This window comes from Rossellomorea sp. QJM3NY_18, from assembly GCF_056173145.1.
Genome location: NZ_CM149659.1, coordinates 285,001 through 515,686, shown reverse-complemented (window position 1 = coordinate 515,686; position 230,686 = coordinate 285,001). Strand labels below are relative to the sequence as shown.

At 45.7% G+C, this 230,686-nt stretch carries 197 protein-coding genes, 2 tRNA genes, 5 rRNA genes, 1 pseudogene, 4 riboswitches and 2 other annotated features (1 of these 211 cut by a window edge); of the genes and pseudogenes, 37 read left to right on the top strand and 168 right to left on the bottom strand.

The window, feature by feature from the left end; genetic code table 11:
- Positions 1-86 precede the first annotated feature (86 nt).
- The gene (locus AC0VXY_RS02630; protein ID WP_475526790.1) at positions 87-1,874 is read right to left on the bottom strand and encodes a M3 family oligoendopeptidase; all 1,788 of its coding nucleotides are present in this window, start codon (positions 1,872-1,874) and stop codon (positions 87-89) included.
- 214 nt (positions 1,875-2,088) lie between these two features.
- On the opposite strand from AC0VXY_RS02630, the gene AC0VXY_RS02625 reads away from it, so the two are divergent.
- Positions 2,089-2,808, top strand: coding sequence for a TspO/MBR family protein (locus tag AC0VXY_RS02625; RefSeq protein WP_475526789.1), 720 nt, complete (start codon positions 2,089-2,091; stop codon positions 2,806-2,808).
- A gap of 235 nt (positions 2,809-3,043) precedes the next feature.
- A complete protein-coding gene (locus AC0VXY_RS02620; RefSeq protein ID WP_475526788.1) occupies positions 3,044-3,178 on the top strand; it encodes a hypothetical protein in 135 nt (44 codons plus the stop codon).
- A 14-nt stretch (positions 3,179-3,192) separates the two neighbouring features.
- On the opposite strand, the gene AC0VXY_RS02615 is transcribed toward AC0VXY_RS02620, so the two are convergent.
- From AC0VXY_RS02615 to AC0VXY_RS02575, 9 genes are all read right to left on the bottom strand, one after another.
- Positions 3,193-5,070 carry a cation:proton antiporter gene (locus AC0VXY_RS02615; protein WP_435993608.1) on the bottom strand — a complete coding sequence of 626 codons (1,878 nt, stop codon included), beginning with the start codon at positions 5,068-5,070 and terminating at the stop codon, positions 3,193-3,195.
- A 143-nt stretch (positions 5,071-5,213) separates the two neighbouring features.
- A complete protein-coding gene (locus tag AC0VXY_RS02610) occupies positions 5,214-6,530 on the bottom strand; it encodes an oligosaccharide flippase family protein (RefSeq protein WP_475526787.1) in 1,317 nt (438 codons plus the stop codon).
- A gap of 136 nt (positions 6,531-6,666) precedes the next feature.
- The gene (locus tag AC0VXY_RS02605; protein WP_475526786.1) at positions 6,667-7,995 is read right to left on the bottom strand and encodes a glycoside hydrolase family 30 protein; all 1,329 of its coding nucleotides are present in this window, start codon (positions 7,993-7,995) and stop codon (positions 6,667-6,669) included.
- A complete protein-coding gene (locus AC0VXY_RS02600; RefSeq protein ID WP_475526785.1) occupies positions 7,992-9,359 on the bottom strand; it encodes a GH1 family beta-glucosidase in 1,368 nt (455 codons plus the stop codon). The genes AC0VXY_RS02605 and AC0VXY_RS02600 overlap by 4 nt, the downstream gene beginning before the upstream one ends.
- Before the next feature lie 15 nt (positions 9,360-9,374).
- Positions 9,375-10,151, bottom strand: coding sequence for a carbohydrate ABC transporter permease (locus AC0VXY_RS02595; RefSeq protein ID WP_475527798.1), 777 nt, complete (start codon positions 10,149-10,151; stop codon positions 9,375-9,377).
- Positions 10,152-10,295: 144 nt separating this feature from the next.
- On the bottom strand, positions 10,296-11,195 hold the full coding sequence (locus AC0VXY_RS02590; protein ID WP_475526784.1) for a carbohydrate ABC transporter permease: 900 nt from the start codon (positions 11,193-11,195) through the stop codon (positions 10,296-10,298).
- A gap of 80 nt (positions 11,196-11,275) precedes the next feature.
- Positions 11,276-12,589: an ABC transporter substrate-binding protein gene (locus AC0VXY_RS02585; protein ID WP_435993618.1), complete on the bottom strand. Its 1,314-nt coding sequence runs from the start codon at positions 12,587-12,589 to the stop codon at positions 11,276-11,278.
- Between the two features lie 105 nt (positions 12,590-12,694).
- Positions 12,695-13,720 carry a LacI family DNA-binding transcriptional regulator gene (locus AC0VXY_RS02580; RefSeq protein WP_475526783.1) on the bottom strand — a complete coding sequence of 342 codons (1,026 nt, stop codon included), beginning with the start codon at positions 13,718-13,720 and terminating at the stop codon, positions 12,695-12,697.
- A 355-nt stretch (positions 13,721-14,075) separates the two neighbouring features.
- Positions 14,076-17,213 carry an efflux RND transporter permease subunit gene (locus AC0VXY_RS02575; RefSeq protein ID WP_475526782.1) on the bottom strand — a complete coding sequence of 1,046 codons (3,138 nt, stop codon included), beginning with the start codon at positions 17,211-17,213 and terminating at the stop codon, positions 14,076-14,078.
- Between the two features lie 162 nt (positions 17,214-17,375).
- Between AC0VXY_RS02575 and AC0VXY_RS02570 the strand changes: the two genes are divergently transcribed.
- Positions 17,376-18,236, top strand: a complete 861-nt coding sequence (locus AC0VXY_RS02570) for a TetR/AcrR family transcriptional regulator (protein ID WP_475526781.1) — start codon at positions 17,376-17,378, stop codon at positions 18,234-18,236.
- 47 nt (positions 18,237-18,283) lie between these two features.
- On the opposite strand, the gene AC0VXY_RS02565 is transcribed toward AC0VXY_RS02570, so the two are convergent.
- The 9 genes from AC0VXY_RS02565 to AC0VXY_RS02525 all read right to left on the bottom strand — a co-directional run bounded on the left by AC0VXY_RS02565 (position 18,284) and on the right by AC0VXY_RS02525 (position 27,035).
- On the bottom strand, positions 18,284-18,937 hold the full coding sequence (locus AC0VXY_RS02565) for an oxidoreductase (protein WP_475526780.1): 654 nt from the start codon (positions 18,935-18,937) through the stop codon (positions 18,284-18,286).
- A 160-nt stretch (positions 18,938-19,097) separates the two neighbouring features.
- The gene (locus AC0VXY_RS02560) at positions 19,098-19,298 is read right to left on the bottom strand and encodes a hypothetical protein (protein WP_435993628.1); all 201 of its coding nucleotides are present in this window, start codon (positions 19,296-19,298) and stop codon (positions 19,098-19,100) included.
- A 1-nt stretch (position 19,299) separates the two neighbouring features.
- A complete protein-coding gene (locus tag AC0VXY_RS02555) occupies positions 19,300-19,452 on the bottom strand; it encodes a hypothetical protein (RefSeq protein ID WP_435993630.1) in 153 nt (50 codons plus the stop codon).
- Positions 19,453-19,464: 12 nt separating this feature from the next.
- Positions 19,465-19,659 carry a hypothetical protein gene (locus AC0VXY_RS02550; RefSeq protein ID WP_435993632.1) on the bottom strand — a complete coding sequence of 65 codons (195 nt, stop codon included), beginning with the start codon at positions 19,657-19,659 and terminating at the stop codon, positions 19,465-19,467.
- A 99-nt stretch (positions 19,660-19,758) separates the two neighbouring features.
- A complete protein-coding gene (locus AC0VXY_RS02545) occupies positions 19,759-21,723 on the bottom strand; it encodes a hypothetical protein (RefSeq protein ID WP_475526779.1) in 1,965 nt (654 codons plus the stop codon).
- A 57-nt stretch (positions 21,724-21,780) separates the two neighbouring features.
- On the bottom strand, positions 21,781-23,046 hold the full coding sequence (locus AC0VXY_RS02540) for an ATP-grasp domain-containing protein (RefSeq protein WP_475526778.1): 1,266 nt from the start codon (positions 23,044-23,046) through the stop codon (positions 21,781-21,783).
- Positions 23,047-23,227: 181 nt separating this feature from the next.
- On the bottom strand, positions 23,228-23,947 hold the full coding sequence (locus AC0VXY_RS02535; RefSeq protein WP_475526777.1) for a YebC/PmpR family DNA-binding transcriptional regulator: 720 nt from the start codon (positions 23,945-23,947) through the stop codon (positions 23,228-23,230).
- 142 nt (positions 23,948-24,089) lie between these two features.
- A complete protein-coding gene (gene gntK / locus AC0VXY_RS02530; protein WP_475527797.1) occupies positions 24,090-25,601 on the bottom strand; it encodes a gluconokinase in 1,512 nt (503 codons plus the stop codon).
- A gap of 90 nt (positions 25,602-25,691) precedes the next feature.
- Positions 25,692-27,035 (bottom strand): GntP family permease, encoded by a 1,344-nt coding sequence (locus AC0VXY_RS02525; protein WP_475526776.1) that lies wholly within the window; start codon positions 27,033-27,035, stop codon positions 25,692-25,694.
- Positions 27,036-27,316: 281 nt separating this feature from the next.
- Between AC0VXY_RS02525 and AC0VXY_RS02520 the strand changes: the two genes are divergently transcribed.
- Positions 27,317-28,168, top strand: a complete 852-nt coding sequence (locus AC0VXY_RS02520) for a MurR/RpiR family transcriptional regulator (RefSeq protein WP_475526775.1) — start codon at positions 27,317-27,319, stop codon at positions 28,166-28,168.
- Positions 28,169-28,209: 41 nt separating this feature from the next.
- On the opposite strand, the gene AC0VXY_RS02515 is transcribed toward AC0VXY_RS02520, so the two are convergent.
- The 3 genes from AC0VXY_RS02515 to AC0VXY_RS02505 form a co-directional block, all read right to left on the bottom strand.
- Complete coding sequence (locus AC0VXY_RS02515; protein ID WP_475526774.1) at positions 28,210-29,532, bottom strand: aspartate aminotransferase family protein; 1,323 nt, start codon at positions 29,530-29,532, stop codon at positions 28,210-28,212.
- A 569-nt stretch (positions 29,533-30,101) separates the two neighbouring features.
- Positions 30,102-31,487 (bottom strand): YjiH family protein, encoded by a 1,386-nt coding sequence (locus AC0VXY_RS02510; protein WP_475526773.1) that lies wholly within the window; start codon positions 31,485-31,487, stop codon positions 30,102-30,104.
- A gap of 74 nt (positions 31,488-31,561) precedes the next feature.
- On the bottom strand, positions 31,562-32,941 hold the full coding sequence (locus AC0VXY_RS02505) for a sigma-54 interaction domain-containing protein (protein WP_475526772.1): 1,380 nt from the start codon (positions 32,939-32,941) through the stop codon (positions 31,562-31,564).
- A 221-nt stretch (positions 32,942-33,162) separates the two neighbouring features.
- On the opposite strand from AC0VXY_RS02505, the gene kynU reads away from it, so the two are divergent.
- From kynU to AC0VXY_RS02490, 3 genes are all read left to right on the top strand, one after another.
- Positions 33,163-34,440, top strand: a complete 1,278-nt coding sequence (gene kynU / locus AC0VXY_RS02500; protein WP_475526771.1) for a kynureninase — start codon at positions 33,163-33,165, stop codon at positions 34,438-34,440.
- 21 nt (positions 34,441-34,461) lie between these two features.
- Positions 34,462-35,085: an arylformamidase gene (gene kynB / locus AC0VXY_RS02495; protein WP_475526770.1), complete on the top strand. Its 624-nt coding sequence runs from the start codon at positions 34,462-34,464 to the stop codon at positions 35,083-35,085.
- 115 nt (positions 35,086-35,200) lie between these two features.
- Positions 35,201-35,338: a hypothetical protein gene (locus tag AC0VXY_RS02490; RefSeq protein WP_200908415.1), complete on the top strand. Its 138-nt coding sequence runs from the start codon at positions 35,201-35,203 to the stop codon at positions 35,336-35,338.
- A gap of 117 nt (positions 35,339-35,455) precedes the next feature.
- Here the strand turns inward: AC0VXY_RS02490 and AC0VXY_RS02485 are convergent, their stop codons facing one another.
- Positions 35,456-37,705, bottom strand: coding sequence for a UvrD-helicase domain-containing protein (locus AC0VXY_RS02485; RefSeq protein ID WP_475526769.1), 2,250 nt, complete (start codon positions 37,703-37,705; stop codon positions 35,456-35,458).
- Positions 37,706-37,985: 280 nt separating this feature from the next.
- Between AC0VXY_RS02485 and AC0VXY_RS02480 the strand changes: the two genes are divergently transcribed.
- Complete coding sequence (locus AC0VXY_RS02480; RefSeq protein ID WP_435993662.1) at positions 37,986-38,219, top strand: hypothetical protein; 234 nt, start codon at positions 37,986-37,988, stop codon at positions 38,217-38,219.
- A gap of 887 nt (positions 38,220-39,106) precedes the next feature.
- On the opposite strand, the gene AC0VXY_RS02475 is transcribed toward AC0VXY_RS02480, so the two are convergent.
- On the bottom strand, positions 39,107-39,652 hold the full coding sequence (locus AC0VXY_RS02475; RefSeq protein WP_475526768.1) for a GNAT family N-acetyltransferase: 546 nt from the start codon (positions 39,650-39,652) through the stop codon (positions 39,107-39,109).
- 155 nt (positions 39,653-39,807) lie between these two features.
- On the opposite strand from AC0VXY_RS02475, the gene AC0VXY_RS02470 reads away from it, so the two are divergent.
- A complete protein-coding gene (locus tag AC0VXY_RS02470; protein WP_475526767.1) occupies positions 39,808-41,415 on the top strand; it encodes an amidohydrolase in 1,608 nt (535 codons plus the stop codon).
- 58 nt (positions 41,416-41,473) lie between these two features.
- Here the strand turns inward: AC0VXY_RS02470 and AC0VXY_RS02465 are convergent, their stop codons facing one another.
- Together AC0VXY_RS02465 and AC0VXY_RS02460 are read right to left on the bottom strand one after the other, a co-directional pair.
- Positions 41,474-42,607: a DEAD/DEAH box helicase gene (locus AC0VXY_RS02465; RefSeq protein ID WP_475526766.1), complete on the bottom strand. Its 1,134-nt coding sequence runs from the start codon at positions 42,605-42,607 to the stop codon at positions 41,474-41,476.
- Positions 42,608-42,647: 40 nt separating this feature from the next.
- A complete protein-coding gene (locus AC0VXY_RS02460; protein ID WP_435993670.1) occupies positions 42,648-43,946 on the bottom strand; it encodes an ATP-binding protein in 1,299 nt (432 codons plus the stop codon).
- Positions 43,947-44,327: 381 nt separating this feature from the next.
- On the opposite strand from AC0VXY_RS02460, the gene AC0VXY_RS02455 reads away from it, so the two are divergent.
- Positions 44,328-44,633, top strand: coding sequence for an AbrB/MazE/SpoVT family DNA-binding domain-containing protein (locus AC0VXY_RS02455; RefSeq protein WP_475526765.1), 306 nt, complete (start codon positions 44,328-44,330; stop codon positions 44,631-44,633).
- A gap of 26 nt (positions 44,634-44,659) precedes the next feature.
- Here AC0VXY_RS02455 and thrB read toward each other — a convergent pair whose 3' ends face one another.
- From thrB to AC0VXY_RS02250, 41 genes and pseudogenes are all read right to left on the bottom strand, one after another.
- Positions 44,660-45,595 (bottom strand): homoserine kinase, encoded by a 936-nt coding sequence (gene thrB / locus AC0VXY_RS02450; RefSeq protein WP_475526764.1) that lies wholly within the window; start codon positions 45,593-45,595, stop codon positions 44,660-44,662.
- The gene (thrC, locus tag AC0VXY_RS02445; RefSeq protein WP_475526763.1) at positions 45,592-46,653 is read right to left on the bottom strand and encodes a threonine synthase; all 1,062 of its coding nucleotides are present in this window, start codon (positions 46,651-46,653) and stop codon (positions 45,592-45,594) included. Before thrC ends, thrB begins: the two co-directional genes overlap by 4 nt.
- Entirely contained in the window at positions 46,650-47,948 is a 1,299-nt protein-coding gene (locus tag AC0VXY_RS02440; RefSeq protein ID WP_475526762.1) for a homoserine dehydrogenase, read from the bottom strand. Before AC0VXY_RS02440 ends, thrC begins: the two co-directional genes overlap by 4 nt.
- Positions 47,949-48,395: 447 nt before the next feature.
- Positions 48,396-49,379, bottom strand: coding sequence for a threonine ammonia-lyase (gene ilvA, locus AC0VXY_RS02435; RefSeq protein WP_435993678.1), 984 nt, complete (start codon positions 49,377-49,379; stop codon positions 48,396-48,398).
- Positions 49,379-49,984, bottom strand: a complete 606-nt coding sequence (gene leuD, locus AC0VXY_RS02430) for a 3-isopropylmalate dehydratase small subunit (protein WP_435993680.1) — start codon at positions 49,982-49,984, stop codon at positions 49,379-49,381. Before leuD ends, ilvA begins: the two co-directional genes overlap by 1 nt.
- A 12-nt stretch (positions 49,985-49,996) precedes the next feature.
- On the bottom strand, positions 49,997-51,412 hold the full coding sequence (leuC, locus tag AC0VXY_RS02425) for a 3-isopropylmalate dehydratase large subunit (RefSeq protein ID WP_475526761.1): 1,416 nt from the start codon (positions 51,410-51,412) through the stop codon (positions 49,997-49,999).
- Positions 51,413-51,524: 112 nt separating this feature from the next.
- Positions 51,525-52,637 (bottom strand): 3-isopropylmalate dehydrogenase, encoded by a 1,113-nt coding sequence (gene leuB / locus AC0VXY_RS02420; protein WP_435993684.1) that lies wholly within the window; start codon positions 52,635-52,637, stop codon positions 51,525-51,527.
- 60 nt (positions 52,638-52,697) lie between these two features.
- Positions 52,698-54,248 carry a 2-isopropylmalate synthase gene (locus AC0VXY_RS02415; protein WP_475526760.1) on the bottom strand — a complete coding sequence of 517 codons (1,551 nt, stop codon included), beginning with the start codon at positions 54,246-54,248 and terminating at the stop codon, positions 52,698-52,700.
- Positions 54,235-55,266, bottom strand: a complete 1,032-nt coding sequence (ilvC, locus tag AC0VXY_RS02410; protein WP_475526759.1) for a ketol-acid reductoisomerase — start codon at positions 55,264-55,266, stop codon at positions 54,235-54,237. Before ilvC ends, AC0VXY_RS02415 begins: the two co-directional genes overlap by 14 nt.
- 67 nt (positions 55,267-55,333) lie before the next feature.
- Entirely contained in the window at positions 55,334-55,858 is a 525-nt protein-coding gene (gene ilvN / locus AC0VXY_RS02405) for an acetolactate synthase small subunit (RefSeq protein WP_435993690.1), read from the bottom strand.
- Positions 55,855-57,576: an acetolactate synthase large subunit gene (gene ilvB, locus AC0VXY_RS02400; protein ID WP_435993692.1), complete on the bottom strand. Its 1,722-nt coding sequence runs from the start codon at positions 57,574-57,576 to the stop codon at positions 55,855-55,857. The genes ilvN and ilvB overlap by 4 nt, the downstream gene beginning before the upstream one ends.
- Positions 57,577-57,798: 222 nt before the next feature.
- Positions 57,799-58,058 (bottom strand) — a binding site (T-box leader).
- A complete protein-coding gene (gene ilvD / locus AC0VXY_RS02395; protein WP_435993694.1) occupies positions 58,059-59,726 on the bottom strand; it encodes a dihydroxy-acid dehydratase in 1,668 nt (555 codons plus the stop codon).
- Positions 59,727-59,741: 15 nt separating this feature from the next.
- Positions 59,742-60,641, bottom strand: a complete 900-nt coding sequence (ilvE, locus tag AC0VXY_RS02390) for a branched-chain-amino-acid transaminase (RefSeq protein WP_435993696.1) — start codon at positions 60,639-60,641, stop codon at positions 59,742-59,744.
- Positions 60,642-61,157: 516 nt separating this feature from the next.
- Positions 61,158-62,303, bottom strand: a complete 1,146-nt coding sequence (locus tag AC0VXY_RS02385; RefSeq protein ID WP_475526758.1) for a homogentisate 1,2-dioxygenase — start codon at positions 62,301-62,303, stop codon at positions 61,158-61,160.
- A complete protein-coding gene (locus tag AC0VXY_RS02380) occupies positions 62,251-63,234 on the bottom strand; it encodes a fumarylacetoacetate hydrolase family protein (RefSeq protein ID WP_475526757.1) in 984 nt (327 codons plus the stop codon). The genes AC0VXY_RS02385 and AC0VXY_RS02380 overlap by 53 nt, the downstream gene beginning before the upstream one ends.
- A 6-nt stretch (positions 63,235-63,240) precedes the next feature.
- Entirely contained in the window at positions 63,241-63,852 is a 612-nt protein-coding gene (locus AC0VXY_RS02375; RefSeq protein WP_475526756.1) for a flavin reductase family protein, read from the bottom strand.
- A 1-nt stretch (position 63,853) separates the two neighbouring features.
- Positions 63,854-64,963, bottom strand: a complete 1,110-nt coding sequence (gene hisC / locus AC0VXY_RS02370) for a histidinol-phosphate transaminase (protein WP_475526755.1) — start codon at positions 64,961-64,963, stop codon at positions 63,854-63,856.
- A 183-nt stretch (positions 64,964-65,146) separates the two neighbouring features.
- Complete coding sequence (gene hppD / locus AC0VXY_RS02365; protein WP_435993706.1) at positions 65,147-66,262, bottom strand: 4-hydroxyphenylpyruvate dioxygenase; 1,116 nt, start codon at positions 66,260-66,262, stop codon at positions 65,147-65,149.
- A 120-nt stretch (positions 66,263-66,382) separates the two neighbouring features.
- Positions 66,383-67,810: a dihydrolipoyl dehydrogenase gene (gene lpdA / locus AC0VXY_RS02360; protein ID WP_475526754.1), complete on the bottom strand. Its 1,428-nt coding sequence runs from the start codon at positions 67,808-67,810 to the stop codon at positions 66,383-66,385.
- Positions 67,811-68,986: a dihydrolipoamide acetyltransferase family protein gene (locus AC0VXY_RS02355; RefSeq protein ID WP_475526753.1), complete on the bottom strand. Its 1,176-nt coding sequence runs from the start codon at positions 68,984-68,986 to the stop codon at positions 67,811-67,813.
- Between the two features lie 15 nt (positions 68,987-69,001).
- Positions 69,002-69,997: an alpha-ketoacid dehydrogenase subunit beta gene (locus tag AC0VXY_RS02350; RefSeq protein ID WP_435993712.1), complete on the bottom strand. Its 996-nt coding sequence runs from the start codon at positions 69,995-69,997 to the stop codon at positions 69,002-69,004.
- Position 69,998: 1 nt separating this feature from the next.
- Positions 69,999-71,063, bottom strand: a complete 1,065-nt coding sequence (gene pdhA / locus AC0VXY_RS02345; protein WP_435993714.1) for a pyruvate dehydrogenase (acetyl-transferring) E1 component subunit alpha — start codon at positions 71,061-71,063, stop codon at positions 69,999-70,001.
- A 71-nt stretch (positions 71,064-71,134) separates the two neighbouring features.
- Positions 71,135-72,241 (bottom strand): Leu/Phe/Val dehydrogenase, encoded by a 1,107-nt coding sequence (locus AC0VXY_RS02340; protein WP_475527796.1) that lies wholly within the window; start codon positions 72,239-72,241, stop codon positions 71,135-71,137.
- A gap of 101 nt (positions 72,242-72,342) precedes the next feature.
- On the bottom strand, positions 72,343-72,738 hold the full coding sequence (locus tag AC0VXY_RS02335; RefSeq protein ID WP_435993716.1) for a thioesterase family protein: 396 nt from the start codon (positions 72,736-72,738) through the stop codon (positions 72,343-72,345).
- 215 nt (positions 72,739-72,953) lie between these two features.
- Complete coding sequence (locus AC0VXY_RS02330; RefSeq protein ID WP_435994669.1) at positions 72,954-73,748, bottom strand: ABC transporter ATP-binding protein; 795 nt, start codon at positions 73,746-73,748, stop codon at positions 72,954-72,956.
- Entirely contained in the window at positions 73,723-74,751 is a 1,029-nt protein-coding gene (locus AC0VXY_RS02325) for an ABC transporter permease (RefSeq protein WP_435993718.1), read from the bottom strand. The genes AC0VXY_RS02330 and AC0VXY_RS02325 overlap by 26 nt, the downstream gene beginning before the upstream one ends.
- 16 nt (positions 74,752-74,767) lie before the next feature.
- Positions 74,768-75,739: an ABC transporter substrate-binding protein gene (locus AC0VXY_RS02320; RefSeq protein ID WP_475527795.1), complete on the bottom strand. Its 972-nt coding sequence runs from the start codon at positions 75,737-75,739 to the stop codon at positions 74,768-74,770.
- A gap of 441 nt (positions 75,740-76,180) precedes the next feature.
- Positions 76,181-77,137 (bottom strand): NAD(P)H-dependent flavin oxidoreductase, encoded by a 957-nt coding sequence (locus AC0VXY_RS02315; RefSeq protein WP_475526752.1) that lies wholly within the window; start codon positions 77,135-77,137, stop codon positions 76,181-76,183.
- A gap of 125 nt (positions 77,138-77,262) precedes the next feature.
- On the bottom strand, positions 77,263-78,138 hold the full coding sequence (paaX, locus tag AC0VXY_RS02310; RefSeq protein WP_435993722.1) for a phenylacetic acid degradation operon negative regulatory protein PaaX: 876 nt from the start codon (positions 78,136-78,138) through the stop codon (positions 77,263-77,265).
- Positions 78,139-78,288: 150 nt separating this feature from the next.
- A complete protein-coding gene (locus tag AC0VXY_RS02305) occupies positions 78,289-78,510 on the bottom strand; it encodes a hypothetical protein (RefSeq protein ID WP_475526751.1) in 222 nt (73 codons plus the stop codon).
- A gap of 74 nt (positions 78,511-78,584) precedes the next feature.
- Entirely contained in the window at positions 78,585-79,790 is a 1,206-nt protein-coding gene (locus AC0VXY_RS02300; RefSeq protein WP_435993726.1) for a thiolase family protein, read from the bottom strand.
- A complete protein-coding gene (locus tag AC0VXY_RS02295; protein ID WP_475526750.1) occupies positions 79,787-80,662 on the bottom strand; it encodes a 3-hydroxyacyl-CoA dehydrogenase in 876 nt (291 codons plus the stop codon). Before AC0VXY_RS02295 ends, AC0VXY_RS02300 begins: the two co-directional genes overlap by 4 nt.
- Positions 80,663-80,733: 71 nt before the next feature.
- Positions 80,734-82,251 carry an aldehyde dehydrogenase family protein gene (locus tag AC0VXY_RS02290; protein ID WP_475526749.1) on the bottom strand — a complete coding sequence of 506 codons (1,518 nt, stop codon included), beginning with the start codon at positions 82,249-82,251 and terminating at the stop codon, positions 80,734-80,736.
- Positions 82,252-82,275: 24 nt separating this feature from the next.
- Positions 82,276-83,049 carry an enoyl-CoA hydratase-related protein gene (locus AC0VXY_RS02285; protein WP_435993732.1) on the bottom strand — a complete coding sequence of 258 codons (774 nt, stop codon included), beginning with the start codon at positions 83,047-83,049 and terminating at the stop codon, positions 82,276-82,278.
- Positions 83,050-83,061: 12 nt separating this feature from the next.
- Entirely contained in the window at positions 83,062-83,841 is a 780-nt protein-coding gene (locus tag AC0VXY_RS02280; protein ID WP_475526748.1) for an enoyl-CoA hydratase/isomerase family protein, read from the bottom strand.
- Positions 83,834-84,142 (bottom strand): EthD family reductase, encoded by a 309-nt coding sequence (locus AC0VXY_RS02275; RefSeq protein WP_475526747.1) that lies wholly within the window; start codon positions 84,140-84,142, stop codon positions 83,834-83,836. Before AC0VXY_RS02275 ends, AC0VXY_RS02280 begins: the two co-directional genes overlap by 8 nt.
- A 42-nt stretch (positions 84,143-84,184) precedes the next feature.
- Positions 84,185-84,664 carry a 1,2-phenylacetyl-CoA epoxidase subunit PaaD gene (gene paaD / locus AC0VXY_RS02270; protein ID WP_435993738.1) on the bottom strand — a complete coding sequence of 160 codons (480 nt, stop codon included), beginning with the start codon at positions 84,662-84,664 and terminating at the stop codon, positions 84,185-84,187.
- A gap of 13 nt (positions 84,665-84,677) precedes the next feature.
- The gene (paaC, locus tag AC0VXY_RS02265) at positions 84,678-85,496 is read right to left on the bottom strand and encodes a 1,2-phenylacetyl-CoA epoxidase subunit PaaC (RefSeq protein ID WP_475527794.1); all 819 of its coding nucleotides are present in this window, start codon (positions 85,494-85,496) and stop codon (positions 84,678-84,680) included.
- Positions 85,493-85,849, bottom strand: coding sequence for a 1,2-phenylacetyl-CoA epoxidase subunit PaaB (gene paaB, locus AC0VXY_RS02260; protein WP_034760966.1), 357 nt, complete (start codon positions 85,847-85,849; stop codon positions 85,493-85,495). The genes paaC and paaB overlap by 4 nt, the downstream gene beginning before the upstream one ends.
- Before the next feature lie 16 nt (positions 85,850-85,865).
- Positions 85,866-86,834: a 1,2-phenylacetyl-CoA epoxidase subunit PaaA gene (gene paaA / locus AC0VXY_RS02255; protein ID WP_435993743.1), complete on the bottom strand. Its 969-nt coding sequence runs from the start codon at positions 86,832-86,834 to the stop codon at positions 85,866-85,868.
- 73 nt (positions 86,835-86,907) lie between these two features.
- Positions 86,908-88,232, bottom strand: a pseudogene (locus tag AC0VXY_RS02250) (phenylacetate--CoA ligase family protein).
- Between the two features lie 251 nt (positions 88,233-88,483).
- Between AC0VXY_RS02250 and AC0VXY_RS02245 the strand changes: the two are divergent.
- Entirely contained in the window at positions 88,484-89,392 is a 909-nt protein-coding gene (locus tag AC0VXY_RS02245) for a DUF899 family protein (protein ID WP_435993747.1), read from the top strand.
- Positions 89,393-89,781: 389 nt separating this feature from the next.
- Here AC0VXY_RS02245 and AC0VXY_RS02240 read toward each other — a convergent pair whose 3' ends face one another.
- Positions 89,782-91,338, bottom strand: coding sequence for an ABC-F family ATP-binding cassette domain-containing protein (locus tag AC0VXY_RS02240; protein WP_475526746.1), 1,557 nt, complete (start codon positions 91,336-91,338; stop codon positions 89,782-89,784).
- A gap of 103 nt (positions 91,339-91,441) precedes the next feature.
- Entirely contained in the window at positions 91,442-92,557 is a 1,116-nt protein-coding gene (locus AC0VXY_RS02235) for an NAD(P)/FAD-dependent oxidoreductase (RefSeq protein ID WP_435993751.1), read from the bottom strand.
- 302 nt (positions 92,558-92,859) lie between these two features.
- Positions 92,860-93,069, top strand: a binding site (T-box leader).
- A gap of 74 nt (positions 93,070-93,143) precedes the next feature.
- Between AC0VXY_RS02235 and AC0VXY_RS02230 the strand changes: the two genes are divergently transcribed.
- A complete protein-coding gene (locus tag AC0VXY_RS02230; RefSeq protein ID WP_475526745.1) occupies positions 93,144-94,487 on the top strand; it encodes a sodium-dependent transporter in 1,344 nt (447 codons plus the stop codon).
- A gap of 53 nt (positions 94,488-94,540) precedes the next feature.
- Here the strand turns inward: AC0VXY_RS02230 and AC0VXY_RS02225 are convergent, their stop codons facing one another.
- Positions 94,541-95,062, bottom strand: a complete 522-nt coding sequence (locus AC0VXY_RS02225) for a superoxide dismutase family protein (RefSeq protein ID WP_435993757.1) — start codon at positions 95,060-95,062, stop codon at positions 94,541-94,543.
- A gap of 354 nt (positions 95,063-95,416) precedes the next feature.
- On the opposite strand from AC0VXY_RS02225, the gene AC0VXY_RS02220 reads away from it, so the two are divergent.
- Complete coding sequence (locus AC0VXY_RS02220) at positions 95,417-96,379, top strand: S8 family peptidase (RefSeq protein WP_435993759.1); 963 nt, start codon at positions 95,417-95,419, stop codon at positions 96,377-96,379.
- A gap of 63 nt (positions 96,380-96,442) precedes the next feature.
- Here AC0VXY_RS02220 and AC0VXY_RS02215 read toward each other — a convergent pair whose 3' ends face one another.
- Together AC0VXY_RS02215 and AC0VXY_RS02210 are read right to left on the bottom strand one after the other, a co-directional pair.
- Positions 96,443-96,682: a YkuS family protein gene (locus AC0VXY_RS02215; protein WP_034760945.1), complete on the bottom strand. Its 240-nt coding sequence runs from the start codon at positions 96,680-96,682 to the stop codon at positions 96,443-96,445.
- Positions 96,683-96,743: 61 nt separating this feature from the next.
- Positions 96,744-96,899 carry a hypothetical protein gene (locus AC0VXY_RS02210; RefSeq protein WP_200908417.1) on the bottom strand — a complete coding sequence of 52 codons (156 nt, stop codon included), beginning with the start codon at positions 96,897-96,899 and terminating at the stop codon, positions 96,744-96,746.
- 149 nt (positions 96,900-97,048) lie between these two features.
- Between AC0VXY_RS02210 and AC0VXY_RS02205 the strand changes: the two genes are divergently transcribed.
- Positions 97,049-97,486, top strand: a complete 438-nt coding sequence (locus tag AC0VXY_RS02205) for a ferritin-like domain-containing protein (protein WP_475526744.1) — start codon at positions 97,049-97,051, stop codon at positions 97,484-97,486.
- 32 nt (positions 97,487-97,518) lie between these two features.
- Here AC0VXY_RS02205 and AC0VXY_RS02200 read toward each other — a convergent pair whose 3' ends face one another.
- Positions 97,519-99,789, bottom strand: coding sequence for a helicase C-terminal domain-containing protein (locus AC0VXY_RS02200; protein ID WP_475526743.1), 2,271 nt, complete (start codon positions 99,787-99,789; stop codon positions 97,519-97,521).
- A gap of 101 nt (positions 99,790-99,890) precedes the next feature.
- Between AC0VXY_RS02200 and AC0VXY_RS02195 the strand changes: the two genes are divergently transcribed.
- Positions 99,891-100,490 (top strand): YczE/YyaS/YitT family protein, encoded by a 600-nt coding sequence (locus AC0VXY_RS02195; protein ID WP_435993764.1) that lies wholly within the window; start codon positions 99,891-99,893, stop codon positions 100,488-100,490.
- Between the two features lie 174 nt (positions 100,491-100,664).
- Here AC0VXY_RS02195 and AC0VXY_RS02190 read toward each other — a convergent pair whose 3' ends face one another.
- Complete coding sequence (locus AC0VXY_RS02190) at positions 100,665-101,714, bottom strand: ATP synthase beta subunit C-terminal domain-containing protein (RefSeq protein WP_435993766.1); 1,050 nt, start codon at positions 101,712-101,714, stop codon at positions 100,665-100,667.
- 223 nt (positions 101,715-101,937) lie between these two features.
- On the opposite strand from AC0VXY_RS02190, the gene AC0VXY_RS02185 reads away from it, so the two are divergent.
- The 3 genes from AC0VXY_RS02185 to AC0VXY_RS02175 all read left to right on the top strand — a co-directional run bounded on the left by AC0VXY_RS02185 (position 101,938) and on the right by AC0VXY_RS02175 (position 104,539).
- Positions 101,938-102,873 (top strand): glycerophosphodiester phosphodiesterase family protein, encoded by a 936-nt coding sequence (locus AC0VXY_RS02185; RefSeq protein WP_475526742.1) that lies wholly within the window; start codon positions 101,938-101,940, stop codon positions 102,871-102,873.
- Positions 102,874-103,022: 149 nt separating this feature from the next.
- Positions 103,023-103,349: a cyclic-phosphate processing receiver domain-containing protein gene (locus AC0VXY_RS02180; RefSeq protein ID WP_224521535.1), complete on the top strand. Its 327-nt coding sequence runs from the start codon at positions 103,023-103,025 to the stop codon at positions 103,347-103,349.
- A 116-nt stretch (positions 103,350-103,465) separates the two neighbouring features.
- Entirely contained in the window at positions 103,466-104,539 is a 1,074-nt protein-coding gene (locus AC0VXY_RS02175; protein ID WP_475526741.1) for an aromatic acid exporter family protein, read from the top strand.
- 313 nt (positions 104,540-104,852) lie between these two features.
- Here AC0VXY_RS02175 and AC0VXY_RS02170 read toward each other — a convergent pair whose 3' ends face one another.
- Together AC0VXY_RS02170 and AC0VXY_RS02165 are read right to left on the bottom strand one after the other, a co-directional pair.
- Positions 104,853-106,013 carry an acyl-CoA dehydrogenase family protein gene (locus AC0VXY_RS02170; protein ID WP_475526740.1) on the bottom strand — a complete coding sequence of 387 codons (1,161 nt, stop codon included), beginning with the start codon at positions 106,011-106,013 and terminating at the stop codon, positions 104,853-104,855.
- Between the two features lie 213 nt (positions 106,014-106,226).
- On the bottom strand, positions 106,227-107,684 hold the full coding sequence (locus AC0VXY_RS02165) for an alanine/glycine:cation symporter family protein (RefSeq protein ID WP_435993774.1): 1,458 nt from the start codon (positions 107,682-107,684) through the stop codon (positions 106,227-106,229).
- 180 nt (positions 107,685-107,864) lie between these two features.
- Between AC0VXY_RS02165 and AC0VXY_RS02160 the strand changes: the two genes are divergently transcribed.
- The gene (locus tag AC0VXY_RS02160; protein WP_435993776.1) at positions 107,865-108,113 is read left to right on the top strand and encodes an alpha/beta-type small acid-soluble spore protein; all 249 of its coding nucleotides are present in this window, start codon (positions 107,865-107,867) and stop codon (positions 108,111-108,113) included.
- Between the two features lie 27 nt (positions 108,114-108,140).
- Here AC0VXY_RS02160 and AC0VXY_RS02155 read toward each other — a convergent pair whose 3' ends face one another.
- Positions 108,141-108,794 carry a uracil-DNA glycosylase gene (locus tag AC0VXY_RS02155; RefSeq protein ID WP_435993778.1) on the bottom strand — a complete coding sequence of 218 codons (654 nt, stop codon included), beginning with the start codon at positions 108,792-108,794 and terminating at the stop codon, positions 108,141-108,143.
- 121 nt (positions 108,795-108,915) lie between these two features.
- On the opposite strand from AC0VXY_RS02155, the gene AC0VXY_RS02150 reads away from it, so the two are divergent.
- Positions 108,916-109,338 carry a pyridoxamine 5'-phosphate oxidase family protein gene (locus AC0VXY_RS02150; protein WP_435993780.1) on the top strand — a complete coding sequence of 141 codons (423 nt, stop codon included), beginning with the start codon at positions 108,916-108,918 and terminating at the stop codon, positions 109,336-109,338.
- 552 nt (positions 109,339-109,890) lie between these two features.
- Here AC0VXY_RS02150 and AC0VXY_RS02145 read toward each other — a convergent pair.
- The 12 genes from AC0VXY_RS02145 to AC0VXY_RS02090 form a co-directional block, all read right to left on the bottom strand.
- Positions 109,891-111,672: an ABC transporter ATP-binding protein gene (locus tag AC0VXY_RS02145; RefSeq protein ID WP_475526739.1), complete on the bottom strand. Its 1,782-nt coding sequence runs from the start codon at positions 111,670-111,672 to the stop codon at positions 109,891-109,893.
- Entirely contained in the window at positions 111,665-113,353 is a 1,689-nt protein-coding gene (locus AC0VXY_RS02140; protein WP_435994673.1) for an ABC transporter ATP-binding protein, read from the bottom strand. Before AC0VXY_RS02140 ends, AC0VXY_RS02145 begins: the two co-directional genes overlap by 8 nt.
- Before the next feature lie 196 nt (positions 113,354-113,549).
- Positions 113,550-115,118, bottom strand: a complete 1,569-nt coding sequence (locus AC0VXY_RS02135) for a mechanosensitive ion channel (protein WP_475526738.1) — start codon at positions 115,116-115,118, stop codon at positions 113,550-113,552.
- Between the two features lie 196 nt (positions 115,119-115,314).
- On the bottom strand, positions 115,315-115,770 hold the full coding sequence (locus AC0VXY_RS02130) for a threonine/serine exporter family protein (protein WP_061809986.1): 456 nt from the start codon (positions 115,768-115,770) through the stop codon (positions 115,315-115,317).
- 23 nt (positions 115,771-115,793) lie between these two features.
- Positions 115,794-116,555 carry a threonine/serine exporter family protein gene (locus tag AC0VXY_RS02125; RefSeq protein ID WP_435993786.1) on the bottom strand — a complete coding sequence of 254 codons (762 nt, stop codon included), beginning with the start codon at positions 116,553-116,555 and terminating at the stop codon, positions 115,794-115,796.
- 155 nt (positions 116,556-116,710) lie between these two features.
- Positions 116,711-117,307, bottom strand: a complete 597-nt coding sequence (gene thiT / locus AC0VXY_RS02120) for an energy-coupled thiamine transporter ThiT (protein ID WP_435993788.1) — start codon at positions 117,305-117,307, stop codon at positions 116,711-116,713.
- Between the two features lie 72 nt (positions 117,308-117,379).
- A riboswitch (TPP riboswitch) is annotated at positions 117,380-117,478 on the bottom strand.
- 69 nt (positions 117,479-117,547) lie between these two features.
- Positions 117,548-117,847 carry a hypothetical protein gene (locus tag AC0VXY_RS02115; RefSeq protein ID WP_435993790.1) on the bottom strand — a complete coding sequence of 100 codons (300 nt, stop codon included), beginning with the start codon at positions 117,845-117,847 and terminating at the stop codon, positions 117,548-117,550.
- Between the two features lie 269 nt (positions 117,848-118,116).
- Positions 118,117-118,443, bottom strand: a complete 327-nt coding sequence (locus AC0VXY_RS02110; RefSeq protein ID WP_475526737.1) for a thioredoxin family protein — start codon at positions 118,441-118,443, stop codon at positions 118,117-118,119.
- 44 nt (positions 118,444-118,487) lie between these two features.
- A complete protein-coding gene (locus tag AC0VXY_RS02105) occupies positions 118,488-119,030 on the bottom strand; it encodes a histidine phosphatase family protein (RefSeq protein WP_435993794.1) in 543 nt (180 codons plus the stop codon).
- 79 nt (positions 119,031-119,109) lie between these two features.
- Entirely contained in the window at positions 119,110-119,925 is an 816-nt protein-coding gene (locus AC0VXY_RS02100) for a ZIP family metal transporter (RefSeq protein ID WP_475526736.1), read from the bottom strand.
- Between the two features lie 221 nt (positions 119,926-120,146).
- Complete coding sequence (locus AC0VXY_RS02095) at positions 120,147-121,769, bottom strand: hypothetical protein (RefSeq protein WP_475526735.1); 1,623 nt, start codon at positions 121,767-121,769, stop codon at positions 120,147-120,149.
- A gap of 2 nt (positions 121,770-121,771) precedes the next feature.
- Positions 121,772-122,557 (bottom strand): ABC transporter ATP-binding protein, encoded by a 786-nt coding sequence (locus tag AC0VXY_RS02090; protein WP_475526734.1) that lies wholly within the window; start codon positions 122,555-122,557, stop codon positions 121,772-121,774.
- A gap of 471 nt (positions 122,558-123,028) precedes the next feature.
- Here AC0VXY_RS02090 and AC0VXY_RS02085 point away from each other — a divergent pair, with 471 nt between their 5' ends.
- The 5 genes from AC0VXY_RS02085 to AC0VXY_RS02065 all read left to right on the top strand — a co-directional run bounded on the left by AC0VXY_RS02085 (position 123,029) and on the right by AC0VXY_RS02065 (position 127,840).
- Entirely contained in the window at positions 123,029-123,424 is a 396-nt protein-coding gene (locus AC0VXY_RS02085; protein ID WP_034760902.1) for a GntR family transcriptional regulator, read from the top strand.
- Positions 123,411-124,313, top strand: a complete 903-nt coding sequence (locus AC0VXY_RS02080; RefSeq protein ID WP_435993803.1) for an ABC transporter ATP-binding protein — start codon at positions 123,411-123,413, stop codon at positions 124,311-124,313. The genes AC0VXY_RS02085 and AC0VXY_RS02080 overlap by 14 nt, the downstream gene beginning before the upstream one ends.
- Positions 124,285-126,249 (top strand): hypothetical protein, encoded by a 1,965-nt coding sequence (locus tag AC0VXY_RS02075; RefSeq protein WP_475526733.1) that lies wholly within the window; start codon positions 124,285-124,287, stop codon positions 126,247-126,249. Before AC0VXY_RS02080 ends, AC0VXY_RS02075 begins: the two co-directional genes overlap by 29 nt.
- Before the next feature lie 23 nt (positions 126,250-126,272).
- The gene (locus tag AC0VXY_RS02070; protein ID WP_475526732.1) at positions 126,273-126,806 is read left to right on the top strand and encodes an RNA polymerase sigma factor; all 534 of its coding nucleotides are present in this window, start codon (positions 126,273-126,275) and stop codon (positions 126,804-126,806) included.
- Positions 126,807-126,973: 167 nt separating this feature from the next.
- On the top strand, positions 126,974-127,840 hold the full coding sequence (locus tag AC0VXY_RS02065) for an STAS domain-containing protein (RefSeq protein WP_475526731.1): 867 nt from the start codon (positions 126,974-126,976) through the stop codon (positions 127,838-127,840).
- A 66-nt stretch (positions 127,841-127,906) separates the two neighbouring features.
- On the opposite strand, the gene AC0VXY_RS02060 is transcribed toward AC0VXY_RS02065, so the two are convergent.
- Both AC0VXY_RS02060 and AC0VXY_RS02055 read right to left on the bottom strand, forming a co-directional pair.
- Positions 127,907-130,651 (bottom strand): GTP-binding protein, encoded by a 2,745-nt coding sequence (locus AC0VXY_RS02060; RefSeq protein ID WP_475526730.1) that lies wholly within the window; start codon positions 130,649-130,651, stop codon positions 127,907-127,909.
- Positions 130,652-130,897: 246 nt separating this feature from the next.
- On the bottom strand, positions 130,898-132,088 hold the full coding sequence (locus AC0VXY_RS02055; protein ID WP_475526729.1) for an MFS transporter: 1,191 nt from the start codon (positions 132,086-132,088) through the stop codon (positions 130,898-130,900).
- Positions 132,089-132,610: 522 nt separating this feature from the next.
- Here AC0VXY_RS02055 and pxpB point away from each other — a divergent pair.
- From pxpB to AC0VXY_RS02040, 3 genes are all read left to right on the top strand, one after another.
- Positions 132,611-133,330: a 5-oxoprolinase subunit PxpB gene (pxpB, locus tag AC0VXY_RS02050; RefSeq protein WP_435993815.1), complete on the top strand. Its 720-nt coding sequence runs from the start codon at positions 132,611-132,613 to the stop codon at positions 133,328-133,330.
- Positions 133,327-134,331 (top strand): 5-oxoprolinase subunit C family protein, encoded by a 1,005-nt coding sequence (locus AC0VXY_RS02045; RefSeq protein WP_475526728.1) that lies wholly within the window; start codon positions 133,327-133,329, stop codon positions 134,329-134,331. Before pxpB ends, AC0VXY_RS02045 begins: the two co-directional genes overlap by 4 nt.
- 76 nt (positions 134,332-134,407) lie before the next feature.
- On the top strand, positions 134,408-135,550 hold the full coding sequence (locus AC0VXY_RS02040) for an NRAMP family divalent metal transporter (protein WP_435994675.1): 1,143 nt from the start codon (positions 134,408-134,410) through the stop codon (positions 135,548-135,550).
- A gap of 322 nt (positions 135,551-135,872) precedes the next feature.
- Here the strand turns inward: AC0VXY_RS02040 and AC0VXY_RS02035 are convergent, their stop codons facing one another.
- The 5 genes from AC0VXY_RS02035 to AC0VXY_RS02015 all read right to left on the bottom strand — a co-directional run bounded on the left by AC0VXY_RS02035 (position 135,873) and on the right by AC0VXY_RS02015 (position 138,548).
- The gene (locus tag AC0VXY_RS02035) at positions 135,873-136,070 is read right to left on the bottom strand and encodes a YwbE family protein (protein WP_060671570.1); all 198 of its coding nucleotides are present in this window, start codon (positions 136,068-136,070) and stop codon (positions 135,873-135,875) included.
- Between the two features lie 42 nt (positions 136,071-136,112).
- Positions 136,113-136,343 carry an excisionase family DNA-binding protein gene (locus AC0VXY_RS02030; RefSeq protein ID WP_435993820.1) on the bottom strand — a complete coding sequence of 77 codons (231 nt, stop codon included), beginning with the start codon at positions 136,341-136,343 and terminating at the stop codon, positions 136,113-136,115.
- A gap of 19 nt (positions 136,344-136,362) precedes the next feature.
- Complete coding sequence (gene rlmD, locus AC0VXY_RS02025; protein WP_475526727.1) at positions 136,363-137,739, bottom strand: 23S rRNA (uracil(1939)-C(5))-methyltransferase RlmD; 1,377 nt, start codon at positions 137,737-137,739, stop codon at positions 136,363-136,365.
- 132 nt (positions 137,740-137,871) lie between these two features.
- Entirely contained in the window at positions 137,872-138,243 is a 372-nt protein-coding gene (locus AC0VXY_RS02020; RefSeq protein ID WP_475526726.1) for a hypothetical protein, read from the bottom strand.
- Entirely contained in the window at positions 138,243-138,548 is a 306-nt protein-coding gene (locus AC0VXY_RS02015; protein ID WP_435993826.1) for an antibiotic biosynthesis monooxygenase family protein, read from the bottom strand. Before AC0VXY_RS02015 ends, AC0VXY_RS02020 begins: the two co-directional genes overlap by 1 nt.
- A gap of 217 nt (positions 138,549-138,765) precedes the next feature.
- Between AC0VXY_RS02015 and AC0VXY_RS02010 the strand changes: the two genes are divergently transcribed.
- Entirely contained in the window at positions 138,766-139,116 is a 351-nt protein-coding gene (locus AC0VXY_RS02010; RefSeq protein ID WP_475526725.1) for a hypothetical protein, read from the top strand.
- Between the two features lie 479 nt (positions 139,117-139,595).
- Here AC0VXY_RS02010 and AC0VXY_RS02005 read toward each other — a convergent pair whose 3' ends face one another.
- The 7 genes from AC0VXY_RS02005 to AC0VXY_RS01975 all read right to left on the bottom strand — a co-directional run bounded on the left by AC0VXY_RS02005 (position 139,596) and on the right by AC0VXY_RS01975 (position 144,856).
- Positions 139,596-140,510: a diacylglycerol kinase gene (locus AC0VXY_RS02005; RefSeq protein ID WP_435993828.1), complete on the bottom strand. Its 915-nt coding sequence runs from the start codon at positions 140,508-140,510 to the stop codon at positions 139,596-139,598.
- A gap of 303 nt (positions 140,511-140,813) precedes the next feature.
- On the bottom strand, positions 140,814-141,611 hold the full coding sequence (locus AC0VXY_RS02000; protein ID WP_475526724.1) for an arylamine N-acetyltransferase: 798 nt from the start codon (positions 141,609-141,611) through the stop codon (positions 140,814-140,816).
- Between the two features lie 14 nt (positions 141,612-141,625).
- Positions 141,626-142,402 (bottom strand): class I SAM-dependent methyltransferase, encoded by a 777-nt coding sequence (locus AC0VXY_RS01995; protein WP_435993832.1) that lies wholly within the window; start codon positions 142,400-142,402, stop codon positions 141,626-141,628.
- A 344-nt stretch (positions 142,403-142,746) separates the two neighbouring features.
- Positions 142,747-143,127, bottom strand: coding sequence for a helix-turn-helix domain-containing protein (locus AC0VXY_RS01990; RefSeq protein ID WP_435993834.1), 381 nt, complete (start codon positions 143,125-143,127; stop codon positions 142,747-142,749).
- Between the two features lie 183 nt (positions 143,128-143,310).
- Positions 143,311-143,877: a thioredoxin family protein gene (locus AC0VXY_RS01985; protein WP_475526723.1), complete on the bottom strand. Its 567-nt coding sequence runs from the start codon at positions 143,875-143,877 to the stop codon at positions 143,311-143,313.
- Positions 143,878-144,297: 420 nt separating this feature from the next.
- Positions 144,298-144,462, bottom strand: a complete 165-nt coding sequence (locus AC0VXY_RS01980) for a hypothetical protein (protein WP_258263430.1) — start codon at positions 144,460-144,462, stop codon at positions 144,298-144,300.
- Positions 144,440-144,856: a DUF4257 domain-containing protein gene (locus tag AC0VXY_RS01975; protein ID WP_435993839.1), complete on the bottom strand. Its 417-nt coding sequence runs from the start codon at positions 144,854-144,856 to the stop codon at positions 144,440-144,442. Before AC0VXY_RS01975 ends, AC0VXY_RS01980 begins: the two co-directional genes overlap by 23 nt.
- A 101-nt stretch (positions 144,857-144,957) precedes the next feature.
- On the opposite strand from AC0VXY_RS01975, the gene AC0VXY_RS01970 reads away from it, so the two are divergent.
- Positions 144,958-145,113 (top strand): hypothetical protein, encoded by a 156-nt coding sequence (locus AC0VXY_RS01970; protein WP_435993841.1) that lies wholly within the window; start codon positions 144,958-144,960, stop codon positions 145,111-145,113.
- 78 nt (positions 145,114-145,191) lie between these two features.
- On the opposite strand, the gene AC0VXY_RS01965 is transcribed toward AC0VXY_RS01970, so the two are convergent.
- From AC0VXY_RS01965 to gatC, 4 genes are all read right to left on the bottom strand, one after another.
- Positions 145,192-146,820, bottom strand: a complete 1,629-nt coding sequence (locus AC0VXY_RS01965) for a M4 family metallopeptidase (RefSeq protein ID WP_475527793.1) — start codon at positions 146,818-146,820, stop codon at positions 145,192-145,194.
- A 1,020-nt stretch (positions 146,821-147,840) separates the two neighbouring features.
- Positions 147,841-149,271 carry an Asp-tRNA(Asn)/Glu-tRNA(Gln) amidotransferase subunit GatB gene (gene gatB / locus AC0VXY_RS01960; RefSeq protein ID WP_475526721.1) on the bottom strand — a complete coding sequence of 477 codons (1,431 nt, stop codon included), beginning with the start codon at positions 149,269-149,271 and terminating at the stop codon, positions 147,841-147,843.
- 12 nt (positions 149,272-149,283) lie between these two features.
- Positions 149,284-150,744, bottom strand: a complete 1,461-nt coding sequence (gatA, locus tag AC0VXY_RS01955) for an Asp-tRNA(Asn)/Glu-tRNA(Gln) amidotransferase subunit GatA (RefSeq protein ID WP_435993843.1) — start codon at positions 150,742-150,744, stop codon at positions 149,284-149,286.
- A gap of 12 nt (positions 150,745-150,756) precedes the next feature.
- Positions 150,757-151,047, bottom strand: a complete 291-nt coding sequence (gene gatC, locus AC0VXY_RS01950; protein WP_034760864.1) for an Asp-tRNA(Asn)/Glu-tRNA(Gln) amidotransferase subunit GatC — start codon at positions 151,045-151,047, stop codon at positions 150,757-150,759.
- Positions 151,048-151,587: 540 nt separating this feature from the next.
- Between gatC and AC0VXY_RS01945 the strand changes: the two genes are divergently transcribed.
- Together AC0VXY_RS01945 and AC0VXY_RS01940 are read left to right on the top strand one after the other, a co-directional pair.
- Entirely contained in the window at positions 151,588-151,944 is a 357-nt protein-coding gene (locus AC0VXY_RS01945; protein WP_475526720.1) for a cupin domain-containing protein, read from the top strand.
- A gap of 73 nt (positions 151,945-152,017) precedes the next feature.
- The gene (locus AC0VXY_RS01940) at positions 152,018-153,082 is read left to right on the top strand and encodes an AbrB family transcriptional regulator (protein ID WP_475526719.1); all 1,065 of its coding nucleotides are present in this window, start codon (positions 152,018-152,020) and stop codon (positions 153,080-153,082) included.
- Here AC0VXY_RS01940 and AC0VXY_RS01935 read toward each other — a convergent pair.
- The 17 genes from AC0VXY_RS01935 to AC0VXY_RS01855 form a co-directional block, all read right to left on the bottom strand.
- Positions 153,079-153,534, bottom strand: a complete 456-nt coding sequence (locus AC0VXY_RS01935) for a YueI family protein (RefSeq protein WP_475526718.1) — start codon at positions 153,532-153,534, stop codon at positions 153,079-153,081. The genes AC0VXY_RS01940 and AC0VXY_RS01935 overlap by 4 nt on opposite strands.
- Positions 153,535-153,684: 150 nt before the next feature.
- A complete protein-coding gene (argF, locus tag AC0VXY_RS01930) occupies positions 153,685-154,638 on the bottom strand; it encodes an ornithine carbamoyltransferase (RefSeq protein ID WP_475526717.1) in 954 nt (317 codons plus the stop codon).
- Positions 154,635-157,703 carry a carbamoyl phosphate synthase large subunit gene (locus AC0VXY_RS01925; RefSeq protein WP_475526716.1) on the bottom strand — a complete coding sequence of 1,023 codons (3,069 nt, stop codon included), beginning with the start codon at positions 157,701-157,703 and terminating at the stop codon, positions 154,635-154,637. The genes argF and AC0VXY_RS01925 overlap by 4 nt, the downstream gene beginning before the upstream one ends.
- On the bottom strand, positions 157,696-158,760 hold the full coding sequence (locus AC0VXY_RS01920; protein WP_475526715.1) for a carbamoyl phosphate synthase small subunit: 1,065 nt from the start codon (positions 158,758-158,760) through the stop codon (positions 157,696-157,698). The genes AC0VXY_RS01925 and AC0VXY_RS01920 overlap by 8 nt, the downstream gene beginning before the upstream one ends.
- Positions 158,761-158,828: 68 nt before the next feature.
- Positions 158,829-159,989, bottom strand: coding sequence for an acetylornithine transaminase (locus AC0VXY_RS01915; RefSeq protein WP_475526714.1), 1,161 nt, complete (start codon positions 159,987-159,989; stop codon positions 158,829-158,831).
- The gene (argB, locus tag AC0VXY_RS01910; protein WP_475526713.1) at positions 159,986-160,795 is read right to left on the bottom strand and encodes an acetylglutamate kinase; all 810 of its coding nucleotides are present in this window, start codon (positions 160,793-160,795) and stop codon (positions 159,986-159,988) included. The genes AC0VXY_RS01915 and argB overlap by 4 nt, the downstream gene beginning before the upstream one ends.
- Positions 160,758-161,987, bottom strand: a complete 1,230-nt coding sequence (gene argJ, locus AC0VXY_RS01905; RefSeq protein WP_475526712.1) for a bifunctional ornithine acetyltransferase/N-acetylglutamate synthase — start codon at positions 161,985-161,987, stop codon at positions 160,758-160,760. Before argJ ends, argB begins: the two co-directional genes overlap by 38 nt.
- 14 nt (positions 161,988-162,001) lie before the next feature.
- Positions 162,002-163,036, bottom strand: coding sequence for an N-acetyl-gamma-glutamyl-phosphate reductase (gene argC, locus AC0VXY_RS01900; RefSeq protein ID WP_475526711.1), 1,035 nt, complete (start codon positions 163,034-163,036; stop codon positions 162,002-162,004).
- 190 nt (positions 163,037-163,226) lie between these two features.
- Positions 163,227-164,507, bottom strand: a complete 1,281-nt coding sequence (aceA, locus tag AC0VXY_RS01895) for an isocitrate lyase (protein WP_435993866.1) — start codon at positions 164,505-164,507, stop codon at positions 163,227-163,229.
- A gap of 155 nt (positions 164,508-164,662) precedes the next feature.
- The gene (aceB, locus tag AC0VXY_RS01890; protein ID WP_475526710.1) at positions 164,663-166,252 is read right to left on the bottom strand and encodes a malate synthase A; all 1,590 of its coding nucleotides are present in this window, start codon (positions 166,250-166,252) and stop codon (positions 164,663-164,665) included.
- A gap of 188 nt (positions 166,253-166,440) precedes the next feature.
- Entirely contained in the window at positions 166,441-167,592 is a 1,152-nt protein-coding gene (locus tag AC0VXY_RS01885; RefSeq protein ID WP_435993870.1) for a CamS family sex pheromone protein, read from the bottom strand.
- A 15-nt stretch (positions 167,593-167,607) separates the two neighbouring features.
- On the bottom strand, positions 167,608-169,614 hold the full coding sequence (gene ligA, locus AC0VXY_RS01880) for an NAD-dependent DNA ligase LigA (protein ID WP_475526709.1): 2,007 nt from the start codon (positions 169,612-169,614) through the stop codon (positions 167,608-167,610).
- Between the two features lie 60 nt (positions 169,615-169,674).
- Positions 169,675-171,900 (bottom strand): DNA helicase PcrA, encoded by a 2,226-nt coding sequence (gene pcrA / locus AC0VXY_RS01875; RefSeq protein WP_435993874.1) that lies wholly within the window; start codon positions 171,898-171,900, stop codon positions 169,675-169,677.
- Positions 171,901-171,985: 85 nt separating this feature from the next.
- A complete protein-coding gene (gene pcrB, locus AC0VXY_RS01870) occupies positions 171,986-172,672 on the bottom strand; it encodes a heptaprenylglyceryl phosphate synthase (RefSeq protein ID WP_435994679.1) in 687 nt (228 codons plus the stop codon).
- Between the two features lie 136 nt (positions 172,673-172,808).
- Positions 172,809-173,108, bottom strand: a complete 300-nt coding sequence (locus AC0VXY_RS01865) for a YerC/YecD family TrpR-related protein (protein ID WP_060671598.1) — start codon at positions 173,106-173,108, stop codon at positions 172,809-172,811.
- Between the two features lie 21 nt (positions 173,109-173,129).
- Positions 173,130-174,167 carry a DUF3048 domain-containing protein gene (locus tag AC0VXY_RS01860; protein ID WP_475526708.1) on the bottom strand — a complete coding sequence of 346 codons (1,038 nt, stop codon included), beginning with the start codon at positions 174,165-174,167 and terminating at the stop codon, positions 173,130-173,132.
- A gap of 30 nt (positions 174,168-174,197) precedes the next feature.
- A complete protein-coding gene (locus AC0VXY_RS01855) occupies positions 174,198-175,937 on the bottom strand; it encodes an adenine deaminase C-terminal domain-containing protein (RefSeq protein WP_475526707.1) in 1,740 nt (579 codons plus the stop codon).
- A 125-nt stretch (positions 175,938-176,062) separates the two neighbouring features.
- On the opposite strand from AC0VXY_RS01855, the gene AC0VXY_RS01850 reads away from it, so the two are divergent.
- Both AC0VXY_RS01850 and AC0VXY_RS01845 read left to right on the top strand, forming a co-directional pair.
- On the top strand, positions 176,063-176,515 hold the full coding sequence (locus AC0VXY_RS01850; RefSeq protein WP_475526705.1) for a YgaP family membrane protein: 453 nt from the start codon (positions 176,063-176,065) through the stop codon (positions 176,513-176,515).
- A 156-nt stretch (positions 176,516-176,671) separates the two neighbouring features.
- Positions 176,672-176,785, top strand: a complete 114-nt coding sequence (locus AC0VXY_RS01845; protein WP_324295670.1) for an EYxxD motif small membrane protein — start codon at positions 176,672-176,674, stop codon at positions 176,783-176,785.
- Here AC0VXY_RS01845 and purD read toward each other — a convergent pair.
- From purD to groES, 33 genes are all read right to left on the bottom strand, one after another.
- Positions 176,763-178,037, bottom strand: coding sequence for a phosphoribosylamine--glycine ligase (gene purD, locus AC0VXY_RS01840; protein ID WP_475526704.1), 1,275 nt, complete (start codon positions 178,035-178,037; stop codon positions 176,763-176,765). The genes AC0VXY_RS01845 and purD overlap by 23 nt on opposite strands.
- 234 nt (positions 178,038-178,271) lie before the next feature.
- Complete coding sequence (gene purH, locus AC0VXY_RS01835) at positions 178,272-179,807, bottom strand: bifunctional phosphoribosylaminoimidazolecarboxamide formyltransferase/IMP cyclohydrolase (RefSeq protein WP_475526703.1); 1,536 nt, start codon at positions 179,805-179,807, stop codon at positions 178,272-178,274.
- A 121-nt stretch (positions 179,808-179,928) separates the two neighbouring features.
- On the bottom strand, positions 179,929-180,504 hold the full coding sequence (gene purN / locus AC0VXY_RS01830) for a phosphoribosylglycinamide formyltransferase (RefSeq protein ID WP_435993888.1): 576 nt from the start codon (positions 180,502-180,504) through the stop codon (positions 179,929-179,931).
- A 35-nt stretch (positions 180,505-180,539) separates the two neighbouring features.
- A complete protein-coding gene (gene purM / locus AC0VXY_RS01825; RefSeq protein ID WP_475527792.1) occupies positions 180,540-181,568 on the bottom strand; it encodes a phosphoribosylformylglycinamidine cyclo-ligase in 1,029 nt (342 codons plus the stop codon).
- A gap of 11 nt (positions 181,569-181,579) precedes the next feature.
- The gene (purF, locus tag AC0VXY_RS01820; RefSeq protein ID WP_435993890.1) at positions 181,580-183,001 is read right to left on the bottom strand and encodes an amidophosphoribosyltransferase; all 1,422 of its coding nucleotides are present in this window, start codon (positions 182,999-183,001) and stop codon (positions 181,580-181,582) included.
- Complete coding sequence (purL, locus tag AC0VXY_RS01815; RefSeq protein ID WP_475526701.1) at positions 182,977-185,211, bottom strand: phosphoribosylformylglycinamidine synthase subunit PurL; 2,235 nt, start codon at positions 185,209-185,211, stop codon at positions 182,977-182,979. The genes purF and purL overlap by 25 nt, the downstream gene beginning before the upstream one ends.
- Positions 185,195-185,881, bottom strand: coding sequence for a phosphoribosylformylglycinamidine synthase subunit PurQ (purQ, locus tag AC0VXY_RS01810; RefSeq protein ID WP_475526700.1), 687 nt, complete (start codon positions 185,879-185,881; stop codon positions 185,195-185,197). The genes purL and purQ overlap by 17 nt, the downstream gene beginning before the upstream one ends.
- Positions 185,878-186,132, bottom strand: coding sequence for a phosphoribosylformylglycinamidine synthase subunit PurS (purS, locus tag AC0VXY_RS01805; protein ID WP_098438396.1), 255 nt, complete (start codon positions 186,130-186,132; stop codon positions 185,878-185,880). Before purS ends, purQ begins: the two co-directional genes overlap by 4 nt.
- Positions 186,120-186,845 (bottom strand): phosphoribosylaminoimidazolesuccinocarboxamide synthase, encoded by a 726-nt coding sequence (gene purC, locus AC0VXY_RS01800; RefSeq protein WP_475526699.1) that lies wholly within the window; start codon positions 186,843-186,845, stop codon positions 186,120-186,122. The genes purS and purC overlap by 13 nt, the downstream gene beginning before the upstream one ends.
- A gap of 108 nt (positions 186,846-186,953) precedes the next feature.
- Complete coding sequence (gene purB / locus AC0VXY_RS01795; protein WP_475526698.1) at positions 186,954-188,252, bottom strand: adenylosuccinate lyase; 1,299 nt, start codon at positions 188,250-188,252, stop codon at positions 186,954-186,956.
- Positions 188,249-189,409: a 5-(carboxyamino)imidazole ribonucleotide synthase gene (purK, locus tag AC0VXY_RS01790; protein WP_475527791.1), complete on the bottom strand. Its 1,161-nt coding sequence runs from the start codon at positions 189,407-189,409 to the stop codon at positions 188,249-188,251. Before purK ends, purB begins: the two co-directional genes overlap by 4 nt.
- Complete coding sequence (gene purE / locus AC0VXY_RS01785; RefSeq protein ID WP_475526697.1) at positions 189,396-189,875, bottom strand: 5-(carboxyamino)imidazole ribonucleotide mutase; 480 nt, start codon at positions 189,873-189,875, stop codon at positions 189,396-189,398. Before purE ends, purK begins: the two co-directional genes overlap by 14 nt.
- A gap of 159 nt (positions 189,876-190,034) precedes the next feature.
- A riboswitch (purine riboswitch) is annotated at positions 190,035-190,136 on the bottom strand.
- 86 nt (positions 190,137-190,222) lie between these two features.
- Entirely contained in the window at positions 190,223-190,423 is a 201-nt protein-coding gene (locus AC0VXY_RS01780) for an NETI motif-containing protein (protein ID WP_261748998.1), read from the bottom strand.
- The gene (locus tag AC0VXY_RS01775) at positions 190,420-190,971 is read right to left on the bottom strand and encodes a DUF2179 domain-containing protein (RefSeq protein ID WP_060671612.1); all 552 of its coding nucleotides are present in this window, start codon (positions 190,969-190,971) and stop codon (positions 190,420-190,422) included. The genes AC0VXY_RS01780 and AC0VXY_RS01775 overlap by 4 nt, the downstream gene beginning before the upstream one ends.
- A 1,187-nt stretch (positions 190,972-192,158) precedes the next feature.
- A 5S ribosomal RNA gene (gene rrf, locus AC0VXY_RS01770) occupies positions 192,159-192,275 on the bottom strand.
- A gap of 103 nt (positions 192,276-192,378) precedes the next feature.
- Positions 192,379-195,315: ribosomal RNA gene (locus AC0VXY_RS01765) — 23S ribosomal RNA — on the bottom strand.
- 216 nt (positions 195,316-195,531) lie between these two features.
- A 16S ribosomal RNA gene (locus AC0VXY_RS01760) occupies positions 195,532-197,083 on the bottom strand.
- The 16S, 23S and 5S rRNA genes sit together here, the layout of an rRNA operon.
- 399 nt (positions 197,084-197,482) lie before the next feature.
- Positions 197,483-199,552: a glucose-specific PTS transporter subunit IIBC gene (gene ptsG / locus AC0VXY_RS01755; RefSeq protein ID WP_435993907.1), complete on the bottom strand. Its 2,070-nt coding sequence runs from the start codon at positions 199,550-199,552 to the stop codon at positions 197,483-197,485.
- A 179-nt stretch (positions 199,553-199,731) separates the two neighbouring features.
- Positions 199,732-200,574, bottom strand: coding sequence for a glucose PTS transporter transcription antiterminator GlcT (gene glcT / locus AC0VXY_RS01750; RefSeq protein WP_475526696.1), 843 nt, complete (start codon positions 200,572-200,574; stop codon positions 199,732-199,734).
- A gap of 217 nt (positions 200,575-200,791) precedes the next feature.
- Positions 200,792-202,126, bottom strand: a complete 1,335-nt coding sequence (locus tag AC0VXY_RS01745; protein WP_475526695.1) for an NCS2 family permease — start codon at positions 202,124-202,126, stop codon at positions 200,792-200,794.
- 109 nt (positions 202,127-202,235) lie between these two features.
- Positions 202,236-202,337: riboswitch (purine riboswitch) on the bottom strand.
- 166 nt (positions 202,338-202,503) lie between these two features.
- Positions 202,504-204,057, bottom strand: coding sequence for a glutamine-hydrolyzing GMP synthase (gene guaA, locus AC0VXY_RS01740; RefSeq protein ID WP_475526694.1), 1,554 nt, complete (start codon positions 204,055-204,057; stop codon positions 202,504-202,506).
- Positions 204,058-204,185: 128 nt separating this feature from the next.
- A riboswitch (purine riboswitch) is annotated at positions 204,186-204,287 on the bottom strand.
- 39 nt (positions 204,288-204,326) lie between these two features.
- Positions 204,327-206,531, bottom strand: coding sequence for a DUF4129 domain-containing transglutaminase family protein (locus AC0VXY_RS01735; protein WP_475526693.1), 2,205 nt, complete (start codon positions 206,529-206,531; stop codon positions 204,327-204,329).
- Complete coding sequence (locus tag AC0VXY_RS01730; RefSeq protein ID WP_475526692.1) at positions 206,528-207,643, bottom strand: DUF58 domain-containing protein; 1,116 nt, start codon at positions 207,641-207,643, stop codon at positions 206,528-206,530. The genes AC0VXY_RS01735 and AC0VXY_RS01730 overlap by 4 nt, the downstream gene beginning before the upstream one ends.
- A 102-nt stretch (positions 207,644-207,745) precedes the next feature.
- Positions 207,746-208,702, bottom strand: a complete 957-nt coding sequence (locus tag AC0VXY_RS01725) for an AAA family ATPase (RefSeq protein ID WP_435993919.1) — start codon at positions 208,700-208,702, stop codon at positions 207,746-207,748.
- Positions 208,703-208,929: 227 nt separating this feature from the next.
- Positions 208,930-209,757, bottom strand: a complete 828-nt coding sequence (gene nadE / locus AC0VXY_RS01720; protein WP_475526691.1) for an ammonia-dependent NAD(+) synthetase — start codon at positions 209,755-209,757, stop codon at positions 208,930-208,932.
- Between the two features lie 71 nt (positions 209,758-209,828).
- Positions 209,829-211,298, bottom strand: a complete 1,470-nt coding sequence (locus AC0VXY_RS01715) for a nicotinate phosphoribosyltransferase (RefSeq protein WP_435993923.1) — start codon at positions 211,296-211,298, stop codon at positions 209,829-209,831.
- Between the two features lie 122 nt (positions 211,299-211,420).
- A complete protein-coding gene (locus AC0VXY_RS01710) occupies positions 211,421-213,955 on the bottom strand; it encodes a right-handed parallel beta-helix repeat-containing protein (protein WP_475526690.1) in 2,535 nt (844 codons plus the stop codon).
- A gap of 12 nt (positions 213,956-213,967) precedes the next feature.
- Entirely contained in the window at positions 213,968-215,368 is a 1,401-nt protein-coding gene (locus tag AC0VXY_RS01705; protein ID WP_475526689.1) for a fibronectin type III domain-containing protein, read from the bottom strand.
- A gap of 229 nt (positions 215,369-215,597) precedes the next feature.
- Positions 215,598-216,785, bottom strand: coding sequence for an alanyl-tRNA editing protein (locus tag AC0VXY_RS01700; protein ID WP_475526688.1), 1,188 nt, complete (start codon positions 216,783-216,785; stop codon positions 215,598-215,600).
- A gap of 63 nt (positions 216,786-216,848) precedes the next feature.
- Positions 216,849-217,001 (bottom strand): hypothetical protein, encoded by a 153-nt coding sequence (locus tag AC0VXY_RS01695; protein ID WP_475526687.1) that lies wholly within the window; start codon positions 216,999-217,001, stop codon positions 216,849-216,851.
- Between the two features lie 212 nt (positions 217,002-217,213).
- Positions 217,214-217,990, bottom strand: a complete 777-nt coding sequence (locus AC0VXY_RS01690; RefSeq protein WP_475526686.1) for an ABC transporter ATPase — start codon at positions 217,988-217,990, stop codon at positions 217,214-217,216.
- A gap of 350 nt (positions 217,991-218,340) precedes the next feature.
- Positions 218,341-219,978, bottom strand: a complete 1,638-nt coding sequence (gene groL, locus AC0VXY_RS01685) for a chaperonin GroEL (protein ID WP_149157832.1) — start codon at positions 219,976-219,978, stop codon at positions 218,341-218,343.
- Between the two features lie 56 nt (positions 219,979-220,034).
- Complete coding sequence (gene groES, locus AC0VXY_RS01680) at positions 220,035-220,322, bottom strand: co-chaperone GroES (RefSeq protein WP_034766060.1); 288 nt, start codon at positions 220,320-220,322, stop codon at positions 220,035-220,037.
- Positions 220,323-220,617: 295 nt separating this feature from the next.
- Here groES and AC0VXY_RS01675 point away from each other — a divergent pair, with 295 nt between their 5' ends.
- Complete coding sequence (locus tag AC0VXY_RS01675; protein ID WP_475526685.1) at positions 220,618-221,361, top strand: lysostaphin resistance A-like protein; 744 nt, start codon at positions 220,618-220,620, stop codon at positions 221,359-221,361.
- Positions 221,358-221,567, top strand: coding sequence for a YdiK family protein (locus AC0VXY_RS01670; RefSeq protein WP_219165768.1), 210 nt, complete (start codon positions 221,358-221,360; stop codon positions 221,565-221,567). Before AC0VXY_RS01675 ends, AC0VXY_RS01670 begins: the two co-directional genes overlap by 4 nt.
- A 15-nt stretch (positions 221,568-221,582) precedes the next feature.
- Here the strand turns inward: AC0VXY_RS01670 and tatC are convergent, their stop codons facing one another.
- From tatC to AC0VXY_RS01655, 3 genes are read right to left on the bottom strand one after another with little or no spacing between them, the layout of a single operon-like run.
- On the bottom strand, positions 221,583-222,350 hold the full coding sequence (gene tatC, locus AC0VXY_RS01665; protein WP_435993965.1) for a twin-arginine translocase subunit TatC: 768 nt from the start codon (positions 222,348-222,350) through the stop codon (positions 221,583-221,585).
- 15 nt (positions 222,351-222,365) lie between these two features.
- The gene (locus AC0VXY_RS01660; RefSeq protein WP_034766054.1) at positions 222,366-222,536 is read right to left on the bottom strand and encodes a twin-arginine translocase TatA/TatE family subunit; all 171 of its coding nucleotides are present in this window, start codon (positions 222,534-222,536) and stop codon (positions 222,366-222,368) included.
- A gap of 54 nt (positions 222,537-222,590) precedes the next feature.
- Complete coding sequence (locus tag AC0VXY_RS01655) at positions 222,591-223,268, bottom strand: redox-sensing transcriptional repressor Rex (protein ID WP_475526684.1); 678 nt, start codon at positions 223,266-223,268, stop codon at positions 222,591-222,593.
- A gap of 191 nt (positions 223,269-223,459) precedes the next feature.
- On the opposite strand from AC0VXY_RS01655, the gene AC0VXY_RS01650 reads away from it, so the two are divergent.
- On the top strand, positions 223,460-225,400 hold the full coding sequence (locus tag AC0VXY_RS01650; protein ID WP_475526683.1) for an ABC-F family ATP-binding cassette domain-containing protein: 1,941 nt from the start codon (positions 223,460-223,462) through the stop codon (positions 225,398-225,400).
- Positions 225,401-225,715: 315 nt separating this feature from the next.
- Here AC0VXY_RS01650 and tsaD read toward each other — a convergent pair whose 3' ends face one another.
- The 8 genes from tsaD to AC0VXY_RS01610 all read right to left on the bottom strand — a co-directional run.
- Positions 225,716-226,732: a tRNA (adenosine(37)-N6)-threonylcarbamoyltransferase complex transferase subunit TsaD gene (gene tsaD, locus AC0VXY_RS01645; RefSeq protein ID WP_475526682.1), complete on the bottom strand. Its 1,017-nt coding sequence runs from the start codon at positions 226,730-226,732 to the stop codon at positions 225,716-225,718.
- Positions 226,729-227,217 carry a ribosomal protein S18-alanine N-acetyltransferase gene (gene rimI / locus AC0VXY_RS01640; RefSeq protein ID WP_435993974.1) on the bottom strand — a complete coding sequence of 163 codons (489 nt, stop codon included), beginning with the start codon at positions 227,215-227,217 and terminating at the stop codon, positions 226,729-226,731. The genes tsaD and rimI overlap by 4 nt, the downstream gene beginning before the upstream one ends.
- Positions 227,187-227,885 (bottom strand): tRNA (adenosine(37)-N6)-threonylcarbamoyltransferase complex dimerization subunit type 1 TsaB, encoded by a 699-nt coding sequence (gene tsaB, locus AC0VXY_RS01635; RefSeq protein ID WP_435993976.1) that lies wholly within the window; start codon positions 227,883-227,885, stop codon positions 227,187-227,189. Before tsaB ends, rimI begins: the two co-directional genes overlap by 31 nt.
- Positions 227,882-228,337 carry a tRNA (adenosine(37)-N6)-threonylcarbamoyltransferase complex ATPase subunit type 1 TsaE gene (gene tsaE, locus AC0VXY_RS01630; protein WP_435993978.1) on the bottom strand — a complete coding sequence of 152 codons (456 nt, stop codon included), beginning with the start codon at positions 228,335-228,337 and terminating at the stop codon, positions 227,882-227,884. The genes tsaB and tsaE overlap by 4 nt, the downstream gene beginning before the upstream one ends.
- A gap of 167 nt (positions 228,338-228,504) precedes the next feature.
- Positions 228,505-228,581, bottom strand: a tRNA-Asp gene (locus tag AC0VXY_RS01625).
- Positions 228,582-228,658: 77 nt separating this feature from the next.
- Positions 228,659-228,732: transfer RNA gene (locus AC0VXY_RS01620), tRNA-Met, on the bottom strand.
- A gap of 88 nt (positions 228,733-228,820) precedes the next feature.
- Positions 228,821-228,937 (bottom strand): 5S ribosomal RNA (rrf, locus tag AC0VXY_RS01615).
- Positions 228,938-229,040: 103 nt separating this feature from the next.
- Positions 229,041-230,686 (bottom strand): 23S ribosomal RNA (locus tag AC0VXY_RS01610); it runs 1,291 nt beyond the window's last position.

Sequence of the window (230,686 nt, the reverse complement as noted above, 5' to 3'; positions counted from 1 at the left end):
TATCAGACTTGAGGCTTAGGTGTGGTAGGACTGAACATTAAAAAGGTCCGTCCCTCAATAGCAGGGACGGACCTCAACACGCTTATTTAGTTCGTCAGTTCGAGGAATTCTTCTACATCCACTATGCAGAGGTTGATTCCTTTTTGCCAGAAGGCTTCTTTGGTAATGTCCTCACCAAGATGCTTCATGGCAAGGTCTTCCACGTTCATGACGGCTGTGTCACGGAGTAAGGCCATGTATTTCTCTTCATAGCTTTCGCCGGACTCCAGTGCCTTCGCGTAAATGCTCAGTGAGAACAGGTAGCCGAATGTATACGGGAAGTTATAGAACGGCACTCCTGTGATATAGAAATGGAGCTTCGAGGCCCAGAATCGAGGGTGGACCTCTCCCAGTGAACCGGCGAATGCTTCCTTCTGGGCTTCCACCATCAGCTCGTTCAACGTATCGACAGACACGATCCCTTTTTTGCGTGCTTCATAGAAACGGGTTTCGAATAAGAAGCGGGCATGGATGTTCATGAAGAATGCCACGCTCCGCTGAAGTTTATCTTCGACGAGGGCAATCTTTTCTTCCTTAGTTCCTGCTTCCTTCACGGCTGCATCTGCCACAATCATTTCGGCAAAAGTGGAGGCCGTTTCTGCGACATTCATGGCGTAGTTGCGGTTCAACGTATGCATCGGTTTTAACGCATGGGAATGGAACGCATGCCCCAATTCATGGGCAAGTGTCGAAACATTTGACATCGAGCCTGAGTACGTCATGAAGATCCGCGATTGATCACTTAACGGGAATGAAGTACAGAAGCCTCCGGGACGTTTTCCTGAACGGTCCTCTGCTTCGATCCACTCATCCTCAAAGGCTTTTTCTGCAAACTGTGCCATCTCACTTCCGAAGCGGGAGAACTGTTTCAGAATGAATTTCGCTCCTTCATCGTATGACATCGTGCCCGTCGACTCTGCCACGGGTGCATCCAGGTCAAACCAGTCCAGTTTGTCCTTGCCGATCAATTTCGCTTTCCGGTCCAGATACTGGACGAACGGCTTTTTGTTTTTGCTGATGGCCCCCCACATGGCGTCGAGGGTTTCCTGCTTCATTCTGTTATACTCAAGAGGCTCTTTCATCAATTCGTCCCAGCCCCGCTTTTTATACACATTCAAACGGAAGCCGCCGAGATGATTGAGGGTCCGGGCAAATAGCTCCTCATTCTGTTTCCACGCATCCTCCAATTTGTCGAAAACCTCTTTACGCGTCTTCGGTTCCGGACTCGATAGTAGATTATTGGCCTGTCCCACCGAGAGGTTTTTTCCGTCGTGTGTGATGTCCATCGCTCCGACGATTGTGTCGTACATCTGCCCCCAGCCGTGATAGCCATCGACTGCGAGCGCCCCGATCAAGGATTCTTCACTGCTTGAAAGCTTGTCCTTCGCTTTTTGTCTCCATTCATTCAGCACAAACGTAATCTCATTTAAGCGATCATGCTTCAGCAGGTCTTCCCACACTTCTTCTTCGCAATCTGAAAGCTGCTGCTGGAATTTCGTGAAGGTAGATGAGAAATCTGCACTCAGGCTTGTGACTTCGCTTCGAAGAGAATCGGCCTTCCGATCATGCATGTTCTGAGCTTCCAAACAGCTGACAAAAGCACCAGCCTGGCGCAAATACAGCATCACTTCCTTCGCTTCATCAATGAGCTTCCATACAAGCTCCGCATCGTTCGCCGATTGAGGCGGATGAAAGGCAAGGGCATTCTCTGCGAAGTCATTTTTCTTCTTTTCCAATGTATCGAGATGAGTCCTGAATTCCGGTGATTCACTTCCACCTTTGAAAAAAACATCTAAATTCCAAACATTTGAATATGTATGAGTTGTACGGTCCATAATGTCCCCCTAATATAAATGTGTAAATTGTCCTTATCTTATTTCTAATTCTCGATAAAACCTCTAAATCCTTCATGATCTTTAACAATTCCTTTCACCCAAACTCTCTTCATTTGGTTTTTAAACGGATAAAAGTGGAATAGTATATAGCAAACAACAGGTCTCGAAAGGGATCCTTTCCTGCAGCACCATTATTTTTCAAGGGGGATACACTATGAAGTTGATTTTAAATATTTTAGCCTTCGCATTGGTGATCGTCATGAATACGCTGGCTGTCACACTGCCTTTGAACAATCAATCCACGAGCGAAATCAGTGACAGGCTCGACATCATGATTACACCTGCAGGCTATGTTTTTTCCATTTGGAGCCTCATTTACCTTCTGCTCGCCATCTGGATCATCCGACAATTCCCTAAAGCAAGACGGGAGCTCCCGCTTTATCAGGCAACAAGCGGATTATTCGTACTGAGCTGCCTGTTGAATTCAGCGTGGATCCTGGCTTGGCATTATAACTACTTCCTTGTTTCTGTCTTTATTATGCTGGGACTATTAATCACTTTGATTGCCCTTTATAAGTGCATTAAAAGCACAGGTCCGTCCCTGCTGGATTCCGCCCCTTTTTCGATCTATTTAGGATGGATTTCGATTGCGACAATTGTGAATATCACCTATTATTTAACGGATATCAGCTGGAACGGATTGGGGATTTCCGGGCTAGTTTGGGCTTATCTCGGATTGATTGTCGCGACTGTCCTTGCCTTCTGGTTCCGTATCACGCAGCATGATCTCCTTTACCCACTCGTATTTGTATGGGCCTTTATCGGTATCGGCGTGAAGAATATGGCAGAACACTCCACCTATTCATATACCGCCTATGCCCTTGCCGTCATCATTCTGGCCTTTGACCTTGTCTATAAGCGCACACGTTCATAAAAGGAGAGTCGCAGGAACTTTTGGATGTAGTGTGTAGTGGTTGATTTCCGCTCCAGGTGCTCGCTTTCAGCCCGAGGAAAGCGAAGTCTTGCACGGAAATCAATAGCGGTGTAACAAGTGATCCTAACTAATTTTTTGATGTCTTTAAAGGAAATGGATTTAGTTATGTCCCGGCCTCTTCTTCCTGTATAGAATGCCCCCATGTGACTGACATTAATGAATAGGGGGTGTTTGGATGGATCAGCAGAAGAGGAATGTTTCGAAAGCAGGGACGGATATCGATGAGGTTAAACGTCGGAACGCACAATCCGGCTTGACGTACAATCAGGTGAAGCAGCTGTTAGGTAAGCAGTATACGGATAAAAAGTAAAAGAAAGCGTCGACTCAGTCGGCGCTTTCTTTCTGTTTGTCTTCTTTTGCTTTTGTTTCCCTTTGAACGTTTAGCTTCTCTTGAATCTTGTTGATTTCCTTACAAGGCTGAGTCAGGCTTACAATCACATCTCCCTGCTCGATCTTCGGTGATGCACCTTCCGTAAAGAATTCTATTCTTCCGGTTGGTTTATGGGCAAACATCAACAGGTTATTTTCATCCCGCTCTTGTAAATACTCTTCAAAGGTGTATTTTTCCGTAATATTCGTTTTCCTGAATACGTCTCCACGCTCGACACGTTTATTCAACTCTTCCCATGTGACATGATTTTGAAAGAGAATGCGTCCACCGATTGTATGGACCATATCTTCCAGGTCATCATCACGCTTGCTTCTAAGGCTCAGCTGGAAGAGGTTGTTCCGTCCGACCTCAGGTACGAATGTCGTACAAACGAGGGCGTTATAGGAATCGAGTTCCGTTGCTGCGATCATATATTCATAAGGGGTCGTATCCAGATGGTACTCGGTTTGCTCAGATAAAATCTCTCCCCTGTAAAACGGGATCCCGGCTTTTCTGACCGAAAACAATCGCTGCCAGGAAGAATCCGTGATCAGTACCGGAATCTTCATATTCTGAAGGGTTTTGGCGAATTCGGTACTGAATTTACTTCCTCCGACAATCATGACACCAGGCTGATCGCTGATGGCCAGGTCAAGTTTCTTAGCCAGCCATTTAATTGAAAATCCGTGTGCACATACGGTTGAGAATACAAGGGCAAAGGTTAGGGACGTCAGGATGGATGCGTCCTTAAAGCCCTTCTCCAACAATACCGACGCAAAGTAACTTGAAACGGTCAAGGCGACGATTCCCCTCGGTGCGATCCACCCGACAAGGAACTTTTCCTTGACGGAGAGGTCCGTCCCTATCGTCGAAAGCCAAATCGAAATCGGGCGTACGATGAATAGCATGAGCAGGACGAATGCTATGATATTCCAATTGAAGATCTGGAACAGGGTGTCGACGGTTAAGGATGCAGTCAGCATAACAAATATAGTCGATATGAGCAGCACCGAAATATTTTCCTTGAAGTGACGCATATCACCGATGGATGAGATATGCATATTCGCCAGCGTCATACCCATGGCCGTTACAGCAAGAAGGCCGGTTTCATGTGTGATTTGATCTGATATCGTGAAACAGGCAAGGACCAGTGAAAACACTACAGGTGACTTAAGGAATTCCGGAACTTGTCCGTTTTCAAAGATAAAGCCGGTGAACTTCCCGAGTGCCCATCCGAATACGACGGCAAATAGGGAAGCGGCAAAGAAAAGCAGTAATGATAGTCCTGTTACATCGTCACTAATCAAAAAGTTGATGATTTCAAAGGCAAATACAGCAATCAATGCGCCGAATGGATCGACCACAATCCCTTCCCATTTCAGGATCGCTGCAGGTCTCGGTTTAAGCTTCGCCTGCCTTAAGAGCGGCAGGATGACCGTAGGACCCGTAACGATGAACAATCCACCGATCACGAAGGCAACCGCCCATGATAATCCTGCAACATAATGGGCTCCGAGGGAACCAAGGATCCAGGCGAGGAGGGCTCCGAACGTCACGATCCTGAAGAGCGGTTTCCCGAGCCCCCTCACTTCGCGGAAATCAAGATTCAGGCTTCCCTCAAAGAGGATGATGGCAACAGCCATCGATATGATGGGTTTAAACACTTCCCCGAAATCATCCTTTGGATTGATGAGGCCGAAAATCGGACCTACGAGCAGTCCGGCAATTGACATGATGACGATGGCCGGCAGCCTGAATCTCCAGGCAACCCATTGGGAAGCGATCCCGAGTACTCCGACTAACATGATATTGAATAAAATAGAATCGATCATAGATTTCTCCTTTGGAGGTTATGAAATCAGCCATCATAACAGCAGATTGGTATGTAGGTGTTACATATTACAAATAGAATAAAAGGTCCGTCCCTCCTATTGCAAAACAAATGCCTCACGCTCGCACATTTGTTTTGTATAGTTTACATTTTTATGGCTGATTTTAACCAAAGAGTCGTTTCCAATTCCCTGCAGATGGTCACGTAGTGGAGCATGGTAATCAAGACGGCTCCTGCATTCATACCGAGGATGACGCCTTCCATTCCAAAACGGGAACCCAGCAGGTAAATGAGTGAAAACGAAAAGACACTCGACCAGATGGTATGAAGGAGAGCATCCTTCACCAGTCCCAGCCCGATCAAAAAAGCTTGGAGAGGAAATACCAAAAAATGAAACAGGAAGTACGGCCAGAGCAGCTTTAAATAATAGGCGGAGGAAACAGAGTGAAAAAATGTCTCTGTTATATAGTCCCCGAGAGTATAGTAAATCAGCACGGCCGGAACACCGTAGCCCAATGTCAGCCACATCACTTGCTTAAGATGGGTCAGGATCCCAACAAAATCCTTCGATGATACTTTTTCCGATACGGTCGGGATCAAAACGATCAACATCGAAAAAGCAATGAACGAAGGAAAGAACCCGATGGTGAGGGCAATTCCCGCCAGCATCCCGAAATGTTCATTCGCATCCACTGCCCCCATCCCCGAAAGGACGAGCGCCCATTTAATCAGAAAAGGCTGGATGGCATGGGTCAGTGCATGAAAGATGCGAAGGACCGTGGTCGGAATCGAAACAGATAGCACTGACTTTCTCATTTCACCTGTTGATAGTCTAGCATGGCTGTTCTTTCTTTTACCCTTAATTTCAAGAACGTAAGCATGAATCAAATATACAAAAACCACCACTTCACTGGCAATTAACGTTCCAAGGGCAATGAAGATGGATGTATCGATGCCAAAGGATAAGAATTGATAGATTGACACTAATAAAAATAACTGGATTCCTTTACGCAGAAAATTAGCGGCCGCAATTTTCCCCATCTGCTGGATCCCCATGAAATATCCTCTTGTTATCGAAGTGAAGGCCACAATCGGGATTACAAACAGGACAAGCCAGCGAATCCCTGAGTGATATCCTTGAAATAAAGGAGTCCAGGCATAAACCATCACCATGATCACTAAAAGAATACACGTCGTGATCACCGCAAATCTGAAAGCATAGTGAAGCATCCCCCGGTGATACCTTTCCTCTTTTTCCGCAAAAAACTTCGAAAGGCTGATCGGCAGTTCCATGCTCGATAAAATGACGATCAGGAATACCGTCGGGAGAATCGACATGTATGTGCCAAGCCCTGCTTCCCCCAGCTCCCGGGCCAGGATCATATTAATGATAAACTCCAGACATTCCCCTAAGAAGGCCGTCACCACCAACACCAATGTACCCCTTAAAAACAGACTCATATGCTTGTACCCTGCCTTTATGTAAGATGGTCTATTCTATGATGGTTGTCCGGGGAATATGAGGAGGGGTGTGGATGGATCATGGGGGCGTGCTTAATACACAAAAAAGCAGTCCCCCAAAAGGACTGCTTTCCAACTAACGAATAATAAAGGTGGCAATCGAATGCAATGGGAGAGTCGTATTGAAATTCCCCTTATCTATTGCAAGCGAGATCTCTTCCTCACGGTCATTCGCATTCATCACAATGACGACGATCTCCCCGTCTGGATTTTCAAAGGAAGTAGCCGATACAGTGTCATTGGAAATCCGGCATCCGATCCGTCTTGCTCCCTCTTTGATATATTTGCTGAAATGCCCGATGTAATAGTACGAACTGTTGTAACGGACGTCGTCATTCACAGTGTCGACGATCACCGGTGCATCGCAATAATTCCCGACATGATTCGGTCCGCCTACTTCGTTCAGTACGATATTCCAATCGATCCACGCTTCAAGATAATTATTCAAATCACCGATGATATTACGGCCATAGCGTTCACCAGTATCCCAGGCGCCGGGCCTGACCCCGCCTTCGATACATCCTTCTGTAAAGATCAAATGCTTATCAGGGAAGTCGTGATGCACCTTAGAGAGATTTTCAAATTCCTCTGATACGTACCAGTGCACACCCGTCCCCCACACATACTTGGCCGCTTCCGGGTCCGATAACACTGCCTTCGCACGTTCATGAATCACATCACGATTATGATCCCAGATGATGACCTTCACATCCCCGTGGCCATGTCCAACGAGGGACGGACCCAGATGATTTTTAATGAAGTCCCGTTCTTCTTCTCCGGTGTACAGGCATGAATCCCACACCTGCTTCGCTTCCGGTTCATTCTGGATCGTCAATCCCCAGATTGGGATCCCCTCTGCCTGCATTGCCTCTATGTACTTCGAGTAATAGTCTGCCCATACGGATTGAAACTCGGGCAATAGTTTTCCTCCGTTGTTCATTTCACCGTTCGTTTTCATCCATGAAGGAGGACTCCACGGAGAAGCCACGATGGAAAGTTCCCCTCCGGCCACTTCCTTTGCTTCCTGAATAAGGGGAATCACGAGCTTCTTTTCCCGATCGATGGAGAAGCTTTCTAACGAAGTATCCCCATCTTCCACATACGTATAGTTCTCCAATGAAAAATCACAGCTGTTGATATGCGTCCGGCCGAAGCGGTAACCAAGTCCTTCTGACGGATCGAAATAACGGTGAATGATTTCTTCCCTTTTTTCGGGGCTGATGAGGGAAAGGCTGTGAGCCGCCGCTTCAGTGAATGCACCGCCAAATCCCAACATTTCCTGATATTTGCGCTCCGGATCGAGTTGGATGTGGGTAGAAGCACGCCCACCCGAAAAAGAAACCGGTTCTTTTTCAGAGAACCGATCTCCTGTTTCTTTGGCTGTCAAAACCACCTTCATATTCATTGCGTTACTTCCTCGGCATTTGTATGAAGGCCATGCTTCTCTTTATGGTCCCGGATGACTTCAGCATAACGGAAGGCACTGTCTTTCCAGATCCGCTCCTGCGTATCGAAATCGATATAAAGGATGCCGAAACGTTTATCATACCCGAAGCTCCACTCAAAGTTGTCCATCAGCGACCATAGATAATATCCTTGAATGTTCATGCCTTCTTCATTAAGGTCAGAAACCGCTTGAAGATGCAGATTCAAGTAGTTGACGCGTTCGTGATCATGTACTCTTCCATTTTCCAAAACATCGTCATACGCCGCTCCGTTTTCCGTGATATAGATTGGCAGATCCGTATAATCTTGTCTCAGGCGGCGGATGAGGTCTTTGAATTCATTCGGCGCGATGTCCCAGCCCATGCCTGTTTTTTCATAATCGGAATAAGCTCCCTTATGCATGAAATCATTGGCGGCACTGAACTCGACGATTCCTCGGCTATAATAGTTGATGCCGAAGAAATCACATTCCGTTGAAATCAGTTCCATATCCCCTTCTTTAATGAAGTCATACGTATGAACATATTTCGAGAACAGGTTCATCATGTCTTTCGGGTATTCCCCTTTGAATACTGGATCTAAGAACCAACGATTCGAATAGCCGTCCGCATTGTTGGCAGCAAGAAGATCATTCACTGAATCCGTGTTTGGATACACAGGTGACAGGTTTAATGTGATGCCGATGTCGGTTTGAGATTTGAATTCTTTCTTCAGCAGCTCAACCGCTTTTCCGTGGGAGAGAAGCATATGGTGGACCGCTTTCACCGCTTCATCCAGATTGGTATGACCCGGTGCGTGGACCCCTTGATGATAGCCAAGGAACCCTGCACACCAAGGTTCATTATGGGTGATCCATGAATCAACGACCCCATCAAGTTCCGCGAAGCAAGCTCTTGCGTAGTCCGAGAACCATTCTACAGATTCACGGTTGACCCATCCGCCTTCTTCATGGGCCCACATCGGCAAGTCCCAGTGATACAGTGTCACAGCAGGCTTGATACCTTCTTCTTGAAGTCTTGCCGCCAATTTTTTATAAAAGTCCATCCCCTCCTGATTGTACTTTCCCTTCTCAGGAAAGATTCGTGGCCAGGCAATGGAAAAACGATAGGTGTCTACACCAAGACGCTTGATATGCTGGATGTCTTCTTCGAATCGGTGATAGTGGTCACAAGCGACATCACCATTATGCTGCTTGTATACTTTCCCTGGAATGTCACAGAACATATCCCAGATGGATGGAGTTCTTCCTCCTTCATTATGTGCACCTTCGATTTGATACGATGATGTGGCGGTTCCAAAGGTAAATGTTTTATCAAATTTCATAGGTCATTCTCTCCTCTATTCTTTGATTGATCCTGCTGAAATGCTGTTGACGATATATTTAGACAGGAATAGGAAGGCAATCATGATTGGTACGACTGAAATCGCAATCCCTAAGTACATTGAACCTAAATTTTGCGCTACTTGAGATCCCTTCAAGAATCCCATCAATACTGGCAGCGTATATTTCTCAGGTGAGAACAGGATGACGAGTGGCATGATGTAGTTATTCCATGATCCGATGAACGTGAAGATCGACATCGTCGCAACTGCCGGCATCATGATCGGAATGGCCACCGTATGGAAAATCTTGAACTCACTCGCCCCATCGATGCGGGCAGCTTCGATTAAACTTGGATGAAGCGTCGTCTGGATGTATTGTCTTAAGAAGAATACGACGAACGGACTTGCGATGGCCGGAACGATCAGTGGAATGAAGGAATCGAGGATCCCCAGATTCTTACTCAGTTCGTAGAAGCCGATCAGCCCCAATTGTCCTGGAACCATCATCATCACAAGCATGAAAACGAACAGGAAATTCTTCCCCTTGAATGTGTAAAAGGCAAATCCATAAGCAGTCAATGCTGAGAAATACCCTGATAATAAAGTCGTAAGGACAGAGATGATCAGGCTATTCTTGAACCCCGACCAGATGTTTACGTACTCCATCATCGTCGTGTAGTTTTCAACTAAAGAACTCCCCGGTATCAAGGTGAATCCTGACAGGATCGCTTCATTTGATCTTGTTGCATTCACAAGCATCATCAGGAATGGAATGAAGCAGACAATCGCCATCAACACAAGTACGATGTAGATGATGCTCTTCACAATGGTATTTCTGGTCTTCAGTTTGGACTCATGTGGCAGAAGTTCAGGCTTTGACTTTTCAACCTTTTGAGTCGGTACATTTTTTTCTACCGCTGTTTTCCCCAACATGCTTTACACCTTCCTTGCTTGTTTGCGTTCATTTCCATACATCCCTTTGAAGACAATCGCCGAGAAGATCAAGGTAATGACGAACAATCCATATGCGACAGCTGAAGCATATCCATAGTTATTGAACTTGAATGCCTGATTGTACAGATACAGTACCATCGTATTCAGTGATCCATCGGGAGAACCGATTCCATCTGTCAAAAGCATTGGCAGATCAAATAATTGAAGACCGCCGATCAGGGAGGTGATCATGATATAAAGCAAAATCGGTTTTAATAAAGGAATCGTGATTTTCGTAAAAGTCTGCCATCTGTTTGCACCATCGATCAAAGCAGCCTCATAGTAGTCCTTCGAAATTCCGGAAACCCCCGCCATGACGACTATGAACGAATGACCGAACCACATCCAGGTAAGGATCAGGGATACAGATAGCTGTGCAGTCGCAGGCTCGTTCAGCCAATTAATCGGTTCTGATATAAGACCTATATTTAATAGAATCATATTTAATGATCCGTGCTGCCAGTCCAGTAGGATACCAAACAACAGGGCGACCGAACTAATCGTGATTAAATTAGGTAAATAAAAGATCGATCTGAAAAACGCCAAACCTCTCAACTTCATTCTCATATCAGAGAAGATTAATGCGAGTACAAGGGCAAGACCAATTTGCAGGGCAAAGTTGATTCCCCATATTTTCCATGTGTTAAAAAATGCTTCCACAAAATAACTGTCCGTGAGTAAACGGGTATAGTTGGCAAGACCGATGACTTCCGCTGACCCGCTTCCTGAATAGTTTGTAAAACTGTAATAGAATGTAAGAGCAACAGGATAAATGCTAAATATTAAAAAGATGATCCAAAACGGGGCGATAAACAGATAACCAAATCGATCTACTTTCTTCATTCCCCAGCCCCCCTAGTTGATTAATAGATTATCGGCAGGCGACATGAAGCCACGCCGCCTGCCAATGAATTTTTACTTGTTTAGTTTTTTGGTACTTTTATGTCAGGATATGCGTTTTGTACTTTTTTATAGAAGTCTTTGATGGCATCGTCTTTGGATTTCTTTCCGTCCACATACTGCTGAACAGCATTTCCATAGAACGTGTCAAGCTGTTGGTCATACTTCGTTACAATACCAGGCTCGATTTCTTTCGCCTGCTCAAGGAAGAATTGATAGTTGTTCTGTCCGCCAAGGAATTCACTGCTAAAGTCATCCTTGATCGCATTTGTTACAGGATTGTAGGCAAGGACATCGCCCGTTTCTTTCGCCCAATCTGTCAGGAATTCGTCATCCTGAGTCATCATTTTCACAAAATCATAAGCAAGTTCTTTGTTTTCAGATTTGTTGTAAACCCCTAACCATGTTCCACCCCAGAAGTACGGGCTTGGTCCACTTGTAACGGCCCAGTCACCAGCTGTTTCCTTTACATTCGTTTTCAGAACGCTGTGAAGCCCCCAAGTCGGAAGAACATAGGAGAATACTTGTGTTTCTTTCTCTTTACCGTTTTCTTTCATTTTGATCGGCTTATCCATCGCTTCGAACCAAGATGGAGACCATTCAGCAGCAAGAGCTGTATAGCTGTTTTCACGAAGTTTCTTCGCTGATTCCATATATTCGATCTTTTCATCTGTCAGTTGAAGCTCATTCTTATCGTTCACCCAAGGTTGTGGATTATCTCCTTGAGAGAACCAGCGGATAGAACCCTCATCCGGGAACATGCTGTACCCTTTTTCCTTCATCTTGTCAGCCACTTTGAATACATTGTCCATTGAGTTCATCATGTTTCCTACTTCAGTTGGATCATCTGTACCAAGTACTTCTTTCGCGATGCTCCTTCTGTAGAAGATTCCACCAGGAGTCGTTTGCCATGATAACGCTCTTACATTTCCGTCTTTATCTTTACCTAAGTCGAATACATAAGGTACATATTTATCTTTGATTTCATCTACATTGTATGGTTTTTCTGATAAGTTTTCCCAGTAGCCTGCGTCTACCCACTGCTTAAGGAACGCGATTTCTCCTGTGAATACATCAGGTGCCCCAACGCCACTTTCAAGAACAGGCTTTAATTTCGTCGGATAATCGGCAATCGGAACGATCGTCAATTCTACTTTCACACCATTTTTCTCTTCAAACTTCGTGATCGGTTTCTTCAGTTCGTCCGTGAAGGACCATATCTTTAAATCTACGTCTTTATCTTTTGACTTGCCCGATGACTTGGAATCTCCCGAACAGGCCGAAAGTACCCCCGCAACCAGTATAACCGTCATGAATATTGCCAAAATCTTCTTCATCTTAATCCCCCTTTTTCATTTATAAATATAGAGACGAAAGCGGTTTCGGTTTTCTTGAATTAAAAATTTCGAAACCGGTTTCGAAATTCATAAAAAAATATAAGATTATTTCTTTTTTTCTTTTTTTACCATTGTACAAGATTCCCTGATAATGAGTTCCACCGGGATGACTTCTGTGGTTAACAGCTTCTTCTTCTGGATGATCTGCTTCATCAGCAATTGACCCGCCCGTGCACCGATCCGGTCCGTGTCCTGTCTGACCGTGGTCAGCTTCGGTGTGAGATAGGAAGACATTTCGATATCATCATACCCGATGATGGAGATATCCTCAGGAATTCTTAATCCCTTCTCTTTGATGGCTTCCATGGCACCGGTGGCCATGTGATCACCTGCAACGAAGACTGCCGTAGGGACTGTTTCCAGTGCGAGGAGTGTTTCCATTGCAGCCTTTCCTTCTTCAATCGAGAACATCCCGCCGTTAACAAGATACCCATCATGAATTGGGAGATTCTGCTCATCCATGCCCTTCGTGAAGCCTTTGATCCGCTGTGCTCCCGCATCAATCGACGGATCCCCTGAAATATGGGCGATTCTGGTATGGCCCAACGAATGCAGATGTTTGACGGCCAATCTTCCACCCTCAATATTATCGGAATAAACAACAGAGCAGTTTTGATTGCTCATATCGATCACGACAATCGGCAGGTGGCTATTGATCATGTCCTGAACCTGCGGATCGTGGGGATCTGAGCAAATCACGACGATTCCATCCACGGCACGATATAAAAAATGCTCCAGATAACTCGTATCCCGATTTCGCAGATTCCTTGATGCGAAAATCAAATCATACCCTTCCCGTTCCACATACTTGCGGAAACTTTCAATAAGGGCGCTGAAGAAAGGATGTTTCAATCCGACCTCATTGTCCTCTGCAAACATGACCCCGATCGTCCAGGATTTCTTCGTTGATAAGGACTGGGCATGAGCATTGGGTAAATAACCCATTTCAGCCGCTGCATCGAGGATTTTTTGCTTCGTTTTTTGACTCACATCCGTATAATTGTTAAGAGCCTTAGAAACTGTCGTACTGGAAAACCCAGTGCGTTTTGCTAAGTCATAGATTGTAACCATTACTGTCTCCTCTTCATCGAAAGCGCTTTCGTTAATTGTTATTATAGTCCAGACTTTTGATGGAATCAATACTATTTTTAGAAAACTTTAATAATTTTCTGAGATTTCCTCTTGCCGCAGAGTTAATGAGGGTGGGGTGAACGGAAACCAGCCGATATGGGTTGTAATCCCGCCGTTTCGGGTGAAATTCCAGCCGATATGAGCGGAAATCCGGCCGAAACTGGACGGAATTCAGCCGAATTAACAGATTATCCAGCCATTTTACACATTTTGGAACCACCAACCATCATCCTCTCGCCCACAAGCGCTCACAAATTAAAAAAGCAGCCCCCTGGAGGACTGCTTTTCTCTCAAACTATTCTTTCACTGCTTTACGTTTACGTCCACCGATCTTCCCTTTGATTTTCATCAGGATTTCATAAACGATCGGCACGATGACGAGCGTTAAGAGGGTCGAGCTGGTCAATCCTCCGATAACGGTGACACCGAGGCCTTTCGAAATCAGTCCGCTTCCTTCAAGACCGAGTGCCAGTGGGAACAGAGCCCCGATTGTGGCAATGGCTGTCATGAGGATCGGGCGGAGTCGGGTTGAACCGGCTTCGAGCAATGCTTCCCGTGTGGACAAGCCATCGTTTTCCTTATGAATCACACGGTCGACAAGAACGATGGCATTGGTCACAACGATACCGATCAGCATCAGTGCCCCGATCATAGAAGAAATACTGATCGTTTCTCCTGCAATCAATAGCGCTACCAACGCTCCGATAATCGTGAATGGCAGTGAGAACAGGATGGCAAATGGTGCAAGACCGCCACCGAATGTGACGACAAGGATCAGGTAGACAATCGCAATCGCTGCAAGCATCGCTAATCCGAGTTGTGTGAAGGATTCTTTGATGTCTTCTGTTACCCCGCCCATGTTCACGTCAATGCCGGACGGAATATCCATATCCTTGATTTCTTTCTGAATATCCTGAGAGGCTTTCGACACATCATCGGTCTTCAGTTCTCCACTCACTTGAGCAAACACTTTTCCGTCCCGTCGTGAAACGGTATCGGATGTTTTACCTTCTTGAACTTCAACGACGTCTTTGATCGGAACTTCCATGCCCAGCGGTGACTGGATGGTTTTATCCGTTAAGTCGTTGATATTTTCATACTTTTCTTTTTCAACATCCAAGTAGACATTCACTTCTTCTCCATCTTTTTCAATGGTCGTGAGGACAGGACGCTGACGTGTCTGACCAAGCTCCATGGCGATTTGACCCGCTGAGAGGCCTAGTTCGCTCAGCTTTTCCTGATCGGCGATGAACGAGTATTCGTCATAGGATTCGGAAATGCTTGATCCGACTTTTTTGAAATCTTTCTTGTCTTCCATCATGTCTTGAATATCGTTAACAACTGGTTCGATGTCTTTCAGGGTTTCGCCGTACACGTAGACGACAATTTCATTGCTGCCGGCACTTGCGGAGAAGTCCTGTGAAGCCCATTCGCCTTTGTCGGTTGATTTCTGTAAGTCTTTGATGACCTTTTCTTTTTCTTCAGAGAAATTTTCTGTATCGTCATTGTATTGAACATAGAAGATCGCATTGTTCGTGCTTCCTGGATTCATCGGATTTTCGCCGCCGACAGAGTATTGAATCGTATCAGCGTCTTTACGCCCCTGGAAGTATTCTTCTGCCTCCTGTGCGATTTTCTCGACATCTTCTTCCGTTTGACCAGGTTCTGGTTTATATGTCGCCATGACCATCTTTTCTTCATCGGATGGAAGGAAACTCACTCCAATCAGTGGTACTAAGAAGAGACTTCCGACCAACATGGCGATGGCAAGGATCGAAGTGATGATCTTATGGTTCAGTGTCCAATTCAATACACCCTTATACCATTGTGCCAAACGGCTTTTCTTTTCTACGTGCTTCTTCCCTACACCCTTTTTAAACATGGAGTGGGCAAGCATCGGTACGATTGTGACCGCCACAAGAAGGGAAGCGAGTAGAGCGAACACGATTGTCAGAGCGAAAGGAAGGAATAGCTCCCCGATCATTCCTTGTACCAATCCTAATGGAAGGAACACGGCAATCGTGACGATCGTGGAGGACGCGATCGGGACGAACATTTCTTTCGTTGCTTCCCGGATCAGGTCTTTCCCTTTCAGCAGTTCACCTTTCAGTGACATCCTTCTATAGATGTTTTCCACGACGACAATCGAATCATCGATTACCCTCCCGATGGCCACGGTCATCGCTCCAAGGGTCATGATATTCAACGTGATATCCATTTGTTTTAAAAGTAAAATCGCGATTAATAGCGATAACGGAATCGATACGACGGAAATCAGCGTCGATTTGATATCCCGTAAGAACAGGAGAATAATGATGACCGCGAACACGGCACCGAATAATGCCTTGTTCAGCATCGTACTGACTGATTCCTCAATCGGCTCCCCCTGGTCGAAAGTAGAAATGATTTCTACTCCATCGATGTCTTTTTCGAACGTTTTGACTTCTTCTTTTACCGCATTGACAACGTCCACCGTATTGGCGTCCGCTGTTTTAACCACTTGAAGCCCGATGGATTCTTTTCCATTCGTTCTTGAAATCGATTCTGCTTTCCCGATCAGTTTGATATCCGCAATGTCCGATAATTGAATCGTCGGGATCTTCATACCGGCGGGCGCTTGTCCGGCCGGAGGCGCTTCTGGTGTCTTGGCTTGTCCTTGAGGCTCCTGTCCCTGTGCTCCAGCTCCACTTGGCGTCACAGGGATCTTCATTTCTTTTAAATCTTCAATCGTTGTAATATTCCCATCTACCACAACGGATTTCTGACTATCTTTAAACGTATACAATCCTAACGGAGCAGTCACATCCGAGCCTTTAATGATGTTCTGAACCGTTTCTTCCGTCAATCCATTTTGTGCAAGCTTGTCTTGATCAAAAATCAGCTGAGCTTCTTGCACTTGCTGGCCTGATGCCTGGACAGAAGCTACCCCGTCCACTCCCTCAAGCTGGGGAATGATCGTATCTTCCACCGTTGAAGTCAGCTGGGCTAAAGATTGGTCTTCATTCGCTACACTGAGAGCGATGACCGGGAAGGCGTTAAAGCTCAGTCGTGATACTTCCGGCTCGTTCACCCCGTCTGGAAAAGAGAGATCCGAAAGAGCCTCTTCGACCTCGGTCTTGGCTTCATCCATATCTTTAGAAAACTTGTATTCTATCTGAACGGCTGAAGCATTCTGGTAGGAAGTCGAACTGACGACATTGACCCCATTTAAATTCTGCAACCGTTTCTCAATTGGTTGTGATACCTTGTCTGCTACATCTTCAGGCGTAGCCCCGGGATACACAGTGGTCACACTGACAATCGGGGTATTGATGTTAGGCAGGGTTTCGAGTTTCATATTAAATCCTGAATATAAGCCTGCAATAATGACGATAATCGTCATCAGCCACACAGCAAACTTATTCTTAAGTACGAAATTGATAATACTGTTCACGTCGTATTCATCCCTTCTCTCTTTATCTGACCGACTAGTCATAACATATTCTAATATAACTGACCGAACAGTCATAAGTCAATGAACTCATAAAGAAAAGGTTTATTTTTTGTGACCAATCGGTCATAATATAGAGAAGGAGTTTATCAAGGAGAGGAACATATGAAGGAAAAAGAAAAATTAATCATAGAGACATCCATTAAACTGTTCGCCACGAAAGGATTCAACGCCACCTCCGTTCAGGAAATCGTGAATGAATGTGATATATCGAAAGGTGCCTTTTATTTGTATTTCAAATCAAAGGAAGCTCTGCTGCTCGCCATCATGAACTACTATTTTAAAATGATCACCGACAAAGTGAACGAAATCGAAAACGAGGATCTTCCTCCTTATGAGAAATTCCAAAAGCAATTAGAATGTCAGCTCATTGAAATCTGCAAGCATAAAGAGTTCATCATCATGCAGATAAGAGAGAACGCCATGCCGTTCAACGATGAAATTCATGATCTCCTCAATGAAATGAAAATGAACACACACCGCTATTATAAAAGAAGACTATTCGGGATTTACGGTAAAAAGATTGAGCCCTATTTCTGGGATATCACGATGATGATTCAAGGCTTTTTCCATTCTTATTTAGAGTTAGTGATGCTGGATAAAATCAATCTGGACTTTTCTTATTTATCCCATTTCATATTGAAACGGACGGATGATTTAGTGGAAGGTTTGCTAAGGAGTGGAGATAAGCCGGTTCTTTCCTTTGAAAAGCTGGATGATCTGGTCAAGGATTTCACCACTTCCACCAGAATCAATGAGTCGACACTCATTCATATGATCCAGGATACGCTTGAGGTGGCAGAGGAAGAAAATATCCGGATTTCCCTGGAAGTCATTAAAGAAGAACTACAAAAAGACGAAACCCGTCCCGTCGTCATCAAAGGAATGCTTGTGAATGTAGATGAAGACCCTTCATTGAAACCTCTTGTGAATGCCTTGAGACATTTCTATCAAATACAATCATAATGAAAGACCCGCTTCTGTCGCGGGTCCTTCATTGTTTCCCCTACTTCCTAAAACTCTTGAATTTGTTCCGATTCATGTATGGTGACTTCTTCACTGTACGTACCTATCGCCGCCCGGTACATGCCATAGGCAACCTGTTTGCCTGGAATGCTTCTGTATCGTTTCAACCTGCCTACCATGACAGGGCGGACCGCTCTCGAGAAGATTTCTCCCGCTTTTTCACCCAATCGGAACTCCTGCCTCTCCCCCAATAAAAGGGATGGCCTGAATATATGGAGGGAAGGATAATGAAGCTCCTTCAATTCCTTCTCCAAATTCCCTTTGACCTGACTATAAAAGAACGGTGATTTCGGCTTTGCACCGATCGAGGAGATGACGAGATACTGTCTTGCTCCATGTTCTTTCCCGAGCTTCCCGAGTTGAATCGGATACTCGTAGTCCACTTTCTTAAAAGCATGTTTCGTCCCGGCTTTCTTAATCGTGGTTCCGAGGCAGCAAAACACATCATCAATTTCTTCATGGGGTAAAAGCTTCATCCCATCAAATGAAATGATCCGTTCATCCAGCTTCTCATGCTTCATCCCACTTTCTCTTCTTACAAAGGAAATCACCTTGTTATACTCCGGGCTCTTAAGGAGTATTTTACTCAGATGAGAACCGACCAGGCCCGTTGCCCCTGCGATTAAGGCTACTCTAGACACATGATTCCCTCCTTTCTTTATGATGCTCTTTCTTTAGTATAATGCATTTTCGTATAAAATCCTTATGTAACCACTACTAGTCTTTTCCCTATAACCAGGGGCCGGTTCTAACTGCAAAGGCGTTAATCAACGTTTGGTGATTAACGCCTTTCGGTTACCCCTACAGCTCTTCATCTTCAAAAAACTGCTGAAATTTTTCTTCTTGTTCAGGACTTGCTTTCTCTGAGGCATAGGGGTTATCCTTGACCCCTCTAGTATCCATATTTGTTTTGATGGCGAAAAATGGACCTTTTGGTTCCTCGGCTATGACACGGTCATTCAATTCATTGAAGTCCGGCATATCTTTATTTCCTTTATCCATCTTATCTTGCCCCTTCCCGGCTTCTATCCATATTTTTATAAGCAATCAAAACGATGTCCTCCGCAGATTGCTGACGAAGTTCACTTTCCATACTCTTCACTTTATTCAAGGCATCTTCCGACAAATCCGCTACGGGATATTCTTTCATATTCAAAGCTGACCCCTCCTATCCATTCTCATTCGATTGACCGATCACTTTCTCTGCGATGACCCCGTTCCCTTCTTCAACGGCATGATGTTCTTCCAACGATTCTCCCGGAACGTACACCTGGCTCGGATTGCGCAGCCGGTCATTCATAATGAATTCAGGATTCAACGGAGTGTCCATAAATAGATCTTCTGATTTCTTGTCGTTACTCATTTGTACCACCTCCACTATTTAGTATGGCTAGTGGCAGGGGAATCATTCCAATCAAAAAAGCGTCGAGCAACCACTGTTGCTCAGGCGCCATTCATCATGTTAAACCCATGTATAATCCTTCCCCCAACTTTCCCCTGCAAGGATCTTGATTTCGTCGACAATGTCATTCTCCACTGCAAATGCATCACCCTGCTCATACGGATTGTAGTGGAAGGCATAGAGCCGGGAGACAAACTCATGGAACGGAAGGGAGCATTCGCCTTCAAGCTCCCCGTTATCCATGACGGAAGGTTCGATCCCCTGGCCCCAATTTTGAGAACCGTCGTTGTTCGGATTATAGAAATAGATCCGGTACTCACCCTTCGGATCCTGTTTGATCCGGAGAATGGATACAGCGTGGAATCCAAGCAGCTTCCCGTGGACATTCGTGATGAAAATCCCTACCGGATTCGGATAGATCAATCCGTAGTCATCATTGTATTCCGGATGATGGGTGGCATAAAACAGTCTGACAAAACCGGGATAGTCAGAAATGAGTCCGGTCAGCGAATCGATAACCGTGCTGAATCCCTTCTGTACCCAATCTCCATAGAATTCAGGGTTCACCCAACGATGTCCATCTTCCCCTCTGAGGGAAACCCTTCTCATCATTTCACTATAGATACGATCAAGATGCGGGACAAGAACGAGTGAAACGGGATCAAGTTCCTGATGAAGCTCAGGCGCCAGTCCTCCGCTCAAGTCCTTGGAATGAACGGGTGTACCTTCAAACATGATATCGATGTCGCCGTCCCTTGCCGCCCTCGGGATCAGTTCAAGCAGATACCCGGGAGCATGCTGCGCCCACAGGCTGATTCCCCGCGCTGTTTGACAGGTTGGGTTCAGGCCTTGTCCGATACCGATGGGCTGCCCGAGGACATTGATGACACCTGCCAGAAGTACGGAGTTTGCTGTAATACCATCTCCCGTTTTACATGAATTCAGAAGTGTCTTTCTTACTTCGGCCCTGATATCGAGTTCGATCAGTCTTTTGAGTCCCGGGGAGACAGGGGGATAGGAAAGAACCCCTCGTTCAAGCATGAGAGCAAGTCCGTATACAGACTGCTTCGTGGCCGGGTAGATCGCCACTTTCACAAGTTGGAATACAAGCTCGGTGTTTTCATCCAAGTTTGCTTTACCTTTATCATTTAACTGAAGAGCTGTCGGTACAAGATCCGGAAACTTTCTGCATAAATATCTCAGAAGAATGGCATGCTGGGGCGCCACTAATCCCGTGTCACGCATGGACCCGGCAAAATGCACCGCCTCCTTCTCCAGTTCTTCTTGGGATAGTTCCAATAACTTTTTGCGGTATTCCGCCGGTTTCACAATACTTTTACTCAACGGGGTCGGGCCTTCAATCGCCGATACGTATTTCTCCAGCACCAGACGTTCCGCTGCACTAAGATCGGAATGAAGCATTTTCTTGGCGGTCTCGATCATGGAAACGGTTCGCTTCACCATGATCGGACGCTGTGCCGTCAACCGTTCGATTTCTTTGATCAGCGTAGTGGTAAGTGCTTGGTATGACAACTTATCTGAAAGAAAATGAAACAACTCTGTAGCCCTTTCACTCTGCTCCCCACCTTCAATCCGGGCCGCTTCCGTCGCTTCAGGGAAAAGCAGGTTAAGGTTCAGCACCATTACTTCGTTCAGGAAATCCTGCGCCATCTCTGCCGTGACATCAGGATGCTCATATTGAGCTTCTGCAATGGAAAGCATCCTGAGCTCACTAAGGATTTCAATAATCGAAGGCAGACCTTTCGCCTGCAGGGATCCCGCCACAAGAGGAGGTTGAAGCTTGGATGCTTTTTCCCATGGACCATCCTGGAAGACCCCTGCTTTTTCAAAGCGGCTTGCGCTTTGGTATAAAATCCCGAGCCCTTCGTCAGTGTCCAGTAATCGTTGAGCTTCCTGATAGACGTCCGTTTGATACATTGATTTCGCAAATGAAGCTGCATTCTCCAATTCATTCAGCGCCTGTAAAAATCGCTCTTCCAGCTTAGAAGTTAATTCAAAAGCCATTTCAAAACTCCTTTATCGATCAGAATATCGGATAGGTTGTTCAGGCAAAAGACCAGCCTATATATAGAAATTAAATTGTTCGTATTCCTTTAAGAGGTCCCTCATCACTTCGCTGTCTTCCCCATAGAAGAAGATGGTCCCGTAATGGTTCCCGAACCCGATTCGCTGAGCGACTTTTCCCTGGGCCGGACTGAACATATCATGTTTTTCGAAATAAGGATGATTCTCAAGCTCGTCAGGCACCTCGAGCTTTTCTACATAATTGACATGAGGGTGAACCATTAAACACCCGGCATGAGCCTGTGCTTTCTCACCTGTCGAAGGGAAGAATTCTCTCAACTCTTCTTCCGTTGTGTTCGGATCTCCGCAAAGGATCTGTGCCTGGTACGCATTAAAACCGTAAGCCCGTTCAATCAAATCAAAGATATGCCCGCCAGGCACCCTGGCTGCGACTTCACCGAAATGAAGGGTCCCATCGGAGGTGATGAAGTATTCAGGATGAATCACGCCATATTCGATTTCAAATGCATCAATGAGTTGTTGAATCGCCTCACGGATGATCGGACGTTTTCCTTCAAGTGTGGGAGATGCCGGTACGAAATTGGAATATCCCAATCGCACATACTCCGTTATATTTAAAAATTGGATTTTCCCTTTATGAATGAACGCTTCGCATGAAAACTCCTGCCCGTCTAAATGACTTTCCATCAACAGAGGGAATTCAGACTCGGTGAGAGCATCGATATCCTCTGGATTCTCAATGGCACGATGACCGACAGACCCAGCTTTATCAAGGGGTTTAACATGAATGGGATCGTTCTTATCTCCTTCGACCTTCAATAGGGCTTCATTTACCCGTTTTAAGAAACGTCTTACATCATCCTTATCCCTCGCTTCTTCAAATACACCCACTTTGATTCCCGCAATTTGGGCTTTACGCTTCATCATCCCTTTATCCCTTAAGAGGAGAGAGCGATTAAAGACGCGCGGCTCGCTGCGGAAACGGGAGTTCAAAGCGCCCGCCCACTCCACACATTCTTCATATAGTGGGATGGCCACCTCAGCACCGAGTGACTTCAGCTGCTTATAAAGATGATCTGAACCTTCATTCAAGCGGTCGAAGTCCCATCCGATAAAAGCGATATCATGCTTCTCCGCATATGCTTCGAAATCAGGCGGTCCAACGACGACGAAGGGTCTGTTCAGCTTGGTACACGCCTCGATCGCCGGCAGGCTCCAGCCGATGAGTGCCGTCAAATAAGGTTTGGTTGCATCCTTCACGCTCTGTTCTGCTTGCTGCAATTCAAGTTGATCTAGTCCCATAGTTTCCTCTCCCTCTTTCACGTATTTATTCAGATTCTCCCCTAGCATACCAAAGCACCTTATGATAATGAAGTATTATGCTGAATTTTCAGTCATTTCGACAAATAAAGTGATAAATTGACATAATTAATGATAATCAAAACCCCCGACGCATCCAGCATCAGGGGTCACTTCTACTCTATTATTCTCCTAGATCAACGTTATGATAAACCTGCTGCACATCTTCCAGGTCTTCAATCGCATCAATCATTTTCTCGAATTGAGCTTGATCGTCTTCAGAAAGTTCCACATCATTCTGAGCAAGCATCGTTAGTTCTGCCACTGTAAACTCAGTGATACCGGCACCTTTAAATGCTTCTTGAACAGCGTGGAATTGATCCGGCTCGGCATAAACGATCACAGAATCGTCTTCTTCGATGATGTCACGTGCGTCCACGTCCGCTTCCATCAGGATTTCCATTACGTCTTCTTCAGATTCCCCTTCGATGCCGATGACGGCTGTCGCATCGAACATGTACGCTACAGATCCACTCACGCCCATATTCCCGCCATTCTTACCGAAAGCGGCACGCACTTCGGATGCTGTACGATTTACATTGTTCGTCAGTGCATCCACGATGACCATGGATCCATTCGGTCCGAAGCCTTCATAGCGCAGTTCGTCATAATTTTCTTCTGAACCGCCCTTTGCCTTTTCGATGGCACGATCAACGATGTGTTTCGGTACGCTATACGTTTTCGCACGTTCAAGAACGAATTTCAACGTTTGGTTAAGTTCAGGATCCGGCTCACCCTGCTTCGCTGCCACATAAATCTCACGGCCGAATTTCGCATATATACGACTCGTATTGGCATCCTTAGACGCTTTCTTTTCTTTAATATTATTCCACTTACGTCCCATAACGTTTCACTCTCTTTCATTTATCTATGGATAGTTTCTGATCATAAAAGGTATATTCGTTTCTATTATACATGAAAAGGGGATCTTTTGGCTAAGTGATTCCCTTCCATCCCATCTCGAAAAAAAAGCCGACTCAGGTGAGTCAGCTTCTTTCCTGGTAAGCACTGATTGCTTCGTATTCTTCTTCAAGCAATCGTGGTATACGAATGAAGATTGGCATGAGTTTAGTGTAAGCTTCAGTCGCTTTCGGGTCGGGCTGATGGGAATGGACGGAGCCGACCATTTCACTTACTTCTTCAAGTGAGTCAATCATTCCGCTGCCGTACATTCCAAGTACAACGGCGCCAAGGCAAGAGCTTTCAAAGCTTTCCGGTACTTCCACTTCTTGATCGAACACGTCGGCAAGCATCTGGCGCCACAGCTCAGAGCGGGCAAATCCACCGGTTGCCTGCACCCGTTTCGGCGTACCGATCAATTCTTCGAGGGCAAGAAGTACACTGTACAAGTTCATGACGATTCCTTCCAGGACGGCACGGATCATATGCTCTTTTTTGTGATGCATCCCGAGACCGAAGAAAGAACCGCGGGCTTTGGCATTCCAAAGGGGAGCCCGTTCACCGGCCATATAAGGATTGAACAGGAGTCCTTCTGATCCCGGCTCTACTTTTGCTGCAATATCCGTTAGCACTTCATAGGGATCCTTCCCTAATCGTTTCGCCACTTCCACCTCTCCGGAAGCGAGTTCTTCCCGGACCCATCTGAAAATCATTCCACCATTGTTCACGGGTCCGCCGATCACCCAGTGCTTTTCCGTTAGGGCATAGCAGAAGATCCGGCCTTTCGGATCTGTCACCGGCCGGTCCGTCACAGCACGGATTGCACCACTCGTGCCGATCGTAACAGCGACCACTCCGGGCTCGATGGCATTTACGCCAAGATTCGATAGAACTCCGTCACTTGCCCCAACAACAAATGGTGTATCGGCCGGTAAGCCCAGCAGTTCGGTATATTCAGACTTTAATCCGACGAGGCTATCCGTTGTGGATACCGGAGTCGACAACTGATCCTTTGAGACGCCGGCCACTTTCATGGCTTCCTCATCCCAAGCCAGGTTTTTCAGATGGAACATCCCTGTAGCAGATGCAATGGAATAGTCCACTACATATTTCCCAAATAAACGATGGAAAACAAATTCTTTAATAGAAATGAACTTTGTTGCTTTTCCGAACAATTCCGGCTTTTCGTCCTTCAGCCAGGCAAGCTTCACAAGGGGCGACATCGGATGGATCGGTGTACCGGTCCTTCTATAAATCTCCATCCCGTTCATTTCTTTCTTGATCTTCTCCGCCCATGCAGCACTTCGGTTATCCGCCCATGTAATGGAAGGGGTCAACGGCTGGTCATTTTCATCCACAAGGATCAAACTGTGCATGGCAGAACTGAATGACACAAATGAAATCGTTTCTTTCGTACTTGAAGCCACTTCCTTTATGCTCTTAATGACAGCCTGAAAAATTTCTTCAGGATCCTGTTCCGCCGTCCCTGGCGTTGGGGTATGTAATGGATATTCGATCCCGTGACGCTCGATCGCCTTTCCTTCTTTATTAAAAAGTACCGCTTTTGTACTGGTGGTCCCGATATCGACACCAATCATGAATTCTGACATCTTCGTTCCTCCTAAATAAATAGAGAAAAGGAAGAAGCGACATGGCTCTTCCCTCTTCTGCTATTATTCTATCCTATTTTAGCTAATGAATATCCCTAAAATGAACACAACGGCAAATCCTACAAACCCGATGAGTGTCTCCATCACCGTCCATGATTTTAACGTATCTTTCACATCTAATCCAAAATATCGGTTCACTAACCAGAAACCACTATCATTCACATGGGAGAAGACGGTCGCCCCTGAAGCGATGGCAATAACCATCAAACCAAGAACGGGACCTTGCATACCAAGAGTGTCGATAAGCGGGCTCATCAATCCTGCCGCTGTTACCATGGAAACGGTCGCTGATCCTTGAGCGACACGAACGACCATGGCGATCAAGAAAGCAAGGGCGATCGGTGGCAGGCTTGAGCCAGCCATCATATTTCCTAATACTTCCCCAACACCGGAGTCAATCAATACTTGCTTGAATACTCCACCTGCACCTGTTACAAGGATGATGATTCCCGCAGGCTCAAGTGCTTTTGTTGCAATGTCCTGAACTTCCTGGCGAGAGTATCCGCGCTTCGTACCCAATAGAACGAACGTCAACAGTGTAGCAATCGTTAAGGCCACGAAAGGATGTCCTAAGAAAGTCAGGATGGAACGAATCATATTTCCTTCATCTAACACAACACCCGAAAGCGTATTCAATAGAATCAATACTAATGGGATCGAGATAAGAGAAGCAATCAAAGCGAAACTTGGAAGCTCTTTATCGTACTCCATTTCTTCTGCCTGCATATAGTCAGGCACCACTGCATGGATTCGTTTTGAAATCCATTTTGCAAAAAGTGGACCGGCAATGATCATGGATGGAACACCGGCAATCGCACCGAACAGGATGACCCATCCAAGGTCCGCCCCGATCAAGTCAGCAACCGCGATCGGTCCCGGAGTCGGCGGGATGAAGCTGTGTGTTACGGCAAGACCTGCAAGTAATGGAATTCCATAGTATAGGAGTGACTTGCCTGTTTTTCTAGCTAATCCGTATACAATCGGTACAAGAATGATGAATCCTACATCAAAGAATACAGGAATGGCAACCAGAAATCCTGTGATCCCAAGGGACCATTGTGCCTTATCTTCCCCAAATTTATTAATCAGTGTCTGAGCCAGTCGTTCCGCTCCCCCTGATACTTCAAGCATGCGTCCGAACATCGCACCTAAACCAACGACAACAGCGACAAACCCGAGGGTTCCGCCCATACCGCTTTGTATCGAGGCCACTACTTCCTGAAGCGGCATGCCAGCCGCTATCCCTACGATTAAGCTTACTAATAATAGGGCAACAAAAGCGTGAAGCTTTGTTTTAATAACTAAAAATAATAAAAGAAAAATTCCGGCCAGTGCCACTAAAATGAGCATTTGATCTGACATTGTGTATCCCTTCCTTTCTTTCCTCGCGGCAGCCCTGCTGCCAAATTTTTTATAAAGTTTATCCTTCTTCTTTGTTTCGTACAGACAAGTAAAGCGTTTGCAAAACACATTATGTAACTATGACTCTCTCATCATCCGAACAATTCATCAGGAAAATTTTTTTCTAGCTCTCTCTATTATAAAAAATATTTTTCTTTTTGCAACCGTTTACAGAAATTATTTTTATTTTTCTTTGAATCTTGTATAATGAAACTATGAAAACCCTTACAGGAGTGGTGTCTATGAGTCAACATCAACATTGTTTAGCAAGTATCCGTTCTCACTATCCACAATTCAGTGTGACGGAGAAAAAAATTGCCGACTATATCCTTGAAAATCCGAACGAGATCATCCATTCCACGATCAACGGCCTGGCGGAAGATTTAGGAGTGGCCGACTCTACTGTCTTCCGCTTTTGTAAACGAATCGGCTTTAAAGGCTATCAGGCGATGAAAATCGCCCTTGCCTCAGAAATCGTGACCGGGCTTAAGGACATCCACGAACGCATCGATGAAGGCGACACGGCACAAACGATCGCCACAAAGGTATTCAGGTCCAACATCAAAACCATCGAAGATACTTTGATGGTGGTGGATGAGAAAAAGTTAATGAGAGCCGTGGACATGATGAGCACCGCCCGTTCCATCGAGTTCTTCGGAAGCGGTGGGTCCGGTGTCATCGCCCTTGATGCGTATCATAAATTCATCCGGACCGGTCTGCGTGTGCATGCGGCAAGTGACAGCCATATTCAGCTTATGACCGCTTCCCAGATGACGAGTGACGATTGCGCCGTTTTCATATCCCACTCAGGTTCGACAAAGGATATTCTTCAGCTTCTCGACATTGTGAAAGAAACCGGGGCCAAGACCATATGCATCACCAATTTCGCCAAGTCGCCGTTAAGCCAGAGGGTCGACACACCTCTCTTCACCGTTTCAGAGGAAACCGACTACCGTTCAGAAGCTTTGTCATCCCGCATTGCTCAGTTAACATTGATTGATGCTCTCTATGTGAACTTAATGATGATGAGGGAAACAGAAGGACAAGATGCCCTCAGGAAGATGAGGAAGGCCATTTCGGTTAAAAGACTATAAAAAAAGGTTGATCAGTTCCGAACTGATCAACCTTTTTTATTTTAATCCAGGTGACTCATCAGTGACGCCTCATACTCTGTCACCGCTTCATCCAGCATGTGAAGACCGGCGTCGATCTGCTCTTTTGTAACCGTAAGGGGTGGAATCATGCGGATCACTTCGGAGTGATTACCGCATAGATAAAATAAAACCCCTTTTTCAAGCGCCCCGTCAAGGATGTCCATCAAGCCTTCCTGATTCGGTTTACCCGTCTTTGGATGGACGATTTCAATCCCGATCATCAAGCCAACCGCCCTGATGCTTCCGATCACAGGATGTTTTTCTTTCAACTTCTCGAGCCTCGAAACGGCGTATGCACCCATCGTCTTCGTATTATCAAGGAGTCTTTCCTCCTTCATGACCTCAAGGGTGGCAAGAGCGACAGAGCATGCGATCGGGTTCCCGCCGAATGTCGTCCCATGGCTTCCAAGCGGCCACTGTTTCATCAGCTTATTGGACGCCACCGTCGCGCTCAAAGGAAGACCCGAAGCAATTCCTTTCGCGATCGCCATGATATCCGGCGTCACATCGAAGGTTTGCGCGGCAAACCAATTACCGGTACGTCCGAATCCCGTTTGGACCTCATCGAAAATCAGTAAAATATCATGCCTGTTGCAAATCTCCCTTACCTTTTTAAGCCAGGCTTTCGGAGGGACGATATATCCCCCTTCCCCCAATACCGGTTCTAAAATGACACACGCCACTTCTTCCGGGGTTACCTGATGATCAAAAAGTGTTTCAAAATCCTTTTCAAGCTTGCTGACAACATACCGGGCTGAATCCTCTCCCTCTGGACACTCCCGTTCATTCGCGTACGGAACCTGATATGTTAATCCTGAAGGCTGCATGAACTTTCGATACTTACTTTTTGAAGTCGTTACACTGAGTGCCCCCAATGAGCGCCCATGAAAACATCCCGTAAAGGAAATGACATAAGGACGCTTCGTTACATATTTAGCAAGCTTGATCGCCCCCTCTATCGCTTCAGTCCCGCTGTTGGCAAAGAAGAAACTATCCAGGTCCCCGGGTAGGATCTCTGCCAGTTCATCAGCCAGGCGAAGGATCGATTCATACATGATGACGCCTGAAGGACCGTGCATCAGACCGTCTGCTGCATCTTTGATCGCCTGTACGATTTTCGGGTGACGATGACCCACATTCGTCACAGCGATGCCAGAGGTGAAGTCAAGATACTTCCTTCCGTCCAGTCCGTAGTAGTAGCACCCTTCCTCTTTCACTACCGGTAAATTCGGATGATCCTTTGCCATGCTCGGTGCCAGACGATCCGGCATCCCCTCAATAAGCTGTTCAAACGTTCGTTCCATTTCAGTACCCCCATTTATTCTTATAGTATAATGCTAGATTGTCGAGGTTTTACTTAAAGCAGTTGTCATAACTTTGTTGTTAAAAGGAAAGTGCTGGTTGATTTCCGCTGCAGGTGCTCGCTTTCCGCGGGGCGTGAGTTGAGCCTCCTCGGGCTTTGCCCTGCGGGGTCTCAACTTTCCCGCAATTCCCGCAGGAGTCGAGCACCTTCCGCTTCAATCAACTTTATAAGCTTACGTTTCTTAAATGACTAATTTCAAAACCGACTTTCCACGTATGGAATTGTTATTAGCATACGACAGTCAAAAGTTTCTGTAATCGAAATCCTGTTCTTTCCATTGATTTTCATCACTACTGAGCTCTGTCACACTCACCTTGTTTAGATGGTGGTGGGAACTGCGTAGACTCCTGCGGAAAACGGGCGTGCCGAGACCCCGGAAGCGAAAAGCTGAGGAGGCTCGGCCGTACGTCCGCGGAAAGCGGAGCAGTTCCCATCACCATCCTGCACTTACAAGTTGACAGAGCTTAGGCATATTCTGATTTCGACGTAACAACCTCTGCGAAAGGTGTCCTACATAAAGAAAAAGTGCGCCAGTAATGCGACGATTGGTAGCGTGATGATGGTTCGTTGGATGAAGATGATAAAGAGATCCAGGAAGCTGATGGGAATTTTGGATTTGATTAATAGGATCCCGATTTCAGACATGTAGATTAATTGAGTCAAAGACATGGCCGCGATCACAAATCTCGTTAACTCGCTTTCGATCCCGCTTCCCACCACTGCAGGCAGGAACATATCGGCAAATCCGACAATCATCGCAGGGGCAGCATCAGCAGCCTGCGGGATTTGCAATAGCTCAAGGAGAGGTACGACCGGGTAAGCAAGCACATCAAACACCGGTGTATATTCTGCAACGACTAAAGCTAGGGTTCCAAGGGCCATGACGAGTGGAATGAGTCCGAACCAGATATCAAATACGTTTTGCAGTCCTTTTTTGGTCACTTCACCGACACTTTTCACTTCTGAGGCTTTTTCCACGGCTTTTTCGAAGCCCCATTGAAGACGGGAAACATTTTCAGGTACCGTTTCAGAGATTTGCATGCCGACCGGCTCATAATACGTATCTTTTTTACGGGAAAGAGGCGGGATGCGCGGGCAAATCACCGCTGCTGCGATCCCTGCAATGACGACCGTCCCGTATAATTGCACAAACATGGACTCCAAACCTATGAAACTGACGATCACGAGACTGAAAGCGATGGAAGCAACAGAGAAGTTGGTTGCAATGACCGCAGCTTCCCGTTTTGTGTAGTAGCCTTCTTCAAATTGTTTCGTTGTAATGAGGACACCGACTGTCCCACTCCCCATCCAGGAAGCCAGGGCATCAATGGAAGACCTTCCCGGCAGCTGGAATAAAGGCTTCATGATTTTCTGCAGCAGGGTCCCGAAGAAATCCATAAGTCCAAAATCTAATAAAAGTGGCATCAATAAACCTGCAAATAAGAACCATGTGGTCAGCACAGGGACTAACGAATACAGCACCGTTCCCCCTGTATAGTCGGATATGATCCATTCCGGACCGATCCCGTTGACGGTCATAATGGCAAAGACTGAACCTATGACACGGATCGTGATCCAGAACGCACCTACATCAAAAAGCCCTTTTAAAAATGGTTGCGTGATGATCCACTTAGGTTGAAGAAGTTTTGTATAAATGGCCATGAGAGCGGATATCCCAAATATGATCGTCATGAATAATGGCAATACTCCTTCTAACATCCCCTGAAAATAAGAAGCAAAGATCCCGACCCCGATGGTCATGTTCCCTTCGTATGTCACAGGGACCAAAAACAGCAATACTCCTATCAAGGAAGGAATGATAAACTTCATTGCTTCCCTGGCTGATCTCCCGGACCGGGTTTGTAACTGACTGACATTCTGTTTTCCAACCTCCATTGTCAAACACCCCTTTGAAATGATTCAATTATCCTTCTACTCACTAAAGAACTTGCAAGTATCATGCCAACTTTTTATCCAATTCTGTATTTTTTCATTTTTCTGACTACTGAAGGCTGACTGATCCCAAGGTTTTGTGCCATTACAGTCGTCGTTTTATACTGCTGCCTCGCTTTCTTCAGCACCTGCTCTTCAACCGCTTCAAGGATGTTCTTCAGTGATTGTCCTTCACGGTCCAACCCGGAAAGATCCCCACTATGCTTTATGTATCGCCCTGGAAGGTTCTCCATTTCAATGATCTGCCTGGAAGATGTGACAATCAGTCTCTCGATCAGATTCATCAACTCCCTGACATTCCCTTTCCACTCCTGAATTAGAAGCTGATGGATCACCCCTTCATCCAATGTCCTCCGGCGCTGATATTTTTCACAAAAATAACCTACAAAATAATCGATCATCGTAATAATATCCGATGTCCGCTCCCTTAAAGGCGGAATGGTGATGGGAACGACATTCAGACGAAAGAATAGATCCTGCCTGAATTCCCTGTTCTCAACTGCCATCTCCAAATCCCTGTTCGTCGCTGCCAGGACCCGGAAGTCCACTCTCCTTTGCTTCGTACCACCGACCCGGTAAAATTGTTTCTCTTGGATGAATTTCAAGATTTTCACTTGATTAGGTTGTGACAGCTCCCCGATTTCATCGAGAAACAGAGTACCGCCTTCTGCAAGTTCAGCCAATCCAACCTTCCCCTTGCGATCTGCCCCGGTGAACGAGCCGGGTTCATAACCGAAGAACTCCGCTTCAAATAAGGATTCCGGTATCGCACCGCAATTGACCTCAATGAAAGGTCCCCCTTTTCTTTGGCTTTTATTATGGATGAATTTTGCAATATGGGACTTACCGACACCGGATTCCCCTAACAATAGGACATTCACATCCACTTCCGCCACCTGCAGGGCAATCTGGAGAACCCTCTTCATCTCATCGCTTGTGGCAATGATCCCTTCCGAATAATAATGACGGCTCCTGAGGATTTCGAGTTCACTTTTCACCCTTTCCATCTCATCTTCCATGTCCTCTAAGTATTTCTTCATATTCAATAATTCTGTTACGTCATGTGAATAGCTGACGACCCGCACAAGCTCTCCATTTTCATGAAAAACCGGAATCCCTGTAACCAGGAGCTTTTTTCCTTCTTTACTTGTCTGAACCAGCGTAATTTTCTTTTTTTCCTTTAATACCAATGGAGTTAAAATCGGTGTGAAGATTCCCTCTTTCTCAAGATCATAGACGGATTTCCCTACCATATCCTCTGATTTCACATTATAAATACCACCAGTCGCCTCACTGACTTTCAAGATGATTCCATCTGTATTCGTTACCAAAACATCGTCCTGCAATGAGTGAAGGATTGCTTCGTTTTCATTCCAACTTTTTTTCGTCTCAGTCACCCTGGTCACTCCTTTCATCTTCACCGGATTATTCAATGATGAATAATTTCACTGAATTTTATTATATTAATCCATTTATACCAGACTATTTTGACTTTTTATACATTTTTGAATAATTTATTTAATAATGCATAAAAACCACCCCTCTTACAAAACAATTATTTTACTATTCAAATCATTTCGATTATCATTTTGGTAAGACTGTTAAAGGTGGGATAGAGATGACACATGCATTAACGTTGGAACACGCCAAAGAGATGGATAAACGGGATGCGCTTGCCCATTTCCGAAAGGAATTCTACATAAAGGAAGATCATTATTATATGGATGGGAATTCCTTGGGCCTGCTATCGAAGCGAGCCGAGGAATCGCTTTTGACCTCATTGAATGATTGGAAGGAACATGGCATCGATGGCTGGATGGACGGGCAGGAGCCGTGGTTCTATTATTCTGAGAAGCTTGGAGAAATGACGGCTCCTTTAGTGGGTGCAGAACAGGAAGAAGTCATTGTGACGGGTTCCATCACGACGAATCTTCATCAGTTACTGGCAACCTTCTATCAACCTCATGGAAAACGAACGAAGATACTCGCAGATGAACTGACTTTCCCCTCGGATATTTACGCGGTTCAAAGTCAGCTGGAATTAAAGGGGTATCCCTTTGACGAGCATTTGGTCCAGGTGAAAAGCAGGGATGGATATACACTGCGTGAGGAAGACATCATTCTTCAAATGACCGATGAGATTGCCCTTATCCTCCTTCCGTCCGTTCTTTACCGAAGCGGTCAGCTGCTGGATATCAAACACTTGACGGAGGAAGCCCATAAACGTGATATTGTCATCGGATTCGACCTCGCTCATTCGATCGGCGCCCTTCCTCATCAGTTGCACGAAGACGGGGTGGACTTTGCGGTGTGGTGCAATTACAAATATTTAAACAGCGGACCGGGGGGTGTCGGGGGATTGTTCGTTCACAACCGGCACAGGGGTAAAAAGCCCGGTCTTTCCGGTTGGTTCAGTTCCCGGAAGGATGCGCAGTTTGATATGGATCATACGCTCTCTCATGCTGATTCTGCCGGTGCTTATCAAATCGGGACCCCCCATATTTTGAGCAGTGCCCCCTTACTCGGCTCCCTTCAGTTGTTTGAAGAAGCCGGGATCGAGAATCTGAGGCGGAAATCCCTTTCTCTTACAAGGTTCATGATGGATTTATTCCAGCAGGAGCTTAACGGCTATGGGTTTACCATCTGTAACCCCCTTGAAGATGAACGCCGGGGCGGACATATCAGCCTGCAGCATGAGGAAGCAGCGAGGATCTGTAAAGCCTTGAAAGCAAACAGGGTGACACCTGATTTCCGGGCACCGAATGTGATCCGGCTGGCACCTGTGGCTCTTTATTCGTCGTACGAAGATGTATGGGGGACGATTCATATCTTGAAAAACATCATGGAAAAAGAAGAATACAAGCAGTTTGAAAATACACGGAACGTTGTCGCTTAACACAGAAAGGATGAGGCACTCATGAAAATGATCGATATTTCAAGACCACTGTATAATGAAACCCCTGTTTGGCCGGGAGACACGCCTTTTTCCTTTTCCTTGAACTGGACGAAGGAAGAAACGGGATCCGTCAATGTCGGCCAGCTGACCATGAGCTCCCATACCGGGACCCATGTGGATGCCCCCTTCCACTTCGACAGTGACGGGAACCGGATCCTCGATATGGCCCCAGAACGTTTTATGGGACCGGCCATCGTGGTTTCGTTGGAAGGTGAGCCTGAAATCAGTCCTGAACGATTAATGAAGATCGACTTGGCTGATGTCAAAAAAGTTCTGTTTAAAACCAACGCCTGGAGTGATCCAAACCGATTCCCCAGGCACATTCCCCCTATCACGAAAGAACTTGCCCCTTTTTTAAAAGAAAAGGGCATTGATCTGATCGGGGTGGATCTTCCCTCTGTTGATCCTTTGGACAGCAAGGAATTGGAGGCCCATCACTCTTTGCGAGAACATGACATCGGAATTCTGGAAGGGATCCACCTTACCCATGTAACACCTGGGATATACGAACTGATAGCCCTCCCCCTTCCCCTTAAAGAAGGGGATGGTTCCCCGGTTCGTGCCGTTTTGATTGACCGAACGTAAAATCGCGAACCTTTTTGTCCTTCGGGTCGAATATATCTCCACTCCTTTTTCATAGACTGATAGTAGACGTATAGAATCATGTACATGAAAGAGTCAGAAAAAAGGAGTGGGGCTTATGGGAATCACCATCACCATTGGTTTTATCGTGATACTCGGAATGATCATGGGTATTCTTATTTATTTTCTAAGACAGGCTTTGGATTCGAATGATTCGAAGAAGGTTGATTCACGTGATGATCATTTTTCGCAGTGAGGGATCGGTTTATTGATTGACATGTGTATTTGCAGCATTTGTTGATTTTTATAGAACGGTCTATAAACCGCAAAAAAGCCCCTGCGTCCTTCACTTTCCAGGACGCCGGGGCTTTTTTTATTCGATAATGTCCTTTTCTCCCAGTTTCATCGGACTTGAACAAAGGGGACAAACCTTGGATTCGGTATCTTCATGGGTTTCGGTCCGCTGCCAGGCAATGCACTTGGCATTTGTGCACACCCATGCAAGAATCTTACTCACCTTTCCACTTCTCACTCTTTTAGATGGTTTCGGCTCCGCGTGTGGTGTCTGTTTGAATAGATCCGCAATAAAACGCGAGCTCTTCCGCTGTTCCCCTTGATAATAGGCCGGGGAAGAAATGAACAATTTCTCTTTTGCCCTTGTGATGGCTACATAGGCAAGGCGCCTTTCTTCCTCCACTGCACCCGTTGCCTTCTCTTTTTGGCTCGGGTCCTTGTAGACCTTATCCTCGAGCTTATTGGCATTAAGGGCTGAACTGTGGGGAAGATTCCCTTCGATGGCCCCGATTAAAAACACGACGGGGAACTCAAGGCCCTTTGACCGGTGAATCGTCATAAGGGATACACTGTCCGTATCCTTGCTTCCTCTTTGATTCGAATAGATTTCCTCATACTTCGCTTTCATCTCATCAATAAAGGTAATGAAGCTTGAAATCGTATCAAAGCGCTTGGCCGAGCCTTCAAGCTCGTCCAGCATTTCTTTAATGAGCTCCTTCTGTTCGGTCACCACGTGAGATTCCTGGGCGTCGATGTACTGGTGATAGAATTCCTTCCTGATACGTTTGATGGCACTTTCCGGAGATTGGTCCCCGATCTCCTTCAGGAACTTCATCCGTTCTTTCACATTCTTCACCTGAAAAGGCTTCAACCCGGATAAAGTCGTTAAGTGAATGAGGGGATACTTCTTCCGCTCTTTCTGTTCTTCTTCCAGGATGTGAGCCATTCCCCGGTCTCTTCGGATAAAAAGTGTGGGCAACAGCGATTCCATGGCTGAGAAATTTCTTGGGACGATCGATAATCTCAAGTAATCCACCACGGGCTTCACGGTCCAGTTATCATAGAAAAGGGAATCCTTCTGATTGTATGGTGTGAAGGGGATCTCCTTTAATAGGAGTTGCTCAAAGACGGCACGCCCACTGCTCATCGTACGGTGGAGAATCGTCATATCTCCATAACCATAGCCTTCATCTCGTAATCTCTGAATCTCCTCTGTGATCCAGACGGCTTCTTCATCAGCTGTGGCGGGTCTTGAATAGAGAGGCTTCTGTCCCTCCACTTTTGTAGCGATCAGCTCTTTCTTCCTCCGGTGGTCATTCCGCCCGATGACTTCATTTCCGAGTCCGATGATATAAGCGTCTGACCGGTAGTTTTCTTTTAAGGTCACGACTTTGGCATCGGGAAACTCCTCATCAAAATCCAAAATGAATTCGTTCCGTGCGCCGTTAAAGGTGTAGATCGTTTGATCATCATCCCCGACCACGAACAAATTACGATGAGCCGCTATCAGTTTAATAAGCTCATATTGAACCAGATTCGTATCCTGGAATTCATCGACCATCACATACTGGAAACGGTGCTGAAGGGAAGTCAGCAGATTCGGATTTCCCAATAGTAATTGATACGCCTCTGACAAAATATCATCAAAATCCATCTTATGATTCATGCGCTTCCACTCTTCATATTTTAAAAGGATGCTCCGCACTTCTTTTTCTGACTTTGACTTCTCAGGGAGCTCCCGTATATCCTTCTGATTCAGCTTATAATGAGAAAGCTTGGCAAGGAGCGTCTCGGCGTCATATGGATCATAAATATTCATTTCTCTCTGGAGCTGTTTCAAAATGATTTGTTTATAGCGCTCGTTCCCGATCACTTCCTGTGTGTAATGACGGGATCTGAGTAAATAAAGGAACAGGGCATGAAACGTGCTGGCATGAACCTGTCCACCATGCTCTGCTCCCGGAAGTCTCGCGATCCGCTGTTTCATTTCTTCTGAGGCTTTCTTGGTGAAAGTGACCAGCAAAATATTTCTCGGCTGAATATCTTTCACAGCCATCAAGTAGCCTGCACGGCAAACGAGAACCGTCGTCTTTCCCGTCCCCGCACCGGCAAGGGTCAGGCATGGTCCTTTCACATGACGGACCGCTTCAATCTGAGCAGCATTCAGATGAATGCCCGCTTCTTCCATCGTCCGAAAGAAAAAAGCATCCTCGTCATGGGAGGATATCAGCTGCTTCGTGGTTTCTCCCTTATGGAGCGGGGCCACGGGGATCTCCTTCTTATCTGCTTCATATGGATAAATGGAATAGTTGGATAATACTTTATTCAAAGCTCATTCTCCTAGCTTTTCTTTGCGATTCATAACCTTCTCATCATAACAAGAGCCCTTTGTGAATAGCAATGACAATCTCAGGACGAAAGAGATGCACGACTGGATATGTAAATACTGTTAAACGATTGTTTAATCCCCCGAACCCTAGTAAAATAAATGTTTTGAAACATTAAACAAACGTTTGTTTAAAATTAATCAAACGTTTGTTTAAATCGGATATGCTCCCGGAGGATTAATATATTGAAAGAAAAGGTAATAGAACATTAGGTGATAAACAATGAAACTAACAAAATGGGGCTTTACCCGCTTCAACAGCATAAAAGCAGAATTCGACCAATTCCCCCACTCCCTGGTAATACTAAGGAAAATCAGAAACTACTACTTCGTCAACAAAATCCACTGGTCTGCACTCGACCCCGTAGTAGAAACCCATCATCTAGAACAAATGGAATTGCTGGTGAACAGGGAAATGGATCTGGAGGAGAATTACCTTAGGAGGAGATTGGATTAAAGGCTTTTTCTCCAGTAATAAAAATTATTTAAATGAAAGATTATTTATTTAAAGTTTGCTTTAGAATTCACGCTCAAAATTTTTAAAAAGAATTTAGTGTTTCACCTATCCATTCCTTATAAGTGATATTTAATGAAGAAGCACAGAGTGGATTGAAGCGGAAGGTGCTCGACTCCTGCGGGAAAAGCGGGAAAGTTGAGACCCCACAGGGCAAAGCCCGAGGAGGCTCAACTCACGCCCCGCGGAAAGCGAGCACCTGCAGCGGAAAGGAACGGTCTCCGTCTTTTTGGAATCCGATTTCCGAAGCTACTACTCCAAAGATCTTTTAAAAAAACAAGAAAAATTAAGATAAAGTAAGATAACCGCCCATTTCAATTCAAAAACCAGTCAAAATCGCACTATATTGATTATTCTGAACATTTGCATTAATTTTATAATTTGTTAATATATAATTAATAAATGATTCACAAAACAATCTTTAAAGGAAGGCGTGATTCCAATGAAGTGAGTTAGCAAAGCATGTCAGCATCACATCTCGCTTTTGAGATCGGCCCGTGAAAACTGATTTCAAGATGTGTGGATATGCGGGAATGCGCAATCTTATTTCAGGAGATGATTCCAATGAAGAGTGTAAGCGAAGCATGCTAACATCATGGTACGCAAGGAGATAGCCCGTGAAAACTATCTTCGTAACATGTGGGCGTGTGGGAAAATCAGCGGCAAATGAAAATAAACTAATAAACCATGCAAGACCATTAATTTAATGTTAAATGAATGTTAAGTATGTGTATTAGTAAGAAAGGATAGTAAAGTTAATTGAATAAGATTTACTTAAGTTAAGGCGCTGTTTATGTGGTATAGGCATAAGCAGCGTCTTAAATTTATGTTCAATATTCTTCTTTTAATAAAGAGCAAACAGCCGCATCAAAAAAAACGCCTTTTTCAAATGCTGCTTTTCGCAATACGCCTTCAAACGTAAAGCCGGCTTTTACGAGGCTCCTCTTCGATGCCACATTTTCCGGATCGTAATACGCTTCAATCCGATTAAGATTCATTTCTTCAAAGCCGTATCTCAGGATCGGCTGTAATACCTCTGTGATAACCCCTTGTCTCCAATAGGATGGATGAACCTCAAACCCCACCTCGGCTTTAAAATGTTCTTTCTCCCATTGATGAAACCCGCAGCTGCCGATGATCCCGTCGGATTCTTTCAGAGCAATCCCCCAACGGATCCCTTCATTTAAATGAAACCTCTCGTTCCACTTCTCGATGATCTCTATTGCCTGTTTTTCCTCTTGAAACGATTCCAGATCATAATATCGGGTGACTTCATCTTTCGAGAAATAATCAAAAACACGGGGAGCATCCCCTACTTTCATCTGCCGTAAGCGAAATCTTTCTGTTTCCAGTGCCGGAAAGGTTCGTGTCAACATTCTCATTCTCCTTTTCTACTTGTTCTCCTTATGTATTCAACGTGGGTTTTTCCAATGCCTTCTTGTCAGGTAAAGTTTTTATTCATTCACCGTTTGTGTTCTTTCCTTCATCTGGTTACAATCGATGTAACAGATGAAAAAGGATGGGGATGACGATGAAGGCCCATAAAATACTGGTAAGCACTGCCCTATTCACCGGGAATGCAACTTCTCCCATCGACGGCTTCGTGGCAGTAAAGGATGATGTGATCATTGGGGTCGGTCCCCGTTCGGAGATGGAGAGTTTCATAGGACCCTCTACGGACGTGAGGGATGCCGGAAACCGCCTGGTGACGGCAGGGTTCCATGACTTTCATCTTCATTGGTTTTTAGGAGCGATGTTTGAAGGGTTTTGTCAACTGACTTTTGGTACCACAGAGGATATGACGGCGAGAATGGTGGCTGATTATGCCCGGGAACATCCCGATGAGGAGTGGGTACTTGGATTTGGATGGCATCATGTCCGCTGGCCGGACCAGACCATTCCCACTCGCCACTCACTGGATCGATACCTGCCTTACCGTCCCGTCGTTCTGCTCAATGAAGAAGCACATAGCGCATGGCTGAATACGGCTGCCCTCGAAAAATTGGGGATCCACCGGGATACTCCCGAACCTCCTTTCGGTAAAATTGAAAAAGATGCAAACGGTGATCCAACCGGATTTTTATATGAGACAGCAGTACAGTATGTAGCGGAAGCTTTTACATTTGAAAAGAAAATAAAGGACGGATTGATGAACGGAATGCTGAAGAAGACAGCATCCTACGGGATCACTTCCGTTGCTGACATGTTGCCTCTTCCCGGTTATACATTGGGAGATCCCGGATTTTATAGGGAATTTGAAGAAAAAGGGGAACTGACGACACGCATTCACTTCCTGGACGTGCTGGATGGTGATCTCAGGCGTGGTATTCAATTCAGGGAGAAGTATCAATCGGATAAGCTTCAGTTTTCAGGTTTGAAGCAGTTCCTCGATGGTGTCCCCCTGACGTATACAGGCTATTTGCTTCAGCCATACACGGACCGGCCGGCAGAAATTGGCGGGACCATTTATGAACCACATGTATATCAAAAATGGATCGAGGAGGCTGACCGGGAAGGGTTCAGGATTCGCCTGCACGCTTGCGGGGACGCCGCTGTCCGTTTGGGCCTGGATGTCTATGAGAATGCGAGGAAGGTCAATGGTACAAGGGACTCAAGGCATACGATCGAACATATTGAAGTATGCGACCCACAAGATTTCGAGCGATTCAGGGAGCTCGGAGTCATTGCATCCATCCAGCCGGAGCATCTCACGTCGGGTTCGATGGATTCCCATGCGTATCTGGACAGACTCGGTATGGAGCGGGCACGCTATACATGGCCGATCGGTTCATTGGAGAAGCATGACGCAGCCATTGCATTCGGAACGGACTTTCCGATTGTGGACTTGAATCCGATGCTCGGCCTGTACAGGGCCGTCACACGGAAGCACGAAGACGGTTCTCCTCAGGGCGGATGGAATCCTCATGAGAAAATTTCGTTGGCCCATGCCCTGATCCATTACACGAAAATCCCTGCTTACGGAAACTTCAGGGAACATGATTTAGGAACGATCGAAGTCGGGAAGAAAGCTGATTTAGCCGTTTTGGACCGGAATCCTTTCGAAGTTGATACGGAGGAACTCCTTGAGACGAGTGTATGGATGACTCTGATGGACGGCAAGATTGTGTATGAAAAATAGCGGCAACTTAAAAATAAATAGAGGTCCGTCCCTCACATCCGGGGACGGACCTCTATTTTTATTTGGTTTCCGGTTGTTGCAGTCCGCCACCGCGGATGGTTTTTTCCTGGAAGGGGAGGTTGAGTTCGTTGCTCAGTTTTTCAAGGAAGCTCAGTTCACGCTTGGATACGAGGCAGATGACGGTACCTTCTGCACCCATACGTCCGGTTCTTCCTGAACGGTGGATGTACTGCTTCGTGTCACTCGGGAAATCGAAATGGATTACGTGTGTGACATCCGTGATATCGAGGCCGCGTGCAGCCACATCCGTTGTCAGAAGCATGGACACCTTCCCGGAGCGGAAACGGTCAAGGGATTGCTTACGCTCCATTTTGTTCGAGTCTCCTGCGAGTACTTCAAGCTCGACTCCCTTATATTTAAGCTTCTCTTCCATTTCAGAGAGTTTCTCTAATTGATTGAAGAATACAAGAGCCTTGATTCCTTTGAAGTAAGAGATGCTTCTGAGTGCTTCCATTTTGTCCCGCATCTCACTATAAACAAAGACATGGTCGACTTTTGGATTGTCGAGGTTGGCTTCCATTTTGACAATTTCATGGTTCTGTAAGAGAGATTCTGCTACTTGTTCCGTTTCATCTGATAAAGTTGCAGAGAAGAAAAGCACCTGACGCTCTTTCAAGGTCGATTTGATGATATCCTTTACTTCCCGGATATGTTCTGAAGAAATCATTAAGTCAAATTCATCGACGACGATGGTTTTCACTTCATGCATCTTCAATTTTTTCATTTTCATCAGTTCGATCAGGCGACCTGTTGTGCCGACTACGATATGCGGCTTTTTCTTCAGCTTTTCGACTTGTTTCTTGACGTTCGCCCCACCGATGAACGCAGCACTCGTTATGTCCGTGCCCTTGGCCCATTTCTGAATTTCCTGGTGGATCTGCATGACCAGCTCTCTTGAAGGTGCAAGAATGACAGCCTGTGCCTGTTTTCTTGATGGATCGATTGTCTGAATGATCGGCAGTAAATATGCCAGGGTTTTCCCCGTCCCCGTTGGTGATTCACATACGACATCTTTCCCCTCCATGATAAGGGGTACGACTTTTTCCTGTACGGGAGTGAATGCAGTAAACCCGGATTCTTCCCAGTTTTTCTGTAGTAATGGTGAATGGATGATGCTTGAGATTGAATTCATTCGTTTCGTCCTTTCTTAATCGGCAAAGGCAGAAGGATTCTCATCTTCCGCAGGTGGGTAAACTGATTTCAACTGCCGTTCCTTTTTCTTTTTCACTTTGAAAATGTATATGTCCTTTATGGCGCTGGATGATTTTTTTGCATACTGCAAGTCCGAGGCCCGTACCTTTTTCTTTCGTCGAGTAAAACGGTTCTCCCAGATGTTCGATTCTTCCTGGCTCCATGCCGACTCCATTATCCTTCACGATTACCTGTGCGTTTTTGCCCTGCTCTTCCAAAGTGATCGAGACCTTCCCATCCCTGGATGGGGGGATGGCTTCCACGGCATTTTTAATGATATTGATGAAAACCTGTTTAAGCTGATTTGACTCGCCTAACACATACAAAGGTTTTGCAGACAGGTTCTCATATGTAATGGACACATTATCAAGGTTAGCCTGTGCTTCCATCAGGACAAGGACCTGCTGAAGAATCTCATCGAGTCTTTCATGACGGAAGTGGGTTTCTTGTTGTTTTCCAAGAATCAGCATCTCACCTGAAATCAAATCAATTCGATCCACTTCAGAGAGCATTATATCCAAATGATCGTGGTTGATGGTATTGGTCGTTTGCATAAGTTGGATAAATCCCTTGAGAGATGTGAGCGGGTTTCGAATTTCATGGGCAACGGCAGCAGCTAACTGACCAATGACGGAAAGTTTCTCCGATGCGACGACCATTTCTTCGTTTTCCCGATTCAATGTGATATCCCTTGCGATTGCGAACATTCCTGTCACCTCTCGATTAATGAGAATCGGAACAAGGGAGCACCTGAGGATCTTTCCTTTATTATCGCCGATATGGATCTTGGTTTCAAAGGTAGATGCGATGCCTTTGAACGTAGCGAAAAAATAGCCTGTCACCCGCTTCATTTCTTCTTCATCCAGGAACTTGCTGAATTTCACTTCCTTTAACTCTTCATGGGTGAATTCAAGCAATCCCTCGGCTTCTGCGTTTACAGATACCACATGCCCATCTAAACTCAGCTCTAAGACGGCATCGGGGTTTTGTTCGAACAACGAATGGTAATGCTGATTCCTTATTTGCAACTGCTTCTCTTTTTTTGAAAGTTTATCGTTGGAGACAATCAGCTCATTGGTCCGGCGGTATATCAGGAAAAATATGATGATACCTGTTACAAACGTAAATAGCCAGCCCTTATAGCGCTGAAAATAAATATACATACTAAGCTTTTCATGTGCAATGATCATGGAAACATAATCTGAAAACACAATCCATAATGCGCCTAATAATACATAGGTGACGGATATTTTTAAGGCAATATCTTTAGCTTGTTTCATGATGTGAAGTTCACCTAAATTCCAATAGTCTTTTCCCCTATGATTTCTCAGTTCTTACTCATTTATCAAAAATACTCATAAGACTGAAATATGAGAGTATCTTCATCCGTTTCATTTACTTTCACAACACACATAATAATAACATAGGGAACCTGTATGAAGAGAGTAAATAATAAGATGGACCAACGGATTTCACAGGATTCTTTCCTTCTATAAGCCCCCTCCACCCTATCACACTGCTGACAATCTCCTTTTCATCCTTCTATCCTCCCTATTCCGTCCAAGAACCCCCGCCATTTTTCCTAATTTTTCAAATTGGTGTTTATTTTTCTCAGGGAAGGTAAAAAGAGAACAATATGATAGTGAAGGCAGGTGATGCGAATGTTAAGTATGATGTATGGGAGCAAACCTTTCAGTAAAAGCGGTACAATCACTCTTCCCCATAAGTGGAGGGAGAAGTTTGGACTGCTGCCGGGAAAACTTGCAGAGCTCGTCTATCAAAATAATTGCCTCTATATTAAGCAGGCCACGCGGGACTCCACCCATAACAAACGCTACATCTCAGAAAAAGGAACAGTCCACATCCCAAAGGAACTCCGGAAAGAAATGGGCATGACGTATCCATCCTCCTACTGCATGCACGTCAACGAAAAAGACAACTGTTTTATGATCACAACGGAGAAATAATAAAATGAGGTCCGTCCCTCTCCGCTTTAAAGCGATGAGGGACGGACCTTTGGTTGTTGGGTGATGATGCTGCTGCCCGTTTGGGAGATGGATAGTTTGCGGACGTCCATGGTCGGGAAGGATTGTTCGAGCTGGCGGAAGAGCCATTCACTTGCTTCCCGTTCCACAAAGCAGGCAACCGTTGGGCCGGCCCCGCTTAAAGCGACACCGAAAGCACCGAATCGATCCGCCACCTTTTCAACAGCATCGTAATGGGGAAGAAGCTTTCTCCGGTGAGGCTGGTGATACCGATCCCGCTTCATCATCTTCCCGACCATTTCCCAATCACCGGTCAGGAACGCCGCCACTAGAACATTGGAGACCGCTCCAGCACCAACGGATTCTGAAAAGGATAGAGATGACGGGAGGACATTTCTCGAATCCGACGTTTTCAGCTCCGCTTTCGGAATGACACATACAACATCGATTGGAAGGTCCGGCACCGTTATCAAGTTGACACCCTTCTCGTGCTGACAGCTGACGACAAACCCTCCGTAGAGCGACGCCCCGACGTTATCGGGATGACCTTCGAAACGATTTGCCAGAACCAGCTTCTTTTCCTGAGTCAAGTTGAGGTCGCATAATGCATTGGCGAGCTCGACCCCTGCAACGACGGCCGCTGCACTGGACCCCAGCCCCCTCGTCAAAGGGATATCACTTGATACGTACAAATGACACGGAGCAGGCTTCCTCCCATATTCAGCTGCCACTTCCTTGACGACTTCTACAATGAAATGCGACTCATCTGCAGGGAATACCTCCAGGGCCGCTGACAGAGGAATCACCTGCCAATCGTCTGCTTCATAAGCCTCCACCGTTAAAAAAACATCCAAAGCCAAACCTAGTGAGTCAAACCCGGCTCCTAGATTAGCTGTGCTTCCCGGGACGATGATTTTCCACGAGCGCGGTTCCCGGCCCTTCATACCCCGATCGTTCCCTTAATATAGTCCTTCACCATTTCACGATCGTTTGGCAGCTTAACAGGCGTAACCGGGCTGCACTCCATGGCTGTAACCGGATCTTTCAAGCCATTCCCCGTCAATACCGCGACTACCTTCGAGCCTTGTTCAAGCAGCCCTTTTTCCAATGACTTCTTAATCCCTGCGATGGAAGCACATGAAGCCGGTTCTGCGAAGATCCCTTCTTTCCTTGCCATCAGCTGATAGGCTTCCAGGATTTCTTCATCCGTCACTTCATCTATATGTCCGTTTGATTCCTTCAGCGCATCGACTGCCAATGTCCAGCTCGCCGGGTTCCCGATACGGATGGCAGTGGCAATCGTTTCGGGCTGCGGGAATATCCGGTCATGAACGAGAGCCGCTGCTCCTGAAGCCTCGAAGCCAAACATTCTCGGCAATGTGGAATCGTTTCGAGCCGAATATTCTTTAAACCCTTTCCAGTATGCTGAAATATTCCCTGCATTCCCGACAGGTATCGCAAGCACATCAGGGGCTTCCCCTAATCCTTCTATCACTTCGAAAGCCGCCGTTTTCTGTCCTTCCAGCCGATACGGATTCACAGAATTCACAAGTGTGACGGATTCCGTTTTACTCAACTCCCGGACAATCTCCAGAGCTTCATCGAAATTCCCTTCGATTGAAATGATCTCGGCCCCGTACATGACGGCTTGAGCCAATTTCCCTTGAGCGATTTTCCCTTCCGGAATGACGACGATGCATTTGATTCCCGCCCTTGCCGCATAAGCTGCAGCTGATGCAGAAGTATTGCCTGTCGAAGCGCAAATGACCGTCCGACTGCCGGACTCCACCGCTTTCGCTACGGCAAGGACCATTCCCCGGTCCTTAAAGGAACCTGTCGGGTTCGCCCCCTCCACCTTTGCATAAAGCTCGATGCCCCATTCCTCGGACAACGACTTCAGCTCGATCAATGGAGTGTTTCCTTCATTCAAGCTTAAAAGGGGAGTATCTGCATTTAATGGAAGATGTTTTCCATACTGTTCCAGTAGTCCTTTCCATCTCATCCTTTTTCTCCTCCTTCTACGCGGTATGAGCTTTCAATCGAATGAACCGCTTCATAATCCTTCAGCTCCATCAGAATATCTTCGTAATGTTCAAGAGATGCCTTATGAGTCACCAGTACAATTTCAGCAAACTCATCACTGTCCAGGGGATTCTGAAGTATTTTCTCGAAACTGACACCGTGACTTGAGAAGATGGGGGTCAGTTTGGCTAATACGCCCACTTCGTCCTGTACATGAAGCCGCAGGAAATATTTCGAATAGATTTCATCAGGTTCTTTCAGTTTCTTCGGGAACTGCGGGTTCACGGCACTCTTCCCATTCACCCCCAGTCTCATATTCTTCATGATTCCCACCATATCGGATACGACAGCAGTCGCTGTAGGAAGACTCCCTGCACCGGGACCGTAAAACATCGTTTCTCCCACCGCTTCGCCGTACACGTACACGGCGTTATATTCATCATGTACAGACGCGAGGGGGTGCTCCTTTTGCAGCAGGGTCGGCTCCACGCTTACCTCGACCTTCTCCCCTTCCCGGTGGGCATAACCGATGAGTTTCATCGTGTAGCCGAACTGCCCCGCATATTGGATGTCCTCACCCGTTACTTCCGTGATGCCTTTCACCTTCACATCCGCCAGGTCCACATTCATGGAAAATCCCAGGGTGGACAGGATCGCCATCTTCCTCGCTGCATCCAATCCACCGACATCTGCCGTCGGATCCGCTTCTGCATAGCCGAGGTCCTGCGCTTCCTTTAGGACATCATCGAAGGTCCGTCCCTCTTTCGTCATCTTTGTCAGAATGAAGTTCGTTGTCCCGTTGACGATCCCCATCATTTTCGTGATGCGATCTGAGGCAAGTCCGTCTACCAGACTTCTTAAAATCGGTATGCCTCCTGCAACGCTTGCTTCGTAGAATAAGTCACAGCCATTTTCTGAGGCAGCTTTTAATAATTCAGGTCCATGGAGGGCCATGAGATCTTTGTTTGCCGTGACGACATGTTTACCCTCGTTTAAAGCATGAAGGAGATGCTCCTTCGTTGCTTCGATTCCACCCATGACCTCGACCACAATATCAATTTCAGGGTCAAACAGGACTTCCTCAGGATTTAAGGTCAATATGCTGTTTTCGATCTCCAGTCCCCTGTCTTTTTCTAAATCCTGAACGAGGGCTTTTTTCACCGTCACCGGGCAGCCGATCTGATGAGACAATTTATCCTGATGATTCCCTACGATCTTCACCACTCCGGCTCCCACCGTTCCGAGTCCTAAAAGTCCGATTGAAATTGATTCCATAAACCGAAAACCTCCATTTGTTTATTTCGTGTGTACATTTGTATTTACATAGTGGACATTATAATTGAAAAAATTACCTATTACAATAGGTTTTTGCGTATTTTCAGAATGTAAGAGCTTACAATATTTATTGATTGTGATGGTTCTGGATCATTCTAGTTATCTCCACGAATGATTTATGCTGGATTTGTACTTTTTCTAGGATCACCTCTGATTTTTTGATCTTTTTTTCGGATTGTTGTATCATCGCGGCACTTTCTTTCTCCGGGTTTAGTGAGGAATTGCGTCATTATAAAGTTTATTGCGTCATTTTCTCGATAATTGCGTCATTTAACATAGTAATTGCGTCTTTTACCATTTATAGGAAAACTAAGCAAATCCCATAACAAATGGCTAAAAACAGAGGACCGCCCCCAACTACTCACGCAGTTAAGAGCCGTCCCATCTTTACACAATATGATGCACCTGTCTGGCCATTTTGGACAAGTCACGATAAACAGGGATTTTACTCGGATCGGCGTTCCCGCCACTGATGACGCAGCCCACCTTCTTACCCTGCACCTTGACTTTTTGACACATGGCTGCCGCCAAGGATGCGGCACCCGCTCCTTCGACCAGAGTTTTCTCCCGTTGAAGCATGAACATGATGCTATAGGAGATTTCTTCATCCGTCACGGTGACCATGTCGTCCACATATTTCCGGATGATCGGAAACGTAAGCTCCCCAGGTTTCTTCACAAGAATCCCGTCTGCAATGGTATGAACATGCTCAAGGGATCCTTTATTGCTTCCCGTGAAAAAGTTATACGTGGCCGGTGCTCCAAGAGCCTGCACGCCCACAATTTGTATGCGGGGATTAAAGGCTTTCACGGCCAGTGCCATCCCTGCCAGGAGACCCCCTCCACCGACGGGGACGAGAATCATGTCTAAATCACTGAGCTGTTGAAGCATTTCCAGTGCGACTGTCCCTTGTCCAGCCATCACTTTATGATCATCAAATGCATGAACATACGTCGAGCCTTTTTTGATTTTCTCCTCAAGTGCTGCCCCGTAGGCTTCCTGATAGGTATCTCCTGTCAAAACGATTTCAGCTCCGTAATGTTTCGTTGCCGCAACTTTAGTAGAAGGCGTCCGCTTTGGCATGAAGATCTTCGAAGGGACTCCGCGCTTAGAAGCAGCCAGTGCCACTCCCTGGGCATGATTTCCTGCCGACGCGGCAATGATCCCCTTCCCTGCTTCTTCTTCAGACAATGACATGATTTTATTCATGGCGCCCCTTACTTTGAAGGAACCTGTCCGCTGCAGGTTCTCCATTTTCAAATAGATATCTCCACCAGTGAACGCATTCAGCGTCGATGATTGCTTTAACGGTGTTCGATGCACCTGATGACTGATTCTTTCCATTGCTTCTACCACTTCAGTGTTATCCATTAAATTCCCAAGTCACTCACCTCATATTTTTTTTCGTAGTCTTCGATATGTTCACCATAATGCAACGTTAAATCGATTTCATCCAGGCCCTTTAGAAGCATCGTTTTCCAATAAGGATCAATGTCAAAGGAGACACGCAGCCCCTCAGAATCACAGATAGTCTGGTGCTCAAGGGACACTTCGATTTTATATAAATCCACTTGACTCTCATTTTTCATAAGAGCATCGACTGTTTTTTCATCCAGTTGAATCGGCAGGATCCCATTCTTTAAACAATTGTTTAAAAAAATGTCCGCGAAGCTCTTCGCGATGATCACCTGAAATCCATAGTCCTGAAGGGCCCAGGGTGCATGTTCCCGAGAAGACCCGCAGCCGAAATTCTTTCCGCCGAGAAGAATCTCGGAATCCCGGTATTTTGGGGTATCCAATAAAAAGTCATGTCTCAGTGACTTCCCATCGTCTTCAAACCGCCAATGATAAAATAAGAACTGACCGAAGCCTTTACGCTCGATCCTTTTCAAGAATTGTTTCGGTATGATTTGATCCGTGTCTACGTTGTCTCTCCTGAGAGGAAATACACTGGCTTCCACATGATTGATTGCCACCCTTTTCACCTCCTATGAAATCGGCATTTTTTCAAGCTTACGTACGTCAGTCAATTTTCCGGTCACGGCAGCCGCTGCTGCCATGGAAGGACTCAGTAAATGGGTTCTTGATCCATTCCCCTGCCTGCCTTCAAAGTTCCGGTTGGAAGTCGATGCACAGCGTTTGCCGGGTGGAACGATGTCGTCATTCATGGCCAGGCACATGCTGCAGCCCGCTTCCCTCCATTCAAAACCAGCTTCCTTGAAGATCGTATCCAAGCCTTCCTCTTCTGCCTTTTTCTTCACTTTAAACGAGCCTGGAACAACCAAAGCGGTGACGCCCGGCTTTACCGTGTGTCCTTTCACCACTTCAGCCGCCGCCCTCAAGTCACTCAGGCGTGAATTCGTACAAGAACCGATAAATATATAATCAACCTCGATGTCCTCGATTCTCATTCCGGCGTCAAGCCCCATATAATGAAGCGCCCGCTCTACCCCTTCCCTTTCAGAAGGGTCCCCGTACTCGTCCGGGTGAGGGACGGACCTCGAAATCCCGGACCCCATCCCCGGGTTCGTCCCCCATGTCACATGAGGTTCGATTTCTTCACCCTTCACCTCAATTCTATGATCATAGGTGGCGTCATGATCGCTTGTCAGGGATTGCCACTCTTCTTTGCACTGTTGGAATGATTTATTTTTAGGAAGGTATTCCCTGCCCTCTAAATAGTCAAAGGTCGTTTCGTCGGGACTGATCAATCCGGCTTTCGCACCTGCTTCAATGCTCATATTACAGACGGTCATTCTTTCTTCCATGGACAGATTGCAAATCACGTCTCCCGTGAATTCGATGACATATCCGGTGCCGAAACCCACTCCATAGGTGGAAATGATGTTCAGGATCACGTCTTTAGCCGTGACACCGAATCCGAGTTCCCCTGAGACTTCGACTTGAAGGGTCCGGGGCTTCGATTGCCAAAGTGTCTGAGTCGCCAGTACGTGCTCCACTTCACTCGTCCCGATCCCAAAGGCCAATGCCCCGAACGCTCCGTGTGTGGAAGTATGGCTGTCTCCGCATACAATCGTTTTCCCCGGTTGAGTCAGACCCAGCTCAGGACCGATGACGTGGACGATTCCTTGATCGGGATGATGGATGTCTGCCAAGGTGACGCCGAATTCTGCACAGTTATTTTTCAACGTCTCCATTTGCAGCCGGGCGGTCTCATCTTTGACAATGTGACGCTCTCTTGTCGGAACGTTGTGGTCCATGGTTGCGTAAGTCAGATCCGGTCTCCGCAGCTTGCGATCTTTCAGGCGCAGCCCCTCGAATGCCTGGGGGGACGTTACTTCATGTACAAGGTGAAGATCGATATACAATAAATCCGGTTTGCCCTTTTCCCTGTGTACGATGTGTTTTTCCCATATCTTTTCGATGATATTTTTCCCTGCCATGAACTCCCTCCTGGTTTGGTGAAATTTTATTTCAATGAAGACTGTTTCGGTTAGCGAGTGTTCGTTGCTTCCCGCTGCGGTCACCCTCGTTAAAAAAATATGAAATTCTCTATTACAAATACGCTGCCAGGATGGAAGACAGGGCATGATCCGCTTCCAGACGCTCTACGACCAGCTGACTCATGGCACCCGTTCCGACAACGGTTCCGCGTCCCATCGTCCACAGGTCTCCTGTCCGGTAGCCTGCATTCAGCACTTCCTGGACCCCCATTTCGATCATTTCCGCTTCTTCTTTCAAGCCGAAGGAATGGCGCAGCATCATGGCAACCGATAGAATCATAGCGAGTGGATTGGCTTTTCCTTTTCCGGCGATATCAGGGGCTGATCCGTGAACGGGTTCGTAAAGTCCGAATGAGTCCCCTCTTAAACTGGCGGAAGGGAGCATTCCGAGTGAGCCTGTGATCATGGAGGCTTCGTCGCTCAGGATATCCCCGAACATGTTCTCGGTCACGAGCACATCGAATTGTTTCGGCTGATACATCAGCTTCATGGCTGCGACATCCACAAGCATGTGTTCGACTTCTACATCCGGGTATTCAGCCGCCACTTCATTCACGACTTCCCGCCACATTCGACTCGTTTCCAGAACGTTTGCCTTGTCGACGGACGTTAACTTTTTCTTGCGCTTCTGAGCCAGCTTGAATGCCTTGTGGACGATCCGTTCGATTTCACTTTTTTCATATACCAGGGTGTCGACGGCTACTTCATCCCGTTTCCCCTGGCGACCGGACGGCTGACCGAAGTACAATCCTCCTGTCAGCTCCCTGACAATCACCAAATCTACTTCTTCTACAATCTCCCGTTTGAGCGGGGATGCCCCCAGTAAACTTTCAAATGCCTTTACAGGTCGCAGATTCGCAAAAAGGTCGAACTCTTTCCGGATGGCCAGGAGCCCTTTTTCAGGACGGATTTCTTTCGGCAAATGCTCCCATTTCGGTCCTCCGACTGCCCCTAATAGAACGGCATCGCTCTCTTTACAAAGCTTGATTGTTTCAGGAGGTAACGGTGTACCGAAGCGATCAACGGCCGATCCGCCGATGAATCCTTTCTCCACTTCGAATTCATGACCGAACCAATCACCCACTGCCTTCAGTACTTCTAATGCCCCGTCCATAATCTCTTGACCGATACCGTCTCCTGGTAGTACAGCGATTTTTTTCTTCATTAGAATTACCTCCTGTTTTTTTGGTTTATGAGGAGCCTTGAAATCCTCGACTCCCGTTGTTTATAAGCTGGCTTGCACCGCTTCTTTCTCTCTCGTGTGTGATCGCTGTGCCGACCGGTTCACAGCATTTAAATACGCCCGGGCTGATGCTTCCAATACATCCTGAGCGGTTCCTCGTCCGCTTGTATTTTCACCGTCATACTCCAGTCGGACGTACACTTCGGCGAGGGCATCACGGCCGCCGCCCACTGAGTTGATTTTGTAATCCAGCAGCTTTGACTTGCCCGGCAGGATTTTTTCAATGGTATTGTAGATGGCTTCCACGCTTCCTGATCCCGTTGAAGCTAGGCGGGTTACGTTTCCGTCTTCAAACTTCAATTCGATCGTGGCCGTCGGGATATTGTCCATGCCGTATTGAACCTGCATTCTTTCCAGTGTAAACCCGACACCTTCAGTCATTTCTGTCTGTTTATTCGTCAAGATGCTGAAGAGATCTTCATCGACGATTTCCTTCTTCTTATCCGCAAGGTCCTTAAATGTATGAAACGCTTCATTCAACTTCTCATCCGTTAACTCAAAGCCCAGCTCGACGGCTTTGTTCTTGAACGCGTGACGTCCTGAATGTTTTCCAAGCACGAGACGGTTGGAATTCACTCCAATCAGTTCCGGTGTGATAATTTCGTAAGTTGTTTTCTCTTTCAATACGCCATCCTGATGGATGCCTGATTCATGGGCGAAGGCATTATCCCCTACGACCGCTTTGTTGGCAGGTACCCTCATCCCAGTCAGTTTGCTGACAAGTGAGCTTGTTTTCTTGATTTCATCCAGCTTCAGTGAGGTCGTCGCTCCGTAAAAATCTTCACGGATCCGAAGGGCAACCGCGACTTCTTCCAACGCTGCATTCCCGGCACGTTCACCGATTCCATTGATGGTTCCCTCAATTTGATCGGCTCCGTTTTCGATGGCTGCAAGGGAATTGGCCGTCGCCATACCCAGATCATCATGGCAGTGTGCCGATAGCTTTACCCCGTCGATATTCGGGACATTTTCTCTTACGTATCGAAACAATTCACCGTATTTATGAGGGGTGATATACCCTACAGTGTCAGGAAGATTGATGACGGAAGCTCCTGCATCAATGACTCTTTCCATGATCTTTACTAAAAAGTTGAGATCCGATCTGCACGCATCTTCCGCCGACCACTGAACCACCGGGAAAAATTTCTTCGCGTACTGAACGGCCTGCACGGCTGTATCGATGACCTGATCGGGTGTCATCTTCAGCTTATGGGTCATGTGAATCGGGGAGGTTGCAAGGAAGACATGCAGCCTTGGTTCCGCCGTTCCTTTAAGGGATTCCCATACAGCATCGATGTCCCGCTGCTGTGCCCGCGCAAGTCCCGTTACCGAGCTGTTCTTGATGGTGGAACCGATCCGCTGCACGGCATCGAAGTCCCCTTTTGAAGCTGCAGGAAATCCAGCTTCAATGACGTCCACCCCCAGTCTCTCCAGCTGCTTCGCTACCTCGATCTTTTCAATCGTATTAAGATTTACGCCCGCTGATTGTTCTCCGTCCCGTAGAGTCGTGTCAAAGATCTCAATGGTTCGCACTCGCTACCACTTCCTTTTCTTTAGTTGAAGGTTTCTGTACAAATGGCATCATTTTACGAAGTTCCCTTCCAACGACTTCGATTGGGTGCTGACTTTCACGCTGATTGATGGCGTTGAATTCCGGACGGTTCGCCTGATTTTCCAGGATCCATCCCTTCGCAAATTTTCCTGTTTGGATATCCGTCAGTACTTCCTTCATGCGGGCTTTCGTTTCCTCGTTCACGACCCTTGGACCTGAAACGAAATCTCCCCATTGAGCCGTGTCTGAGATCGAATAGCGCATTCCTTCCAATCCCTGTTCATACATCAGGTCAACGATCAGCTTCAATTCGTGTAAACACTCGAAATAGGCGACCTCTTTCTGATAACCTGCTTCGACTAGCGTTTCGAATCCTGCTTTCACAAGGGATGTAACCCCTCCACACAGGACTGCCTGTTCCCCGAATAGATCGGTTTCTGTTTCTTCCTGGAAGGATGTTTCCAAGATTCCTGCACGTCCTGCACCGACCCCTTTTGCATACGCCAGGGCAAGTTCCGCGGCCTGACCTGAAGCGTCTTGATAAACCCCGAAGAGTGCAGGCACTCCTGCTCCTTCTTCAAATGTCCTTCTTACCAGGTGTCCAGGTCCTTTTGGTGCTACCAGGAATACATCTACATCTTCCGGAGGGACGACTTGATGGAAATGGATATTGAATCCGTGTGCGAATGCGAGTGCTTTGCCTGATGACAGCCCCGGCTTGATTTCTGCCTCATATACTTTCGGCTGATGCTCATCCGGAAGTAGAACCATGATGACTTCCGCCTGCTCACATGCTTCCCGGACGGAATAGACATCAAAGCCGTCCTTTTCTGCCTGGTCCCACGACTTTCCTTTTCTCAATCCCACTACAACATCAAATCCGCTTTCCTTCAGGTTTTGAGCATGTGCGTGACCTTGTGAGCCATAACCGACGACCGCTACTTTCTTTCCTTTTAAAACTTCTTCATTCACATCTCCGTTATAATATACCTTTAACATTTCCCTCATCCTCTCCATTTTTTGAATAATAAGTTTTTTTAGAACGTGAATTTTACTGATACAGCTTTTAATTCACGATCGAATATTGTTTTAATTCCGTAACTGATTTACCGTTTCCCCTGGCGAAAGCTGTAATCCCTGTCCTGGCAATTTCTTTGATCCCATAAGGCCTTAATAGGTCAATGATCGCTTCTATCTTGGAGGTTTCCCCCGTTACCTGGACGGTTACGCTGTCCCTGGCCACATCAATGATGGCGGCTCTGAAGGGTTCTACGATCCCATTTATTTCGGACCTGGTCTGCCCTGTACTTAACACCTTGATGAGTGCGAGCTCCCTGGCGACCACTCCTTGATCTGTGATGTCTGAGACCTTGAGGACATCGATCTGTTTATGGAGCTGCTTCAGGAGCTGCTCGATTTTGCGATCGTCTTCTACATTGACGACAAAGGTCATCCTTGAAATTCCTTCCGTCTCTGTATATCCGACCGAAATACTTTCGATGTTGAACTGACGCTTTGTAAACAATCCGGTCACCCGGTTCAAGACACCGCTCCGGTTATGAACAAGGGCCGTTACAATCCGTTTCCTCATGGTTTCACTCCTAACATTTCGTGTAATCCTTTTCCTGGAGCCACCATCGGGTAGACATTTTCCTTCGGATTCACCCAGCAATCGATAAGTACGGGTTCATCACTCGTTAAGGCTTCTTTTAATACAGAATCGACTTCTTCCTGGGTTTGAACCTTATATCCCTTTATCCCATATGATTCAGCCAGCTTCACAAAATCAGGTTGTGTGGAGAACACCGATTGGGAGTACCTCTTTTCGAAGAATGTTTCCTGCCACTGTCTCACCATTCCAAGTGTGCCGTTATTGAGAAGGACCACTTTCACAGGGAGGTTCAGCTCTTTCAGGAGAACAAGCTCCTGGAGAGTCATCTGGAAGCCCCCATCTCCTACAAAAGCAACCACCGTATTGTCGGGATTGGCCAGCTGTGCTCCGATGGCTGCGGGGAATCCGAATCCCATCGTGCCAAGTCCTCCGGATGTGACCCAGTTATTCGGCTTTTTAAAAGAATAGTATTGGGCCGCCCACATTTGATGTTGTCCCACGTCCGTTGTGACGACGGCTTCCCCGTTCGTCATTTCGTACACCTGCTCAATCAAACGCTGAGGGGATAACACATCATGAGCCTGGTTATACCAGAAAGGATATTCCCTTTTGTATGATTTAAGATGCTGATGCCAGGCATCGAAATCGGGCTTCTCGGCCTCATGTTGAAGAAGTCTGGCAAGGGCCTGTTTCGCATCGGCCACGATCGGGATCTGTGTTTCCACGTTCTTACCAATCTCAGCAGGGTCGATGTCGATATGAACCACTTTGGCCTTTGGTGCAAAGGTAGCAAGATTCCCTGTTAAACGGTCATCAAACCGGGCACCGATATTAATGAGCAAGTCACATTCGTGGATGGCCATATTACTTGCATAACACCCGTGCATCCCTGCCATGCCAAGAAAAAGGGTATGGTCTGCAGGGAATCCCCCTAATCCCAATAAGGTGTGAATCACCGGGATGTCATATTGTTCAGCGAACGTCTTCAATTCCTCGGTCGCCTTCCCGTGAAGCACTCCCGCACCCGCTAAGATGACGGGCTGCTTCGACACCTTGATCGCATCCACCAGTTTTTTGATTTGGAGAGGATTAGGTTGGAAATTAGGCTGATACCCAGGGAGATCCATCTCCACTTCATGAACGGGATATGCTTGCTGCAGAGTCAAATCTTTCGGAATATCTACGAGTACCGGTCCCGGCCTCCCGGTTGACGCAATGTGAAAAGCTTCCTTCACAATCCTCGGTAAATCTTTGAGATCCCGTACCTGGTAATTATGCTTTGTGATCGGCATCGTAATCCCTACCACGTCCGCTTCCTGGAATGCGTCGGTTCCGATTACCCCTGAAGCCACCTGCCCCGTAAAAACGACCAGCGGAAGTGAGTCCATCATGGCATCTGCGATCCCTGTCACGAGATTCGTTGCACCGGGTCCCGAAGTGGCGATGACCACACCCGGTTTTCCCGAGACCCTTGCGTATCCTTCCGCCGCGTGGATGGCCCCTTGTTCATGACGGGCGAGCACGTGCTTAATCGGGGCTTTATATAGAGCATCGTAAATCGGCAAGACCGCTCCTCCAGGGTACCCAAACAGAATCTCAACCTTTTCCTCCTTCAAAGACTTCATGAGCATATCAGCACCGTTGACATATTCCGCCAGTGTCTGTGAAGCCAGTTCTGCCTCTACCTTCGCTCTCATTGCCTATCTCCTCCTTTTTTAAAAGCGCAGGCGGCTTGGTCAGACCCGACAAGCATAAGGCAAGGTCGCTGAAAAGGCGTTCTTTGCCTTTTTGGCGAGATTGCCTTATGACCTCGAGGGACTAGCCGCCGGAGCTGGATATAAAAGTCGCAGGTTATGAACCACCTGAGCTATTTTCAAACAAAAAAGACCTTTCCACCCACCACGACAGAGTTCATCTTTCGCAGGGGCGAAAAGGTCTTACATCCTTTCCACGGTACCACCCTAGTTCAGAGATGATCGATATCATCTCCCTTGGCAGGCTGATCGATTTCACCAGCCTTTGTTTTTGTAACGAGTATCATCTACTCGATCGTTCCTACTTACACGGTTCAGAACGATACTCAGAGGGGATGTCGGTATTGGTTGTATTACTGGTTTGCAGCACCACCAGCTCTCTGAAAATACGGTTCCCAATCCTTTTACCTCTTCAACGCTTTCACTTATTCCGTTTTCAAGATTCCACCTGTACTAGCTGATGTAACAAGTTTTGCGTATCTTGCAAGATACCCTTTTTTGATTTTCGGAGGAGGCTGTACCCACTCCTGTTGTCTGAACTTCAACTCTTCTTCAGAAACCATAAGGGAAATCGTCCGGTTCGTGAGATCAATGAAGATGGGATCTCCATTTTCCACCACACCAATCGGCCCTCCTTCAGCTGCTTCAGGGGAGACATGCCCGATTGAAATGCCCCGGGATGCTCCTGAGAATCTGCCGTCTGTCATGAGGGCGACTTGCTTCTCAAGCCCGCGTCCTGCAATGGCTGCCGTCGGTGCAAGCATCTCCGGCATTCCCGGTCCGCCCTTAGGACCTTCATACCTGATTACGACAACATGACCTTCTTTCACTTCTCCGCTTTCGATTCCGGCAAGGGCATCATCCTGGGATTCATATACAATCGCTTCACCCATGAATGTTTTAATGGATGGGTCGACTGCCCCTACCTTGATAACACCGCCATTTGGAGCAATATTCCCGAAGAGGACGGATAATCCTCCGACTGGACTGTGGGCATTTTCCCTGCGGCGGATGACATCATCATTTTGAATATGAGCATCCTTCACGTTTTCATAAAGGGACTTTCCTGTAACGGTGATGCGGTCTTTGTGTACGGCTTCCATTTCACATAGCTCTTTAATGATGGCGCTGACCCCTCCTGCATTATGAACATCCTGCATGGAGTAATCTGAGGCCGGGCTTATTTTAGATAAATAGGGGACTCGTTCAGCAACTTTATTGATCCGGTTGATGTCATAATCGATTTCCGCCTCATTGGCAATCGCGAGCGTATGGAGGACCGTATTCGTTGAACCTCCCATCGCCATGTCCAAGGCGAATGCATCATCGATGGTATCTTCCGTTATGATATCCCTCGGTTTGATATCTTTCTTTACCATTTCTACGAGGTGTTTTGCTGCATCCTTGATTAACTGGTGACGCTCATTAGAAGTAGCCACAATCGTCCCATTCCCCGGTGGAGCCATTCCAAGCATCTCCATCAAGGAATTCATGGAGTTCGCCGTGAACATCCCAGAGCATGACCCACAGGTCGGACAGGCATTGGCTTCGATGTCGAGAAGCTGTTCTGCCGTCATCCTTCCTGACTGATGGGCTCCGACTCCTTCGAAAACAGATACGAGGGACAACGGCTTTCCGTCGCTCGAAACACCTGCTTCCATCGGGCCACCCGATACAAAAACGGAAGGGACATTGGTTCTGACTGATGCCATTAGCATTCCCGGTGTGATCTTGTCACAGTTCGGAATGTAGAACACTCCGTCAAACCAGTGAGCGTTGATGACGGTTTCTGCTGAGTCGGCGATCAGTTCCCGACTCGGGAGTGAGTACCTCATCCCGATATGCCCCATGGCGATCCCGTCGTCAACACCGATCGTATTGAATTCGAACGGGATTCCCCCCGCTTCCCGGATCGCTTCTTTCACCACCTGGGCGAATCCGTTTAAATGCATATGACCGGGTATGATGTCGATATAAGAGTTACACACCCCGATAAATGGTTTTTCCATATCTTCAAGCTTGACTCCCGTCGCATATAGTAAACTGCGGTGGGGAGCCCGGTCGATCCCTTTCTTGATCATGTCACTTCGCACGTCATCACCTCCAACTTAGCCGACTTGAGCATTTTGTTTGTAAACTTTTCTTCCATCCTGCGTGACAGTGTTTCTGAATTCCTGCAATAATTGATTCGTATACTTCCCAGGTTTCCCGTCTCCGATGACACGTCCGTCAACTTTTACAACGGCGATGACTTCAGCGGCTGTCCCTGTTAAGAACACTTCATCTGCCGTGTATACATCATGCCGGGTGAAAACTTCTTCTTTCATCACGAAACCTGATTTTTCGGCGATTTCGATGATGGCATTCCGGGTGATCCCTTCCAGTGCCCCTACATATCCCGGCGGCGTAAGGATTTTTCCTTTTTTCACGATGAAGATGTTATCTGCAGATCCTTCTGCTACATATCCCTGATCGTTCAACATCAAGGCTTCGCTTACGCCTGCAAGATTCGCTTCAATTTTAACGAGAATGTTATTTAAGTAGTTTAATGATTTAACTTTCGGTGACAGGACATCCGCACGATTTCGCCGGCTTGCAACGGTAACGATATCGATCCCTGTTTCGTATAAGCTTTTAGGGAAAAGTGCCAGCTGTTCTGCGATGACGATGATCTGTGGCTTTCTACAAGTGAATGGATCCAATCCCAAGTTTCCAACACCCCTGGAAATGACCACCCGTATGTAGGCATTTTCCAGCTGATTTTTTTTCAATGTATCAACAATAATGTCGCTCATCTCTTCTTTAGAGAGCTCAATGTGCAACATGATGGATTTTGCAGAGTCATAAAGGCGATCAACATGTTCTTCCAGACGGAACACGTTCCCATCGTACATTCGAATCCCTTCGAACACTCCATCTCCATATAGAAAACCATGGTCGTACACAGATACAACTGCATCTTCCTTTTTTACGTATTGTCCGTCTAAGTAGATCCACTGTTCGTTCATGTTAATCATTCCTTTCCAGGCTAAGATTTATTTGACTATTCAGAAATTTATTTTTGCAACGAAAGTACGTTGACTGTAAGCCTGTTGAGAGGGGCTGAATCGGTTTATGACTGCCGCTTCCCGCCGGCTCAGGTTTTTATATTGAGGACAATATTACTCCCGTTTCACAGGAAGGTCAACAGGGTTTTTGTAAATTATTTGACTATTTAGATTAATCTGATTATAAGTAAACGCTTACATCTTTGTCCTTATAGAGTTTAGGGTGAGAAAAAAATATTTAAGATTTTTTTCATTAGAGGGGTGAATAGTCATTCAGAAGTGGCGAATATCTCAATCGGAATTTTTCCGACAAAATCCTACAAGAATGGGCGTTCGGGGAGTTTGTACCCAAGTGCGACCGGACTAGTGCAACCTTTTCACTATCTTACAAAAGGGGAATGGTACCGTCTTTTTAAGCAACATGCCTTTCCTTCCACAAAAAAATCAATCCAGAGCCAGACCTCTGGATTGATTCTTCTATACCCATGTATACATATAATTCTGATCTTCGACATCGTTTGCTTTTTTGACAATTTTCAACGGCTTGAAAGTATCGATCATGACAGCGAGCTCCAACGTTTCTTTTTTTCCGATACTGGCTTCCGACGTTCCTGGATGAGGCCCGTGTGGAATTCCGCTCGGATGGAGGGTGATCGATCCTTTCTTGATTCCTTTTCTGCTCATGAAGTTTCCTTCCACATAGTAGAGGAGCTCATCACTATTCACGTTGCTGTGATTATACGGAGCCGGAATAGATTCCGGATGGTAATCATATAATCTCGGCACGAATGAGCAGACCACAAAGTTATGCCCTTCAAACGTTTGATGAACAGGCGGCGGCTGATGGACACGGCCGGTGATCGGCTCGAAATCCTCTATGTTGAATACCCACGGATACAAATATCCATCCCATCCGACGACGTCCAATGGATGATGATTCAATACGTGGGAATGGAGTGCGCCCCTTGACTTGGTGATCACTTCAAATTCGCCCTTTTCATCTTTGGTTTCAAGCTTTTCCGGTCCCCGCAGATCCCGTTCACAAAACGGACTGTGTTCCAGCAGTTGCCCGTACTCGTTACGGTAGCGACGAGGAGTGGTGATCTGGCTGAAGGACTCGACGATCAGCATCTTCGTCTCTTCCTCAGGAACGACACGGTAGATGGTTCCGATCGGAACCACCACATAATCACCTTTTCCATACGTGATCGTTCCAAACATCGTCTCTACCTTCCCTTTACCAAAATGGATATAAAGCATTTCATCTCCATCACCATTCCGGTAAAAGCTTGTCATCTCCTCTGTGACATAGGCAGTTCCAATCAACAAATCGGAATTTCCAAGTAAATACTCACGACTCTTTAAGGCACAGCCTTTCTTTTCTACCTTGTCTGTAAAGAAATGTCGATGGCGCAGAGCACCCTCTTCCTCAAATTCCGGCATATAACTGCCTAAATACTTTGTTTTCGCTACAGCCGTCGGCAAATGATGATGATACAGAATCGACTGTGTTCCCGAGAAACCCTTCGTCCCCATCACCTGCTCCCTGTAGAGGGTGCCGTCGTCCTTTTTAAACATGGTGTGACGTTTGTGAGGTATACTTCCCATTTGTCGATAGTACATGGTCTTCCTCCTCTCTTCTCTCTGCAATCGTATTCTTTAAAACCCCTAATCCCTTAATCTCTAATTCCACCACATCACCAGGCTTCAACCACGGATGCTTCTCGGGACCAAGCTCTAAAATGCAGCCGGTTCCAACCGTACCGGATCCGATCACCTCACCGGGATACAGGGTGACACCTTTGGATGCACGTTCGATCATGTCTCCAAATGTATAATGAATATCCTGATAATTCCCCTGTGATAAGAGTTTCCCATTCACTTTTGCCGTCATGGGAAGATCAAGACGGTCACCACTGCGATAAGTATCCATCTCTTCCTTCGTCACTAAATAAGGACCGAAAGAGGTGGCAAAATCTTTTCCTTTAGCGGGACCGAGTCCGACTTTCATTTCATGCTTCTGAATGTCCCTTGCACTCCAGTCGTTCATGATCATATAGCCGTAAATGAAGTCTTCCGCATTGTCTCGGGAAATGTTCCGGCCTTCTTTACCGATGACGCAGGCAATTTCCAGTTCATAATCCATCCACTCACAGCCAGCCGGTCTTTCAATGTGATCGAGATTTCCTTTTACAGCCAAATGATTCGTGAAATAGAAGACCGGAAAGTCATACCATTCAGGCACCACGTCCAGCCCCCTCCGTTTACGGGCCGTTTTCACATGCTCTTCAAACGCATAGAAATCCCGTATGCTGACTGGCCTTGGGATCGGCGACTTCAGGGTAACGTCACGTAATAGATGCACTCCCTTGTCTCCCTCTGAAAAAGCACCCAGCTCTTTCATCCGTTTCAGCCCTTCATCACCAAGATCAATGATGGATAACATATCTTTAGGGAGTGATCCGCTGCTTACAGCATGGATGTCCACGACAAGATCATCCTGAACGATCCCGGCCATCACTTCTCCTTCTTTTATAAAACTAACAAGCTTCACGTCATATCACCTTTTTCGAATCAATTCAAATGAATCGGATAGTGGTTTGGTGTACATCTGGCCGGCAAGCCTTCCCACCGGTTTGAGTTTTTCTGAATCTATTTTCCCGTCATAGTAGAGTTCATCATTGATCCTGACACACTCAACCTTCCCGATGACCAGGCTTCCTGCACCGGGATGATCGCCGAAGTGAAGGACCTCATGAAGAACGCATTCCAATTGAACCTTGCTTTCGGTTACTCCCGGCGGTTTTACCGTGATCGATTCTTTCTTTGTCAGCCCTACCTGTTCAAATTCATCAACGACGGATTCAAATTCAATGGCACAGTTGTTCATCTCCTCCACAAACTCTTCACTGACGATGTTGATGACAAATTCCTTCGTTTTCTCGATATTTTGGAGGGTATCCTTTTTGCTCCCATCTTTCCCTCTTCTCATCGGGGAAAAGCAGACGAGCATTGGCTCTGCAGAAATCGCCGTAAAGAAGCTGTATGGAGCGAGGTTCGCATTTCCTTTTTCATCCATGGATGAAACAAAGGCTATCGGTCGTGGCAGGATCGAACCGATCATCAGTTTATAAGCTGCCTGCCACTCAAGCATCTGGGGTTTGATATCCATTTCACTTCACCCCTTCGTTATTCAGAATATCTTCGAGAGCTCCAACGAATCGTTTATTATCCTCTTCTGTTCCAATCGTGACCCTGACCGTGGTCGGATATCCGAGAAGCGTTCCTGAACGGACGACGAGACCCCTTTTTACTAGCTCATGGGAAACCACGTCTCCGTTCAATCCTGTGTCCACCATGATAAAGTTCGATTGAGAAGAGAAATAGGATAAACCCAATCGGTCGAATTCCGTCTCCAAATAATGGCGACCCTGTTCGTTCTTATGGGTGCACTCCCTTATAAACGCCTGATCCTCCAGGGCAATGATGGCTGATTTCTGAGCAACGGTATTCACATTGAAGACATCTTTCACTTTACGGAGCTGTTCAGCAATTTCCTCATTCATGACCCCGAACCCGACCCTTAACCCGGCAAGGCCATAAATTTTCGAAAATGTCCTGAGGACAATCAGGTTTTCGAATGCAGGCAGAAGCGGCAGTGTTTCTAAATAATCATCGGTTGTCACGTACTCCATATAGGCTTCATCGACCACCACGAGAACGTGGGATGGGACGCTTTCGATAAACTGCAGGAGTTCCCTTTTCCCGACGATGGTCCCTGTCGGGTTATTCGGATTACATACAAAGATCAGTTTTGTTTTTGAAGTGATGTGGTCATGCATGCCCTGTAAATCATGGGTACCTTCTACGAGAGGGACAATGACAGATGCGCCTCCCTCTAACAGCACATTGGTCTGGTACCTTGGAAACGTCACATCGGCCATGATCGCCTCGTCTCCGCTGCTCAAATAGGCCCTCGTCAAAAGCCGGATCACTTCATCCGATCCGTTCCCGAATACGAGTTGTTCTTTCGGAACCCCTAAGAACGCTGAAACCTTTTGACTCAGATCAAACGCTGCCCCGTCCGGATATAAAAACAGGTCGCTTCCGTTTTCTTTAAACCACTCTTTCACTTTCGGTGAGCAGCCATATATATTTTCATTTTCCGATAACTTTCTGATGGAGCTGAGTCCATGCTCCTTCTTTAAGTCCAGAAGCGTCTTCCCCAGTACATATGGAGCGATATGTGTGACCGCTTCTCTTGTTTTGAACTTCAATGTCATACATATATCCTCGCCTTCCTCATGGATGAAGGGGGTTGACTCATGTGTTAGCTTATCTCCCCGTTAAAATATGTACCTGCAATCCGTACGATATTAAGCGTAGAAGCAGCTAATCTCTTTATGAGTTAACCCCCTGACCGGTCCTTTGACCCCCGTTATATATGTTCTATCTATCTATTTTTTTTATAGGTTTCCTCTGCGTTCCTGCTCGCGCTCGATGGATTCGAATAGTGCTTTGAAGTTTCCTTCGCCGAATCCTCTTGCCCCTTTACGCTGGATCACTTCGATGAATAGTGTCGGACGATCAACGATTGGCTTCGTGAAAATTTGAAGCAGATACCCTTCGTCATCCCTGTCTACTAAAATATTCAACTCTTTGATCTGCGAAATCTCTTCATCGATTTCACCTACACGCTCTGAAAGCATTTCGTAGTAGGAATCTGGAGTGTTTAAGAACTCTACTCCATTTTCCTTCAGGATCCCCACTGTCTTCACGATATCTTCTGTCAGGATAGCGATATGCTGCACCCCTGGACCACCGTAGAATTCAAGATATTCCTGGATTTGTGATTTGCGCTTTCCTTCAGCAGGTTCATTGATCGGGAATTTGATGCGTCCGCCATTATGCATGACCTTGGACATCAGGGCAGAATATTCGGTTGTAATGTCTTCATTCGTGAAATGACGCATTTCCTTGAAGCCCATCACTTTTTCGTAGTATTCCACCCACTCTTCCATGCGCTCCACGTTTCCGACGACGTGGTCGACCGCGATGATGCCGGCGTCTTCATTTTTGAGAGCGGTTTCATATTTTTCAAAGCCAGGCATGAAAATCCCTTTGTAATCCTTACGTTCCACAAGTGTATGGATCGTATCCCCATATGTACCGATCACGGCTTTCTTCACCGTTCCATTATCATCTTCCAGTGTAGAAGGAGGCATGATTTCAATCGCACCTCGTGACACGGCTCCACTGTAAGCCTTTTCGACATCATCCACGACAAGTGCGATGTCTTTGATGCCGTCTCCGTGTTTCTTCACGAATTGGGATACCCGGCTACCCTCATGCAGACTTCCTGTAATGAGCAATCGCACCTTGTTTTGTTGCAGTACATAGGATACCGTGTCACGATTGCCTGTTTCGAGCCCTGAATAGGCAACGGTCTTAAATCCGAATGCTGTACAGAAGAAGTGGGCTGCCTGCTTCGCATTACCTGTATAATATTCTAAATAATCCACATCCCTTACCGGGAAGACCTCTTCTACCTTAACCTGCTTTTTTGCTGCGTTCTCTTGCATTTTAACCCCTCCATTAAACATAATTATATTCTGAATATTATATTAAATTGTTTTATACAACTTCTCAAGAACGGCTAGTAAAGCTTAAACGCTTCTCTGTGATGAAGTCCGTCCCTCTTTTCATCTCGCTGGTTCCTTTTTTCTGGGAGGCATATGCACGGCGTCCCCCTTTAAACCTTCGACTGCTTCGAGCATTGTCTCACTCATGCTTGGGTGGGGATAGAGCGGAAAGCGAAAGTCCTCATCCCTCGCTGCCATCTCGAGTCCCATTACACCTGCAGTGATCAGCTCGACTGCACCCATTCCCATCATATGGACACCAAGGATCATATCCGTTTCACTGTCTGACACGACTTTGACGAATCCGTCTTTCTCCTCTGTAAGCTGTGCATACCCATTTCCTCTGACAGGGTTCTCACTCACTGTGACCGAATAGCCCTCACTGCGAGCTTCCTCTTCTGTAAGGCCGGCATACGCAATCGGGGGACTCATCTGCACCACCGACGGCACAAACCGCAGATCGACTTCTACCGGAAGTCCGGCCATTGCCTCGGCCACCGCCTTCCCCTGCTTAATCGCCTTCACTGCGAGGGACGGACCTTCCGTCACATCCCCGATCGCCCAAATATGGGGAATGGAGGTCCGTCCCTCCCGATCTGTCTGGATATACCCCTCGTCGGTTATTTCCATACGTAGACGGTCGAGCCCAAGGTCGGATAGGTTCGGTTTCACTTGGCCGCTCACGACAAAGTGAGAGCCTTCAATGGAAACCGTTTCTCCATCTTCTTTTTCGATCTCAGCGAAGACATGTCCGTCCCTTTCACTGGCCTTTCTCAGTACGCAATGTTTGATGACACTGATTTTCTGTTTTTTTAACTGCCTGGACAATTCTTTGGAAAGGGTGGTATCCAATGCCAATTCTTCCCTCAAGATTAACGTGACCCGACTTCCTAATATGCAGAAAACGGACGCAATCTCCAGTGAAATATAATCTGCACCATAAATGATCAGTTCCCTGGGGATCTCCTCCAGCTCAAAAATCTGTCTTTCCTTCAGGACAGTCTCTGCATTGAATATAATTTCATCCGGATAGTGAAAGTCTCCCCCTGTTGCGACGATCGCCTCTTTAAAGTTAAGAAGATTGAACTCATGTCCGTTTTCCACGCCTATACGGGATTCTGATAGGAATGAAGCCGACCCTTTAATGATTTCAACCTTGTTTGCTTTACAGAGGGATTCCACACCGGTTCGGAGCTGGGCGATTTTTTTATTTTTATAGTGTTGAAGAGTCGCAAGGTTTGCTTCAACTTCCCCAAACTCCATCCCCATTTCCTTCAGGTGCTTCGTCTTTTTGAATTCCTGGGCAAAATGGGTGAATACCTTTGATGGGATGCAGCCTTTATTCAAGCAGGTCCCCCCCAGATCCTCCCGTTCGATCAACGTGACCTGTCTACCGAGGCCCGCTGCCCTGATGGCTGCGTGATAGCCTCCGGGACCTCCTCCGATGACAATGACGTCTTTTTCTTCTGTAATTTCCCCTACTACCATTTACATCAACTCCAAAAGCATGGATTGAGGCTCTTCGATCAAAACTCTCAAACGATTTGTAAATGTCACGGCTGTCCCGCCATCCACCACTCTGTGATCAAAGGACATGGATACATTCATCATGGAGCGGACGACAATGTCATCGTGTTCGTTCACCATCGGGCGCTTCTTCGTTTTATGAAAGGCGATGAGGGCCACTTCCGGCTCGTTAATGATCGGAGTGGCTCCGATCGAACCGTTCAACGGGCCGACATTGCTGACCGTGAAGGTACCTCCCTTGATCTCTTTCATCGCAAGCTTGCCTTCCTGAGCCTTGACGGTGAGGGCCTTCATTTCAGCCTGGATTTCGATCATTGTCATTCCTTCCACCCCTTTGATGACAGGAACGATCAGACCTTCATCCGTATCGACTGCGATACCGATATTATGGTGTGGCTGAAGCTCGATGCATTCTTCCTCTTCATTTAGGCGGGCATTGAAGATCGGGAACTCTTTTAAACAAACAGAGAGGGCTTTGATAAAAAACGCCCCCATGGAAACGGTCTGTCCACCTCTTTTCATCGTATCTTTCCAGATTAATAGATTTGTCACGTCGATTTCTTCAAAATGGGTGCAGTGAGGGATGGTTCTGAGTGACTGTGACATTTTGGAAGCAATCTGTTTTCGTCTGCCCCTGAAAGGGATGGTCTTCGGCACGGTTTCTGTTGGAATCACTTGAGCAGGCACAGGTTCTTCCTCAGGTTTTGGAGTTGTCCCGACTTCGCCTTTCATGTAGAGGAGAACATCTTCATCGACAATCCTGCCCCCGGCCCCTGAACCCGCCACTTCTTCAATATTGATCCCATTTTCCCTTGCAATTTTTCTCGTATACGGGGAAGCAAGTATCCTTTTTTTCTTCGAGACCTGAGTCGTTTGGGGAACGATACGGCGGCTTGCATCTCTATGTTCCTTTTCCATCAACAGGACCGTCGATCCAACGGGAATCGTCTCCCCTTCACTTACGGTGAATTCCTTGATCACACCTGAAAACGGTGCCGGGATCTCCGCCGTCATTTTATCTGTTTGTACCTCTACAAGTGGTTGATCCGCTCTCACGACATCCCCCACCTTCACAAGAAAGTGATTGATATTGGCTTCGGTCATCCCTTCCCCGATATCATGAAGCTTAACTTCCATGGACTCCCTCCTTGTCTAATAGCGTGCCACTCTCTCCACTGCAGCAAGCACTCGTTTACTGTCAGGCAAATAGAAATCTTCAAATCCGAAATACGGAACAGGCGTATCGAATCCTGTTACGCGTTCTGTCGGCGCTTTTTGATATAAAAAGGATTTGTCATTGATGATCGCAAGCACATCATTTCCAACCCCACCCGTTGCATGGGCTTCATGGACGATGACGGTTCTCCCGGTCTTCTGGACAGAGTGTGAGATCAGATCTTTATCAAGAGGATAGAGAGTTCTAAGGTCAAGTACCTCGCAGGAGATCCCTTTTTCACTTGCTTCTTTCGCTGCATCCTCTGCAACCTTCACCATCGCTCCCCACGCAATGATCGTGACCTCCTCACCCTCCTTGACTACCTTGCCCTTCCCGATTTCCACAGTGTACTTCTCTTCCGGCACCTCCTCTTTGGAAGACCGGTAGCATCTCATAGGCTCAAGGAACAGGACGGGATCAGGGTCTTCGATCGCCGCAATCAGAAGACCTTTGGCATCATACGGTGTCGCCGGACACACCACTTTGATTCCCGGCATATGAGTGAAGAGTGCCTCTGTACTATCGGAATGAATTTCAGGTGCCCGTACCCCGGCCCCATATGGAGCCCTGATGACCATAGGGCAGGTGAAATGTCCGAGTGTCCGTGCACGTATTCGGGAGGCATGCGTCATGATCTGCTCATATGCCGGGTAAATGAATCCTAAAAACTGGACCTCCGTCACCGGACGGAATCCATTCAATCCCATCCCGATGGCGGCCCCGATAAAGCCCGCTTCACTTAAGGGTGTATCAAGAACCCGGTCTTCGCCAAATTCCTGTTGCAAGCCGTCAGTCGCCCGGAACACTCCCCCATTCGTCCCGATATCCTCCCCCATCAGCAGGACGTCCTCGTTTTCCTTTAGCATCACTCTCATCGCATCCGTGATGGCCTGAACCATCGTCAATGTCTTCATTTTCGTTAAGGTGTTCATTCTACTCACCTCTCAATTGCTCAAGGAGCTTTTCTTTTTGTTCCTGGATCGTCCACGTCGGTGTCGCAAACACATAATCGAAGATCAAGCTCGGATCTCCGGCTGGATAAGCTTCCAGTTCGTCGACGGCAAGATCCACTTCCTTTGCACATTCCTTTTGGACAGAAGCCGTCCATTCCTCGTCAAGCCAGCCCCTTAGCTCCATGTATTTTGTTAAGCGATCGACAGGGTCATTATCCTTACGCCGCGACTCGCTTTCCTGCTGATCACGGTATTTCGTCGGATCATCTGCTGTCGTATGGGCACCGTATCTCCATGTCACCGATTCGATCAAGGTAGGTCCGTCCCCGTTACGTGCTCTCTCCAAGGCATTTAGCGTTTCAAAGTAAACAGCAAAAATATCATTGCCGTCGATGCGGATGCTTGGTATATCATAGGCCAGCGCTTTCTGGGCAATGGTCTTCGTCTTCATTTGCTTATGCATGGGAACAGATATGGCATACTGATTATTTTGATTAAAAAAGACAACCGGAGCCCCCCACACGCTTGCCAGATTCAATCCTTCATGAAAATCCCCCTCAGAAGTGGCGCCGTCACCAAAATAGACAATGGCCGCATTCCGGGTTCCTTTTCTCTTCTCGGCGAAAGCCGCGCCTACCGCATGTGGAAGCTGGGTCGCAATCGGGATGCCTGGAGTAAAAATGTTCTTTCCTTCAGGAGGGACACACCCTTCATTCCTCCCTTTCCAGAAAAGAAGGATGTGAAGGAGCGAATGTCCGAATGTCATTGTTGCACCGTGATCGCGGTAGGAAGGGAATAACCAGTCTTTTTCCTGCAGGGCAAGTGCGCTCCCCACCTGGGATGCCTCCTGTCCTTCAAATGGTGCATACGTTCCGATACGGCCCTGACGCTGCAGGCTGACGGCTTTACGATCGAAGGTGCGGATCCTGATGAGATGCCGGTAAAACGTGCGGGTCAATTCTTCTGAAATGTCCTTTTCATATTCACTTTGAACCAGTTGTCCTTGCTGATCCATGACTTGGACCAGTTGAAATTCCTCGATCATTTCATCACCTCTTGTGGTGCATTATTGTTGGAGATTTGGGATAATCATGTTTTTATGAAAAATGCCTGGATTTACGTTCTCACCGACCATTTCGGACGTTTCGCATGGGAGAAGAAGCTGTTTCTTCTCGTGCGTGCGTGGATCCGGTCCTCGCAGAAACGATTGGCTGCTTCCACCGTTGTCATGTGCTCGTTTTCCGATTGCAGATAGACGTTTTGAAGGCTGTTGTAGATGGCACTCGTCTTTTGAAGGACCCGTTCTTTGTTCGGCTCATATAATTCGTCTGCCACCTGGATCAGTCCGCCGGCATTGACGATGTAATCAGGGGCATACAGTATCCCTTTTTCGTGCAGCTTCAGCCCATGAGACAGATCTAATAGTTGATTATTGGCAGAACCCACGACCGCTTTTACTTTCAACTGATCCACTGTGTGATCGTTGATGATTCCCCCGATGGCACATGGCACGAAGACATCCGCATCGACAGAATAAATTTCTTCTCCCGATACGACCTTTATGGCCGCACCCATGTTTTTCGCTTTCGCAACCAATAGATCGATGGATTTCTGACTGATATCCGTTACATACAGGTCTGCTCCCTCTTCCAGCAGTCGTTCGGCTACTTTAAACCCGACCTTCCCAAGTCCCTGAATGGCGTAGCTTTTTCCATGAAGATCTTTCGAGCCCCAGACGTTTTGGTTTGTCGCCTGCAAGCCATAAATCACGCCCATGGCAGTCGGGATGGATGAATCACCGCTACCTCCGTACTCTTCATTGACACCGACGATACAATTGGTCTCTTTTAAGGCATAAACGAAATCTTCAGGCGTGGTCCCCATGTCCGTCCCTGTATAGAATCTTCCGTTTAAAGATTCAACGAATTGACCGAAGGCACGGAACAGCTCCGGATCTTTATCTGTTTCCGGATCTCCGATTATGACCGCCTTTCCTCCACCGAAGTCCACGTCGGCTGCAGCACATTTATACGTCATGCCTTTGGATAGGCGCAGGACGTCCTCAAGTGCTTCATCTACTGATGCATACGGTCTCATGCGGCATCCGCCAAGAGCTGGTCCAAGAGTGGTATTATGTATGGCGATGATGGCTTTAAGCCCTGTTTCTTCATCGTTGCAAAATACAACTTGTTCATGGTTTTGTATTCTCTGGAACATATCCATTTCAATTCCCCCTGCAAGCTCTCTGTTTGTAACCGCTTTCAATTCAGTCGATACTTTAGACATTGTGCTTCCTCCTTTAACTACTCGCTACATAAATGGATCTAGCTCTCTTTTATTCTTTCTTTAATTTTCTCTTTGGGTAATACCACTTGCTTCACTTCACCTTTTCCAATGAGTCTGTCATTCTCTCTATCTCTGACAGTCACTTCGGTTACGATGACGTTTCGTTCGTATTCAATAACGTTCGCTCTAATTTCAAGAAGGGAACCCGTTTTCGCCGGCGCCACATGCCGTGCGTTCACCTTTGCCCCCATTCCTTCTTCGTGATCTTCCAAATAGGGTAGAATGACTTTCCTGGATGCCCATTCCATGTGGTACACCATCGACACCGTTGAATACACGGGGTGAACCACGTTTCCTTCAAACTGGGCATACATGCCGGGGGTGACTTCAGTCGTAATAACGGCTGTATGTCCTACTGCTAATCCAGACTTCATTGCTTTCCCCCTTTAAACCAACGAATCATACATTTTTATATAACGTTAATTCAACGATATAATAACATTTTGTTTTATAAATAGTCAATAAATTGTTAAAATATTTAAAATATTATATTAATATAAGTTATGCATAGAAGCCTTCATCGTAAAAAAAGCAACGGAACTCAAAGTCCCGTTGCTTTTTACAGAAGGTTGTTTATTTTTTTATTAGCCTATGAAAGAAGGGCACGGTCACTTGCCAATTGACTGCCGCGGATCCTCTGGAATTCATGGAGCAGTCCTTCGACGGTGAGATGCTTCTTCTGTTCTTCATTCACTTCCAGGATGATCTGTCCCTTATCCATCATAATCAAACGGTTCCCGAGATCCAGGGCCTGCTGCATATTATGGGTGACCATCAATGTAGTGAGCTTGTACTTCTCCACAATCTCCTTCGTCAGGTTCGTAATGAGATCTGCACGGGCCGGATCAAGCGCAGCCGTATGTTCATCCAGCAGTAGGATCGATGGCTCTGTGAAGGTCGCCATCAAGAGGGAAAGAGCCTGCCGTTCTCCACCTGACAATAATCCCACCTTGGCATTCAGACGGTTTTCAAGTCCGAGATGAAGGGTTTCAAGTACTTCTTTAAAGAACACTCTCCGTTTTTTTGTGACCCCCATTTTAAAAGTCCTCGTCCGGTTCCGTGAATACGCCATGGCCAGGTTTTCTTCAATGGTCATGGATGGTGCCGTGCCTGCCATCGGATCCTGGAATACGCGGCCGATCAGCTTTGAACGTTTATATTCAGAAACCTTCGATACCTCGTGGTCATCGATCAACACATTTCCGATATCAGGAATCAATACCCCTGAGACGATATTCATCAGGGTCGATTTCCCGGCTCCGTTACTCCCGATAACCGTCACGAAATCACCTGGTTCCAGAGAGAGCTGAATATCATCAAGGGCGATTTTCTCATCGGGTGTCCCTTCATTGAATACTTTATGAATTCGATTTAATTGTAACACCGCCATCACCCTTTCTCTCTGAAATCGGCGTTTGGTTTACCCGTTCCGCCATTCGCTGTGCCTTCCGTTTCTTATCCTTGTAACGATCCATCACCTTAGGCATGACAAGTGCCAGAATGACAATGGTCGCCGTGATCAGTTTCATATCTCCCGTTTCAAGGAAATCGACACGAAGGGCCATGGAAACGACCAATCGGTAGATGATCGCCCCACCGATGACGGCTAAGGTCGTACGGGCAATTGTCTTCTTTCCGAATAGTGCTTCACCGATGATGACAGAAGCGAGCCCGATGATGATCATCCCGATCCCCATTCCGACGTCGGCAAAACGGCTGTACTGGGCGATCAGGGCGCCGGATAGTGCCACCATCCCATTCGAGATCCCCAACCCGAGAATGATCATCAGATTCGTATTGGCAGAGAAGCTGCGGATCATCCGTTGATTATCCCCTGTCGCTCTCAGCGCCAACCCGATTTCCGTTTTCAAAAATGCGTCTGTCAAAAATTTGATCCCAAGCGTAATGATCGTCATGACGAATAGAATGCTCCACGTTCCCGGAACAGGCTCCCCGAGTCCGATGGCCGTCCATACTTTATTAAGGGCGGCATCGATTCCAAGAGGGGACCAGAATCCTTCTATCCCTGTAAACGCGGTATCCTGACTGAGCAGGGGTACATTCGACCTCCCCATGATCCGGAGATTGATGGAATACAGGGCGATCATCATTAAAATCCCTGATAATAAGGCATTGATTTTACCAAACGTATGAAGTAAACCTGTTATACATCCTGCTACAAATCCGATCACTATCGCCGTAATCGTTGCGATGACGGGGTTTACGCCACTGACGATCATGGTTGCAGCGACAGCGGCCCCTGTTACGAAGCTGCCATCGACTGTTAAATCAGGAAAATCCAATATCCGAAAGGACAGATAGACTCCGAGGGCCATAATAGCGTAAATGATTCCAGATTCAAAGGATGCGAATATTGCTGTTGGCACGAATCATCATCCCTTTCTATTTTTCTTCAATAAACTTCCCAAGGTCTGACCAGGCTTCCTGTACTTCCACACCTTGTTCTTCAGCTGCCGCTTTATTGAACATCAATTCGAAGTTTTCCGGAGCCTGTACAGGGAGTTCAGAAGGTTTTTTCTCTCCTTTTAAAATCTTCACCGCCATCAACCCGGTTTGGTAACCAAGGTCTTCATAGTTGAATCCACTTGCTGCAATGGCTCCTTTTTCCAATGAATCGAGTTCCCCAACAAAAAGAGGAATATCCTTTTCATTCGCTACCGTGATGACGGACTCAAGGGCTGAAACGACTGTGTTATCTTTCGGGATGTAGAGGGCATCGACCCTTCCCACCATGGATTCAGTCGCTTGCTTAACATCTGCAGACGTTGAAACAGTTGCTTCCACCACTTCCACGCCTTTTTCCTTCGCAAGCTTATTCACTTCAGCTACTTGAACGACAGCATTTTGCTCTCCGGAATTATACACAATCCCGATCTTCTTGGCTTTCATTTCATCCGTAATGAATTGGAGTGTCTTTGAAATTGCTTCTGGGTGAGTATCCGTCGTACCAGTAATATTCTCACCTGGCTCGTCAAATGACTTGACGAGTTCAGCACCGACAGGATCAGTGACAGAGGTGAATACGATTGGTATGTCTTTCGTTGCATTCAGGGCAGTTTGCGCACTTGGGGTTGAGTTTGCAAAGATGAGGTCTACACCGTCCCCGACAAAGTTCTTCGCAATGCTTTGTGAGTTACTTTGATCTCCTTGAGCGATTTGAACATCATACTTTACGTTTTCGCCTTCTTTGAAACCGTTTTCATCCAGAGCCTTCTTGAAACCTTCAAATGCCGCATCCAATGATGGATGTTCCACAATCTGGGTTACCCCGATGACATATTGCTTCTCACCATCTCCATCGCCGGAACTCTTATCACTACCACATCCTGATAGAACCAGCATTCCAAATAACATAGAGATCACAACAAGTAATAAACTCTTCTTCTTCACAGAAATCCCCCTTTTTCTCTTCCTGATATATGATCAGTAGTCTACTAGACTAGCAAATCCATGTATGATAAAAATATGAACGAACGTAAATACAACGTTATATTATCACTCCTGTCACAAAATAGTCAATAATATTCGGAAAATTTAAAAATTAATACTAGTATAGTCGGTCTTGGGGGGAATATCCATAGGGAATGACGGGAAATTTATGTCGAATGGAGATCGGTGGGGTGGATATGACTTTACGTTTTCTTTGTCCAAAAATTATAAGGTCGTAAATCGCGGAGATGAAAAAACTGCAGTTTGGGCTTATATAATGGTTTTGTGCTATAGTTTTTGTCTGTGAACCCCATCAAAAAAAGCGCTCACCCTGCAAGGGCAAGCGCTTAGGAAAACCTCAATCTATTAAGATCGCATCCCATAACTGGAAAGCTCTCTAAAAATCCTGTGGGCATCGCTCATCATTCTTTCCAGAAGCTCCTCTACCGTCGGAATGTCCTCTACAAGTCCCGACACCTGACCACCGTTTATAAAGCCCTGATCCAGCTTTCCTTCAAGTGCCCCAATCCGGTGATAATCCTCGGATGTCATGTGGTTGAACTCATCAGGAGCGACCCCCTCCCGCTCTTTTTGAAGCAGCCCATCTGCATAAGGGGTTTTCATCACCCGTCTCACCCTGCCGACAGAACGTCCTACGATGACCGTGCTATCGTCTTTTGCATCCACCAGGGTAGATTTATAGTTGTCATGAAAAGGAGCTTCCTTGGTCGCGATGAACCGTGTCCCCATTTGCACTCCGCTCGCACCAAGGACAAGCATGGAAGCAAGTCCCCGTCCATCACCGATCCCTCCTGCAGCCACTACCGGAATCTTTACAGTATCAACGAGTTGAGGAATAAGAGCCAGAGTGGTCGTTTCCAAATTGGAGTTGATCCCGGCAGCTTCATACCCTTCCGCCACGATTACATCCGCTCCTGCATCTTCCGCTTTCTTTCCCTGTTTTTTCGAAGCAACGACGCAGATTACCTTTACGTTGTGTTCGTGGAAATAAGGAATGAGCGGGGATGGATTTCCCGCTGATAAGGAAACGACCGGTATCCCGTGCGTCACCACTAAGCGAACCATTTCTTTCAAATGCGGTGTGATGGAAATCGGAATGTTCAGGGCGAAAGGTTTACTGGTTCTCTTTTTCGTTTCAATGATGATCCCTTCCACTTCCTCTACGCCCATGGTCCCGACTCCGATTGTACCGAGGGCTCCGGCTTCAGAGATTGCCGCTGTCAACTGGGCGTTACTGATATTCCCCATTCCCCCTTGAATGATAGGATATGTTATATGTAAGACGTTCGTTAGGTTATTCATAATAATCCCCCTTCGTTAAATTCATGTTATACTTTTTGGGATTATTCGACAAGTCCCTCCCCGAATTCTCGAGGTCCGTCCCTCTAAAAAAACCACCTGCAGATTCAAACCGGCAGGTGGTTTTGTCAATCAAGCAATAACGGATGTGTCATCACGTTATAGCTCAGGTCTTTGTTTTTCAGTTCGTTTCCGTCTTCAAATACACTTTCAAAGAAACGGGATGCCGGTTCGGCGAGTTCTTTGTAGTATTCTCCAAACAGAGTGGCTGCGTGGGCTCCGAGCCATTTTTCAGGCAGGAGTTCTTCCGGCAGGCCCGGATCGACGAAGAGGAATTTCCGGTATTCATGGACGAGCTTCGTCCTTTCCACGAAACATTCGGCGTCGCTCATTTGCCCTTTACTGATTTTACTCTTATCAATCATATATTGTTGACTGTAATGAGAAATGAAATCCTGGTAGCGGTCATTGATCTCGTTCAGGTCCCAGCTCTTTTCTATTAACCGCTGATTTTCATTAGGTCCTTTATGTTCTGCGATGAAGAAATCGACGTACTCTTTAATATCGTACTTATCGAAAAGGGATTGCACCTGCTTCTCCAGGTTGTTGGGAGAAATCCACGTACTCGTCGATAAGGTTCCAAATCCGCTCCAAACCAGCTCTTTTCTCAGCTCATCACGGATACTCCTGATTTCTTCAGGAATGGAATACATGAGGATCCTCCATTTACCGTCCCATTGCTCAGGCTTCAGCTTAAATATCCTGTTTGCCGCTTCTTCCATGCGGACCTCGCCTCGTTCGGTCAGGGAGTAATAGCTTTTGTTCCCCTGCTTCTCCGCCTGGACCCATCCCTGCTTATTCATCCGGGAAATCGCGGCACGGACGGCCTGATCATTATGACCAAATTCATTCAGCAGGCGAATCAAACTGCCGATCCAAATTTTATTTCCATAATGGCGAATATAGTCCCCGTATAGTGTAAAGATCATTGATCTTGTATTCATCGCTGCCTCTCCTTTTATCCTATCGCATTCATTTATGACGTTAATTTTACGTTTAGTAAATATCATAGCATAAAAATTCCTGAAAAATAAATGAATATTCATGATCTAAATGATAAAATAAAAAATCAGGCTCCCCCAAGAGCCTGTCCCTCAATGATACACCTTCAACATTTCCAGCATCTTCACAAAGTCATACGTGTTCACGACTTTCTCCTTGGACCAATTTGCCTCGATCCAATTTACAAGCTCCTCCTGACTGTTGAACACCTCCCCGCTCGTGTCCGCCTTCCTGATCATAAACCTGCCGTTATCTTCATCTGCGACGACGAGACAAGGGATCTCACTTTCGACTGTCATGATCTCAAATTCCATCTTTATCACCTCACGTCTATCCTTTCTAAAAAAGAAACCTCTTAATCACAAAAAGCCCTGCAAAAACAGGGCACTTACGATTCTATATTTTCAACGAGGGTCGCGATTCCCTGACCTACTCCGATGCACATGGTAGACAGGCCGTAGCGTACCTTCCTCTTCTTCATTTCATATAGAAGGGTGGTGAGGATACGGGCTCCACTGGCTCCGAGCGGATGACCGAAGGCAATGGCTCCCCCGTTGACGTTGACGATTTCTTCATTCAGTCCAAGTTCACGGATGCAGGCGAGGGACTGGGCCGCGAATGCTTCATTCAGCTCCACCAAGCCGATCTGATCAAGGGCGAGGCCGGAACGCTTCAGGACCTTCTGTGTGGCATAGATCGGCCCCAGTCCCATGACTGAAGGCTCCAGGCCCGCAGTGGCTGATGTCACGTAGCGGGCAAGGGGGATGACGCCTAATTCATCCGCCCTTTCCCTGCTCATGAGAAGAAGGGCCGACGCACCATCATTCACACCGGAAGCATTCCCCGCAGTCACGGTCCCTCCCTGGAACAGGGGCTTCAGTTTCTGGAGCTTCTCACTATTGGTGTCGGGTCTTGGGTGTTCATCCATCATAAAGGTAGAGACATTTCCTTTGCGATCACGAAGCTCCACCGGTACAATCTCTTCTTTAAAACGTTCTTCATCCATGGCTCGCTTCGCCTTCACCTGGCTCCAATAGGCAAAGTGATCCTGTTCTTCACGTGAAATGCCGAACTGCTTCGCCACATTTTCAGCCGTTTCCGGCATGGAATCGGTTCCGTACCTTTCTTTCAGACGGGAATTGACGAAGCGCCAGCCGATCGTCGTATCGAACATTTCCATATTTCCTCTCGGGAATTCTTTTGAAGGCTTTGCCATGACATATGGGGCACGCGTCATGCTTTCGGTACCGCCTGCAATGAAGACCTCCCCTTCTCCTGCTAAAATGGCCCTTGCTGCATAGTTGACAGCATCCAGTCCAGAACCGCACAGACGATTGATGGTCGTCGCACCAACTTCAACGGGGAGACCGGCAAGGAGAGTTGACATCCGTGCGACATTCCGGTTATCCTCTCCGGCACCGTTGGCGTTTCCCAGTACCACTTCTTCAATCGTATCGACAGGGACAAGGGGATTTCTTTCCATAAGGGCTTTAATGACGTGAGCTCCCAGGTCATCGGGCCGCACTTCTTTTAACGATCCTTTATATCTTCCTATCGGGGTCCGGACGGCATCGACAATGACAACTTCCCTCATGACTGATGCTCCTTTTCCTTTGTTTCTGAATAATCATAGACCCCTTTGCCTGATTTTCTGCCAAGGCGGCCTGCCTTTACGTACTTCTCTAACAATGGCGCCGGACGATACTTCTCCCCAAGCTTTTCGTGAAGGTACTTTAAATTATTCAGTCGTGTATCCAATCCGACTAAATCACCGAGTTCAAAGGGACCCATTGGGTAATTAAGGCCGAGCTTGATCGCTTTATCGATTTCCTCAGGAGACCCGAGTCCTTCCTGAAGCATGTAAAAAGCTTCATTCCCTACGAGTGCCGAGATCCTGCTTGTAACAAACCCTGGGAATTCATTGATGACCACTGTTTCTTTCCCCATCAGGCGGGCAACCTGGCCGATGACCTCCGCTGTTTCATCACTTGTTTCCAATCCCCTCACGATTTCGACGAGCGGCATTTTATGTACAGGATTGAAAAAGTGCATGGCAATCACTTTATCCGGCCGTTTCGTAAAGGAGCCGATTTCAGTCGGACTCATGGTGGACGTATTGGTCGCCAGATGGCAATACTCCGGAGCATGTGCATCCAGTACCTCGAACACACCACGCTTGATGTCTGTTTTTTCCGGAACGGCTTCGATGACCACATCGGCATCCCTTACGGCAATGGACAGATTCGTTGAATAGCTCATCAGTTCTTTTGCTTCTACATACTCCTGCTGAGTGAGCTTGTTTCTTTCGATCCCCTTCTGGAGTAGGAGCTCAACCTCTTCTCTCGCATGATCCAGCTGCTCTTGTTTAATATCAACCAGAGTGGTCCTGAATCCTCCTGTTGCACTTACATAGGCAATCCCTCTACCCATCACACCGGAACCCACTACCACAATATGCTGTGACATACTTTATTTCCCCTTTCTTGCAATAAGGGGTTGACCCTGATAGGACAACCCCCCTGCTTGATGCTGGTTTTTTATACGCCAAATGGATTTAACGGACGGTTTCCGAAGTACGAAATGATACTCTTCGTTTCTGTATACAGATCCAGCGTTTCTACACAGAGCTCACGGCCGAACCCTGACTGCTTGTAGCCTCCGAACGGAGTACCAGGGAAAGCAGAGAACGGGCAATTCACCATGACGATTCCTGCCTGGATCGCTTTCGATACTCTTGTTGCACGGCCATGGTTTTGAGTCCATACGGCAGAACCCAATCCATATTCACTGTCGTTCGCCAGTTTGATCGCTTCTTTTTCATCCTTGAACTTCATGACAACCACGACAGGACCGAAGATTTCTTCTTTTACAACCTTCATATCATGGTTTACATCAGTGATGATCGTCGGCTCATACCAGTAGCCATTTTCGAAGCCTTCCACCTTGGCCGTGCTTCCCCCGGCGAGGATCGTTGCTCCTTCTTCTTTGGCAGACTGAACATATCCATCAATTGTATCCAGCTGACCCTGGTTGATGATCGCCCCGATATGAGTCCCTTTATCATGAGGATCTGCAAGCTTCAGCTTCTTCGTTTTTTCAACGAATTTCTCCATGAACTCATCATAAATGTCTTCATGGACATATAATCTTGAACGGGCTTCACAAGACTGCCCAGTATTATAGAAGATTCCGAACAGGGAACCGTCGACGGCCGCATCCACATCGGCGTCCTCAAACACGATATTCGGAGATTTCCCGCCTAATTCTAGAGTCACCCTTTTTAACGTTTGGGACGCTTTTTCCATGATGTTTTTACCGATCGGAGTGGAGCCGGTGAAAGCCACTTTATCAACCTTTTCATGCTCCACTAGATAATTCCCCACAGAAGAACCAGCTCCCGGGATGATGTTGACGACCCCTTCCGGAACCCCTGCTTCAATGCAGATTTCCCCAAGGACGATGGCAGTCAGAGGTGTAAGAGTCGCGGGTTTCACAACAACCGAACAGCCTGCGGCAATGGCAGGGGCGATTTTCCATGCAGCCATCATCAGTGGATAATTCCATGGGATGATCTGAGCGCAGACACCGACCGGTTCTTTCTCGGCAACGTTTGTGAATTGACCTGGTACGTTATTGACCGTTCCGCGGTGACCCACGATCGCGCCTGCATAGAATTCAAAGTCTTCGATTGCCTGCATCACTTGACCTTGTGCCGCAGATAACGATTTCCCGCTGTCCATGATTTCAAGAGATACAAGTTCATTGAAACGGGATCTCATAATGCCTGCAATTTTATTGAGGACACGGGAACGTTTATTGATCGGGAACTTCTTCCATTTTCCGAAGTCGAATGCATTCCTTGCTGCCTCTACCGCTTTTTCCGCATCTTCTGTTGATGCCAGTGAAACGGTGGCGATCGCTTCACCAGTTGCCGGGTTATACGTCGTAAAGGTTTCTCCCGATGTGCTTTCCATTCGCTGACCATTGATCACCAATGAATAATGTTCTCTTTTCATTTCAAGGACTTCAAAGCTCTGTTCTTTTACTGTAGACATAATTCCATCTCCTTTTAGGTTGGTTTATTTTCCGTGAAAGGCTGGTCTTCTCTTTTCCATGAAGGCTGTCACACCTTCCCGGTGATCTTCTGTCTGTCCTGCAATCCTCTGGGCACAAGCCTCTTTTTCTAAGTATTCGTTGAAGGAAAGCTCTCCGCTTCCCTTCAATAAGCGCTTCATCAAGCCGATTGCCTTTGTCGGCATGGAGGCGATTCTTTCTGCGAACGCAGTCGTCTCTTCCTGCCACTCATCAACCGGTACGATTTTCGTGACGAGGCCAAGTTTTTCAGCATCAGTTGCTTTGATCTTCTCACCAAATACAGCAAGCTCCAGTGCTTTCGCATATCCGACAATCTTTGATAAGTAATACAGATTTCCTGAATCAGGGACCAATCCAACGTGGACAAATGCTTGAACAAAACTCGCTTTCTCTGACACGATCCTGAAATCACATGCAAGTGCCAGACTGAATCCCGCCCCTGCAGCCACTCCATTGACTGCGGCGATGACAGGTTTTTCACACTGCTCGATTTCCTTCACCATCGGTCCATAGTTATGTCGCAGCACTTCTCCGTGATCCATATCTTCATCCACCTCACTCAGATCCTGCCCCGAGCAAAATGCCCTGCCTTCCCCCGTGATGACGATGGCCCTCACGTCTTCATTTCGCGAAGAGTCCTTCACAGCCTTCTGGATTTCCAGATTGAGTTGGCGGATAAAGGCATTCAATTTATCCGGTCGGTTCAGGGTGATCCAGGCTACGTTATTTTTCACTTCATAGGTAATCGTTTCAAACATACTGCAGCCTCCTTACTTCCCTTTAAAATGAGGTTTCCTTTTTTCTACAAAAGCCTTCATGCCTTCTTTCTGATCTTCAGAGGCAAAAAGCAGATAGAAGTTCTTGCGCTCATACTGCATTCCTTCATAAATCGAGGAATCCACGGCTTTATGTACAGACTCCTTGATCAAGCGAAGGGAAAGCGGGGGCTTGGCAGCCAGTTTCCTCGCAAATTTCTCTGTTTCTTCTATTAATAGCTCTCTCGGGATCGTCCGGTTGATAACTCCCCATTCGAGTGCTTGGGAGGCTGTAAACATGTCTCCCGATAACAGCCATTCCATAGCACGGGATTTCCCGATCAGCTTCGTGAGCCTTTGCGTCCCGCCTGCTCCCGGCATGACCCCGAGATTCACTTCGGGAAAACCGAGGCTTGCATCCTCCGCCGCGAACAAAAGGTCACAGCACAGGGCAAGTTCAAATCCCCCTCCTAACGCAAACCCCTGGACCGCTCCGATGATCGGCTTCTTGATCCAGGCCAGACGGTCCCATTCGGTGAATTGATTCAAGAGCTCCAGATCAATGGCACCGTCCTCTGCCATTTCATCGATGTCGGCTCCTGCAGCGAACGCCCTCCCCCTGCCGGATAACACTATCACTTTCACATTGTCGTTCCGGTCCAATGCTTCGAAAGCATGGACCAATTCCGATACCATAGGACGATTGATGGCGTTGAGGACTTTCGGTCTGTTCAGTTCTACAAAACCAAGTCCGTCCCTCTCGCTCACTACGATATATTCGTACTCTTTATTCATTCACTTCTTCGCCGATCATAAGTGTGACAAGTTCTGCTGCGAAGCCCATAAGGTCCTTCCCTGAAGCTCTTCCTTCATCGGATTTCATGGCTGCCTTCAGTGTTTCATGACTGTCATAATACATTTCGCACATTAAATAATATTTGCCTTCCCCGCCCATCGGTGATCCGACGATACGAGTGAGATCCATCTTCTTCAATCCAGGGATCTTCGCTGTGATCGGACCGTGGGTATTGAAGTAGTGCTCATCGAATTTCTCTTTGTTTTCAGGGTGCTTATATAACGCGATTAGTTTTACCATAATGGAATCTCTCCTTTGATTTTCAGTAGTTTACTAGATTTTTCACATCATCGTGGATATAGGTTTCATGGCTTCGAACGGGTTCCGGCACTGTTTGCAGTAGAGGATGCTTCTGCAGGCGGTCGGCCCGAACAGGTTCTCCATGGAGGTATAGGGGGAATCACAGTACGGGCAGTGAATCTCCCAATCTTCTTCCCCTGTAAAATGTTCCGGCGGCGGCGCGATGCCGAATTCCTTCAGCCGCTCCCGTCCATTCACTGTCAGTCGATCCGATGTCCAGGGCGGAGAATAGACGAACTCCACCTGTACGGACCCTACGTCCAGTTGTTCTCTGCACGCCTTCTCGACATTGCCTTTAATGATGTCCAGTGCCGGACAGCCTACAAAAGTGGGAAGAAGCTCGATTACAAGGGTTTCTTCCTGTTGATCGACGCGATTGACCATTCCGAGATCCACAATGCTGATGGAATCGATTTCAGGATCTTTCACAGTTTGAAGAACATCTAAAACGGTAGCAGTCATTTTCCTTCATCCTTTACCAGCTTGCAGCCGGATTTGTTTGATAGACTTCGCTCAAGGTCGAAAGTGCCGTATCCAGTTCAGGGGTGTGTTCACCTAAGCGTCCATTCCCCTTTTTCATGCCTACAGTCGGTGGAAAGGAAAGCTGACAGGACCTGAAGACCGGCTCGAGCGCGAGTTCCCAACGTTTTGTTAAACTTTCTTCCCCTTCGATCAAAGCCATAAGGGACATTTCTTTCCCCCTTGGCCCCAGGGTCAGGACTCCCGCGAATTCTTCCAGTACTCTTTCCGTTGCCTTATTCATACGCTCCCTTGCTTCTCCGCCTGCATTCATCAACTGTATGAACCAGGTTTTCCAGTGAAGCAGGTGGTAATACAATTCTGTGTTGATCTTGACGGCCATCTCGGCAAGTGGTTCATAGGAAGAATTCTTAAGCGCATCGATCCGCACTTTTTTTGCCACACTGTAAAAATAATGCCGTACAACAGCAAAGGCCCAATCATAGCGTGGCTCCTCCATGTAGTTTCCGGGTCCATTCACTTCTTCAAGGAGAATGGCATTTCTTCTTTCTGGCGCTTTCCGACCATGGGCGAGATGGTCCTGATCCCCTTCTCCCAACGCTTCAAGTAGCTGATAAAACATGGTCGCATGTCCCATTGTGTCCTGGTTGATGGAAGAAAACGCGACATCTTCTTCGATATGGGGAGCGAGCCCCAGCCATTCAGATCCCCGGTAAGCAAGGATGAAATCGTCATCAGCCAGCTGATATAAGAGGCTCAGGAGGGCTTCCTTGTAATCTGCATTCGGAATGTCCTGTGGACTTTTCACGTTCATTTCTTCTTCACCAACTCTCCCCATGACATGATTTCTTTCTCATCAAGCATTTCCTGTTCGTACTGTCTCCACTTCTTTTTCAAATAGCCGTAGCCCTTGGCGTTACGGTAATCTTTATTATCAAGACGGGAGACGCTCTCCCTTTCTTCGGGGGTCATCATCCGTACATCCGACCGTTTCACGACCCATATATCCGAAACAGGCTCTCTTCTCATGAAATTCTCTTGAGCCATTACCATGGCAAGCTCATGGTTGGGAGCCAGCAGACTGAACTGATGCTGCATCTGTGCCCCGTCCGACCGTTTACTGAACACTTCAAATTCCTGATAAAAGTTCTGACCCTTGTCTGACATCTCTTCTCATTCCCTTCTAACTTACTCGGTCACCTGGGCTTAACGCTTCCCGGACCCACGCATTGTTATCGTAGGATAATTCCCTTAAACGGAGGCGGTCCTTCGATTTTGGCCCTTTGTTGCGAATAATTTCCTTAAAGCGGCTCCAGTCGGGCTGCTTATAGATCCATAAGTCCTGTTCTTCATCAAAGTACATCGTTTCATCCGGGAGCGTCAGACCCAATGACAGCATTCTAGGAACATATTTCGTAAAAAAGTCCTGACGAAGCTGTTCATTGGTTTTCGTGCGGATGTTGTACTTGATGGTAATATCCTGCTTGGAAGATCCCGTTGTCTTCGCGTCCCCAGGTCCAAAGAACATCAGAAGCGATTCCCACCAACGGTCCACCGCATCCTGGACCAACGCTTTCTGATCCGGTGTACCTTCTGCTAATGCCATGATGATTGCCTCACCATGCTGTGCATGGAATACTTCCTCGGCACAAATTCTCTTCAGCGCCCTGGCGTATGGTCCATAGGAAGCATGAAGCATATTCGTTTGTGTAATGATTGCCGCCCCGTCCACGAGCCAGCCGATCAACCCCGCGTCTCCCCAGGTCGGTGCCTCCATATGAAAGACGTTATGAAACTTCAAATCTCCAGAAAACAAATCCCTCATGATATGCTCTCTCGTTTTCCCATAAGGCTTCATCAAATCTTCCGCTACACGAAGCAAAAGCTGGCCGTGCCCCATCTCGTCCTGAACTTTTGCCATGATCCCCAGTTTTCTTCTGAGGGTAGGTGCTTTCGGGACCCACTCCTTCTCAGGGAGTGCACCCATGATTTCACTTATGCCGTGCATAGATATCAGCTTGATCAGCGCATTCCGATATTCATCCGGCATCCAGTCATCGGCTTCGATTTTTTCGTCATTTTCGATCTTTTTCATAAAATGAGCCATACGCTCATCTTCCGTCAATGGTTGATTTGTCAATATATCACTCATTGCAGCCCCTCCTTTATTACACCATTACCACGTTATGATGAAATCGTGTGATAGGTATTTTTCTCAAAAAAATTTATTGAAGCATGGCTTCTCCCCTAAGATCAACAATCCGGATGGCTTTTCCTTCCGAACGGGGTATTTCCCTGGGAGCTCTCACTTTGACATCCATGGAAACGTAGCAACGATCTTTCATCAGGCCCTTCACTTTTCTTTCCAATTCATTCAGACGGTCATGATGCAAGTCGTTCGACACCCCATTAAAACATTTATCCGTCACCTCAACCTGCAGCTCCACCAAATCCAGTGCCCCTTTTTCTTCAAGTGAACTTGATAATGTGGTGCAAGGTCATTTATCTGAAGCAGAAAATGCTCCATTTCGGATGGAAACACGTTCACTCCCCTGATGATGAGCATGTCATCGACTCTTCCTTTCACCCTGGACATCTTCACCGTTGTTCGTCCACATGAGCATGTTCCGTGCTGAATCGAAGCGATATCGCCGGTCCTGTACCGGATGATCGGAAAGGCTTCCTTCGTTAAGCTTGTAAACACAAGCTCCCCGACTTCCCCTTCCGGCAGGGTCTCTAACGTATCAGGGTTAATGACTTCAACGAGGAAGTGATCCTCTGCAATATGAAGACCGTCCCGTGCTTCATGACATTCCATGGCAACCCCGGGTCCGATGACTTCACTTAACCCGTAAATGTCACATGCTTTAATATCCATCTTCCGCTCCAGCGTCTTCCTCATTGAGTCCGACCACGGCTCGGCCCCGAAGATTCCATATTTCACAGAAAGGGAAGCTGGATCCTTCCCTTGTGCTTCCATTGATTCAGCTAAGTTGAGAACGTAAGAAGGCGTACCGCATATGATAGATGGCTTGAAGTCTTCCAATAACGTGATTTGCCTGGACATGTTCCCTCCTGACACCGGAACCGTGATCATCCCGAGCTTCTCACTCCCATAATGAAGGCCAAGGCCCCCGGTAAATAAGCCATATCCATATGCGTTATGCAGGACATCTCCCGGTTTCCCGCCTGCCATGCTGATTGCCCGCGCCACGATTCCGCCCCACATATCAATATCATTCTGGGTATAACCTACGACTGTGGGCTTCCCACTCGTACCGCTTGAAGCATGAACCCTGACCATTTCCTCACGCTCTACGGCAAACAGGCCGAATGGATAATGATCCCGAAGGTCCTTCTTTATTGTAAGCGGTAACATTTTTAAGTCCGCCAAAGACTTTATATCTTCCGGCTTGATGCCCCTTCTCTCAAACTGCTCCCGGTAAAAGGGAACTTTCTCATAAACGACTGAAGCAACATGTTGCAGTCTCTCTAGTTGAAGGCGCTCCATTTGCGATCGACCGGCGGTTTCAATCTCATGCAAAATCAATGTATCGGCCTCCCTGATATGATATAAAAATATATTTATATAACGTTATTAATTCGTTTATAAAAATATGTGTTATATTTAACTACTCAAAAGATAACGTGTCTTCTGAAAATTGTCAATATATTTTCAGAAAATTTAATTAAAGTACATTCGTTGACGACCAGATAAGATACGATCATCTCCTGAAAAGAAGGACATCTCACTCCAATACAGAATCTTACATATGACAAGTTCTAATAGGAGGCAATAAAATGACCACATTTGAAGGAACGAAGGAAATACAGGCATTAGAGTTGGAAATCATGGAAAAGAAAAGGCAGCTTGCACAGCTACGCAAAGAACAAGCTCCGCAAAAGGTTGAAAACTACCTCTTTTTAACAACTGATCAACAGACCGTTACACTGGAGGAACTTTTCAAAGACAAGGATGAACTTATTATCATCCATAATATGGGGAGGAAATGTCGCTATTGTTCCATGTGGGGGGATGGCTTTAATGGGGTGTATCATCATTTGTTAAGTCGTTGTGAATTTGTTCTATCCTCTCCAGACGACCCGGCCGTTCAAGAAGACTTTGCAGCTTCAAAAGGGTGGTCCTTTCCACTTGTATCATCGAAAGGAAACACTTTTTCACAAGACCTCGGGTTTAAAAATGAGAAAACCTCCATGCCTGGAGTATCCACTTTCAAAAAAGGTGAAGAAGGTATGATTTATCATTGCAGCTCTGCTTACTTCGGGCCCGGAGACGAATATTGCGTCATTTATTCTTTACTGGATTTATTACATGCTCCATCTGAAGATTTTGTCCCTCAGTTGAAGCATAACCTTCGTTCATCCTTTCAGCTCACTCATAATGTTGCAGTTGGAGTGAAGCATTACCATGAAGCGATTCAATTTTACACGAATATCATTGGAATGAAGGTTGAAGAGCAGGGACAAAAGGAAACAAAGTTCTCGATGAATGGTCGGAATTTCTTCATTGAAGATAGTGATCATAACACCGTGCATTTCGAGTTCGCTGTGGATGATTTTGATAGAAGCAAGCAAAAGCTCCTGGACAGCGGCTGCAGGGTAGATCACGTCTATCATTCAACAAGTGAAATGATATCTGATCCATTTGGATTGTCGTTTCATTTGTATGAGGTCCGAAAAACCAATTAAATAAAAAAAGCCTGCCATGAATTCCTCCAAGGCAGGCTTTTTCCATACTATTCAGTAGCCGGTTTAAGGATTGTCTCTTCCTTCTCAGCTTCTTCCTGTAATTCTTTATCACGTTTAATCTTCCAGTTTCCAACCGACAGGGCCACTCCGCCTATTTACTCAAAACATAGAAATATGGGAGATTTTTCTGTGCTCCGCTTATTTTACTCTCTCTGGTAGGGCAAGAAATCTTAATGAACCGTATCACAAGTAAATACATAAGGTTTTTGCCTTCCTAATAAAGAAACTCGCGAAAAAATTCCTGCGGCGAGTTCTACTTTTTTATATACCATTGATGAAAAGCACCTCAAAACGGTACGGTTTAGTTATTTGAGGGAATCGGCTTTTTATTAAAACAATTTGGTTGTCCAATCTTCACAGTTCCATACTTCCGTCGCTACATCCTGATAGAAGTCAGGTTCGTGGCTGATTAAGAGCACGGTGCCTCTGTATTCTATCAATGCCCGCTTCAACTCTTCTTTAGCCTCAACATCCAAGTGATTGGTCGGTTCATCAAAGACAAGAACGTTCGATTCTTTGTTCATCAGTTTACATAGTCGCACCTTTGCCTTTTCCCCGCCGCTCAGCACTTCTACCTTGCTTTCGATATGCTTCGTCGTCAATCCGCATTTAGCCAGGGCCGAGCGAACTTCCGCCTGGTTAAGGGATGGGAACTCGTTCCACACTTCTTCAATGCATGTGTTACTATTTTTTGTCTTGATTTCCTGTTCAAAATAACCGATATGAAGATAATCACCAAGCTCCACTGAACCGGAAATCGGCTTGATTTCCCCGAGGATGCTCCGCAATAGAGTCGTCTTCCCGATTCCGTTGGCTCCTGATAGAGCAATCTTCTGACCACGCTCCATCTTCAGGTTGAGCGGTTTTGATAACGGTTCATCGTACCCGATCACAAGATCCTTCGTTTCAAAGATGACCCTGCCGGCGGTTCTCGCTTGTTTAAAATGAAACTCCGGCTTCGGCTTTTCCGCAGCCAGTTCGATTACATCCATCTTATCAAGCTTTTTCTGACGGGACATGGCCATGTTACGGGTGGATACCCGGGCCTTATTGCGGGCCACGAAATCCTTCAACTCCGAGATTTCCTGCTGTTGTCTCTTGAAAGCCGACTCAAGCTGCTGTTTCTTCATTTCATGGACCCGTTTGAATTCATGATAGTCCCCTGCATAGCGATTCAATTCCTGATTTTCCATATGATAGATCAGATTGATGACACTATTTAAGAACGGGATATCATGAGAGATCAGAATAAATGCATTTTCATATTCCTGCAGATAGCGTCTCAACCAATTGATATGCTGCTCATCAAGATAGTTGGTAGGCTCATCGAGTAATAGGATGTCCGGCTTTTCTAGTAAAAGCTTTGCCAATAATACTTTCGTCCGTTGTCCCCCACTTAGATCGTGGACATCTTTATCCAATCCGATATCATCCAACCCAAGGCCACGGCCGATTTCTTCCACCTTGGCATCAATGATATAGAAATCATTATTCGTCAACGCATCCTGAAGGGTACCGGTTTCCTCCAGCAATTCTTCCAGTTCTTCCGGGGTAGCCTCCCCCATCTTGGCAAAAAGCTCATTCATTTCTGTTTCCATATCAAACAGGTATTGGAAGGCAGTTTTTAAGACGTCCCGGATCGTCATGCCCTGCTTCAACTGGGCATGCTGATCCAGGTACCCGATACGGATACGCTTCGCCCATTCCACTTTCCCTTCATCAGGCTCAAGCTTTCCTGTAATGATATTCATAAAGGTAGACTTTCCTTCTCCATTGGCACCGATCAAGCCGATATGTTCACCCTTCAATAATCGGAAAGATACATCGTTAAAAATCGCACGGTCACCGAAACCGTGTGTTAAGTTTTTGACTGTCAATAAACTCATATCGTAAACACCTTTTCTTCCTAAACTAAATTTCGCTCCCTCTATTATAAGGGTCATTCCCTATAGAAGATAGAGGGAAATGAGCTGGTGGCTTTTTCTTCTTTTACTCGACGGCCCCTGCTACATCATAGTCAGCAGGATCAAGTTCTGTGGGTTCACCGAGAGCAAGTTTCGCAAGCTCCGAACCAAGATATGGCCCCACCGTCAAACCCGATGCCCCAAGTCCATTGGCCACCCAGACACCATCCAATCCCGGCATGGCACCAAAAACGGGAAGGAAACCAGGTGTGAACGGGCGAAATCCGACTCTCGTCTCAAGGATTGCACTGTCACCAATTCCCGGTGCAACGTCCATAGCCTTGTGAAGAATTTCGTGCATCCCCCCAGCGGTTACCCGTTGATCAAAACCGACATCATTTTCGTGAGTGGCCCCTGCCACAACTCTACCTGCAGGGAAGGCAAGAAGGTATTGATCATTAGGTGGCATGACGACCGGCCATTCGGCGGTCTCCTGCCCACCTGCTTGCAGATGGAGAATCTGCGCTTTTTGGGAGGATACAAGAAAATTGATTCCAAGAGGTTGAAAGAGTTCGTTCGCCCAGGCCCCGGCCGTCACAATCACTCCGTCCGCCCGAAGTACTTCGTCTCCTATTTTGACATCAATAATCCGATTGTCTTCGTTTAACAGCTTGGCATCCCCTTGTCGCAGTGTTGCTCCTTGCTTTTCAGCTCCATTTAAAAGGGCCTTCCTCATCGCTCTTCCATCCACCCTGGCTGCACCACTGACATGAACAGACTGATACTCCTCAGAAAGAAGTGGAAAACGCTGCCTTGTTTCTTCTGCCGTCAACATGGTCAGCTCTCCGATTTCCGGAGCATCCTCCCTGCGTTTCTCCGCTCTCTCCATCATTTTATGGAGCTTATGCACATCCGTGTGGAGACTGATGGCCCCCACCCGTTTATAACCTGTTTCAGTCTCGCCGTCTGCTTCGAGCTGTTCTATGATGCTCGGATAATACTTCGCCCCACCCTTTGCCAGGCGATACCACACTTTATTCCTGCGTTGTGACAGCCACGGGCAGACAATTCCTGCCGCTGCATCCGTTGCCTGTCCGGGGTCCTTTCGATCAATGATTATGACATCCGCTCCTGCTTTCGCGAGATGATACGCCGTGGAAGCCCCGAGAATGCCGGCGCCAATGATAATAAATGATTTCATGTAAAACACCTTTTCAGTCCATTTTTTCTTTATTTTACTTGAGAAGAAGGGCGAACTCAATGGCTGCACGTTTCAATGGGCGGGGTCGGCTTGTACCAGGTACAAGTTGCTCTTTTTGTACCTGGTACGCCTCAGCCTTTTTGTACCTGGTACATCCCCACCTATATGGACCAGGTACACAATCATCTCCACACCTGACAAAGCCAAAAACCACCATCAATTCCAGACAATTCTCACTACTTTTCCTGAAATAGATTGACAAGTCGTTTTGATTCATGATAAAAATTGTATAACCTAATATTGAATAAGCTTTGAAGGAAACTAGTAGCGGACATTTCCCTGTTTAAGAGAGCCGGTGGTTGGTGTGAACCGGTACAAAGATGAAGCGAATTTCGATTCCGGAGCTTCTTTTGACGAGATCAAAAGACGGGTAAGACCGTTATGTGTGAAGAGTGATGAGAATAATTTTCTCATAACTAGGGTGGTACCGCGATATCCAAATCGTCCCTACGATATGTAGGGGCGATTTTTTTATTTGGTCAGAAATTACCCTCACACGTCAATAATAACCGAAAGGAGAATGAGAATGAGTCAGCGTGAACAGTGGTCATCGAAAATCGGCTTTATTTTAGCGGCAGCCGGGTCTGCCATCGGATTGGGGGCCATCTGGAAATTCCCTTATATAGCCGGTGAAAATGGAGGCGGAGCATTCTTCCTGATCTTTATTTTATTTACTTTATTACTCGGCCTTCCATTATTACTGGCTGAATTCTCAATCGGACGTACGTCCGGAAGCAACGCAGTGGATTCGTACCGAAAGATCGCTCCCGGCACCAAATGGCACTGGGTCGGGATACTCGGGATGGTCACATCCTTCATCCTGCTGTCCTTCTATAGTGTAATCGGGGGATGGATCGTCGTTTATTTATTCAAAGCTGTTACAGGACAATTAAACGGCCTTTCATCGGATCAATACGCAGAAGTGTTCGGGGCAACGATTTCAAATCCCGGGATAAGTGTATTCGTTCAGCTTCTCTTCATCTTGATGACCATCATCGTGGTGGCCAAGGGGATTGAAAAAGGGATTGAACTCGCGAGTAAAATTATGATGCCGGCATTATTTGTTCTTTTCATTCTGTTAGTGATCCGCGCTGTGACCCTTGATGGGGCAGTTGAAGGAGTTACATTCCTGCTCCAGCCCGACTTTTCCAAAGTAACGTCACAGACGATTTTAGAAGCGATGGGTCAATCGTTCTTCACGTTAAGTGTCGGGGTATCGGTGATGGTGACATACAGCTCATACCTTCCAAAGACACAGAGTCTTCCACGTTCGGCCATTTCGATCGTAGCGATGAATATCTTCATCGTATTACTGGCAGGACTTGCGATTTTCCCGGCAGTCTTTGCTTTTGATTTAGAGCCTGGCGCGGGTCCGGTGCTGCTATTCAACGTACTGCCTACCGTGTTCAGTCAGCTTCCTTTCGGGATGCTCTTCTTCATTGCATTCCTTGTGCTATTCTTATTCGCAGCATTGACTTCTGCGTTCTCGATGCTTGAGATCATCGTTTCCGTCATTTCTAAGGGGGACCCCGGAAAGCGTACGAAATGGTCGTGGATCATCGGTCTTGCCATCTTCGTTTGCGGCATTCCATCGGCATTGTCTTTCGGGGTACTTGGTGATATCACATTGTTTGGCAAAACCATATTTGATTTAGCCGACTTTACTGTTAGTAATGTATTGCTTCCAATCGGATCATTGCTTATCGCTCTCTTTGTACCGCTGAAAATGAAAAAAACAGCTTTATATGATGAATTAAAGCAGGGAAGCGGGTTAAAACGGGGATTATTTGAAACCTGGTTCTTCTTGATCCGCTTTGTGGCGCCGGTGTTAATACTATTCGTCATGCTTGATGTCCTGGGAGTATTTTAATCCCTTCTGCTCCATGCAAAAGGGTTGACCCAACACGGGGTCAACCCTTTTCTTTATGGTGCTCCATACCCCATGATCACTCCGCACGCCAATCGTTTCCCTGCATCCCCTGAAGGCTGGGACCTGAAGTCATCCGGGTTTTGATGAATGATGACACCCTTCCCTATCACATCTTTCACATTAAATTTATTCGTAAAAAAGGACATTTTTGCGTAGCCGTCATTTGAAAACAAAACAGGAAAATCTCCTGCATGATTCCCATGTGGCTGATTGGTCGGATTCCAATGCCCTCCTGCAGACGTGAAGGGTTCATTGGGGTCCCCTATCTCACATGCCCCTTTTTCATGGAGATGAAATCCATGGGGACCAATCGGCTTTCGATCACCCTTTCCTTCTTTATAGGATGGTAAACCTGTCACCTCGGCAAATACTTCCACACCATTTTGTACTTCCCGAAAAAACACATATCCTTTAAGCCCTGGAGCGAGTGGACCTCCCTGAATGTGAGCATAGGCCATATTCGGAGCATTTCGGTAATAGGAATAGGCAGGATAGCCATATTGATAATAATTCATCCTTGTGCCCCCTTTCTTCACCTATTTTATGTTGGAACCTGGGGCGACATGATGAAAAACCTGGAAGATTTATTTTAACCAAACGTTTGTTTAACCCCGAAGACCCTATTACTATCAAGGGTTCGCATCGTTAGTCAAACGTTTGTTTAAAATTTCATCCCCCCAAAAAGATCAATCCCTGCTCACTCCTCTAAAGAGGGGTTGATCCTCCCTTTATGCAACGGCGGACGAAAATATGGTTGGTTTTATTTTCCTATTACTATTATCCCTTTTCATTTTGTCCAAAAAATGTTATATTTTCAGAAACTTCTGATTTTTATTCCTGTGTTCAACACTATTTTAGGAGGGATTGCTATGCAAGGTGAAATGAGGTTAATTCCATATTTCATGGATGAAATGATTGTTGATGCAAATGAAATTCCTAAAGGCGTTGATTTAATCCAAGCCCCCAGCATGTGGAAAAATGGGTATAAAGGGAAAGGTATCACCATCGCCATCCTTGATACGGGATGTGATATGAATCACCCTGACCTTACGGGAAAGGTGAAGGGATTCCGAAATTTCACCGATGATGATGAAGGTGCAGAAGATAATGTGACGGATTACAGCGGACACGGTACCCATGTCTCTGGAACAATTGCCGCAAACGAAAATGGTGATGGGGTCATCGGAGTGGCTCCAATGGCTGACTTACTGGTGATTAAAGTTCTCGCCGGCAGCCGTGGAAGTGGTCAGTATGATTGGATCGTGAATGGTATTCTCTATGCCATCGAGCAAAAGGTCGATATCATTTCCATGTCTTTGGGGGGACCTACAGATTATGACCCACTTCACGAAGCCATCCAAAAAGCGGTGGATGCCAATATTCTGGTGGTATGCGCTGCCGGGAACGAGGGGGACTCCAATAGCGGCACTGATGAATTTTCCTACCCCGCCTGCTACAATGAAGTCATTTCGGTCGGCGCCATCGATCTTCAAAGAAAGTCTTCCTACTTTACCAATTCCAACAATGAAGTTGACTTAGTGGCCCCCGGCGAACAAATCCTATCGACCATTCCGGGAGAAAAATATGCCAAGCTCAGCGGAACCTCCATGTCAGCTCCCCACATCTCTGGAGCATTAGCCCTGATCAAAGAATTTGAACAGGCATCCTTCGACCGGAAACTTTCTGAATGTGAAGTATATGCGCAGCTCATTAAGCGGACAGTACCACTCGGCTTCCCGAAAACACTGGAAGGTAACGGACTGGTCTTTTTAACCGCTCCTGATCTCCTGCGCGAGCACTTGAGAAACCAACCTCTTGCCCAGATTGGGTGATGGATTTGAATCTAATAAACAAAAAAGAACAGCCATCAATGGCTGTTCTTTTTTGTGTTGGAGTTATTGCAGTCTGCTTTCGACTTCTTGGCAGATTTGATCTGCACTCAGTCCGCTTGCTTCGATGACAGGGCCTTGAGTCGCTACATTTTGAATACCCATTACATTTGTATCCATTCCTGTCACGACACAGCAGTCACATCCGTTTGCATCTGATTCCTGCTTAAGCTCCACTACTTCATGCCCCTGTGCCCGTAAGGCTTCTACAACGTTTGTTAAGGATTGTTCAACACCAATTCTCATGCCTTTACACCTCCTGGTTCTACATATAGGTTTTTCTTTCGATGAAAAAGATATTCGTCCATTATTTTTTATTTACTTGTCTGCCGCTTTTCTTCTGACTTTGTCCTTTTGCATTTCCCGTTTGGGTATCAGATGCAAATTCTACATCGTTTTTGGCCTTTTGTTTCGCCAGCTGTTCAGAAGTTTGATCCATACTCTTCCTGCCCTGTTTAGACATGCTCATCCCTCCTCTGACTTTTATAGAATTAGAATCCCCATTTTCAGGCAAAATATTTGAAGGGCATTCGTTTCCCTCCGGAATGTTTATTTTCACATCAGTCCGGGTAAATAGTCTCTATAACAACAATGAAAAGGGTGGTATTTTACATGGATGAAGCAAAATTACATGAATTGATTGATGGATTAAATGAGGATTTAGCCAATGAATATGCGGCAGTCATTCTTTACACTAACTACGCGGCTGTCGTGAGCGGCTTGTATCGTCAAATATTAAAACCTTTCTTTGAAGAAGAAATTCCTGATGAGCAGGGTCACGCTTTATACCTTGCCGAAAAGATTAAAACGTTGGGTGGACAGCCGACAACGACGCCTGCTGCGGTTAAACAAACGGATGATGTGAAGGAAATGCTTGAAGAAGGCCGTAAAGCCGAAGCAGCTACCATTGAGCGCTATAAGAAGCGTAAAGAACAAGCAGAAGAATTGGGTCTTGTTGAGCTCAGCATCAAGCTTGATGATATGATCGCCGATGAAACTCATCACCTTGAAGAATTTGACCGTCTGTTAAAGGATCCTTCTTTTAACTAATGATAAAAGACCGCTGAAAACAGCGGTCTTTTTTACGTTATAATGCGATACTCTTTCCATTCATCCAGCAATAAATCCCGGTATTTAGGGGTCAAATACCGATCATCAATCAGCTTCAGGACTCCCCTGTCTTCTTCTGAACGGATAAGTCTTCCTCCTGATTGAAATACTTTATTCAGCCCTGGATACACATAAGCATAATCATACCCGTCCATTCCCCTGCCATTAAAATAATCCTTGATGATTTCCTGTTCCACAGAAGGCTGGGGCAGCCCCACTCCTACCACAATCACACCCTTTAACCGATCTCCTTTCAAATCGATCCCTTCTGAGAAGATTCCTCCCAGGACCGCAAGACCGATAACAGGATGTTCTCTATCACTCCGGAACTCCTGAAGGAATTCTTCTCTTTCTCTCTCGCTCATATTCGGCTCCTGAATAAGGACACTAGCGTCCAATGGTTCCTTATTCATCCTGTCATACGCTTCCTGCATATAAGAGTATGAAGAAAAGAAGACGAGATAATTCCCTTTGTACCCATTGAAGGTTTCCTCTATGGAACGAGTAATGATGGGAAGGGTCCGATCCCTGTCCCTTAATCGGGTGGAAATCGGGTGGATCCCTACTTGCCACTGGTCGTGCTCAAATGGGGAAGGAATCAGGAATCGATAATCTTCTTCACTCCCGCCCAGCTGCTGAAAATAGTACGAAAACGGATGCAATGTAGCAGAGAAAAATACCGATGATTGATACGGACGTGTAACCTGTTTAATAAGCTTCGATGGATCGATGCAATAAAGTTTCACTTCTAATTCATGGGAGCTTCTATCAATTACAAAGCGATGTTCCTCAGAGTAGAGATTTGAAATTCGCACAAAACTGATGCTGTCGAAATACAATTGCATAAATCCCTCCGACCACTCCCTGCCCGTTTCCCCCAGGCACTTTTCAGCAATTTCAATGAAGCTTACAACCGACTCAACGAGTTGACCGTCCAATTCAACCCTGTTGTCAGCACCGTCTTCTTTTTTCAATCGCAGAAATTGCTTATTAACTGCAGTAATTCCCTGCCTCAATCCGTCATGTTCAGGGTATAGCTTTTTGATTTGTAAGAAAGCAGACTTTTTCAGGGAGGCAGAATACATTTCTCTTCCCCTGCCTACAAGATTATGGGCCTCGTCTATGAGCAGATTCGTCTTTTTCTTACTTTCTTCGTTCATTCTTTTCAAGGAAACCCTCGGGTCGAAGATGTAGTTATAATCGCAGATGACTCCGTCCACCAGGTAGGCAAGGTCGATGGAATATTCAAAAGGACACACCTTGTGTTTTCTTGCGTATGATTCGAGGATCGGGCGCGTGATGATGCTTTCCTGGGTCAAAATATCAATCAGCGCTCCGTTAATACGATCATAATAACCGTTTGCAAATTCGCAATAATCCTTCTGACAAATCGTTTCTTCTTTGAAGCAGATCTTGTCTTTCGCCGTGATCGTAACCGTCCTGTGTGCCAAACCCTCTTTTTCCAAAAGAAGAAGAGCCTCTTCTGCCACTGTACGGGTGATCGTTTTTGCCGTCACATAAAACCACTTGCTATTCCCTTCTGCCATTGCTTTTATGGTAGGAAACAGGGTTGAAATGGTTTTCCCCGTTCCTGTGGGTGCATTGGCATAAAGGGATTTCGATTCGGTTACTGTTTTATATACCGCACCTGCGAGTTTTTTCTGTCCTTTCCGGTAAGAAGGATACGGAAATATCAGATCCGTGGCACTTTTCATTTTGTTTTCTTCATTTGTCAGAATCACGGTAGCAAACGGTGTGTAAGCAACCAGGGTTTCATTCACGATGCGTTCAAGCTCTTCAATGGAGTAGATTTGCTTGAATGACTTCGTTCTTTCTGATTCAACCTCGATATAGGTTAATTGGACAGCCACATGGGGGAGCAGCTTTTCTTTTGCCAACAAGAATGCATAGCATTCACCCTGAGCCCAGTGAACCCGGCTTCCTTCTTCAATCAAGTCCAGATTTTTTGCCGTCGATTTGATCTCCTCCACGGTCACTTCTCCGTCATCATAGTGAATGCCATCACAACGACCCTCGAGTTGATATACGAGACCACCGGCTGCTTGCTCCCCTTTCAGGAAGACTTCCTTCTCATCGCCTTCTTTATATTGCTTCTGCAGTTTCTGATGGAGTCTTGTGCCGGTGACCATAGAGGAGCGGGCCTGAAATCTCAGGTCAATGCTTCCTTCCTTATACACATACTCCACTAACTCCCTGATCGATATCTTCATGGTTTTCTTCACGGACGTTTCACCTCCAGTTATCAAAGGAAAATGATGATTCTATCTTTTTTCAGATGTACATATATATTAGACAAGCTGTTTGGAACGGAGGATTCGGGAGAATGAAGGCAAGATTCATCTTTTATTGCATTGGATTACTGTCTCTATCATTAGGGGTGTCACTTATTATCAAAGGGGATTTGGGAGCGGCTCCCTGGGATGCACTTGCCGTCGGGGAATCGACCCTGCTTCACCTTTCTATCGGCACATGCATATTCATGAATGGATGCATTCTCATCCTCATAAACGCATTTTTATTAAAAGAAGGTGTCCAATGGTTAGCCGCCCTCTCCATCTTTGTGATCGGGATGATGGTTGATTACTGGATCACGTCGGGCCTTAATACAGTTGAACCTGTGGGATTTGGTCAGCAATTAACTTTTGTCTTGATCGGTATCCTGCTCCTCGGGATTGGAATCTCCATCTATCTTCAAGCCAAGCTCCCTTCAAGCCCCATGGATACGTTCATGGTGGCGATCCATCAACGTTTTGGGTTGAATTTGCGCAATTCCCGCTTGTTAAATGAAGCGATTGCCATCACCCTCGCCATGGTCTTCCACGGGGCAGTCGGCATCGGAACGGTCATTGTCGCCTGCACGTTAGGATTTATCATTCATATCTTCTATCCTATCATGGAACGTATGTACGGGAAATGGAGTTAAGGAATTTTTTAAGTTCAACAAAAAAACACTTAGACCTTCCCCTAAGCGTTTTGATTATTCATATAGGCATTTGCAGGATTCGAATAAATCCTTTCTCAATAAATATTAAATAACGAAAAAATCAGAGGGACGGACCCCGGCATTCCTGCCCGGGGTCCGTCCCTCTACTGTTGGTTAATTCAATCGTCCTTTATAGGTGAGGTGTTTGGGTTCGAGGTGGTTGTAGTGCCCTTGGAGTATCTTCTGTATGTCCCCGATCGTTTGTTGGACCGGTACGCTTTGGCCTTTGACGTTAGTGAATTCCTCTGCTACATAGAAAGGCTGGCTCAAGTATGCTTCGAGTCTCTCCCCAATTTGGAATAGTTCAAGGTCTGCATCGGGAATTTTATCTTTACCGATCGTATTCATCAGGACGCGAATTTCTTTATATCGCCTTAATACTTTCTTTGCCTTCTTGTGGGTCGTGGCATGACTTGCATCCAACGCTTCATCTTCCAACAGGACGGACGTCGACTGAACGGGATGAATGGCCGGGTACATACCACGGGTAGCCAGATCAATGTCGAAATAACACAAGGTATCAAGTGGACCAAACGGGTCGTCTTCATCGACTGCTTCTCCACTTGGATCAAATAAAATGGTCGTGATGTCAGGATAGCCCTCTGCTTCGAACCTCTCTCTTAATTCATACAGCTTCCCTGAGACGATAAACGAACGATCAACATACAGGAGAATGCTTTCCTTATCATCCACCAATGAAACCTCCGCAAAGGCATCTTCGAGCGTGTGGCATTTCGCATCCACGAATCCTTCAAGATCACTTAAACCGGGGTAGGTCTGATCCGGTGTTAATAATATGGCATGGTAACCTTTCTCTTTCAATACTTGTGTCATTTCAGCCAAAACGACAAATTGGCCGATCTGAGATCTCGCAACGAATCCGTTAGTCCCCCCCTGAACAATGGGTGCAAATAAATCAAGTGGTTTAATTCCAGTTTCAATCATACTTAATTTCCCTCCTTGAATAATCAATTCATCCAGCGTACAATTCGCCAGGTTTGCAAGGGTCACGATCGTTTTCACCTCGGCACGGGCCACCGATATTTTACCTGTACATAAATTTGACACAGTGGCCGGCCTTAAGCCCACCGTTTTGGCCGCTGTTGTGAGATTCGGCACACGCTTACGCAGCAATGAAACATTCAGCCTTAAATGATCTTCCATGGTAAATATCCCTCCTTACTTTATAAGGTAATCTATTTTACTTTCAAAAGCAATACTTTTTTATTTTTAAACGTAATTTTTTTACTTCAAAAAGTAAAAATCAATCATACCTTCTTATTCCTCTTTTATATTAATCTGAATTTCTCTTATATTATTGTCCTAAATAAACAAGGTCGTACTTATAATGAAAAATAAGATCTTTTATTTAAAAGGATGAACGCAGATGAAAAATACGAAGCTACCCGAAACGTCCAAAAAACAGCGCTTCATTGTCATCGAGATGATGATCGCTTTCTTTGTCCTGTTTACAATCATCGTGTACTGGCTGCCTGTTGAAAAGGCCACACCACCCCCTTTCTTCCAAAAGGAAAATGAGCGTCCCCTTGTCATCGCACATCAGGGGGGGAAACATCTTGCACCAGGGAATACCATTGAAGCGTTCCAAAATGCCGTGGATCTTGGATCCGATGTCATCGAAACGGATATACATATTACCAAAGACGGGCACTTGGTAACGATTCATGATCCCACAGTCGATGCGACAACGGACGGACGTGGATATGTAAAAGATTACACATTGAAAGAACTCCAACGGCTTGACGCGGCGTACTATTTTCAAGACCTGAAGGGACAGTACTCCTTCAGGGGAAAACATATATATGTCCCGACCCTAGAGGAAGTATTTCAGCGGTTTCCCGATATGAGGATCAATATTGAAGTAAAAGACGACAACCCTGAAGAGCGTATAGAGGAAATTGTACAAAAGTTATTGAAGCTGATTGAAGAATACGATATGGAGGATAAAGTCCTCATCGCCTCATTCGATCAAAACATCATTAATTTAGTTGAATCATCTTCCAAAGGAAGGGTTGCCACACAAGGAGGGAAACAAGAAGCAAAAAAATTCGTCATCCTCCACAAACTGTTCATGCGAAATCTTTATCAATCGGATGTCGATGCCTTTCAACTTCCCCTTCAAGAAGGAAACCTGGACCTGACACAACCAATTCTGATCTCAGGCGCACACCGCATCGGCCTCCAGGTACATTACTGGACCGTCAACGACCGGGAAACCATGGAAAGACTCATCAAACTCGGTGCAGACGGCATCATTACAGATCGACCCGATTTATTATTGAACATACTGGGGAGGAAATAATACTTTCTTCTCTACGAAAAGTGTATGACATAAAGATTCCTCACAAAAAATTACAAATATAATGGTAATATTCATACTATTGAACTATATAAGTATTTGTCAATCTCTGTTAGGCTTAAATTAAGTCAAATGACGAAAGAAGAATAAATATGACAGTAAATGTGTTTTTAGACGATTATCGACACTGTCCCCAAGGGTACATTCTCGCGAAAGACATCGATGAATGTATTGACCTGCTTCTTAATTATTCTATCGCTCATCTTTCACTGGATCACGACTTAGAGAGTAAGACACGTAATGGTTTAATGCTCGTCCACTACATGGTGGAAAAACAGTTATTTGCAGAAAGAATCACGATTCATTCCGCAAACTCTGGTGCGGGCAAAAGAATGTTCAAGTATTTAAAAGAGGCACAGAACGACCGGAAGATGCCTCAGTCCATCCAAATCTTATTACGGCCATTGCCTCTAAGATGAGTTATCATATATAAAAGAACTGTTCCCTGAACAGTTCTTTTTTTGTCAATTTATTTAATTTGGTTTTTTCTTACTTTATAATAGGGCATAGTGATTTTATTAAAGAGGGGCATATTATGGGTTTTCTGAAAAAATTTCAATTTGTCGGGGGAAGGATTGCTAAAACGGGACTTGCCGTTTTCCTTACTGCTCTCGTATGTGAACTGTTAAACTGGCCGGCGACCTTTGCCGTCATAACCGCCATCGTCACCATTGAACCGACGGCTGCCAATTCAATCAAAAAAGCGTACGTCCGCTTTCCCGCATCGGCTATCGGTGCATTATTTGCCGTGATCATCACTCATACATTAGGGAACCATGCCATTACCTATGCCCTGGTCGCACTCCTGACGATCATCACCTGCCATAAGCTCAATCTGGGTGCTGGTATCCTGGTCGCTACATTAACTGGAATCGCCATGATCCCCACAATCCATGATCACTACGTTGCGACGTTTTTCATCCGTCTCGGTACGACTACAATCGGATTGATTGTATCGACTTTAGTCAATCTGTGGATCCTTCCACCTAATTATAGCAACACGATTTCAACAAACATTCATAATCTCTATTTCAAAACAGGGAATCTGTTGGAAAGAAGAGGCTCTGAAGTCCTTCAGAATCATTCTCTGCACAGAGAGACGAAAATGATATTCAATGATATTTTAAGAGAAATTGAATCAACGGATACTCTATGCGAATACCAAAAAGAAGAATGGAAGCTCCACCGCTCCAACCGTCAGGAAATGCGCTGTTTCAATTATGAGTATAAGAAGCTGAACATCCTGAGACAGATCCTTTTTCATATCGGTAACATCATCTATCTACCCGTTCACTATTCTTTCAGTGACGAAGAAAAAGAGCGGATCATGGATGCCACATTAAGTTTAAAAGACATCATGCACCACCCTTCATTTGGTATTCCCGATCAGCATTTCACCCTTATGAAGAATTTATTGGAGGAATTCTGGGAGGATCAGGAGGGGCTTCATATGAAGCCGTTCCAATCCATGAAGCATCACTTTTCCTGCGAAACCATCATGCTTTATGAACTGTTATCCATTCATGATCTTGTTGAGGAGCTGAGTGAAATTCACATCCTGGAAACACAGCATCGCAACGTATTGAAAAAAGCACTGTACCCGGAATGATGGATGCACCAGGAGCAGAAAGAGGCTGGGTCATAACTAAATCCGTTTTCTCTAAAGACGAACAATCAAAAAATAGTTAGGATCACTTGTTACACCGCTTTTGTTTTCCGTGCAAGATTCGCTTTCCTCGGGCGGAAGACGAGCACCTGGAGCGGAAATCAACCACTACTTACTACATCCAAAAGTAACAATATGTACGTAAACATCCAAATGGAAAATCCGAACGACTTCGATTTTCAATTAAGAATTTCGAATGATCGTTCGGATTTTCTTTTGGCTGAATACTTTTGTCTCAGACTCTTGTCTTTCAAGCTTATTTCAGGGCGTTATTCGCTAGCATTGCAATGACCATATCGTCCATTGGAGGGTTATGAAGCCCTGCTCTCACATCACGATAAAAACGCTGCATGGGATTGGTTCGAAATAGGCTTCTTGCCCCCACGATCCTCATGGCAGTGTCCACGATATGAAAGGCGCTGTTTGTCACAATATGCTTGACAGAAGAAAGTTCTGCAGTCATCCCGGACCGTTTGGAAGGCTCCCTTACCCACTTATCTGCCACGGAATATAGAATCTGCCTGGCTTTAAACAACTCTAATTCAATTTCACCTATTTTCCATTGGACTTCCGGAACATCCTTGATCGGCCCGGGCAGACTGTTCGGGGAGTAGTCTTTGGCAAACTGGATGGCATAATTACGCGCTGCCACCGCTACCCCTATATAACAGGCAGGGATATGAAGAAGCCATGCTTTAGGAAGATCACTCTTCCCTTGGTCGCTGTCCCGCTCCACGAGGGAAGAAGACGGTAACTGGACGTCATTCAGAACAAGGTCATCACTCCCCGTTCCCTTCATGGAAATTGTATCCCACGTCTCTTCAATGCTCACGCCTTCCAATTCATGATCCACAAGGAAGAAGCCTTTCTCTTCGGTATCACCGATCACAGCCGATACTAAGGAATAGTCCAATACTCTCGCCATTGATGTAAAGGATTTTCTGCCTGTTACTCTCCAGCCCTTCTCGTTTTTAATCGCCTTGGTCTGAGGCAGTCCCCCACGCGTCGGGCTGCCCGTTGCCGGTTCTGTGGCCGCACGGTTCACGAGAGCTTTATTTGACACAATCTCCTCACACAGATCTTTGAAAATCTCTTCCTCCCAGGCACGGGTTTCTGTAAGCTCCATCAATCCACCCAAATGCCAGCCAATGGATAATGCCGTGGCGGCATCCCCTGTAGCCAGTTTCTCCTGGATCAAAACAAGCTCATACAAATTGATTTCTTCTCCCCCATATTCTTTCGGCAGGGATAGTGTCCCATATCCACTTTTTTTGAGGTCGTTGAAATTTTCATAAGGGAACACATCCTCCCGGTCGTACGTCTCCCCTCTTTCAGAAAAAGCATCAGCAAGCTCCCCGGCTAAATCAACCAATTTCCTTTGGCGTTCATTCTGAATAAACGATTGATATAAATCCAATGAAACAGCACCTCCAAATGATAAAATGACGTTTCTCTTCTCCGTTTATCATAATCAATTTCGCTGCCCGACTCAAAGATAAAGCTTACTAATCTGATCGGGTTACATATTCCCAAAGATATATCGGGGAAAGACTTTATTCTAAAATCAGAGCCCCGCTTCAGTAAAAAAACCTGCTGCCACTTAGGCAACAGGTTTCTTATTGTTTATAGGTTAAGAAGCATTTTCTTTATCTTCGACTTTATATTCCTGCTCCCAGAACTCTGCATTTTTGATACCGAGTTTTTTCGAGTTGAAGACCGGATCAAGCCCCTGCTTCTTCTGTTCCTCGTAATCCTTCAACGCTTTAAGTGCCGGTTTGGCAAGGATGAGAATCGCGATCAGGTTCAGCCATACCATAAGTCCAAGTCCGATATCACCCAACGCCCACGCAAGAGCCGCTTCTCTTACCGCTCCATAGAAAGTGGCTCCAAGAAGGACTACCTTCAGGATCACCATGGCCGCCTTTGTATTCTTTCCTCTCAATAAGTAAGCCACATTTGTCTCAGCCATGTAATAGTATGCCATGATCGTCGTAAAGGCAAAGAAGAATAAAGCGATCGCGACGAATGATGCCCCGAATCCCGGAAGCACTGATTCAATGGCAGCCTGTGTATAACCAGGTCCTGCTTCAATACCATCCAGATTGTTCGCAAGCATCGTCCCGTCTGGACCTTCCGTATTGAAGGAACCTGTAAACAGGATCATGAATGCCGTTGCCGTACAAACAAGAAGGGTATCGATATACACCGAGAACGCTTGAACCAATCCTTGTTTGGCCGGGTGTGAAACCTCTGCCGCCGCAGCAGCATGAGGTCCTGTTCCTTGGCCTGCTTCGTTGGAATAGATTCCACGTTTGACTCCCCACGATACAGCCATACCGATGATTCCACCGAATACTGAGTCTGCACCGAATGCACTTTTGAAAATAAGGGCAAAAACAGCCGGTATCTCAGCAATATTCATTCCGACGATGATAAGGGAAAGAAGAATATACGCAATGGCCATGAACGGTACTACATAAGAAGCCACACCCGCAATCCGTTTGACTCCGCCAAAAATGATGACCCCGATTAACACGACAAGACCGATACCTGTGACCATCGTGTTAAGACCAAATGCATTTTCCATTCCTAATGCGATGGAGTTTGACTGGATCCCCGGCATTAGGATACTCATAGCAAGTAATGTCGCAAAAGAGAATAGTACGGCATACCACTTCCAGCCAATACCCTTTTCAATATAATAGGCCGGGCCCCCGCGGTATTCCCCGTCCTGCTTCACTTTATAAATTTGAGCTAATGTCGACTCAATAAAGGCACTGCTTGCACCGATGAATGCAATCGCCCACATCCAAAAGACAGCTCCCGGACCACCGAAGGCGATGGCAGTAGCCGTACCGGCGATGTTCCCCGTTCCTACACGTCCGGATAATGAAAGAGCCAAAGCCTGGAATGAAGACACCCCTGCACTTGAGCTTCCACCCTTAAATATTTGAACCATCATATCTTTAATCAACCGGACCTGCAAAAACTTCGTTAAAATAGAAAATAGTAAGCCTACACCCAAACAAAAATAAATCATGACCGGGGACCAAAGGATCCCTACGAGCTTGCCAACGAATTCTTCCACGGCATTTCCCCCTTTTATTTTTATAAAAATTTTCTAACTATTAAGAATTATATTTTATTTGACACAATATAGACAATCTTTTTTTATGACGAAAATTTTCCAAACGTAGAAAAACCCTTATATGCCAAGACTTCATACTCGCAAAAAAAATTTGGGGCATTCTATAAAAGAGGTGATAAAATGTCGAAAAGAAAACTTCTCGTTCCTGAATCGCGAGCCGCAATGGACCAGCTGAAAGCGAGGGTGGCGGGTACCCGGGATCCAAAAGAAGCCAAATATGAAATCGCAAAGGAACAGGGAATCCCTCTACAAAGGGGATATAATGGTAAATTAACGTCAGAACAAGCGGGGAAGGTCGGAGGATCGATCGGTGGTAATATGGTGAAGGAGCTTGTCAGAATGGCTCAGGAGAATATGTCGAAAAAATAATCATTTAAAAAGCTGACACGCCAAATGTCAGCTTTTCTTCTTATAAAGTATTTCTTTCAAATGATCAAGATCCTTATAGATGTCTTTTTCCAACGAACGATTATAGAAAATCGAAGCTGGATGAAAGGTCGGAAAGATGGAGTACGTTTCATCGCTCCAGGTCCATTCGTTTGAATCAAGATCTTTCAACCGCCTTACCTTCGACTGGATCAGCTGGCCGTGTACGTCCGAAATCGTATACTTTTTACCCAGCAATCTTTGCAAGCCTATATTACCCAATGTGACAAGCTGCTTCGGCTTCACATGTTCAAGCTCATAATCCAAAATCGGTGCATGGGCCAGCTGTTCCTTAAGAATCGGCGCCCTGTTGTATTTCTTTTCAATTATTTCATTGTCCAAGGTTTTCTTTTGTACGATTTTGTAAGGCCTGCTTCTGACAGTAGAGGTAAAGTAAATATCTTCTCTTCCTAAACCGAGGTAATGAAAGAACTGATCCAGCACCTTACCCGCTCTCCCGCTGAAAGGCATCCCATTATGAATTTCGGTTTCCCCGGGTGCCTCCCCTACAATCATGATGGTAGGGTTCATCGGTCCCCTTCCATAGACAAAGCCTTCACAGTTATAAGGCTCCATCCGCTCTTTACACAGATTCACCAGTGTTTCCGGTATCACGCGCATCATCCTTCACTTCTTATTATTTTCGTTATTCCCGATGTGGATGGAGTCTACACATCCACATGTTTATTTCCCTCTCAGAAAAGGAATAGTATGGGTATACGAAAGATTAAAGGAGATGGATTGATTGTCACAAACTGAACTGAAACAACAAATCTTAAAGGTTCTTGATGAAAGTAAAGTGGGGACGCTTGCGACTGTGAAGAAGAATAAGCCTCATTCCCGCTATATGACGTTCTCACATGACGAACTGACTTTATATACGCCAACGAACAGTGACACGCATAAAACCGATGAAATCGAAGAAAATCCCAATGTCCACATCCTCCTTGGCTATGAAGGGGAAGGATACGGTGACACCTTCGTTGAAATCGAAGGACGTGCTTCCGTTGAAGATTCCGCCCACTACAAAGAAAAACTATGGAATGACCATATGAAGAGATGGTTTGAAGGCCCGGACGATCCAAATTACATCGTCCTGAAAATCCAGCCGACTGCCATCAGACTAATGAATGACGAAGAGGATTCACCCCAGTCGCTTGAATTATAATTAAAATGATTCCTTGACATGTTACAAGATAGATGATATATTTAGTTATTGTAATCTTGTAGCATACATTGAAACGATAGAGAAGATAATTCGTAATTCTATTCTGTTTTGATTTAACAACTTATTCACACTGGATCGGCTTCGGAGCCGTTAGGATGTAAGAGAGGTAGGGCTTACGTCGTTTAGGTATATCAAACGACTCAAGGAATTGCCCGCGGCTGTTTATTATCTGCAAACAACGTTCAAGATATAAATATATTACTTGTGATGTTGCAAGTTACAGAATTGTCTTTATCCGATTAAAGGCAGTACTAAAGGGATTGCTAACGGGATGATTAGCCCCTTTACTAAGAAAAAACACCTCAAAAGTGCTGACTTTTGAGGTGTTTTTTATGTTCTCTGTGAATCTTCACTGTCTTCCCCAGCAAATGACGGTTTTATTTTCAAAAACACTGCTTTTATTTTCAAATCCCGGATATTATTTTCAATTCCATTCGTTTTATTTTCAATTCCCAGGATTTATTATCAAAACCGAAAAATCACGTTTTCCCCTTAACCGCTTTCCTTCAACTGGCTATGATACAGTCCATGATAAAAGCCTTTCACCTTAAGAAGCTCATCATGAGTGCCCTGTTCAATGATCTTTCCTCCATCAAGGACCAGGATTTGATCAGCCTGACGGATCGTGTTAAGACGGTGAGCGACCACTACGCTCGTCCTGCCCTTCATCAACCGTTTGAGGGCATCCTGGATCTTCAGCTCCGTTATCGTGTCGATACTGCTCGTTGCCTCATCGAGGATCAGGATGGACGGATTGGACAGGATGGCCCTCGCAATGGACAATAGCTGTTTTTGACCCTGACTGATCCCGCTTCCATCCACCCGCAACATCGTATCGTAGCCCTCGGGCATCTTTTCGATGAAGGTATGGGCATTGGCGAGCTTAGCGGCATCCATTACCTCATTATCGCTTGCACTTAGCCGGCCGTAACGGATATTGTCAGCAATCGTCCCCTGGAACAGGAAGCTATCCTGGAGAACGAAGCCCATCTGCTGACGTAAGCTTTTTCGTTTAATGGTTTGTATATTTTGGCCGTCGATCTCTATCCTTCCTTCATTCAGCTCATAAAACCGGGACAGGAGATTGGTGATCGTTGTCTTACCCGCCCCTGTCGGTCCAACCAGGGCAACGGTTTCACCGGGGTGAATGGAAAAAGATACATCCTTTAATGTCGGTTCTCCTTTTTCATAGGAGAACGAAACATGTTGAAAGTCGACCTTTCCTTCAACGGATTCGATTTCTACGGCATCTCCTTCGTCCTTCGCTTCTTCCTCTTCATCTAAAATTTGAAATACACGCTCAGCACCTGCAATCGCTGAGAGGAGCGTATTATACTGATTCGCAAGCTCATTCAGTGGCCGCGTGAACTGCCTTGCATATTCAGCGAATATGACAATGACACCAATCGTGATCATGCCATTCAGGGCAAAGATCCCTCCTACTCCGGCAATAACGGCAAAACTGAGGTTGTTCAGCACGTTCATAAGTTTCGGAATGAAACCGGAATACGTATCCGCCCAATACGCCGCTGTCTTTAGCCGCTGATTCTTTTCACCGAATTCTTTGATGGCCGTTTCTTCCCTGGAAAACGTTTTGATGATGCTGTGACCAGAAATCGTTTCTTCGATATAGCCGTTCAATTCACCGATATTGTGCTGATATTGTTTAAATAGGCGGCCTGTCCGTTTCGTGATCCACTTCATGCCAAAGACCATGATGGGGACAATAGTCAGTGTGATGAGAGTCAGGAGCGGACTGAGCCAAAGCATGATCGAGACGGTCCCGATTAATGTAAGGACACTGGATATGATTTGAATGAACGAACTATTCAAGGTGGCACTCACATTATCAATATCATTGGTCACCCTGCTCATCAGTTCACCATGCTTCCGTTTATCAAAAAAAGGGATGGAGAGTTGATGCAATTGATGGAAGAGATCCTTCCGCAACCTGTATACCGTATCCTGAGCGACACCGATCATCCAATAATTTTGAAACCATACGGACATAGAATGCAGGATATACACCGCAATCAAGCCTGCGATCAGTCCCACCAGACCCGATGTCTCCTTCGTGACGATAAAGTCATCAATCGCCTTCCCCACAAGAAATGGTCCGAGAAGTGCCGCTGCTGAACTAAGGAACACCATTAATATGACAAGATACAAAATGACCTTCATTTTGGAAAGGTAGTTCCACAGGCGCCCTAGTGTCCCTTTTGCATCTTTCACCTTATCGTTCTCACCCAATTTCTTTCGCATATGCCTAGACATGATGGATTTCCCCCTCTCCGAATTGAGACTGGTAAATTTGTTGATAGAGAACGGACTCTTCTACCAGGGACTGGTGGGTCCCTTCTCCGATCAACACCCCATCTTCCAACAGCAGAATACGATCGGATTCCATCGCTGTACTGACCTTTTGAGTGATGATCATGGTTGTACACTCATATTTCTTCAATGCTCGAAGGAGCTTTGACTCCGTTTTTAAATCCAATGCACTCGTACTGTCGTCCAACAGGAGAATCCTCGGTTTTCGAATGAGTGCCCTGGCAATGGAAAGCCTTTGCTTCTGACCTCCTGAAAGATTGATCCCTTTTTGCCCGAGGACCGTATCATATCCATTGGAAAGACTCAGGATGGTTTCATGGATTTGGGCATCTTTTGCCGCTTGAATCATTTCTTCTTTTGTGGCATCTTCCTTTCCCCATAAGAGATTTTCTGAAACCGATCCGGAAAACAGGATGACTTCCTGAGGGACATATCCGATATTTTTTCTTATTTGATCCAGTGGAATGGTCCGGATTTCCCGCCCGTCCAATTGAACGGTCCCCTCTGTTGCATCATACAGACGGGGGATGAGCTGAAACAGGGAGCTTTTACCTGACCCCGTAGCCCCTAATATGGAAACGGTTTGTCCCGCTCCTACCTTAAAGGAAACATCCCGAAGCACCTTTCCCCTGGTGGATGGATATTGAAACGATACATCTTTAAACGATATTTCTCCTCTTACCACTTTGTTGCGAAAGTCTACCTCCGCTCCATCCTTCAAGTCGATCTCGGTTTCAAGTACTTCTTCCACCCTTTCAGCAGAAGCCCTTGCTCTTGAAAAGCTGGTGATGATGAAAGAGAATATGGAAAAAACAGATGAGATTCTCGTGACATACGTGACAATCGCTACTACTTCTCCAACCTTGGCACCGCCTGCGGCAACATCTATACTTCCGAACCATAGAACGGAAAGAAGAGCAAGGTTCATGACCAGCATCAAGAGAGGCATAATGATCTCCATGAACCTGAGGGCACGTACCGTTCGATCCTTCAAATCTTCATTCGCTTCATGAAATCGGCTTTCTTCATGCTTACTCCTCGTATACGCTTTGATCAACCTCATTCCGGAAAGGTTTTCCTTCATGACCTCATTTACTTTATCCAGCCTGGATTGAACTCTTTCAAACAGACTCCACCCGCGTTTCAACACCCAAAACAGGAACAGCCATAACACGGGAATCACAACGATTAGAATAACCGCAAGCCGGGCATCGACGATCAGGGCCATGATGGTGGAACCCACTACAAGTAATGGAGCCCTGAGCATGATCCTGAGGCTCATGAAGATCGTGTTCTGGAGCTGCCTCACATCATTCGTCATCCTCGTGATGAGAGAAGATGCCGGAAGTTTATTAAAACTGGCAAACGAAAACGATTGAACTTTCCTATACAGGCTTTCCCGCACATCATACCCAAATCCCTGACTCGTATGTGCAGCAAAAAATGAATTCGTCACGCCTGAAAAGAAGGCAACAAGGGACATCCCAACCATGATGAATCCCCATTTCAATACGATGTCCAAGTCTTTGTTCAGAATACCTTCATCGATGATCCGCGCCATAAACAGTGGATTCAATAGTTCTACAGCAAGCTCTACCAGCATTAAACTCCAGGCAACTGCCATGGCAGCCCGGTAAGGCTTTAAGAAACGTATGACCTTCAAACGAACACCCCTCTAAACAAGTATCTGCCATAATTTATATGTATCATCATATCGTTTTTTTATGCAGGGTGGTAGTTGGAAGTGTCATGCTGTCCAAAGGGGATTCACATAAAAAAACGCATGACCCTATAGAGAGGGATCATGCGGAGTGTTACTATTATTGATTGAAAGGTGGAGTATCCGTACCTCCATTAGTTGGTCTGTTCTTTTCTTCTTCAATTTTCCGATCCAGTTTAGAAAGATACTTTTGCGCAAAGTCCCTTCCACCCAGACCAAAGGCTAAACCGAAAGCCAGTGCCAGTGCACCAAGAGTCAACATGAACGCAATATTAACGATGGAATCAGCCACTTTTAATTGATCCAGGGCCATAAAGAAGCTTAAGGCAATGATTGCGTATTTCGTGATGCTCGACAGTACTTGGAAGTTATCACTCAATACATTGGATAGGATGCTCTTAACTAAGTTACCCAGGTACAATCCTGCCCCAAGAATGACAATGGCTGCTAATACATGTGGCACATAAGCTAATACACCTGTTGCCAGTGCGACCAAAAATTCCAAACGCACCATTTCAAGGGCTTCTACTACAAATAGGAAAACAACGATAACCTGAACGACTCTGCCTACAAGTCCTGATAGATTCATATAGGATGAGCCCTTGGCTTCATATGGGTTCTTATTGACGCTAACACGCCCAATCCCCATATTTCGTAACAGGGAATTGAATCCTACCCTGTTCAATAAACGTGCAACCAATGCACCAACCCATCTACCAACCCAGATTCCTGCTAGAATGAGTACAATCGCAACCGCAATATTCGGAAGCATCACAAGGACCTGATTGAGCATGTGAATTGCCGGTTCTGAAATACCTCTGATATCCAGCTGATCCAGTGCAGAAATGGTGACTGGAATCATGATGAGAACGAATACAATCGTCCCAATGACCGATGAAACCGTTGTTCCTTGAAAAAGTTTCCCGATGCCGAATCGGTCAGCGACTCTCTCTGTGCCAATCGCTTTCAGGAAATTCGTCACGATATCCCGGACGATCTTGGCAACAAACCAGCCAACAAGGAGAATGATAGCCGCTGCAAACAGCTTAGGTATAAACGCCAGGAAGCTTTGGAGCATTTCCGTGAAAGGTCCGGAAACCCCTGCAATATTAAGAGCAGCCAACACTCCCGGTAAGAATACGAGAAGCACGAGATAGAAGACAATTCTCGCGGCCGTGTAGACATATCGATGTGCATCGTTTTCATCTTTCGCCAGTTTAGATCTCACCAGCGTGCTTTTAACGGCTGGTCTCATGCCCAGTTTCTCAATCAATACCTTCAGGACAGAGGCAACAATCCATGCAAACAATAGAATAAGTGCCGCTTTTAAGACATTGGGAATCGCTGCCGCCATCGTACTCAACATACCGACTAAAGGTGAAGCAATGAAGTTCAAGTCAAGGATATTGAAGAAGGCGATAAACACAAACACCAACAGAATGAAGTACACGATTTTACTAATGACTTTCTCCGATGTCCATTTCCGTTCCCCGGTCCTGCTGCCAAAATATAGATTATCATCGATCTTTATTCTTTTTAAGATTCCGTAAACGGCTTTTTCAATAGCCTTTGCTATGATCCAGCCGATCAATAGCACCAATAAAGCTAATAACAGATCTGGAAGCTTTCCTAAATACCCGTACCATTCCCGCGTTATCTCATTGTTCATTCGATGTTCTCCCTTCCATATATGGAAAATGTATAATGCTAATACTTATCTACCCAAAGATTTTTTTTCAAAACCAGACAAAAAAAGATAGTCTAAATGATGCAGAAAACAGCCTTAGCAATGGGGATGAGAACGGTGGAATCGGGGAGGGGTTCAGGTAAAAAAAACAGACCTCACAGAAGTAAGGTCCGTCCCTCTATCTCATCCGCCGGGCACTTGCGTTCAGGCGCGCATTTCGGATGACCTGGTTGATGACTTCCGAAAATATGAGCCCGATGGCAATGGAACCGGAGATCATGAAGGCTTTGGCTGCCAGGTTGATGGCTGCATTGTAATCGTTTTGGACGAAGTTTCTCATGGCATCGTACGCCAGTCCCCCGGGTACGAGGGGGATGATCCCGGCAACAGAGAAGATGATGACCGGGGTTTTGTACATTTTCGCAAACACCTGACTGACCACAGCCACGACAAAGGAGGCAAGTAACGTGGCAAGAACGGTGTCGGTTTCATTTAAACTCATAAGTATGTAAATGATCCACCCAAGCATTCCGACGATTCCGCATTTAAAAAGGGACTGCTTTGGAGCATTGAAGATAATCCCGAATGCAGCGGCGGAAATGAAGCTGGTCACTAATTGCTCGATGATGTGCATTCCCTTTTCACCCCAATCTCACTTTACGTCAATGTAAACACGACAGCAATGCCCGTGCCAATGGCAAATGCCGTTAAAAAAGCTTCCGCGCCCTTTGAGAGACCAGAAACCAGGTGACCCGCCATCAAGTCCCGGACCGCATTGGTGATCAGGAGACCGGGAACAAGGGGCATCACAGATCCGATGATAATCTTATCCAATTCCTGCCCGATGCCAAGCTTTACAAAACCGTATGACACCATGCCGATGATGAAGGAAGCAAGAAACTCCGCGAAGAACTTTATCGGAACGAGGCGATGTAAAAAAATCAGGCTTGTAAACCCGACGCCTCCCGTGATCAAAGCAGGAATGAAGTCCTTCCACATCCCCTGGAACATGATGAGAAAGCAACCACTTGCAATCGAAGCCGCGGCCACTTGAATCAGGAAGGAATAAGATAAATCGGACTGATCCAGCTTCTCAAGGGCGTTGTATGCTTCTTCAAGGGTCAGATGCCCTTTACTGATCTGCCTTGAGATACTGTTCACGAGGGTCACTTTCTCAAGATCCGTAGACCTCTCATTAATTCGGATCAGCTTCGTTTTGGTCGGTTCTGAGGTTTCAATCGAGAAGATGATCCCAGTGGGGGTCACATAGCTATGCGATTCCGATATCCCATAAGAAGCGGCGATACGCATCATCGTGTCCTCGACGCGATACGTCTCCGCCCCACTTTGAAGCATGATCTTCCCCGCCAGCAGGCTGACCTCCATAATGTCATATCTTCTTATCATTTTTGCTTCCATACGATCTCTCCACACGTACTATTTTTTGAATAGGTCTAGTTTATAGGAAAGCAGTGGTGTAAGCAATGAGGAACGGGATGATTTTAGTGGATTTCATTCTTCCCCGCTCCTTGATAGAAAAAACCGACCCTATTAAAGGATCGGTCGATAAGATTTTACGATGCCTTTCGGCTGATTTCCTGTTGATGCGACTGCACTTTGATCAATCTTGGTGCCATATTTGCTATGAACACCAACACTATGGAGCATAAAAATGCCGAACCCAACATGGTGATTCCGTTCATGACGAAAGAGAATAGCAACGGGGACATATCGTCCGGTGCATACTCGGCAAAGAACACGAACCCGGCGATAAAATGCCAGAAATAACGGGCAAGGCTTCCTGCAAATGTTGCGATCACTACCCATAAGATCGCTTTGGATCGTCGGCTGCTTCCCAGTGCGTCCTGTATCCTCCCCGCAAAAAGCCCGGCAAAGCCGATAAAAGCAAAGGCGATGAAGTACTCAATCACCATTTGAACCGGGGTCGCAATCCACGCATCCCCGAGGGCAATCTGAAGGATCCCCCATAAAAAGCCTCCTATCAACCCTGCTCTCCATCCTCTTCGATAGGATAATAGAAAGATTGGAACCATAGCAATTGAAATCGAGATACTCGGTGATAGCTTAATAGAAGGCAGCATATCGAGAATGACTGCAAAAGCCGCCATCAACGAAGCTTCAAGCAATACGACAAGTCGAGTGTTTTTCATAACAAAAATCCTCCTTATGTAATAAAACGAAACCATAAGGAGGGAGAATGAAATAATCGAAATAAGCACTATGATGCCTATCTTCCACATCCCTACGCTAGTCCTAACTAACAGGTTCAGAGGGTCAGAACAGATTGTTCACTCTCAGCTTTCGCTCCCCTTGTGGTACCGTTTATAAAGTTGTTATGGTTTATTATACATGAAGAATGATATTTGAAAAGCATGATAAGGAACTTTTTCTTAAGGTGTCTCACTAAGAGGATCATGAAGGATGATGACGGGCATTGACTTAGGGGTGACCATAAATCCATATACCTTACCATCTTTGTCCTTATACGCTACAGAATAATCTCCGAACTGGGGTGAGAATTCGACGTTTTGGTATTCAAGGTCAAGTTCCTGATATTTCAGGCTCACATACAGGTTGGTGGCGATTCTTGCCGTCAGATGTTGTACAGTGGAAATCCGGTTGGCTACTATTATGAGGATGATTGCGAAACAGAGTAACATGACTTTCTTTGTCCTGGACAATCTGATCATTCATCAAGCCCCCTTTTATTTCTCATAACTACTATACTCTTATACTCTCTATTATATACCTATTCACTGAACCATGACAAAAGAGCTACTCTAATGAGGTGTGTCAAAATACCCATTTTTAGCAGCTCTTTTAAGTTTTAAGATTAAATATGAAATTATAATCCAACCTATCATTTATGTTTGAGCTCTGATATTTTACATCCTAAACAACTGTTTAACCTATCCAAGCCAGACCAATCAACGTTTTCACTTACTAATCAAACGTTTGTTTAGTCGTCTAACATCTCTGTCAGGCGTGAAATCTGGCTGTGAAGTTCGTCGATTGGAACGAAGCGTGCTTTTCTGACCATTTCTTTGCCGTCTACAAATACGATGATGACGGGCACGGTGAAGATGGAAAACTCTCCTGCTATTTCCGGGATTTCTTCTGCATCGGCATGGATGGATCTCACAGATTTGAAATCCTTCAACATCTCTTCCACCTGTGGCAGGAGTGCGTGACAAACAGAACAATCGGGCCTTGATATGTATAGCAGTAGCAGTTTCTCAGCTTCCAGCTTTTCATGGATGGCTTTCAGTGAATGAACTTCTTCCATTTTACGGTCTCCCTTCTGAATTATTGTACCGATTGGGCAAGTGATCACCCTGTCCGGTCTTGATATACATACAACTTCCCGTTGGAGGGTCTCCTGAACGACGGTCCAGTAAATCCCCGCTTTCGTAATTCTTTTTTCATAAATATCATGATTCCCCCATGACCTACGATGAGCACATCTTTCCCTTCCTGGACGACCCTATCGACCACAGCACGGATCCTCTCTTCGATTTCCCGCTTGCTTTCAGGCTGGGACCGATGATTGAACCACCAGGCGAGCCTTATGAATGCTAAATGAAGGAACAGCGGCAGCTTCCTGTCAGACCGGAATATGGGAGATAATTTGATTTCCCTCAGTTCCTTTAGAAAGGTAATTTCTCCTTCATAAACCGTTTCAGCCGTTATTTGAGCCCTTGATAAGTCACTGGAATAACAGCTTTTCCATTCAATATCTTTTAGATCAACTGTATTGCTTTCTACGCCTGAGATATCATATTCTTCCACCCACTTCATCAGCTCATCACTCGTTACATACGAAGCAGGATAACCCCTGGTTACTTTAAAATGCCTTATAAGACCAATCTTCATACAGATCCCCTCCCCCTTCCATTATACTAGTTTATGGAAGGGAAAAGGCATGCGCTTTGGGCGCATGCCTTCTGATTAATCATCCTAAAGAAACGTCCAGAATCATCATCACGACAAAACCGAGCATTAATCCCATTGTAGCCAAGTCCGTACTTCCTGAAGATTGCGACTCAGGAATCAGTTCTTCGACGACGACGAATATCATCGCTCCCGCCGCGAAAGCAAGGGCATAAGGCAGCAGCGGCTGCACCATCAGGACGGCAGCGGCTCCGATCACGGCTGCAATCGGCTCTACGATGGCTGATAGCTGACCGTAATGGAAGGATTTCAAACGGGACATCCCATCTCCCCTCAGCGGAATGGAAAGAGCTGCCCCTTCAGGCATATTCTGAATACCGATTCCGATGGCAAGGCCGATGGCTCCCACTAAGGTTGCGTCTCCGAGGCCAAGTGACGCAGCACCGAAGGCAACACCGATGGCAAGACCTTCCGGAATATTATGGAGGGTGATCGCCAGGAATAATAAGGTCGATTTTTTGAATTTGGTTGGAGGTCCTTCGGCTTTTTCCGATTCGTTCCCCAAGTGTAAATGCGGTACGACAAAGTCTAAAAGTCTAATAAATATGCCGCCAAGTAAAAAGCCGATGGCAGGGGAAAGCCATGGTATCTGACCGTTTTGCTCACTGAACTCTATTGAAGGCGCAAGCAGTGACCAAAACGATGCTGCGATCATGACTCCAGCGGCAAACCCGAGCATCATGTTCAACGTATGCTTTTCTATTTTCGTAAAGAAAAACACCGTGGCTGCTCCAAGGGCCGTCAGCCCCCATGTCACCAGACCGCCGAACAGCGCCTGCATCGTAGGATTAAATCCACTTAACCAGTCTATGAACATACGAACCACTCTCCTCCGATCAACATTTTGAATACTACCATCTTGCATCAAGGAAACTTTCTTTGTCAAAGGAAACGGCATACTACCTATTTACCAGTGCCCATTATTTTTCTATATATATGTCATTCGCTTGAAATGGTGTATGTATCGTTTATACTTTCCATACAACCATGGGGGATATACAAAAAACGCCTCTGCCTTATAAGACAGAGACGTGCTTCCTACTCAACCCTTATGGCTGTTTTCCATAAGATCAGGTTGAGGACGAATAGAAGGATGAGGTAGCCCGGAATACCGAATGGAATCTGCAGGGCCAGGTAATGGAGGCCAAAGAACACCCCTACGATGAGATAGAAGGGCAGCACCTTCCAGCTGTCACTTTGCTGGATACCTTCGAAACTTTCTGTAAATGGCAGTGTCCCCCTCATTAAGCTCAGACAAATTACGGTGAATATACAGGCACTGACAAAGACGATGATGATTTCAGGGATCACGCGGTACCCAAACAGGATGATGAAGACAATGCTTATGATGGCATATAGCGGAAGGAACAGTTTCATAAGAAAGGCCTTCAATGTCCCTTTGTAGATGGACACACGGCTCGCGACTGGTGCTACTTTGTACACCCAGGATCCCTTGTATTTCCCTGAATAACTGAGCATCATCACGACTGTCGGTATGACGATGAAGCTTGAATAGATCGATAGGTACATGCTTGAAGTCAGGAGATCTTCCCTTGTTCCATCCATCAATCCATTGAAGATGAATATAAACGGCATGATGATGGCAAACCCAAGGGCGGGATACACCTTCAACTTAAATTCCCTTTCATTTTTCATCATATAATGGGCGAACCTGTAAAATGCCCGCTCTTCGCTCGACTTGGATAATACCTTCATGAGACCATCCCCGAACCGGATACGGGCTTTCTTCTTCTTACCGCCATGGGAAGATAATTTCTGAAGATTCTTCTCAAATGTCGGCAATGCTTTCACATAAACGATAAGAGCAAGGAATGGGATCAGTACCGCGGTACATGAAAGAATCAGGATCATGGTCTGGTGATTACCGTTCAGGAACCATTCAAACGGAGCTCCGAACCAGATGGGAGGCAGAAAGATATTCCACCAATCCGGTGTAAAAGAGATCGTCAAATCCACAAATTCAAAGGAACGTGCCACCACCTGATATCCTACGGCAAGTCCGATGGATAATCCGATCTGCACATAGTTGATGATATCCTTCAGTTTTTCCCCATCAAAATATTGAAGGATAAAATAATAGAGCATAGCCGTAAATACAACGATGAAGATGTTCATCAAGATGATCCCTGCCAGGAAAATGAAAAAGAAGGAAAGACCTTGATTGATCAACCCTACGACCAATGGAATGGCGGTCAGGGAACCCGTCAGGAAAAACAGATAAATAAACACATGAAGCATTTTAGCCAGGCTGATGGTTTTCCTTTCGACAGGCTTGGTAAACAGAATCGTATGATCCCGGATGTCCAGAATGACGACTGAGAAATCAGAAATCATCGACGTCATGACGATGAAAATAAGTACGGTAAAGGTGATGCTCATCTGAAAAACATATTGATCTCCCATCACAATGAAAGGAATGACGAATAATCCAAACAGCGCATATACCCAGAGGGATTTAATAAAACGGTTTTCATCCTTCCCTTTCTTCCTTCCTTGCTGTTGGAAGATCGTAGGCACACGCCTTTGATCCATCGTCAGCTTGACTTGAAGTATCTTTCTCAACAACCTGTAATCGAATCCAAGCCTCGTAAACAATCCTTGAAACCAATCCAGAAACAATAGGGTACGAAATTCCTTCATTCTTACACCTCTTGCACAACAGAAACAATTTCCGCTGCCGTTTCTTTATGCTCATTGAATCCGGTTAATTGGTTGAAGATTTCCTCCAGTGATCCTTCCATATTCTGATTCTTCAATTCTTCAAAACTGCCATCCGCCACGATTTGGCCGTTATGCAAAAGAACGATACGGTTGCTGATCTTTTCCACAACATCCATGATGTGAGAGGAATAGAAGATGGTTTTCCCCTTTGCGGCAAGCTGGGAGAGGAGCTCTTTAAAAATCATGACCGAATTGGCATCGAGTCCATTGATGGGCTCATCCAAAAATAAAACATCGGGATTATGTAATAAACTCGAGATGATTAGAATCTTCTGCTTCATCCCTTTTGAATAAGATGCGATCCTTGATTCATATACTTCTGATAGTCCAAACAATCCGATGAGCCTCTCCGCTTTCTCCTGCGCCTTTTTTGGTTCCATTCCGTATAGTTCACCCATGAATGTGAGGTACTCTTCTGCTGTCAGGTTATCATAAAGATCCGCCATCTCAGGCACATAACCTATCCGTTTCTTATATTCTACGGAACTACCGGATATATCTTCACCGAATAGCGTCACTTGCCCCGAACACCCTTCTTCAAGGCCGAGGATGATCTTGACCGTCGTACTTTTCCCGGCACCATTCGGACCGATATAGCCGATGATCTGTCCTTTATACACATCCAGCTGGACACCCGTCAACACTTCCTTACTACCAAACTTCTTCTTCAAATCCCTTATCGACAAAATCGGTTCACGTACGTCCATAAAAATCCCCTTTTTCCTTTAGATATGCCTATATGCTAACATAAATTCCATTTTATGGTGAGAGGTTCATGTGATAAATAAAATAACGAATCATTGTGGACGTTCTCCTACCCATGCGCTTTACGTCTGTCCTCATCCATTCAATATTAGCTATAAGGTTAAGACTGTATTTAGTGTTGAATTACTATGATGTTTTACAAAAAGTTATTTCTGAAAGTTTATTGGATTTTGTATCATCTTTAAAAATTGGTACTAAGTTGATTGGAGTGGAAGGATGCTCGCTTTCCTCACCGCCAGCCCCGAGGAAAGCGAGCATCCTGGAACGGAAATCAACTACTGCTTTCTACTAAAACATTACAACAAACTATTTGAAATTTTTTTCATTCCCCCCTTCCCAAACTGGCAGAACTTGTTATATACTTTAACTGTATTAAGACACATAGTACACTACACACAGTCGGGAGGGTGGATATGTTTGAGCTTGATTTAAGAAGTCGTAAACCCATCTATGAACAATTAGTCGAAAAGCTTAAAGAATTAATCATCAATGAAGTGCTGAAGCCGGACGAACAATTACCTTCGGTTCGTACCCTGGCACAGCAGCTGACCATAAATCCAAACACAATCCAAAAAGCCTACAGGGAACTCGAATCTCAAAGATTCATTTATTCTGTGAAAGGACGGGGTAGCTTTGTTAATCCTTCAAGTCACATTCAAAACGCGGAGAAAATCATGAAAGTAAAAGAAGAGTTGTCTAAACTTTTGTCTGAAGCCCTTTACTTGGGGATCACAACGGAAGACTTAAAGCAGATGATTGCAGAAATCGAGGCAACGGTTGGGGGTAATCAAACTGATGATCGAGATTAAATCCATAAACAAAGCCTTTGAAGGCACAAAAATCTTACATGACATCTCTTTCTCTGTTCAAAAGGGATCGATCTACGGCCTGCTCGGATCGAACGGTGCGGGAAAGACCACTTTGTTGAAGACCATTGCGGGAGTGTTAAAGCCTGAAAGTGGAGAGGTGTCCGTAAACACCCAGCCCGTCTATGAAAATATCCCGACGAAGGAAACCCTGTTTTTCATTCCTGATCAACCGTTTTTCTTTGCTCATTACTCATTGACTCAAATGGCCCGTTTTTACCAGAACACTTATAGCCGTTGGGATGAGGATCGTTTTCAATCATTGAGTAAATTATTCGGGATTGATCCTCATAAAAGCCTTCATAAATTCTCTAAAGGTGTGCAGCGGCAGGCGGCTTTCATCCTGGCCCTGGCCACTCAACCCGACGTACTGATCCTGGATGAACCGATGGACGGCCTTGATCCCGTTGTCAGAAAAAAAGCCAAAAGCGTACTGATTTCAGAAGTTGCCAACCGGGACATGACCATCATCATCTCATCTCACAATCTCCGGGAAGTGGAAGATATTTGTGATCATATCGGAATTTTGCATGAAGGGGAATTTTTACTGGAGAAGGAACTCGATGATTTGAAGTCCGGCATTCACAAAGTACAGCTGGCATTCAAGGGGGCGATTCCCGAGCAGCTCTTTAGTGATCTTGATATCCTGCATAACGAAACGAGGGGAAGCGTGTCCCTCTGTATTGTCCGCGGCGACGAGCAACGGGTGAGGAGCTTGATTCAGCCCTATCGTCCAGTGATCTTTGACTTATTGCCCCTGACACTTGAAGAAATTTTTGTTTATGAAATGGAGGACGTCGGATATGCCATCCAAAACATCATGGATCAATAAAGAAATCATCGTTCAAAGCCTGCGGAATGTTGGATGGGTCGGCATAGTCTACTTTATTGGACTTCTCTTTTCTTTACCCGTCGACATTATCGGTCAGTTATCCAAGGATCAACAAAGGTACCAGGTTGCGATTTATGAAAATCTATTTAAAATGCAATACCCGATCCAGATAGGATTGTTGTTGATTATTCCAGTGATCCTATCCTTGTTCCTATTTCGTTATCTGCATGTGAAACAGGCCGGGGACTTCATGCACAGCCTGCCGATCACCCGCAGAAAATTATTTTTCCATTTTACCGGGACAGGGTTTGGGATTCTCATCCTTCCGGTTCTACTGAATACCGTGATATTACTTTCCCTTTATTCATTCACGGACCTTCAGCAATATATAGGGGTTCAGGATATTTTTGTATGGGGCGGCATTACGATACTTATGAGCGTCCTCCTGTTCACAGCCTCTACATTCGTTGCCATGGTAACGGGACTGACAGCCGTTCACGGTGCACTGACTTATATCCTGCTCCTGTTGCCTGCAGGGATGTTTATGCTCGTGTGCTACAGTTTAAAAAATCTGTTATTCGGATTTCCTGAGGACTATTTCTTTAATGTTCAAATCGAGAAATACTCACCGCTCATTAAAACGGTGTACCTAGAGAACGATCTCCTGTCCGGTACGGATGTCTTGTTATTCATCTTGATCACTCTCGTATTCTATGGTTTCTCATACGTGTTATACAAAATAAGAAAAGTGGAGACTGTCTCCCAGGCGATTGTATACCCTTTCTTGAGACCGTTGTTTAAATATGGTATCTCCTTCTGCTTCATGTTGCTCGGCGGGATGTACTTCAATGGAATTTATCAGTCCCAAGGCTGGACCATATTCGGATATTTCTTCGGTTCCCTCATTGGTTACTACATCGGTGAGATGATTTTACAGAAACATTGGAGAGTATTCCGTCAATGGAAGGGATATGCAGGATTTGCAATCGTCATTGTTCTTCTGGGCTTTATCATTCAGTTCGATCTGTTTCAATATGAAGAGAAAGTACCAGAATTGGCAGATGTAGAAAAGGTTCATGTCAGTCAGAGCTATTATTCCCTGACGGATAACCCTGAAAATCTGATAAAAGACCCTTTTATGACTGATCCGAAAGCGATTGAAACCGTCCTGAATCTTCATGAAGCGATTGTGGATCATCAGAATCATAAAAATAGAGCAGATGAGAAAAACGAGCAGATCTTTCTCTATTACAAAATGAAGGACGGCAGCAAAATCGTACGGAATTACCTGATTGATATAGAAGATGTGAGATCTCAGTATGCTTCCCTTTATGAAATGAAGAATTATAAGGAGAAAACCGAACAACTTTATGGTGTCGACTCAGATAAAGTCGACAAACTCACCATTTATAATGAGATGGGGAATAAACCTGCCATCACCATAGCAGATCCCGCAGATATCGAGGAAGCCATCAATATCCTAAAAGAAGAAACGTACGATGATTCCTTTGAGAACCGCGACAAAATCAATCTATATAATGTTGAATTCCTAATGTCCAAGGACACTTGGGCAAACACCGGCGTTAAAAAGAACGATAAGAAGTTCATTGCATGGCTCGAGGATAAAGGATACTTAAAAGATCTTAAGATGACGGCATCTGATATCGAATGGATGTATGTGACGCAGCCAGTTGATTACAACGATCCTTTCTCTCAACCTGTGGAAGAGGCGGTCCTCGAGTTAAAGAAAGAAAACAAGGGAATCGAAGTGAAAGATGCGGAACAGATCGAATCCATTATGGATGAGCTCGTATACGATCATATGAATAATGCGTACACCGTCATCATCAAGTACAAAAACCAAGGATCCATCCAGACTCTTGGGTTACAGAAGGAAGATGCCCCTTCCTTTATCAAAAGAGAACTGAACGATTGATTATAGAAAGTCGAGGTGACCATATGGACACACTAAATACATCTTCATCTCCTCTGAACTTCGAGGAGATGTATGAACAATTTCACAAGTTGATCTATCACATCGCTTACAACATAACGAAAGACATTCATTTATCAGAGGACGTCAGACAGGAAACGTTCCTGAAAGCTTATATTAAAATGGATACTCTTAAAGACCCGGCAAAAATAAAAACATGGCTCACTGCGATTGCAAAATGTACAGCCATCGACATCTTCCGCCAACGATCCAAGCGCAATGAAATCTGCCTAGAAGAACATGTTGAGTTCCATTCCATAGAGGATCACCGCTCCCTGGAAGATGAAATCGATGCCCGCTTCCTTAAGAGCAGCATTCAGGACCATATCACACGTCTTCCATTCACACAGCAGGAAGTCATGGCACTGAAAGTCATGGAAGACCTGAGTGACAGTGAAATCGCCACAAAGCTGAACCTGCCCCCTTCAACCGTGAAAACCCGCTTTCACCGGGCCAGGAAACAGTTGTATTCGATTGTTCAAACGAAAGTATCCGCATAACAAAAGGAGCCTCTGGGAGGGCTCCTTTTTTGAATGCATAAGTTTAAGCCACGGATAAAAAGATGTATTTTATGTATTAGTTTAGTAGCATTTTTAACCTTAATCATTGACAGCCCTTCCAATAGGTTACAAAATAGAAGAATAAGCCAATTTCAAAGGGAGAGTTTATGGATACACATTCGCCTCATTTATATGAATACTTAGTCGATCACGCCTTAGAATTTACAGAAGACTGGCTCCGATTCCAGAATATTAAAACGGGATCACATTATTCTCTTGACTCTCCTCCTGAGGTTCTGAATAAAGTCAAAGAACAAAACTCCAATTATGTTAAGGTCATTGCAAGATGCCTCTTACTTTCGAATGAGGAATCAAAAGAATTGATTTCTAACTGGACGAAGGAAACGGCAACCGACCGCAGCAAATCCAGTACAACCCTCGATGAAGTGGTGCGAAACTCAGGTGTTTTCAGAAGGGTGTATTGGACGTATGTCGAAAGATTCACAGAAGAACATTCTGAATTAAACATCCAATTAAAAGAGGTATTTGAGTGGGAGCGAAAGATTAACTTCGCCTTGGACTATGTGCTGGAAACGTTCACTTCGACATTCCTTGCAATCTTAATGAATAGGCTGCAGGCTCAGTCCACATTGATTCAGGAATTAAGTACACCCGTCATTTCTTTAACCTCGGAAGTAGGTCTGCTTCCGATCATTGGGGATATTGATACAACCCGTGCCCGAATGATCATGGACTCAACCCTTCAGCAAAGTGCAGATGCCCATCTGTCCATGCTGATCATCGACTTGTCTGGTGTCGTATTGATGGACACCATGGTGGCCCAGCAGATCTTCCGCCTCATCGATGCCTTGAATCTATTGGGAGTGAGATCCGTCATCACGGGTATCCGACCTGAAGTCGCCCAGACAGCGATCCACCTCGGCCTCGATTTCTCCACCATCCATACAGAAAACTCCCTGGAACGGATCATAGCCGAAGTCATCCAGGAAAACAGCAGCTTTTTGCACAAGTAAGTTTTGAACAAAAGAAAAGACTGATTCATCCGAGGGTGACCTTTCGAATGAATCAGTCTAATTATTTTATGAAAAATGATGTGAAGCCTTGTAGCTTGCCTTCACCATGTATTCATGCTGAAGAAGTTTCACCTCAAACAGGGTGATCGGATCGAAATATTGTTCCGGATTTGCTTTCATTTTCTTCAATGAATCCTGATCGGATGCGATCGCCGCTTCCGTATCCTTGATCGTTACCTCCAGTTGCTTGAACGGCTCCGCGAAGAATGAATGAACATCCTGCTGCAGAGATTTCTCAAATAAATCAAACTGAAGGAAGAACTTGTGAACAACGGAAGCTGTTATATCCTGATAGTCTTCGTTCTCCAAATAACGCTTGTACTGGTTGTATAATAATGACTTATTCTGCGGCAGTACCCCAAGTAGCTTTCCTGCGCTTTTCAGAAGGAACTGAGCCGGTTTAAACCGCAAAAGGATATTCTCTTTATCGATTTGTGCCCTCGTTCCCATTCTGCTGACGTCCCTGCGCCAATCATCAACCACTTGAAAGTCGCATTGTAAAACGACTTTATCTTTCCCGAATAGTCCGTTAAACGTTTCACTCATTTCATTCAAGTAGTCCTGGCTGTCCTGCAGCTCTTGTTTTGAAAAGGCAAGCCATTCCTCAAGGGACGTGACGTAACGAGGCATGAGATCGTCCTGGATATACTCTTGGATCCTTGTATTCATCGCATCATTTAATTCCGTATGGATTTGTTTGAAATCACTTTCTTCGCTGATCAATTCCGAGCAACCACTGAGTATCGCAGGGATTTTCTCAGAGATTTCCTTCTTCATGGCTTCCTTCTTTTTATGGAAGGAATCCTTGATGATGGAAACCTTATCGCTTTGCATGTCTCCCAAGTAGTTCTCAAATCCGTTTAGACGTGTGAGGATATCCTCATTTTTCTCAATACCCTCTTTCAACTCTTTTTCATGATTTTTACGTTTGGAGTATAGATCCCTTAACGTTTTTCTCACTAAATAAAATAATTTGCTTCCACGCTCTCCCTTAAGGGCACCGCTCTTCACATGATAATAATCCCTGAGGAACGTCTCCACATCTTTACGCTGAAGATGTACGGCTTCGAGGGACGAATAAGGCAGCACCTCTGCATCCGGGAACCATTCACGGGCTTTGTTCCGTGCAGATTCAATGATTTCTTCCGTTCTCTCTGTGTGGGATACTTTATCCATCTTATTTAATAAGAAATGTACGTTCACAGGCTGTCCGATTTCCGCTAATTTCCGTAAGGTCTGACGGTCTTCTGCATTAAACGGAGCATCGGCATTCAGGACATATAATAACCCATCGGCAGCAGGATAAAAAGCAGTCAAATCGTCAAGCTTCCTCTTACCCGTTTGAACATCGATGAGGGCCGTTCCATTTTTCTTAAGGAACTCTGAAGGTAGCTTATACTCGACAAAGGCTTCCCGCTGCATCAACTCTTCGAAGTCTGCAATGCTTTCCACCTGGTGGACCCCTTGGTCGTGAATCTCCTTCACTTCCACCTGCTGATCATGATAGCTGTAGATGATCGTTGAATCTTCTGCTTCTCCCACACTTTCACCCAATACGGATTGGACGAAGGAGGACTTTCCACTTGATGCACTTCCTGCAATCAGTAGATGATGTTCACTCAGGTCCATCAACTGCTCTGCGATCCACAGAGTTTTGTAACCTACAGAGGCGTCATTCCTTTCGGCCCACTGGATGATTTTATTTAAGAACAGAATGACGTCTTCAAAGCGGGCCTGATAGGAATTCTCCTCTAACAGAATCATTTCCGCTTCTTCCGTCACCATTGGTTCGATGCTGTAGGAAAAGACATCGTTCCAGGCCAGAACGGCTGCTGCCGGAAATAGCGGCTGCTGCTCCCTGCTCACCTTCAACCAATTCGTCAGCATACTCGGCATGAAGCCTTCAAGGTCTTTCACAAGGTAGTCACCTTCAAGGAAGCCGATATATGCCTCTTTAAAGTGGGAAAGGATTTCCTGCCAGGATTCGTTCGGAAGGATCTCCACATATTCAAAGATCGTATTCACCGTCAGCATCCATTCGATATGGGCAGCCGAGTGGCTTCTGTAACTTGCCCAGAGAGCAGATACGAGATCTTTAAATTGTTTACGGTCTTTCTCATACACGGTGATCAATAGATCATAGAAATAATCCGGAGCAAATGACCTTGTGTAACCTTGCTCACCATACTCTCTTAAAATCATGAACCATGCAGGTTCCCTCGTTCGGATCGATTCCTTCACCGCCAGTTCCACCGCTTTATTCCAGTCCCCCTGCTCCTCATAAAAAGACCTTGCCAGATCCGTGACATTTGGATAATCCGGTTCGATCGATAAGGCTTTCTCAATCGTATGGTAGGCAGATTGGATCTTGTTCCTCTCAATGTAAAGGGAGAATAATTGCAGGGACACCTCCATGGTTAACATCGTACTATCGGTTTGGATGGCTGTGTATACATCCTCGGCCGATGACAGCATTCCAAGCTCATAGTAAGAATCCGCAATGTTCTTCTTAGCCCATGGTTCCAGTTCGTTCAAAATACTTTCCCATTTGAAGATGGCCGCTTCATAATCCCTGCTATGAAAATAAACTTCCCCTTGGGCATAGCGGATGTATGTTAAATCATACGGTTCGTTTTGCTGTTCTTCGACAAATGCTCCTCCAAGTACTTCTATTGGATGACGGTTCGTGTCCTGATCTACTAAAAAAGTTCGATAAAATGACTTCTCCATCAGTAATTTTTCTTCTGTCATAATGTCCTCCGTTATATGTGGGACTCCCTTGCCGGAAACCTCACAGACTTGTCTATTTCTCTCATTCTAACAGAATTTCATTGGGATAAAATTTCATTTCCTTTTCATTTTCCGATTGATACTTTCTGCCGTGATTCAATGGAATCACTTCCGTTACAGAATAAAGGACTATCCGTTACGAAAGGCTTTGAGGCACTTTCAAAACAGATAGTCCTTTATACTTACCACTATTATTCTCCCATCAAACTATGCGGAAGTTTGATGGACAAGCTTTTTCTGTTTTCTGCCTTCAAAAATCGCCACTACGAGGGCAATGAGTAAGAACAGGCTGGAAATTTGGAATAGTACACCCGTCTCGACATACTGAGCCAGCACGCCGAATACTAAACCGCTCAACCCGATACCAAGATCGATGGAAGAGAAAAACATACCGTTCGCCACTCCACGTCCTTGATCCGGCGTCATGGACAATGTCCAGGATTGAAGGGTCGGAATCAGTGATCCGAATCCAACGCCGAAAAGAAGACCGGATACGACGATCAGCAAATCGGAATGTGCGAAAGAAAGTGCCCACATGCCGATAAACGTCACCACGATACAGAATATCACAAGTCCCTTTGGTCCCCGTTCATCAAACCACTTTCCTGCAATCGGTCTAGAAAGGGACGCCATGATCGCATTACATAAGTAGAACAGGAAGATATGCTGTATTCCGCGCTCTTCCCCGAAGATGACGATGAATGTTACGATCGATCCATATCCAAATGTCACCATGATTGTAATGAAAGCAGGGAACCAGCTGGATTTTTCGACTAAAGAACCAAGGTAAGAAAACTTCAAGTCTTCTTTCTTCGTTTCTTTGACCACTTTAGGCGTCTGATAATGAACGATTCCCAATAGGAAGATCGCAATGACACCCAGTACACTTGATGTGATGATCAGATTCGTGAAGGTTGTCACCTGGAATAAATAGATTCCGAGACTCGGGGCGATGATCATTCCGATCGTAATCGACAAACCGTAATACCCCATTCCTTCTCCTAAACGGGATTTAGGCACCACATCGACGGCTGCTGTTCCATTAACCGTCGTGGACCAGCCCCATGCGAGTCCGTGCACAAAACGGAATAAAAGGAAGATGAACACAACACTCGACAATGGATAAATCACCGTAATCGCGAGTAACGAGACCCCCCCTATCAAAACAAGGGGCTTCCTGTCCCTGTATTCCAACATAAACCCAATGAACGGCCGGCTCAACACAGCCCCGATTGAAAACAGCGTCGTCACCAATCCAATCTCAAGCCCTGAAGCCCCAATCGATTTAATATAAGGAGGAAGCGTCGGAATCAACATCTGAAACGACATAAACACAAACAAATTCCCCACCATCAACATAATAAAAGACCTCGTCCATAGAGGATCCTTCACCTTCATAAAAAAACCTCCCTTCCCATCTATCAAACCCCACCAGCAGATGGGGATATTATTTCGGATTACTAAATAATAGCACATAAAACACAATTGCGATACGAAATAAAACAACGGAAATGTGTAAGTTATTAACAGAATGCAAATAGTAACAAATGGACCAAATTCATTATTATAGTGAAAATAAATCTCAACTGTTTTTTGGCTTATTCCGAGTAGAGAAGGGCAGCCGAAAGAGCAAATTCATTTACTCCTTTCGGCTGCCCTTCTCTACCCGGCCTTTCAGCCCAAGCTGAAAGGCGAGTGAAACGAACGTTTCACTCGAATAAGCCAGAAAACGCATACTAGGATCAAAGTCATAATCCATTCAATTATTCAGCTAATTCCCAAGCTTTTATTGAAAACACAAAGAATTATACTATAATAACAACATGGTCAAACTTTCTGAATAATCTTTTTTACGTGGCCACTCATACATATTTACTTTTTATTTCCTATAAACTTACAATCGTGAATGGAGGTCATTCCTTGAATTATACGTTACGCCCATTAGGCGACCACGCTGTCGTCATCCAATTAGGCAGCTCGATTCAACAAGAAACACACAACCTGGTGAAAGCGGTAACAAACATAATCGAAACCCAATCATTCCACTGGCTGGTAGAATTCATCCCGGCCTTTACAACCGTCACACTCTATTACGATCCAATCAAAATCACCGAATCTCACAAACCCTTTCAAAACACACTTCCATATAAGGTCGTCTGTTCTGAAATCGAACACATGCTTTCAACCCTGAAAACCGAAGAAAACGAAGAAGCAAGAATCATCGACATCCCCGTATGCTACGGAGGAGAATTCGGGCCTGACCTTGAAGAAGTAGCCACCCATCATCAACTATCCACTGAAGAAGTCATCACGAAACACATAAACGGTGACTATCTCGTATACATGATCGGCTTCGCTCCCGGATTCCCTTATATCGGCGGCATGTCTCCGGAAATCGCGACGCCGAGAAGAAAGTCCCCACGCCTAAAAATACCGGCAGGCTCTGTTGGGATAGCGGGGGAACAGACAGGGGTATACCCCATCGAAACACCAGGGGGATGGCAGCTGATCGGCCGTACACCCGTAAAACTGTTCCAACCTGATAACGCCGATTCACCAAGCTTACTGAAAGCCGGGGACCGAATCCGCTTCACTCCGATTTCCCTTGAAGAATATAAAGCATTGGAGGAGGAACAATGATTAATATAATCAAACCCGGCCTCCTGACGACCATTCAGGACTTAGGAAGGTACGGATACCAAAAATATGGCGTCATCGTGAGCGGAAGCATGGATCCCCTCGCCCACAAAATCGCGAACCTACTCGTCGGCAACGATGTGGACGAGGCCACCCTTGAAATCACCCTGATGGGACCTGTCCTTGAATTCAAGGAAACATCCCTTATCTCGATTTGCGGGGGAGACCTTTCTCCGACCATTGACGGGAAGCACGTTCCTTTAAGAAGATCCCTGTTGATTAAAGCAGGAAGCATCCTGAAGTTTGGATCATGCACAAATGGCTGCCGCAGTTACCTGGCGATTGCAGGAGGTTTTAACGTTGAAAAGGTCATGAACAGCAGATCCACATATGTAAGGGCGGGAATCGGAGGATTCGAAGGTCGTCCCCTTCAGGCGGGCGATTCCCTTAAAGCAGGAACGCTCAACAAAGAATCTGCCAATATGATCGACTATCTACTTCCCTATGTGGAGAAGAGTGACTTCACGGAAATTGATTGGTCGATTTCATCTGAATTCATTTCGTCCTATCACCAGAAGAAAGCCATTCGGGTGATCCCTGGAACGGAGTACGGTTTATTTTCCGAAGAGAGCCGCGAACAGTTTTTCAAGCAGCCATTTAAAGTGTCTTCCCAATCAGATCGGATGGGATACCGCCTTGAAGGTCCGTCCCTCCATCTTGATGAGGAGTTCGACATGATTTCAGAAGCGGTGGTGTTTGGAACGATTCAGGTTCCGTCGAATGGGCAGCCAATCATTCTGTTGGCTGACCGGCAAACGACGGGTGGCTATCCGAGAATGGGATACATTGCATCCGTGGATCTTCCCCTCATTGCTCAAACGAAGCCGGGAGAAAACATTACATTCACGAGGATCTCCCATGAAAAAGCTCAGGAGCTATACATAGATCGCGAGCGCCAATTAAACCATTTAAAGCAAGGAATCGCCTTGAAGTTTAACTCTTAATCCAAACGACAACAAAGGAGAGAACCCCTTGAAGAAAAAATCGAATTTCAGCCTATTACTGGGAGCAGCGTTCCTGATGGCGACCTCCGCCATCGGACCGGGCTTCCTGACTCAAACAACCGTTTTTACTGAAAAGCTTGCCGCAAGTTTTGGTTTCGTCATTTTAATTTCCATCCTTATCGATATTGGCGCACAGCTGAATATCTGGCGCATCATTGCCATTTCTGAAAAAAGGGCACAGGATATCGCAAATGATGTCCTTCCCGGATTAGGATATTTCCTTGCCATCCTCATCGTGGCAGGGGGCCTTGCCTTTAACATCGGAAATATTGCCGGAGCTGGACTCGGTACGAATGTCCTCTTTGGCATTTCCCCTAAAATGGGTGCCTTATTCAGCGGAATTGTCGCTGTCGGGATCTTCCTGGTAAAGGAAGCGGGCAGATTAATGGACAAATTCGCTCAAATCCTGGGATTATTAATGATCATCCTTACGGTATATGTCATGTTTACAGCGAATCCACCTGTCGGCGAAGCCGTAACGAAAACATTCGCTCCCGACACCATCGATTTTCTCGCAATTATCACCCTGGTTGGCGGGACCGTCGGTGGATACATCACCTTTGCCGGGGGGCATCGATTATTGGAGGCTGGGATAACAGGGAGAAAAGCTCTTCCTGAAATCACAAAAAGCTCCGTATCAGCCATCGGAATCGCGTCCATCATGCGGATCTTTTTATTCCTTGCCGCGTTAGGGATCGTGGCTCAAGGGTTTACTTTAGACCCTAAAAATCCCCCGGCATCTGTATTCCAGCTGGCTGCTGGTGATATCGGGTACAAAATGTTCGGAATCGTTATGTGGTCTGCCGCTGTGTCATCCGTTGTCGGGGCAGCTTATACGTCTGTATCCTTCATCCGTACATTCAGCCCGCTCCTTGAGAAATATCATAAGTGGCTGATCGTCGGTTTCATTACGATTTCAACCCTTGTTTTCGTGATTGTCGGTAAACCCGTTGCCATCTTGATCCTGGTCGGCTCCCTCAATGGATTGATCCTGCCGATCGCCCTCGGTGTCATGCTGATTGCCGCACATAAAGCAAAAATCGTCGGTGACTACAAGCACCCGATCTGGATGACGGTATTCGGTGTACTGATCGTCGTGGCCATGTCTTATATGGGTGTGTACTCGTTGATCCAGGGCATCCCTCAATTGTTTAGTTAAGAAAAAAAGGAAAGACCTCAGCTCCTTTTCATGGGACCTGAGGTCTTTTTGTGTCGGCTGACTTTTTTGTACCTGGTACAATCTAACTTTTTTGTACCAGGTACAATCCAACTTTTTTGTACCTGGTACAATCCAACTTTTTTGTACCTGGTACAATCCAACCTTCTTGTACCTGGTACAATCCAACCTTCTTATACCTGGTACAATCCAACCTTCTTGTACCTGGTACAATCCAACCTTCTTGTACCTGGTACAAACCAACCTTCTTGTACCTGGTACATCCACCTTTCAAGACATAGAAAAAAGAGACCGCTCCGGCCTCTTATTTTTGAATGATATTCTTCACCCGGCCAACCTGTCCATCTGCTAATCGGACTTTGATGCCATGTGGGTGATTCGGGGAATTCGTTAAAATGTCTTTCACAATTCCCCGAGTCAATTTGTCTGTTCGCTGGTCTTTCTTCAGGACGATGTCCACTTCAAGACCCGGTTTAATATTGGATCGCTGTTGTCCGTTCATTGTATTCTCCATTTCTTAAGGGATTTCTGGATTCGTCCAGGACTAGTCTTCATCCTTCACATCGATATCTTCAGGAATCGGTTCACTTAAATAGTCAGCAAGCTGCCGCTTCATTTTTTCCATTTGCTCCAAATGCTGATTGAATTGATCCCTGAATAGTAAATATTGTTCTCCGTCATGAACTGCCCGTATCTTCTTCTGCTGCACGAGGCTTTCGATATACGATTCAGGCAGGGACAGATATTCGGCTGTTTCTTTGATGGTGAGATACATGGCTATCTTCCCTCACTTTTTATTCAACTAACTCTATCTTCGCAACGGCTTCACAGTGCATAGTCTGTGGAAACATATCGACCGGCTGCACCTCCGATGTTTTATACCCGCCGTCTTCCAATATTCTAAGGTCACGGGCAAGGGTTGCCGGGTTGCACGACACATAGACTACGCGCTTCGGCTTCATGGCAAGGATTGTGTTCAGGAGTGCTTCATCACAGCCCTTTCGCGGTGGATCCACGACAAGGACATCTGCTTTGATCCCTTCCTTATACCAATCGGGGATGACGACTTCTGCAGGTCCCGCTTTGAATTCCACATTCGCCATACCATTCAACTCGGCATTTTGCTTTGCGTCTTCAATCGCCTGTGGAACGATTTCCACCCCATATACCTTCTTCGCCTTTTGAGCGAGGAATAATGAGATCGTCCCGATTCCGCAATACGCATCGATGACCGTTTCTTCCCCTTGCAAATCGGCATACTCCAACGCTTTATCATAAAGCACTTTCGTCTGCTCCGGGTTCACCTGATAGAAGGATCTTGCTGAGATCGCGAACTTCACGTCACCGATATAATCGTGGATCACTTCTTCCCCCCAAAGGACGCGGGTTGTATCACCCATGATTACGTTTGTTCGTTTAGGGTTCACGTTATGAACGACCGATTTCAAGCCTTCTATATTTTCGATAAGTGCTTCGACTATCGCCTTCTTGTGTGGAAGCTCAGGCGTCCGCGTGACCAGTACCACCATCACCTCACCCGTCGTATACGCCGTCCGGGTCATAATATGGCGGAGAGTCCCTTTATGATTCTTTTCATCATAGGGACGGACCTCCAATTTTCCACATATATCCTTCACATGCTGGATCACTTCATCATTTTTTTCATATTGAATGATGCATTTGTCCATATCGATGATTTCATGACTACGCTTTTGATAGAATCCTGCTACAAACCGTCCGTCCTTTTCCCCTACAGGAACCTGGGCTTTATTGCGGTAGCGCCACGGTTCTTCCATTCCCAGAACCGGGTGCACGTGTAGGTCATGAAGCTTACCGATACGCTGCATGACGTCCCTTACGTTCTTCTCTTTCGCTTCCAGCTGACCTTCATACGTCATATGCTGGATTTGGCAGCCTCCACATTCCCTATAGATCGGACACGGTGGTTCCTGACGAAACGGACTTTCTTTCGTACGTTCTGACAGTCGGCCGAACCCGTAGCCTTTACTTGTTTTCACAACTTTGACCCGGCCTTCTTCCCCGGGCAGGGCATTGGGGACGAATAATGGGTATCCGTCGACCTTGGTGACTCCATTTCCGTCATGTGTCAAATCTTCAAATACAGCTTCATCTATATAATCATTTTTTTGAACGGGTGCTTTTTTACTCACGTATATCTTCCTTTACGAATTCCTTTTTAAGACTCTACTGATTGTACCATAAATGGATAAGGAGAATGAAATGGATAGAGGTCCGTCCCTCTCTATGAAAAAAAGCATCGACTTAGCCGATGCTTTTTACGTTCAGGATGAGGTGGGTTCTTCTCTGTCAGCGGACTGAATGGATTCGATTGCCTGTTTCAGATAAAGCTTGAAGACTTCACCTTTTTCAACTCCGGTCTCTGCGAGGGATTCCATGATGCATTTGAAATTATCGATGAGATGATCCGATTTCATGCCCCTGCTCACCAGCACACTGTTCAGCCAGAGGGCATAATCGGAAAACACCTTCGACTCGCCTACATCGGAAGCAGACTCCAGATAGTTGAAATGATGAATGTTATCTTCATAGCATTTCTTCCGTCCCGCTTCTCCATATTTATCTTCCAATTCCGGGTATCGATCGTACAATTTCACAACAGCTTCATCTATCACACGTTTATATTTATTTTCCATCAGTGCGCCACCACTTTATACCGGTGAATGGATGGGATGATGGATGCCAATTCCTGATCCGGGTATTTCTTTTCCAGATCATGAATCCGCTTATAGTCTTCACTCTGTACCCATTTCATGAAGTCTTCTTTCGTATCCCACTCCATATGGACCGTGATCTCTCCCGGCTTTTTCTCATTTTGCAGCAGGAGAAACCGTTGAAATCCTTCTGCTTCGTCTACCAGACCTGAGCGGGAATGATAGATTGAAATGACTTCCTCTGCCTTCTCATCAGGCACTACAAATGTTGAATGCACGATATACATTAAATTCACCCTTCTCAGTGGCACATGATCAGACATGCTTTTTATTCACTGTAACACAGTCAGTGAGTGCCGGGGGATACAAAATTTAACAGACTTTAAAAGAAAGATACATAATGTACATTTTCTAGTTGGGATGTAAAAACTTACCGCGTTTTATCCGATCTACAAAGGGTACAATGGTATGTGCAACAATTCTAGAAAGAGAAGGTAGATATACATGAACCCAGACTTCTTAGTAAACCTTATCCTCGTAGGGAATGTTTTTCTTGGAGTGTTATTCGCTCTCAAGTCAAGAAGGTGGTGGCTACCCTATATACTGATCGGACTCACCTTTTTAACCTTGACCTTTGGATTCGGGATATCCCTTTTGCTGAATAAAGAATCGATCCTTGCCTATTTATTTGTGTTCGTCGTCGGGCAATTGATATGGGTCTTTGCCTTTGTGATTGTCGCCCATCTATTGTCCTGGATGGTTAGGAAGGTTCCTTTCCGTCATAAACAACAGATAGGATGGGGCTTTTTGATCGGATTTCCATTGACGTTTTTTGTGTTTTTACTTATCAACTGAGGAAGCTTTCTATGGCTTTTCCGAAGTGATTCATGGAAACATATATAGATTAAAGGGCTGTTTTCGTAAACATTTTTGCTTTTAAAGTAGCGAGTAGTAGTTGATTTCCGCTCCAGGTGCTCGCTTTCCGCGGGGCGTGAGTTGAGCCTCCTCGGGCGCTGCCCTGTGGGGTCTCAAGATCCAGCTACGGTGGCTAGCCCCTCGAGGTCATAAGCTAAATGGTCCAAGAAGGCACAAAGACGCCTTCTTAGCCCATTCATCTTATACTTGTCGGGGCTGAGCAAGCCACCTCCGCTTTTCAGGCTTTCCCGCATTTCCCGCAGGAGTCGAGCACCTTCCGCTCCAATCAACTGAGATCTTTACAAGAATAATTACTGTCACTGTTTTTTATTATATAGCTCTGTCACGACAAACTTGTATAAACCATAATCAATGTAAACAAAAAAGGAATGCCGTAACCCCAACGGCATTCCTTTTTATCATTCTGCTTTATCTTCCGGACGGATCTTATCAAGTGGGACGAAGACTTGTAGGTGACGGTACAGGTTTTCGAATTCGGCTGGAAGAACCCCTCCAAGCTCGCCGTCCACATTCAGCTGCACTTTTTCTTTCGCCTTGATCTTGATTCGGTTGGCTTGTGTGTATATGACGTTCGGATCGTTCACATGCTCTCCCCGTACTGCCAGGGACGCAATGCGGATAAATTCCGCCAGATTCGTTTTCTTCAGTATCAGGAGTGAAAATAAACCGTCATTGATTGAGGCATCTGGAGCAAGTTTCTCGAAGCCCCCGACCGAGTTGGTCAATCCGATGAGGAAGAGCATCGCTTGTCCTTCAAACAACTTTCCGTCATATTCAATTGATACATCTGTCGGTTTTATGGAAGGAAGCATTTCAATACCCTTCAAATAATAAGCAAGCTGCCCCATCATGGTTTTAAGCTTACTCGGTACTTCATAGGTCAATTCCGTGATTCTTCCCCCGCCAGCAATATTGATGAAATAGCGTTCATTCATGCGTCCGATATCGACAGGGATCGTTTCACCCTTCGTAATCACATCAATGGCAGAGCTGATATCCTTTGGGATATGCAGGGCACGGGCGAAGTCATTCGTTGTCCCCATTGGAACAATCCCAATCTTCGGCCGGTAATCCTGTTCGGCTAATCCGTTGACGACCTCATTTAACGTACCGTCCCCACCTGCAGCCACGACGATATCATATTTGCGTTCGACAGCGATTCGTGCCGCTTCCGTTGCATCTCCTTCACAAATGGTTGCGTGAACAGATGTTTCATATCCTGCCTGCTCCAATTTGATTAATACTTCAGCCAGATGCTTTTTAAAAAGCTCCCGCCCCGAAGTCGGATTGTATATTATTCGTGCTCGTTTCATACCCATCATCCTAATCTGTGTTAATTAAAAAAATAACTCGTCCATGTATAAACCATCTTTTAACATCATATACCAATTTAAATAATTCATGCAAAATATGTTCAAAAGGCAGGATTTTTCAAATCGTCCACCGGTCAATATCATAACTCTTTTCACTCGAAAAATCTAATGAAATATGAAATTTCTTATGCTCGAAGGGAGCTAGTTTGATCATTGTCAGAAAGAATACATAAATGGAGACACTCACTAGAAATGAATCAAAAAAAATAACCCTTTAGAATATCACCATGATATTCTGAAGGGTTATGGGAATAGATGTATGTTCCGTTTTTGCAAAAATCGGATGGATTCTTCCAGGGACTTCATATCAAAATGATAGACTTCGCCAATGATGTCTTTCCATTTATCCAGATTCTTCATTTGATATTCACGGATATTCCGGTAGGTCATGACCTTCAACGTCCGGTTACGAAGAAAATAGCACTGACTGCCCTGGAAGCGGACGGCCGTGATCCTTCTCATGGTGATGTTGTCATCGGAATCCAGATAGGATGCCTGAATATCCGTCTCCAAATCTTCTTCTTCTAGCGGTATCCACTCGATGGTCTTTTTTACAAACGTCTTCCCGTTTGAACGGCGATCGACTTCGAACTCCCGGATGTCCTTCTGTGTAAAGATGATCTCCTCCCCAAAGCCGTGAAGAAGATGCTTCTGTCTCGCCTCAAGCTCGACAGGCTTCATAATGGGAGAACCATAACCCACATCAACATACAGCTTACGGTTATCAATCGAGATCATCAGTCCCAGGTGACCCGGGTTCACTCTGACAAATTGACAATGGAAACCTAATTTTTTCAACAGTCTTCCAAAATTAATATTCAGCGTAAAGCAAGTTCCTCCCCATCCTTTCAGATGGAGATTTTCTGCAAATGTCTCTAACGAAGGGACAAAGGATCCACCCTGGGAGAAATAATAAAATTTACTGAATGTCTCATAGGGAATCCGTATCAAATGCTGTTGGATCAGCCGCTGTAAGTAGTTCAACGTAGGAGGCTCTATATCCATATTTAAATAGTTCACATATTTTTTTACTGCTTCCAAACCGATCACTCTTTCTACTTTTTCATCAGGCAGACTGTAAACTGGTGCTGAAGAGTAAACTCATGGAGAGAATCGTGACGTCTGGACAAGAAAGTATGTAATGATTGCAGTAATCCTTCTTTCTCCGTATCCTCTAAATGAGAGAGCCAGGAAAGGGACCCTACGCGCTCGCACCAGGACTGTATGGTGAAATCAACCATATAGTAAAATGTATAAAAATCTTTGATCGTAAAGTCCGCTTGCTGCCATTCTAACAACCACTCCACGGGAATGCCATTCACTTGATTGCCCTGATCAGCTTTTGCTTCCGGGGTTTCACCGATATATTCATGTAAAAACGTCATCGTATCCTTTACTACTTCCTGAGTCGGAAGGAAGCTTGAATCGCTTACAATAAACGTTCCTTTCTCCTTCAAAATCCGCTTCATTTCATGTATCGCTTTCGGGCGATCGAATAAATGCCAGCTTCTATGGCTCATCGTTATATCGTAATAGTGATCTGGCAGATTCGTTGATTCTGCAGTGCCGGTCAGATAAGGGATCTCAAGGTATTGCCTGCTTTCCAATGCCTTGGCTGTTTTCCTCAGGTCAATGGAAGGCTCGACACCGATCACTTCGGCTCCACGCTTATGTAGCTTTCTTGTCAAAGCTCCGGTACCTGAACCAATTTCAGCCACTTTCCTTCCTTCCCACACAATTCCTCTTACCTTCAACGTATCAAAAAATTGATGCGGAATATCATCACAAGACGCAGCGTAACGGGAGGTCACATTACTAAAATTCACTTCCATTCACTCTCTTCCCCTATCATAATTGATTTTCACTCTGCTGAACGTTACGATTTCATGTCAACTCCATCACAGCCGCCTGCACAAAGAGCCTTCCTACATACTACATTCTGTATGCCAAGGGGAAACTCCTGCCGAGGGACGGACCTCGCTTCCCTTTATATCGTCATAATTTGGAATCCTTTAATTGATCGGTTACTTTAAGAAATTATCCTATTTGGCCAGGTGATAAACCTAATAGGATATTATATTTCTATCATTTTAGAGGGGGATTTCATTAAGAAATGGAGGTCCGTCCCTAAAAAAAAACGGTCATCTGAGATGACCGTTTGCTGTGCACGTGTTCTTTAGTTGTTGGCTCCTGCTGCGATCCGCTTTACGTTTTGTTCGGCGGTTTTCGTGAGGTCCGGGGTGAATCCGTTTTTCATCCGCTTGTTTTCTTCGTTGAAGTAGTCTTGGACTTCCTGGTCGAATTCTATTTCAATAAGATCACGAATGTCTGTAATTCTGAGGGCGATCATAATGGATACAAGGTGAGCCACTGTTAAGGATTTCTTCTTGAAATTCACTAACTCATTGATCGTAGCCACTCTTAATCCTGTTAAGCGATGAAGATCGCCTTGAGTCAATCCTCGTTCACGCAGGATTTCTCCCAATTTAATGTGAATTTTATGGGGAAATTTATTTAGCGTTTCTATAACAATTGTATTTGTCTTTTGGTGAATCATGATGCTTCAGCTCCTCATCCTATATCATATTAACTTGAATACACCCATTCGTGAACCGGCAATAAATACCATCCCGACGGGTACTTATGACCATTTCCTTTTGAGCATCCATGAAGCATCATGAACCACCTGAAAGAAGACCCCCGAAACGTATTCCGGGGGCTCCTGCCATATTCTAACGTTTTACATCAATATATTTTGAACGAGGCTCGTCTTCAAGCTTTCGTACACTTCCTGCCAGACCTCTCTATCCTTGATGTACTGAGAGGTCAAGCGCTGGATCATCTCTTTCTGCTTTTCAGGGAAAAGTTCATGATCCCTCGGGGGAAGCTTCGCCCGCTCATCATCGACGATCTTTTTCACCATTGGAGCTCTCGGCCCCCACACAAGCTTCTCCTGACCTTCCTTATCAATAAAAATGAAGATCGGAATGGCTCTCGACGTTCCATTGGTCAGATATTGATCCATCAGTTCAAGATTTTCGTCCCTCAGTATCATCCGAACGTCCAGATTGGCCGCCTCCGCAACAGTAAGAAGAATCGGGATGTTCAGCATGGCGTCACCGCACCAATCCTCCGTTATGGCAATCACCCTTAAAGATTGCTCTCCCAGTTGATTCAACACATCTACGTCTTCTTGCGGAATCTTAAAGCCCTTTCGAATGGCTTCTGTATTTTCTTTATGAGCACTCATATTCTCTATGTATTCTTCCGGTGTCATTCCTTTATCAAACCATTGTTCCAAGTTCATTCATTTTCCTCCTCCAGTGGTTCTCAGGCAGTGAATCACTGTGCTCTTTTCTTGGAAATTCTCTCTCTAGCATATGCATGTTTGTCGTAATCTACAAGTGAAAGTCATATAGAATTCAATCAAAATTTCAATTGTACGATTATGCCTGTAGGAATATAATATAAGAAAAGCAACTTCGTGAACAGGTTCGAATGAACTGGCCCCTGACGAAACTTTTCCATAAAAAAAGGAATAGCTGCGCTAAGCTACTCCTAAAGCCATTTTTCCAGAGGGGGTTGGAAATAGGTAAGTATGGAAAAAGGTATCTCTTTCTTGCCTCTTTCCCTGACAGAAAAAAAAGCTGACTCAATTGTCAGTTTCATCCTCTCATTTTTTGGTTAAATTAAATGGGTATAGGACGACTCTTTCCATTGAACCATCTTAGACATTCTGTGATTTTTCAATTATTTTTGCCACTTTATTGTAGTAGTAGTTCAGCTCGACTAGGCTATCTGCCTCCTTCAGCCGCTTAAGGTAGTGGTTCGCTTTTTCATAGTCTTCTGGTGGCAGTTCAACCTTGATTCTATTTTTCTTCCACTTCGCCAACAGGTTTCACCTCATTATGGTTTGGAGATCCTCCCTTAGAGGTCGGTTCGAGCTGATAATGAGATAGCTCTTGAATGTAGGATGCTTTGGTACTTGCTAAATTTTGTTCGATTTTTCGTGTGATGACGGAACTTCCCCCGATTCCCGATAATAAACTGATATAGATGACGTACCACATCGGGACGGTGTCCACCACCGGTAACACGGACAGATACCCTGCCAGAACCCCTATGATAATATCCTTCGTTGAGCCAAAAAGATAATGTTTTTCACCCTGGTCATCGATGAATTTTCGCGGAAAAGTGAAATGACCATTTTTGAAAACCAGAATATGTCCTAAGCCCCCAATACCACCCATCAACATTGGCAACAAGATCACTTCGAATAAGGACATTCTATCCACCCTCTGGAATCATTTACTATTATTATATATTATTTACAGAAAATTCAGAATAGATAATTGGACGCAATTTTGTCCACTAAAGGAGCGCCATTATGAGAAAAATTGTGATGAAAGTCTCGTCAGTCGACAAACTTCGATTTCAAAACTATATGATGCAGCTAAAAAGAGCCGAAACGAAAGTAGAAGCAGATACTTATTACCGCTTAGCCAAACAGATCCTGGAGAAGGCAAAAAGGAAACGAATATGATGATTCCTTACTGTGCTCCTTGTAAAAAACTCAAAAAAAAGAAGAGCCACTACAGCCCTTCTCTCTGAGTCCGCCTTTTTAGTTGACACCTACCGCATTATACGCAGCATTCACACTTGCCACTTCAGCACTGCCAGAACCATATAAATCCGTTGCCGCCTGAACCGCCGCCGAACGCAGCTGGTTGTAGTTTGATGATGGTGTCAGGTATTGAGTCAGGGCACGATAATAAATCTTCCCGGTCTTGTCCGTTCCGATTCCCGTTACCTTCACCCCATAGTGTGTACCACCTTGACTTAACAGGTAAGCCGCCTTATTCCCGATTCCGCTGTTGATATGAACCCCGCCATTATCCTGTGTCCCTGTGTATCTTACTGAATAGTGATCGGGATCACCGTATTTGGCCGGATCAGACATGGATCGAAGCGCATCTCCACCCTTATTAGGTGTATAAATGTCTTCCCCGATCTCCCAATCCGGATTATTATTTGCGTCGTACTCTACCAATGTTCCAAAAATATCCGACATAGATTCATTGATGGCCCCTGATTCATTTTGATAGATAAGATCGGCTGTTGTATCCGTCACGGCATGCGTCAGCTCATGGGCGATGACGTCAAGTCCGCCGGATAATGATACGAACGTCGATCCATCCCCATCACCGTATACCATCTGCTGCCCATTCCAGAATGCGTTATTATAGTTTCTTCCGTAATGGACAGTCGATTTCAAGGCTGCTCCATTTCCGTCATAGCTATTTCGGTTATGGGTATTTTTATAATAATCGTACGTGGTTCCTGCATAATAATGGGCATCTACCGCTGCTGCGTCATAGCTTGCGTTAAATACATTGTCGCTGTCTGCCCACAGGGAGCCGGGAAGACGTGTGCGGTTTGAACCGTCATACGTGAAAATGCCATTTCCTCTCGTACGATCCTGTAAATAATAGGTGGAAGACGAAAGATACGTATTGAGTGATTTCGTATCTCCCAATACGCCCTTACCAGATCCGACAGTGTCCGTGCCTCCAACAGCTCCGCCACCGCCGCCGGGTTTACCTGCTCCGTTATTTGCCTCATGGATTTCATTCACCTTGGCAAGGATATCGCCTGTGACAGCATCCACGAAATAATTCCAGTTCCCAGGCTCCGGTGACAGGAAATTATAGTTTACGAGATAGGCATAATGAGCTTCCCCGTCTTTCACATAGATTACTGAATCAGATTTTGGGGCATATTCATAATCAGGCTGACTGCCTACTGCCTTAATCAAATCCTTTTCAGCTGTTGAAACAGCTTCTTTTTTTGATAGCTTCTTCGTTTGTTTCAGGTTTTGTTTCTCATCCAGGTTCGCTGCAGGTGCTCCCGATAATGCTGTGAGAACTCCATCTTTATTTACGTGGGCAGTCAGAACAGCCCCATAAACAGGAGTTCCCTTATATACTTGCTGGATGCGAAGATATGTAAATCCCAGATCATCCTTCTGCTTTTCTACTACTTTGAACGATAATGTTGAATCACCTTTAAACTTAAACGTCTTTTGTTTGGCTGTTAAATAATCAAATACCACTGTTTCCGGAGCCTTTGAAGACGCCTTTGTTAATTGACCCGAAATAAATTGAGGAGTCCCCATCTGTGAATTGAAATTCACTTTCTCACTGACACTCGAAGCTCCAAATGCTTCTTGTGCTAATACCGGACTCATCATTAATCCTGCTGTTAATCCTAATGCAACGACTTTTTTCTTCAATTACAACACCTCTTTATAAGAATTTTCTAACTATTTAAAACATTAGATATACTATAATACAAGCCTCCAACATTACGAACGAGCCGAAAGACCTAAAATTCACCTTTTCCAACATCGGGTTAAATGACCTATTCAAAACGGGCAAAAACCACTTCAATCAGGAAAACTTGAACAAAAGAGGCTGGGACAAAAGTGTTTTGTTAAAAGAAAACCCGAACGATCATTCGAAATTTTTTTTGAAGATCGAAATCGTTCGGATTCATCATTTGGTTATTTACTTAAATTGATGCTTTGGGATGGAATGTGGATATTGCTACACCAGTGCATACACCAACTCTTATTCTATTAGTTGCAGTGACCGATTACAGGTAATCATACAAATACTCTTTTTCACCTGGTATGAATGGTCCATTCTGCCCCGGCACACCCCAAATGATCTAACATTCGAAAACGATAGTCTTTCTATTCATAACAACAACCTTAGTGAAATGGACGTATTATAATTGCTAAAGCATATCCAATGTATATAGCAGGATCCAGCTGTTAATTGGAGTGCAAGACGAAGACTCCTACGGGAAAAGCGGATTAGGTGAGACCCCGCAGGAGCGAAAGCGAAGCCACTGAAAAAGTAGTCACTTTATAAAAATGCTGTTTTTTAGGGGGTCAAATATGTCTCCCTACCAGTCTATCGTCGCTTAGAAGCGAATCTGGAGCCTCGTTTTTTAAACATCATTTTTCATCTCTAAAATGCTGGACTTTTTCAGTGGCCTCAGCGAAAGCTGTGAGGAGGCTCGCCTTCCGCCCGAGGAAAGCGAAGTCTTGCACGGAAATCAACAGCGGTGAAACAAGTGACCCTAACTGATTTTTGATTATTCGTCTTTAGATAAAATGGATATAGTTACGTCCAAGCCTTTTGCACAAAGAAAAGCCCCCAGAAAACCAATTGGTTTCAGGGGGCAATTCAATCAAAAGTAATGATTAACGTTTTTGAATTTCTTGAAGTAATAGTTTGTTTACAAGCGGCGGATTGGCCTGACCTTTTGTCGCTTTCATGATTTGACCGACAAGGAAGCCGATGGCGCGGTCTTTTCCGTTCTTGTAATCTTCGATGGATTGTGGATTCGCATCCAGAGTTTCCGTGACGATCTTGAGTAAGGCACCTTCGTCAGAAATTTGAACAAGGCCTTTGTCTTTCACGATTTGCTCAGGCTCTCCACCGTTTTCTACTAATTCCTTGAACACTTTCTTCGCAATCTTGGAAGAAATCGTTCCTTTTTCGATCAACTCGATCATGCCTGCAAGTCCTTGAGGAGTCAGCTTAACATCTTCCAATTCCTTCTGCTGTGCATTCAAGTATGCCGAAACTTCACCCATCAGCCAGTTAGAGGCAAGCTTCGCATCTGCACCTGCTTCAACGGTATCCTGGAAGAAATCAGACATTTCCTTCGTCAATGTCAGAACCATTGCATCGTACGCAGGTAAGCCAAGTTCTTCTACATAGCGCTTTTTACGCTCATCCGGAAGCTCAGGGATCTCTGCACGGATGCGGTCCATCCATTCTTGGTCGATATGCAGGTGTAATAAATCCGGTTCAGGGAAGTAACGGTAATCATCCGATCCTTCCTTTACACGCATAAGGATCGTTTTACCCGTCGATTCATCGAAACGCAGGGTCTCCTGTTGAATCAACCCTCCAGATAAAAGTACTTTCTCCTGACGGACGATTTCGTATTCCAATCCTTTTTTAACAAAGTTAAAAGAGTTCAGGTTTTTAAGCTCGGCTTTCGTTCCGAACTTCTCCTGACCGATTGGGCGCAGGGAAATATTGGCGTCACAACGAAGGGATCCTTCTTCCATCTTACAGTCTGAAACGCCTGTGTATTGAATGATGGATTTCAACTTCTCAAGGTACGCATACGCTTCTTCAGGAGTACGGATATCCGGCTCGGATACGATCTCAATCAGTGGTGTTCCTTGACGGTTATAGTCGACAAGGGAATAGCCGTCGCCTGAGTGCGTCAGTTTCCCTGCATCTTCTTCCAGGTGCAGACGAGTGATCCCGATGCGTTTCTTCTCACCGTTCACTTCAATCTCGATCCAGCCATTCTCACCGATCGGCTTATCAAATTGAGAAATTTGGTACGCTTTCGGATTATCAGGATAAAAATAGTTTTTACGGTCAAACTTTGTATCCGTGGCGATCTCACAGTTCAATGCGATCGCTGCTTTCATACCGAACTCAATGGCACGTTTGTTAACGACCGGAAGAACACCAGGGTATCCAAGGTCGATCACGTTTGTATTTGTATTCGGCTCTGCTCCGAAATGGTTCGGTGCCGGAGAAAACATCTTACTGTCCGTTTTTAATTCTACGTGGACTTCTAGTCCGATTACTGGTTCAAAGTTCATTGATTTCACCCCTTACAGTTGTGGTCTTTTTGTATGGAAGTCTGTAGCCTGCTCGAATGCATGAGCTACGCGATAAATCGTGCTTTCGTCAAAATGCTTTCCGATGACCTGCAGTCCAAGCGGCAGTCCCGTTGAAGAGAATCCACAAGGAACCGAGATTCCCGGCACGCCTGCAAGGTTTACTGGAATCGTTAAAATATCATTGGCATACATCGTTAATGGATCATCGATCTTTTCTCCGATTTTAAATGCAGGAGTCGGCGTTGTCGGTCCGATGATGACGTCATATTTCGCAAATACATCTTCAAAGTCTTTCTTGATCAGCGTACGGGCCTGCTGTGCTTTCTTGTAATAAGCATCATAGTAACCAGAGCTCAATGCAAACGTTCCAAGCATGATACGACGCTTCACTTCGTCCCCGAAGCCTTCTGCACGTGTTTTTTTGTAAAGATCAAGAAGGTTCTCTGCGTTCGGCGTACGGTATCCGTAACGAACACCATCGAAGCGTGCAAGATTGGCAGACGCTTCAGAAGATGCTAATAAGTAATACGTTGAAACACCGAATTTAGAATGAGGAAGGGAAACCTCTTCCCATGTTGCACCCATGCCTTCCAACACTTTCAGTGAAGCAAGAACGGCCTGGCGGGCTTCTTCCCCGACACCTTCACCTAAATATTCTTTCGGAACAGCAATTTTCAAGCCTTTTACATCACCTGTAAGGGCCTCTGCATAATTCGGAACCTCTACATTCGCTGAAGTGGAGTCATTCGGATCAAGCCCGGCGATTGCCTGCAGCAGGTACGCGTTGTCTTCTACATTACGAGTGATTGGTCCGATTTGATCAAGTGAAGATGCGAATGCTACCAGACCGAAACGCGATACGCGCCCGTATGTAGGCTTTAATCCGACAGTACCCGTGAATGCTGCCGGCTGACGAATCGATCCACCTGTATCAGATCCAAGTGAGAAAGGAACTTCCCCAGCTGCAACAGATGCTGCTGATCCACCTGAAGATCCGCCTGGAACCGTTTCAAGATTCCAAGGGTTGCTCGTCTTTTGGAAACCGGAGTTCTCAGTAGATGAACCCATCGCAAACTCATCCATATTCAATTTACCGATCGTGATCGTATCGGCACTATGTAATTTATTGATGACCGTCGCATCATAAATCGGATTGAAGTTTTCAAGAATTTTACTTGCACAGGTTGTACGAAGACCCTTTGTAACGATATTGTCCTTAATTCCGATCGGCATTCCGAAAAGAAGGCCTTTACTTTCATCCGTACCAAGCTTCGCATCCATTTCCTTCGCTTTACTGCGGGCATTCTCTTCATCCAGTGTTAAAAATGCCTTCACTTTGTCTTCCACTGCATCGATTCGTTTGTACGACTCGTCAACAAGATCTGTGACAGATACTTCTTTCTTATGTAAAAGTTCATGAAGCTCTGATAATTTATGGTCAAATAATGACATGAGGTCCCCTCCTTAGTCCAAGATCGATGGAACGCGAACTTGTCCATCTTGTTTGTCTGGTGCGTTCTTCAATACTTCTTCACGTGGCAGTCCTTCAACAGGCTTATCTTCACGCATCACGTTCTTCATATCCAGTACATGACTCGTTGCTTCCACATTTGAAGTATCTAATTCATTCAGCTGCTCGGCAAACCCGATAATCGCATCCAGCTGAGTTGTAAACTTCTTCGCTTCATCTTCAGTGATGGCTAGTCGTGCAAGGTGTGCAACATGCTTTACCTGCTCTTCAGAAATTCTAGACATCTTCTTCACCTCCGTATATGTTCGAACACTCACAATACTATTGATAATACCAAAATTCGCTTCATTAAAGCAACTATGATAAGAGATAACCATTGTTAAGGACATGGCTGATTCTTGCCCATACCTCCGTCTATTCTATCACGAAATGAGGGGTGGGTGTGATTTTGTGAGGGATACTGGTTTAGACTGTCCGCCCCTGTATAAATGATAGGGATAGATTGTCTTTTTTAGCTGGGGAGTGGTTCTTCATGGTGATTCATGGACGATTTGGCGTGGATTCTATGATTGAGATCTTTCTTCGCGATTTTCTGAGCGAAGTCTCTGCTAATTTATGGAGGAAAAGGATGTCAATAGGGGGCATGGGGAATAGATTGCGTCATTATGGCTGATGATTGCGTCATTTTTCAAATAATTGCGTCATTATTTTATTTATTGCGTCATTTTTCTTTTAATTGCGTCAATTACCATATGATGGAATAAATTTACACTATTAAAGGACTACCCGTCCCCGAAACCGAATCTATAAAAAGAGGTGATTTCATGAAAATACACAGTTTCAAACAAAATACCGGAAAATCCATTCAGCAATTCAACAGCCAAAATGTGACTATCCATCCTTTGTTAAGGCCTGTTGAGCCGTTTCAGATCGGTTACTTTTATCTAGAAGCCAACAGCGTGCTGGGCATGCATCCCGCTATGTGCGATCAGCTTCTGATGATCACGTCTGGACGTGGATGGGTGAGGGTCGAGGGAGGAGAAAAGATTACAGTGGAACCGGGCATGGCGGTCTTCTGGCAGGAAGGTGAAATGCATGAATCCGGATCCGATGATGGTATGACTGCCATTGTAGCCGAAGGAAGCAGTCTCGCCCCCGAGCGATACCTCCCTACCAACTAAAGCATTCCATTTGCTTCCTTTCCTCCATTTGATTACCTTTAAATAGAGTACGTAAATGGAGAGGGTTTTCTACATGCATCCAATTCTATCAGCCTTCATAGCAGGGGTTATAGGCGGCGGGCTGTTCACGCTCCTGCATCTTCCTCTGTCCTGGCTTCTAGGTTCCATGGTTTCTGTCTTTCTCATTAACAAATGGACAACATTTGAGCTGGCATGGCCATCTTATCTCAGGGATCTTGGATTGATCATTGTCGGCTATGCCATCGGGCAGTCGTTCAGTCAGAAAACAATGATTGAAATCTTCACTCAGCTTCCTTCCATGCTGACGATGACGGTTGCGATCATTGCCTTCAGTATGGTCCTTGCTTACATTACGTCCAAAATGACGGGAATCGGTTTGTCTTCGACGATTACCGGTAGTATTCCTGGTGGGCTTTCACAAATGGTGGCTCTCGGGGAGGAAATGAAGAATATTGACTTAACCGTCGTGACGATCCTTCAGGTCATCAGGCTGTTATCGGTCATCTTTGTGGTACCGTTCATGGTGTTCAGTCCCCTATTAACTGGAGGGGGGACGGGTCCCGGTCCTGCGGGGCGCCCCTTTGAGCTTCCTTCTTTTCCCTTGGGGTTTGTCCTTTTTTTTATGATTGCCATTGCATCAGGTTTCATGGCTAGAAGAATCCACTTGCCTACCCCGACCTTACTTGGCCCGATCCTGGTGATCGGCGGCTTCATGGTGGCTGAATTGCCGGTCCCGCATATGCCCGGACTGTTCATTATCCTTGCTCAATTATCCCTGGGTATTTATTTTAGTTTCATGATGAATTTCTCGTCATCCAAATCGATGGGCAAGTTTATCTTATGGTCGTTATTTACTTCCCTGTGCCTGCTTTTAGGTTGTGTGGGACTAAGCTTTTTATTGAGCCGCTGGCATGATGTGTCTTTTTTGACCGCGTTCATTAGCATGGCTCCCGGGGGTATGGCAGAGATGGCACTGGTCGGACAAGCCGTCAACGCAGATCTTTCCATCATTACCGGATACCATTTATTCCGGATTTTATTTATTCTGTTCATCATCCCAGCGATTTTGAAAGGGCTTTTTAAACTCCCGATTTTTCAAAAGGGCAATCACGATTAGAAAAGCTTATTTTTAATGGATGAGAATAGGCTTTTCTTTTGTTTTTGCTTTGGCTTGGACTTTGCTTCAACCGCTTTCTCACTTTTTTTCTGCACATAGATCTCTTCCTGATCAATGGCATGATCATAAGCGAGAACGAGCCCGATATCCGTTTCGATTTCCTTATTGGTAACCATGGAAAACGACACGTGATACGAATCTGCAAGCTTGATGTATTTAGATAAAAAGGTGTAGCTCATGTTACCATTCAGTAAAAGTTTCGCATCAGGATGCTTCTTCAATTGATCCTGAACTTCCTTGTATATTCCCTTTTCCCTCACCTGGCTTTGGGTAAGGGCAATGACGATCCGCTCTCTCAGGGTCCCAAGAAACTTCCTTCTTTCATCAGGCTTGGTTTGTTTTTGTCCATATATTCCATTTTCCAAATAATCATCCATGGTTGGCTTACTCAAAAACATTGCACCTCCAAAACGTCTTATTTCAGTTTCTCCTATACTATATGTTTACATGTGTTCATTTGGTTCTGTCCCATTTTCTCTTATGGGAATGCTTTCAGGCAACTAAAAAGGTCCGCTCTGAAACGTGAGCGGACCCTTTGCCATTTATATAAACAATGATTGTAAAATCGCCTTCTGAACATGCAATCGATTCTCCGCCTGTTGAAATACGGCGGAACATGGACCGTCGATGACGGCTGCAGTAACTTCTTCTTCCCGGTGTGCCGGAAGACAATGGAGGAATGTCACATTGGGAGAAGCATGACTCAACAGATCTTCATTCACTTGATATCCTTTAAAGTCCTGGAGGCGCTTGAACGCTTCCTCTTCCTGCCCCATACTGGCCCAAACGTCCGTGTAGACGACATCGGCATCCTTTACCGCTTCAATCGGGTCATGCGTGAGCGTAAATCTCCCTCCGCTATTCAAGGTCAGATCCACCGTTTTCCCTATAATATCTTCCTTCGGTTCATACCCTTTAGGACAAGAAACGACGACCTCCATCCCAAGCATGGCACAGAGGATCATGAAGGAATGGGCCACGTTATTGCCATCGCCGATATAGACGACCTTCACCCCTTTCAACGTCCCCTTGGTTTCCAGGATCGTGAGGGCATCGGCCAACGCCTGGCATGGATGATACGTATCGCAAAGTCCGTTGATGACGGGGACACTTGCGTATTCTGCCAACTGTGTCACCTTCTCCGTCTCGAATGTGCGAATCATGATCCCGTCCACATAAGATGACAGGACACGTGCCGTATCCGCAATCGACTCTCCTCTCCCAAGCTGGATATCACGGGAATTCAAATAGATGGCGTGACCTCCCAGTTGGAGCATTCCCGCTTCAAATGACACTCGTGTTCTCGTGGATGACTTTTCAAAAATCATTCCGAGAGTCTTTCCTTCGAGGCTCTTCGAGTAAGGGTTTTCCTTCAAGTACTGAGCCAATGATAAGAGTTCATGGACTTCTTCAGCTGTGTAATCGAGCCACGTGACGAGGTCTCTTCCTTTTAACGACATTTTCTCCGGAGAGGGTGCAATGGTTGAATGATTCATACTCGGCTCACTCCCTGTATGGATTTTGAATGAACTAAAGGCTTCTGTTGAACATGTGCGTTTTTGCTTCGCATAAAGGCTTGCAAGGTTTCTATTTCGGTTATAACGGTGACACCTGCTTCCAAAGCAGCAATTCTTCTCTTCTTCATCGTATCCGTTTCCTCATTATTGAAGTAGACACATGCATGATCGGTTTTGATCCATTCACTGAATGATGGTTCTTGAGCCGTTTGATATTGCTTAGCCTGCTCACAATCGACGTACATGGTTCCCCCTGCTTCCACTCCCCCATGCAGCTCTTCAAATACTTTGTATAGAGCTTCTTCAACGGTTTCACCCAGACAAAGTCCCTCTCCCGTCGACTTCATATTCGCACCGAGGATCTGATCGATCTCCGGCAGGGCTTGGGATGAGAACACGGGATACTTCACCCCGACTCCTTTTATTTCGGAAGGAGGGTCAAAAGCATCGATGGTCAAACGCTCCCCGCACATGAGATCCGTGGCCATATCGATCAACGGAAAGCCAAGGACCTTACTGACGATCGGTACGGTGCGGCTCGCCCGGGGATTGACTTCTAATACATACACTTTTCGACTCTGCAGCAGGAATTGAATATTCATGATCCCTTTATACTGAAGCGCGGATACGATATTACGGGCATACCCTTCGATCGTCTCCTTGATTTCCGCCGAGAGGGATTCGGAAGGGAAGATGGACATGCTGTCCCCCGAGTGGACGCCCGCCCTTTCAATATGCTCCATCACACCGGGAACATAGACGTCCTCCCCGTCTCCAACAAGATCGATCTCAACTTCCCGACCTTCTTTAAATTCATCTACTAATATAGGAAAATATTCTTCATCTGCGGTTTGGATGAAGCGCTGCATTTCCTCAAGGCTCTTCACTTTCACCATCCCTTTGCCACCGATGACATAGGAAGGGCGACATAGAAGAGGAAAGGCCAGATTTCCGGCAACATGTATCGCTTCTTTTTTACTGTGGCAGATGTCCCCTTTCACACGGGGGATCCCACATCCATCAAGCAGTTGATAAAAACGCTCCCGATCTTCAACTTGGTCAATGATATCGGAAGAGGTCCCGAGCAGTGTGATTCCCTCCCCTTCTAACATACCGGCAAGGTTCAACGCCGTTTGTCCACCAAATTGAATCAGTACGGTATCGACCTTCTCATGCTCGATGATGGAAAGGACCGCTTCTTTCGTTATCGGTTCAAAGTATAATCTGTCTGCAGTTTCATAATCGGTACTGACGGTTTCAGGATTGTTATTCACCATGATTGTGGTGTACCCGTGCTCTTTCAAACGCTTGATGGCCTTGACGGCGCTGTAATCAAATTCGACTCCCTGGCCGATCCGGATCGGCCCCGCCCCGATGATCAGGACTTTTTTCTCCCCTGGTAAAGACTCGATTTCATTTGTCCCATAATACGTTGAATAGGCATAGTTCGTGATGGCCTCAAACTCCCCGGCGCACGTATCGACCATTTTGAATACGGGAATGATTCCTTCTTCCATTCTTAAACCGGCGATATACGCTTCAGTCATTCCCGTCAGTCCGGCAATGGTTCTGTCTTCAAACCGTAACTCCTTCGCTTCTTTCAATAGCTTTGCACTGAAGGAAGAGCTTCTTAGCTTATGTTCCATATTAGTAAGATTGCTCATAACCGACAGGAACAGCTTATCGATCCCTGTCATTCCGTGAAGGGATTCGATTGATCGTCCCCCTCTTAACAATTCCATCAGTTCAAAGAATCGTGAATCCGTCGGCGTCACTACCTTTTTCTCCAATTCTTCCAATGATAGATCGGACATCCCGCCATACAGGCTCTCAAGGGAAAGGTCCAACGATTGAAGCGCCTTTTGAAACGCCGCCTCTAATGAGCGCTCAATCGCCATCACTTCTCCCGTTGCTTTCATCTTTGTGCCGAGTACCCGATTGGCTTCAGGAAATTTATCAAACGGCCATCTCGGGAATTTTACCACCACGTAATCAAGAGCAGGTTCAAAGCTTGCATAGGTGGTCCTGGTCAGAGGATTGATAATTTCATCCAATGTGTAGCCGACCGCAATCTTCACTGCGACTTTGGCGATGGGATAGCCCGTTGCCTTGGATGCAAGAGCCGATGATCTGCTCACACGCGGATTCACTTCAATGACATAGTATTGGCTGCTGTTAGGGTCTAAAGCAAATTGTATATTGCATCCTCCCACTACTTCCAATGCGCTGACGATCTCAAAGGCGGCCGTCCGGAGCATATGAAACTCCCGGTCTGTCAACGTCTGGGATGGGGCAACAACGATGGAATCACCCGTATGGACCCCTACCGGATCGAAGTTTTCCATATTGCAGACCGATATACAATTTCCTTTCGAATCTCTCATCACTTCATACTCGATTTCTTTGAAACCGGCGATGCTTTTTTCCACAAGCACTTGATGGATCGGACTCGCTTTCAAACCGGATAGAACGAGTTTTTTGTATTCCTCCATACAAGAAGCAATCCCGCCGCCTCTTCCGCCTAACGTATAAGCAGGACGGACTATAATCGGAAGGGCAATCTCTTCAGAAAAAATGAGGGACTCTTCCAGGTCATGGACGATACTGCTTTCGGCCGTCGGGTGACCCAGTTCCTCCATTAATGAACGGAACTTTTCTCTGTCCTCCCCTTTTTGGATCGAATCAACGGACGTACCGAGCAGTTTCACACCGTACCTCTCAAGCACTCCTTTCTCATCGAGCCCCACGGCCAGATTCAAGGCGGTCTGCCCACCGAGACTTGCTACCAACCCATGTGGCCGTTCCTTTTCAATGATCTCAGTCAGGGTCTTTACGGTCAGTGGTTCACAATACACTGTGTCGGCATAAGCGGTATCCGTCATGATCGTGGCCGGATTATGATTCACAAGCACCACTTCATAGCCCTCTTCTTTCAGGGCAAGACACCCTTGTGTGCCGGAATAATCAAATTCAGCCGCCTGCCCGATGATGATCGGTCCCGATCCGATGATCAGGATTTTTTGAATACTGGAATCTTTAGGCATACATTTTCTCTCTCCCCGGTTGTTTAATCGATTGATAGAATTGCTGGAATATCCACGAAGCGTCTTCAGGTCCAGGACGTGCTTCGGGATGGAATTGAACGGAAAGGATCGGCTTACTATGATGCTGAAGGCCTTCAAGGGAACCATCATTGACGTTCATAAATCGAGCTTCAAGCCCTGTCCCGATTAAACTATCTTTCTTCACGACATAATTATGATTTTGTGATGTGATGAACACCTCACCCGTATTGTTGTCCATGACCGGGTGATTCGCCCCTCTGTGCCCGAATAACAATCGTTCCGTTTCCCCTCCCAGTGCAAGGGCGATCAATTGATGACCCAGGCAGATTCCAAGCGTCGGCATTTCCAGGATTTTCTCTTTCAGCTGTGGTAAGAAGGACATCATTTCCTTCGGATCCCCAGGGCCGTTGGATAAAACCAGTCCATCGACATCCAGCTGATCCAACTGCGCCAGTTGGTGATACGGGATGACCGTCACGAGACAATCCATTTTCAACAAGCTTGATACGATCGATTTCTTAACACCGAAATCGACGACGGCGATATGCTTGCTGCCGCTTCCCATTTGAAAAATTTCTGAAGCAGCGACTTTTTCGATTTGGCCGGTGAGTGTTTCTTCCTCAGGAAACACTTCTGTATATGAAATGCATGCATTTTGACTTCCCTCATGACGGATCTCTTTCACAACCTGTCTCGTATCAACCCCTGTCATAAAAGGAATCTTCCATTTTCGAAGATAGTCCTTAAGGGACGAAGCGGCTTTATAGTGGGAAAATAATTCAGCTGAACCGAGCATGACGACCCCTTTCACCTGAGGCTTCCCGCTTTCGAAATCGTCTTCGTTCACACCGTACTGGCCGATGAGGGGGTAAGTGAAAACGACGATTTGATCCTTATAGGAAGGGTCTGTCAGCACTTCCTGATACCCCGTCATTCCTGTAAAAAATACAATCTCACCCTGAACAGGTTCCTCTTCCTCCATCATGACTTCCCCTGTAAAAATGCTGCCGTTTTTCAAACATAAGTACCCTTTCATGAGTTGACCTCCTCTGATGAATAAATAATTGCATTTAAGTATTTTTATACATTCGCCGTTAAAAAAATTCAGCAGACTTCCGCTGATTGATGTTGCTTGATTGTACGGACTAAAATGTGAAGAGCCTGATCGAGTTCCGCTTTGCTGACCGTCAATGGTGGTAATAACCGGATTACATGTGCTCCTGCCGGAAGGGTCAATAATCCATTATGACGGAGCTCGGCAATGATATCACTCACTTCCTTATCGAAGGAGATACCAATCATGAACCCGATCCCTTTTACTTCTTGGACAATGCGATATTCCTGGAGCTGAAGGGTTAGCTGATCCATAAAATACTGCGATTTATGTTGAACATCTTTCAGGAATTCATCTTCAAAAATGGTTTCCATGGTTGCCTTCGCTGCCGCCATCGCTAACGGATTCCCTCCGAATGTCGATCCGTGTGTCCCTTGTGAAAAGGATGAGATGAGTTCTTTCTTCCCCATCATGGCCCCCACCGGGAATCCGCTCCCGAGTCCTTTCGCAACCGTGACAATATCCGGATCCAGGGAATAGTGCTGGTAAGCAAACGGCAGTCCCGTACGTCCCGCCCCTGTCTGGACTTCATCGATGATGAGTAACGCATCCAGTTCGCGGCATTTGGCTTCAACCGCCTGCAAAAAGGAAAGTGTTCCCGGGTTGACTCCCCCTTCCCCCTGGATCACTTCGAGCATGATGGCCGCCACATCCACGTCCTTCACATCTGAAAGGGTCTCCTCATCGTTATAAGGAAGATATTCAAAGGTCGGCAGCAAGGGACCGAATCCGCTATGGATCTTCTCCTGTCCGGTTGCACTCATTGTTGCGAATGTACGGCCGTGAAAGGATTGCTTAAAGGTCAGGATCTTCGTTTTTCCTGTATGTTTCTTCGCAAGCTTGATCGCCGCTTCATTCGCTTCCGCTCCGCTATTGCAGAAGAAGACGGCATCAAGGCCGCTTGCAGAAGCGAGGAGTGTGGCGGCCTCTTCCTGTTTCGTGATCGTGAACAGGTTCGATACATGCCAAAGTGTATCCATTTGTCTCTCCACTGCTTCTTTTACAACAGAAGGGGAATGCCCTAAGTTACAAACGGCGATTCCAGAGATGAAATCCAAATAGGATGTACCATTATGATCCTGGACCTCCGTACCTTTACCCGAGACCAATTCAATGTTTAATCGATTATACGTTGGGAATACATGACTCATATCGCCTGCACCTCTTTTCCTTCTGTAATTCGCGTGCCGATCATTTCCCCATCCTGGATGATGGAGTCCTGGCATCCGACAATCATCACTTCATTAATATGTTTGGTTAAAACCGAAAGAGCCGCCTGCACCTTAGGGATCATTCCACCGTAAATCACACCGGATTCAATATAATGCTGAATGACATCGATTGTTACACGTGAAACAAGTTCACCGTCCTTCAAGATTCCAGCTACATCGGTGACAAACACCAGTTTCTCTGCCTTCAGCGCTTGGGCGACGGCTGCTGCAGCAAGGTCTGCATTCACATTCACCCTTTCTCCTTCGCCTGTCGTTGCAAGAGGGGCGATCACCGGCAAGTAATGTAATGATAGTAGATTGTGCAGCAGCGTAAGGTTGACCTCTTCAATTTTCCCGACAAACCCAAGAGACTCTTTATCTATGAAACTCGCCTTGAGTAAATGGGCATCGTATCCGCTTAACCCGATGGCTCTTACCCCTTCACGGTTGAGTTGATGGACCAATAGACTGTTCACCTTGCCCTTTAATATCTGTTCGGCAATACCGAAAACATCCTTCGTGGTCTTTCGCTGACCGTTAATGAATGTGGACTCAATTCCAAACACGTTAAGTGTTGCCGTAATATCAGGACCCCCGCCGTGAACGAGAATCACATGATAGTGCTTCTGAAGATCTTTTATGCTTTTATAGAAAAGGGACGATAGCTCAGAAAGAATACTTCCACCGAGTTTCACTACAATCACAGGTTTATGTTCGGTAACTTGCATTGATTTTGACGTAATCATACGTAAGGTCGCACCCCCAGGCTTTTCCGATTCCCTTTCCACTCTGCAGTGATACCGAAATGCTCACATGTTCAGCTTGCATGTACCTGCTGACTTCTTCTTCATTGAAAGGTTGAGGAGTCCCCTTTGAAAAAACGAGTGTGTCCCCGATGCGGATATCACACTGATGAGGGATTAGGTCGACTCCGCTATGTCCCAGCGCCCCGACGATCCTTCCCCAGTTCGGGTCCCCGCCGAAGAGGGCCGTCTTCACCAGATTGGAACCGACGATTTTTTTTGCTAAAATGTTGGCATCTTGATGAGACGGGGCTCCTGTCACATTCACTTCCACCAGTTTGGTTGCGCCTTCCCCATCTCTTGCGATTTGTTTCGCCAGATCTTCACATACAAGGGTCAGTCCTTTTTGAAAGTGAGTCCAGTCAGGATGATCGTCGTGAAGGGCAACATGTTCCACCATGCCATTCGCCAGACTGATGACCATATCGTTGGTGGATGTTTCCCCGTCCACGGTGATTTGATTAAAGGATTGATCGATGGCTGTTTTAAGGGCAGTCTGCAGTACGTCCGATGAAATGGTGGCGTCGGTTGTGATAAAGCCGAGCATCGTCGCCATATTGGGGTGAATCATCCCCGAGCCTTTCGCACAGCCTCCGATGGTGACGGTTTTCCCGTCGATCATTACCTGATAGCACGACGACTTCTCGATTGTATCCGTGGTGAGGATGGCCTGTTGGAAAGACTGTGCACTTCCCGGATCCGCATCGACCTGAATTTCACTGCAGCCCTTTTTCATCTTATCCATTGGAAGCCATTCTCCGATGACACCTGTGGATGCAACAGCGACGTACTCTTCGGGAATCTGGAACCGTTCGGCGGTCCATTCCCTCGTTTGATATGCATCCCTCAACCCTTGTTCACCTGTACACGCATTTGCAATGGCACTATTTACGACGATTGCTTGTAGTTTATGAGATTGGGAGATGCTTTCCTGTGTGACTTTGAGGGGAGCCGCTTGAAAATGACTTTGCGTATAAACCGCTCCGCATTGTGCAGGTTTCTCACTGTAAATGACACCGAAATCTTTTTTAGCATATCGCAGGCCAGTATGCATACCGCCAGCTTTATATCCAAGAGGTGACAGAATCGTTCCTCCCTTGATCGGTTTCACTGTTTCTTCTTTTACCAGTTTCATTGATTCTCCCCCTCTTATGGATAAATTGGATAGTGATGAAGACCGGTCATTTCGTCTAACCCCAGCATCACGTTCATATTTTGCACCGCCTGACCTGCCGCGCCCTTTACCAAATTATCAATCACTGACACAATCGTCACCCGGTTCGTCCGTGGATCGGCTTTGATGGATAGGTCACAGAAATTCGTGCCGAATACTTCTTTGGTGCTCGGGAACTGCCCGACCGGACGGATCCTGACGAATGGATGCTTTTCATAAAAGCTTTGATAGCGGGTATGTAACTGCTCAGTGGTGCAGGTGTCCTTTAAGTCCGCGTACATCGTCACCATGATCCCCCTGGTCATGGGAATCAGATGGGTTGTGAATGTGATCGGGCCCGCTTCACTGCTCCATTCCTTCAATTGCTGTTCAATTTCAGGAGTGTGCTGGTGCTGATGGACTTTATAGATTCGTAGATTTTCCTGAGTTTCAGCGAAGTGACTGGATTGAGTCGCTTTCCTTCCCGCCCCGGATAAACCGGTTTTGGCATCGACGATCAAGGATTGAGGTTCTATAAGATCCTGTTGATAAAGCGGAGCCAGCCCCAGCAGGGTCGCTGTCGGGAAGCAGCCGGGATTGGCAATCAGGTCCGCTTCCCGGATGGCGCGTCGATTGATTTCAGTCAGTCCATAGACGGCTTTCTCGAGGACATCCTGCGGAGCAGATTCTCCTTTATACCACTCTTCATACTCACCCGGATCCTTTAAGCGCAGGTCTCCTGAAAGATCGATCACTTTTGCCTTTTTTCCGATGAGCTTCTGAGCAAGCTCATTTGAAACGCCGGAAGGCACCGCCAGGAATACGAAATCAAGCTGTTGCATCTCTTCAATCATGATCGGCTTCACTCTTTCTTGGGAAAGACCGGATAAATGCGGATACTGTTCCGCATATGAACTTCCTTCCAGAGAAGATGAATATAAAATACATACATTCACATTCGGATGATTCGACAACAGACGATACAACTCCACACCACCATACCCAGTACTTCCAACAATACCAACCTCCAACACCTCTCACCCCACACAATAAATTTAAATTAGGTCTAATTATATGAGTGTATATTAATAAAATCAATAGTATATTTATAAATAATTCTATAAAGTTACTTTATTCACAAATTCACTACGATAGTACTAGAAACATATAAAGGTCCGTCCCTGGGTAGGGACGGACCTTTATGTGTATTTGAATAATATTTTAGAATTGTGCGGCCTCTGTAGATCCTTTCAGGGCCGTTGTGGAGGATGTTCCACCTGAAATCACCATGGAGACTTCGTCAAAATAGCCTGTTCCGACTTCACGCTGATGCCTTGTAGCAGAATATCCATGCTTTTCGCTTGCAAACTCTGCTTCTTGAAGCTGTGAATAGGCAGCCATACCGCGATCTTTGTAGCCCCTCGCAAGCTCGAACATGCTGTGGTTCAGTGCGTGGAAGCCCGCAAGTGTGACGAACTGGAATTTATAGCCCATTTTACCGAGCTCCACCTGGAATTTGGCAATCGTTTCATCGTCCAATTTCTTTTTCCAGTTAAAGGACGGGGAACAGTTATAAGCAAGTAACTTTCCTGGATGTTCAGCATGAATCGCTTCTGCAAACCGGCGTGCTTCCTCAAGACTCGGCTCTGACGTTTCACACCACACAAGATCTGCATAAGGAGCATATGCAAGACCTCTCGCAATTGCCTGATCTAGGCCGGCGTTTGTACGGAAGAAGCCTTCAGGCGTTCGATCTCCCGTGATAAACTCTGCATCATACGGATCGACATCGCTCGTGATCAAGTCTGCGGCATTGGCATCAGTACGGGCAACGATCAACGTTGGTACACCCATCACGTCCGCAGCAAGACGGGCGGAAATAAGATTCTTTACAGAAGTTTGAGTGGGAAGAAGCACCTTACCTCCCAGATGACCGCACTTTTTCTCTGAAGAAAGCTGGTCTTCAAAGTGGACCGCAGACGCTCCTGCTTCAATCATCCCTTTCATTAATTCGAATACATTCAACTGTCCCCCGAATCCAGCTTCTGCATCGGCAACGATCGGTACGAACCAATCAATCGATTCATCCCCTTCTACATAATGGACCTGATCTGCGCGCTGAAGGGCCTGGTTGATCCTCTTTACGACAGAAGGGACGGAGTTTGCCGGGTACAGACTTTGATCGGGATACATATGTCCTGATAAGTTGGCATCCGCTGCAACCTGCCACCCGCTTAGATAAATGGCTTTGAGTCCGGCTCTTACCTGTTGGACCGCCTGGTTTCCTGTCAGGGCACCCAGTGCATTGATATAATCTTCCTCATGAAGCAAATTCCATAGTTTCTCAGAACCCCTGCGGGCAATTGTGTGTTCGATATCAATCGATCCCCTTAGTCGAATAACATCTTCCGCTGAGTAAGGACGGGTGATCCCTTTCCATCGTTGATCCATTTCCCAGTTTTCCTGAAGTGCCGTTACACGTTCGTTATTTGCTTTTACCATATTAAATCTCTCCCTTTTTCGTATTTATACATACAGGTGTATGTTTGATGAGTGATCTTGCGTCTTTGGTTTAGGTCCGTCCCTCATCCAGGTGAAGCGGTAATTGAATAAAGTAATTAGACCTGTTCTACCAACAGTTGACTGAGTCCGACCCTTTAAAGGATTCGGTAGCCGGGAATGGTGAGGAAGTCTGTGAACTGGTCATTCTGGATGAGCTGATCGAACAGGTCGGCGGCTTCAGAGAATCTTCGTTCCTTATATCGTTCTCCTCCCAGTTGACTTTTGAGTTTTGTCAGTTCTTCCTGCTTCAGCTGTTCGTAGAGTTCCATGGTGATATGCCGGCCATCATCGAGGATCCCCTTCGGATGACGTATCCATTGCCATAGCTGGGCACGCGAGATTTCTGCCGTGGCCACATCTTCCATCAAGTTATGGATCGGTGCCGCTCCTTGGCCGCTCAGCCAGGATGAAATGTATTGAATGCCTACATTAATGTTGAGGCGGACACCCTCTTCGGTAATCGCTCCTTGAGGAACTTCAAGAAGCTCCTGTTCAGATACTTCCAGTTCCAGCAATGTTTTCTCTTCAATCTGGTTTGCTTTTTTCATTTCCCGATTGAATACGCCCATGGCAACCGGTACCAGACCAGGATGCGCGACCCACGTTCCATCATGACCATCCCTTGCTTCCCGTTCCTTGTCTGCTTTCACTTTATTGAACGCTTCTTCGTTCTTGACAGGATCGTTCTTGACAGGGATTTGTGCCGCCATACCGCCTATTGCAGGCGCTCCCCTTCTGTGACAGGTCTTAATCGTAAGCAGGGAATATGCTCTCATGAATGGCGCCGTCATCGTGACCGATGAACGATCGGGAAGAATCACATCTTCCTGTTCCCGAAGCTTTTTGATATAGCTGAAGATATAATCCCATCTTCCACAATTCAACCCGGCTGAGTGTTCTTTTAACTCATAAAGGATTTCATCCATTTCAAATGCCGCTGTGATCGTTTCAATCAGCACCGTCGCTTTGATCGTCCCTTTGGGGATCCCGACATACTCTTGTGCAAAGACGAATACATCATTCCAAAACCGCGCTTCATGGTGACTTTCTAATTTAGGTAAGTAAAAATAAGGGCCTTTATTCAGTGAAGTCAAGTGAGTCGCATTATGAAAAAAGAATAAGCCAAAGTCGACAAGGCTTCCTGATAGAGACTTTTCATCCAGTTCGATGTGTTTCTCTTCCAGGTGAAGCCCCCTTGGTCGCACGATTAGTACGGCATGTTCTTCTTTTAATTCATAACGCTTCCCGTTTGTCTCGAAGTCTATCGTGTGGTGTACAGCGTCTCGGAGATTGATTTGTCCTTCTATGAGGTTCGTCCATGTGGGTGATGTGGCATCTTCAAAACATGCCATGAAACATTTCGCTCCTGAATTCAGAGCATTGATGACCATTTTGCGATCAACCGGGCCTGTGATCTCCACCCTTCGATCCTGCAGTCCTATCGGAATCGGAGCAACCTTCCACTCACTTTGGCGAATCGATTCTGTTTCAGGTAAGAAACGGGGAAGCTCTCCGCCATTGATCCGCTCCTGCTTCTTCTCTCTGTTGTGTAACAGTTCCTTCCGTTTCTCCCCGAACCTGCGCTCCAGTTGTTCTAAAAACTGCAGAGCCTCAGAGGATAACATTTCATCAAAGCCCGGTTTAAGTTCTCCGGTTACCTTGATACCAACCATTTGAGTCGACATACGTGTTCACTCCTTAAGCGTATTAAAAATCCCTTTGTTATAATACAGATTAATTAACATGATTGTATTGTATAACAGATGAATTGAATTTGGAACACTTTTTTCTGAATTTTTATTCGACATTTTTCGCACTGGTAAGGTCCGTAAAAAAAAGAACTAACCCTTTTCTGGATTAGTTCTCTCTCTACTTATTCGTAAATGTGTAAATAGGTTTCTTTACTGCCCGGTTTCTTGACGATCAGCGCTTCCGGTCCATACGATGAGGAGACGAGGAGTTCTACGTCCCAGCTGTCCGGGGTCTGTTTGCCGATCATATTGGTCAGGTGCTGGGCGAATCCAATGGTTTCAGCTTTCCCCTGGAAGGACAGGGCCACCTCAAATTCCATTTTGGACAGCTTCTGATCTTGATAGAGTGCTTGTCCTGTCAGTCCTGTGTATACAGGAAAATACTTTTCGATGTCCGTTTTCAGTTCGTTAAAAACTTTGTAATCGTTCGGATGGTTCTCCTGGGCTTCCGGGGAAGGGAATAAATAATAATCTTCATTGATCCCTTTCCAGTCCTGAATGCCGTTTTGGTCCGGTTCCACGGTTGTGTAGGCAAAGAAGTGACCAGGGACGACCTGATCTTTCGGAGCCTGCTTATAAAGGGAGATCATAATCGGCACGTTTTGAAGTTCTTTTTTCTGACGTAGGCGATTGAGTACTTCACCCGCGATTTTCGCTCCCTGCTCTTTCAAAACCTCATTGGAAATATTTTTTACTGTTCTGGTCCCATTTGACATATTGGTCTCATATTGAACAGAATTCAGGGACAGGGCGATAGCCACTCCGCCAAGACGCACCTTGTTATCTTCTTTTTTCATTAAGTAATTATGTTCAACTACATGAGCCAAATATATGGGGGCATTTTCCCCTTTCGCCTGCACGGGGTTTAGCCCCACATTATCAGACTCCTTCAGACCTTTTTCCTTCAGCTGTTCACTTGTGTACTTTCGTTGCAGCCAGCTATCAACCATTTTCTTGTTCAGAAATTGACCTTCTTTGAAGAAATATTCATCCGTCGAAAACCGATTCTGAGCAACCCTTAGTAAGCCCGTCTCGATTTCATTGATATCATATCTGGAACCGAGATCATTCACGACGACGCCCCGGGTATTACTCGTTTCATACGGGAGCATCGTCTTGTAATATTCTTTCGAAATTTGGAAGCTTGGTATGATGGCCTTCTTGGCTTCGCTATCCTGATTTTCCTGAACGACCTGATCCTGTTTCTCAAATGTCGGAGCACAACCTCCCAGTAATACTAATGCGGAGAGAGCAACCGAAATCCCTTTTTTCATTTCTCGTTACACCTCTTATCGGTTAAGTTCTTCCATCAGCTTATCCTCATCCCAGACTTCTATATTTAAGTCATTTGCTTTTGTAAGCTTCGATCCCGCTTCTTCCCCTGCAATCACAAGATCGGTTTTCTTGCTGACGCTGCCGGTTACTTTCCCGCCGAGCATTTCAATTTTTTCTTTTGCTTCATTCCGGCTCAATCGTTCGATTTTCCCTGTAAGGACTATGGTCTTGCCTGCAAAGTACGAGTCGACGTCACTTACTGATACAGGCTTTGGACCTTTGTATTCAAGGTTCACTCCGGCATCTTTCAGCTCCTGAATGAGTTCTTTCACTTCATCGTTTTCAAAGTAAGCGACAATGGCGTCGGCCATTTTATCCCCGATTTCATTCACATTCGTCAGTTCTTCTTTCCGGGCGTCCATCAGCCTGTCCATTGAGTCGAATTCCTGCGCCAACGTCTTCGCGGCTTTGGCTCCTACGTGGCGGATCCCCAGGCCGAATAACAGCTTCTCCAGGGAGTTCCCTTTCGACGTTTGAATGGCTTCCAACAAATTATCAACGGATTTCTCACCCATCCGCTCCAGCTGAAGAAGCTGATCGCGCTCCAGTCTGTATAAATCGGCAACGTCTTCAATCAATTTTTCCCTGAACAGCTGACTGATCACTTTTTCACCCAGCCCATCGATGTTCATGGCATTGCGTGATACAAAGTGAATGAGCCCTTCACGGATTTGTGCGGGACATTTCGGATTGATGCAGCGGAGGGCCACTTCCCCTTCAAGTCTCACAAGTTCACTTTCACATTCCGGACAATGAGTCGGCATCAGGAATTCCTGTTCTTCACCGGTTCTTTTGTCTTCCAGTACGTTCACCACTTCGGGAATGATGTCCCCCGCTTTTTTAATGACGACGTGGTCACCGATTTTGATATCTTTCTCTCTGATCAGATCTTCATTATGGAGCGAGGCACGCTGGACGGTCGTTCCAGCCACACGGACCGGCTCCAGGATGGCCGTTGGCGTGACGACTCCTGTACGTCCCACGCTTAGTTCAATCTCCTTCAATACCGTGACGACTTCTTCGGCAGGAAACTTGAACGCAATGGCCCATCTGGGGCTTTTCGCGGTTGTTCCAAGTTCCTGCTGCTGATCAAGGGAGTCGACTTTAATGACGATCCCGTCAATGTCATAGGATAGATTCGGACGTTCATCTGTCCACTTCCCGACAAATGCAAGGACTTCTTCAATGGTCTCACATCGTTTGCGTTCCGGGTTTGTTTTAAACCCGAGTTTATCAAGCGTGTCCAATCCCTCGCTATGTGAGTCGATTCCTGTATCCCCGATATCAGCCAGGGCATATAGGAAAATGTCGAGATTCCGGGATGCCGCGATTTTCGGATCCAGCTGGCGGAGTGAACCTGCCGCTGCGTTACGCGGATTAGCAAAGGGTTCTTCCCCTTTTTCTTCTTTGATCTTATTCAGTGCTTCGAAGGATCCTTTCGGCATGAATGCCTCTCCTCGGACTTCGAAGGACATTTTCTCCGAGGTTTTCAACGGGATGGAACGAATGGTTTTCAGATTCGATGTGATGTCCTCACCTATGGATCCATCCCCACGTGTAGCCCCTTGGACGAAAGCCCCGTCTTCATACCTGAGAGAAACGGCCAAACCATCGATCTTCAGCTCGCAAACGTAGGAGAAGTCCTCCCCGACCGCTTGACGGACACGGCGGTCAAAGTCACGAAGATCTTCTTCATTAAAGGCATTTCCAAGGCTCAGCATCGGCGTTCTGTGTTCGACTTTTTCGAAAAAATCGAGAATGGTCCCACCTACACGCTGGGAAGGAGAATCCGCTGATTTCAATTCCGGAAATTGGTCCTCGAGTTCGATGAGTTCCCTGAGAAGTTGATCATACTCTGAATCCGGGACAGAAGGTTTGTCGAGAACATGATATTCATAATTATATTGATTCAATCGTTCGTGAAGTTCATTGATACGCTTTTCGGCTGATTGTCGATCCATTTCCACAACCCTTTCTTGCTTATATTCGGTTATAGCTGGAAGGGGATCCCTTCCGACCTATTATGCTTTTTCGATTGGGGCAAATTTGGCCAGGAGACGCTTGACTCCCATCGGACTCGGGAAAGCAATATCGAGCTCGACACTGTCTCCTGATCCCTTCACACTGACAACCGTTCCTGTTCCCCACTTCTTATGCTGAGCCTTATCGCCGACCTGCCACGCAACGGATTCTCCACCCGTCGTGGTTTGGACCGGACGTGAAACTGGCTTTCTGGGAGCGGGGCGGGAAGGTGATTTCGCCGCTGATTTCCCGAAAGGAGTAAAGGCACTTTTCTTCTCTGCCATCACATCATCCAGCAAGTCCGCAGGAATTTCATTGATGAAACGGGAAACCGGGTTCATCTTCGTCTGTCCGAAGAGCGTCCTCATCTGGGCATTGGTCAGGAAGAGCTGTTCTTCCGCACGGGTGATTCCCACGTATGCCAAACGGCGTTCTTCTTCCATTTCATCCTCTTCCATTAGGGAACGGCTGTGAGGGAAGACCCCTTCCTCCATCCCCATCAGGAATACGACAGGAAATTCAAGACCCTTAGCTGCGTGCAGGGTCATCAGGATCACGGAATCCTTCGGCTGGTCGTCCTCATCAAGCTTATCGATGTCTGCGACTAATGCAAGGTCCGTTAAAAATGCCACTAGACTCTTATCGTCGTTGGATTGTTCAAAGCTTTTCGTTACAGACAGGAACTCGTCCAAGTTCTCGAGCCTTGATTGAGACTCAATGGACTTTTCCGCTTTCAGCATATCGGTGTAACCTGATTTTTCAAGAATCTCTTCTACCAGTTCCGTGACAGACAGATACTCCTGCATACTTGTGTAGCCTTTCACCATTTCCATGAATTCAATCACGGCTTTGGTGATCTTGGGACTGAGTCCGATGAAGTCGGCTTCTGCGAGAGCCCTGAACATGGAAATATCATGATCCTGTGCATAACGGGCAATCTTATCGATCGACGTCGCCCCTACTCCCCTTTTCGGAACGTTAATGACACGCTGAAGACTGATATCATCATCCGGATTCGAAATGAGCCTGAGGTACGCCAGGATATCCTTGATCTCTTTTCGATCGTAGAATTTGATGCCGCCGACGATGGAGTATTCGATATTTGATTTTAAAAGCACTTCCTCCATGACACGGGACTGTGCGTTGGTACGGTACAAGATGGCAAAATCAGAATACTTCTTCTTACCGGTTTCCATCAATTCCTTGATTTTCCCTGTGACGAATTGAGCTTCGGTCTGCTCCGTATCCGCCCTGAAGTAGGAAATCTTTTCACCGTCATGATTTTCTGTCCAGAGATTCTTCGGTTTACGATTTGAATTCTTCTGGATGACTTCGTTCGCCGCCTGGAGGATCCGCTTCGTTGAGCGATAATTCTGTTCCAGGAAAATGACGGTCGCTCTCGGATAATCCTTTTCAAATGAAAGGATATTGGCAATGTCCGCACCGCGCCAGCGATAAATCGACTGATCGGAATCCCCTACGACACACAGGTTTTGGAAACGGGAAGCGAGCAGTTTCACGAGCATATATTGCGCCCTGTTCGTATCCTGATACTCATCCACGTGGATGTACTGGAATTTCCGCTGATAATATTCCAATACTTCCGGTACACGCTGGAATAATTGGATCGTCGTCATGATCAAATCATCAAAATCAAGAGCCTGATTCTTGCGTAAACGCTTCTGATATTCTGTATACACATCAGAGACCACCTGATCATAGTACCCGCCTATTTGCTTCGATAACTCTTCAGGTGTCGTCAGCTCATTTTTTGCAGAGCTGATGGACCCGAGAAGGGAACGGGGATCAAATTTCTTCGGATCGATATTTTTTTCTTTTAAAATTGATTTAATGACAGACTGCTGATCAGTCGAGTCAAGTATCGTGAAGTTTCGGTTCATACCGATTCGATCAATATCACGTCGCAGGATTCGCACACACATACTGTGAAAGGTTGAGATCCAAATGTTCTCAGATGCCCCGCCCAGGATGTTTTCAATACGATCTCTCATCTCTCTCGACGCTTTATTCGTAAAGGTAATCGCTAAAATATTGTAAGGATTGATCCCTTTTTCCACCATCAGATACGCAATCCGATGCGTGAGCACCCTTGTCTTCCCGGAGCCTGCCCCTGCCATGATCAGTAACGGCCCTTCCGTCGCCTTCACAGCTTCTGCCTGCTCGGGATTCATTCCATTCAACAGTCGATCAGTCAAAAATTGCATAGTCTAAACACCACCATAACGAACATATGTTCTATATTTGTATTTCTATTATATATTAATCAGGGAAGGACTTCCAGTTCGATCCTTAACCTTTCACTGCTTTTACCGTCTTTAAAGCTTCTTTCAGATTGTCATATACAGCATTTCCAACGACCACAACATCCGAGACGGCAGCCATTTCCTTCGCCTGCTCCCGGGTTTCAATTCCCCCACCGTAGAATAATGTCGTATTTTCCAGTGAATCCCTTACCTCTTTTACCGTTTCAACATCTCCATATGTACCACTGTACTCCAGATAAAAGATCGGCAGGTTGAACATTCTTTCAGCCATCATGGCATAGGCTGCCGCGTCTTCACTTGAAATGTCTGTGTTCGCTTCCGTTACCTTCGCCGCCTTGCAATCACGGTTCAATATACAATATCCTTCTACAAGAATTTCGTCCCAATTCATGATTTCTCCATATTCCTTCACAGCCTGATGATGCAACCCAGTCACCCAGTTCATGTTCTGACTGTTCATCACCATCGGAATGAAATACAAATCGAAGCCCGGAGTAATCGACTCCAAATTTGATACCTCCAGAATACAAGGAACCGTATATCGTCTCACTCGTGCCATCAAATCCAGAACCTTTTCAAGGGTTACACCGTCCGTTCCCCCTACGATAATCGCGTCTGTTCCTGATTCACATACTGCTTCTAAATCTCCATCATCTATTGTCTTATTCGGATCTAGTTTAAACACATGGCGCCACTCTTGGACATCATACATACTCTGTTCCTCCATTCATACAACCATCTAACGTATTATATCATTTGTATGAAACTGTCGCATTAACTCGTCTGATGTTAAGAATTACTATTTCAACAAAAACAAAGACCGCTCGTCATAGACAGCGGTCCTTCTCTTATTTTTCTTCCTCATGTACACGATCCAACACCAATTGATAAGCATCATTACCGTAATTCAAGCAGCGCTTCACACGGGAAATCGTTGCCGTGCTTGCACCTGTTTCGGTTTCAATCTTGTGATACGTCTTCCCGTCCTGAAGCATACGTGCAACTTCAAGGCGCTGGGCAAGAGATTGAATTTCGTTGATCGTACACAGATCATCAAAGAAACGATAACATTCTTCAAGATTTTGCAGGGAAAGAACAGCGTTGAATAACTGATCCAGCTCCTTGCCTCTTAATTTATTTATTTGCATTAAAAAGACTCCTTTTTCCTTCTATTCTTGATAGGATACCGAACCCGTCAACCCCGAAGAGCTTGGAATGACGTTGATCCACGTCGAGCCCTTCCGCAGACTCACAGGTTTATTCTTTTCATAAGGAAGGATCCGGCCATTCACATTCTTCCATTGAAGCTTCCGGATCTTTCCTTCCTGTATCAAGTAAGCATTTCCACCCGATTCGAGGTCAATATCCCGTCGTCCTGCGTCATCGACAATCTTATGTGGAGCTTCTACGATGAAAAGATTTTCAATAAGGACGGGATCTTTCGACTTATAGTCGATGGTCTGTTCCTCATTTGAAAAGCGCTCGTATCGGCCTTCTTTTTCGTTAAAATCATACACAGCATTAAACAGGGGATTATGATTGTATGAAATCATCACGGAATTGGCAGCTTCCCCATTAATCTTCCCTTTGTCACTAAAATTCAGTGCCTCAGGCGGCCGCTCCATATCAAAGCCGTTCTTTTCGGCTCCCTCTTTGATATGTTCATATGTGATATAGGAATTATGGGGGGCTTTCCGGAAGCTTGCACGCTTAAATAAAGTCCCGTCATATTGGATTCCGTTAAGATCATCAATAAAACCATTGGTCAGCATTTCTTTCGCCTCAGGACTGTATCCGTGAGCGACATACAGACTGTCATATCCTTTTGCAAGCTCTACATAGTAATCTCTCGCACTTCGGACAGGGCCGATCTCTTTCGGCATCCTGCTTTGGAAAATGGCTAAGAAACGGGTGATATCCCCCTCGGCTAACATTTCATACACAATATCCGCTTCCGACAGTCCGGATTGAGGTCGGGCCTTCGGGTGGTTATTCACCATCACGGCGATCGCCCGGTTCATTGATTCTTCCTTTTCAGCCACCCCTGTTAAAGGATACTGATTCACTTCTTCTGTATCTACGCCTGTCTCTTCCTTCACCACTGGAGTTGCGGCTTCTTTATCAGATTCTTTCTTTATCTCTTTATCTGAACTACATGCGACAAGTGCGAACGAGCTTAACGCAATAATCAAAGCTCTTTTCAGCATGTTTTTGACACCCCTATTTACTTTACTATTTTAACGCATTATTGTTGGAAAGAGTACCGTTTTCTTCATTACATCATAGATTCCCTTTTGTGTCATCCTTATATAGGGCAGATGAGTGGACTGAAGGAACAGCAATGTATAAATCGGATCCGAGAAGCGGTAGCCCCTCTCTTTTAACAAGCCTTTAAGTGTTTTTTCTTCCTCAATCAGCTCGGGCATTTCTTTCTCTGATAGCAGTCCGCTTAATGGCAAGGGGATCTCGTGCAGGATTTCACCGTTCTCTGCAAGAACGATCCCGCCACCGATTTCTTTCATCCTGTTGAAAGCTGCAATCATATCAGACTTACTTTTTCCAATCAGGATAATGTCCCCTGTATTGGAGTAAGACGACGCAAAGCCCATCACACCCTTAGAGAATCCTTTAATCATGGTGCTGATCCTCCACTCGCCATTCCGGTCCAACAACATGAGGAAGGATTGGTCATGATCCGAATCAAGCAATTCCTCTGATGGATTGATGGAAATCGAGTATGGCTTCGTGATCACATCATTCACCATTTCGATCCCGAACGGCATGGAGAATTGGAGATCGTCATACCCCACTTCCCAATCAAGGGATAACGGGGTGAATCCGTTTAGCCCCCAATTGATTTCGGTCATGTCTTGCATCTGTTCGCTGTCTTTACGGACCCATGTACCTTTTGAGAGCACGGAGACCGGAGTCGAATCATTCTTTGACCGGAGGAAGTTAATATTTGCGACCCGGCCAGTAGCGATCATCCCGTGCAGGTGGGTGATATTGTAATAATTGGCAACATTGTAACTCGCCATATTATAGGCTTCGATTGGCGGTATGCCCTTGTCGATGGCCATTTTGATCATGAAATCCAGAACACCTTGTTCATAAAATCCCGGTGTCGATCCATCTGTGGTAAAAAGAAGGGAATCGTATGAATCGATGCCTTTTTCCTTTAGTCCGTCTAATAGAGCCGGTAAATCCGGTCTGATCGATGAATGACGCAGTGTAACCGTCAACCCTTGGATCAGTCGCTTGTATACATCCTCACCCGTCATAGCTTCATGATCGCCGTCAATGCCCAATAACCGAAGCTTGGCGATCGTCTTGTCGGAAGCCCCCGGAAGATGTCCTTCCACGATTTTCCCCACCCGTTTGGTTTCCTGCATCCAGTGAAGGATCAGGTCATCTCCTTCGAGGAGACGCGGCCACGCGGTCAGTTCCCCGCCTTGCAGCACCGAATCATGTTCGAGCCACGATTTCACTTCCCCATTTGAGAACGTAACCTCTTCATCCACCATCTCGGTTTGTGAGTCAAAACGCGTCCACCAGTACATCGTGACAGGCATTTTGCTGAACTCCCTCAATAAAGTAAACGCTTTCTTTTTTTCCAATTGTAAAAACATCATCAGGTTATCATTGACGAATGTTGTTGTACCGGTTTGGGATGCATACTTGGAAAAGGATTGGGGATTATAAAGCTGAAACGGGTGTACATGCGGTTCGATATATCCGGGAACGAGGTACTGTGAGTGACAATCCATTACTTCGCATTGCTCAAGGTTATCCGGGAGTTGATCCCCAGTATAGACAATCCTGTCTCCGTAAACCCAAATATGTCCCTGCACCCATTTCTTTAACGTCGAGTGAAGGTATGTTGCATTTTTCAAAAGAAGACTGGGAGACAATTCTCCATTCAGTACTTGTACATGTTCTCGCAGTTGTTTGTTTTTCCATCTGTAGCGCTGTTCCAATGTGAACACTCCTCTAGTGGAATGGTATTAGTTTAAGTTTCAATTTATGTTAACATATTTTACTATTTAACGCATTAAAGGTTTACAACGATTACGTGAATTTTTGATTAAGGAGGAATTTACAAATGAAAGTATCATCAAACATCGGGATCATCAATGCCCTGATCCGCATCACAGTTGGATTTACCATTTTAGCGTGGAGTACATCAAAGCTTGCAAGACGTCCATGGAGAGACTCCTATCTTGTCATGGCGGTAATCGGCGCCATGAAAGTCGGAGAAGGAATCCTGCGTTATTGCCCAGTCACTGCCCTGTTTGAAAAAGGTGGAGATGGAGAAGGCAAAAACGGCGGTTTCGGAGGATTTAAAGCAAAGGATATGATGAACTTTAAAGACATGCTGAAATCTGACAAAAAGAATCACACGGACCACGGGCACCAGCACGGGCAAACTCACGAACACAACCAAGACCCGCTGCAAAACACCAAAAAAGAATCCAACTTCAACCCAGAAGAACTCACCAACCAGGAAGTCCAGGAAGCACTGTATGGTTCTAAAGGGACGGACCTACATTCTTAGGGTCTTTAAAGAAAATTCGTCCTGTGAAATCCCGTAACAGCGGGGATCCTGTTGATCGGGTCCCTCCAAAATGGCAGGATTGCCGAGGTCCGTCCCTCTCTATAGGACATCCCTCGGCAATTTTGCCTCTATATATTATTAAAGGAGTTGTTTATATTGTTCTGGGAATATTTAACCGATATGTCGTATGTTCTGTTTTCGTTGATCGGCGGCATCGTCGCCATTGCCTATGTGTATGTCCGTAAATCTAGGAAGAGACGTGTTCGATAGCTTTCCGACCGATATCTCTTCTATAGAACAAGCCTTTACAATCTGCTTTGGCTAATTCCTTATAAACGGCGGTTTGCGCTTTTTCTACAGTGGGAGCGGAGGACGCGATTAGTAACACTCTCCCACCATTTGAAACAAGGGTATTCTGGTCATTGAATTCGGTTCCTGCATGATACACCATCGTTTTATTATCCATGGACTTTTCAAAATCAGGCAGTGGGATTCCTTTCTCATAGGCACCCGGATAACCTTCTGCTGCCAGCACCACCCCAAGGACCGCGTCATCTGACCATTCCAAATCGACAGGCTTCCCTTCGATGATGTTCTTCACTACGAGACCGAAATCAGAAGCCAGACGCGGCAGTACCACCTGCGTTTCCGGATCTCCAAATCGCGCGTTGAATTCGATCACTTTCGGGCCCTCACTTGTCAACATAAGCCCGGCATATAATATTCCGGTAAATGAACGATCCTCTTTCACCATCGCTTGAGCAGTCGGGTGGAGGACCGTGGAAATGGCTTCCTGCACAACCTCTTCCGAAATATGCGGCACCGGGGAATAAGCACCCATGCCACCTGTATTCGGGCCCTTATCACCGTCATAGGCTCGCTTATGATCCTGTGCGATCACCATGGGATATACCGACTCACCACTTACAAAAGCCATAAGTGAAAATTCTTCTCCAAACAAGCATTCTTCCACCACCACTTTCGAGGAGGCTTCCCCGAACTTTTCATCCAGAAGCATTTCTTCCAATGCACTGATGGCTTCTTCCTCTGTTTCCGCAACGACAACACCTTTACCTGCCGCAAGTCCATCTGCCTTCACGACTATCGGGGCACCGGCTTCCTTCACATATTCGATCGCTTTCTCCACGCTTGTGAACACTTCATATGCTGCCGTTGGAATATTGTACTTCTTCATTAATTCTTTCGAGAACGATTTGCTTCCTTCGATGATGGCCGCTTCTTTCGTCGGTCCGAATATGTGCAGGCCTTCTTCCTGGAAGCGGTTGACAATTCCATCAAGCAACGGATTTTCCGGGCCAACAAACGTATACGCTATGCCCTCTTTCTTGGCAAAATCAATCAGTTCACTCACGTCGGATTCAGTGTATGGGAGATTTGTTGCGACGCTTGCGATCCCTGCATTACCGGGCGCACAGAACACTCCTGTCACACTTGCACTTTCCGCTAACTTCTTGCATATGGCATGCTCACGGCCACCGCGGCCGATGACTAATACTTTCATCTTAAAAAAGCCCCCTTTAAAGAAAACCTCTCCTGTGGTGCAGATGAGGAGAGGTTTATATGTGAAATGGATGTATTGAAAAGGATTCGCACTGGAAAAAGAAATGGAATGAAGGTCCGTCCCTCGTTTCTCTTCCCCTGAACCAGTTAAGAATCTTGAAAGTCCTTTAATCATAAGGTTTGTACAGTTTGTTTCATTGGATTATCGGTCAAAATCCGAGGTCCGTCCCTCACATTAATGTTTGAAGTGGCGGATTCCGGTCATGACCATGGTGATGCCGTATTGGTCTGCTTTTTTGATGGAGTCTTCGTCACGGATGGAGCCTCCGGGTTGGATGATGGCGGTGATGCCTGCTTTGGCAGCGGCTTCTACGGTGTCGTCCATAGGGAAGAATGCGTCAGATGCCATGGCGGCTCCTTTGGCTTTCACACCAGCTTGCTCGAGTGCAATGTTTGCAGCGCCTACTCGGTTCATCTGTCCTGCACCGACTCCAACGGTCATATGAGCATCTGTCACAACAATTGCGTTCGACTTCACATGCTTCACGACTTTCCAGCCGAGCTTCATAGCGTCCCATTCCGTTTCCGTTGGTTCACGTTTTGTCACGACTCTCAGGTCTGCATCGTCAAGGGTGAACGTGTCATCCGCTTGAACAAGCAATCCTCCTTCAACGGTTGTTAACTTGCGCTCGATTTTGTTTGTGGTTTCAAATGGAACCGTCAATAATCGGATATTCTTCTTGCCAGAAAGGATTTCAAACGCTTCATCACTGAATGCCGGCGCGATGACGATTTCCAGGAAGATTTCATGAAGCTGCTTCGCTGTTTCTTCATCAACGATACGATTCAACGCGACAATCCCTCCGAAGATGGATGTGGAATCCGCTTCATATGCTTTCGAAAACGCTTCGTGGATGGTCGAGCCAACCCCGACACCACACGGATTCATATGCTTCACTGCAACAGCCGCAGGTTCTGTGAACTCTTTTACAATTTGAAGGGCTGCATTGGCATCATTGATATTATTATAGGAAAGCTCTTTTCCGTGAAGCTGCCTTGCCATGGCCACTGAAAATTCAGAGCCGAGGGGCGCACGGTAGAATGAAGCTTGTTGATGAGGGTTTTCTCCATAACGGAGCGTCTGCTTTAATTCATACGTTCTTGTAAAGCGTTCAGGATTCTCTTCACCTGAGATGTCTGTCATGTATTCAGCGATGAAAGAATCGTAAGCTGCCGTATGGCGGAATACCTTGGCGGCCAACTTGCGACGTTTTTCCAGTGAGGGTTCACCGTGAAGCTTTAGTTCTGCAATGATTTCATCATAGTCCAACGCATCGACTACGACCGTCACATATTGATGATTTTTTGCAGCCGCACGAAGCATCGTCGGGCCACCGATATCGATGTTCTCGATCGCTTCTTCTTCACCGACATTCGGCTTTGCGATGGTTTGCTGGAACGGATAAAGGTTGACACATACGAGGTCGATTCCTTCGATCCCCTGTTCCTCCATCTGCCTGAGGTGACTTTCTTCCCCGCGTTTAGCAAGTAGTCCACCGTGGACATTGGGATGAAGGGTTTTGACACGACCTTCCAAAATTTCCGGGAATCCTGTTACTTCTTCCACTCCCATGACGTCTACGTCATTTTCCAATAGGAGCTTCTTCGTTCCGCCAGTCGAAATGATGTCGTATCCCAGTGTCTTCAATTCCTTTGCGAATTCGATGACACCACTTTTGTCTGAAACACTGATCAATGCTCTCTTTTTCAATGTCTGATCCTCCTCTGCATGCTGTAATGCTGATATTAATTCATTATTATCTCAAACCAAAGGTCCGTCCCTCATCACTTTACCACACTACCAAGATAAAGCAACCGATCTCTTCCCCGCTTTAGTGTCCGGTGGTGAGGAAGAGGTGGTTCAGGGTGGTTGGGTAGAGGTGATGTTCGACGTGCTGGATTTTGTCCTGCAGTGACTGCCTGGTTTCACCTGTTGTGACACGGACGATTTCCTGTGCGATGATTTCGCCTGTGTCCATTCCTGCGTCTACGAAATGAATCGTGACGCCTGTGATCTTCACTCCGCCTTCGATGGCTTGTCCTATGGCGTCCTTCCCTGGAAAAGAAGGGAGGAGTGAAGGATGGATATTGACGATCCTTCCACCGAAACTCTCGAGAAGAGTTGGACCGATCAATCTCATATACCCTGCCAGAACAATAAAATCAACACCCAAATGAGCCAGCTCATTCAGGATCTCCTGTTCAAATGCCTGCTTGTTCTCATAATCCTTTGCCCGAAAGACGAATGTCTGTATTCCTGCCGTTTGGGCCCGGTGTATGACAAACGCACCCGGCTGGTCACATACAAGAAGTCTGATATTCGCCTTAAGGGTTCCACTTTGGACCGCATTTACCAAGCTTTGAAAATTACTTCCGCTTCCTGATGCAAAAATGGCAATCTGTCTCATGACTCGCCCCCGTTATTGACATGCTCATCCTTCACTTAACGAACGAAGTGCACCCCGGTTCCTTTCGACACACGTCCAATGATAAAGGCGTCTTCACCCTGTTCGTTGAAAAATTGAAGAATGTCTTCCGCTTCATTTTCTTCTACTGCTAACACAAATCCGATTCCCATGTTGAATATGTTGTACATTTCTCTGCGGGGGATGTCCCCATAGTGTTCAAGGGCAGTGAAGATGTCAGAAATATCCCAGCTGCCTTCTGTGATCTCAGCTTTCAATCCCTCCGGCAGCATACGTGGGATATTCTCAATGAAGCCTCCGCCGGTGATATGGGACATCCCCTTGATGGAGAATTGTTTCAGAGCTGCTAATACCGGTTTTACGTAAATCTTCGTCGGTGTAAGCAATGCTTCCTTTAGTGTGGTCCCAATTTCCGGTAATGATTCTTCCAAAGAAAACGACTGATCTTCGAAGAATACTTTCCTCACTAAGGAGTACCCATTACTGTGTATACCACTGGACCCCAGTCCGACTAACACATTTCCTTCAGAAATTTTCTCGCCCGTGATGATCTCTTTTTTCTCACAGGCCCCTACAGCAAAGCCGGCGATATCATATTCTTCATCTGAATACATGCCCGGCATCTCGGCAGTCTCTCCACCGATCAGCGCACAGCCCGCTGCTTCACATCCGTCCGCGATTCCTTTTACAATACCTTCTATCTTCTCCGGGAGTGCTTTCCCGGTCGCTATATAGTCTAAGAAATACAGTGGTTCCGCTCCTTGAACGACAATGTCATTCACGCACATGGCCACACAATCGATCCCGATCGTATCGTGTTTGTCTGCCATGAAGGCAAGCTTCAGCTTCGTCCCGACCCCGTCTGTGCCCGAGACGAGAACGGGTTCATTCAAGTTCAAGGAAGATAAATCGAACATTCCGCCGAAACTCCCCAATTGACCAAGAACGCCTTCACGGGCCGTCCGTTTCACATGTTTCTTGATCCGGTCGACGGATTCGTATCCCGCTTCAATATCTACTCCTGCCTGACGATACGCATTTGCCATCATGATTCCCCCTATTTCACTAACTCTTTTTCATGTGGATGAAGTGTATCCGGGTAGATCTCCGTTGGATACTTCCCTGTAAAGCAAGCCATGCATTGACCGCGGTTCTCTGATGAATCGTCCCGCCCGATCGCTTTGATCACGCCGTCCGGACTCAGGAACGTCAATGAGTCCGCTCCGATGATCTGGCGCATTTCCTCCACTGAGTTGGAAGACGCAATCAGTTCTTCATGAGTGGATGTATCGATCCCGTAGAAGCAAGGATTCTTGATCGGCGGTGAACTGATGCACACGTGAACTTCCTTCGCTCCCGCTTCCTTCAGCATCGTCACAATCCGTTTCGACGTCGTTCCCCGTACGATGGAATCGTCCACCATGACGACACGTTTGCCTTCAACCACTCCCCTTACAGGAGAAAGCTTCATCTTCACACCCTGCTCGCGAAGAGATTGAGACGGCTGAATGAACGTACGCCCTACATAACGATTCTTGATCAGTCCCATTTCATATGGGATGCCTGATGCTTCCGCATAGCCGATGGCACTTGAGATGCTCGAATCAGGCACTCCAGTTACAACATCCGCTTCAATCGGAGCTTCTTTCGCGAGTTCCATCCCCATCCGTTTTCTCGCGGAATGGACGTTGATACCCTGGATATTGCTGTCCGGTCTTGAGAAGTATACGTATTCCATCGTACACATCGCATTCCCGCCTGAAAAACTAAACCGTTCTGAGGTCAATCCCTCATCATTGATGATCACAAGCTCCCCCGGCTCGATATCCCGTACAAATTCAGCCCCTACGATATCGAAGGCACATGTTTCAGACGCTACACAGTAAGCATCCCCAAGCTTACCGAGAGATAATGGGCGAAGACCGTGTGGATCAAGTGCCACCATCATCTCTGTTTCTGTCATCACTGTAAACGCATAAGCACCCTTCAACATGGTCAATGCGTTTTTCACACGGTCTTTCAGGTTGCGGTACCCGCTTCTTTTGATTAAATGAGCCAGTACTTCTGTATCCGAACTTGTTTGAAAAATACTCCCCTGTCCTTCAAGCTGGTGCTTCAAGGCGTTCGCATTGACGAGATTCCCATTGTGGGCTAGAGCAAGGCTGCCATTCTGCGAGTTAAAAAGGAGAGGCTGAACATTTTCATATCCTCCGCCCCCGGCAGTCGCATAACGCACATGACCGATGGCCGAATCCCCTTCAAGCTTCTCGATGGTACCCTCCTGGAACACTTCCGTTACGAGGCCTTCCCCTTTTAGGCAGCGCAACGTGTCCCCGTCGGACACGACAATCCCTGTTCCCTCTTGTCCCCTATGCTGCAGACTATGAAGTCCGTAATACGTAATTTGTGCGGCATTGGGATGTCCCCATATCCCGAATACGCCACATTCTTCGTTTAAACCTTTGATTTCAGCAGGCATGGGATCGCTCCTTTCCAAGCTGACTCCAGTTCTTCAACTGATGCTTCTAAAATGGCATCCCCATTTTCCGATGACACCTTGATGGTTCCAAGGTCGGTCACGTCACCAATGACCTTAGCATCCGGAAAGAGCTTCTCAAACTCATTCTTGTTTTCCGATTTGACTGTAACGATGAACCGTGATTGTGTTTCACTGAAAAGGTCTGCCACATTGCTTTCTCCTGAAACGTGAACGTTTGCTCCCAATCCTTTTGTTCCAAAAGTCGATTCTGCAAGAGCAACGGCGAAACCACCTTCAGAGATATCATGGGCAGATGCCACAAGACCTTTCTGAATCGCTTCCAGCAGCTGCATTTGCCGGCGAAGCTCGGTTTTCAAGTCGATCGTCGGTGCCTGACCGAAAATCTTCCCTTCTGTCAGCTTTTGAAGCTCACTTCCACCGAACTCTTCACGTGTTTCACCGATTACATAAATGGTGTCCCCGGCTTCCTTAAAGCTTTGAGTCGTAATATGGTCAACATCTTCAATGAGACCTACCATCCCTACTACAGGTGTTGGATATACCGCCGTTCCCATTGATTCGTTATATAAGGAAACATTCCCGCCGATGACCGGAGTCGATAGCTCACGACACGCCTCACTCATCCCGTCAACGGACTTCTCGATCTGCCAGAAGATTTCCGGTTTCTCCGGATTTCCAAAGTTTAAGCAGTCTGTAATCGCAAGTGGGATCGCTCCTGAGCAAACAATATTACGCGCTGCTTCCGCTACGGCAATCTTTCCTCCGACTTCTGGATCCAGGTACAGATAACGAGAATTACAATCCGTTGTCATGGCAAGGGCTTTTCTTGTACCGCGTACACGTACAACCGCTGCATCAGAACCAGGACTGACAACCGTACTCGTTCGTACTTGGTGATCATATTGATCATATACCCATTCTTTACTAGCAATCGTCGGCTGTTGCAACAATGCTTTAAGCGTTTCTTTATAATCTTCCACCTTTGGAGCAGGTGTTTCCATTGCCTGAAACTCTTTATAATATGCCGCTTCCTGAGAAGGCTTGTGATAAACTGGCGCTTCCTCAGCAAGTGCATCGACAGGAACATCTGCCACCACCTCACCTTTGTGAAGAAGGCGGAGGCGTTTATCGTCCGTTACCTTTCCGATGGAAACCGCTTCTAAGTCATATTTAGAAAAAAGGTCGACAATCTCTTGCTCACGGCCTTTTTCAACGACGATCAGCATGCGCTCCTGAGATTCTGACAGCATCATTTCATATGCCGTCATGCCTCTTTCCCGCTGTGGTACAAGGTCCAGATCCATTTCGATTCCGGATCCCGCTTTACTTGCCATTTCAGCGGATGAGCTTGTAAGACCCGCAGCTCCCATATCCTGAATGCCGACAAGGGCATCGTTCTGCACGAGTTCGAGACACGCTTCCAGAAGTAATTTTTCCATAAATGGATCTCCCACTTGAACTGCCGGGCGCTTCTCTTCTGATCCTTCATTTAATTCCTCGGATGCAAATGTGGCTCCGTGAATGCCATCTCGGCCTGTTTTCGCCCCGACATACATGACGGTGTTTCCGACACCATGGGCCTGACCCTTTTTAATATCCTTATGGTCGATCAACCCGACACACATGGCATTTACAAGGGGATTTCCTTCGTAAGAGGCATCAAATTGAACTTCCCCTCCGACAGTCGGGATCCCGATACAGTTCCCATATCCTGCGATTCCGGCTACGACTTCTTTAAATAGATACTGAACACGAGGAGAATCCAACTCTCCAAAGCGTAAAGAGTTGAGGAGTGCGACAGGTCTTGCCCCCATCGAAAATACGTCTCGTATAATACCCCCGACACCCGTTGCCGCTCCTTGATAAGGTTCGATTGCCGACGGATGATTGTGACTCTCGATTTTGAACACCACTGCTTGATCATCGCCAATATCAACAATTCCAGCTCCTTCTCCAGGTCCTTGAAGAACCCGTTCGCCTGTCGTTGGGAATTTCATCAGTACAGGCTTCGAATTTTTATAGCTGCAATGCTCTGACCACATAACAGAGAAAAGACCGGTCTCTGTGTAGTTTGGCGTTCTTCCGAGGATGTTTTCCACCATTGAAAATTCTTCGTCTGTTAAACCCATTTCACGATAAAGCTGCTCTTCTTTCACTCTTGTTGAAGTTGGTTCAAGCATTAACGACATGTTTTTCCCTCCAGTGTTTCACAATCGATTGAAATAGTTTCTTCCCGTCTTCACTACCTAGTAAAGTGTCCATCGCGCGTTCCGGATGAGGCATCATCCCTAGAACATTTCCTGCTTTATTTGTAATTCCTGCAATGTTTTCCACGCTTCCGTTCGGATTTTCATCGGTATACGTGAATACAATTTGATTGTTTTCCTTAAGTGTGATCATTGTCTCTTCGTCACAGAAGTAATTTCCTTCACCGTGAGCGATTGGAATTTGGATCACATCATTCTTTTCATAGCCATTCGTAAACATCGACTCATTATTCTCAACGGTTAACGGTACTGTTTTACAAATGAACTTCAAGCTGTCATTCCGGCGCATGGCCCCAGGCAGTAACCCCGTTTCCAGTAAAACCTGAAATCCGTTGCATACACCAAGAACCGGCTTACCTTGCTCTGCCGCTTTCACAACCTCTTTCATGACGTTCGAGAAGCGGGCAATCGCTCCTGAACGAAGGTAGTCCCCATACGAGAATCCACCCGGTAATAGGATCGCATCATAGTTTTCCAGATTATCAGCATCGTGCCAAACGTAATCCACTTCTTCACCGATCTCGTCCTTGATCGCATGATACATATCGATGTCACAGTTAGAGCCTGGGAATACAATCACTGCAAACTTCATTGAGCGACACTCTCCTCGATTTCATATCGGTAATCCTCGATTACGGGGTTCGCAAGCAGACGATGACACATCTCTTCAACCGTTGCTTCCACATTCTCAACAGTTTCTGGAAGAGTCAACTCCATATACTTTCCGACGCGCACATCTTCAACACTTTTAAATTCCATGGAATGCAGCGCTTGTTTCACAACACTTCCTTGAGGATCTAAGACACTTTCTCTCAATGTGATATAAACCTTTACTTTGTACATAGCTCGTTTCCTCCTAAGCGTTCTAAAATGATAGAGTATACTTCTGTTAAACTTCCAATATCTCTTCTGAAAACGTCCTTATCAAGCTTCTGGTTCGTTTCTGCGTCCCATAATCGGCACGTGTCTGGTGAGATTTCATCCCCTAATAGAATTGCTCCATCACGGTCTTTCCCAAACTCCAATTTGAAATCCACGAGAGTGACTCCCGCTTCTTTGAAAATCCCTTGAAGGACCTCATTCACACCAAGTGCCATTGTTCTGATCTCTGCACGTTCTTCCTGGGTAGCGATCTCAAGGAAATCAATATGATCATCCGTGATCAGGGGATCTCCCAAATCATCGTCTTTATAATAAAATTCGATGATCGGCTTTTGAAGGGGTGTTCCTTCTTCTTTTCCAAGCCGTTTTGACAAGCTTCCGGCAATCACGTTCCTGACCACCACTTCAAGTGGAATGATGTTTACACGTTTGACCAGCTGCTCATCCTCTGAAATCTGTTTAATAAAGTGACTCTGAATCCCTTTTTCAGCAAGCTTTGAAAATAGCAGGCTTGAAATCTTATTATTTAAAACCCCTTTACCGTCGATATCCGCTTTCTTCTCCCCATTAAAAGCAGTGGCAGAATTCTTATACTGAATCCAAACGACGTCTTCATCTTGCGTGGCGAAAATCTGCTTCGCTTTGCCTTCATATAAAAGCGTTCCTTTTTCCATATGAAATCCCCCTAATCCCCGAATATTGCCAATCTTCAGTCTATATTTTCATAAAAAAAGGAAGGGATTCTGCTAAAAACCCCTGCCTTATTCTTTTGTCAGAAGGACTTACTCCACTAAGCCGCATCGTTCAAAAATTGTATCCACATGTTTTAAGTGATAATTGTAATCGAAGCAGTCATCAATGTCAGAAGGTGAAAGCTTGGACGTGATGGTCGCATCCTCTTCAATGAGGGAGCGGAACGCCACTTGCTTTTCCCATGCCTCCATCGCTTTCGGCTGAACCGTATCATAGGCTTCTTCCCGGGTCATCCCTTTATCGATAAGGGCCAGAAGGACACGTTGTGAGTAGATCAAACCTAGTGTACGATCCATATTGCGCTGCATATTCTCCGGGAAGACCGTCAAGTTCTTGATGATGTTTCCGAAACGGTTCAGCATATAATTAAGGGCAATCGTCGCATCCGGCAGAATCACACGCTCTGCTGAAGAGTGAGAGATATCACGCTCATGCCATAGAGGCACGTTCTCATACGCTGTCAGCATGTAACCCCTGATGACACGGGCCATTCCGGTCATGTTCTCAGAACCAATCGGGTTACGCTTATGAGGCATGGCCGATGATCCCTTTTGACCTTTGGCAAAGAACTCTTCCACTTCACGGGTTTCACTCTTCTGCAGTCCGCGGACCTCAACAGAGAACTTTTCGATTGACGTCGCAATCAGTGCAAGTGTCCCCATATAATGAGCATGACGGTCACGTTGAAGAGTTTGTGTGGAAACTGGTGCCGGCGTGATGCCAAGCTTTTCACACACATATGACTCCACAAATGGATCGATATTCGCATACGTTCCAACGGCACCGGAAATCTTTCCGAACTCAACTCCATCTGCCGCTGCCTTGAAACGTTCCACGTTACGCTTCATCTCTTCATACCAAAGGGCAAGCTTCAGACCGAAAGTAGTCGGCTCAGCATGAACACCGTGCGTACGTCCCATCATGACCGTATGCTTGTGCTCGATTGCTTTGTTCTTTAAGATTTCAACGAAGCGTTCCAAATCTTTTAAAATAATCTCGTTCGCTTGCTTAAGTTGATACGAAAGGGCAGTATCCACAACGTCTGTAGAAGTCAGTCCGTAATGAACCCATTTTCTTTCTTCTCCAAGAGTTTCTGAAACAGCTCTTGTAAAAGCAACCACATCGTGACGTGTTTCTTCTTCGATTTCCTTGATGCGGTCCACATTGAAACCTGCGTTCTCCCGGATCTTCGCAACATCCTCTTTCGGAATGTCCCCGATTTCAGCCCATGCTTCGCAAGCCAAAATTTCCACTTCAAGCCATGCTTGAAAACGATTTTCCTCTGTCCAAATTGCTCCCATTTCAGGGCGTGTATAACGTTCTATCATACCAGTCGTCCTCCGATCTTTTCTTGCACCTTCCAAATCCCTGCTTCGCTTATGTTCGTCAATGTCCCTTCTATATCGTTCGTCAATAGAGTGACATGCCCCATCTTCCGCTTCGGCTTCGGTACATCCTTGCCGTAAAGATGGATAAACCAGTCAGTTTGCTTTGGAACAGCCTTCATAATAGGCTCGATATGCTCTCCTAATAGATTAACCATCACAGCGTTCTTTAATAAGGTCGGTTGAACAAGCGGCCAGTTGCAAACAGCTTTGACATGCTGGGCAAATTGAGAGAAATCACACGCTTCAATCGAATAGTGACCGGAATTATGAGGTCTTGGAGCCAGCTCGTTGATATAAATGTCTCCATCTGCCGTCAGAAACATCTCAATCGCCAGCGTCCCGACAAGATCGAGAGTCTCACTAATTCTCTTTGCCATCCCGATTGCTTTATCTGCCACTTCTTCACTTACCCTTGCCGGCGCAATCGTTTCATGCAAGATGTTATCGACATGAATATTTTCCACTACCGGAAAATTCGTTTGCTGTCCATCGGGATTACGTGTCACGATCACGGATAACTCTTTTTCAAAAGGAATCCATTTCTCCAGCACACACGGACCATTTTCCAATAAAGCAGCGGCTTCCTCTATTTCCTCCGCTTTCCGGATCACATACTGTCCTTTCCCGTCATAACCGCCCCTCGTCGTTTTCAAAACCACTGGATAGCCAAGCTTTTCTATATTATCATAGATGTCCTTCTGTTGTTTAATCACAGCATATGGAGCCACTTCCACCCCTGCAATTGTCAGGGCTTCCTTCTCCATGATGCGATCCTGTGTAATACGGATCAATTCCGCCCCTTGAGGTAAATAGGCGCGCTCTGACAACCATTTCAGCGCTTCATAATCGATATTTTCAAATTCATACGTAATCACATCGCACACTTCAGCCAGTCTATATAGAGCGTCATACTGGTCAAAGCCTGCCGTGATCACAAGATCTGCCACCTGTGCACATGGTGAGTGCGGCGAAGGGTCTAATACAGCCACCCGGAAGCCCCTTGCCTTCGCATCAAGCGCCATCATCCGGCCAAGCTGTCCGCCACCGATGATCCCGATCGTCTGTCCTGGTAAAATCGTCTTCTTAATCAAGGTCATCACTACTTTCCATCACTTTTTCCCGTAGTGCACTTCTTCTATTTTCCAACGTTTCCGCCAACTCTCCATTTTCAATCGAAAGAATCTGTGCGGCAAGGAGTCCGGCATTGGTTGCCCCCGCTTTCCCGATCGCCACCGTCGCAACCGGAACGCCACCGGGCATCTGAACAATCGACAACAGTGAATCCATTCCGTTCAATGCCTTAGACTGAACCGGTACACCGATCACAGGCAAGGTGGTCTTCGCAGCCACCATTCCCGGCAGGTGAGCAGCCCCTCCTGCACCTGCAATAATGACTTTCACTCCACGGTCTCTTGCACCTTCCGCAAATTCAAACATATAATCAGGCGTCCTGTGAGCCGATACAACACGTTTCTCAAATGGAATCTCAAACTCCTCCAATACCTCACACGCATGCTTCATTGTTTCCCAGTCCGATGTGCTTCCCATGATCACTGAAATCATAATGGTGACAGGCACCTCCCGTAGTTTAACTTAGTCCCTTTTCACAGAAAAATACCCAGATCAATTGTTCTCTACACTCGGAGAGAAAGCAATTGATCTGGGTATTTTAAAGAGAATGGTCCCGTTTTATCCGATAAGGCCCACAAACGCACTCGTATCCAGACAGCTACTTTCCCTCATAGTCCGACCATTTACGGTAGTCAGGTAGAGACTCATGGGCCATATTCCCATTATTATATGAGGGCATTCGGTTTATTTGTCTCCATCATAACGTGATATTGAGACCCTGTCAACGAATAATCGAACAATAATAAAAGTCTGAAAATTAATGTTCGGATTTGAAGCGTTTACTCTTCCATTTTCTTCCCTTCAAAAACAATCGTCTGTCTAATAGGGACATACTCTGTTTTATTCCCTTCTTTCTGTTCCTCAAAAACAGGCTTTTCCATCCGTCTTACGGGCATATAGCCCATTTCCTTCATACGATCCAGGCAGTCTGCAATCGTCTCATTTTCCTGCACTTCAAATAATAATTTCTTTTTACTCATTCTTTTAATTTTCCTTTACGTATATTTCGCACCGTCTTCACCCAGAACCCTCCGTGAATCGCTTTCGGTTCATAAGCAATGATGAATGCTTTCGGATCCAGCTCCTTAATTGTATCATACAGCTTCATCTCATACTTTCTCGGAGTGAGGATCTGCAGGGCCATCCGATTCCCCTCAAGACCATTCGCCTCCCAGTTCGTCACCCCGTATCCACGGGCACGAAGCTCATTCGGAAGTGCCTTATCATACTCCTTCGTAATCACATTCACCGTGATATACCCAAGAGCAAGCTTCTCCTCGATCTTCATGCCGACGATCACACCAAGACCATACCCGACCGCATACGCAATCAGATTCTGAATCTCATTCAGATTGTCCAGTACAAGCCCAAGGCCCACCACGTAAATCACTACTTCAAATGTACTTACAAAAGCAGCTATATATCGATAACCCTTTAACGTCAAAATCATCCTGATCGTAAAGAAAGATACGTATACAACATTGATAATTAAGATGATTGCTACCATCACAAAACTATTGTCTAACACCAAGATGCTCCTCTCTCCACTACTACCTGTAGTATGCTCAAATTAAGTTTCTATTTTACTAGAAAAAATTCATAATATGAACCACTTCATGAAAAAATTTATGTGATTACTCTATGACAATTTCTAGAAAATCCGAAGTCTTATTACGTGTGTTTCCTGTTTTGGGCGGATTGAAACATGTGGTGGGTTGGTTGGGGTGGATTTGAGGTTGGGCTGGGGAGGGGGAGGGGGCGTGGATTTAGGGTTGCGTTTGTGAAACATTGAACAATATATATGACTTGGATACTATGGTGTCTAAATTGGTAGATTCCTCTTCAAGTATTGATAGAGAACGTTATTCTTTCATTAATTTGTTGCTATCTTGTTAATATTCTTTGATTGAATTATGAGATTCATATAAAAGTCTGCTATTTTCATTGAATGAAAGAAGCAAGCTAAAATAATTGCGTCGTTTTGGAGGGTGATTGCGTCATTTTTTCTTTTATTGCGTCGTTTCTAATATTAATTGCGTCATTTTTTCTTTTATTGCGTTTTTACCAATTTATACCTTAAATATATTGTCTGCCCATCCACTTGTACAATCAAAATCAAAAAAGAGTAACTCCTAAGAGCTACTCTTTTTCCTAATTGCCTGGCGACGTCCTACTCTCACAGGGGGAGCCCCCAACTACCATCGGCACTGAAAGCTGCGGCTAGTGATGAGCGGCGAATCTCTTCGTCCGCTTCACTCGTTCAGATCCTCGTGTGGGAGCCACACTCCGGTCTTCTCTCCCTCGCGTCCTCGACCTTCTTGCTCCTCCCTACCCTCGCACTGCGGTTGAGGAGAGATCGGATAAATCCTAATGTCCTTCGAACAAAAATCAAAACCAAAAAAGAGTAACTCCTAAGAGCTACTCTTTTTCCTAATTGCCTGGCGACGTCCTACTCTCACAGGGGGAGCCCCCAACTACCATCGGCACTGAAAGCTGCGGCTAGTGATGAGCGGCGAATCTCTTCGTCCGCTTCACTCGTTCAGATCCTCGTGTGGGAGCCACACTCCGGTCTTCTCTCCCTCGCGTCCTCGACCTTCTTGCTCCTCCCTACCCTCGCACTGCGGTTGAGGAGAGATCGGATAAATCCTAATGTCCTTCGAACAAAAATCAAAACCAAAAAAGAGCAACTCCTAAGAGCTACTCTTTTTCCTATTTGCCTGGCGATGTCCTACTCTCACAGGGGGAGATCCCCCAACTACCATCGGCGCTGAAGAGCTTAACTTCCGTGTTCGGCATGGGAACGGGTGTGACCTCTTCGCCATTATCACCAGACGACTATTCAATTGAAGGAATTGTTCCTTCAAAACTAGATAAAGAATTGATGTCAAGAAAGCCGAATATCGACCAATGTTGTTCATTAAAATAATGACTCTTTGTGGTTAAGTCCTCGATCGATTAGTATCAGTCAACTCCACATGTCGCCATGCTTCCATCTCTGACCTATCTACCTAGTCATCTTCTAGGGATCTTACTCACTTACGTGATGGGAAATCTCATCTCGAGGGGGGCTTCATGCTTAGATGCTTTCAGCACTTATCCCTTCCGCACATAGCTACCCAGCGATGCCTTTGGCAAGACAACTGGTACACCAGCGGTGCGTCCATCCCGGTCCTCTCGTACTAAGGACAGCTCCTCTCAAATTTCCTGCGCCCACGACGGATAGGGACCGAACTGTCTCACGACGTTCTGAACCCAGCTCGCGTACCGCTTTAATGGGCGAACAGCCCAACCCTTGGGACCGACTACAGCCCCAGGATGCGATGAGCCGACATCGAGGTGCCAAACCTCCCCGTCGATGTGGACTCTTGGGGGAGATAAGCCTGTTATCCCCGGGGTAGCTTTTATCCGTTGAGCGATGGCCCTTCCATGCGGAACCACCGGATCACTAAGCCCGACTTTCGTCCCTGCTCGACTTGTAGGTCTCGCAGTCAAGCTCCCTTGTGCCTTTACACTCTGCGAATGATTTCCAACCATTCTGAGGGAACCTTTGGGCGCCTCCGTTACTCTTTAGGAGGCGACCGCCCCAGTCAAACTGCCCACCTGACACTGTCTCCCACCCCGATAAGGGGCGCGGGTTAGAATTTCAATACAGCCAGGGTAGTATCCCACCGATGCCTCCACCGAAGCTTGTGCTCCGGTTTCCAAGGCTCCTACCTATCCTGTACAAGCTGTACCAAAATTCAATATCAGGCTACAGTAAAGCTCCACGGGGTCTTTCCGTCCTGTCGCGGGTAACCTGCATCTTCACAGGTACTATAATTTCACCGAGTCTCTCGTTGAGACAGTGCCCAGATCGTTACGCCTTTCGTGCGGGTCGGAACTTACCCGACAAGGAATTTCGCTACCTTAGGACCGTTATAGTTACGGCCGCCGTTTACTGGGGCTTCGATTCGCACCTTCGCTTACGCTAAGCACTCCTCTTAACCTTCCAGCACCGGGCAGGCGTCAGCCCCTATACTTCGCCTTACGGCTTCGCAGAGACCTGTGTTTTTGCTAAACAGTCGCCTGGGCCTATTCACTGCGGCTCTCTCGGGCTTGCACCCTACCAGAGCACCCCTTCTCCCGAAGTTACGGGGTCATTTTGCCGAGTTCCTTAACGAGAGTTCTCTCGCTCACCTTAGGATTCTCTCCTCGCCTACCTGTGTCGGTTTGCGGTACGGGCACCTTTTTCCTCGCTAGAGGCTTTTCTTGGCAGTGTGGAATCAGGAACTTCGCTACTATAATTCGCTCGCTATCACAGCTCAGCCTTCTAAGATGACGGGATTTGCCTCATCATCAGCCTAACTGCTTAGACGCACATATCCAGCAGTGCGCTTACCCTATCCTCCTGCGTCCCCCCATTGCTCAAACGGAAAAGAGGTGGTACAGGAATATCAACCTGTTGTCCATCGTCTACGCCTATCGGCCTCGACTTAGGTCCCGACTAACCCTGAGCGGACGAGCCTTCCTCAGGAAACCTTAGGCATTCGGTGGATGGGATTCTCACCCATCTTTCGCTACTCATACCGGCATTCTCACTTCTAAGCACTCCACCAGTCCTTACGGTCTAGCTTCGCAGTCCTTAGAACGCTCTCCTACCACTGACACCTAGAGGTGTCAATCCACAGCTTCGGTGATACGTTTAGCCCCGGTACATTTTCGGCGCAGAGTCACTCGACCAGTGAGCTATTACGCACTCTTTAAATGGTGGCTGCTTCTAAGCCAACATCCTGGTTGTCTAAGCAACTCCACATCCTTTTCCACTTAACGTATACTTTGGGACCTTAGCTGGTGGTCTGGGCTGTTTCCCTTTCGACTACGGATCTTATCACTCGCAGTCTGACTCCCATGGATAAGTCTTTGGCATTCGGAGTTTGTCTGAATTCGGTAACCCGATGAGGGCCCCTAGTCCAAACAGTGCTCTACCTCCAAGACTCTTACACATGAGGCTAGCCCTAAAGCTATTTCGGAGAGAACCAGCTATCTCCAAGTTCGATTGGAATTTCTCCGCTACCCACACCTCATCCCCGCACTTTTCAACGTGCGTGGGTTCGGACCTCCATTCAGTGTTACCTGAACTTCATCCTGGACATGGGTAGATCACCTGGTTTCGGGTCTACGACCACATACTAAATTCGCCCTATTCAGACTCGCTTTCGCTGCGGCTCCGTCTTATCAACTTAACCTTGCATGGGATCGTAACTCGCCGGTTCATTCTACAAAAGGCACGCCATCACCCGTTAACGGGCTCTGACTACTTGTAGGCACACGGTTTCAGGTTCTATTTCACTCCCCTTCCGGGGTGCTTTTCACCTTTCCCTCACGGTACTGGTTCACTATCGGTCACTAGGGAGTATTTAGCCTTGGGAGATGGTCCTCCCAGCTTCCGACGGGATTTCACGTGTCCCGCCGTACTCAGGATCCACTCAAGAGGGAATGAAGTTTCAACTACAGGGTTGTTACCTTCTTTGACGAGCCTTTCCAGACTTCTTCGTCTACTTCATTCCTTTGTAACTCCGTATAGAGTGTCCTACAACCCCAAGAGGCAAGCCTCTTGGTTTGGGCTATATCCCGTTTCGCTCGCCGCTACTCAGGGAATCGCAATTGCTTTCTCTTCCTCCAGGTACTTAGATGTTTCAGTTCCCTGGGTCTGCCTTCCATACTCTATGTATTCAAGTAAGGATATTGTTCCATTACGAACAATGGGTTCCCCCATTCGGAAATCTCTGGATCAAAGCTCACTTACAGCTCCCCAAAGCATATCGGTGTTAGTCCCGTCCTTCGTCGGCTCCTAGTGCCAAGGCATCCACCGTGCGCCCTTCATAACTTAACCGAATTGGTTGTTACATCAGGTTTAAAACCTAAAATGGCGATACTCGGTAATTTCTTGACTATCAATTTATCTTTATCTAGTTTTCAAAGAACAATCATTTGTCTCGCAAGAGACATTATGGTTGGATATTTTGCTTTCGCAAAAATCCCTGATGGTTGAACCATCAAAACTGAACAAAACTTCGACGTGTCAAACGTTTTTGTAAATCTTCCTTAGAAAGGAGGTGATCCAGCCGCACCTTCCGATACGGCTACCTTGTTACGACTTCACCCCAATCATCTGTCCCACCTTAGGCGGCTGGCTCCAAAAGGTTACCTCACCGACTTCGGGTGTTACAAACTCTCGTGGTGTGACGGGCGGTGTGTACAAGGCCCGGGAACGTATTCACCGCGGCATGCTGATCCGCGATTACTAGCGATTCCAGCTTCATGTAGGCGAGTTGCAGCCTACAATCCGAACTGAGAACGGTTTTATGGGATTGGCTAAACCTCGCGGTCTCGCTGCCCTTTGTACCGTCCATTGTAGCACGTGTGTAGCCCAGGTCATAAGGGGCATGATGATTTGACGTCATCCCCACCTTCCTCCGGTTTGTCACCGGCAGTCATCTTAGAGTGCCCAACTGAATGCTGGCAACTAAGATCAAGGGTTGCGCTCGTTGCGGGACTTAACCCAACATCTCACGACACGAGCTGACGACAACCATGCACCACCTGTCACTCTGTCCCCCGAAGGGGAAAGCCCTATCTCTAGGGTTGTCAGAGGATGTCAAGACCTGGTAAGGTTCTTCGCGTTGCTTCGAATTAAACCACATGCTCCACCGCTTGTGCGGGCCCCCGTCAATTCCTTTGAGTTTCAGTCTTGCGACCGTACTCCCCAGGCGGAGTGCTTAATGCGTTAGCTGCAGCACTAAGGGGCGGAAACCCCCTAACACTTAGCACTCATCGTTTACGGCGTGGACTACCAGGGTATCTAATCCTGTTTGCTCCCCACGCTTTCGCGCCTCAGTGTCAGTTACAGACCAGAAAGTCGCCTTCGCCACTGGTGTTCCTCCAAATATCTACGCATTTCACCGCTACACTTGGAATTCCACTTTCCTCTTCTGCACTCAAGTTCCCCAGTTTCCAATGACCCTCCACGGTTGAGCCGTGGGCTTTCACATCAGACTTAAGAAACCACCTGCGCGCGCTTTACGCCCAATAATTCCGGACAACGCTTGCCACCTACGTATTACCGCGGCTGCTGGCACGTAGTTAGCCGTGGCTTTCTGGTTAGGTACCGTCAAGGTGCCGCCCTATTCGAACGGCACTTGTTCTTCCCTAACAACAGAGCTTTACGATCCGAAAACCTTCATCACTCACGCGGCGTTGCTCCGTCAGACTTTCGTCCATTGCGGAAGATTCCCTACTGCTGCCTCCCGTAGGAGTCTGGGCCGTGTCTCAGTCCCAGTGTGGCCGATCACCCTCTCAGGTCGGCTACGCATCGTGGCCTTGGTCAGCCGTTACCTCACCAACTAGCTAATGCGCCGCGGGTCCATCTGTAAGTGATAGCTAAAAGCCACCTTTCAACATTTCCTCATGCGAGGAAATGAGTTATCCGGTATTAGCCCCGGTTTCCCGGAGTTATCCCAGTCTTACAGGCAGGTTACCCACGTGTTACTCACCCGTCCGCCGCTGATATCAGGGAGCAAGCTCCCTTCAATCCGCTCGACTTGCATGTATTAGGCACGCCGCCAGCGTTCGTCCTGAGCCAGGATCAAACTCTCCGATAAAAGTTTGAATAGCTCTTTAAAAATAAATCTAGAATTAACGTTGACGTATTGTCTTGTTTTGTTCAGTTTTCAAGGTTCAATGTGTAAGTGCTTCTCTCGAAGCGACTTGACCATCATACCAAGAATGCAGTGTGTTTGTCAACAACTTTTTTTGAGATGTTTTATCATCCTGCTGAATGTTGTGATGTACCCGCTGCTCTCTTCCGACGGTTTTTAAAGTATATCAAGCTATTAGATATTCGTCAATAGATTTGATAGATTTATTTCGAGAACTTTCAAACCTTTCTAATAAGGTTTCATGATTCTTCTATTAAAACATCCTCTTTCTTCTATATATGGACAAAAACAAAACCGGCACACCTTCCGCTATGGATAGTGTGCCGGTTTTTTATAGAATCATTAGTCGATCTTAATTACGTTTTCGTCGTTACGATTCACTTTACCAGACTTCTCGATTGTTACTTGTTGACCTTCTTTTAGGTTAGTGAAGATAATCGGTGTCATGATGGAAGGTGCGTTTGCTTTGATGTAGTCAAGATCCACTTCCAGTAATGGTTGACCGGCTTCTACCTGATCTCCCTCTTTTACTAGCGCTTCGAATCCTTTCCCTTCCAGTTTCACTGTATCGATTCCCACGTGGATCAGGACTTCACGGCCTGCTTTGGACTCAAGTCCGATGGCATGCTTTGTCGGGAAGACGTTTACGACTTTACCTGTGATAGGAGAAACGATTGTTCCTTCTGTCGGTACGATCGCGAAACCGTCACCCATCATTTTACCTGAGAATACTTGGTCAGGCACTTCTGTGATGTCTTTGATTTCACCTGTGATCGGAGCTACAAACTTTTCGTTATTGCGTTCAGTTTGAAGAGCTTCCGGATTCACCTCTTCGATTTGTTGCTCTACTTCTTCGTTTGCGTTTGTTTCTACTTTTCGTGGCGTTTTTCCACGGATGATGTCTTGCATTTGAGATTTGATTGTATCTGATTTAGGTCCAAAGATCGCTTGAATGTTATCTCCAACTACAAGTACACCTGAAGCACCTAACTTTTTCAGACGATTTTTATCCACGTTTTGCACGTCATTAACAGAAACACGAAGACGAGTGATACATGCATCTAAGTGAGCAATGTTCTCTTGTCCGCCCATTGCTTCAAGGATATTGTACGGAAGATCGCCCGCCGAACTTGCCGGAGCGTCATCTTCGTCTTCATCTACATCTTCACGACCCGGAGTCATAAGATTGAACTTGCGGATAGCGAAACGGAATCCGAAGTAGTAAATGAAAGCAAACACAATACCTACCGGGATGACGATCCAGGCATTCGTTTGCGGATTGATCAATCCGAATAGTACGTAGTCAATTAATCCACCCGAGAATGTCATACCGATCTTTACATTTAACAGATGCATCGTTAAGAATGATAAACCTGCGAAGATACAGTGTATTCCAAATAGTACAGGTGCTACGAATAAGAATGAGAATTCGATTGGTTCTGTGATACCTGTCAAGAATGAAGTCAAGGCAGCAGAAGCCATGATTCCACCTACAACTGCTTTACGTTCCGGCTTAGCTTCATGGTAGATCGCTAGTGCCGCTGCTGGAAGACCGAACATCATGAATGGGAATTTACCTGTCATGAATGTACCGGCAGTAAGGTCTTGTACACCATCTTGAATTTGTTTCATAAAGATTGCCTGGTCCCCACGTACAACGTCTCCCGTTGCAGAGGTGTAAGAACCGAATTCGAACCAGAATGGAGCATAGAAAATGTGGTGTAATCCAAATGGAATAAGTGAACGTTCGATTACACCGAATACAAATGCTGCCAATGCTCTATTTTCACCAAGCATAAAGTTTGAGAATGTGTTAAGACCATCTTGAATCGGTGGCCAAATCAATAGCATCAATAATCCTAGTACAACGGAAGATGCCGCTGTTGCAATTGGAACAAATCGTTTACCTGCGAAGAATCCTAAGTATGAAGGAAGTTCGATTTGATAGAAACGATTGTACATTGACGCCGCCAGGATCCCGACGATGATACCGCCGAATACACCTGTTTGTAAGGTTGGGATACCGAGAACCATTGCAAATGCCGGATCTACGTTATCACCTGTAACATCAGGAATACCTAATCCTTCTACTGTACCCATCGTTACGTTCATGATGAGGAAACCAACGATAGCCGCTAAACCGGCCACCCCTTCTCCACCGGCGAGACCGATGGCAACACCGACTGCGAAGAGCAGTGCCAAGTTTCCGAAGATAATTCCACCCGCTTGTTCCATTACGCTGGCAACGGTTTCAACGCCGCCGTTATTAAGGAATGGAGCAATGTCTAGAAGCGTTGGATTTTGAAGAGCATTACCAAACGCTAGTAAAAGTCCTGCTGCAGGTAAGATCGCAACTGGAAGCATTAATGCTTTACCGACTTTTTGTAATACACCAAAAGCCTTTTTAAACATGTGAGTTTCCTCCCTTTATTTTTCATTTTTCGACTAATTAGATGATTGCGCCAAACAAAAAAGGCATGAGAAAAGAGGATAATGAACGTATATGGATAGACTACCCCAAAATACACGTTTCAATTATCTTCTTCACTCATGCCTGATCGAATCAGTAACACGTAAGAAAGATAAGTACATTAATTCACTTTATTTTGAATCCGTTGAAGATGCATCGTGAGGTATACTGCCTCTGCATCGTACACGGGCTTTTGCAATGTTTGCTGCATCATCTTAATCAGCTTCCATGATAGATTATAGCAGACAGGATATTCTTCTTTCAACAGTTTTGCTATTTTTTCTGGTTCTTCTACTCTTTCTCCCCGTAAAACCCGTTCAATCGTATAACGGATATGTCGTATGAGCCTCATATAATCGACGCTTTCTTTGTTGATTTCAACGTCCAGCTGTAGTTCGATCATCCCTATCAGACGACTGATCAACTGAGAATGCTGATTCACTTCGGAAAGATCCTTGTTCATCATGGCGCTGTGAATATGAAGGGCAATGAACCCCACTTCCCCTTCAGGCAAATGGACATCGGTCATATCATTGATCATGCCGACGACTTCTTTCGCTATTTCATATTCAAAAGGGTACAGCGTTCTCGTTTCCACCAGAAACGGATTCCTGATCTCCATCCCTCTCATCAATCGGTTAATGGCAAATAGAATATGGTCTGTAAGGGCAATATGGATATGCTCGTTAAGAAATGAATTGGTTCTTTTCCTGATCAATTCGATGGCAGAGATAATGACGTTTGACATATCCTCATTTAAAAAAGGAAGAAGGTTTTTGTATTGCTCCTGTTCTTTTTCCCCTTTTAGGACAAACATCTTTTCGGCAATATCATTTTGGATGGGATCACCCTTTTTCCGGTTGAACCCTATCCCTTTCCCGATCAGCACGACTTCTCCGTAGCTCTCGTGAACGGCAATCAAAACGTTGTTATTTAAGACTTTTTTTACATTTAAAGTAGACATACTCAATTCTCCCTATATATTCGACCATTTTCGACACTACCCGATTCCATGATTTTAACGAAAACTGACCCTTTTTTCAATTGATACTTCTTACCTTTGTACTACTTTCTCTACCTTTGTCGCTATTCCCTTTATTTATTTTCTACACTTTCTCTGATAAAAACCAAAAAGAAGCTGATCTGTAAGAGATCAGCTTCTGATGAATGGTTGTCTAAACTTATACCAGGAAGATAAAGTACAGTACAAAGATCACAAACAGGAAGTACATGATTGGATGGATTTCTTTCACGCGACCCTTCATGATCATCGTGATCGGGTAGAAAATGAACCCGATGGCGATACCTGTTGCAATGCTGTACGTTAGGGGCATGGCGACAATGGTCAGGAATGCCGGTACAGCTACCTCGAATTTCTTCCAGTCGATTTCACCTAGTGACGATACCATCAGTACCCCGACAATGATGAGTGCCGGTGCCGTCACAGCCGATGTGATGACGGCAAGTAACGGGAAGAAGAAAATCGAAAGGACGAAAAGGATGGCAGTCACAACGGATGCGAATCCTGTCCTTGCTCCAGCTGCAACCCCTGCAGATGATTCAATATATGACGTTGTGGTCGATGTTCCTAAGATAGCGCCGACTACCGTTGCACAAGAATCTGCGAATAACGCTTTTCCTGCACGCGGTAATTTGTTCTCTTTCATCAGGCCTGCCTGATTGGCTACCGCTACGAGGGTACCGGCTGTATCAAAGAAATCGACGAATAAGAACGTCAGGATGACCACTAGCATTTGGATTGTAAAAATACTGCCTGCATCATTGATCAATGGTTCCAGCGCTGCCCCGAATGTCGGAGCAAGACTTGGTGCCGCGTCCACTACTCTTTCCGGTGTATCGATAAGGCCCGCGATCATTCCTACGACGGCCGTTACGACCATCCCGATGAAAATCCCGCCTTTAACGCCCCTTGTCATCAGGATCACCGTAATGATGATACCGAAAATGGCAAGTAACGTGGTTCCCTTCGTTAAGTCTCCAAGTCCCACTAATACTGCATCGTTGTTTACGATGATTCCTGCATTTTGAAAGCCGATGAAGGTAATGAACAGCCCGATTCCCGCTCCGACGGCGTATTTCAATTCGGCTGGGATCGAGTTTATGATTTTTTCCCGGATGCCTGATAACGTCAAGGCAATGAATATCAGTCCCGAAATCAATACTCCCGTTAAAGCAGATTGCCAAGGTACACCCATCGTCAATACGACCGTGTAAGCAAAGAAGGCATTCAAGCCCATCCCTGGTGCGAGAGCAATCGGATATTTCGCGATCAATCCCATGATTAACGACCCGATGGCCGCTGCTAATGCTGTTGCCACAAACACTGCACCGTAATCCATTCTCATGCTGTCCGGAAGATCCGGAACAGATTGAAGGGTCAACGTGAGCGGGTTAACGATTAAGATATAGGCCATCGATAGGAAGGTGGTCAATCCCCCGATGATCTCCCTTTTATAATTCGTTCCTAACTGGTCGAACTGAAAGAAATTCCTCATTCTTGTACTCCTCCTATAGAGTCGCCGTAGAAAATAAAAAAAACCTCGAACTACCAGAGTTCAAGGCTTTGACTGTTAAGATCCAGATTGATAGCCGCTAAATAAACGGTCCTATCATCCATCACCTCGTAGTCAAGCCATTTACGGTAGCTTGGTAGAAACGCTCGGGCCTTATTCCCGAAATTATACGACGTAATACTTTTATAATGTTTTGTTATGATTACAGTACTATTGTACCAACGTGAAATGAGCCCGTCAATACAAAATACGAACATTATTATATATTTTTCGATTTAATGTTCGTTTAATACAAAAAACGACAGGTGTCCTCCGTCTTTGCCGAAACGGAAGAACCTGTCAGCTTTACAACTATTCCATTATTCCCACTCAATCGTTGCAGGTGGCTTACTCGTCACATCATACACCACGCGGTTGATATGATCGACTTCGTTCACGATGCGTGTGGAAATTTTCTCAAGGACATCCCATGGGATACGCGCCCAATCAGACGTCATACCGTCTATGGACGTGACAGCACGGATTCCGATTGTGTAGTCATAGGTTCTTGCGTCACCCATGACGCCGACACTTCGGATGTCAGGAAGAACGGTGAAGTATTGCCAGATGTCACGGTCAAGTCCTGCCTTTTTGATTTCATCACGAAGGATATAATCAGACTCACGGACGATTTCAAGCTTCTGCTCGGAAATTTCACCTAGCACACGGATACCAAGACCCGGTCCCGGGAATGGTTGGCGCCATACGATTTCATCCGGAATACCGAGTTCAGAACCTAATGCACGCACTTCATCTTTGAATAATGTGTTCAGCGGCTCAATCAGTGTGAACTGCATATCTTCAGGAAGCCCGCCGACATTATGATGAGACTTGATCGTTTGCGCAGTCGCCGTTCCGCTTTCAATGATATCTGTATACAACGTACCTTGCGCAAGATATTCGATGCCTTGAAGCTTCGTCGCTTCATCATCAAACACGTAAATAAATTCATTCCCGATGATTTTACGTTTTTGCTCAGGGTCGGATACACCTTTTAATTTATTCAAGAAACGATCCTGGGCATCCACTTTAATCACGTTCATATTAAAGCCGTCAGCGAATGTCTTCATCACACTGTCAGCCTCGCCTTTACGGAGAAGGCCGTGATCGACGAAGATACAAGTCAATTGATCACCGATTGCTTTATGGATCAATACGGCCACTACAGATGAATCGACCCCGCCGCTTAATGCGCAAAGGACCTTTTTGTCTCCCACGGTTTGACGGAGCTTGTCCATTTCCATTTCGATGAAGTTCTCCATGGACCAGTCGCCTGTGCACCCACACACTTCGAATACAAAATTCTTCAGCATTTCGTTTCCGTGTTCTGAGTGTCGTACTTCAGGGTGGAATTGCACCGCATATAACCCTTTCTCCTCGTTACTCATAGAAGCGATCGGGCAAGATGGATTCGTTGCGTTCACATCGAATCCTGCAGGAGCTTCGACTACAAGATCCCCGTGACTCATCCATACGACTTGCTCTTCGGGAAGATTCGAGAATATTTTAGACTGCTTCTCAATATTGATGGCTGCCTTCCCGTACTCACGGTGCTTCGCACGTTCCACTTTCCCGCCAAAGTGCATCGTCATAAGCTGCATGCCATAACAGATCCCGAGAATCGGAATATCAAGATCAAAGATGCGCTCATCACAACGGAATGAATCTTCACCGTACACACTGTTCGGACCGCCGGAGAAGATGATCCCCGTCGGATTCATTTCCTGGATTTCTTCAAGGGTAACTGTATGCGGATGGAGCTCACTGTAAACACCAAACTCACGAATTCTTCGCGTAATTAATTGATTGTATTGACTTCCAAAGTCCAAAACGACGATCATTTCCTGATTGTGCAATTCTTCTTTACCAAGCATTCAGTTCACCTCTTCAGTTTATTTACCTACTACCATCTATTGTTGTTAGCATTCCAAAAAAATATAAAAAAAACTAGACTTCGCCTTAAAAAAAGGCAGAATTCTAGTTTTTTGCATACACGGATGTCAACTAAGAACACTGCCTTCATAGTCCAGTCATTTAAGGTGACCGGGTAGATACTTTCGAACCGTATTATCGAGGATATACGAAGGATGCTAACGAACGCTATTTGAATTTGACATCATTTTATACTTTGTGGTCAATCGGGTCAACCGGTTGTCCTTTTAATTAAATTTTCCCATAATTCCCTCATCTTCGTCCAATCTTCTGATGTTGGGCTCTGACCGTATAATATACGTTCATAATTATTGGTCAAACTGGTCATTTCACGGGTACCGAAGAACTGATCGATATATCTGGAATAGCCCCGTAATGTCTGACCATCATCCATTTTCAATCCGTATCTTCCCAATTGTTTCACTAGGGACAGATAGGCTTCCGAGAATACGTCTTCTGATGACTTCCTGCGGTAATAGAAAATCAGGAAATAAGGCATCCAGCGCCTTCTCACAAGGTATAATGCAATCGCAATGATGATCAGGAGAATGGTTCCCATCACGATCTTGCCCCAATTGTTCGCAATGAATGACGTGATATCATCCCAAAGCTTCGATAAAGAAAAACCATCCCCGGAAGATGCGATATCTTCTTCAGGCTGCAGGGGTTGTTTCGGTGTTTCCTTTTTCTCCGGAATAGGGACTTCATTATCATCTGAATCAGGTATATCAAGGTCATACTGATAAGAAACATTGTTGCTGAAACCGACAGTAGGCTCAAACGGAACCCAGCCCACTTCCGGGAAGAACACCTCTACCCATGAATGGGCATTGTTGTTCGATACTTCGTAGAGTTTATAGGTGGAATCTACCTGCCTGCTATATTCCCCTTCTGTATAGCCTTTAGCCCATCTTGCCGGAATCCCGAGTGAGCGGACCAGCACCACCATGGATGTAGAGAAGTTATCACAATAGCCACGCTGTGTTTCAAAGAGAAATTGATCTACGTAATCCTGCTCTTCTTCCGGGACAGGCACATCAAACTGATCATACACATAGGCTTCCTTTGAAAAGTACCCTTCGATCGCCCTTACTTTGTCATACCAATTATCCTCTTCCGCCGTAATCTCAACAGCGAGGTCCTTGACTCGCTGAGGAGTCGTATCGGGCAGCTGGGTGTAACGATCGACGAATTCAGGCACCTGCATGATCTCCTGCTCTTCATTGGCCGCCTTCATCTTTTTCTGGGAATAAGACGGGGAGCGGTAGGACAACTTATACTCTTCAAGCTTAACCGTTTCATCGGCTTCTTTATAAGTCGTCACTTTTTCATCTATGGGATTGAAGCTGAAATACCCATTTTTATTCCCGGTGATCGTTTCTACCCCATAAGGATAAGCGACATGGGAATAGGTACGCTCGACCATGACCTTCTCACTTTCCAGATCCCGCTCTTCATCCGATTGGGGTGACGGAATCGGTACCTTTTTCCCCGAATCAAACGTGAGTGGGTCCTTTTGATCGTCAGAAATCGACTGCTCCCATCCTTTCCCCGTATATAAATCCTTCGATTCAATTTTCCAGTAATGCTCCCGCGTCACCTCTGCATTGAAAATGACTGTGGGATCACCGACAAAGGGACCTCCAAGCTTAGTATCATCCGTATCGTAGCCAATCTTGCTGACACCACTTCCACCTACCCCCTCAGAAAAGGATTGAAGATACGGGACAGGATCCGGCCAGATCGGGTCGGCTTTAGGTGCCGCAAAAGCAACAACCGAGCTGATCGTAAGCATCACCGTCAGTGGAACGATCCAGCGATGGCGGCTCATCTTGGAACCAAGGAGCTTCTCTCTTTGCACCAGCCTTTCAAGAGCCAGTAATCCCATGAGAAGAAAGCCGAAAATGACGACCCGTATAATCGATTTATCCCCTTCATATACAGTGAAAGTGTCAATTAAACACACATAAGTGACCGTCATTACATAAAACAGAAGAATCGTTTTTCGAACAGATAGCCAGTAATGGATCAAGTACGTCATCAGCCACAGAAGCACAAAGAACAACAAGCTTCTATACTCAAAAGACAAACTTGGCCATTCGCGCCCGAGGGTCAGTCCGAGATTCTCCCATACATCATGACTGAACTCCTTGAACCACTTGGGAGAGAAAAAAGAGCCCATATAGTACAACCCATGCAGACTGTACAGAATAAAAAGGATCTTCACAAATGCCGTGATAGCATAATGAATCCGGAAATAAGACAGGGTGAGGGCCAAGGCAATAAAGACAATAAAATAGGTCAGGCTTGCTGTGTCCGTTACAACTTTAAGTGGTTTTAACCAATCCCATAAAAGTAGAAATCCAAAGAAATAGGTCACGATCTTGAAATAGGAGTTCGCTGTTTCTTGCCTCATGCCCGTTTCACCTCCAGAAATGCCGAGGAGAAGTCGCCTTCAAAGCATACCTGCAATCGTATGCCGCGCGAGGAGGCATAGGCTTTCAACGATTTCTCTTCTGCGGTGTAAGCATCCCCTGCCCTCTTCACCAGAAAGATGACGACAGAGCTGTTCCGCTTCGCATATTCATTTACGCTCATAATCATTTTTTTTGAGACGGATGAGGTGACGAATAGCACCGCCGCTGATTGAGAATAGTTCAATCCCGCTCCCTGCAGGACTTTCCCTAGAGCAAACGGGCTGTCCTGCCTCACTTTCGCCAAGTGATAATTCAGCTGACTCAAGTGCTCATCTCCCCCCCGGATGGGGAAAGAAACATGATCTCCACCAATTGACACAAGACCCACCTGAGCCCCTTTTTTGACGATGGACCTGATCATCGATGCCGTAAAAGTCACCATCGCTTCAAACGTTTGTGAGGACTCCCTGTCGAGTACAATGAGGACATCGTGTGACTGGCGTTCCTCAAACTCCTTCGTCATCAGCTCATTGGTCCTGGCAAAGGTCTTCCAATGAATCCACGAGAAGCGGTCACCCGGTTGATACTCACGGATACCCGTCGCCATCGTCGTATCCTTTTGGATCTTCACGCTCGAAGTCGTCATCCCCTGGTCATATCGATTCTCAAGCGGTCGGTAAGGGACATCGACGATCGACGGGTAAACGAGGAGCCTGTCCACGCAATCCACCGTGGCTTCCTTTTCGAAAACACCAAAGAAATCACCTGTTTTGAGCCTGACTTTAGAAAAGATATGTTCCCCTCGGGGAAGCTCATCGATGTAATAGGTCAGTTTGATTCGTTTTCTGAATCCGGGATGAATCATCGCTTTCGCTTTTTGGAAACCGGACTGATGAAAGACAGAATCAGTCACCACATCCTCCAATACCAAATAAAACAGAGGAAATGGCAGCTTCCGGGTCAGGGTGATCGTCACCTTCAGTTCGTCCCCGGCCTTGTACTCAGCAGATTCAAAACTCCGCTCCACATAAAACTCCGATAACGGATATAAGAACACAAAAACCGAATAAAGGGAAAACGGCAAAAAACTGTAGAACAAAAACCAACTCACAAACCCACCTTGAAACATCGCATATGAAAAAGTCACGCCCATCAAGATAAGAAGGAGCAAAAACTTCCCTAGCGGTTTAATAAATTGAAGTTTCGTCTTCATCTATCTCACAAGCCTTTGTACCGGGACCGGTATTCGCGCCATGACTCTCTCCACCACTTCTTCAGGGGTAATCCCTTCGTATCTCGCTTCCGACTTCATAATGATCCGGTGAGAAAATACGAATGGCGCCAGAAATTGAACATCGTCGGGAACTACATAATCCCTGCCTCTTAAGTAGGCATAGGCCTGGCATGCCTTCATCAGGGCAATCGATCCACGTGGACTTGCTCCCAGATACACATTGGCATGGATCCTTGTACGGTTCGCAATCTCCACAATGTATTTCTTAATGGTGTCATCCACCAATACTTCCTTGACATCCCCTTGGATATATCTCAATTCCTCAAGGGTCATAACAGGCGCCAATTCATCGATCGGTGGAGTCCTTTGGGCACGGTGAAGAACCTCCATCTCTTCTTCAGGTTCCGGATACCCCATCTTCATCTTTAAAAGGAATCGATCAAGCTGAGCCTCCGGAAGCGGATAGGTCCCTTCATATTCAATCGGATTCTGGGTCGCCATAACGAAGAAAGGCTTATCAAGCTTCCGTGTCATCCCGTCAATTGTGACGCTGCTCTCTTCCATTCCTTCAAGTAAAGCGGACTGTGTCTTCGGTGATGTACGGTTGATTTCATCCGCAAGAATGATGTTCCCCATGATCGGTCCAGGTCTGAAATTAAATTCCATCTCTTTCGGGTTATAAATCGATACCCCGATCACATCGGAAGGCAGTAAATCCGGCGTAAACTGAATTCGCTTAAAGCTCGCTCCAACCGATTTCGCCAATGCGCGAACCATCATCGTTTTCCCTACACCCGGAACGTCCTCAAGCAATACATGTCCCCCGGCAAGCAGGGAAACGATGCTCAGTTCCGCTACCTTCCTCTTCCCGATCATGACTTTCTCTATATTATCAATGATACTTTGTAACTTTGGATTCACTGTCTCATGTGACATCGTACCCCTCCTGAATGATTCAAACTCATCTTTAACTATTACTACTTTCGTTTAAAAAGTCGAAAATCCTCTATAAAATGGGAAATTGGTAGATTATTTTTAGGGAATTGGTAGGATATGAGGGGCATCGAGGTGAAGGTCAGTTCTGATTTTCGTAGCGGCATCTTGCTGTCATTCAATTTAAAAAGCCGATTCTCCATTATACGAGAATCGGCTTTTCCACTTGACTATTTCCAAAAATCATCAAACACCGTGACCGGCAGATGACGTTTGTGTTGAGTTTTCAGGTAATGACCTTCAATGGTTTTCTTAGCTTCAGCGGGTACTTCTTTCCCTTCCAGGTAATCATCCAGCTGATCGTACGTGACGCCAAGGGCTTCTTCATCCGAGAGCTGCGGACGGTCTTCTTCCAGGTCCGCTGTCGGTTTCTTATTGTATAAGTGTTCCGGACAGCCAAGCTCAATCAAAAGCATTCTCCCTTGACGCTTGTTCATGCGGAAAAGGGGGACGAGATCTGACGCTCCATCGCCATATTTGGTGTAGAAGCCGGTAACTGCTTCAGCAGAGTGATCTGTACCGAGCACCACGCCATTTTTCATGGCGGCAATGGCAAATTGCACCTTCATCCGTTCACGCGCCTTTTCGTTCCCTTTGACAAAGTCGGAAAGCTCGACCCCGTTCTTCTTCAACGTTTCTACGCTTGCATCGACTGCGGGTTGTACATCGACTGTCATCGACACGCTCGGGTTGATGAATTCCAAGGCATCAATGGCATCCTGAGCATCTCCCTGTTCCCCGTAAGGAAGTCTGACGGCATAAAAAGCATAATCCGATGATGCTGATTCCTGATTCATTTCATCGATGGCCATCTGTGCAAGTTTACCTAATAAAGTAGAATCCTGACCTCCTGAAATTCCGAGAACCAGACTTTTCATGAACGAATGCTTCTTCAAGTATGCCTTCATAAAGTCGACGCTGCGACGGATTTCTTCCTGCGGATTGATTTCCGGGGAGACCATCATTTCTTCTACGATTTGTTTTTGAAGAGAATCCATTTCTTCACACTCCATGTTAGGTTTTATTACATCATATTATATCTCTTTATCTTACCCAAACAAAGGGAATCTCACCAATTTCTGCTTTGTTTTTCTTTCACTTCGGCTTTTACACGATGAATCAGATCCATCTTATTGTTCCAGCACTCTTCACTTAAATCCACTGGGTACTCTTCCGGGTTCATGGAACGCTTATATTCATCCCATAACAATTCAAGATTTTCATTCACGAAGCTTCTCATTTCTGATAATGGAGGCGTATCATATACCAGCTCACCGTTCTTGAAGACCTCCACATGAAGTTCCCTCGCTTCAAAATTCGTGACGAACTTACTGATATACGTATGCACAGGGTGGAACATTTTCAACCGTTCCTGACTTTCAGGGTGCTCATGCTCCAGGGCAATATATTCGCCCTCTGATTTATGATTAACCGTATTGACGATGCGGTAAACCCTTTTCATCCCGGGAGTTGAAACTTTTTCGGCATTGCTCGAAATTTTGATCGTGTCTTCCATATCACCTGACTCATTTTCAATGGACACGAGCTTATACACGGCACCTAAAGCAGGCTGATCGTAAGCTGTGATGAGCTTCGTTCCGACACCCCATACATCAATCTGTGCTCCTTGAGCCTTCAAGTTCAGGATCGTATACTCGTCCAGATCATTCGAGGCAATGATTTTCGTATCCGTAAAACCTGCATCATCAAGCATCTTACGGGCGATCTTCGATTGATACGCCATGTCGCCGCTATCAAGACGGATCCCCTTGAAGTTAATCTTATCTCCAAGCTCCTTCGCGACTCGAATCGCCGTCGGCACACCGGACTTTAACGTGTCATACGTATCGACTAAGAACACACAATCCTTGTGGCTCTCCGCATACTTATGGAACGCCTGATACTCATCACGGTAAGCCTGAACCATGGCATGAGCGTGGGTTCCCGAAACAGGCATACCGAATAACTTCCCGGCCCGGACATTACTCGTCGCATCAAAGCCCCCGATATACGCAGCACGGGTCCCCCAAATCGCTGCATCCAGCTCATGGGCACGTCTCGTCCCGAACTCCATCACCACTTCATCCTGTACCACCTGCTTGATCCGGTTCGCCTTCGTCGCAATCAACGTCTGGTAGTTCACGATATTCAATATCGCCGTCTCCAATAACTGAGCCTGAGCAAGAGGCGCCTCTACACGGACAAGCGGAACATTCCCAAAAGCAATCTCCCCTTCCTGCATGGAGCGGATTGTCCCAGTAAAACGAAGCTCCGCAAGATATTCCAGGAACGCCTCCTCATACCCCAGCTCCCGTAGGTACTCGATATCACTTTCCGAGAAATGAAACTTTTTCACATAATCAATGATCCGTTCAAGCCCTGCAAATACCGCATATCCATTGCCAAAAGGCAGCTTTCGAAAGAACACTTCAAAAACAGCCTTTCGATTATGGAAATCATCATCCCAGTAAGCCTTCGTCATATTAATCTGATACAAATCTGTATGCAACGCTAAACTATCATCTGCATAGTTCGTCATGTATTTCTCTCCTTTAAGCTATAGCCAATTGTTGAACATGATTGAGTCTTTTCTATTTTAACCAATATTGGGTGGGATATCGAATGATAGGAACTAAAAAAGAACTGACAATTGTCAGTTCTCTAATCTTGAATAACACCAAACTCTTTAAACACCGCTAAAGGCTTCATATATTCCCATTGAACGGTACCATCGATTGCACTCCCACTTGTGTGAGTAGGAGCTGACTGCCCAGAAGTTCCGGCAAGTGTACATTTATAAACAAACCCGTTCGAATGGGTGAGGTCGTTTAGCGAATAGGATGTGTTCGGCCTCCATGCATTCGTATTTGCCTGGCCTGATTGAATACAAATCCACCCTAAGTTCCCTCCTGCTTCAGGCATCGCATTATAAATTATCTCGCCTCTAGAAAAAATACCCGATGAAGGAGAAGTGACCGAGTGAGTAGTAGGATCAAATAATTTGTATCTAACTAGATTAGGAAGTGTCAGGATGATATTATACGTTTTATTGTTTGTGATATGAGCTTCCCATACTTCTTTGTCATTTTTAAAATAAGGGATTGTGATTGGTGTATCTCCTTTAAATTCAATTATGTTTCCAATTATTGACGCGATGATTGAATCGGTAATATAGTTATTATCAAATAACGATTCAATATTACTATTACTTATTTCAAACCGACACTCATGAAAGCCTACCTGCACACCCTCTGAAATGTTTGACATTGCTTGAAAGAAGTAAGGCATTTTTGTTGATTTAAAATGACATTGATTAAACATCATATTATTTTTTCTTTTCTCACTGTTGACACAAGTGGATTGGACAAGGGAATCTACAAAATGACAGTCTTCGAATTGTACAGTGTGAAAGTGCTGATACGTCCGAAACCTGCAATCATTGAACTCACAACCCAGGATCGAGATCTTACTTGGCACTCCAGTGTTAAGTGTGATCAGTAGGTTCTTAAATTGACAGTTTTCGAAATCATTAGAAAAATGCACCTCTGGTTGGATTTGATCGCCAGGGTCTGCATAAAAAGTACAGTCACTGATTTTAGTCGCAGCCTTTAGTATCGCACCTCCTACAACCAATTTCACTATATTATCCTTATACACAGCATTCCCCAAAGAACCTATGCCGTTTTTAAAGAAATTGTTTGAAACAATAGTATTATAGCTGGGGTTTTCTACATTAAAGCTTCCTTCAATATAATTATTTGAAATAGTTACAAAAGCATTCTTTTGACCGCCTGCCCCGAATAAATATAAACCTGCCCTTCGCATATAATTTCCTTTAATAGTGGCAAACTCCTGATCGTATACAACAATTCCAGAGCCACCCATATTTGTGATGACATTGTTTTCAATAAACACCGAGTATCCCCTGGTCAATATCCCATGAAATCCTCCAGTGATTAAGTTATCTCTAATGATACTGTTGTCACCATATGAATCTTCCTGGTTAATTGCATACTTTGTAGAATCAGGAAATTGCGGAGCACCATCTAAAAAATTCGTATTGAACTTCCCGTTATCACGAATACGATTATTTTTAATAATACAATACGAACCACCCATTGTGATTCCGCCGCGGTGACCATCATAAATTTCATTGAATTCCACCACATTATGTGCAGGCATCCCTCCAAAGTTTGTAAAAATATTCAGGTTCCTGCCAGGATCGGATTCATTTCTAAAGATGAATTTGATCTTCTTTGCTCTTTTAGGGATCGAGATAGGAAATAGCACACGCATATTGGTGGTTCTGCCTATAAAAGTATTATCCTCTGTATAAAAAGCTACATTGAATTCTTTGTTATTTAAGCTGGTTTGCCTCGAGTACCCCTGTCCCGAAAGAGAGATCACACTAAATTCACCCTCAGGTATTGGAACATAATCGGTAATGATGCTATTAGTCGATGGAATGACTACCCCACTTCCATCGATGTCCCCAAGGACCGGAGTACCCGGAATGCTTCCCCGAATCCATCCAACTGAAGTGAAATTGACATTGTCCCCCGCATACCCACTTATATCGCAGTGACTCAAAGAACAATAAGAAGCTCCATACGTGAAGGATACTCCATATGTGTGTTCTACATATTTCTCACTCGGATCATTGAAACTGCGTTCATACATATCGCCTATTATTTTCCCATTGGTTAAATGGGCATTTTTTACCTGGTGAAACTTAAAGGATACTCCGGCAAACAAATGTATCGCTCCAGAAGTTCGTTCATCATATGGGGATTTATTGTCAGAGTCATACATCACTTTTAAAGTTGAGCCATTTAGATTAAATGTCATGTTATCCACTAAGTTAATCGACAAAGGGTAACAGATGGAATATTCACCCCTCGGTAACATAACGAGTGTAAATTCTTTGCCATGTGCATATTTTAAAGCCCGGTTAATGCCTTTAATGTTGTTATAAGCTTTATGATAATCTTCTTCAGAATAGGGTTTCTGTGGCAAACCTTTCTGAATCCCCCAATGCTCTAAATCGATTACATATGTTCCATGCCCATATCTTTCTGAGAATAACTTCTCCGCAAGGTTCTGATCTTTATTTATGAATACGGAATCTGCTATCGTTATAGGAAAAGCGAGTGTCCCTTCTTCATCTATCAATTTTTTTATTTTACCATCCAACATTATCACCCCTATTTAATTCTCAATAAAAGAACTTCCATGTATGATTAGAGCAGGAGAATTATTCAGTATATCCGTTACATAATGATTGGTGGATTCATTGGTAAAATCATAATCAGAATTAAGGATTAAATCTCCCCGCCCGTTTCTGGTATACAGCTTCACGCGATACAATAACCCCTGCATAGTTGTCGTGTTATTCTTACTTGCGAATAAGTTAAAACGATCAGTAATTTCGCTCTCATTTACACCCTCAATCCGAACGGTTACGAATTGTCCGGAAGGGATGATTGCATAACTTGTACTCGCTTCAAATCTCCCATTTACATATAAATCGCACCCGGATCGACGATAGCTGGCACCATTGTGCTGTGTATAAATTTGAATTCCGGATGTCGCTCCCTCTATTAAATAGTTACTCCAGGAATTGACTTTGGGATTGAGGGAACATTGAATTTCCATAGCGTCACAGGTGATTTGAGGCGTTTCTACATAGTCGCTTCCTCCTCTTAAAGATAAAACTATATCACCTTGAGTCTTAGAAACGATTGTTCTACCATTGGATTCCTGGTTATTTTCATTTCTCGTAACGACTCTGATTGAATATTCAGTGGAACTCGTTAGTTGTGTAATCTCGAATGATGTTTCAGTTGTAGTGCCTACCAGAGATTCCCCTACAAATACTAGATATTCTAAAGAATCTTTCGTCCTGAAGTCAGGTTTCCAAGTGAGCGTTATAGAATTTTTCGTACTATTAAGTGCTTGAAGTTCAATGACGTCCAGTGGAATGACGTAACGAATAGGCTCGTCCATAGAATAGTCTTCTAATCTTAAAGAACCTCCCCCAACATTTTGTTTACCGGCTTTCCACTTACCCTGGGAATAAACCAATATATCCCCATCCGTCAGTTGATTAGGGATCAGTTCGATATCCAGGAGATCAGACAGGCTATGACTATGAGCAGCATCCACTTTAGAATCCCAATAAGCCTTCTCATCATCCGTCACAAATCGATGATCTTCATCTTCAGTTATCATACTTGCCGGATGTGATTCTGGATGGATGTATCCGCTATTTTCTTGTTCTTCGCCGTCAATGGTAAGTTTGTTCGAGGAGGAGATTCCTAATCGATCGAGAGTGGGTTTATTAGAGTGGGAATGACTTGAGGTGGTTAAATCATTAATGGCTGACTCATGTGTTGAAAGTTTGCTTAAGTCTATTGAGGGCTCTGTACCTGTTTGTGCTATTTTGTCCAAGATGGATTTATTTGTATGGATGTGCTTCTCTTGATCTAGTTGGTTCAACCTGATTTCTAGTTGGTCCATTTCCGCTTGAATTCCACTGTCATCATACACAACTATTTCCGTGTCATTAATGATAATCTTTCCATTATTATTTGTTTCGTTGACTGCCATCTACACAGCCTCCTTAGTATATTTCGTAAATTTACATATGTTTATCCAGTTACCATTATTCACTTCCCTTGAAAATAGTAAAAAAGTAACAGTTGGACATGCTTTATTTTATGCACATTCCGTTAAGTTGTGATTAGAATGGGGAAATATCCATTCTTTTGTCCCTAAGGAAATAAATGAATATTAAATAGAGCCACCCGGTAGTTGCCGGGTGGCTCTATCGCATTCTTTATAGTTGTTTTGTAAGAGCTTCTAGCAGTTCTTCCTTACTCATTACAGCTTCTCCCCCACCTTGAACAAACGATTCTTTCCCGCCGCCTTTTCCATTGATAAGTGGGAATACTTTTTGTGTGACTTCTCTTAAGTTAATAGTCGGAAGCGATCCCTTAGCCGTTACGAGCTGAAGCTTTTGATCATTATGCACGACCAACAACACAATCGCATCTTCTATCTTAGAAATAACGTGCTGGGCAATCTTCTGAAGTTCCTGGATTGGCCTGTCATTGTAAGCTCTTTGGATAAGCATATAGCCATCTTTTTGGACTCCTGGTAACCCTTCAGCTTCATACGTCAAAAGCACCTCTTTCATTCCTTCCAGTGCTTTCTCCTGTTCTTTCTGTTTGGAAATCAGCTGCTCGGCCGTCGATACCATGTTTTCTTCCGGGGACTGCAGGACACTTGTGAGCTCTTTCAGGATTCCGTGCTTACGGTGCATTTGATAAAGGACCCGCTCTCCGCACACAAACTGCAGTCGGGTATGGCTTTTGTGCTTCTCCCAATCGAGGATCTTGATGGCCCCTACTTCACTTGTGGACCTTGGATGGGTTCCCCCGCACCCGTTATAGTCAAAGTCCGGGATGATGACGAGACGGATCTCGCCTGTGACGGATGGTTGCTTTCGTAGCGGGTATTTGGATAGATCCGCTTCCTTCACCCACTTTGTCTCGATCGCCCTCGCCTCCCGTATGATCCGGTTGGCGAGTTCTTCTGCTTTCAGTGCATCCGAGTCGCTAATATCACTTACGTCTAAGTCGATGGTGAGGACTTCTTTTCCGAGATGAAAGCTGATCGTCTCGTATTGCAGTGTTTCTGCAAATGCGGCGGACAGGATATGCTGACCGGCGTGCTGCTGCATATGATCGAATCGGCGTTCCCAATCGACCTGTCCTTCGACAACTCCTGAAATATCCTCAAACGGTTCTTCTATGTAATGACGAATTTCTCCGTTCACCTCTTCAACATTGATAACCCGCTTATCCTTTAATGTTCCCGTATCATGGGGCTGGCCGCCACCTGTTGGATAGAAAGCCGTCTCTTCTAATACAACGTACCAGCCTGACTCATCCTGCTGCTGCTCCTGAATGAATGTGTGAAATTCTCTCATATAGGCATCTTGATAATATTGTTTAACTGTCATCGGTAACCCTCTTTCTGAACTGTTCTGTCCATACTTTATCATAAGAAGGATGGATGGAACACGTCAGTCCCTTGGCTTCTTCTCGATCGATATCGGTACTGACCCAACTTGTTCCCATGGAATTTCCCATCGTCTTTCAAATTCTTCCTTTGCCATTTCGTCTCCTTCAATGATCCGTTCTACCAATGTCCTGAGTTTCATCGTTGAATAGTTCACGTTATCACCTGCTTTGGTTTAGTTGAAAAGTAGAAGTCACACGGAGTATACGTAAATCGTTTTGGTATGGATGTGTTTTTATCATACTTTTTACCTATATGGTGATTTTGTAAACATTTGGACTCTCTTGTGGGGAAAAGAGTGGTCACTCTGTATGGAATGATCCACTTTCATAGGGATAAAAAGAAATGGCTAGAAGTCTCTTATATTTTTTATCCCTTCCTCCCTACTCCTGGATCCTTAGTAGGTTTTTGAGGTCTTTTATACACATTGAAGCGCTCAAACCTGAACTTGCAGTATAGGATCACAATTTGCTCAGGCATGACAAAGACCATGATGTAGAAAATGAGGAGGGGGAGAATAATCAATATAGCGGATTCAAACGATTCCATTTGGAAGTGCCTGATAAAATACTGGGTTACAAATACACAACTAAGTCCGCCGGCAATGACAATAGGGAAATAAGATCCTGTCTCAAAACGCCCCCTAATTTCTCCTCTCGAAGACCTATCCTGATATGCCCCATTATGTAGCAGCCTTAAAAAACGATAGGTGGTGATAATCAGTAATAATCCGGCAGTGGTTAAGATAATGAACGTAAGCATGACCAGGGATGCTGAAGTAGCTTGGTCTCCAGTCCCGATTGTGAATAGCGTCCATAAAAGGGATGGGACAGTGAAAAGCACTTGTGAGACAAGGATTGATATGAGATATTGCAACCTCTCATACTTTTTATAAATAGCAGGAATACCGAACAGAAGCGATAATAGGCTTATGAAAATGGTTGCTATTAAATGGAGATTCTGGAGAGTATCTGTACCGGGATAATTCGTACCGGAAGAGGCACTAAAGTACGTCAGATAATAGATCAACCATTGAAGCGGTATAGCTGCAATCAGATTCCCCCCTAATGAAGGAGGGCTTTGCCTTCCGGAACTAATCGGGGCTCTTAATACTTCGAAATATGTTTCAGGCAATGTATTTAACAATGAGATTCCTCCTATACTTTAACGGAAGCTTTGCTACTTGAGAAAACGTGTTAATTTTAAGGAAAAGCACAAAATCCGGGGAGAAATCAGGGTGAAAATGCATAACCTTTATGGTGCCGAGGAATACAATTATTTCCGGTTAATTCACATGACTGACTAACACTGCAGATAGATCATATTTTCAATAATACCTTTTTTTCAAAAACCCAACTTATTTTTAAAACCAGGATTTTATTTTCAAATCCAAACTAATCATATCTCATAAAAAGAAGCCCCCCAAAAGTTCACCGAACTCTTAGGAAGCCTCTCTTTATTCACCCTAATTTAATCAGGGGAATGGGGATGATGAATTACATCATGCCGCCCATTCCACCCATGCCGCCCATACCGGACATATCCGGCATACCGCCGCCGCCTTCTTCAGGAATGTCCGCTACTACTGCTTCAGTGGTTAGGAACATTGCTGCAACAGACGCTGCGTTTTGAAGCGCAGAACGAGTTACTTTGGTTGGATCTACGATACCTTTTTCGATCATGTTGACCCACTCACCAGTAGCTGCGTTGAATCCGACACCTACTTCTTCCTTCTTCAGACGTTCTACGATGATAGAACCTTCGAGTCCAGCGTTGTGAGCGATCTGACGGATTGGCTCTTCAAGAGCACGCAACACGATGTTGATACCAGTTGCTACATCTGCATCCGCTTCGATTGATGCTACTTTATTGTATACGTTCACGAGTGCCGTACCACCACCGGATACGATACCTTCTTCTACTGCTGCACGAGTAGAGTTCAGGGCGTCTTCGATGCGTAGTTTACGCTCTTTAAGCTCAGTTTCAGTTGCAGCTCCGACTTTCACGACTGCTACTCCACCTGCAAGCTTAGCAAGGCGTTCTTGTAATTTTTCCTTGTCGAACTCAGAAGTAGACTCTTCTAATTGAGCACGGATTTGGTTTACGCGAGCTGCGATTTTTTCTGGATCTCCAGAGCCTTCAACGACAGTCGTGTTTTCTTTCGTTACGACTACTTTCGCCGCGCGGCCAAGTTGAGTGATGTTTGCAGATTTAAGGTCTAAGCCTAGATCTTCTGTGATCACTTCTCCACCAGTAAGAACCGCTAAGTCTTCAAGCATTGCTTTACGACGGTCCCCGAAGCCAGGAGCTTTAACGGCTACAGCGTTGAATGTTCCGCGAAGTTTATTCACAACAAGCGTTGCAAGAGCTTCACCTTCAACATCTTCCGCTACCATTAATAACGGCTTACCTTGTTGAACGACTTGCTCAAGGACAGGAAGTACTTCCTGGATGTTACCGATTTTCTTGTCAGTAATTAAGATGTATGGATTTTCTAAGACAGCTTCCATTTTATCAGAATCAGTGACCATGTATGGAGATGCATATCCACGGTCGAACTGCATTCCTTCTACCACGTCAAGTTCAGTTGTGAACCCTTTAGATTCTTCGATTGTGATAACGCCGTCGTTACCAACGCGCTCCATTGCTTCTGCGATCAGTTGACCGACTTCTTCGTCAGCCGCTGAGATGGCCGCAACCTGAGCGATGGAATCTTTGCCTTCGATCGGCTTAGAGATCACTTTTAATTCTTCGATAGCCGCTTGAACCGCTTTTTCGATCCCTTTACGGACACCGACAGGGTTCGCACCAGCTGTTACGTTTTTAAGACCTTCACGGATCATTGCTTGAGCAAGGACCGTTGCAGTCGTTGTACCGTCACCGGCGATTTCGTTAGTTTTGCTTGCTACTTCAGCAACCAGTTTTGCACCCATGTTTTCGAATGCATCTTCAAGTTCGATTTCTTTCGCAATGGTTACACCGTCATTTGTGATAAGTGGTGAACCGAATTTTTTCTCAAGTACCACATTACGTCCTTTTGGTCCAAGAGTTACTTTTACTGCATTTGCTAATTGATCGACACCGCGAAGCATGGAACGGCGTGCTTCTTCGCTGAATTTAATATCTTTAGCCATTGATAAAGTCCTCCTCTTATTTAAATAGTGTATGGTTTACTTTACGGAAATTTAAGTTATTCGCCAACTACAGCCAGAATATCGCTATCACGAAGGATCAGGTATTCTGTGCCTTGGTATTTCACTTCTGTACCAGCGTATTTAGAGAAAATGATTCGATCGCCGACAGCTACCTCAAGAGCAACGCGCTCACCGTTGTCAAGAATGCGACCAGTACCTACAGCCATCACTTTACCTTCTTGTGGCTTTTCCTTTGCGGAATCCGGCAGCACAATACCGCTTGCTGTTTTTTCTTCTGACTCAACTAGCTCGATAACGACGCGATCACCTAGTGGTTTTAACAAGTGAAACAACCTCCTTGAATTATGTAAATGATTTTTATTAGCACTCGCTCACTGTGAGTGCTAACACAACTATTATATTAATTAATTCGTTTTCATTTTGCAAGAGTCCTGCCTGAAATTTTTTTCGTCATATTTCTCTTTTTTTCACACCCTCCTATCCTATGCCCTCTTTTCCCCATATATTCCAGGGTAAAAGAAACCCTTAGATTTGAACAGTTCCGCTTTTCTTAGTAGAATTGTACAGGAGTAAAGTAAAGCTGGTCGTTAACATACAGGTGCTAAAGGAGATCAAACGTTGAAAAAACATTTCGGATTTATTTTAATTGCCTATATCGTCATGCAGCTTTCAAGCATTGTCGGGGTACCCCTTTTATATAAGATCGGTGTCGACGTCCTCGGGTTACCCGATGAGACGGTACGAAGCCTTGTCCCTGGATATTGGCTCGTCATCAGCTTTACGCTGACCCTTCTCATTGTGGGAGGCATTTTAAGGAAAAGTGAAACAAGCACACGGCTTGAACGGAGTGCTCCCATGGGCGCCGGCCGTTCGATTGTTTGGGCGGTACTCGGAATTTTCATGGCATTCATCGCTCAATCGGTTGCGATACAAGTCGAATATGCGTTAGGAATTCAAATGGGATCTGAAAACACCCAGATGATCATCGGCATTATTGAAAAGGTTCCATTATCCATGCTGGTCGCAGCCATCATCGGACCCATACTAGAGGAAATCGTGTTCAGGAAGATCATTTTCGGCGTGCTTTACGAGAAGATGCATTTCTTCTTTGCCGCTCTCATCAGCTCGGTCATCTTCGCCCTCGCCCATTTCGAACCTGAGCATGTGATCCTGTATTCAGCAATGGGATTCACCTTCGCCTTTCTTTATGTAAAAACGAAGCGGATCCTGGTGCCAATATTTGCTCACGTGGCGATGAATACAACGGTCGTTCTAATGCAATCTATCTATAGGGACGATATCGATAAAATGATGAATGAAGCTGAAAAAATTCAAGGATTTATTGGAGGATTATTTCTATGAGGAGATCACCATTATTCTCGGGAGTGATCTATCTCCTTCTCGGTGTGCTCTTCACCTATTTTGCTGTACAAAACGTACAGAATGATGAAGGTTGGGGATTTTTCACGTATATGCTCATCTTTCTTGCGACCCTGGACTTCGGTTCCGGGTTAAGGATGATTATGCTGCATTTTAAAATTAAAAAACAAATAAAGAACAAAAAATAAGGATTGATCATTTGATCAATCCTTATTTTTGTCCTCGTACTGTTCCATTTCAAGCTTCTGCTCCGCTTCCAATACCTTTTTGTATCCGATCTTGGAGATCCAGATGCTGATTTCATATAGTATGAACAGCGGTACCGTCACCATTAGATGAGACACAATATCGGGTGGCGTGATAAGAGCCGCGATGACCAATAAGATAAAGTAGGCTGCTTTCCTCATCTTCCCCATCATCATCGGCGTGATGATACCTAACCGTGTAAGAAAAAGCATGGCTACGGGTAACTGAAAGAGAAAACCAAAAGGAATCGTGATCTGGAATAAGAAATGAAAATATTCGTTTATTCCGATCACTTGTTCTATATTGAGATTCATTGATAAACCCATCATGAATTTCACGATATATGGAAACAAAATAAAATAAGAAAATGACAATCCACCTAAGAAAAGGATTAGGGAAACTGGAATATAACTAAGCGTCACTTTTCTTTCTCTTTCGTATAAACCCGGACTGACAAAAGACCAGACTTGAAAGAGAATGATAGGGGATGTCATGATCAAAGCAATGAACATGATCATTTCCATATAGATCTTGAGAGGATCTGTGATACGAAAGGCATTCATGGTTAATTCTTTCGCTTCATCGGCATGCTGTAAGTACCTGATCAGCGGTTCCGCAAGAAAGAAGCTTACAACAACTGCTAACAAGAAGAAAACGACTACAAACATGAGTCGTTTTTGCAATTCTCCTATATGTTCATAAACTGTCATGTCTCTTTGACTCATGGCGTTCATCCTACTCTACTTAGCACTATTATTTTTTTCGTCTTCATCATCTGCTAAGCCTTTTGTTGCATTTTTAAATTCACGCAATGTATTTCCTGCCGCTTTTCCTAATTCCGGAAGTTTCTTAGGACCGAAAATAAGTAAAGCAACGACTGCTATTAATACGAGGCTACCTGGACCTGGCATAATGAGACACCTCCTCTTTTACCATTCTATCATAACGTAAATATGAAGAATTTTCTATTCTGTTATGATTCCATCTTGTGACATTTCCGTGTCATCCTCTGAATAATGCTTCAAGAAGTAAACGAGTGACTGAAGTTCCACCGCCAAGTCGATATGATGGACGCGGATATGGTCAGGCACCGTCAATCTCGCAGGGGTGAAATTCAGTATCCCCTTTATATTCGAAGAAACCAATCGCTCTGTGATATTCTGAGCAGAAGATGCCGGCACCGTCAGAATCGCTACTTCAATATCATGCCCCACAAGACGCTCTTCTAAATCATCTAAATGAAAAACGGGTACATCGCTGATTTGAGTCCCGACCTTCTTTTCATCCACCTCAAAAGCCATTTCGATCTTCGTATTATTATTCTTGATGAAATTATAATGAAGAAACGCTGTACCAAGATTCCCCACCCCGATCAACACAACCTTCGTAAGGGCATCCTGATCCAGTGTCTTACGGAAGAATGATAGCAGATAATTGACATTATAGCCGTATCCCTTTTTACCCAATGCACCAAAATAAGAAAAGTCCCTGCGGATCGTAGCAGAATCAACTTTCACCGCTTCACTTAATTCCTTCGATGAAACCCTCTGCTTACCGGATGAGTACAGATTCTTGATAAATCGATAATATAGCGGAAGGCGCTTGGCCGTTGCCTGTGGAATTTTCGTTGTATCCTGGTTCATATTGTATTCCCCCACATCTATTCAAAACCTCTGATACCGCTTCCAAAATTGAAAGCATCCAGAATTTATTAAACTCTACTACTCATCATACACTATATTTTATCCTAAGTGTACGAAGATTAATAGTCGATTTATTGCCGTTCCCCTCTCAAATACGGTACACTAGCACTATGAAATAGAGGTGAAACGTCATGATTCTTTTACAAGTGAATCAACTAACAAAGAACTTCGGTGCAGATAATATCCTATCAAATATTAAACTTGAAATACAGACTAGAGATCGCGTTGCCCTTGTCGGCCGTAATGGCGCAGGAAAGTCGACTCTTCTAAAAATAATTGCAGGTCACCTCTCCTACGATTCCGGGGAGATCACTAAGCCAAAGGGCGTCTCCATCGGGTATCTTGCCCAAAATACGGGTCTAGAATCTGATCTATCCATCTGGTCTGAGATGCTGACCGTCTTTGAGGAATTGAAACTGCAGGAAAAGAAATTACGATCACTGGAGCAACAAATGGCCGATCCTTCAGTATATGAGCAAGAGGATGTCTATCAACGGGTATTGAAGGAATACGATCAACTCCAGGTTCTCTTCAAAGATTCCGGCGGCTATCAGTATGAAGCGGATATCCGTTCCGTCCTTCACGGATTGAACTTCGCCGATTTTGATTACGAAACAAAGATATCCACATTGAGCGGCGGCCAGAAAACCCGTTTGGCCCTTGGTAAGCTTCTACTGACCAAGCCTGACATCCTCATCCTTGATGAGCCGACCAACCACTTGGATATCGAAACGTTATCTTGGCTTGAATCGTATCTGCAGAGCTATGAAGGAGCCGTCTTGATCGTTTCCCATGATCGCTACTTTTTAGACAGCGTCGTCAATCAAGTGTATGAGATTTCCCGTAACAGGAGTAAGAAATACCTGGGGAATTACAGCAGGTATCTTGAACAAAAAGCAGAGGACTATGAGAAAGATCTCAAAATGTTCGAGCGTCAGCAGCAAGAAGTCGCAAAGCTCGAAGACTTCATTCAACGGAACATCGCAAGGGCTTCCACTACGAAAATGGCACAGAGCCGGCGAAAAAAACTGGAGCGTATGGATAGGATGGACCGCCCACTCGGGGATGAGAAATCTGCCAGCTTCGCATTTCAAATCGACCGCCCAAGTGGGAATGACGTGCTGCACGTCCAGGACCTTACCATTGGCTACGGGAAAAACGAGACGATTTCCTCCCATATCGATTTCTCTGTCAAAAAAGGAGACAGTATCGCACTGGTCGGTCCAAACGGCATCGGAAAGTCGACGCTTTTAAAAACATTGGTGAATAAACTACACCCTTTGGAAGGCGCATTTAAATTCGGTTCCAATGTGTCCATCAGTTACTATGATCAGGAACAAGCCGAACTATCCTCGAACAAGACGGTCTTAAATGAGCTATGGGACGAGTATCCGATGAAGATGGAGAAAGAAATCCGTACCGTACTCGGTAACTTCCTCTTTTCAGGGGAAGATGTCCTAAAGCCCGTTTCTACACTAAGCGGTGGAGAAAAAGCCCGGTTAGCCCTCTCCAAACTGATGATGGAAAAAGGGAATGTCCTGATCCTGGATGAGCCGACGAATCATCTTGATCTGGATAGCAAAGAAGTGTTGGAAAATGCCTTGATCGATTATCCCGGGACTATCCTCTTTGTGTCCCATGACCGGTATTTCATCAACCGTATTGCCACAAAGGTCGTTGAACTATCCAAGAAAGGCTCGACGGAGTATCTTGGCGATTACGATTATTATGTAGAAAAATTACAGCAGCAGGAAGAACTGGCGGCACTTGAACGCATGGAACAGGGTGAACAATTACAAGAGCCTACTCAAAAACGATCCCACAAGATTGACAAAGAAGCGAAAAAGCTCGAACGTCAACGAAAGCGCAGAGTCGAAGAAATCGAAGGTCTGATGGAAGTACTAGAAACAAACATACAGGAGAAAGAAGAGCTTCTCTGCGATCCTGATATCTTTCAAGATCACGAGAAAGTCCAGGATATTAATGAATCACTCACAAAAGCTAAAGAAGAGCTTGATTCTTTATTGGAAGAATGGACAGAACTGGAAGAACTACTTCAAGAAGAGCAGTAATCCACAGGATTGGGGATAACGAACACTCCCCAATCCTTTCTTATTCCACATTTTTATCCACAATCAAAATACTTATATAACGTTATTCACAGTAGTTTTCCACACTATCCACAAAAATAGCTTAAGTTATCCACAATTATTACCATTATTTAGGATGAAAAAACCCTTTCTTTTTCACAATGTATACACACTAAATAAGTAGTTATTAACAACTTATCCACAACCTGTTGATAAAACGTATGTTCGTTACTCACAGGATATCAACAAAGTATACGAAAAAAAGCTTGAACGACGACGTCGCTCAAGCTTTTCTTTTTAAAAATTTTCGATATCAAGTCCTGGATGAGCATTCATATCCATGCTTCCTCTTTTTCCTTGTTGGAATAACACCGTTCCTGCGGCTGCAATCATGGCAGCATTATCTGTACAGAGGGATAACGGAGGGATGACCAACTCCACTTCCATTCCCTCAAATGCGGCCTGAAGGGCAGTACGCAAGCCTTTATTGGCCGCAACTCCGCCGGCAAGTAAGACTTGCTCCACTCCATACTCCTTTACAGCCTTAACCGTTTTAGTTACTAACACATCAATGACACTTGCTTGAAAGCTCGCGGCCAAATCCTGTGGATGAATCGTCATTCCTTTTTGCTTGGCATTGTGAAGCGTGTTGATAACTGCTGACTTCAAACCACTGAAGCTGAAATCATAGGAACCTTCTTCCAGCCAGGCCCGGGGCAGATCAAGATTCGCTTCCCCCACATGTGCCAGCCTGTCAATATGCGGCCCTCCTGGATACGGAAGGCCCAACGTACGCGCTACTTTGTCGTACGCTTCTCCTGCAGCATCATCTCGTGTTTCTCCGATAACCTCAAAGGAACCGTGATCTTTCATAAGTACAAGCTCCGTATGTCCTCCGGATACAACCAGGGAAAGAAGGGGGAACCTCATCTCTTTCACTAAGCGGTTCGCATAGATATGCCCTGCAATGTGATGGACTCCCACCAACGGTTTATCGTGGGCAAAAGCGAGAGCTTTGGCCGCGTTCACCCCAATTAATAGTGCGCCTACCAAACCTGGTCCTTCCGTCACAGCAACACAATCTATATCCTTCATCGTCATTCCTGCTTGTTGAAGGGCTTCCTCCAATACATACGTAACCTGCTCCACATGATGACGCGATGCAATCTCAGGGACCACTCCACCGAATCGCTTATGACTTTCAATTTGAGACGAAACAATATTCGTCACAATCTCTGTCCCATTTTTTATAATTGCCACAGCTGTTTCATCACAGCTTGTTTCAATTCCCAATACTAATGTTTCTTTTTTCATAAATTCACCCACATTACTAAAGCATCCTCTTGATTGTCCGAGTAGTATCTTTTACGAATCCCGCCGTCTTTGAAACCGAGCTTACGATATAAGTGCTGCGCAGGCGTGTTTGAAACCCTGACTTCGAGTGTCATCACGCGAGCGCCAAATTCAATCGCGATAGCCATTATCTTACGCATAAGACCTTCCCCCAAGCCACGTCCCCGGTAATCAGGGAGCACGGCTACATTTGTGATATGGGCCTCATCCACGACCAGCCACACGCCGCAGTAACCCGCAAGCTTCTCACCATCTTCTGCAACGAGGTAGGTGGACAGGTGGTTATGCTCAATTTCATTCAAGAAAGCGTCCCGGCTCCAGGGAATGCTAAAAGATTGATTTTCAATTTCCATTACCTCGTTTAAATCATCAACTGTCATAAATCGTATATCCATATTGTAACGATCCTTATCATTTATTGAGATTTTTTTTGGGACTCCAGCCATTTCACTTCTGCTTCCGCCATCCGTATATAATTAGGAAGCACTTCATGTGCCGTCATCTCTTTTAAACCAAGTCCGATATAAGCCAGTTCAGAAGGACGGGGATTATGACTGACAAATGGTGCGATTCTCGCTTGATCTTCAAGTACTTCCTTAATCAAACTCTCATGGATGGAGACATCATTTCCGACAAATAACAAATCTTTATCTAACTCTTTTAACTTTGTCACCCATACATCGAGCATGATGTTGCAATCCTCTTCTACACAAACCAATCGATCTCCCTGAAACTTATAGAGTCCTGTGTATACCTGTCCTCTTCTGGCATCAAACAACGGAACGATATAACCTGGAAAATATCGTCCAGACGAAGCCAATGTCGCGAGACTGGATACCGGTATCAGGGGGATATTCAATGACCATGCCAGGGTCTTGGCGAGGGTGACCCCGATTCGTACGCCCGTATAGGAACCAGGGCCGTTGGCAACAATAATCTTCGTTAATTCCTTTGCCTCTACCCCACAGTCTTTTAACAATTGTTCGACAGCCGGCATGGCTCTCACAGAATGGTTCTTTTTCATATACGTGATGTATTCCCCAATTACCTTATCCTCTTCGATAAGAGCAACCCCAAACGGATAATTGGAGGTATCTATCGATAATATCGTCATGACACAATCTCCTTACACAATTCACTATATCGATTTCCTTGCGGCTTCAATACGATCCTTCTCTTGGAGTCGCCTTCCCGGTAAATCGATAAGCTTAATAATTCTTTCGGAAGCTGATCCTTTATTAAGTGAGCCCACTCAATGACGGTCACACCTTCTCCTTCAAAGTATTCATCGAATCCCAGATCTTCAAAGGAATCGTCCAGCCTGTATACATCCATATGATAAAGAGGCAGACGCCCCCTATATTCTTTAATAATGGTAAAAGTGGGGCTGTTCACGGTTTTAGTGACACCAAGACCCTTGGCAAGTCCTTTCGTAAACGTTGTCTTCCCTGCCCCAAGATCACCTTCCAGCGTCAACACAGCCCCAGGTTTTAAAAGTCCTGCCAGCTCTTCTGCAAATTGGCCTGTTTCCTCCGGACTGTTCGTCATAATCTCAAACTGATTCATGTTAATCTCCTCAATCATCATTTAGAGTATAAAAAAACCTTAGGAGCGTTTGTTACCCTAAGGGAGAATGTATATATGTAGTTTACCCTTTTTAGTGTATGAGAGTAAAGGTTCTGAAAAAAGACAATAAAAAAAACGAAACATTGTTTCGTTTGAATAAACAGAAATGGCGGTCCGGACGGGACTCGAACCCGCGACCTCCTGCGTGACAGGCAGGCATTCTAACCAACTGAACTACCGGACCAAAGTTTTTTGACGAAAGTCAAAATAACTATCCATGCGTGACCCATCAAGGAATATCCTACTGAATCAAAAATGGTATTGCGGGGACAGGATTTGAACCTGCGACCTTCGGGTTATGAGCCCGACGAGCTACCGAACTGCTCCACCCCGCGACGATAAGAATGTTACATAATATTACTATCTTCTATAATACTATATGCACCTTCACAAATAAAGTGATTGTACAAAAAGAATTGTTTCGCCTGGCGACGTCCTACTCTCACAGGGGGAGATCCCCCAACTACCATCGGCGCTGAAGAGCTTAACTTCCGTGTTCGGCATGGGAACGGGTGTGACCTCTTCGCCATTATCACCAGACGACTATTCAATTGAAGGGATTGTTCCTTCAAAACTAGATAAAGAATTGATGTCAAGAAAGCCGAATATCGACCAATGTTGTTCATTAAAATAATGACTCTTTGTGGTTAAGTCCTCGATCGATTAGTATCAGTCAACTCCACATGTCGCCATGCTTCCATCTCTGACCTATCTACCTAGTCATCTTCTAGGGATCTTACTCACTTACGTGATGGGAAATCTCATCTCGAGGGGGGCTTCATGCTTAGATGCTTTCAGCACTTATCCCTTCCGCACATAGCTACCCAGCGATGCCTTTGGCAAGACAACTGGTACACCAGCGGTGCGTCCATCCCGGTCCTCTCGTACTAAGGACAGCTCCTCTCAAATTTCCTGCGCCCACGACGGATAGGGACCGAACTGTCTCACGACGTTCTGAACCCAGCTCGCGTACCGCTTTAATGGGCGAACAGCCCAACCCTTGGGACCGACTACAGCCCCAGGATGCGATGAGCCGACATCGAGGTGCCAAACCTCCCCGTCGATGTGGACTCTTGGGGGAGATAAGCCTGTTATCCCCGGGGTAGCTTTTATCCGTTGAGCGATGGCCCTTCCATGCGGAACCACCGGATCACTAAGCCCGACTTTCGTCCCTGCTCGACTTGTAGGTCTCGCAGTCAAGCTCCCTTGTGCCTTTACACTCTGCGAATGATTTCCAACCATTCTGAGGGAACCTTTGGGCGCCTCCGTTACTCTTTAGGAGGCGACCGCCCCAGTCAAACTGCCCACCTGACACTGTCTCCCACCCCGATAAGGGGCGCGGGTTAGAATTTCAATACAGCCAGGGTAGTATCCCACCGATGCCTCCACCGAAGCTTGCGCTCCGGTTTCCAAGGCTCCTACCTATCCTGTACAAGCTGTACCAAAATTCAATATCAGGCTACAGTAAAGCTCCACGGGGTCTTTCCGTCCTGTCGCGGGTAACCTGCATCTTCACAGGTACTATAATTTCACCGAGTCTCTCGTTGAGACAGTGCCCAGATCGTTACGCCTTTCGTGCGGGTCGGAACTTACCCGACAAGGAATTTCGCTACCTTAGGACCGTTATAGTTACGGCCGCCGTTTACTGGGGCTTCGATTCGCACCTTCGCTTGCGCTAAGCACTCCTCTTAACCTTCCAGCACCGGGCAGGCGTCAGCCCCTATACTTCGCCTTACGGCTTCGCAGAGACCTGTGTTTTTGCTAAACAGTCGCCTGGGCCTATTCACTGCGGCTCTCTCGGGCTTGCACCCTACCAGAGCACCCCTTCTCCCGAAGTTACGGGGTCATTTTGCCGAGTTCCTTAACGAGAGTTCTCTCGCTCACCTTAGGATTCTCTCCTCGCCTACCTGTGTCGGTTTGCGGTACGGGCACCTTTTTCCTCGCTAGAGGCTTTTCTTGGCAGTGTGGAATCAGGAACTTCGCTACTATAATTCGCTCGCTATCACAGCTCAGCCTTCTAAGATGATGGGATTTGCCTCATCATCAGCCTAACTGCTTAGACGCACATATCCAGCAGTGCGCTTACCCTATCCTCCTGCGTCCCCCCATTGCTCAAACGGAAAAGAGGTGGTACAGGAATATCAACCTGTTGTCCATCGTCTACGCCTATCGGCCTCGACTTAGGTCCCGACTAACCCTGAGCGGACGAGCCTTCCTCAGGAAACCTTAGGCATTCGGTGGATGGGATTCTCACCCATCTTTCGCTACTCATACCGGCATTCTCACTTC

Excerpts from the sequence above, each read along its gene's own strand:
- kynB (WP_475526770.1), top strand. The coding sequence starts at position 34,462 with ATGAAAATGATCGATATTTCAAGACCACTGTATAATGAAACCCCTGTT.
- ligA (WP_475526709.1), bottom strand. The coding sequence starts at position 169,614 with ATGGATCGACAATCAGCCGAAAAGCGTATCAATGAACTTCACGAACGA.
- paaA (WP_435993743.1), bottom strand. The coding sequence starts at position 86,834 with ATGAGTGATATATTGACAAATCAACCATTGACGGAAGATGAGCGTATG.
- paaC (WP_475527794.1), bottom strand. The coding sequence starts at position 85,496 with ATGAACGTGAAAAGTCCACAGGACATTCCGAATGCAGATTACAAGGAA.
- AC0VXY_RS02540 (WP_475526778.1), bottom strand. The coding sequence starts at position 23,046 with ATGGGACTAGATCAACTTGAATTGCAGCAAGCAGAACAGAGCGTGAAG.
- AC0VXY_RS02315 (WP_475526752.1), bottom strand. The coding sequence starts at position 77,137 with ATGAATAACCTAACGAACGTCTTACATATAACATATCCTATCATTCAA.
- AC0VXY_RS02570 (WP_475526781.1), top strand. The coding sequence starts at position 17,376 with ATGAAGGAAAAAGAAAAATTAATCATAGAGACATCCATTAAACTGTTC.
- AC0VXY_RS01970 (WP_435993841.1), top strand. The coding sequence starts at position 144,958 with ATGAGAAAAATTGTGATGAAAGTCTCGTCAGTCGACAAACTTCGATTT.
- leuC (WP_475526761.1), bottom strand. The coding sequence starts at position 51,412 with ATGGCAGGGAAAAATATCATCGAAAAGATATGGGAAAAACACATCGTA.
- argF (WP_475526717.1), bottom strand. The coding sequence starts at position 154,638 with ATGAATCATTCAACCATTGCACCCTCTCCGGAGAAAATGTCGTTAAAA.
- purL (WP_475526701.1), bottom strand. The coding sequence starts at position 185,211 with ATGTCGTTAATGCTTGAACCAACTTCAACAAGAGTGAAAGAAGAGCAG.
- AC0VXY_RS02130 (WP_061809986.1), bottom strand. The coding sequence starts at position 115,770 with ATGCACATCATCGAGCAATTAGTGACCAGCTTCATTTCCGCCGCTGCA.
- AC0VXY_RS02550 (WP_435993632.1), bottom strand. The coding sequence starts at position 19,659 with ATGAGTAACGACAAGAAATCAGAAGATCTATTTATGGACACTCCGTTG.
- AC0VXY_RS02030 (WP_435993820.1), bottom strand. The coding sequence starts at position 136,343 with ATGTATCTCACCATCAAAGAAACAGCCGAATATCTGTCCCTGCCTGAA.
- AC0VXY_RS02185 (WP_475526742.1), top strand. The coding sequence starts at position 101,938 with ATGAAAAATACGAAGCTACCCGAAACGTCCAAAAAACAGCGCTTCATT.
- AC0VXY_RS02245 (WP_435993747.1), top strand. The coding sequence starts at position 88,484 with ATGACCACATTTGAAGGAACGAAGGAAATACAGGCATTAGAGTTGGAA.
- AC0VXY_RS02590 (WP_475526784.1), bottom strand. The coding sequence starts at position 11,195 with ATGAAGAAAGTAGATCGATTTGGTTATCTGTTTATCGCCCCGTTTTGG.
- AC0VXY_RS02110 (WP_475526737.1), bottom strand. The coding sequence starts at position 118,443 with ATGGAAGAAGTTCATTCACTGAAAGCCATCCATGAAAAGCTGGAAGCT.
- AC0VXY_RS02020 (WP_475526726.1), bottom strand. The coding sequence starts at position 138,243 with ATGGAAAATAAATATAAACGTGTGATAGATGAAGCTGTTGTGAAATTG.
- AC0VXY_RS02140 (WP_435994673.1), bottom strand. The coding sequence starts at position 113,353 with ATGGCAGTTGCCTGGAGTTTAATGCTGGTAGAGCTTGCTGTAGAACTA.
- AC0VXY_RS02340 (WP_475527796.1), bottom strand. The coding sequence starts at position 72,241 with ATGGATATGTTCCAGAGAATACAAAACCATGAACAAGTTGTATTTTGC.
- AC0VXY_RS02515 (WP_475526774.1), bottom strand. The coding sequence starts at position 29,532 with ATGGAACGAACGTTTGAACAGCTTATTGAGGGGATGCCGGATCGTCTG.
- AC0VXY_RS02385 (WP_475526758.1), bottom strand. The coding sequence starts at position 62,303 with ATGTACTATCGACAAATGGGAAGTATACCTCACAAACGTCACACCATG.
- AC0VXY_RS01735 (WP_475526693.1), bottom strand. The coding sequence starts at position 206,531 with ATGAGGCAAGAAACAGCGAACTCCTATTTCAAGATCGTGACCTATTTC.
- AC0VXY_RS02605 (WP_475526786.1), bottom strand. The coding sequence starts at position 7,995 with ATGAATATGAAGGTGGTTTTGACAGCCAAAGAAACAGGAGATCGGTTC.
- AC0VXY_RS02625 (WP_475526789.1), top strand. The coding sequence starts at position 2,089 with ATGAAGTTGATTTTAAATATTTTAGCCTTCGCATTGGTGATCGTCATG.
- AC0VXY_RS02525 (WP_475526776.1), bottom strand. The coding sequence starts at position 27,035 with ATGTCAGATCAAATGCTCATTTTAGTGGCACTGGCCGGAATTTTTCTT.
- AC0VXY_RS02045 (WP_475526728.1), top strand. The coding sequence starts at position 133,327 with ATGATTAATATAATCAAACCCGGCCTCCTGACGACCATTCAGGACTTA.
- AC0VXY_RS02075 (WP_475526733.1), top strand. The coding sequence starts at position 124,285 with ATGCCATCCAAAACATCATGGATCAATAAAGAAATCATCGTTCAAAGC.
- leuB (WP_435993684.1), bottom strand. The coding sequence starts at position 52,637 with ATGAAGAAAAAAATCGCTGTACTACCAGGAGACGGTATCGGTCAAGAG.
- thrB (WP_475526764.1), bottom strand. The coding sequence starts at position 45,595 with ATGAAGGGCCGGGAACCGCGCTCGTGGAAAATCATCGTCCCGGGAAGC.
- AC0VXY_RS02090 (WP_475526734.1), bottom strand. The coding sequence starts at position 122,557 with ATGGACGTACGTGAACCGATTTTGTCGATAAGGGATTTGAAGAAGAAG.
- aceA (WP_435993866.1), bottom strand. The coding sequence starts at position 164,507 with ATGGTAAAAGCAAATAACGAACGTGTAACGGCACTTCAGGAAAACTGG.
- pcrA (WP_435993874.1), bottom strand. The coding sequence starts at position 171,900 with ATGCAATTTTTGACTGATCGACTGTTGAATGGAATGAATCCCGAGCAG.
- AC0VXY_RS02210 (WP_200908417.1), bottom strand. The coding sequence starts at position 96,899 with ATGTCTAAACAGGGCAGGAAGAGTATGGATCAAACTTCTGAACAGCTG.
- ilvA (WP_435993678.1), bottom strand. The coding sequence starts at position 49,379 with ATGGATAACACTGAAGTGGTAGAAGCAATGGAAAGAATCAGTCATCAG.
- tsaD (WP_475526682.1), bottom strand. The coding sequence starts at position 226,732 with ATGAAAAAAGAAACATTAGTATTGGGAATTGAAACAAGCTGTGATGAA.
- AC0VXY_RS01850 (WP_475526705.1), top strand. The coding sequence starts at position 176,063 with ATGAAAGTATCATCAAACATCGGGATCATCAATGCCCTGATCCGCATC.
- AC0VXY_RS02580 (WP_475526783.1), bottom strand. The coding sequence starts at position 13,720 with ATGGTTACAATCTATGACTTAGCAAAACGCACTGGGTTTTCCAGTACG.
- AC0VXY_RS02470 (WP_475526767.1), top strand. The coding sequence starts at position 39,808 with ATGAAGGCCCATAAAATACTGGTAAGCACTGCCCTATTCACCGGGAAT.
- AC0VXY_RS01860 (WP_475526708.1), bottom strand. The coding sequence starts at position 174,167 with ATGCTGAAAAGAGCTTTGATTATTGCGTTAAGCTCGTTCGCACTTGTC.
- AC0VXY_RS02275 (WP_475526747.1), bottom strand. The coding sequence starts at position 84,142 with ATGGTAAAACTAATCGCGTTATATAAGCACCCTGAAAACAAAGAGAAA.
- AC0VXY_RS01715 (WP_435993923.1), bottom strand. The coding sequence starts at position 211,298 with ATGACGAACTATGCAGATGATAGTTTAGCGTTGCATACAGATTTGTAT.
- AC0VXY_RS01995 (WP_435993832.1), bottom strand. The coding sequence starts at position 142,402 with ATGGAAGTGAATTTTAGTAATGTGACCTCCCGTTACGCTGCGTCTTGT.
- tsaE (WP_435993978.1), bottom strand. The coding sequence starts at position 228,337 with ATGAATCAGTTTGAGATTATGACGAACAGTCCGGAGGAAACAGGCCAA.
- kynU (WP_475526771.1), top strand. The coding sequence starts at position 33,163 with ATGACACATGCATTAACGTTGGAACACGCCAAAGAGATGGATAAACGG.
- AC0VXY_RS02350 (WP_435993712.1), bottom strand. The coding sequence starts at position 69,997 with ATGAACACCTTAACGAAAATGAAGACATTGACGATGGTTCAGGCCATC.
- gatC (WP_034760864.1), bottom strand. The coding sequence starts at position 151,047 with ATGTCTAGAATTTCTGAAGAGCAGGTAAAGCATGTTGCACACCTTGCA.
- paaX (WP_435993722.1), bottom strand. The coding sequence starts at position 78,138 with ATGAATACAAGATCAATGATCTTTACACTATACGGGGACTATATTCGC.
- AC0VXY_RS02220 (WP_435993759.1), top strand. The coding sequence starts at position 95,417 with ATGCAAGGTGAAATGAGGTTAATTCCATATTTCATGGATGAAATGATT.
- AC0VXY_RS02290 (WP_475526749.1), bottom strand. The coding sequence starts at position 82,251 with ATGTCTACAGTAAAAGAACAGAGCTTTGAAGTCCTTGAAATGAAAAGA.
- AC0VXY_RS02230 (WP_475526745.1), top strand. The coding sequence starts at position 93,144 with ATGAGTCAGCGTGAACAGTGGTCATCGAAAATCGGCTTTATTTTAGCG.
- AC0VXY_RS02100 (WP_475526736.1), bottom strand. The coding sequence starts at position 119,925 with ATGTTCATAGACTGGTTAAGTGGATTTAATCCTACGATGCAGGCGCTG.
- AC0VXY_RS02615 (WP_435993608.1), bottom strand. The coding sequence starts at position 5,070 with ATGATCGATTCTATTTTATTCAATATCATGTTAGTCGGAGTACTCGGG.
- guaA (WP_475526694.1), bottom strand. The coding sequence starts at position 204,057 with ATGCTTGGTAAAGAAGAATTGCACAATCAGGAAATGATCGTCGTTTTG.
- AC0VXY_RS02060 (WP_475526730.1), bottom strand. The coding sequence starts at position 130,651 with ATGACAGAAGAAAAATTACTGATGGAGAAGTCATTTTATCGAACTTTT.
- purM (WP_475527792.1), bottom strand. The coding sequence starts at position 181,568 with ATGGCAAATGCGTATCGTCAGGCAGGAGTAGATATTGAAGCGGGATAC.
- AC0VXY_RS02015 (WP_435993826.1), bottom strand. The coding sequence starts at position 138,548 with ATGTATATCGTGCATTCAACATTTGTAGTGCCTGATGAGAAGGCAGAG.
- AC0VXY_RS02300 (WP_435993726.1), bottom strand. The coding sequence starts at position 79,790 with ATGAGGGAAGTTGTCATTGTCGATGCCGTCCGGACCCCGATAGGAAGA.
- AC0VXY_RS02055 (WP_475526729.1), bottom strand. The coding sequence starts at position 132,088 with ATGAAGGTGAAGGATCCTCTATGGACGAGGTCTTTTATTATGTTGATG.
- AC0VXY_RS02620 (WP_475526788.1), top strand. The coding sequence starts at position 3,044 with ATGGATCAGCAGAAGAGGAATGTTTCGAAAGCAGGGACGGATATCGAT.
- AC0VXY_RS01650 (WP_475526683.1), top strand. The coding sequence starts at position 223,460 with ATGATTCTTTTACAAGTGAATCAACTAACAAAGAACTTCGGTGCAGAT.
- AC0VXY_RS02040 (WP_435994675.1), top strand. The coding sequence starts at position 134,408 with ATGGCGACCTCCGCCATCGGACCGGGCTTCCTGACTCAAACAACCGTT.
- ilvE (WP_435993696.1), bottom strand. The coding sequence starts at position 60,641 with ATGAACGAACAGTGGATCTACTTAGACGGACAATACGTAAAAAAGGAA.
- AC0VXY_RS01975 (WP_435993839.1), bottom strand. The coding sequence starts at position 144,856 with ATGTCCTTATTCGAAGTGATCTTGTTGCCAATGTTGATGGGTGGTATT.
- purS (WP_098438396.1), bottom strand. The coding sequence starts at position 186,132 with ATGTACAAAGTAAAGGTTTATATCACATTGAGAGAAAGTGTCTTAGAT.
- AC0VXY_RS01945 (WP_475526720.1), top strand. The coding sequence starts at position 151,588 with ATGAAAATACACAGTTTCAAACAAAATACCGGAAAATCCATTCAGCAA.
- AC0VXY_RS02115 (WP_435993790.1), bottom strand. The coding sequence starts at position 117,847 with ATGATCAGATTGTCCAGGACAAAGAAAGTCATGTTACTCTGTTTCGCA.
- rimI (WP_435993974.1), bottom strand. The coding sequence starts at position 227,217 with ATGGCTGGAGTCCCAAAAAAAATCTCAATAAATGATAAGGATCGTTAC.
- AC0VXY_RS02155 (WP_435993778.1), bottom strand. The coding sequence starts at position 108,794 with ATGATGCGCGTGATACCGGAAACACTGGTGAATCTGTGTAAAGAGCGG.
- AC0VXY_RS02190 (WP_435993766.1), bottom strand. The coding sequence starts at position 101,714 with ATGGAAGATCATTTAAGGCTGAATGTTTCATTGCTGCGTAAGCGTGTG.
- AC0VXY_RS02355 (WP_475526753.1), bottom strand. The coding sequence starts at position 68,986 with ATGGAAGTTAAGCTTCATGATATCGGGGAAGGGATGACCGAAGCCAAT.
- AC0VXY_RS01865 (WP_060671598.1), bottom strand. The coding sequence starts at position 173,108 with ATGCAAATAAATAAATTAAGAGGCAAGGAGCTGGATCAGTTATTCAAC.
- AC0VXY_RS02480 (WP_435993662.1), top strand. The coding sequence starts at position 37,986 with ATGAAACTAACAAAATGGGGCTTTACCCGCTTCAACAGCATAAAAGCA.
- AC0VXY_RS02440 (WP_475526762.1), bottom strand. The coding sequence starts at position 47,948 with ATGGAATCAATTTCAATCGGACTTTTAGGACTCGGAACGGTGGGAGCC.
- AC0VXY_RS02095 (WP_475526735.1), bottom strand. The coding sequence starts at position 121,769 with ATGAAGGAATTTCGTACCCTATTGTTTCTGGATTGGTTTCAAGGATTG.
- AC0VXY_RS02280 (WP_475526748.1), bottom strand. The coding sequence starts at position 83,841 with ATGAATAAAGAGTACGAATATATCGTAGTGAGCGAGAGGGACGGACTT.
- AC0VXY_RS01885 (WP_435993870.1), bottom strand. The coding sequence starts at position 167,592 with ATGAAAAAAGGGATTTCGGTTGCTCTCTCCGCATTAGTATTACTGGGA.
- ilvB (WP_435993692.1), bottom strand. The coding sequence starts at position 57,576 with ATGAGAGCGAAGGTAGAGGCAGAACTGGCTTCACAGACACTGGCGGAA.
- AC0VXY_RS02560 (WP_435993628.1), bottom strand. The coding sequence starts at position 19,298 with ATGGATAAAGGAAATAAAGATATGCCGGACTTCAATGAATTGAATGAC.
- AC0VXY_RS02630 (WP_475526790.1), bottom strand. The coding sequence starts at position 1,874 with ATGGACCGTACAACTCATACATATTCAAATGTTTGGAATTTAGATGTT.
- AC0VXY_RS01985 (WP_475526723.1), bottom strand. The coding sequence starts at position 143,877 with ATGAACTTGGAACAATGGTTTGATAAAGGAATGACACCGGAAGAATAC.
- AC0VXY_RS02235 (WP_435993751.1), bottom strand. The coding sequence starts at position 92,557 with ATGAAATCATTTATTATCATTGGCGCCGGCATTCTCGGGGCTTCCACG.
- hisC (WP_475526755.1), bottom strand. The coding sequence starts at position 64,963 with ATGACATTGAAGTTCAAAACAAGAGAAGCGGTCACACATATCGCTCCA.
- ilvN (WP_435993690.1), bottom strand. The coding sequence starts at position 55,858 with ATGAGGAAACGGATTGTAACGGCCCTTGTTCATAACCGGAGCGGTGTC.
- AC0VXY_RS01700 (WP_475526688.1), bottom strand. The coding sequence starts at position 216,785 with ATGACAGTTAAACAATATTATCAAGATGCCTATATGAGAGAATTTCAC.
- AC0VXY_RS01990 (WP_435993834.1), bottom strand. The coding sequence starts at position 143,127 with ATGATTCACCAAAAGACAAATACAATTGTTATAGAAACGCTAAATAAA.
- nadE (WP_475526691.1), bottom strand. The coding sequence starts at position 209,757 with ATGGATTCTCTTCAAAAACAAATCGTAGAAGAAATGATGGTCTCCCCG.
- AC0VXY_RS02160 (WP_435993776.1), top strand. The coding sequence starts at position 107,865 with ATGTCGAAAAGAAAACTTCTCGTTCCTGAATCGCGAGCCGCAATGGAC.
- argJ (WP_475526712.1), bottom strand. The coding sequence starts at position 161,987 with ATGAAACTGGTAAAAGAAGAAACAGTGAAACCGATCAAGGGAGGAACG.
- AC0VXY_RS01915 (WP_475526714.1), bottom strand. The coding sequence starts at position 159,989 with ATGAGTCATGTATTCCCAACGTATAATCGATTAAACATTGAATTGGTC.
- AC0VXY_RS02610 (WP_475526787.1), bottom strand. The coding sequence starts at position 6,530 with ATGAGTCTGTTTTTAAGGGGTACATTGGTGTTGGTGGTGACGGCCTTC.
- thrC (WP_475526763.1), bottom strand. The coding sequence starts at position 46,653 with ATGAGATGGAAAGGACTACTGGAACAGTATGGAAAACATCTTCCATTA.
- purB (WP_475526698.1), bottom strand. The coding sequence starts at position 188,252 with ATGATAGAACGTTATACACGCCCTGAAATGGGAGCAATTTGGACAGAG.
- AC0VXY_RS02205 (WP_475526744.1), top strand. The coding sequence starts at position 97,049 with ATGGATGAAGCAAAATTACATGAATTGATTGATGGATTAAATGAGGAT.
- tatC (WP_435993965.1), bottom strand. The coding sequence starts at position 222,350 with ATGAGTCAAAGAGACATGACAGTTTATGAACATATAGGAGAATTGCAA.
- ptsG (WP_435993907.1), bottom strand. The coding sequence starts at position 199,552 with ATGTTTAAAAAGGCTTTTGGTGTATTACAAAAAGTCGGTAAAGCATTA.
- gatB (WP_475526721.1), bottom strand. The coding sequence starts at position 149,271 with ATGAACTTTGAACCAGTAATCGGACTAGAAGTCCACGTAGAATTAAAA.
- thiT (WP_435993788.1), bottom strand. The coding sequence starts at position 117,307 with ATGAAAAACACTCGACTTGTCGTATTGCTTGAAGCTTCGTTGATGGCG.
- purE (WP_475526697.1), bottom strand. The coding sequence starts at position 189,875 with ATGATTTCAGTGATCATGGGAAGCACATCGGACTGGGAAACAATGAAG.
- glcT (WP_475526696.1), bottom strand. The coding sequence starts at position 200,574 with ATGTCTACTTTAAATGTAAAAAAAGTCTTAAATAACAACGTTTTGATT.
- AC0VXY_RS02175 (WP_475526741.1), top strand. The coding sequence starts at position 103,466 with ATGGGTTTTCTGAAAAAATTTCAATTTGTCGGGGGAAGGATTGCTAAA.
- AC0VXY_RS02335 (WP_435993716.1), bottom strand. The coding sequence starts at position 72,738 with ATGAAGTCTGGATTAGCAGTAGGACATACAGCCGTTATTACGACTGAA.
- AC0VXY_RS02105 (WP_435993794.1), bottom strand. The coding sequence starts at position 119,030 with ATGAAGATTGGTCTTATAAGGCATTTTAAAGTAACCAGGGGTTATCCT.
- AC0VXY_RS02215 (WP_034760945.1), bottom strand. The coding sequence starts at position 96,682 with ATGAGAATTGGTGTTGAACAATCCTTAACAAACGTTGTAGAAGCCTTA.
- pdhA (WP_435993714.1), bottom strand. The coding sequence starts at position 71,063 with ATGATCGAGGAATTTCAACTGGTCCAAGTCATGGATCAGCAAGGACAA.
- AC0VXY_RS02490 (WP_200908415.1), top strand. The coding sequence starts at position 35,201 with ATGGGAATCACCATCACCATTGGTTTTATCGTGATACTCGGAATGATC.
- AC0VXY_RS01660 (WP_034766054.1), bottom strand. The coding sequence starts at position 222,536 with ATGCCAGGTCCAGGTAGCCTCGTATTAATAGCAGTCGTTGCTTTACTT.
- AC0VXY_RS02135 (WP_475526738.1), bottom strand. The coding sequence starts at position 115,118 with ATGAACAATGAGATAACGCGGGAATGGTACGGGTATTTAGGAAAGCTT.
- AC0VXY_RS02545 (WP_475526779.1), bottom strand. The coding sequence starts at position 21,723 with ATGGCTTTTGAATTAACTTCTAAGCTGGAAGAGCGATTTTTACAGGCG.
- AC0VXY_RS01710 (WP_475526690.1), bottom strand. The coding sequence starts at position 213,955 with ATGTTGGATGGTAAAATAAAAAAATTGATAGATGAAGAAGGGACACTC.
- purC (WP_475526699.1), bottom strand. The coding sequence starts at position 186,845 with ATGGAAAAAGGAACGCTTTTATATGAAGGCAAAGCGAAGCAGATTTTC.
- hppD (WP_435993706.1), bottom strand. The coding sequence starts at position 66,262 with ATGCAAGAGAACGCAGCAAAAAAGCAGGTTAAGGTAGAAGAGGTCTTC.
- AC0VXY_RS01655 (WP_475526684.1), bottom strand. The coding sequence starts at position 223,268 with ATGAACCAGGATACAACGAAAATTCCACAGGCAACGGCCAAGCGCCTT.
- paaD (WP_435993738.1), bottom strand. The coding sequence starts at position 84,664 with ATGACTGCTACCGTTTTAGATGTTCTTCAAACTGTGAAAGATCCTGAA.
- AC0VXY_RS02455 (WP_475526765.1), top strand. The coding sequence starts at position 44,328 with ATGTTAAGTATGATGTATGGGAGCAAACCTTTCAGTAAAAGCGGTACA.
- purD (WP_475526704.1), bottom strand. The coding sequence starts at position 178,037 with ATGAAAGTATTAGTCATCGGCCGCGGTGGCCGTGAGCATGCCATATGC.
- argB (WP_475526713.1), bottom strand. The coding sequence starts at position 160,795 with ATGATTACGTCAAAATCAATGCAAGTTACCGAACATAAACCTGTGATT.
- AC0VXY_RS01920 (WP_475526715.1), bottom strand. The coding sequence starts at position 158,760 with ATGAAAGGGTACTTATGTTTGAAAAACGGCAGCATTTTTACAGGGGAA.
- AC0VXY_RS01965 (WP_475527793.1), bottom strand. The coding sequence starts at position 146,820 with ATGATGAGTCCGGTATTAGCACAAGAAGCATTTGGAGCTTCGAGTGTC.
- AC0VXY_RS01925 (WP_475526716.1), bottom strand. The coding sequence starts at position 157,703 with ATGCCTAAAGATTCCAGTATTCAAAAAATCCTGATCATCGGATCGGGA.
- AC0VXY_RS02285 (WP_435993732.1), bottom strand. The coding sequence starts at position 83,049 with ATGTTTGAAACGATTACCTATGAAGTGAAAAATAACGTAGCCTGGATC.
- AC0VXY_RS02305 (WP_475526751.1), bottom strand. The coding sequence starts at position 78,510 with ATGGAATTTGAGATCATGACAGTCGAAAGTGAGATCCCTTGTCTCGTC.
- AC0VXY_RS02465 (WP_475526766.1), bottom strand. The coding sequence starts at position 42,607 with ATGAATTCAATCTCAAGCATCATCCATTCACCATTACTACAGAAAAAC.
- AC0VXY_RS02295 (WP_475526750.1), bottom strand. The coding sequence starts at position 80,662 with ATGTCACAGCATATTGTGGTAGTGGGTTCCGGTGTGATGGGTAGAGGG.
- AC0VXY_RS02600 (WP_475526785.1), bottom strand. The coding sequence starts at position 9,359 with ATGAAATTTGATAAAACATTTACCTTTGGAACCGCCACATCATCGTAT.
- AC0VXY_RS01670 (WP_219165768.1), top strand. The coding sequence starts at position 221,358 with ATGAGGAGATCACCATTATTCTCGGGAGTGATCTATCTCCTTCTCGGT.
- AC0VXY_RS02085 (WP_034760902.1), top strand. The coding sequence starts at position 123,029 with ATGTTTGAGCTTGATTTAAGAAGTCGTAAACCCATCTATGAACAATTA.
- tsaB (WP_435993976.1), bottom strand. The coding sequence starts at position 227,885 with ATGACGATATTATCGATAGATACCTCCAATTATCCGTTTGGGGTTGCT.
- AC0VXY_RS01705 (WP_475526689.1), bottom strand. The coding sequence starts at position 215,368 with ATGGCAGTCAACGAAACAAATAATAATGGAAAGATTATCATTAATGAC.
- AC0VXY_RS02535 (WP_475526777.1), bottom strand. The coding sequence starts at position 23,947 with ATGGGACGTAAGTGGAATAATATTAAAGAAAAGAAAGCGTCTAAGGAT.
- AC0VXY_RS02065 (WP_475526731.1), top strand. The coding sequence starts at position 126,974 with ATGGATACACATTCGCCTCATTTATATGAATACTTAGTCGATCACGCC.
- groL (WP_149157832.1), bottom strand. The coding sequence starts at position 219,978 with ATGGCTAAAGATATTAAATTCAGCGAAGAAGCACGCCGTTCCATGCTT.
- AC0VXY_RS01780 (WP_261748998.1), bottom strand. The coding sequence starts at position 190,423 with ATGAGTAAAAAGAAATTATTATTTGAAGTGCAGGAAAATGAGACGATT.
- gntK (WP_475527797.1), bottom strand. The coding sequence starts at position 25,601 with ATGATTGGTGTCGATATCGGGACCACCAGTACAAAAGCGGTACTTTTT.
- ilvC (WP_475526759.1), bottom strand. The coding sequence starts at position 55,266 with ATGTTAAAGGTATATTATAACGGAGATGTGAATGAAGAAGTTTTAAAA.
- AC0VXY_RS02005 (WP_435993828.1), bottom strand. The coding sequence starts at position 140,510 with ATGAAACGAGCACGAATAATATACAATCCGACTTCGGGGCGGGAGCTT.
- AC0VXY_RS01940 (WP_475526719.1), top strand. The coding sequence starts at position 152,018 with ATGCATCCAATTCTATCAGCCTTCATAGCAGGGGTTATAGGCGGCGGG.
- AC0VXY_RS02145 (WP_475526739.1), bottom strand. The coding sequence starts at position 111,672 with ATGTCTAGGCATATGCGAAAGAAATTGGGTGAGAACGATAAGGTGAAA.
- gatA (WP_435993843.1), bottom strand. The coding sequence starts at position 150,744 with ATGTCATTATTTGACCATAAATTATCAGAGCTTCATGAACTTTTACAT.
- AC0VXY_RS02475 (WP_475526768.1), bottom strand. The coding sequence starts at position 39,652 with ATGTTGACACGAACCTTTCCGGCACTGGAAACAGAAAGATTTCGCTTA.
- purK (WP_475527791.1), bottom strand. The coding sequence starts at position 189,409 with ATGACCTTGATTAAGAAGACGATTTTACCAGGACAGACGATCGGGATC.
- AC0VXY_RS02035 (WP_060671570.1), bottom strand. The coding sequence starts at position 136,070 with ATGAACGGACAACAGCGATCCAATATTAAACCGGGTCTTGAAGTGGAC.
- AC0VXY_RS02320 (WP_475527795.1), bottom strand. The coding sequence starts at position 75,739 with ATGTTATTTGGAATGCTGGTTCTATCAGGATGTGGTAGTGATAAGAGT.
- AC0VXY_RS02070 (WP_475526732.1), top strand. The coding sequence starts at position 126,273 with ATGGACACACTAAATACATCTTCATCTCCTCTGAACTTCGAGGAGATG.
- AC0VXY_RS02180 (WP_224521535.1), top strand. The coding sequence starts at position 103,023 with ATGACAGTAAATGTGTTTTTAGACGATTATCGACACTGTCCCCAAGGG.
- AC0VXY_RS02195 (WP_435993764.1), top strand. The coding sequence starts at position 99,891 with ATGAAGGCAAGATTCATCTTTTATTGCATTGGATTACTGTCTCTATCA.
- AC0VXY_RS02010 (WP_475526725.1), top strand. The coding sequence starts at position 138,766 with ATGAACCCAGACTTCTTAGTAAACCTTATCCTCGTAGGGAATGTTTTT.
- lpdA (WP_475526754.1), bottom strand. The coding sequence starts at position 67,810 with ATGGTAGTAGGGGAAATTACAGAAGAAAAAGACGTCATTGTCATCGGA.
- pcrB (WP_435994679.1), bottom strand. The coding sequence starts at position 172,672 with ATGTATGATGTCCAAGAGTGGCGCCATGTGTTTAAACTAGATCCGAAT.
- AC0VXY_RS02240 (WP_475526746.1), bottom strand. The coding sequence starts at position 91,338 with ATGAGTTTATTGACAGTCAAAAACTTAACACACGGTTTCGGTGACCGT.
- paaB (WP_034760966.1), bottom strand. The coding sequence starts at position 85,849 with ATGTCAGACAAGGGTCAGAACTTTTATCAGGAATTTGAAGTGTTCAGT.
- AC0VXY_RS02225 (WP_435993757.1), bottom strand. The coding sequence starts at position 95,062 with ATGAATTATTATCAATATGGCTATCCTGCCTATTCCTATTACCGAAAT.
- AC0VXY_RS02125 (WP_435993786.1), bottom strand. The coding sequence starts at position 116,555 with ATGGAAGCAAAAATGATAAGAAGATATGACATTATGGAGGTCAGCCTG.
- AC0VXY_RS01745 (WP_475526695.1), bottom strand. The coding sequence starts at position 202,126 with ATGAGGAATTTCTTTCAGTTCGACCAGTTAGGAACGAATTATAAAAGG.
- purF (WP_435993890.1), bottom strand. The coding sequence starts at position 183,001 with ATGCCTGCTGAAATCAAAGGTTTAAACGAAGAATGTGGCGTATTCGGG.
- purN (WP_435993888.1), bottom strand. The coding sequence starts at position 180,504 with ATGAGACAGATTGCCATTTTTGCATCAGGAAGCGGAAGTAATTTTCAA.
- AC0VXY_RS01725 (WP_435993919.1), bottom strand. The coding sequence starts at position 208,702 with ATGTCACATGAGACAGTGAATCCAAAGTTACAAAGTATCATTGATAAT.
- AC0VXY_RS02375 (WP_475526756.1), bottom strand. The coding sequence starts at position 63,852 with ATGGATATCAAACCCCAGATGCTTGAGTGGCAGGCAGCTTATAAACTG.
- AC0VXY_RS02595 (WP_475527798.1), bottom strand. The coding sequence starts at position 10,151 with ATGGCGATTGTCTGCTTCATTCCATTCCTGATGATGCTTGTGAATGCA.
- purQ (WP_475526700.1), bottom strand. The coding sequence starts at position 185,881 with ATGAAGTTTGCAGTGATTGTATTCCCAGGCTCTAACTGTGACATCGAT.
- AC0VXY_RS02585 (WP_435993618.1), bottom strand. The coding sequence starts at position 12,589 with ATGAAGAAGATTTTGGCAATATTCATGACGGTTATACTGGTTGCGGGG.
- aceB (WP_475526710.1), bottom strand. The coding sequence starts at position 166,252 with ATGTCGACTCAAATGGTTGGTATCAAGGTAACCGGAGAACTTAAACCG.
- AC0VXY_RS02520 (WP_475526775.1), top strand. The coding sequence starts at position 27,317 with ATGAGTCAACATCAACATTGTTTAGCAAGTATCCGTTCTCACTATCCA.
- AC0VXY_RS02510 (WP_475526773.1), bottom strand. The coding sequence starts at position 31,487 with ATGGAGGTTGGAAAACAGAATGTCAGTCAGTTACAAACCCGGTCCGGG.
- AC0VXY_RS02080 (WP_435993803.1), top strand. The coding sequence starts at position 123,411 with ATGATCGAGATTAAATCCATAAACAAAGCCTTTGAAGGCACAAAAATC.
- AC0VXY_RS02460 (WP_435993670.1), bottom strand. The coding sequence starts at position 43,946 with ATGAAACAAGCTAAAGATATTGCCTTAAAAATATCCGTCACCTATGTA.